Here is a 230686-nt window from a genome sequence, read left to right as displayed (position 1 = left end):
CTGACATCATAAGTTACTTTTCGTGCATCTCATGACTCGAAGAGCGTGAGCTAGCATCCCAATCATCATGATTATTCGTGATAGTTGGTAGAAGTCTCCAATGTTTAAAAATTAGAATGGAGGATGCAATATTAGCAAAGAAGAACTGCTTCAGGAACTTGCAGATGCAGTAATCACCTGTAAGAAGGATGCGGTACTCGCTGCCGTTGAAAAGGCAAAAGGAGAATTAGACCCTTCCGAAATAATTGAAAACGGACTTGCAGCAGGCATGAATGAAGTTGGGGTCCGCTTTGAAAGAGGCAAACTTTTCTTACCCCACGTAATGATGGCTGCCGACGCGATGACTGCAGGAGTAAACGCCCTTAAAGATCTTATGCCTGAAGGCTCTGCGAGCTCAAAAATGGGTGTTATTGTCAACGGAACCGTAGAAGGCGATGTCCATGACATCGGTAAATCTATTGTGTCCACAATGCTCCAGTCAGCCGGTTTTGAAGTGCATGACATCGGTCGTGATGTCCCGATCAGGAACTTTATCGAGAAAGCAAAAGAAGTCAATGCTGACATGATTGGACTTTCTGCTCTTATGACCACAACCCTCCCCGGACAGAGAGATGTTATAGAACTTCTCAAAGAAGAAGGGCTGAGAGACAAAGTAAAGGTCATGATCGGCGGTGCACCCGCAACCCAGGCATGGGCTGACAAGATCGGGGCAGACTGTTATGCAGAAAACGCAAGTGAAGCCGTCACAAAGGCAAAAGAGCTTCTGGCTTAAATCATTCTTATTCGGAGGTTATAAAAATGGCAAAATGTAATGCAGTTGCAGGATTCAATGCACTTAACGGTGTAGAATTAAACCTTTTTACCACTGATGAACTCAAAGCAATTCACTATGCCACCATGGAAGTTCTGATGGACCCGGGTATCCAGGTCTCTGATCCCGAGGCAAGACAGATCTTCAAGGAAAATGGCTGTGAAGTTAACGAACAGACCAATGTCGTAAAAATTCCTGAATATCTTGTAAGAAGAGCTCTCCAGCTCGCTCCCTCCAGGTTTGTCCTCTGGGGACGCGACAAAAAATACAACACCGTCCAGGAATCCGGGGGCAAAGTTCACTGGACCTGCTTCGGTACCGGTGTTAAGATGTGCAAGTACCAGGACGGAAAATACGTAACTGTAGATTCCGTAGAACAGGACATTGCAGACATTGCAAAGCTCTGTGACTGGGCAGAAAATATCGACTACTTCTCCCTTCCGGTTTCCGCCAGGGATATTGCAGGTCAGGGTGCACAGGACGTCCACGAGACCTTCACCCCGCTTACAAACACTGCAAAGCACTTCCACCACATTGACCCTGTGGGTGAGAATGTCGAATACTACCGTGACATCGTGAATGCCTACTACGGCGGAGACGAAGAAGAAGCAAGGAAAAAACCAATCTTCTCCATGCTCCTCTGCCCGACCAGCCCGCTTGAACTCAGTGTCAATGCCTGCCAGGTCATTATCAAAGGTGCACGTTTCGGAATGCCTGTAAACGTCCTCAGTATGGCAATGTCAGGCGGTTCTTCTCCTGTATACCTCGCAGGGACCCTTGTAACTCACAACGCAGAAGTTCTCGCAGGTATCACCCTTGCCCAGCTTACTGTTCCAGGAGCCAAAGTCTGGTATGGAAGCTCAACAACAACCTTTGACCTGAAGAAGGGCACTGCTCCCGTTGGATCTCCCGAACTCGGCCTGATCAGCGCATCCGTCGCAAAACTCGCCCAGTTCTATGGCCTCCCCGCTTTCGTGGCAGGCACCTAGTCTGATGCAAAGATCCCGGACAACCAGGCAGGACACGAAAAGACAATGACCTGTCTCCTTCCAGCTCTTGCAGGTGCAAACACCCTGTACGGTGCCGGAATGCTTGAGCTCGGTATGACTTTCTCAATGGAACAGCTCGTTATTGACAACGATATCATCAAGATGACCAAAAAAGCCCTGCAGGGAGTCCCTGTTAATGAGGAAACCCTCGCAGTTGAGTCCATCCAGAAAGTAGGAATCGGAAACAACTTCCTTGCACTCAAACAGACCAGGCAGCTTGTGAACTACCCCTCTGACCCTATGCTCATTGACAGGCGCATGTTCGGAGACTGGGCAGCAGCCGGCTCAAAGGACCTTGCAGCCGCTGCACACGAAAAAGTTGTGGATGTCCTTAAAAACCACGTAGTTAAACCGATCGATGCAGACATCCTCAAGGACATGAAAGCTGTTGTGGACAAAGCTGACAAAGCTTTCAGAGGCATGTAATTATACCAGGTTATTCAGGAGATCTAAAAATGGCAAACAAAGAAGAAATAATTGCAAAAGCAAAAGACGCAATCACTGATTTTGATGATGAACTTGCAGCAGAAGTCGCAGCAGAAGCTCTCGCTGCAGGGATCGACCCGGTAGAACTCATTGAGAAAGGCTTTACTGCTGGTATGCAGGAAGTCGGCGAACAGTTCGAACAGGGTACCCTTTTCCTCCCTCACGTGCTTGCAGCCGCAGAAGCAATGAATGCAGGCATAGAGGTAATTAAGCCGGAAATGGAAAAGCGCAAGTCTCAGACCAAGAGCCTCGGAACCATTGTCATCGGGACCATCGAAGGCGATATCCACTCCATTGGAAAAGACATTGTTGCCTCCATGCTGAATATTGCAGGCTTTAAAGTTGTGGACCTCGGAAGAGATGTCCCGATAAAAACCTTCGTTGAAAAGGCAAAGGAAATCAAACCACAGATAATCGCATCCTCCGCCCTTATGACCACAACCATGGTCAACCAGATCCAGATCGAGGAACAGCTTAAAGAAGCAGGTATCCGCGGCCAGGTCAAGACCATGGTCGGTGGCGCCCCCGTTACTCAGGACTGGGCTGACAAGATCGGCGCAGACATCTATGGGGAAAGTGCCACAGATGTCGTCAGCAAGGTAAAAGCAGCCTTACTCTAAAGGCTCAATAAGCAGAAAATGCAGGAGATTTTGTCTAATGCATTTTCTGTTCAGCTTTATTTTGTACAGTTGCTGCGAAACCTGTAGTTGACGGCATAGGCAGGATCTGCACCCATTCATAATTCGCGGATCTGGTTATAGCTCACGGGAACCCAATAAGCATAGAAAAAGCTGTGCAGTACACCTGCTCAGCATCACTCTCTGGCGAATCTTAAGGCTTCTGAAAATTGTCTAAAAATGGGAAATTGATGCAATTTTCAGAGAGCCTGCTTACTCCAGTTAACCAGGATAAAATGAGGGAATAAATACAGTAATTATAAACTGTCTTTTAATATATGTACAGTTTTCATGAAACAATATCATCTGAATTTAATCGGAAAGTAACCATAATCCCCTGAGATATGAATGCCCGATAGAAGGTTCGCAAACTGTGCTTTCAGGCTGTAGAATAGGGTTGAGACGGACTCTTCCCTGAGGGAATTCTACAGTGACTCTGAAAAATGGAGGGATTTTCCGTGGATTTAAAAGCCTTAAAAAAACAGGAAAGTAAACGAAAAATCAGTAAAGGGTATATGTGGGCCCTTTTCTGTGCTGTATTCTGGGGAATCTGGTATCTCCCGGGAACTGTTGTCTGGGTGCTTAATCCGTTTGATGAAATGTACGGCGCTATTGCCGCAACAAACGGAGATGGCGTATCCCTGGTTGTAACTGCTGTGTTGATTACTGCTTTCAACGCGCTCACTGTCATGCTCGCACTTATGCTCTGGAACGGAGTGCTTGGCAAATATGGAGAACTCGGCAGAACTCTTAAAGAATTCCAACCCTGCTCCAAATGGTTCTTCCTTGCCTCAATATTCGGAGGTCCAATGGCAATTCTAGGTTCTTTCATTGCTATGGGCTTTATAGGTGGAGCATTTGCAGCTGTTGCCGGTCTTCTTTATCCTGTAGTGGGCTCTATTCTTGCTTATTACTGGTATGGAGAAAAGATTTCAAAGAGAGCAGCAATCGGTATCGCTGTCATTGTTCTCGGAGGAATCTCTATTTATGGTGGTGGACTCCTGACAGAGCTTTCTTCAGGTAACATCCAGTGGATAGGATACCTTGGAGGTTTAATGGCTGCAGCCGGCTGGGGAATTGAAGGCGCTATCGCAGGCAAAGGTCTGGATATAGCAGAACCGGACGCCGGCCTGACACTGCGTTTCCTTGGAGAGAACATCATCTGGTGGATCATTATTGTGCCGATTCTGGCAATCGTTGGCTTCCCAATGTACTCCTTTGCATTCCAGGCTTTTGAGCCTCTGACTCTGCTGGTCCTGGTCTTTGCGGGAATCACATTTGGTTTCTGTTACGTTACCTGGTACAAATCTTTCCCTCTAATAGGGGTTGGAAGAGGACAGGGTATAGGAAACTTATACGGGTTCTGTGCGATCATATTCATTTTCCTCTTCTTCGGGGAAGTTCCTCAGTGGACGATTCTTGTCGGAGGTGCCCTCTGTATTGCTGGCAGTTTCATTATGTTCACTGAAGATGCAAGCGCACTTGAAACTCTGAGAGGTGAATGAGATGGGAAACAGGCCTATTAAGTTCAGAATTCTGGAGCTTTTCCTGGATGGAAAAGAGTACTGGAACTACGAGATTGTCTCAAAGATCCAGGATGAGTACAATATGAACAGTGCATACGGAAGGGACAGCATCAACTTTGATATCATTGAACTTGCATCTGGAGGGATGCTGAAAGATATCGAGCAGAAAGTCGATGAGGCAGGAACTTACAAAAAAGGCTTCCTCCTGCACAAATATGTGATCACAGATTTCGGAAAAGTCCGAGGTTCCGACGCCTGCATGAGGTATGCATAATCTCAAGGAGGTTAGAAAATGGTACAAACAGCAGCAGCTCTTGAAGCTTACAACGCTTACTGGGCAAATTCTTTCATACCGGCTGGGGATATTATGTGGATGGTCTTTATCCTCATCCTGGCAGTGATTGCCCTGTGGCAGGCAAGGACTTTCGTGTCCAAATTCTGAACCAGGAATACAGCTTTCAGATCTAATACTAAAGCAATATAAGTGGAGAATAAAAATGGCAACCGAATATGCTTTAAGGATGGGAGACGGGAAACGGATCTTCCTTACTAAGGACAAGATCATAGAGGAGCTTGAGGCAGGAATGGCGAATGCCTCTGACCTCGGTGAAATTCCCGACCTCAGCGGCGATGAAATCGACAAGCTTGCAGAAATTTTGATGATGCCCGGCAAAGCCGTCAGTGTCGAGCAGGGCATGGAAGTCCCTGTCACACACGACATAGGCACATTAAGGCTTGACGGTGACCAGGGCAACAGCGGTGTTGGTATACCTTCCAGCCGTCTTGTCGGGTGCATGATGCACGAAAGGGCATTTGGCGCCGACACAATGGAACTGGGTCACATCGACTACAGCTACAAGCCTGTAAAGCCTGTCGTAGCAAACGAGTGCCAGGCAATGGAAGTCTGCCAGCAGAACATGATCATCCCTCTCTTTTACGGTGCAATGCCGAACATGGGGCTGTACTACACTCCTGACGGACCCTTCGAAAACCCCGGAGACCTCATGAAGGCTTTCAAGATCCAGGAAGCCTGGGACTCCATGGAACATGCAGCCGCGCACCTTACAAGGGACACGGTCTGGGTTATGCAGAAACTCTTTGCCTCGGGAGCAGACGGCGTTAACTTTGACACCACCGCTGCCGCAGGCGATGCTGACATGTACGGCACCCTCCATGCAATCGAAGCTCTTAGAAAGGAGTTCCCTGACATGTATATTGAAGCAGGCATGGCTGGCGAATGCGTACTTGGTATGCACGGTAACCTCCAGTATGACGGGGTTACACTTGCAGGGCTCTGGCCACACCAGCAGGCTCCTCTTATTGCAAAAGCAGGTGCAAACGTTTTCGGGCCTGTGTGCAACACCAACACAAGCAAGACCTCTCCATGGAACCTTGCACGCGCTGTCAACTTTATGAAAGCAGCAGTTCAGGCTTCTTCAATTCCCTGCCATGTTGACATGGGCATGGGCGTCGGCGGAATTCCCATGCTTGAGACTCCTCCGATTGATGCCGTTACAAGGGCAAGCAAGGCAATGGTCGAGATTGCAGGCGTAGACGGCATATAGATCGGGGTCGGCGACCCTCTGGGTATGCCGATCTCCCACATAATGGCCTCAGGCATGACAGGAATGAGAGCAGCAGGAGACCTTGTTGCAAGGATGCAGTTCTCAAAGAACATGAAGATTAAAGAGGCAAAGGAATACGTTGCAAAGAAGCTAAATGTAGAAACCATGGACCTGGCGGATGAATACGTTATGCGCGAACTCCGTGAGGAACTCGACATAGGCGTGATCACTTCAGTGCCTGGTGCTGCAAAGGGAATTGCCGCTAAAATGAATATCGAGAAACTACTCGATGTAAAGATAAATTCCTGCAATCTCTTCAGGAAACAGACCCGGTAAAGAATAGATCAATTAAAAACGCTCAGTAAAACGGTCAATTTAAAAACAGTTGATTAAAAAACGGTTGATTAAAAAACGGTTGATTAAAAAACGGTTGATTAAAAAACGGTTGATTAAAAAAATTCAAGAACAGACCTTTGAAGGAGTCCCAGGTATAACTTTTAGTTAAGGGTATATGCCTGCCTCCTTCATTAAAAAGCAGCAGGGAGAATGTGTGTAAGAATAGAGATAAACACAAAGGTCTTGAATAAAGATGATTTAATCGGCTGCATGTTTGAAAAATAATTTTCTGATTAATCATAGTGTATTTCTGCTGCTTTTTATTTTTTAGGCCTTATTGCGTTCAGGATCGAATCTCTTTTCTCCCTGTTTTTCAGGCTGGAATAAGCTATTCTTCTTGCTTTCAAACTGAATCGAACAGAAGCTCCCTGATACTTTTTTCTATATTGAGGAAGACCTCTTTTTATCTTTTATGTTTTACATATTTCATCTGGTAGCTTTTGACCTTGATGTTCAAGTCAGATCTAAATAGTAACACCTTTATATTTCTAAGACTAAAATTACCCTTAACACTAAATAAAATCACATAAGAGGCATTTACTGTGAGAAAATTACTATTTACAATAATAATTATCAGTATATTAGCAATCAGTGTTACTGGCTGTACGGACACGGAAGATGCATCATCCATTCCTGCTGATGAAGCAGAGCCCTCCGAGGAGGTATCTTCTGCAGATTCTGCAATCTCCCCTGAAAATGAAACTGCTGCCAGCGAGGATGTTATTACTCTGGATAGGGCAAAGGAAATCGCACTTGCTCATGCCGGACTTGAAGAAACTGATGTTACCTTTGTTAAATCATGGCTTGAAACCGATGACGGTAGACAGGAATATGAAATCGAGTTTTACCGTGGTAACACAGAATATGATTATGATATCGACGCGCTTACTGGAGACATTGTAAGCTATGACTCTGATGCGGAAAACTATTCGAGATCCGATAGCGCACAGTCAGCCGGCAATAATACTTATATCGGGGAAGAAAAAGCAAAGTCCATAGCACTTGCAAAAGTTTCAGGAGCAACGGAGTCTGATATCCGGCTTTATCTGGATTCTGAAGATGGAAAGCCAGTATATGAAGGTTCTATCCTTTTTAACAACACAGAATACGAATTTGAAATTGACGCCGTCACCGGAACAGTTCTTCAGTGGAACTATGAACCTGCAGATGACGATGATCGCTGAAAACGAAAAATTTCCAGGTGGAGTTAACTATTTTTTTCGGGCTGAGAACTTTTTATAAAGTTCTCTTTATTCCCTGTTTTATACACATGCTCTTTTTATCCCCTGTTTTTTAAATATGCTCTTTTTTGATTGATCTTCATATTTCAAACATTTTATTTTTTTGCAGTCATTTTCCTTTTTCTTCCATTAATCCACACTTTTTCCTTCATATCAGGATTTATTATATTATCGACTCTACGAAGGTTGTTTTCAGCAAAGTTGTTCTCCTTATTCTACTTTCTTACGGAGGTAATCGACTCAATACGATAAATTTATATATTTATACGTGCTTTTATTTATTGGTAAATCAAATTTACTTGATTTGCTTCAAAAGCGCCATTTTAAATCTCTGTAATTCTGCAGACTCCTGTGAAATTTGCCTTTGAACCTCCATTACTTTTTTTTCTTTTTTTCTTTTTTCCTGAACCATTTCTCTCTTGTTTTCCTTTCTCGTTCTTTCTTTTTTCACTTACTGTTTTTCCTGTTTCAGTATTACGGTGAGGTAAGGATCAGGCTGTGAAGGGTTTTTCATTTTTCCAGCCCAAAGTTTATTAGTCGACACGATAATTATGCAGGAAACCTCCTGTAGATATATGCATGAACAGATCCTGATTTTTGTTTTCATACCTGACTCTACAGCTATCAAATTCTGGTGATAAATATGGCTGACACAATTCACTGGGCAGACGTCATAGCCGAAGACGTGCTAAATAAGAGTGGCAAACACCTTGTAGCCACTGGAATTACTCCCTCAGGGCATATCCATATAGGCAATATGAGAGAGGTAGTGACTGCCGATGCTGCTTATCGGGCTCTTCTTGACAGAGGCGCAGATGCCCGCTTTATCTATATTGCTGACAATTTCGATCCCCTGCGTAAGGTTTATCCTTTCCTTCCGGAGAGTTATGCCGAACATGTTGGAAAACCCATTTCTGAGGTTCCATGCCCCTGCGGGGAGTGTGCAAACTATTCCGAGCACTTCCTGAAACCCTTCCTTGAAGCTCTAAGGCGCCTGGGCATCAACCCTGAGGTTTACAGGGCGGACGAAATGTACAGGGCAGGAATGTATACAGAAGCGATAAAGACAGCCCTTGTAAAAAGAAATGAAATTGCAAAGATCCTTGAAGAGGTCTCAGGCAAAACCGTAGCAGAAGAATGGAGCCCCTTCAACCCGCGCTGTAACGAATGCGGAAAAATAACCACCACGAAGGTTACAGGCTTTGACCCGGATGCCGAAACCGTGGACTATGTCTGTGCCTGCGGGCACTCGGGTACAGTCCCTATGGCAGGAGGGGGAAAGCTCACCTGGAGAGTGGACTGGCCTGCCCGCTGGGCTGTACTTGGAGTAACTGTCGAGCCTTTTGGAAAAGACCATGCTTCAAGAGGTGGCTCTTATGACACAGGAAAGAGGATCGTCCGGGAAATCTACGGGCACGAACCTCCTTTCCCCATAGTCTACGAATGGATTATGCTGGGGAAGCAGGGGGCAATGTCTTCTTCTACAGGTGTGGTTGTCTCGATTTCTGATATGCTCGAAGTAGTGCCTCCTGAAGTCCTGCGCTACCTTATCATCCGTACCAAGCCTGAAAAGCATATCCAGTTCGACCCCGCACAGCCTCTTCTTACCATAGTTGATGAATATGAACGCTTAAGGGAAAAGTTCAGGGATAATGATCCTTCCATGGGGGAGTTTGAAAAGAGGATTTACGAGCTTTCCAGGGCTACCGGCATCTGCCACCCGGAAATTCCTTTCAAGCAGATGGTGACTATTTTCCAGGTTGCCAGAGGAAATTTCGAGCAGATTCTCCAGATTGTGAAGCGTTCAGGCTTTTCAACTGAAGATGAAAAATGTATCCGGGAACTTGTGGACAACGTCTCAAAATGGCTCGAGCTTTATGCCCCTCCGTTCGCGAAATTTAGCGTAAAGGAAAATGTGCCCGTGCAGGTAGCAACCCTTTCCGAACTCCAGAAAGCCTTCCTCGGGGCATTTGCAGACCTTATTGAGTCAAAAGGCAAAATCAGTGGAGAAGAATATCATATGCTGGTTTATTCTGCAAAAGAAAAAGGTTCCGAGCTTAACAGGCTGATTGCAGAAAAATTGAATGTGCCTGCTCCTCAGGTAGATCCCAAAGATCTTTTCAAAGCGATTTACACCTCAATTCTCGGGCAGAGCTCGGGACCTAAAGCTGGCTGGTTCCTTTCTTCCTTTGAAGAGGACTTCCTGATAAACAGATTCAGGGAAGCTTCTACTTACAGCCCTGAGAAGCGCGAATGAAAACAGGGCAGGCGAATATGGAAACCGTGGATATGGGAGTAGAAAACTCAGGCATACAGGACATAAAGATTACAGATAAATCAACAGGGGAACTTGCAGGCTCTTCTAAAGAACACTTCCTTGCCTGGGATAAAGAGTACCTTCACCTTAAATGGGGAGGTCCTGCATCTATCCGAAATTTACATGCCTTCCTTTTTCCGGGGGCAAGAGTGCTTGATGCGGGTTCAGGGAACGGAAGGTACCTTGGAGAGCTTTCGAGGAATTTTATTGCGGTAGGGGTTGATGTATCTTTAACCGCTCTCTACAGCTCCCGCTTACAGCTCGAAAGAAACGAAAGATTTGCAGAGCACATTGGAGCAAGTGTGCATGACCTCCCTTTCAATTCCGGGTCATTTGAGGGGATAATCTGTTATGGGGTACTCCAGCACCTGTTTAATGAAGAAAGGAGGGCTGCTGTCAGGGAATTCTTCCGCATCCTCTGCCCCGGAGGCTTCGTTTTTTTTGAAGGTTTTGGCTGTGAGGATATGCGATGTGGAGGGGAGCCCTCAATCCCTTTTGAAGAAAAAACTTTTTCTCGGCAAAACGGTATAATTTATCATTATTTTACTGAAAAAGAGGTAAGGGAACTTTTCTACGGGTTTGAAACTATTGAGCTGGAAAATTTAATAAAAGATAAAACTTTCAGGGGGAAATCATATCAGCGTCATATGATCAGAGGAGTTTTTCGGAAACATTGATCTGCCCCCGATTTTTTCTGAATTTTTTCATATAAAGGCTATTTTTAGATAATTGAGCACGATTATTACAAGTGCTCCGAAAATTCCTCCAATTGCACAGACAAGGACTGCCACCCATGTAATTGCGATCTCAAGTCCCAGCAAAAACTTTACTACTATCAGGGATAAGATTCCGAGTACTGCATTTATCGCAAGGCTGGTGGCAGTTTTGAGAACTTTATATAGCAAAAATGCCGCTACAGCTGCCAGAATTAATACTGAGATTTCGGTAATACCAACTACCATAGATTATACATAGTGTTCAAATTATTTATATTTATCATTGAGTTTTATGACACAGTCAGGGCTTTTAAAAAAATTGTGCCAGAAGTACTTGAAAATGCCATCCGATCTCTTTTATTTGATGAACATAATGTATTTTATGGCGCATTTTTCTTCAGAGAGCCCGGATAAAATCAATAATAATCTCTTTAAGTGCCTCCTTATCTGGATAGGACCGGACTTCCATCAGAGTATCAGGGTTCCCCAGCACCATTGATGAAACTGCCACATCTGGCATGTGAAGGCAGAGTACGGGAATTTTTCGGACAAGCGCCCTGCATATTTCATACCCAACGCCAGTGGACGGCACAGTTACCTCTGCAATCAGTGCATCACTTTTTTCAAGCAAACCGAGGTCTCTGGCATAAATCTCCTGCTCAGTCATTTTTGATTCTGTTTTTTCCAGTTCCGGGTCTGCAACATGCCAGCTGAGCACTTCCGCACCTGCTTCTTCAAGAGCATCATATATGAACCTGTATGTTTCAAGCAGCTGTCTTCCTCCCCTTATGGATCCCGAAAGGAAGATACTTTTTTTACCCTGTCCCGAAGGTATTATTTTTTCCATTTCTTCACACCTCTCACAGGATTCCTTACTGTACACCTCTGAAATAGTGTCCTGTGGTAAAACCCTTTCCGAGGCCTTCACATTTTTCCTTTGTCTTTTCTCCTGACTTATAATATGCGTCAACGGCTTTTCTGTATTTTTCCGTAATTTTTCTGACCTCTTCTGCGCTCCCATCCATCCCCAGGGTTTCTATCCTCAGGCTTGAAATCCCGCTTTCTATAAGCGCAGGAACATATTCGAGCATGCAGAGAGACCTTGAGTTTAGGAGATGAGTCCTGCACTGGTAGTCCATGAGAAGGGGAAACTCGTAGTTCTTCTCATCCACAAGCTTAAAATTTCCTGAGCGGCAGGGAGCGCTGCACTGCCCTTTATTTCCCCCGAGCAGCCCGCCGGCGATGCAGTGTTCAGATTCCATCAGTTCGAGGCGGCCGTGCACAATGCATTCCGCAGGCCCTTTAGAAGCCACCTCTTTTATCTCTTCAAGTGTCAGTTCGGGAGAAAGGACTGCCATTTTTGCCCTATTTTCCAGAAGTAGAGCAAAAGTGTAACCATTATAAATATTCAGAGAACTGTCTGCGACGCATGGGACCCCTTTTTCTTTTGCGAGGCTGAATGTCCCAAGGTTTGAAACAATAACCCCGTCGGCTCCGAACTTTTCTGCACGGGAGAGAAGCTCTTCTACTGTTTTTATTTCAGAGTCCTTCACTATTTTTGGAGTAGTGAAGTATATTTTTCTGCCTGCATCTCTGGTTTTCAGGACAGAGCTTTCAAAAATTAAATCAAGGTCAGTTCCGGAAATCCCTTCTTTACTGAAGCTTTTCTCTTTTTCGGCTGTTTCTGGTTTCCTGAAAAGCCCTTCTCCGAAGTAAACGCAGTCTGCTCCGCCTTCAAGAGCCCCTTCAAGCTCTTCCAGGGAATATACGGAAACCGAAATTAAGGGTCTTTCTGAAGGTTTCTGCGATTTCGTTCTATCCTTCTCTCCTCTCTCCTCCAATCCTCCTGTCGTCTCCGGTTTCTTTATTTCTGCTGCCTTTTTTTCTCCGGGTGCAGAGAGAGGAAATATTTCAAGTGTCTCCCGTTTCCATTTTGATATTCTCAGTTTTTCAAGCTGAGAAACTGCCTGTGTCCTGAGGTCATTCAACTGCCCTACGGGAATGAAAATATCCTCTTCCGTATTTACTTCCAGTTCGGCTGCCTCAAAAAGAGTGTTCCCAAGCTTTGTGAGTTGTTTTTCAATCTGTGCTTTTGAGGTTGGAGATTTCTCTGCCTTCTCGACAAGATACCCGGACTCAACTACCACGAAATTTGAATCTCTGTCCATCACTTCGAGTCTGGCAGGTTTACCCTGAACGATGGTTGCTTTGAGGGAGATATGGATCTTTGGCCTCAGGGACCCTGATTCGCTTTCTTTTTTGAGGGAGTCCATAAGCTTCTTGTCGTGTGTCCTGTAAACTGTGCTCCCTGACGGCGCCCTTGAGTCAAAAGGAATTTCTACGACTTCGCCTCTTTCTGCGCTGTATACAGGGCCTTTTTCAGTATACATCGAGGATATGATTTTTCCTTTATCTTCAGGTCGGGTCTCTGCGTTTTCGACCATTATTCCGTCCCCCAGGCGGAGGGAGTTTGAGAGTTTTACGCGGAGATGTTTTGTGCGCCTGTCATAACTGATAACTCTGCCGGCAGGAATTCCGCGGTTATGCGGGTTTTCCCGGCTCATGAGTTTTCCTCGCGGGTTCTCAAAAAAGTAGCCTGAGGTAAATCCGCGGTTAAATAATTGAGTAAGAGTCTCCTGTTCCTCTTCGGAAACTGAATATCCGGCAGGGTCTTTCAGGTATCTGTCAATCAGGCGGCGGTAGATCCTGACAACTCCTGCAACGTATTCCGGCCTTTTCATCCTGCCTTCTATTTTGAAAGACTCTATCCCTGATTCTATAAGAGGCCCAAGGGCTGTAGCCGTGTTAAGGTCTTTAGGGCTCAAAAGATAGCTGCCTGTAGTTTTTACCTGCTTCCCGTTACAGTAAAGCCTGTACTTTTTGCGGCACGGCTGGGCACAGTATCCTCTGTTTCCGCTTCTTCCTCCTATCAGGCTGCTAAGGAGGCACTGCCCTGAATATGAAATACAGAGAGCTCCGTGTATGAATACCTCGATCTCGACGTCATTTCTTTCTTTTACCGTTTTTATGTCTTCAAGCGAAACTTCCCGTGAAAGCACAATTCTTTCGATTCCCAGACCCTTTATAAACCCCGCACCTACACTGTTGTGCAGGGTCATCTGAGTACTCGCATGGAGTGGAAGGTCAGGGAGGTATTTTCTGGAAAGGGAAATGAGCCCGAGGTCCTGAATGATTATCGCGTCTACCCCCATTTCTCTCAGGCGGGAGAGCAGCATAAGGGCGCTTTCTATTTCCCCTTCCTTGAGCAGGGTATTTACTGTTACGTATACCTTCACGCCTCTGAGGTGGGCGTAATCAATAGCATTTTCAATCTCCTCTTCTGAGAAATTGGATGCATATCCTCGGGCGCTAAAAGCCCTGGCTCCAAGGTATACAGCATCGGCTCCGTTTTCTACGGCTGCCATCAGAGCTTCCATGCCGCCGGCTGGAGCCAGCAGTTCAGGTTTTGCAGGCTTCATCAGATGGGATAACTGAGTATGCTCTTTATTAAACTTTGGCATCCTTTCTTTTTCAGGAATACCTGAGCGGTAACTGTTTAATCTGAGAAATTGTTTAATTTGAGGAGTTATTTAGTGTGAGGAATTGTTTAACTGGCAGGCAATCCAACTAGATTTAAAAACTAAATTTAATTACAAATTATCCTCATGTCTGGAAGGTATAATATGAATATAATACTGGGAGCAACAGGACAGGTCGGCTCAATGCTCGTTGATAACCTTTTAGATAAAGGTCAGCCAGTAAGAGCTGTTGTTCGAGATGGTCTTAAAGCACAGGGCCTGAAAAATAAGGGTGTTGAGGTTAAGATTGCGGATTATTTAGATGTAGAAGCCTTAAAAAAGGCTTTTCAGGGTGGAAGTTCAGTTTTTCTATTAACGCCTGAAAATCCTGAATCTGAGAATTTTATAAACGAGATTCAAAGGATTATAAGCAATTACAGAGAAGCTGTTTTATCATCCGGGATTTCTAAAATTGTTGGCTTATCTTCCATGGGCGCACAGCACAAATCCGGGACAGGCAATCTGATGGCATCTTATATGCTTGAACATGCATTTTCCGATCTTGAAATTGAACAGGTCTTTGTCCGGCCTGCTTATTATTTCAGCAACTGGCTCGGATACCTGGAACTGGTCAGAGAATATGGAATACTGCCGACTTTTTTTCCACCTGAACTGGAGCTGCCTATGATTGCCCCTCCAGATGTTGCTGGTTTTTTATCTGACGTAATGACCTGCAAAACTCAGCAGGAAAGAATATATGAAATCTCCGGGCCCCATGATTATAGTTCTTCAGATATCGCCAAAATATTTGGAGATGTATTAAATAAAAATTTAACTTTACAGCAGGTGTTGCCTGAAGAATGGGAAAATACACTGATACAGGCAGGATTCTCAAAAGATGGGGCAAGGAATCTTATGCTTATGACAAAAGCAGTTATTGACGGAAAAACTAAAAACGAAACAACCAATCGGCTCCGTTTTTCCACAAATTTTAAAAACTATCTGCAAAGCGTCATATTAAATATGTCGTGAACTACCACTCAGCTAAAGACTGGGGTGGCTTCCTGAGTCATCCCTTCTCCCATTGGAGGCAAGTCGTGCAGGCTCTAGCCCCTCGTTCCGAAGGTGAAACAGATATGAGCGTGAGGTTGTACTTGAGATGCTTACAGCTACCGTCTTTCCACGGCTTAATCCCAATCCCTTCAGGATGATTCTTGCCCTGTTATCCAACTCCCCGATGTTCAAACGTTACCTCGCTTGGTTTTCGCTTTGAAATTCAGCAACGTTCTTAGGAACTGTGAGGTTGTGGTGACAGCAAAATCTAATATTAAAAAAGTTTTGAAGATACTTAATAACTTACAGAATATATAACGGTTAACAGTTTGGAAGTTGACGCTTATATCCCACGAAGCTAAAGACTTCGGGGTTTTACGCTTTTTCCTATAAAAATCGTCATATAAAAATCCATTTCTGGTTATTAATTTCCATTTCTGGTTATTAATTCCATTTCTGGTTATTGTAAATAATGAGAATTCAGGCAGGTTAGAAGAGTTTTTTATTTGCTCTGCCAGAAACATTAAATTTATAACTGATGGTTGTGGCAGAGCAAATATAACAAAAGGGGTTATTGAGTGAAGTGTTGCTGGACAAAGTCCGGACGAATTTCCTTCGGTTTATGCTTTTGGTCCTATTATCCAGGTCACAATTCTGTTGCTTTTCTTATCCTTCGATGTCTCACATAGTATTTTTCCATCATGCATATGGGATTCACAGGAATAGCTGACTTTGTCCTGCTTTCCTATGTATTTGAAATGTATCTTGAAATATCCCTCCGAGCACCCTATGCCGTATTTAATCCATCCTTCGATATCTGCTCCGCCTTCACAGCTTCCTTCACATGCGATGAGCTCGAAACTTTTTTCCTCATAAGACCCGACATTTTCCGGAGCCGCGTAGCCTTTCTTATATTTCCCTTTTTCAATCTTCTGAGCCTGAAGCACAAAGTTCTCCTCGGTATTATTCAGGATCTTCAGCTGCAAACCTTCAAGAGCTTCCATATTTTGTGTTTCTGACATCTTCTATTACCCCGATAAATAAAGAATTCCGTTAAATTCCAGATAAGAGATTGCCTCTAATAAATAAAAAAGTATCTCAAAAAATATGAGAGTTAATATAATAATGGAAGAAAAATAGTGTCCAGGCAAAAGTTTGAAAGATTGGAAACCCTGAAAAAATTAAAGCATAAAAAGAATTACTGAAAATACAGGCAAAGCCTGAAAATTAAGGGTTTTGAATATGAGCTTCCATTAAATTTAATAAATATCCCTGAATATTCCTGTACTCTGTAATCAGTCAGTACAGATGCAGGGCTTTTTCCCACAGGTGGGGCAGACTCCAGGATACTTTTTAAGGAATGCCCTTTCAAGGTCTACTCCGTAAAGGTTGGCAAGAGCACCTATCCAGGCAAAGCAGTCTGCAAGTTCTTCTTCTATGTTTTCGGGCTCTTCCCTGCGAATAGCTTCGGCAAGTTCTCCCACTTCTTCAACCAGCCAGAGCATTGTAGCCTTTCCGCCCCTCCTTATGTCATTGTGGGCATAGAGTTCATACATAAGCTTTTGAAACTCGGAAATTTCCATAACTTTATCACCTTTTCCGGTATTTTCTGCCAATCTTTTGTTCGGCTGACCCTTTTAAGGCATTAAATGATAGGATCGGACAAAATTCCTGTCTGGAAATCTCCATTCTGGATAAGTCTGCCAGGCCGAAATCTGTTCGGATAGATCCTAAAAATTCTGTTTTTCGGATTTCAGAGCCTGACAGGGATTTTTCTCTCCTTGAGGAACTCTTTTACTTCCTGTATCGAATATTCCCCGAAGTGGAAGATACTTGCTGCAAGGGCGGCATCGGCTTTTCCATCCGAAAAGCCTTCATAGATGTGCTGGGGGTTTCCCACTCCTCCGGAGGCGATAATCGGGATATCAAGTTCTTCTGAGAGTTTTCTTGTGATAGGGATGTCATACCCTGCACAGGTTCCGTCCCTGTCCATACTTGTGAGCAGGATTTCCCCTGAACCCAGCTCCTCTGCTCTTTTTGCCCACTGGACTGCATCAATACCCGTGTTTTTCCTGCCTCCGTAAATTACCACTTCATACCAGGCAGGTGTCCCGTCTTCCAGCTCCAGAATGGTCTTATCTGGATTGTCCTTTACATTGGTATTTCGCTTGCAGTCAATGGCAGTAACAATGCACTGGGCTCCGAATATGTCGGAAGATTCTTTGATAAATTCAGGATTTTTAACTGCTGATGTATTAACAGAAACCTTATCAGCACCTGCTCTGAGGATCTGGCGGATAGCTTCAATCGAGCTGATGCCGCCCCCCACTGTAAGGGGGATGAATACCTCGTCTGCAGTCCTTTCTATTACATCGATCATGGTTTCCCTGCCGTGAGCTGAAGCTGTGATGTCCAGAAAAACAAGCTCGTCTGCACCGTCTTCATTATAACGCTTGGCGAGCTCCACAGGGTCTCCGGCTTCTTTCAGGTCCACAAACTCCACGCCCTTGACGACACAGCCGCCTGCTCTGTCAAGGGTTACATCAAGGCATGGTATGATTCTTTTGGTGAGCATCTAAGGGATAATGAAATTAACTGTTATTAAAAGCTTATTGAAATTAAACAGGCAGAAATCCGGAAAGGGTCAGGCTGCTTACGGGGCAGAAATTGCTGAAAAACAGGTTTCTTCGAAAAGGCGGGATTGTTTGAAAAAACAGGATCGAATAAAGGTTTTTGGCAAAGATGAACCCGCCGTGATTTCTGCAAAAAAACCGGATTTAACCAGGTGTCCTTGTCAAGATATTCTCTTAGCCGAAAATGTTTATCACGCGTGCGCCTTCAAGTCTGGACATCTCTATCTCTGAACATTCCAGCACTCTCTTCCGTATTCTTATCGGGGCTCCCACCCTGAGCGCAAGTGCAATGCAGTCGCTTGGTCGTGCATCAAACTGCATTATGCTGTTATCTTTTTTTACCAGAAGGCGGGCATAATATACTTTATCCACCTTATCGTCAATTAACACGCCTTCAATTTTTATGTCCAGGCGATCGAAAATATTGACCATAAGGTCATGCGCCATGGGGCGAGGAGGAGAAATGTTTTTAAGTACGTTCCCTATTGAAAGGGCTTCCAGATGACCTATATATATAGGAAGCATTTCTCCTTTCAGGTTCTCAAGAAGCACAACAGGGGTAGGGTCACTGAACACATCGACTATATAGACATCTTTTACATGAATTTCTTCAAAATCCTCGTATATATCGATGTCCATATCAAGTAGTTAATTTCACACTTATTAATAATTTATTAATTCTTTTCAGATTATTAAAGAAGAATCTTTGAGTTTTATTTTATACTTTTTAATTCCGGTTCTCTCTCTCTCAAATCCTTCGAAAGCCATGTTTGCCAATCATAGGCACAAAGATAACGTCGCCTTTTTTCTTCCTGTATATCTTGCCTGTGCTGTCTTTTTTAACCCTGATTAGCTCCTGGGAATAGCTCCCCACAGGGATTACCATTATACCCCCGGGCTTCAATTGTTCCAGGAGAGTTTCAGGGATATTGGGAGCTGCGCATGTTACAGCTATCCTGTCATAGGGGGCATATCCGGGATAACCCATTGACCCATTCTCAAGTAAAACTGTAACATTTTTATACCCTGCTTCTTTCAGGTTCTTCTTTGCAAAATTTGCAAGAGGTTCTACCCGCTCCACAGTGTAAATATGCCCGGTTTTTCCTACAAGCTCTGACATCACTGCAGCATTATATCCTGAACCTGCTCCAATTTCCAGAACTTTATGCCCTTCAGCCAGCTCCAGGATTTCACACATCATAGCAACCATGTGGGGGGCAGATATTGTTTGCCCATGGCCTATTTCAAGAGGCATGTCTACATAAGCTGCCCTTTGCTCATATTCCGGAACAAACCTGTGCCTTGGGACACGGAGCATGGCCTGGAGCACTTTTTCGTCTATTACGAAACCTTCAAGACCTTCTACAAGGAGCTTGCGGAGCTTCTCACATTCTTTTTCTTTTTCTCTTTTTCTTTTATCCTCACCAAGGTCCTTTTCTGAAACTGCGTTGACCAGAACTATCCCCCTTCTTTCTGGCAAAAATCCTTTTCACATATTTTGCAAGTACAGCGTCACCTTTTCTGGATCTGAAATTCCCGTCTCTAATCTTTATCTTGGTAATGAAAAGACGGGTATTTCCAGCTCTTTCCTCTGCTCCCACGACAAATTCATAGTCTCCGGGAACACGTTTCTCAATTACTTCTGTTTTTTCAGTTCCTTCCTGTGCAGAAAACTTTACAGTCACCTCATCGATGGCTCTTCCCCATATTGTTTCGGTGTTTTCTGCCCTGGCTACTTTGACCCTTTTTCCTCCTGCATCCAGGGCTGTAATCAGGATAGGGCATACCATTCCTGTTTCTTCGTCATCCACAACCAGTTCTTCATCTACCTGGAGAACGGTTTCAGAATCCAGTTCGGTTCTGTAGGTGTTTGAAGTATCCTTCTTGCTAACTATAACCTTCAAACTGACTGATTTTGGGGTTTTTATCTTCGCTGCATGTACCTGTCCGCATTCCAGACATCGGACAAGCGGGCTCTGCCCTTCTTTAAGAACTTCATGCCCGACTTCTTCTTCCGGGGAACATGTGGGGCATTCGACTTCAATTTCTCTCATCATAGTCTAATCAATAGATGGATTCAAAATACTAAATACTTAACTTCTCCGGTGATGTTTTAAAGAATGTGTTCTGAAGGGCGATGGGAAGAAAAAAAGTTTCAGGGAGGTAAAGGTAAGAGTAAAAGCAGAGTTTTGCAAAAATAGATCTCTATAAATTGTAGTCCATAAATTGTAGTTCATAAATTGCAGTCTATAAACTGTGGTTGCCTGTTTAAAAATCAGCTTTCATCAACTACTTCCAAATATTCGGAAGCAGTGGAAGTTCCAGCTGTGGATGTAATATTTTCAAAGGACATCGGGTGTTTTTGCCTTATTTTTCTTCTCTTTGCGAATGTAATTTCATTCAGAGGTCTTGCCCAGATTGTATCGAGTTCCTCGGCAAGGGCAGAAGGCACCCTTCTGACTCCAATCTGAAGCGAAGTTATAACAAATGGGCTTCCGTAACCGGTTTTCACTTTATCCAGAATTATTTCTTCATCTTCTCGCAGAAGTTCTCCGGCGTTCAACTTTACCCAGTGCGTGAAAGGATGTTCTATCCTGTTTACGAAGACCCTTACGCTTATTTTTTCAGGGACTTTTAACCCTGAGACAATGTAAACAAGCCCGCACTCAAGGCAGTGCACCAGTGGGCTTATCCCAAATTTTATCAGTTCATGCGGGACTTTTTCCTCAGGTGAGCATGAGGGGCATTCTATTTTGATATGCTATGTCATGGCAGGTCTCATTTTTAATTATTCTTATTATACTTAATAGTTTCGTAAAGCTTTTTATATATGCTTTAGGAATACTGCTTCCTCTTTCCTAGTGCCTCGCTCGATATCAAAAGTTTTATTATATTGAAATGCGTAGTTTTCTATCTCATAATTGAGACGCATCTCAAAATTAAGGTAACATGGGTGCCGACAGTGCCGGACATTGAATACCTGAAGAAACTTGCCCTTATAGGGGCAGTAAATAAAACTGTTAAAGTCTCTTCGAGTGAGTTTCACAAGCATACGGGAGACAGTTCCAAAACCGCAGCTCGAAAGTTAAAACAGCTTGAGAAAGAGCGGTTGATCGAAAGAGAACTGGTGCCCGGTGGCCAGTTGATAAAAATGACAGAAAAAGGGATTGAAATCCTGAAGAACGAATACGTCGAATACAGCAGGATCTTTTCTTCAGAGCCCGATACTCTGGAGCTTGAAGGAAACGTCCTCAAAGGTCTTGGTGAAGGTCAGTATTATATAAATATCCCGGGGTACAGGACTCAATTTGAAGAAAAACTGCACTTCATCCCCTTCCCCGGAACCCTTAACGTGCAGCTCTCGGAAAACAGTTCAGCTCTCAGGAACAGGCTTCGAGAAATGCCTTCTGTCCGGATAGACGGTTTTAATGATGGAGAACGCACTTTCGGGGGTGGAAATTGTTATCCTGTCAGAGTAGAGGGCATAGATGCTGCTGTTGTAGTCCCTGACAGGACTCATTACCCTTCGGATTTAATTGAGATTATTGCACCGGTAAAACTCAGGGATGCCCTGAAATTGAAAGATGGAGACAGAGTTGTGACACAGCTGAAAAAGCAGGGTATGGAGGGACAGAAATGAGCGAGAACATGGCCTATGAATGTCTGAAATATAGCAATGAAAATATTAACAGGGCTCTGGAAGCCCTGCGTGCCGGAAAAATGATCCAGATCTATGACTCGGATTCAAGAGAAGGAGAAACAGATCTTGTAATTCCTGCGAAAGCTGTCACTTATACTGATGTGAAATGGATGCGGAAAGATGCCGGTGGTCTTATCTGCGTGGCAGTGGACCCGGTGGCGTCAAAACAGCTTAAATTGCCGTTCATGGCAGACCTTGTAAGGGAAGCCAGCAAGACCAGCGACTCCCTTGGGGAAGTTGTTGAAAAAGACGGAGACCTCAAATACGATGCCCATTCCTCTTTCTCTCTCTGGGTCAACCACAGGGACACAAGGACAGGCATTCCTGACATTGAAAGAGCCCTTACAATCAGGAAAATAGGTGAGATCACAGAAGAATCCCTTTCAGGAAACGGGGTCCGTTTTGGAAACGAGTTCAGGACTCCAGGGCACGTTGCTCTCCTCAGGGCTGCCGAAGGGCTCCTTGATGAGCGCATGGGCCAGACAGAACTTTCGGTTGCACTTGCCCGTATGGCAGGAATAACCCCTGCGATGGTTGTCTGTGAAATGCTGGACGATGACAGCGGGAAAGCCCTTTCAAAAGAAAAATCAAAAGAATACGGAAAAGAACACGGGCTTGTCTTCCTCGAAGGGCGGGAAATAGTTGAAGCTTATTTGCTCTGGGCAGGTACAGATTGCTGAAAATCTTCCCTGTTTCTCATTTTTTTCTTTTTGATTCGTTATCTTTTCCAATTCTTTTTTTAAACTTCTCTATCCTTCTCAATTCTTTTTTCAAATTCTTAATCCTTTTCAATCCTTTCTTAAAACTCTGAATCCTTTTCAATCCTTTCTTAAACTCTCATTTCTCTTCTTTACAGGTATCTTCTTTAAAAGCGCCTTCCGTTTATGAAAAAACTAAAAAATAAAAGGCAGTCAACCTGTTTTTCTGCCTCTTAGTAATTCTCAATTTTAATGTAGCAGAATATTATAATATAAATCAACACAAGTAGTATAGAATATATAGCATCATTCTGACTTACATTATTTGATTTATCGCTTTCTGTCCTGTTATTTTGAGGTCTGGATTCAGGAGGTGCTGTCCGGCGATACAGAGGTTTAAAAAAGTCCAGAGAATTCTTTTGATTGTACTCTTCCTGAACCTTGCAGTAGCTTTTGCTAAGATTATTTACGGGACTTTAACCAGCACCCTCAGCATGACCGCCGACGGCTACCATTCACTTTTCGACGGGGTATCCAATATTGTGGGACTTGTGGGAAGCTTTATTGCAGCACGCCCCCCCGATAAAGAGCACCCTTACGGGCACCAGAAATATGAAACCATAGCCTCTATTTTTATCGCCCTTCTCCTTCTTTACGTGGGAGTTGAGATTTTCAGGCATGCGCTTGACAGGTTCCTCATCCGGAGTGTACCTGAGGTAACAGCTATAAGTTTTCTTGTGATAATCGGCACAATGTGCATTAATTACCTGGTCACCCGCTACGAATACAGGCAGGGTTTAGCCCTGAGGAGCCAGGTTCTTATTGCGGACTCCCTGCATACAAAAAGCGACATTTATGTCTCCCTGTCAGTGATATTAAGCCTGGCTGCCGTAAAGCTTGGTTTTCCCCTTCTTGACCCTCTAATCGCTGTTCTTATATCTTTTCTTATTTTCAGGGCAGGGTTCAGGATCATGAAGGAAAGTTCAAAGGTACTTCTTGACATGTCCAGGCTTGAAGAAGACGAGATCTGTAACCTTGTTCTGGGAGTAGAAGGAGTTCTGGGCTGCCATAAGATCAGGACTCGCGGAGGCATGGGCGATATACGGATAGATATGCATGTGCTTGTGCAGGCTGACCTTACTCTTGAAGAAGCGCACCTTATTTCCCACAGGGTAAGCAAAATGCTGAAAGCCGAATATAATGATGTTACTGATGTGGTTGTGCACCTTGAACCTGCCTTACCCCAAGGATCATATAGCAAAAAAACCACTTAAGATGCATGGCTGGAAACGTTTTCGGGCAGATGTTTCGAATCACGACCTGGGGGGAGTCCCACGGCAGGGCTGTCGGAGTTGTTGTTGACGGGCTGCCCGCAGGGCTTCCTTTTTCCGAAGCCGACATCCAGAAAGAGCTGGACAGGCGGCGTCCGGGACAGAGCGAGGTCTCCACACCTCGAAGCGAGGCTGACAGTGTGGAAATACTCTCCGGAATTTTCGAGGGCAAGAGCACGGGGACTCCCATCTCCATGCTTGTCTGGAACTCGGATGCCAGGTCTTCTTCTTATGATGCCATTAAAAATACTCCCCGCCCGGGACATGCTGATTTTACCTACATTGCCCGCTACGGAATTCGGGACCACCGCGGAGGAGGCAGGTCTTCAGCTCGCGAAACTATAGGAAGGGTTGCAGGCGGTGCCCTTGCAAAGCTTTTACTTTCCCATTACGGAATCCGGATTGTTGGACACGTTCTCGAACTCGGCGGGATCCGGGCAAAATCACTCTCTTTTGAAGAAATCCTTGAAAATGTTGAAAGAACTCCTGTTCGCTGCGCAGACCCCGAAGCTGCAAAGAAAATGCTTGAAAAGGTTTCAGCCCTCCGGCAGGAAGGAGACAGCGCGGGCGGAATTGTCGAGGTAATGGTGAAAGGAGTCCCCGCAGGTCTCGGAGAACCCGTTTTTGACAGGCTTGATGCAGACCTTGCAAAAGCTCTTATGAGCATTCCCGCAGTCAAAGGCTTTGAAATCGGAGCCGGGTTTGAGGCTGCCCGTATGCGCGGAAGTGAAATGAACGATTCCTTCCTCATGGAAGACGGAAAAGTTACCTGTTCGAGCAATAACGCAGGCGGCATCCTCGGAGGGATTTCCTCGGGCCTGGACATCGTCTGCCGTGTAGCAGTAAAGCCCACCCCTTCCATAAGTAAACTTCAGCAAACGGTTGATCTCACAACCCGGGAAAATGCCGAAATAGCGATTAAAGGACGGCATGACCCCACGATTCCTCCGCGCATGGTGCCGGTTGCAGAAGCCATGGTTGCCCTCGTGCTTGCCGACCATATGCTCAGAAGCGGCTTTATCAATCCCAGGACCCTGTTAGGGTGAAGAAATAAGCATAATTTAGCTTGTATCCTCCGGTTTGCTTCGATAATAAACACTCCAAACCACAAATCATCTTTCTTAGCATGAAAGTACTTCCGGATACTTTCATTTTTTCGGCTTGTTATTCCAGGAATGTCATGAGCGTTTTTTAGCCTGTTATCCAAAAGACCTTATTTACTTTTTTTATCCGTGGAAATCAACTGCAGCAACTGCTACTCTATAAACTCTCTGTCAATGATATTAAATAATCAGGGATATAAAGGATACTATCTTCCCAAAAAGCATAAAAGAGCATGAAAAAATGTTAGTTTTATAGTATGGATAGAAAATTTATATAGAGTTTGCTAGAAGTGAATTATGGAGTTCTAATATACTTTCCATGATCGTCTGAACTCCATACCTCTTCTTTTAGGGCATGATTATTCTGGTTTTAAGAGCTATTAAGGATTGCATAATCGTGTCTCCGGGGGATCTTAGATTTTTAATTTTTTGAATCCGTTTGTTTAATTCAAAATACGAGGGATCTTTCTTGAAATTAAAAGTGGTAATAGCAGCCTTTCTGCTGACAATGTTACTTACACTTGAATCAGGCTGCATCGACAGTAGCAACGGGCCGATAAATGAGACAAGACCGGAAGAATCAATAGATGATCAGGAAAGTTCATTTAATGATATCGTAGAAACCGCTCCTGAAAAAACCTTTTCTGTAAAGAATAATACTCTTGAAAAGCAAAGCTTTTTTTCCGGATATTACAGTAAAGAAAATCTGCAGTTTGAGCCTGCAGTTCCAGCTTATTCTCTGCCCCTTAAGGCTTCCGAAATTGCAAATTATGATGAGTTTACTCAGAAAATTTTCTTTACAAAAGAAAGCAAGGATTTGCTGTACAAAAATGGATTTGTTGTACTCGATAATGAAGACGATAGTGAAGGTCCCAAAAATCAATTGATATCAGGGCAGACACTGGTGAATGAAACTTACAGGAGCCTGAAAGTGGCTGATGTTCCTATTTTCATCACGTCGGATTCCCTTCTTCACCTTTATCACATCCAGTTTGATGAGACGCTAAAAAGGGTAGAAGCTGAGGAATTTTACGATGAACTCTGGAAACTTGACAAAGCCCTCTTTGAAGCTTCCATAGAGGATTATAACAGTGCGTCGGGAGTAGAAAAGGAAGCTGCAAGAAGAAATGTTGCATATTTTGCCGTGGCTTTGAGTCTTCTCCAGCCGAAAACCGAACAGACAGAGCAGTCACGGGAAGATCCAGAGAAAGTTACACTCTTCGCTCCTCAGGACATAAAAGAATACAGTGTCGAAATCCCTTCATTTGTAAAAGATGATGTAGAGGCTGAACTCGTTTTGATAGGAGCTCAAAAAGAGGAAATATCTCCAATTTTCAAGTACGTTGAAGATTACTCTCAGTACTCCCCGCGGGGACACTATACGTCTTCTGAGAAACTGAAAAACTACTTCAAAGCCATGATGTGGCATGGCAGAATAAGTATGCTCCTTCAGTCGAAAATGATTATTGCAGAAGAATCAATGGTAGGAGGGTCAGCGGCAGAATCTCCGGAAAAGGAAGCGAGAATTCAAACTATGCAGGCTCTTTTAATTTCTGATCACTTTGACAGGGATAATAACATCCGGGATAGATGGGATCGAATTTACAATGTGACGGCTTTCTATGTTGGTTTTTCCGATGATCTCGGGCCCTATGAATATGCGAAAGCTCTGGATACTGTTTTTGGTAATTATAGATCCGGAGTGAGTTTAGATAATGAAAGCCTTGCAGAACTGATAACTGAGCTGGATAAATATGAAAGTCCGAAAATCTATGGGGGAACGGGGGAAATAATTCCAGCAGGTTCTGAAACTGAAAATGAGACTCTTGAAGCCACAAAAGGTTTCCGGTTCATGGGGCAGAGATACACACCTGACTCGTATATCCTTCAGAAACTCAATCCTCCTGCCCTGAACATCATGGATCTCCTTGGTTCTGAAAGAGCCCGCGAACACCTGAGAAATATGGGTATTTCTGAAAATGAAGACTACAAAAAAGCTCACATATCTCTGGAAAATGAATTTGGAGCTTTTGATGAAGAGGACTGGAATAAAAACCTTTACTGGGCTCAACTATACGCCTTAAAGCCTCTCTTTACACGCTATCCTGAGGGTTACCCTACTTTCATGCAAACCGAAGCATGGGAAGACAAGCAGCTTAACACTGCCCTTGCCTCCTGGACCGAACTCAGGCATGATACCATTCTCTATGCAAAACAGACCTACTTCCTGGGTGCTCCTCAAATTCAGGAAGAAAAACCTGTGGAGGGATATGTGGAACCAGTTCCTGAATTCTATGCCAGGATGCTCGCCCTTACAAAAATGGCACACAACGGTCTTGCTGAAATGGAAGTGCTTGACGAGCAGTCTGATAAAGATTTTACAACTCTTGAAAATACCCTTGAAAAACTGCTGGAAATCTCGATTAAAGAACTTGAAGATAAAGAGTTAACAGATGCAGAGTACAAATTCATCCGAAACTTCGGACAAAACATATCTCCAATGCTTGAAAATGTGGATATAAAGTCCCAGAGCTCCATTCTGGTTGCGGATGTTCATACAGGTCCCGGAGGGAGCGTTCTGGAAGAAGGGACAGGGAAACTGGACCTGATGATAGTAGCGTACAAACAGCCTGACGGCAGGATCGTACTCGGTACAGGTCCTGTGATGAGTTATTATGAGTTCTGGCAGCCTTCAGGAGAAAGGTTAACAGATGAAGAATGGAGAAAAATGTTGAATGATAACCCTCCTGAAAGGCCTGAATGGGTGAGTTCATTCAGGGTATAAAAGATGCTACTTTCAATAGTTTTTCTTCTCTCTCACTTTCCTTTTTATGGAATACTTACGTATTTCGGAAAAAGAAGTAACATATCAGGTTCCTATAAGTTCAAAAAATAGACACAGACATATAAATGCGCTGGTGGTCAGGGAGGAATAATCCTGGACGGAAGTAAATTGTCTTCACTCATGATTATCGGGCTTCTCTCTGCAATATTTCTTTTATCCCTCTATGAATCCAGTGATTTGCACTGGAGTACGAGTGATATTGACAATCATGGAGGGATTAACAGAAGGTCTGGATGGGAAGTATTAACTGAAATATACACTAATGATAGCGATTTTCAAAACCTGACAAAAGGGAACTATTCAGGTGCAGGTGCAATCTTCAATGAAGCAGGGGAGTCTATAGGGTATATTCGGATTAACGGCTCTTATATTCACAAAATAACTGTTGAAATGCAAAATGGTACATTAAAAACCCTCGGACCGGACAACTCTCTGGAAAACCTCTACAGAGAAGCTGACTCACTGAACGGGTCTGTAACATCAACTTATTCACAAATGACCGGTGGAGAATTTTACATGATAACTGTTGACACTCCAAACGGGACGGTGATATCTATTGAAAAGGTTGACGAGTTGCCTGAATGGACTACAGAAACTGTAATTAAAGAAGTTTTAGAAGATGACACTTAAGGTGTGATCCGAAGCGCGGTTTTCAGGAGAAAAACCATTTATAAATCTCAAGGTGCTTTTTCCTCTCCTTGAAAATACTGACCGCAGCCATAGATGCACTATGCTTCTATCCGAGTATTACACAATCTGTCATATGAAGTATTACTGTTGAAATATGCAGTCATAAATTAAGAATGAATTGTCTGGCAATTTGACTAAAAACTTTATAATTTATATACGGTATATTAGAAAAACAGTTTATATAGTCCGAACAACCTCCAGAGTATGTTTTGATCCATATCTTGTCCGAGGCATGGGTTTATGTTAACTTTGCGAATAATTAAAACTTGCCTGATCCTAGCTTTCCAGAAAATCGTCAGAAGGGAGATCGATAAATAGTAAAGGGTTTGGAGTAGGAGTACTCCTTTTGGCGATTTTGAAGGAGATACCAAATCTTCTTCTATAATAGAAGGGATTTCAAATGCAAAATATTAAAAAAATACTTCTCTTCTTGCTGATCATACCCATAGTTGCAATTATAGGTTATTATGCATTGATGTTCCTTCTGGGCGGTCCGGCTTTACCTGATTTTTTTGAAATCAGAAACAATGATGCAGGGACCCATGAAGTAACTGTAGAAATATTGGACTTGCACAACAATTCAATAATTAAAGAATCATACAATCTTTATCCGGATGAAAGTGTTTCAGAAGCAAAACCATTTAGTCTTCTATATTCTATCGGAATGAAGAATTATACATTCAAGATTACGCTGGATAACGGAGTTGAAGAGAAAACTATTCCGGTATCCTTACATCGTTGGAGCACACCTATTATAGTAATAGATTGGGATAACGAGGCTCCAATAATGATAATGATAGGAACTGTTTGAAGAGGCTTGTCCAGATTTTTCTCTAACAAGTTTCTACATCACTGAAATTTTATAAAATCTGCCTTCCCTTTACAATACCAGAAAAGCATCTCTCCCCATTCAATGGCCTTCGAGTCAAAGCTGAACAGGCCTGTGCTTATGTCGTACTCAATACCTTCTTTTTTGTACAGATTCAGAGAAAGGCGTTTATCCGTAACAATGAGCCCAACTTTAATATCTTCATCCATGACCATTAATTTGAAGTTTTCATAATCTTTCAGTGCTTCTATTTTTTTCAGATAAGGTGATCGCTTCAATTCTTCTGCAACGTGAAGAGGAACTATAAGCTCGACAGGGACTCCTTCTTTCACCCTTTCAGAAATAGAATCGGTATCTCCTTTGGTTACCACGGACGATATACCGTATATATGATCTGCTTCTTTAATCATTTTTAACTGGTTGTTATAGATATTAAGGATCTCCATGCCTCGATTCTTGAGGATTTCAGACTCATAAAGACATCCGATTTCTTTTAACAGAGGAATTGGAATTTCTTCGAGGTAATGTCTCAACCAGAAATGCTTAAACTTATTAATCGTCCAAAATGTTACAAAAGAGTCAGCTATTCCTGAAGCCACAATTTTTCCTGCTGACGTCAGGAAATACTCATGTTCTTTTGTTTCTATCAGATGATCTGCTTCGAGTTTCCTGAGCTTCGGAATCAGTGCCTGAGACGTGCTTCCGGTAATTTCACGCAGTTGGGGAAGCTTTTTACTGCCCTCGTTTAATGATAGAAGTATCTCTGTTAGAAGTCTTGACCTGTATATTGCCTGAACGTCATCATCCATCTTCTTATAAATTTCGAAATGATTCATTTCCTGTTGCCGCATCTACAGATTTTTTTCTTCACTTTCTTATTAAATTGTTTTGACGTAATATATTCTTTTCTTTTTTTGGGGCATGTATGTTGCTATCTTTTTGTTAATTTTATGATTTAGTGAAGAAAGTAATATCCAGATTATTTGCTGAAAGTAAGATCGAATTTCTGACGTCAATTAGAACGCTGAAACTTTACTATTTGGCATGAAAAAAAGAAGTGATTTAATGAATGTTAATCAGGCTGATGAAAAATTCATCACCGTAATAAATGTATAGGAGAAGATTAAGAGAGATTTTTGAATGTGAAGTTCAAACAACCCTCCAGAGCAGATTTGAACTTCACATGCCCTGAGGCAAGGGAATGATAGCTTTGCAAATATTTAAGGCTGCTTGATCCTGTCTCTGGAGTAAAGAAAAAAAGTGCATACAATATGTGTGAAAAGCAAAAAAGTGAACTTTTAGAACCAGACCTTGTTTTAGCAGATACACTTATAAATAGCTGCACTAGGGAATATCTGGATGGTACCGGAGACATATACATAAAGTTTACTTCCAAATTATATCAGCGTTCCAATGGAAGTCGATACATGAATGTATCATGGTTTGTAAGCGGATGTCAAACAACTTCTAAAGAATTTCCTTTTCCTGCTCCTTGTGAGATGAAAATAACAATTTGGATAAGTGAACCCATCAATTTGCCTGCAATTGTTCACCAGGTTCCAAGCTCATGCACAGCTTCTGGGGCAGAGACAATCGATGTACCAAGCAGTGGGAATTACAGGACAAACGTGAAATTGGAAGCAAAATGTTACGCATATCTGCCTGTAAAGACTTTAATCGCAATTCGAGAGGGCTCCTGCAATTGTGTTATTTAAACTCAATTTTCGGAAGTTGATGTGTTGAAAAGGCAGTGTTGAGAATCTTTGTGAATTTATGCCCATTCGGATTGTTATTTGGGACTATCCAAGCTATAATATCTCGATTTCGGGCTAAAAGGTTAGATTTAAAATCTGGATGAGTGTAAATCTAAATTTTTACCTATTATTCAAAAATAAGCTGTGTTGGCTTCCTTAGAAGATAGAATTAATACAAAATGTCTCTAAATTGGGGTAAATAAATGAAGATTAGTTCCAAAAGATATTTACTGCTCATCTTGTTCCTGATAACCCTCTCCATTTTTATTTCAGGTTGCGCAGAAGAGTCCGGTGCCGAAGAAGTTTCATCTAACACTCAACCCAGTGCTGAAGAAATTGTGTCTAGCATGCAGATGGGAATGGACAGTCTCGAAGACTATTCTTTTACTATGTATGTAAATTCAACTTCAAGGCAGCAGAATCCAGAAGTGCATGAAGTTATATGGAAAAAACCCGATTTAATGAAAATGACTATTTTAAGCCCGGATAAAGATACGGAAGTAATTATGGCATCTGACGGAGATTTCCAATGGATCTATAGTTCCGAATCCAGGACTGTTTTCAAAACGGAGATTTCTGATGATTTTAATGATTTGAAACTCTTCGAGCCTGATGTTTACGCTGAGTTTTTAAATGGTATTATCCTTAATGGGAAGCTACCTTCCCTCCTCGGGACCGAAAACATCGATGGGAAAAACGCATATGTACTTGAGCTTACCCCTTCCGAGAAAAACGAATCGCTCCAATGGAAATCAAAAATATGGGTTGACAGAGAAAACTGGATGCTCCTCAGGTCTGAAATATACGACAACAAAGAGAATATTTATCTTGAGATAGAAATTCGGGATATGAAGTTGAATACTGGAATTCCAGATTCTGAATTTGAATTTAAAGTTCCAGATGGCGCGCAGGTAAAAGTACTGGGATCGGAAGACTTCAAAAATGAAACCGAAAAAATGACGCTTGAAGAAGCAAAACAGTTTATTGATTTTGAAATACTCACTCCTGAATATCTCCCGGAGGGCTATGAATTTAATTATTCAATGGTCTCTTCCAGTAAGGATACACCTTATTCAACTTTTGTCCATAGTGGGTTTAGTATTTTTGCAGGGCAGCATTACGAAAAAATCACTCTCGTGTATACGAAAGGAAATAATGAAATACGTATCATCGAAGGTGTTTCTGAAAAAGGTTTACATGAAATTCAGAATTTTGAAAGTGAAGGAGAATATATTCAGGTAAATAACATGAACGGTACGATTTCTCCGATATTTGGTGGAAATATGAAAGCTCTAACCTGGGAAAATGAAGAGCTTGAAGTCACTATCGTCTCCTCTTTCGATAAGGCAGAACTGCTTAATATAGCAAAATCTTTTTCCTGAAGCTTAATGAGTTCTCAAAAAATGAATTGTCACATAAAATGCCTCCTGGAAAATAAACAGAAGTAAGTATGAAATGAAGAAGAAATTTGTATTTGGTGCACTGCTTGCTGCAATGCTGCTGACAAGCATGGCTATTGTACCAGCAGTAAGTGCACAGGCTGACATTTCTCAAAATAAAGAGCATGCTGATGCAATAGACATTTCGAACAAAAAATCAATTTCTAAGGAAGACCTCAAAAAAGTATCAGAAAATGTGAATGTATTGAAAGAAACCGATGACGAAAAAATAGTATCTTTCAAGAAACAAGATGGATCAATTGGATACACTATTTCATGGAAAGATGAAGAGAATCCTAACAGAGTAAATTTTGCTTTTGTAGATCAGAATGAATTGGTATCCAAAAAGCTCGTATCTGCTTCAAGTCTCAATGATAGTTCGGCAGCTGCAGCAGCAATTTCTGTAGCTAGGACAAGTTTTTGGCATGGAAGTTATATCGAGCAGTATGGTGACACTTTAACAGGGGGAGTGCACATTTACTTCAGCGAAAGAGATGCAAATTGGGTTGCAGATGTGGGAACAGGTGCAGCTGGAGCAATAGGTGCTATCATAGGTTCATTTTTTACACCTACTGCTTCAATAATACTTAGTGCTCTACTCGCTGTAGCAGTGCAAACTGTTTATTGGCAGGAACAGAAGTCCGATGGCAGCTTAGATGTAAGAATACCTTACGCAAATATACCCTCAATGCTATTAACAGGTACGATTTACGTGAAAATTGGTAGTCATTGGTATTGGATTTAATTGAGTGTGGGCTGATTTTTTAATCAGCCAGTTTTTTATTAGGTGGTAACATGCAAAGACAACGTATATTAGGGATTTTAATTTCAATTTTTATGGTTATTGGTATGATCATACTTAGTGAAGTTGTGGCTAAAAATGTAATAAATGATTATATGTCAATCAAAATCTCACTTATGGTATCTTTTCTTATCGGGATTCTTTTCTACTGGGCTGTTGTTAAATTGGGAATTAATTAGAGAGGACTTGCTAAATCTTTGTTTTTTACACCGGTTGCCATAATTTCTACAAAATCATATTTGCACTTTTGTGAAGTCTGCTTTCCCTTTACAATACCAGAAGAGCCTCTCTCCCATCCAGTGGCTTTCAAGTCAGAACTGATCAATAACTCACGGACAAGACCAATCAAAGATCTATTAAACAAATAATGCAGGTAAAAAATTGTCTCATTATCTTTTATATTTTATTGTTATGCTCCTATAAAATTAAAGAATAAAGTAGACAAAAAGGATATATGGAGGAAAAGAACTTGTTCACAGACTCTTTTTGTATTAAAAATAATAAATTTAAAGTTATTTTCCTGACTATTTTTTTGCTTATCTGTAGCTTCGCTGGATGTATAGGCCAAGAATCGATTGAGAATTCTTCTCAGACATCAGACAGTACTAATACATCTGTAAGCAAAGGAGTAGATAATTTAGATATTAATTACTCTGCGATTGAAGTACTTCCACCTTATGATGAATCGGAGTCAGAATGGCTCAAAACAGATGCTTCTAATATAGCTAAAATCGCACTCAAAGACAACCGTGTGAGACAGTTAATTCAGGAAGGAGGGACAATAATGGGTGTGACTTATTCCTGTCATCCAACACCTGAAAATTATGACGGCCCAGGATGTGCTCCCGCTTTGAGAATTCAGTCTGGAAACAAGATAGTAGATTTCCTGGTTGATGAAGAAAAAGAAGTAGTCGTTGAGACGGTTACAGAAATAAATCAAAATACTTCTACTGTTTAGAGTTCCATGTTCAAAGAATCATACAAGCTTTATCCTGGTGAAAGGGCTTCAGAAGCAAAACCGTCCGGTCTTCAATATTCTACTGGAATGAAAAAATATACATTCAAGATTACACTGGATAACGGAATTGAAGAGAAAAACATTCCAATATCCTTACATCGCTGGAGCACCGCTGTCATAGATATAGATTGGGAAAACGAGGATCCAATACTGATAATGGTATATACGGTTTGAGAAGGTGACTATCCAGTTATTTTCTAACAAGTTTCTACATCACTGAAATTTTGTGAAGTCTGCCTTCCCTTTACAATACCAGAAAAGCATCTCTCCCCATTCAATGGCCTTCGAGTCAAAGCTGAACAGGCCTGTGCTTATGTCGTACTCAATACCTTCTTTTTTGTACAGGTTCAGAGAAAGGCGTTTATCCGTAACAATGAGCCCAACTTTAATATCTTCATCCATGACCATTAATTTGAAGTTTTCATAATCTTTCAGTGCTTCTATTTTTTTCAGATAAGGTGATCGCTTCAATTCTTCCGCAACATGAAGAGGAACTATAAGCTCGACAGGGACCCCTTCTTTCACTCTTTCAGAGATAGCATCAGCATACACTTCGGTTACTACGGACGATATACCGTATATATGATCTGCTTCTTTAAGCATTTTTAACTGATTGTTGTAGACATTAAGGATCTTCATGCCTCGATCCTTGAGGACTTCAGATTCATAAAGACATCCGATTTCTTTTAACAAAGGACTGGGAATTCCTTCGAGGTAATGTCTCAACCAGAAATGCTTAAATTTATTAATTGTCCAAAATGTTACAAAAGAGTCGGCTATTCCTGAAGCCACAATTTTTCCTGCTGGCGTCAGGAAATATTCGCGTCCTTTTGTTTCTATCAGGTGATCCGCTTCGAGTTTCCTGAGCTTTGGAATTAGTGCCTGAGACGTGCTTCCGGTAATTTCACGCAGCTGGGAAAGCTTTTTACTGCCATCATTTAATGATAGAAGTATCTCTGTTAGAAGTCTTGATCTATATATTGCCTGAACGTCATCATCCATCTTCTTATAAATTTCGAAGCCATTCATTTCCTGTCGCCGCATCTACAAATTTTTTCCTCACTTTCTTATTAAATTGTTTTGACGTAATATATTCTTTTCTTTTGTAGGGGCATGTATGTTGCTACCTTTTTTGTTAATTTTATAGCTTAGTGAAGAAAAGAATCTCAAGATTATTTGCTAAAAGTAGGTCGAATTCGTGGCATCAATTAGAGCTCTGAAATTCCGTTATTTTTGATGAAAAAGAGGATTGGTTTAATGAATGTTAATCAAGCTGATGAAAAATTCATCACCGTAATAAATGTATAGGAGAAGTTTAAGAGAGATTTTTGAATGTGAAGTTCAAACAAACCTTCCAGAGCACATTTGAACTTCACATGCCCTGAGGCAAGGAAATGATAGCTTTTAGAGTACTTAAGGCTTGCTTGATCTTGCCTCCTGGGAATGAACAGGAGTGAGTATGAAATGAAGAAAAAATTTGTATTAAGTTTACTGCTTGCCACAATGCTGCTGATGAGCATGGCTGTTGTGCCAGCAGTAAGTGCACAAGAAGTGATTGAGCAGAAGCTTACCTTTGGCCCGGAAACTCTTGAAGAATTGAAAAATGATCCGAATTTTATTGCTGCTTATGGAAATATACCTACTTTTGAAAGTTTGGAAGAAAGGGAAAAGTGGCTTGATACGCTTGATAAAATATATACTGAAGTTAACGACAATTTTGAAAAAGAAATGTCAAAGTATTTCTATCCAAATGGTCCTGTTATAGCCTATGGTTACACCATTGATGGCGTTCTTAAGGTTGCAATCGAAAAAGGACAAAAAATCGATGCAGCTAAAGAAAATGAGCTCTATGATCTATTTTCTAACTATGGGCAAAATATTGCCGTAAAAGATGTTCCATTAATAATTGTATATGAAGACCTTCCTACGCCAACTAGTCGTACTAGCTCATGGCGTCCGATAATCGGAGGAATAAAAATATGCACAGAAAAACCAGATGGAATTAAGCAATCAACCCTTGGTTTTTCTGCACAAACTAGTAGTGGAACTAAAGGTTATGTTGTTGCAGGACATACTGCACCATCTATTGGGGATCAAATATGGCAACCTACTGCTGGGCCGAGTGCTAACAAAGTCGGAACAGTGAGTAAAGTTGGGGGACATTATGCAGATGCCTCATGGGTTCCATATTCTAACGTAGCTGCAAAGATATACGATACAGATACGGATGTGCTAAAAGATGTAAAATCACATGAGAATGCCGCTATAGGAGATACAGTTTATAAATCGGGTATCACGACAGGAAGGAGTTATGGAAGCGTTACTGAGATTAGAACATCGTACGATAACCCTCTTGGTACTTTGTATAGACAATATGTTGCAGGATATAACTGCGACGGTGGAGACAGTGGTGCCCCTGTATACGTTTATGTTAGTGGCGGTGTTAAAATTGTGGGAATCCATTGGGGAGGAGTAGGAACATATAATTCAGGCTACTCGACTTCAATATTTTCTCCAGTGTCTGGAGTGCAGTCTGATTTAGGTGTAACTCCTCTTACAGCATAAATATGCAGTTAGAAACATTGCTCAGATTTCCACCTTGAAATAATGCGATATAAATTATATGCAGCAATATCGCATTATTCAAATTGGAATGATACTGACTATTTTTTATTTTTTAATATATATTATATGCAAATTTATTATAACCAAAGAATATGAAATGAGAGGAGATACATGAACTTAAAGATGTTGAATATATTACTATGCGTCATACTAGCAAATATTTTAGGAAATTGTGCTTTAGGCTCTAGTTCTCAAAATGGAGAAGATATTTTGGAAAATGAAACACTTAATTTTGGCCCGGAAACCCTTAACGAATTGAAAAGTAATCCGAATTTTATTGCTGCTTATGGAAATATACCTGCTTTTGGAAGTTTGGAAGAAAGGAAAAAATGGCTTGATACTCTTGATTTAATCTATACTGAAGTAAATACCGAAGTCAATGCTAATGAGCGTGAAATGTCGAAATATTTCTATCCAGATGGCCCTATTATAAATTATGGATTCACTAACATGGGAGTTCTTAAGGTAGAGGTAAATAAGGAAATTGAAAAGTCTTTTATGGATGAAATTTATCAAATTTTTGATTCTCATGCAAGCCGGATTGGAGTTAATGAAGTTCCTTTAGTGTTTTTCCGTGGAAATGTATCTGAGCTTACCGAATTGTCGGACGCGGCAGATCTTAATGAAACTGAAAATAATACAAACCAACAAACTAAATCAGGCTCAGAGACGAGTAAAGAAAAACCAAATAACGTTCCAGGTTTCAGTTTTATGTATGGATTGTTCGGATTATATCTTGTGTGTAGGATCAGGTATTAATCTGGCAAAGTACCGCACGGAAATTATAGATCGTGGTATAATTGACATGGGCCGGAATATTATGTTAATGAAACTCCTTAACAGTGAGACAGAGTAAGGTATCTGTACATACTTTGCGCATAATAATTAATTTTTGGGAAGTTTTGGTGATAATAGGGGTAAAAAATCAATATCTTTTTTTGATTCTAGTCCTGTTTTCAGGGCCCGCATTTGCAGATACTTTCCATGCACCTGGTCAGAATGAAATTATAGAGGAAACGATTTACTGGGCAGAAATAGCCGTATATGATGTACCGTACTCTACTTGGCATAATAATTTGGAGGAAACAATCTCTCTGCTCTTAAAACTAAATGAAGAATCCCTTAAAAACTATACAAATCCTGAAAGTCCGATATATGATCCAAATGTACTAAAAGCGTATGGAAATGTTCCGGTAATTAAGAATACTTCCCAGCTGGACGAGTTCAGTTCAACCCTACAGGCTAAAGAGATAGTTCTATCTGCGAGGTAAAACCATATCTTTATCCTGATGGCCCGATAGTTAACTGCGGTGCCGGCCCTATGCTCGGGTATTTTTTGATCAAACTCTATGACTATGAAGGTTAAAAAACCGTCCTTCCAAATGAGGGGGATTACAAATGCGAAATTACGGAAAAATATTTTTATTTCTGTTATTCATACCCTTAGCTGCAATCATGTGTTATCATGTATTAATATTTCTTCTCGGTGGCCAGCTTTAGATAATTTTTTTTGAATTAACAAATCATGATGTAGGGACCCATGAAATATCTGTCGAGATATTGGATTCAGATAATGAATCTGTATTCAAGGAATCATACAAACTGCGCCCAAACGAATCAGTCTCAAAAGCAAAACCGGCTAACTTGAGAAGCTCTTTTGAATTGAAGGAATATACCTTTAGAATTATATTAGATAACGGCGTTGCAGAGGAAAATACTTCAGTATCTCTGGACCGCTGGAGTACGGCGACTATAGATATATACTGGGATTATCAAGATCCGATAATGATAGGGGTAGTTACGGTTTAAAAGACAGGGTTTTTATTGATCCAGAAGCTTACCATTAGTTAAATTTATATTTACGAATTATTGATTTTTTATTTGCCTGCAATCGAATTTATGTTTATTATTTCAGCTCTGAAAGGCTTGATTTGAAAATTAATTGTCAATATATCTGGCTGAGATAGAAATTCGTAACACTTTGATCTTCTTCTTTTTTTACAGTCTTTCGTCTGAAATGGCAGAATATTAATATTACTTTATTAATATGACCTCTCAGGTTTCGAATCCGGACCTTCCCCTTTCAAGATTCTACAGATTAACTCTAGGTAAAACGAATCTGACCCCTATTCAGCCTTCGGGCTGTGGTTCTAACTTCCTGAGAATCGTTAATTTGTAAATCTCATTAAACTTTAACAGCCATAAATAAAAACAGCTAATTTATGATTGCCATGACAAATGCACCAAGGCTTATTGCGTGGGAACTGACTGCAGGGTGCAACCTGAACTGCGTACACTGCAGGGGAGCTTCTACTTCCTCGGTTCCGGCAGATGAACTTACAACGGATGAGGCTAAACATTTCATTGACGAAGTCGCAGGGCTTGGAAAGCCAATTCTCATCCTGAGCGGAGGCGAGCCTCTAACCAGATCTGACGTCTTTGAAATTGCACGCTACGGCACGGATGCAGGGCTTCGAGTCGTGCTTGCAACAAACGGCACACTTCTTACGCCTGAGATTGTGGAGAAATTAAAAAAGGCGGGCGTCCAGCGGCTCAGTATCAGTATTGATGGAGCGACTGCAGAGACGCACGACAATTTCAGGGGCATGCCAGGCGCTTTTGAAAGGACACTTGCAGGCATTGAAGTCCTCAGGAAAGCGGATTTTCCCTTCCAGATCAATACTACGGTCTCAAAACGCAACCTTGAAGAAATCCATAAGACCTTTGATCTTGCAAAAGAGCTTGGAGCTGTTGCATACCATGTCTTTTTCCTTGTGCCTACAGGCAGGGGAGAAGAATCTGATGAGGTTTCTCCCGCGGACTATGAGCGCATCCTGCACTGGTTCTATGAGATGCAAAAAAAATCGGAAATCCAGTTAAAAGCAACCTGCGCCCCTCACTACTTCAGGATAATGCGCCAGCAGGCAAAAAAAGAAGGTATCGAAATCTCGGTTAAAACCCACGGCTACGAAGCAATGACAAAAGGCTGCCTCGGAGGCACAGGTTTTTGCTTTGTATCGAGCGTTGGTGAGGTCTACCCTTGCGGCTATCTGCCCGTACTTGCTGGCAAGCTCAGGGAACAGCCTTTCAGGGAGATCTGGGAGAATTCCGAAGTCTTTGCAAAACTCAGGAATCCTGAGGAACTTAAAGGAAAATGTGGGATCTGCGAATACAAAAAGGTCTGTGCCGGCTGCAGGGCAAGGGCTTATGCTGCTACGGGCGATTATCTTGAAGAAGAGCCTTACTGTATCTACAGGCCACGAAAAAATGGTAGTGATCAGGATGATTGACATTGAAAATTATAAAGATCGGCTCCAGAAAGAGGCTGCCGAATTTTCCTGTGATATGGATCCTTATGAGGGGGAAGTTCCGGTAATAGAACTTGACGAGACCGACAAAAGAATCCTAAACCATATCCAGCAGGAAGTCCCCCTCGATGTCGAACCTTTTGCAAGGTTAGGCGAGATTCTCGGGCTTCCGGAAATTGAGGTGATTGATAGGCTGCGTGAACTCAACAGGAAAGGGGCAGTAAGAAGGGTAGGTCCTGTCCTCAGCATGAGAAATATGGGGGGCGTAAGTACTCTTGTAGCTCTGAAAGTGCCCGAGTCCCGCATAGAGGAAATTGCTATTTTTATTAACGAGTATCCCGAAGTTTCCCATAATTATCTTAGAAGTGCTGCACAATATAATCTCTGGTTTACGCTTTCGGCTCCAAATAAAAACAGGCTTGAGAGGATTCTAAGCGAAATTCGGGAGAAAACAGGCTGTCCTCTTCTTGATCTTCCTACAAAGCACCTGTTTAAGATTCAGGTAAAATTTGATATCAGGTGAAATTATGGATAAAACGGATGTAAAACTGCTAAAACTAGTGCAGGACGGAATTCCTATCACTCATTCCCCTTTCAAAGGATTTGCTTCTGAACTTGGAATCAGTGAACAGGAGGTTGTTGACAGGCTTAAAAACCTCCAGAAAGCCGGGAAGATCCGTCGCTTTGCGGCTTCAATCGGGCACAGAGCCATAGGCATAAAAGCCAATGCAATGTGTGTCTGGAATGTTCCCGATGAGCAGATCGAAAAGGTAGGGAATATCATGGCTGAATTTCCCGAAGTCACGCACTGTTATGAACGCCCTCGCTATCCTGACTGGCAGTATAACCTGTTTACAATGGTCCATTCTTATAACCCTGAAGACTGCGAAAAAGTAGCTGAGAAAATTTCGGAAGCTACCGGAATTAAGGACTACACCCTTTTCTTCAGCGAAAAAGAGTTCAAGAAAACCGGGGTAAGGCTTTAAGGGCTGGCTGTAAAAGCTGGCTTTAAAGTATTTATTACCCGTTTATTATTCATTTATCCCCTTTCTACTTCTCTAAATAAGAGGGATTTCAAATGCAAAATATTAGAAAAATACTTTTACTTTTGTTAATCATACTTTTAGCTGCATTCGTGGGTTATTGTGCATTGATATTTCTTCTGGGCGGTCCGGCTTTACCTAATTTTTTTGAAATCAGAAATAATGATGCAGGGACCCATGAAGTAACTGTAGAAATATTGGACTCACACAACAGTTCCATATTCAAAGAATCATACAAGCTTTATCCTGGTGAAAGGGCTTCAGAAGCAAAACCGTCCGGTCTTCAATATTCTACTGGAATGAAAAAATATACATTCAAGATTACACTGGATAACGGAATTGAAGAGAAAAACATTCCAATATCCTTACATCGCTGGAGCACCGCTGTCATAGATATAGATTGGGAAAACGAGGATCCAATACTGATAATGGTATATACGGTTTGAGAAGGTGACTATCCAGTTATTTTCTAACAAGTTTCTACATCACTGAAATTTTGTGAAGTCTGCCTTCCCTTTACAATACCAGAAAAGCATCTCTCCCCATTCAATGGCCTTCGAGTCAAAGCTGAACAGGCCTGTGCTTATGTCGTACTCAATACCTTCTTTTTTGTACAGGTTCAGAGAAAGGCGTTTATCCGTAACAATGAGCCCAACTTTAATATCTTCATCCATGACCATTAATTTGAAGTTTTCATAATCTTTCAGTGCTTCTATTTTTTTCAGATAAGGTGATCGCTTCAATTCTTCCGCAACATGAAGAGGAACTATAAGCTCGACAGGGACCCCTTCTTTCACTCTTTCAGAGATAGCATCAGCATACACTTCGGTTACTACGGACGATATACCGTATATATGATCTGCTTCTTTAAGCATTTTTAACTGATTGTTGTAGACATTAAGGATCTTCATGCCTCGATCCTTGAGGACTTCTGACTCATAAAGACATCCTATTTCTTTTAACAAAGGACTGGGAATTCCTTCGAGGTAATGTCTTATCCAGAAATGCTTAAATTTATTAATTGTCCAAAATGTTACAAAAGAGTCAGCTATTCCTGAAGCTACAATTTTTCCTGCTGACGTCAGGAAATATTCGCGTCCTTTTGTTTCTATCAGGTGATCCACTTCGAGTTTCCTGAGCTTCGGAATTAGTGCCTGAGATGTGCTTCCGGTAATTTCACGCAGTTGGGAAAGCTTTCTGCTGCCCTCATTTAATGATAGAAGTATCTCTGTTAGAAGTCTTGACCTATATATTGTCTGAACGTCATCGCCCATCTTCTTATAAATTTCGAAATTATTCATTCCTGTTGCCGCATCTACAGACTTTTTTCCTTACTTTCTTATTAAATTGTTTTGACGTAATATATTCTTTTCTTTTGTTGGGGCATGCATGTTGCTATCTTTTTGTTAATTTTATGGTTTAGTGAAGGAAATAATCTCCAAATTATTTGCTGAAAGTAAGATCGAATTCCTGACGTCAATTAGAGCTATGAAACTTTACTATTTTTGATGAAAAAGAGAAGTGGTTTAATGGATGTTAATCAAGCTGATGAAAAATTCATCACCGTAATAAATGTATAGGAGAAGATTAAGAGAGATTTTTGAATGTGAAGTTCAAACAACCCTCCAGAGCAGATTTGAACTTCACATGCCCTGAGGCAAGGGAATGATAGCTTTAAGGGTACTTAAGGCTTGCTCGATCTTGCCTCCTAGGAGATTAGTAGGAGGAAATAAAAATATGAAGCATAGAAAAAAAATGTTGATAGGAGCTTTGTTGATTACGATATCATTGGTCAGCATTATTTCTCCGGCATCGGCGTATACCTACAATGGGCGTTATTGGCATTCCGGATTTGCCCAAGTCGACAAGGATTCCTCAATTCCAAGTTCTTGGTCAAATTCTCTGACTCAGGCTATGAGTGCGTGGAATAATGCTGGTGCAAATTTCTTCTTTTATCAGATAGGGTGTGAAAACAAACTTTACTATACGTCACTTGGATCAAGTGGACCGCTAGCGACAACTACTGAGACATATAGTGGTACCTCGATGACGAAATGTATTGTAAGATTTAATAGTGATAAGAGTTGGTCTACTACAGGAGCATCAGGATATTTCGACGTACAAAGTGCTGCTACTCATGAATTTGGGCACTGGTTAAGTTTGGGTCATTCTAGCAATACTGAAGCAACAATGTACAGTACTATGTCAACAGGGGAAACAAAGAAAAGAAGTTTACACTCCGATGATATAGCAGGTATCTGCTACATTTACCCCTAATAGGTGATGAATTATGACGAGTCGAAACAATGTAAAATATGGAATCGTTTTGGTTGGAGCACTCACTCTGATCGTGTTAGGTTTAGCATTCTCCAACTCTATGCAATCTTCACAAGAAAATAGTAAACCTTCAAATAATATCGATGAGCCCTTAAGCGGTAGCATGAGTTTTTTGCTTGAAGAATACACTCTTGAGGATTTAAGTAAAAATTCTGACGTGATCGTTATGGGTACAGTCAAGGAAATACTTCCAAGTAAATGGAATTCTGCCGACGGAAAAAGACCAGATAAAGTAGTTGAATTCGGCCCTTATGACCTCATCTATACTGATATCATCATAAGTGTAGACAAATATGTCAAAAACCCATTATCATCCGAAGAGGTTATTGTGAGAGTGGAGGGTGGAAAAGTCGGAAATGATACAATGGCGGTAGAAGATGAACCGAGCTTTAAAACAGGTGAAAAAGTTTTGCTATATCTAACTGAAGATACTAGCCCAGGTACTAAGGATACTGGTCCTGAACACTTCAAAGTTACAGGATACATGCAGGGTAAGTTCACATTAACCGATGATGGGAGAGCCATAGGATGGAATCAAAATATTAGTCAGGAGGAGTTATTGAACACAATTTAATAATAAATGCAACTATTCAGGTAGCCTTTTGAAGGCTACACAATTTTTCCCCAGAACAAGGATAAATTGAGTATTAAATGAGGTTTTGTCAAAATTTACGAAAATACGCTAAGAGAAAAAAATGATTTACAGTTTCTATTTAACAAAAGCATATCCGAGAAAGAGATAAAGATATTTTGTGAAGAAAATAAATGGCTATGAACTTTATTATTTAAATAAATATAGAACAGATTCGATTTTTTCCTAACATTATCGGATAAATAAAGAAAGAGAATAGATAGAGTCAAACTTCATCTAAAACTGTTTTGAAGTAACTCTATTCCTATTTCTTTGTCGTCTTTTTCTTTCCAAGCTTTCAATGACCCCAAAGCTGACTTTACTGCTTGCGCTCAGATTTTTGCCAGTAACCGTACTTTCTAGGAAGTGTTTTTCTGCAGGGGTGCGGATGATTGGGCTGATGCGAGTCTTTCGGGCTTCATACTGTCCGGCGAAATTACAAGTATATGACGGTAAATCTTCAGTTTTCCACTAGGACAAAGCTTTACTTCCCCGTCTCTTTTTACAGTTAACCGTTTGAAATGACACAATATTAATATTACTTTATTAATATGACCTCTCAAGTTTCATATACTAACTTTAAGTAAAATGGATTCTGACCTATATTCCATCCTTTGATTATATGCAAATCCCTAATTATGGTTAATTTGTAAATCTATTAACCTTGACTTCCATAATATAAACCATTAATTCATGATTGCCATGACAAACCCACCACGGCTTATTGCATGGGAACTGACTGCAGGCTGCAACCTGAACTGCGTGCACTGCAGGGGAGCTTCCACCTCTTCAGTTCCCGAAGGCGAGCTTACAACCGAAGAAGCGAAACACTTCATTGATGATGTTGTGGAGCTTGGAAAACCAATCCTCATCCTGAGCGGAGGCGAGCCTCTTACCAGAACGGACGTCTTTGAAATAGCCCGCTACGGCACTGATGCCGGGCTCCGTGTAGTGCTCGCAACAAACGGGACCCTTCTGACCCCTGAGATCGTGAAAAAATTAAGAGATGCCGGAGTGCAGAGGCTGAGCATCAGCCTTGACGGAGCGACTGCAAAGACTCATGACGAGTTCCGCGGCGTGCCCGGAGCCTTTGAAAGGACGCTTGCAGGCATTGAAATTCTCAGGAAAGCAGATTTCCCCTTCCAGATCAACACCACGATTTCAAGGCGCAACCTTGAAGAAATCCCGAAGACCTTTGAGCTTGCAAAAGAGCTCGGGGCAGTTGCTTACCATGTCTTTTTCCTTGTGCCCACGGGAAGGGGAGAAGAGTCCGATGAAGTTTCCCCTGCAGACTATGAGCGCGTCCTTCACTGGTTCTATGACATGCAGAAAGAATCGGAAATCCAGCTGAAAGCGACCTGTGCTCCTCATTATTTCAGGATAATGCGCCAGAGGGCAAAAAGAGAAGGCATTGAAATTTCCGTAAAGACCCACGGCTATGAAGCCATGACAAAGGGCTGCCTCGGAGGGACTGGTTTCTGTTTCGTGTCAAGTGTTGGTGAGGTCTATCCCTGCGGCTACCTTCCGGTGCTTGCCGGGAATATAAGAGCACAACCTTTCAAAGATGTCTGGGAGAACTCCGAGGTCTTCAGGAAATTGAGGGATCCCGAAGAGCTTAAAGGAAAGTGCGGGATATGTGAATATAAAAAAGTCTGTGCAGGCTGCCGGGCAAGAGCCTATGCTGCCACGGGTGACTATCTCGAAGAAGAGCCTTACTGCATATACAGGCCCGGAAAAAAGTGATAGTGATCGAGATGATTGACATTGATAGTTTAAAAGATCAGCTCCGAAAAGAGGCTGCCGAGTTTTCCTGTGATATGGATCCTAATGACAGGGAAGTTCCGGTAGTAGAACTTGATGAGACGGACAAAAGAATCCTAAACCTTATCCAGCAGGAAGTCCCCCTCGAAGTCGAACCTTTTGCAAGATTAGGCGAGATTCTCGGGCTTCCGGAAACCGAAGTCATTGAAAGGCTTCGAGAACTTAACAGGAAAGGGGCGGTAAGAAGGGTAGGTCCTGTCCTCAACACGAGAAATATGGGGGGCGTAAGTACTCTTGTAGCCCTGAAAGTCCCCGAGTCCCGCATAGAGGAAATTGCTATTTTTATTAACGAATATCCCGAAGTTTCCCATAATTATCTCAGAAGTGCTGCACAGTATAATCTCTGGTTTACGCTTTCGGCTCCAGATAAAAACAGGCTTGAGGAGATTCTCAGTGAAATTCGGGAGAAAACAGGCTGTCCTCTTCTTGATCTTCCTACCAAGCACCTGTTTAAGATTCAGGTAAAGTTTGATATCAGGTGAAATTATGGATAAAACGGATGTAAAACTGTTAAAACTGGTGCAGGACGGAATTCCTATCACTCATTCCCCTTTCAAAGGATTTGCTTCTGAACTTGGAATCAGTGAACAGGAGGTTGTTGACAGGCTTAAAAACCTCCAGAAAGCCGGGAAGATCCGTCGCTTTGCGGCTTCAATCGGGCACAGAGCCATAGGCATAAAAGCCAATGCAATGTGTGTCTGGAATGTTCCCGATGAGCAGATCGAAAAGGTAGGGAATATCATGGCTGAATTTCCCGAAGTCACGCACTGTTATGAACGCCCTCGCTATCCTGACTGGCAGTATAACCTGTTTACAATGGTCCATTCTTATAACCCTGAAGACTGCGAAAAAGTAGCTGAGAAAATTTCGGAAGCTACCGGAATTAAGGACTACACCCTTTTCTTCAGCGAAAAAGAGTTCAAGAAAACCGGGGTAAGGCTTTAAGGGCTGGCTGTAAAAGCTGGCTTTAAAGTATTTATTACCCGTTTATTATTCATTTATTACGTACTTATTACCCAATATCGCTCATTTATTTCATTTACCCAGAATTTATTAAACACTATTATTAAACACCAATCTATCATTAAACACCAATCTATCGTTTACCGTAGCTTTCATTTGTTTACCGTAGCTTTCATTTGCGAGGTCTCTGAAAATGGCTGAAACAAACAATTTTCTCCCCCTCATGCTTGACCTTTCAGGCAGGAAAATAGTGATTTTCGGAGGCGGGTCGGTCGGGGAGCGCAAAGCCGAACTTTTCTGCGGCTGCGCGGACACAGTTGTCGTCAGCCTCGACTTTTCCGAAAGGCTTCAGGAGCTTGAGGCATCGGGTCAGGTCCGTTTGTCAAAGCTTGACCTTACGGCAGCCACGGACTCCAAACTCAGGGAAATCGTTTCAGGGGCTTTTCTTGTCATCCCTGCGACCAGCAGCTCCGAGCTTAACCGGAAGATAAGTAATATTGCCGGGGAAAGCGATATTTTGATTAATCAGGTGGATGCTTTAGGTAGTGTTGTAATCCCCTCGGTCATCAAAAGAGGAGACCTTGTAATAGGGATTTCCACCCTCGGGCATAGCCCTGCGGTCTCTAAATATACCCGTAAACAGATAGAAAATGTGATAACTCCTGCATATTCCGATATGATCCGGCTTCAGGACGAGCTCAGGAGTTTCCTAAAACTGCATATAAAAGAACAGAAAAAAAGGAAAGTTCTTCTCTGGAAGGTCCTTGAAAATGAAAAAGTCTGGAACGGCTTTTCCGAATCCTACGAAAAAGCGGCAGAAGAAGCATATAAGATAATTTCGGACAATGTCGGTAATTTCGAATAATATTGAGTAATCAAATAACCTGGAACAATCTCGAATCACCCTGAGTAATCTCGGGCATTCGTTCTTTAATGGAAACCCTTTAGTGAAAAACGGCTGAGGATTTCCGGACAAAGTTTAATTTATAATTCCTTATATTATTCATTCTATTCCCTTATTCATTCTATCCGGAGGCTCTCTGTGACAGAAATCTCAAGTATGGTTATATCCCATAAAAAAGCAAAAGTTGAGGAAATGGAGTCCGCCTGGCACGGAGACCTGGACGGTCTGCTCCGTAACCTTTACAAGCATGAGTATGTGTATGAGTGCGTCGTTTTAAAAACCTGCAACCGTGTTGAAATCTACGTTGTTTCCCCCAAGAGCAGCAGTGTACTTTTCTCTTTTGCAAAAGAAATGGGAGCTTCCACCCATATTATTGACTTTTACGGGCATGACGAGTCCCTGGAACACCTGCTGAGGCTTGCAGGAGGCCTCGAATCCATGATTGTGGGGGAAGACCAGATCCTCGGGCAGATTAAGGACCTCTACGCTTATTCGAAGAAAGCCGGGACAACCGGTAAAATCCTTGAAACGGCATTTGAAAAAGCCATTCAGGTAGGAAAAAGGATAAGGAATGAGACCCGGATCAATAAAGGTTCGGTCTCCATAGGCTCTGCTGCCGTGGACCTTGCTGAAGATATCTTCGGGGGGCTTACAGGAAAAAACGTGCTTGTTATTGGGGCAGGAGAGATTGGAGTCCTTGTCGCAAAAGCCCTTGCCGAAAAGGATATTGAGGCTATCTATATTGCAAACCGCACTTATAAGAAAGCTGAAGAAATCGCCTACGAACTCGGTGGGCACGCGGTCAGGCTTGATGATATCAGGGATTACCTACCTGGTGCTGATGTAGTTATAAGCGGTACGGGAGCTCCTCATTATATCCTTACGCGGGAAATTGTTGAAGAAGCCATAAAGTGCAGGGAAAGGAAACTCCTTCTTATCGATATCGCAAATCCCAGGGACATTGAGGAATCCGTTGTGGAGCTTGAAAATGTCGAACTCTGCAATATCGACAACCTTAGAGTCATAAGTGAAAGGACTCTCAGGATGAGGAAAGAAGAAGCAAAAAAAGCCGAAGCCATCATTCAGGAAGAGATCCGGCTTTTAAACCTCCAGTACAAACGCCAGAAAGCCGACAGGTTGATTTCCGAGCTTTACAAGCAGGTATATGATGTCCGGCTAAGAGAGAGGCAAAAAGCTGTCAACCGTTTAAGTTCCTATCATACCATCGGGGATATAGAAACCGAGGTTCTTGACGACCTGACCCGTTCTATTGTTAACAAGATCCTGGGAGAACCTACCAAAGTCCTCCGCCAGGCTGCAGAACTCGGGAACGAAGAGTTTCTTGATGTGGTTTCAAGGGTCTTCTGCCTCGACAAGGAGAAGGTGAGATTTGAAAAAATAAAACAGGCAAAGTTTGACCAGATAAAACCCGGCTGTACAAAAGAACAGGCAGAGGTCAAAGAAGAATATGCTGTAAAAGATTAAACTCGGGGTACAGGAAAATAAAAAACGGAATAATTCAAGGGTTGAAACAAAAATACTAATCCAGTTCACAGTAATAAATAATCAAATAAATTTACAGATAAAACAAATCAATTCTCAATAAAAACAATCAAATCAATTCACAGGTAAGCATTTCATATTTCAGGAGTGATCACATGTTTCCAGAAATCAGGTTGAGAAGGTTGAGAAAAGGGAAGATCAGGGACCTTGTGCGTGAGACCACCTTATCCGTGGACGACCTGGTTATGCCCATTTTTGTGAATGAGAATATTGATTCCCCTGTTGAGATCTCTTCCATGCCGGGAATATACAATTTTCCCCTTTCTGAGGTTGCAAAAGAGGCAAAAGAGATTGCAGACCTCGGGATTCCGGCAGTGATCCTTTTCGGAGTCCCTGCATTCAAAGATGCCGAGGGCAGCACTTCCTGCGGGGAAAACGACGTGGTTCAGGAAGCTGTTAGGAGAATCAAAGCCGAACTTGGAAACAGGCTTGTTGTGATCACGGATATCTGCATGTGCGAATTCACAAGCCACGGCCACTGCGGAATAGTCGACTTTGAAACTCAGGAAGTCCTGAATGACCCCACCCTGGAAGTCCTGGGAAAAATTGCTGTCAGCCACGCAAGAGCCGGAGCAGATATGGTAGCTCCTTCAGGAATGATGGACGGGATGGTAGGTGCAATCCGTATGGCTCTTGACGCAAGCGGGTTTGAGAATATTCCTATTATGTCCTATGCCGCAAAATATCATTCCTGTTTCTACGGTCCTTTCAGAGAAGCTGCAGAATCCGGTTATTCCTTCGGGGACCGTTCAACCTATCAGATGGACCCTGCAAACAGTGACGAAGCTCTCAGGGAAGTAGCCCTTGATGTGGCAGAAGGTGCGGATATTCTTATGGTGAAGCCCGGGCTTCCGTATCTTGATATCGTGTACAGGGTCAAGAGCGAGTTCGGCATGCCAACAGCCGCATACAATGTGAGCGGGGAATATTCCATGATCAAAGCCGCAGCAGCCAGCGGCTGGATTGATGAGAAAAAGGCTATTTACGAGTCCCTTATCTCCATAAAAAGGGCAGGTGCGGATTTCATCATCACCTACTTTGCAAAGGATGCTGCTAGGATGCTGAAATAACAGCTTCTTCAGGCATTATTTTTTAAGGGGCTTCAGTCTGTTTTTTCCTTTCCTTTTACTTTTCATTTTTAAGCCTGCCTGTTAATTCTGCCTGTATAAGACCATCATAATTGCCTGTATGCTGTTATTATAATTGCCTCCATCAATAACTGCTTAATAGTGGAAGGCTCTGTTATATGGATAAATAAGAAGCATAGAAAAGAGAATCATCCAGATCCAGAGGCTCTCTATGATTCAAGAATTCCAGAGCCTCTTCGCTTTGATTTGATTTACTTACTCAATTTAAATTTGATTTACTTACTCAATTTAAATTTGATTTACTTACTAAATTAATCACTTACCCCTTTATCAAACGTTCAAATCTATCCGGTGAGAGTTCATGGTATCTGAGATTACACTTGAGAAGTCCAGACAGATGTATGAGAAAGCAAAAACCCTTATTCCGGGCGGGGTTAGCAGCCCGGTAAGAGCTATCAAGCCCTATCCTTTCTATACCGCTTCTGCTAATGGTTCGAAGATAAGGGACCTTGACGGAAACGAATATATTGACTACTGCCTTGCCTACGGACCTGCTATCCTCGGGCACAACCATCCTGTCATAAAAGAAGCAATCAGGCAGCAGCTTGACAGGGGATGGCTTTACGGGACCCCTACCGAGCTTGAAGTAACCCTTGCAGAAAAGGTTGCAAGCTACTATCCAAGCATTGACATGCTCCGTTTTGTGTCTACAGGTACGGAAGCGACTATGAGTGCCCTCCGCCTCGCACGCGGCTTTACGCGCAGGAACAAATTCATCAAGATTGAAGGCGGGTTTCACGGAGCTCATGACGCCGTGCTCGTAAAAGCAGGTTCAGGGGCAACAACCCTTGGAGAGCCTGATTCTCTGGGCATCCCTGCAGATTTCACGAAACACACCCTGCAGGCTCCTTATAATGATATTGAGACGATGACCTCGCTTGTGGAAAAGAACAGGGACGACCTTGCAGCAGTGATCATAGAACCTGTACTCGGAAATATAGGCCCTGTGCTGCCACTTCCGGGATACCTCGAAGAGCTCAGGAAACTCACGGAAGAAAACGATGTACTTCTCATTTTCGATGAAGTTATTACCGGTTTCAGGCTTGCTATGGGCGGGGCACAGGAATATTTCGGAGTCGTGCCTGACATGACCACTCTTGGAAAGATTGTGGGCGGAGGTCTTCCAATCGGTGTCTTCGGAGGAAAGCGTGAAATTATGGAAATGATTGCACCTTCCGGAGCTGTTTATCAGGCAGGTACATTCAGCGGTAGCCCATGTTCAGTGGCTGCTGGCATTGCCATGGTCGATTACCTGAATGAGGAAAATATTCATGCAAAGCTAAATTCAGCCGGCGATTATATGAGGGCTGCACTTTCGGAAATCGTTGAGGACGAAGGGCTTGACTACCACGTATGCGGAATAGCTTCCATGTTCAAGATCTTCTTCGGGGACGAGCCGCATAATTACCAGGAAGTCCTGAAGTGTGATAAAGAGGGTTACCTTGCTTTCTTCCACAGGATGCTTGCAAGCGGGGTTTTCCTGCCTCCTTCACAGTTTGAGACCAACTTCATATCAGCAGTCCACAGTGACGAGGATATTGAAAAGACCCTTGAAGCTTATTCGGAAAATCTCTGAGGGCTTACGTTCCTGAGGATTTGTCTTTCAGATTTATGTTTTAAAACGTTTGAGGATTCCACATGATAATAGGTACCCGGGGCAGCCAGCTTGCGCTTGCCCAGACCGAGAATGTTGCACGCCTCCTTAAAGAAAAAGGCGTTGAAACCAGTATTAAGATTATAAAAACCAGCGGTGACCGGTTTACTGACCGCCCTCTGCACGCCGTATCCGGAGGAGTCGGGGCTTTTGTCCGGGAACTGGATGATGTCATGCTTGCAGGGGAAATAGATATCGCAGTCCATTCCATGAAGGACATGCCCACAATCCGTCCTAAAGCGATTCCCACCGTTGCTGTCCTGAAGAGGGACACACCTTTTGATATTCTGCTCACATACGACGGGACTCCGCTTGACGAGCTTCCTGAACAGTCAATTATAGGCACAAGTTCCCTGAGAAGGACTGCCCAGATCAGGAGGTACAGGCCTGACATTATTACCCAGAACCTCAGAGGCAATATCGACACAAGGCTCAGAAAACTCAGGGAAGGTCAGTATGACGGGATTATGCTCGCGAAGGCAGGTCTTGAACGCATGGGCTGGGAGATTGAAGGGGAAATCCTTTCCCCTGACTTTTTCTGCCCTTCTCCTAACCAGGGCACGGTTGCAGTGGTAACAAGAGAAGGCACTGAAGCTGAAGCCGCAGTTTCCATGCTTGACCATACCGAGAGCAGGATTGTTACCGAAATCGAACGCATCCTTATCGCCGAGCTCGGAGGGGGATGTACAACTCCTGTGGGTTCGTATGCTGAAATTACACCTGACAGGCAGGAGATCCATGTCCGGGCTGAAGTCCTTTCTCTTGACGGCAGGGAAGCTATCAGGATCGACGAATTTATCCCCCTGCGCGGAGGAATTGAGAAAGCCAGGGAACTCGGGCACAGACTCGTGGAGATGGGCGGAAGGAGACTTGCTGAGGAAGCGCTCCTTCAGATTTCCAGAGGTGCCGATTCCGAAAATTCCTGTGATTATTGATGCAGAAACTGCCTGCGGGCAGGAAACGGAGTTATTTAATGTATACTCTTACCGGACTTAAATTAAAAAATCCCACTATTCTTGCAGCCGGGGTGCTCGGGACAACCGGGGCTTCCCTCTGCAGGGTCGCACGTGAAGGGGGAGCTGGTGCAGTTGTGACCAAATCCATAGGTCCTGCTCCCAAAACCGGTCATCCAAACCCGAGCATGATTGAGCTGGACTGCGGCTTTTTAAATGCCATGGGGCTTCCAAACCCTTCCTATCCCGGCTTCCTCCAGGAGCTGGAGTTTGCAAAAGAAAACTCTGATGCTCCGGTAATTGCAAGCATTTTCGGGGGCACCCCTTCCGAATTCGCTGAAGTTGCAGAGGGGCTGCTCCCGGCAAAGCCCGATGCTTTCGAACTTAACGTGAGCTGCCCCCATGCAGAGGGTTACGGGGCTGCAATAGGTTCCAACCCCTGCCTCGTTGAAGCAGTTACGGCGGCGGTAAAGGATGTTGTCAATGTACCTGTCTGGGTCAAGCTGACTCCCAATGTTGCGGACATTACATGCATTGGAAATGCAGCCGAGTCCGGGGGCGCGGACGCCGTTGTTGCGATCAACACGGTAAAGGGAATGGCTATTGACATTGAATCCGGGTACCCTGTGCTTGGAAACCGTTCAGGAGGGCTTTCGGGAAAAGCTGTTAAGCCCGTAGCAGTAAAATGTGTTTATGACCTTTTCACTGCCCTGGAAATCCCGGTAATCGGCGTGGGAGGAGTTTCTTCCTGGGAAGACGCTGTGGAAATGATAATGGCAGGTGCAGCCGCTGTTCAGGTTGGGTCTGCGGTATATGACAGGGTAGGTATATTCTCTGAAATAGGCAAAGGAATAGAAGCTTTCCTCAAAAGAAAAGGCTATTCTGATATAAAGAAAATTACAGGGCTTGCCCACGAGATGGTCTGATGCTTCCTCTTAATGCTACCATAACACAGATAATTGAAGAATCCCCTCTGATCAGGACTTTTTTCTTTGACCACAAATTTGAGGATATGGAGCCGGGCCAGTTTGTAATGGTCTGGGTCAGGGGTGTGGATGAGGTTCCCATGGGGCTCTCAAGAAATAATTCCATAACCGTCCAGAAAGTGGGAGAGGCGACTTCAAAGCTCTTTGAGTTAAAAGAAGGAGACTCTTTCGGGCTAAGGGGTCCTTTTGGAAAAGGTTTTACCCTTCCTGCAAAAGGAGAAAAGGTTCTTATTATAGCTGGCGGGGTCGGAGCTGCTCCTCTTTCACCGTATGCCGAAGCAGCTTTTGCGGCAGGTGCGGAAGTGAATACCGTTCTCGGGGCACGGAGTGAAGAGCACCTGCTTTTTGAAGGTCGTTTCGAAGCTCTCGGAACTGTTTATGTGTCTACTGATGACGGTTCAAAAGGATTTAAAGGGTTTGTGACTGATGTACTCAAAAACCTTGATGTTACATCCTATGACAGAATTGCGGTCTGCGGACCTGAAATAATGATGGCTTCGGTTTTCAGGTTCCTTGAAGAGAGAGAAGTGCTGGAAAAATCAGAGTTCAGCCTTCACCGTTATTTCAAATGCGGTATCGGGGTATGCGGGGCGTGCTGCATAGACAGGTCCGGCCTCAGGGTCTGCAAGGACGGGCCTGTGTTTTCCGGCACTCAGCTCATAGGTTCCGAGCTCGGGAAATACTCACGGGACGCCAGCGGGCGAAGAGTTAAAATTTAAGTTTGGATATATCCTCTTAAAAAATGAAAGAAAGCGGAGTGAAAGACCCGCAAAAATAGGATAAGGAAGGCGAAGATATGATTGGTAGGTTCAGGTCAGGAGATACCATTTTTTATGGAGAAATTGAAGGTGGGCGTGTTTATCCCAATGGAGGGACCTCTGCCGGGACGTTTGAACTTTCGGAACTTCGCGTTCTGCCCCCTTCCTTCCCTTCTAAAATTGTCTGTGTCGGCCTGAATTATAAGGATCATGCTGAAGAGTTTTCTATGGAAATCCCTGAATCCCCTGTCCTTTTTTTAAAGCCTCCTTCTGCGGTTATAGGGCATGGGGACAAGATCATTTACCCTGCATCCAGTACAAGGGTGGACTTTGAAGCCGAGCTTGCAGTCGTTATCGGAAAGCGCTGTAAAAACATTTCAGCCGAAAAAGCCGAGGATGTCATTGCAGGATATACCTGTTTTAATGACGTGACCGCACGTGACCTCCAGAGAAAAGACGGACAGTGGACAAGGGCAAAGAGCTTTGATACCTTTGCAGCCCTCGGGCCCTATATAGTATCTACGGAAGAATTTGATATCTCCGATGCAAAGATTTCCTGCAGGGTAAACGGGGAAACAAAACAGTCCTCAAGCACTTCAAACTTAATTTTTGACATTCCCTACCTTATTGAGTTCATCACCGAAATTATGACCCTGGAAGTGGGAGACGTTATAGCTACAGGAACACCCTCTGGAGTTGGAGAGCTCCACAGGGGGGACACAGTGGAAGTCGAGGTCCAGGGTATAGGAACACTTAGAAACGAGGTTGTCTGATGCTGCTCGAGAATATTGCAACCGAACTTGAACTTACGGAGCGCCACCTGATCGTGCTCAAAAAGGTAATTGAAGAAGGCCCCATAGGAATCCTTAAACTTGCAGAGGTTACCGGGATGCAGAACCATAAGGTGCGTTATTCCCTTCGAGTCCTTGAACAGGCAAATCTTATAAAACCTTCAGCTCAGGGAGCTGTTCCCGGGGATGCTGTCCATAAATTCCTGCAGAACTTCGAACAGGAAGTTAGTAAGATTGATGAAAAAGTGTCCCGGATAAGGGAGATTGAAGCTTCTATCCCGAAGTAAAGGCATTTACCTGAAAGTCCTTTCCGAACGATTTTTGCTCTCAGGCTCTTTCTCTGGAGTTCCTGGCTTCGGTGACTTTTTATAACCCAATTTACATGTTTTTCCGCAATTGTCCCTTTCAATATATCGGGGACTGTCCACCTCTGTGCGGATTATCCATTCAGTTAAAATTTATGATATTCTTATCGCCTCCGATTAAGATTTAATCAAGGTTTATTTCTGGAGAATTTTCTATGACCTTAAGTCCTGAAGATATTAAAATAATTGAAAAATACGCTCTTCAAAATGCTGTAAAATACGGAAAAGCCCCACAGCCCAAAGCTGTTATGGGTAAAGTTATGGGGGAATGTCCCCAGTTGAGGGCTGACCCCAGCGGGGTATCTGCTGCCCTTGAAAATATAGTTTCAGAAATTGCTAAAGGAAACCCTGAAGCCTGGGAAGCCCGCCTGTCGGAAATCGCTCCCGAGCTTATAGAGGCTCTGAGTGTAAAGAAAGAGCCTGACAAAGGCTTAAAACCTCTTGAGGGAGCCGAAACCGGTAAGGTTGTAATGCGCTTTGCCCCAAATCCCAACGGACCCGCAACCCTGGGAAGTTCAAGGGGAATGGTTGTCAATTCCGAGTATGTAAAAGTGTATAAAGGAAAGTTTATCCTGCGCTTTGATGACACTGACCCTGATATAAAGCGTCCCATGCTCGAAGCCTATGACTGGTACATGGACGACTTTAAATGGCTCGGGGTTGTGCCTGACCAGGTTGTACGTGCCTCTGACCGTTTCCCGATTTATTACGATTATGCAAGAAAACTGATTGAGATGGGAAAAGCCTATGTCTGTTTCTGTAAAGGAGAAGACTTCAAAAGGTTAAAAGACTCCAAAAAGGCCTGCCCTCACAGGGACACAGACCCTGAAGAAAACCTTATGCACTGGGAAAAGATGCTTGCCGGAGAATATGAAGACCAGCAGGCTGTTCTGCGCATAAAGACCGATATAGAGCACAAAGACCCTGCACTTCGGGACTGGGGAGCATTCAGGATTAGAAAAATGTCCCACCCACGCCCTGAGATTGGAAATAAATACATCGTCTGGCCCCTTCTGGACTTTGCAGGTGCTATCGAAGACCACGAGCTCGGTATGACCCACATCATCCGGGGTAAAGACCTTATCGACAGTGAAAAACGGCAGACATACATTTACAAATACTTCGGCTGGACATACCCGAAAACAACTCACTGGGGCAGGGTAAAGATCCATGAGTTCGGAAAGTTCAGCACAAGTACCCTGCGTAAAGCTATCGAATCCGGAGAATACAGCGGCTGGGACGACCCCCGCCTGCCGACAATAAGGGCAATCAGGCGCCGTGGAATTAGGGCTGAAGCTCTCAAAAAGTTCATGATAGAAATGGGAGTCGGGATGACCGATGTGAGCATCAGCATGGAATCTCTTTATGCCGAGAACCGCAAAATCGTGGACCCGGTTGCAAACCGCTATTTCTTTGTCTGGAACCCTGTGGAGCTTGAAATTGAAGGTATGAAACCTGTGGTCGCAAAGGTCCCCCGTCACCCAACAGACCATGCAAGAGGAATGAGGGAAATCTCTATCGAAAATAAGGTTCTTGTCTGTGCCGAGGACATTGAAAAGCTCAATGTAGGTTCTGTCCTCCGCTTAAAAGATCTCTGCAACGTTGAAATTACTTCCCTTTCCCCGCTGCGGGTTAAGCGCTCCGAAACCTCTCTCGAAGACCTCAAAAAAGCAAAAGGAAAAATCATCCACTGGGTGCCGGTTGATGGAATTCCTGTGAAAGTCTGCGGGCCAGAGGGCGATATCGAAGGGACAGGAGAACGCGGGATCGAGACCGAGCTTGATAATATTGTCCAGTTTGAACGCTTCGGTTTCTGCAGGATCGACGCCGTAGACGGAGAAAATGTCGTGGCGTACTTTGCTCACAAATGATCAGGGAAAGAAAACGGACAGAAAACTGCCCGTTCTTTTCTTTCTATCTCTTTTTTCCTGTCTTTTATTTCAGTTACTTTCTCCTCTTCAGGAAATAAGCCGCTCCGGCTGCCATTATTGCAAACCCGATTCCCGGTGCCGGGGTGCCGTTTTCAGAAGCTTCTGTTTCAGCAGTTTTATTTTCTTCCCCTTCTGGTCCGTTTTCTCCTGTCTGCTCGCCCGCGGGGTTTTCAGTCTCATTTACTTCCACGCCTCTGGTTTCCATGCCCAGTTCATAAGCTTCGGCATCCAGTTTGTTTTCAAGGGCAGTGACAGCGCTGGGAACTTTAGGGAAAAGCGGAGAGTTATCGGACCCGCCTCCATTTAACGTGTATGAGGCGTCACATATCCCATTGCTGTTTTTATCCTCGCAGGTCTCGCTGTAACCTGTGCCTTCAATGTCTGCCCAGAAGTTCCCGCCTATATAGGGCCCCCTTATAAGGTTTCTTTTGACTGTCAGGGTGCTCTGCCAGGTGTTGTCTGCATTTGCGGCGTTCTCTTCAATGTTTTCGGCGTTTTTAAAATAGTTATTAAAGAAAATGTTCCTGCTGCTTTCCTCAAGGGAGATTCCTGGCCCGTAGTTATAAGCAATAAGGTTGTCCTGAATAGTGTTTGATCTGGAGCTTTCGAGCCTTAATCCTGCTTCGTTCAGGGTTATTACGTTCCCGTTTATGTTATTACTCTCTGCATCCTGCAGGAGAATCCCGTATTTTGAATTTTGCGCTCTGTTATTATTGATAAAACAGCTGGTAGCTCCTGACAGTAAAATCCCTGCTTTTTCCGAGTCCTCTACCCCAAAACCGCTGAAAGTTACCCTTTCCCCGGTTATTTCTACGGGACTTTCTGCAGGGTCAGACGGCCTTACAATCGTATTTTCAGGGTTTCTCGAGTCAGACCAGATTCTTACCTGTTTGTCTATTTTGAGGTTTTCAACATAAGTTCCCGGGCTTACAAATATAGTGTCCCCTGCATTTGCAGCATCTACGGCAGCCTGAATTGTAGTATAGCCTTCTTCTGCTTCAGGGTCTACATGCAGGTTTGCTGCAGAAGCGGCAGAAGACATGCATATAACTGCCAGAATAAAGACAGTTGCTGTAATTTTTAATGCCTGTGAGCCCTTTTCTTTTATATTTTTCATATTTAGTTCCCCTTTTACTCTTCCATTTCTTTACAATCTCTTTGTTTTATCTTATCTTTTTAAAAGCCTTTAATCTTCTATTTTTCTCATTTCATCCTTTTTCCAGGAAAGGGTCTTATCTATTTTTCATAAATGAATCACGTTTATTTTTCAGAGATTATTCTTTCAATATTTTATTAGAAAAAAGATTCGTTTGAAATGATATATTTTTGGGACTCTAAATTCTGAACAATTATTCTTGAAAAGCTGGGGTTGAAAGACTAAAATAGCTTGCTGGTCTGGATCAGGCGGCTGCCGGGGGCAACTTACAAAACCGGAGCTTCAGATTAAAGGCTAAAACAGCTCCAGATTAAAGGTTAAAACTCTTGAAATCTAAAATCCTTAAAACCTAAAAACCTTATATCTGAATTGTTTTATTATTGTCTGAAATGGAGGCTTAAAATGGACGAGAAAATTGCGCCCCATCTTGAAGAGCTAACCAGGGCGCTTGGAGATCTTGAAAAAACCGGCATAAGGGCAGAATTTTATAAGCTTCTTGCTTTTCGCGTTTCGCCTGAGGTTGCAAAGGAGACTATACTCCGCAAGTTTGGTGGGAAAAGGAAAATCCTGAAAGTAAAGGACCTTTCAGCTTCCCTTAAGAATTTTGAAATAACGGGCAGGATCCTTGACATGGGAGAAAAAGCACTCCGCCCTCAGGAAGGAGTTCAGGACGGGCCTTCAAAACTGTATACAGGGATCCTTGCAGACGAAACGGGTTCTGTCATGTTTTCTTCCTGGAAAGAACTTCCGGGCTCTATCGGGGATGTAATTAATATCAAAAATGCCTATACCCGCCTCTGGCAGAACAGGATCAGGCTCTCTATCGGGGAACAGTCCCTGGTATCCGGGGTTTCCGACTCTTCCCTTCCAGGGCTATCCGAACTTTCTAAAACCCCTTTAAAGAAACTAATTGAAATAGGCTCTGCGGACTTTTCTGTAAGCACCACAGCCTGTGTACTCCAGCTTTCCCACAGGGAAGTCCCTGTCAGGGGCAAGCAATCAAAAGTAATTTCTGGTGTGCTCGCGGATGAGACTGCCAGGCTGCCTTTCACCGCCTGGGTTGAACTCCCCGGAATTGATATTGGGAGCATAATCAGGATAGAAGGAGCCCAGATCCGCATGTTCAGAGGCATGCCTTCTATTAATTTTATAAGCAGCACCAGAATCTCTCCAGTACCTGCTGAAGAAGCTGAAAAGCTTGCCTTTACTTTCGAATCCTCTTCAAAAGACCCTTCCCCTATAAAAATTGAAGAAATAGCCTCAAGGGACAGCATGTTCGATGTGGTTACTGCAGGTAATATCGTCTCCGTCAGGCCGGGCTCGGGGATAATTTCACGATGTCCCGAATGCAGCCGTGTCATTCAAAAATCAAACTGCAGGGTGCACGGCAGGGTGGAGGGCATAAGGGATATGCGGATTAAAGCCGTTCTGGACGACGGTACAGGGGCGATGTCGGTTATGTTTCCAAGGGAACTCGCAGAAATTATATACGGGAAGACACTTGAAGAAGCTGAACAGCTAATGTTTTCCGACATTTCTAAAGACGCTGTTTACGAAGACCTCAGGCGTTTCCTTACAGGCCGCTACCTGGCAGTTCGCGGGAATTCCTCAAATGGAGAATATGGAGCCTCTTTTGTTGCGGAAAATGCCTGGGTGCCTGAAGATGATCTTGCTGTCAGGGTTGTTGAACTGCTGCGCAGGCTCGGGCCGGATGAAGGAGAACAGAGCTCAGAAGTTTCCAGGGAAGGGATAAGCTTTGCTTAAACGTGAAATTGCAAAGAGGGTTTTTGCAAAGGAATTTGAAGCCTGCAGGGAACTTGATAAATCCGAAAGACCTGCGTCCGAAACAGCCGACTCAAAATCCCCAAACCTTCTTATCAGCCCTCTTGGTCTTATTCTCAACCGCGTTTTTGCAGTCGGAGTGCTTACGGAACTTGACAGCATAGGCTTGCAGAACGAAATGTGGAAAGCCAGGATAGTTGATCCTACAGGGGCTTTTACGGTATATGCAGGGCAGTTCCAGCCTGATGCTTCTATCTTCTTTTCAACGGTCCAGGTACCTGCTTTCATAGCACTCACGGGAAAAGCCCGGATTTACGAACCTGAACCAGGCTCGGTTTTTGTTTCTATCAGGGCAGAAGAAGCGAATGTAGTGGATGAAGAGATACGCAACAGGTGGGTTGTTGATACCGCGGAGCAGACCACTGACAGGCTTGAGGCTTTTTCTGATGCACTTGCAAGCGGATACCGCGGAGAAATACTCGGGGAATGCCTGCTAGAGAGGGGGATTTCCGAAGAGCTTGCCGAAGGGATTTCCATTGCCCTTGAAAGGGAACGAGCCCCGCAGGAATTTGCAAAGCAGCTAAAGGCTTCTATTCGGGAAGGGCTTAAATCTCTTAATCTTGAATCCGAAGATAATGAAGAAGCCAAGGCTGACCAGAAAGAGTTTGTACTTGAACTGCTCAGGGAAATGGGAGGAGGCAAAGGAATTGATTATTCCGCTTTTGTAGACGCTGCAGTTTCAAGAGGTATACCCGAGGAGCTGGTGGAAGAAGTCGTCCGCTCTCTTCTTGCAGGGGGGCAGTGCTACGAGCCGAAAATAGGTATCATAAGGCTTGTAGGTTAACCTGGAGAAAAGACTTTACAGGCTTTAGAAGTGAAGAATTCAGGTCTAAAAACATGTGATAACGCTTAAGTGTGATTAAGTTGATTGGTATTCTTTGTTAAAATTTAGCATCTCATGTTTATCGTATTTATCTGGAGAAATTGACATGAAAGTATTGGTCAGCGACTCACTCTCCAACGAAGGGTTGGAGATCCTAAAAGAACATTTTGATATTGATGTCTGCACCGGGCTCTGTGAAGATGAGCTGGTGGAAAAGATCAAAGGCTACGACGCCCTTGTAATACGCAGCGGTACCCAGGTTACTCAGAGAATAATCGAGGCTGCTGACAACCTGAAGATTATCGGAAGGGCAGGGGTCGGAGTCGACAATGTGGATGTGGATGCAGCCACAAAGAAAGGTATCATCGTGGCCAACGCTCCCGAAGGGAACATGATCTCGGCAGCAGAGCACACAATTGCCATGATGATGTCAATGTCGAGGAATATCCCTCAGGCCAACGCTTCCCTGAAAGCCAGGGAATGGAAGCGCAATAAGTTCATGGGCGTTGAGGTCAAGGGAAAGACCCTGGGAGTTATAGGTCTCGGAAGAATTGGGTCTGAAGTCGCAAAGAGAGCTGCAGGGCTTGAAATGAACCTCATGGGATATGACCCCTTCATCTCCGAGAAGCGGGCTATGGAACTTGGAGTCAAGCTGGCTACAGTTAACGAAATCGCAAAAGAGGCTGACTACATAACAGTACATACCCCACTTATCAAGGAAACCAGAAACATTCTTGACGACGAGCAGTTCGCCCTTATGAAGAAAGGAGTCCGGGTTCTTAACTGCGCCCGCGGAGGCATTATCAACGAAGAAGCCCTTGCAAGAGCCCTTGAAAGCGGCAAGGTAGGCGGCGCAGCCATTGACGTTTTTGTCGAAGAGCCTCCTTTCTCCAGCCCTCTTCTTAACTTTGACAATGTTATCGTAACTCCCCACCTCGGTGCCTCTACACAGGAAGCTCAGGTTAATGTTGCAATCGACATTGCAAAGGAAGTTGTTTCCGTCCTTACAGGCGGGTCTGCAAAGAACGCAATCAATATCCCCTCCGTAAAGCCTGAAGCTATGGCAGTCCTTGCCCCGTATATAAGGCTTTCAGAACTCATGGGCAAAATTGCAGGGCAGCTTGTGGACAGCAATTATGAAAAGGTAGAAATTGCATACAACGGGGAAATCTCCGGAAAAGATACCAGACCACTTACAGTTTCTGCTCTCAAAGGGCTGCTTGAAATGGCTGTTGGGTCCGGGGTAAATTATGTCAACGCTCCAATCCTTGCGAAGTCCAGAAAAATCGCAGTGGTAGAAAGCAAGTCTGAATCTGCGGAAGAGTATTCTTCCACTGTCAGTATCAGGCTCTCCAGCGGAGAATCTACAAAAATGGTCGCAGGAACCGTTGTTGGGGATGAGCCCAAGATAGTTTCCATCGATGATGACAAGGTAGATATCTTCCCGGCTGGTCGTATGATTTTTGCCAAACATATAAACAAACCGAACGTTATCGGTCCCTGTTGCATGGTCCTTGGGAAAAACAATATCAACATTTCAGGCATGCAGGTTGGCAGGTCGGAAGTCGGAGGCGTGACCATGATGGTTCTTAATGTCGACACCGATGTTTCCGATGCTATCCTTGATGAGGTCAGGCAGGTTCCGGGCATCCTTAATGCCAAGCTTGTAACCCTCTGAATCCATTGAGAAAATGCAGTAAGGATAATTCCAGAAAAATGCTTCATTCCGGTACGGGTTTAATGAGTCTGTGCCGGAGACTTTTACTTTTTCCCGGAATTTTTCCGAATCTTAAACTGCACTCAAAAAGGGGCTACATACTACTATTCCGGAAAGGCTGCGTACTGCTGCATACTACTACATTACTATAATATCACTATACTGAAGTTGCCAGTTGTTTTTCGAGGCTCATTAATGGAAGAACTTAAACACGTTGTTTCAGCTCCTTTTAAGAAAAATCTTGCAGCTTCCCTTACGGAAAAGGACTTCGAGTTTTCCCTCGCTTTCGACCTGAAATGGTTTTCTCCGAAAATAGCTTCCGAAGTGAAGGCACGTGCCCTTGAATCAGGGCTGCTTTCCATGAAGGAAGGTGTAATTGTGCCCTGTTTTGATGTTGAAAGTGTCCGGCTCCCTCATGCTTTCAAGCCTCCTGAGAATTTTCTTGAGCTCAAAGAAAAACCCGGAAAACCCGTAAGTGCAGGGACCCATGAAGTAACTGTAGAAATATTGGACTCACACAACAGTTCCATACGTCCGCAACAGGGAAGAAATTTCCTTTGAACAGATCCTCGATTTTATTTCCGCAGATGCCGGAATAAACAAACAGAGGCTTGTCTCCGAGATCAATTCCATGCAGGAACGCCTCTCTTATCTTGTGGATATCAGGGTAGTTGCACTTATTGTGGCAAAGAAGTTCGGATGCAATATAGAAAGGATACACGAAAAGGTTTCCAGAACTGTTCTTGGCTTTTCCGATTACGCATAATCTTTATGTACTAGAAATGTTATTCACATCATACCAATCCGACTACTCGCTTGATATTTAATTTACTGCCTCAGGCTTCTGAGCTGCGGCAGTCATGCGATGTTCGAACGCGATAGGGATTTTTTCCGCGTGAGTGAGATTCAATAAATCTTGCGGAGGAACATACATTGGGTAAAAAATCACTGGTAAAACTAACAAGAAAAACGAATCCAAGAATCGTTTCCCTGATTCTTACCCTGAAAGATAGGGCAAATGTAGATTCTGCCCCGATCTGGAAGGATATTGCGAAACGTCTTGAGGCGCCGTCCAGAAACTATGCGGCTGTGAATATAAGCAAGATCAACAGGCACACTGCTGAGAATGATGTCCTGCTTGTCCCTGGTAAGGTTCTGGGTGCAGGTCTTCTTGATCATCCTGTTACCGTTGCGGCTGTAACATTCAGCGAATCTGCTGTTGAAAAGATCACTGAAGCCGGCGGCAAGTGCCTGAGTGTTGAAGAGATCATGGAAGCAAATCCAAAAGGGTCCGGTATCCGGATATTCCGCTGAGGTGACGAAGATGACGGTTATCGATGCAAAAGGGCTTATTCTGGGGCGTCTTGCAAGTTCAGTTGCAAAACAGTTGCTTTCAGGAGACGAAAAGGTTTATATCATAAATGCCGAAAAAGCCATCATTTCTGGCTCAAGGGCAGCCACTCTCAGAGAATACCGGGAAACCCGGGATAGGGGTGCAACGGAATTCGGGCCTTACTTCCCGAAGCGTCCGGACCGCATTCTGAAGAGGACTATTCGTGGCATGCTGCCCTATAAGAGAGCAAGAGGCAGAGACGCAATGTCCAGGCTCAAAGTCTATGTAGGTGTCCCCTACGAACTTAAGGGCGCTGAGACAACCACCATCGCAGATGCCGACATGAGGCTTCTGAGTTCTAACAAGTACGTAGAGCTTGGTGAAGTGAGCCAGAAAATGGGTTCAAAGTTCTAATGGGTGAGTCCTCATGGTCAAAGTAATTAATTCATCTGGAAAGCACAAGACTGCAACTGCACGTGCAACAGTTATGAAAGGTACCGGTAAGGTCAGGATCAACAAAATTCCGCTCGAGCTCTATACTCCTGAGCTTGCAATGATGAAAATCTCAGAGCCTCTGCTTATTGCAGGAAAGGATGTTGTTTCCGGACTCGACATCAATGTTGATGTGCGCGGCGGCGGAATCGTTGGGCAGGCTAATGCAGTAAGGACTGCAGTTGCTCGTGGTATTGTGGAATGGACAAACGACACAACCATCAGAGACAACTTTGCAGCCTACGACCGCAATTTACTTGTAAGCGATTCCAGGCAGAAAGAAGCCAAAAACTTTGGTGGACCTGGAGCTAGGTCTAAATATCAGAAATCTTACAGGTAAGGAAAGTTATGATCCCAGTCCGATGTTTCTCATGTGGAAAAGTAATCTCTAACTATTGGGATGAGTACAAAAGACGCGTCACCGATGGCGAAGACGCTGCTGCAGTGCTGGATGATCTCGGGATCACCCGCTACTGCTGCCGCAGAATGTTCCTCAGCCATGTCGAACTTATTGACGTGCTTTCACCGTACCAGTAAGGGACCGTAGGGTAGCTTGGTCCATCCTTCGGCGTTCGGGACGCCGGAACCTGAGTTCGAATCTCAGCGGTCCCATTTTCCCTTTCAAGGGTACTGGTTTTAAGGTGTGTACTGAATATGTCAAATTTATCATGCTTCTCGATTATCGGAACTCATCGGAGCGTTTTTAAGTTTAAGGGTGATCTGTTGGTCAAGGAAAATTATACCCGGTTCGAGCGTGCACGAATTGTAGGTGCAAGAGCATTGCAGATTGCAATGGGGGCTCCTGTCCTGGTTGAAGATGACGGGCGGCTGGACCCCCTGGGTGTAGCCATTGAAGAGTTGAAGGCCGGAGTTATTCCTATAACGGTTAAACGTAAAAAAAGCTAAAAACGTAATTGGGATACTTTCAGACGCTGAATGAATTTTATTGTTGATTCTATATATTATGAGGTGACTTTATGGAGGAAATTGAGCAGACAGGGCAGGAGGAAACCGGAGCACAGCCTTTGCCTGAAGAGAATGTCGTGGCTGAAGCAAAACCTGCACCTGAAAAGGAAGCCGCAGTAAAGACCGAATCTGTACCTGTAGCTGACGACGAAGCAGCTTCCGCTAAAGAAGGGTCCACATCCCTTGTATCTATTGACGAATACCTTGCAGCAGGTGTTCACATCGGAACCCAGCAGAAGACTCAGGATATGATGCGCTTCGTATACAGGGTCAGAACTGATGGGTTATACGTTCTTGATATCCAGTCAACAGACGAAAGGATCAGAGTTGCATCAAAACTGCTTTCTCACTACGATCCTTCCAGAATCCTTGTGGTATCTTCAAGGCAGTATGGTCAGCACCCTGCAAGAATGTTCTCAAGGGCACTTGGCACAAGAGCAATGCTCGGAAGGTTTATCCCGGGTTCCCTTACAAACCCTCAGATCCACGGTTTCTTTGAGCCGGATGTTATTATCGTAACCGACCCGGCAGGAGATGCCCAGGTCCTGAAGGAAGCTTCAAGCATTGGAGTACCGGTTATAGCACTCTGTGACACCAACAACCTGACCTCAAATGTGGACCTTGTGATTCCGACCAATAACAAGGGTAGAAAAGCACTTTCTCTTGTTTACTGGCTGCTTGCAAGGGAAGTTTCCAGACTCAATAACACTCCCTTCAATTACGAGATGACAGATTTCGAAACTCCGCTCTAATTTCGGGGCATCCGTCCTGCATACTGCAAGGGTTTATAAAAATTGCCCATATCTTATATTATGGGTGATTGGAAATGAGACAGCCAGCAGTTGCAGGGCAGTTCTATCCCCTGCGTTGTGAAAATCTGGAAAACGAACTTAAACGGTGTTTCGAAGGACTTGAGATCCGGGAACAGGAAGTCCTGGGAGCTGTTTGCCCGCATGCCGGGTATATGTATTCCGGGAAAGTGGCTGCACATGTTTATGCGACTCTTCCTGAAGCCGATACCTATGTTATTTTTGGTCCCAACCATACCGGTTATGGTTCACCAGTATCAGTATCCAGGGAAACGTGGAAAACCCCACTTGGAAATATTGATGTTGACCTCGAACTCGCCGATGGATTTCTCGGAAGTATCGTTGATGCGGATGAACTCGGGCATAAATACGAACATTCTATTGAAGTCCAGCTTCCTTTCCTTCAGTACCGCTTCGAGCGGGATTTTAAAATCCTTCCTATCTGCATGGGCATGCAGGATGAAGAAACTGCAGTTGAGGTCGGAAACCTTCTTGCCGACCTTATTTCCGAAAGTGGTAAACGTGCAGTCATAATAGCGTCCAGTGATTTTACTCACTACGAGACTGCCGAACGTGCAAAGGAGATAGATTCCGAGGTCATAGACTCTATTCTGAATTTTGATATTTCAGGCATGTATGACAGGCTTTACAGAAGAAATGCTTCTGTCTGCGGATACGGGCCCATTACTGCAATGCTTACTGCTTCCAAAAAACTCGGTGGGTCACGGGCTACTCTGCTCAAATACGCAAATAGTGGCGATGTTTCCGGGGATAAGGACGCTGTTGTCGGGTACGCTGCAATTATTGTGGAATAACTGAAAAATGCCAGCAGGTTCAGGAAAAACAGGGGAAATTTTGATTGTCAGAATAATTCCGGGATAAAGGCGGGCAGGGATAGGTTTTTTTATACTATTTTTACTTTTACTCATAGATACCCGTTCAGGGGTAAGGTTAATTACTTAACGTGCTCAAATTCAGCAAAATTGAAAAACTGTTGAGGAATAATATGGTTTCATGTTCTGCGCCCGGGAAAATCTATCTTTTCGGAGAACATGCGGTTGTTTACGGAGAAACCGCAATAGCGTGTGCAGTAGAGTTAAGGACCCGGGTGCGGGCGGAGTTAAATGACTCCATAACTATCCAGTCTCAGATCGGCAGGACAGGTCTTGATTTTGAAAAACATCCCTATGTCTCTGCAGTGATTGAAAAAATGAGAAAATCTATCCCCATAAATGGTGTTTTTTTAACTGTTGATTCCGACATTCCTGTTGGGTCAGGGCTCGGCTCATCTGCTGCTGTTACGATTGCAAGCATAGGAGCTCTCAACGAACTTTTCGGATTCGGGCTTTCGCTTCAGGAAATTGCGAAACTGGGGCATGAAATTGAGATAAAAGTTCAGGGTGCAGCGAGCCCTACTGACACCTATGTTTCTACTTTCGGAGGAGTCGTTACCATCCCTGAAAGGAGAAAGCTTAAGACTCCTGACTGTGGAATTGTTATAGGGGACACCGGAGTTTTTTCTTCTACAAAAGAGCTTGTGGCAAACGTCAGGCAGCTCCGCGAAAGTTACCCTGATCTTATCGAACCTCTTATGACTTCTATTGGCAAAATCTCCAGAATCGGTGAGCAACTTGTACTTTCCGGGGACTATGCTTCTATTGGCAGGCTTATGAATGTAAATCAGGGACTGCTTGATGCACTTGGAGTTAATATCCTTGAGCTTTCACAGCTTATCTATTCTGCAAGGGCAGCAGGAGCTTTCGGGGCAAAAATTACTGGAGCGGGAGGCGGTGGTTGTATGGTTGCGCTAACTGCACCGGAGAAATGTAATCAGGTAGCGGAAGCCATTGCAGGTGCGGGGGGCAAAGTGACCATTACAAAACCTACGGAACAGGGGTTGAAGGTCGATTGAGCCGGATTAATCGGAAGGTTTTTCCTGTAAAATAAGATTGCTTTTATTCCCATCTTTTCATCATTATTGTTGCAGAAATCATGATATCTGACTATAATTGAGAGTTATTTATAAAAAGGTGTCAAGTGATAATATGAATGCTTCAAACGAACCTGTTATCCTTAAACTCGGAGGCAGCGCCATTACAGACAAAGGTGCGTATGAAGGGGTTGTAAAAGAGGCTGACCTTCTCAGGATTGCGCAGGAAGTTTCAGGCTTCAGGGGAAAAATGATTGTGGTCCACGGAGCCGGGTCTTTCGGGCACACCTATGCCAAAAAATACGGGCTTGACAGGACATTTGATCCCGAAGGGGCGATCGTAACCCATGAATCCGTGAAAAAACTCGCTTCAAAAGTAGTGGGTGCCCTGAACAGTTTCGGAGTCAGGGCTATTGCCGTGCACCCAATGGACTGTGCCGTGTGCAGAAACGGGAGGATAGAGACCATGTACCTTGACAGCATAAAACTCATGCTCGAAAAGGGCCTTGTCCCTGTACTTCATGGGGATGTTGCTATGGACATAGAACTGGGGACCTGCATCCTTTCCGGGGACCAGATTGTTCCCTATCTGGCAAAGGAACTCGGGATTTCCAGGCTCGGCCTGGGTTCGGCTGAGGACGGAGTGCTTGATATGGAAGGAAAACCGGTGCCTGAAATAACTCCCGAAACGTTTGAGGAATTTAGACACTGCATCGGAGGTTCGGGAAGTACTGATGTTACAGGCGGGATGCTTGGGAAGGTTCTGGAACTCCTTGAACTCAGCAAAAATTCTAGTATCACCTCCTATATATTCAATGCAGGAAAAGCGGATAATATTTACAGGTTCTTGAATGGGGAATCCATAGGGACCAGGATCAGTCCGGATAAAAGGGTATGAAGCATGATTAACACCACCTCCAGGCGAAAGATAGAACACCTTAAGCTCTGCGCTGAAAGCCCGGTTGAGGCCAGGCAGGTCAGTGCTGGCTTTGAAGATGTAACCCTCATTCACAGGGCGCTTCCGGAATTAAATATGGATGAGCTTGACCTCTCTGTGGATTTTCTTGGAAAACGCATTAAAGCTCCGTTTTTAATTGCATCAATTACAGGAGGGCACCCTGATACTATCCCTGTAAATGCTGCACTTGCGGCTGCAGCCGAAGAACTGGGAGTCGGAATAGGGGTAGGAAGCCAGAGGGCTGCAATTGACGACCCTTCTCAGGAAGACTCATTCAGGGTTGTCAGGGATGAAGCACCTGATGCTTTTGTCTACGGAAACGTCGGAGCTGCCCAGATCCGCCAGTACGGTGTTGAAGGGGTCGAAAAACTCATTGAAATGATCGACGCTGATGCCCTTGCAATTCACCTAAATTTCCTTCAGGAAGCAGTCCAGCCCGAGGGCGACAGGGATGCTACCGGCTGCCTGGATATGATCACTGAAATATGTTCCCAGATCAAAACCCCGGTGATCGTGAAAGAAACGGGAGCAGGCATTTCCAGGGAAGACGCTCTTCTCTTCCAGAAAGCAGGAGTCTCTGCAATTGATGTCGGAGGAGCTGGCGGCACAAGCTGGGCAGGGGTTGAGGTTTACAGGGCAAAAGAAAGCAGGGATTCGGTTTCCGAACGCCTCGGGGAACTTTTCTGGGACTTCGGAATTCCTACTGTTGCCAGCCTGATAGAGTCAAGGGTTTCTCTCCCCCTAATCGCAACCGGCGGCATAAGAAACGGGCTTGACATTGCAAAGTCCGTCGCTCTCGGAGCCAGTGCGGCAAGTGCTGCCCTGCCGTTTGTAGGGCCTTCCCTTGAAGGGAAAGAATCGGTTGTCAGAGTGCTTTCCTGCATGCTTGAAGAATTCAAAGCTGCGATGTTTCTCTGTGGCTGTGGAAATATAAAGGACCTGCATAACTCCCCGGTTGTCGTTACAGGGTGGACACGCGAATACCTTGAACAGCGCGGTTTTAATGTAAAAGACCTTTCTTTACCGGGGAACGCTCTTTAATTTAAGGAACAGGAAAAAACACTTATCCCTTCCTTTATCATATCCCGTATGACCCAAAACAGATTTATCCGATCACAAATTATTCAATTACAGTTTTACTAGATTACAGATTATTCTATGATAACGTTTATAGGTAAAATGGCAGTAATGTCTCAAAATAAAATAGATAAAATCAGCCAGGATTTGCCTGGACCGGTCAGGCTGATTCGGGACTAATTCAGTATTGATGCAAAAATGGCTGGTTTATAATTTAATAAGGGAAAAAGTAATTAGCTTTGTTTCCCCTTAGTATACCGGAAGAGTAAAAGAATGCCTTTTTTAAGGTTTATGTAATGAAATCCTCAGCTGGATATAAATTTCCCGGGATAAAAACCTTAGAAATGTTAACCGGGGCTATTTTCCCCTGAAAACTGCTCCTTAAAAATCATCGATTATGGGATTAATTCAAATAATTAGTCCTGTAAGGCCTCTATTAGAGATTAATTCCCTCAAATAATCCCTCAGCTATCATTTAAGGAATTAATATCAAGAGTCACTTCTCACATTTACTGAATCAGGAACCATTCGCAAATTAACCGAAATAAAAATCAATTGCAAAAATCATTCAGCAGATAGTTACTTTAATTTCGTGCTGAATCAGGAGAATACTTGCGTAAAAGGAAATGATCAGAAGTATAAAGAAAGTTATTGGAATAAAAATGAATGAATGAATTAATGAATGAATGAATGAATTAATGAATGAATGAATTAATCTAAAATTAAAATGTTTTGTAATAAGTATAACTCAATTTATAATAACTTTAAAATGTTTTATGCTGGATATAAATCAATTTATGATAAATTTAATATGCGTTGTAATAAATATAAAACATTTTATAAAAAAATAAAATGTTGAAGTGGAATAAGCTCCTGGAATGTGGAATAATAAACCGCTGGAATATACAAAATAGTTTAGCAAAGTCATTTAAATATAGAAGTTTACCCTTAATCTGAAGCTGTCTGGAAACAGGCTTTTTGAGAATAGTTGTTACCAGGGAAAGATTCTGAAAGAGTACAGGGCAGAATCAGGACATATTTTCCTGAAGGTTCTGGAGATTCCCCTGAGAATCCTGGCTACATGAGAACAGGACAGTAAGGACAGGATAGTAAATAGTTTCCAAAGTTTCAGGCAGGTTAAAATATTTGTATACTGAAACAAATATATATTTAAAGTGTATTCTTCTGCTAGGAAATGCAGCCTGATGCACCTGATCAAGGAGGGGACTTCTTTAAGGGTATATGAAGTAAATTTTAGAAGTGACTTTTCTAAAAAGATGATTCCATATCATAATTTCCATTATTATTCCATGCTTTTGCATCACGCGTTTACATTCATGCTCATTGGTATAAGACCGTCACCGAATCTGTTTTTGAGGTTTCGGTTTTTACAAGGATAAGATATTCAAATTAAATAAGAGGTTAAAAAATATGACTGAAATAGGTATTGTTGCAGTCGGCGGCTATAATGAAATGGGCCGCAATATGACTGCCATAATTATAGGTGAAGATATTGTCATTCTTGATATGGGGCTCAGGCTCGACAGGGTCCAGATCCATGAGGACGTTGAGATTGACAAAATGCATTCTCTTGAACTGATCGAGATGGGTGCAATTCCTGATGATACTATCATGAAAGAAATCAACGGGACTGTGAGGGCGATCGTCTGTACTCACGGGCACCTTGACCATATAGGTGCGATTCCGAAGCTTGCCCACAGGTATAACGCCCCTATACTTGCTACCCCCTATACTGCAGCTATTATCAGGCAGCAGATAGAGTCCGAGCGTAAGTTTGAGGTTTGCAACAGGGTTATCCCTCTGCAGGCAGGCGGGACCTACCAGGTTACGGAAGATATTTCCATAGAGTTCATCAGGGTCCAGCACAGCATTATCGACTGTGTACTTGCAGCCGTACACACTCCGGCAGGTGCTGTCCTGTATGCCTGTGACTTCAAGCTGGACAGGACTCCGACAATGGGAGAAGCTCCTGACTTTGACCGCTTCAAATCCCTCGGGAAGGAAGGGGTTATTGCAATGATCACGGAGAGCACTAATGCCGGGCGCTCAGGCAAGACTCCCTCGGAACAGATAGCAAAAGACATGGTAAGGGATGTCCTGCTCGGAACTGAGGAATCAGGTGTCGGGATGATTGTTACAACCTTTGCTTCCCATATTGCCAGGCTTAAAGCGATTATCGAGGCTGCCGAAGAGATGGGCAGAATTCCTGTGCTTATGGGCCGCTCCATGGAACGCTATGTGGGTGCTGCCAGGGACATCGGTTATCTTGATCTTCCCTCGAATGTTGAGATTTACGGTACAAGAAAAGATGTCGACAGGGCATTTAAGCGCATCATGCAGGAAGGCAAAAACAAATACCTGCCTATCGTCACAGGACACCAGGGAGAGCCGGGTTCCATTCTTGTGAGGGTCGCAAACGGGGAAACTCCGTATACTATTGACCCCGGGGACAGGATTATTTTCTCTGCAAATGTAATCCCGAGCCCGATGACTCAGGCTAACCGCTACGCCCTTGAGACCAAACTCAGGATGAAGGGCGGGAGGATCTATGATGATGTCCATGTATCAGGCCACGCTTATAGGGAAGACCACTGGGAGCTTCTTCGCATGGTGAATCCCGAACATGTGATTCCTGCTCATGGAGACATGGAGATGCATGGGCATTACATCGAAATGGCAGAAGATGCGGGGTATGTACTCGGAGATACCGTACACCTTCTCAGAAATGGCGAAGTGTTACATATAGAGGAGTAACTCTATAATGAAAATCCCGTGTTCTTGTGATGCTTATGACGCTTGTTGATGAAATTAAAAATCGAAGTTCCCATGTTGATGCTGCAATCGACGAATTGCTTCCGGTAACCCGGCCTGAAGAGCTGTATAAAGCTTCCCGTTACCTCGTGGACGCCGGTGGGAAGCGCCTTCGTCCGGCAGTCCTCATCCTGGCTGCTGAAGCTGTCGGTTCCAATCTCAGGTCTGTTTTGCCCGCAGCAGTCGCGGTGGAACTTGTGCACAATTTCACTCTGATCCATGACGACATTATGGATAGGGATGATATCCGCAGGGGAATGCCTGCAGTTCACGTAAAATGGGGAGAAGCCGGAGCAATTCTTGCCGGCGACACCCTTTATTCCAAAGCCTTCGAAATCCTCTCAAAAGTCGAAAACGAGCCTGTGAGGGTTTTAAAGTGCATGGATGTCCTTTCAAAGACCTGCACCGAAATCTGCGAAGGCCAGTGGCTCGATATGGATTTCGAAACCCGGAAAAAGGTTACTGAATCCGAGTACCTTGAGATGGTGGAAAAGAAGACCTCTGTCCTCTATGCAGCCGCAGCCAAAATCGGCGCCCTTTTAGGAGGGGCTTCTGACGAAGTTGCCGAGGCTTTATCCGAGTACGGACGCCTCATAGGAATAGGCTTCCAGATGTATGATGACGTCCTTGATATGACCGCACCTGAAGAAGTTCTTGGAAAGGTAAGGGGCAGCGACCTTATGGAAGGAAAATACACCCTTATTGTCATAAATGCTTTCGAGAAAGGCGTGAAGCTGGATATTTTCGGAAAAGGTGAAGCAACTCTCGAAGAGACCGAAGCGGCAGTCAGGACTCTTACAGAATGCGGGTCTCTCGATTATGTGAAAAACCTTGCAATTTCATATATAGAAGAAGGCAAAGAAAAACTGGATGTCCTCAGGGACTGTCCTGAAAAAACCCTTCTCCTGCAGATTGCTGACTATATGATCTCACGAGAATACTAAAGATGGGCTAATTTTGCTCATCTACATTTCGATTTCTTTTTGATCCCCTTTTTTTTGTATTTTCTTTTGATTTAACGATTAAAGTAGCTTTGTTACAGTGAAAGTGTGGCACTGATCGCCATTAATAGAAGAAGTATAACTATAAATCTGAGAAAACTGAGCGATAAAAAATTCAATTTACTTTCAATGGGATCTGCGATTGCAGGAGTTAGTATAATGCCGATCAAAATCGAGAGTATACCAGGGAGAATTTTTTCTTGAGAGATAAATACTATTCCTCCAGAAAAAAAGGGAACAGCAATAGCATATCGAATAATTTTTATTAATATTTCATTTCTGCGTTCATTCATTTTATCAACCATGTCTACAAGAACAGCGATTTATGGTGCTTACAATTTTGTTTTCGAGTTCATCCAAAACTAATTTATTTTCACATCACCGGGGCTTAAGAACTATTTTTCCTACTCAGAAAATCAATTGATTGTTAAAAATCAAGATTTGAAACTTAATCGCAGGTTTTAGGAGCAGCTTTCTTATGGATATGTTTTGATATTGGTATTATATTTTAAACATTTGTAAAATCAAAAAATTATATCTTGTAATACGAAATCTGAAATTTGCAATTCCGTACTACTGAGAAAGCTTATAGTTCAGAGACTGCTCTATTTTTAGAGTGCTGAGCTATTAAAAATCAATTACTATCGAAGAATAACTGACTTTTTGCCCTCCATCGTCGCCGTCCCCTGGGCCGAAATCAGATCCTGCTTCACCTGCATAATAAACTGCAGTACTCCCATCTACTGAGACGTATATATTATAATAGTGACCCGCTTGTAGAGTTACCGAAATTCCATCATTAAAACTTTCATCGACAATATAATCCCCCACTCCTCCAGCTGATTGGCTGTATATCGAAGTAGTGTATGAAGTTCCTGTTGTTGTGTCTTTTACTATTAAATTTATATCTGTATTACTTTGTCCACCAGCGAAAGCGCTGGTTTCACCTTTTATGTTCCCAGCCATTCTAATATTTGCTGATCGGGAGCCAGAACCTGACACATAAATAGATTTTCCAACCCATGCCCAAGCACCACCAGTTCCGTATCCTCCCGGGCCGATTAATACCGATGCTCTAGCTCGTCTATAACTTGTAGAATAGTCAGCATCTTTAAAATTAGGTACTGCTCCCGAAGTTGAGGTTCCAGAGTTTCCTATGTCTGCAGTAGTAAGTGTTTTATCCGTTCCTAGGGTAACAGTGGTTGCTGATTTTATTTGTGTTCCACTTGTAGATTTATTTACTGAATCAGAAATTTCCTGTATATTTTGTGCTTTAACTTTTTCTAAAAGTTCTTTAGCTTTTGTAATATTTTCTACAGAGTTTTGATTCGAAGGAATACTACTAATTATCTTTTCTTCTGTAGTGAGGGCATCATCCATATTCACTTCTGCATTGATTTCATTGTTTTCACTCGCGCTCACAGATGGTATCAATGTTATACCAGCCAGCATGGCCAAAAGAAGGGCTATCATAACTTTGTTCTTAATCATTTGTCTAACTCCTAAGTTGTTTTACCCTAGGAGAGCAAAATCAGGCAAGCTTAAATATACGCAGAGCTAACCTAACCATGCCTAACAGGGCATATTTAGGGAGTTCGGCTGAATCTGGAAAGAACATTTGAACTCCATAAATTCCTCTTACTTAATTCTTTATAAATCTTCTCTCAATTCCATTAAACTATCTGTTTGTCATAATTCTATCAAGTCTGTAACTATTTCTTAATCTGTAATTGTTTGATGGTCTGGATAGAAGGTATAAATACAGTATGTTGCCTTGACGTGTGTTCGAGCATTGATATATAAAATATAAAATCATTATATCGAGTCATTTATGTTAACACTTCAATTAATCCTTATCAAGTCATAACATACTGCCGAACGAGTATGTTATCAGTCATATTTACAAGAGTGTTCTTCATTAATTGTGTTCTTCATTAATTACTACGGGAGCGCAGAGGGTCACGAATACCCCGTCCTTTAGGTCGGGGATGAAGTGAACCCTCGCCTCTTCGTTTTCCACCTTAAATATCTAAATCCTTACTTTTTTTGTAAAATAAGCTTGTTTTTGGCACCATAGCCACAGATGGTGCCAGCCATCTATGGCTAGGATGTGATATTAGTTGGAATTACACAGTTTTAGCCATGGCTATGGTCAGATTACCTACCACATCGTGTTGGTGCCTAAGTATCGATACAGTATATTCTACAATAAGCGAATTAAAAAAGATTCCGAGTTAATTTTCAGTAACATTTGCACTAAAAATGGCTACAAAATACATGCAATGGAAGTAGTAGACAATCATGTTCACTTGTTTCTGGAATTCCATCCAAGTAATTCTCTGTCAGAGGTAATTCAATATTTGAAAGGAGGCAGTTCTTACAGACTGTTCAAGCTCCATCCTGATCTTAAAAAACAGTATTGGGGTGGAAGTCTATGGTCAAATGGAAAGTTCTATCGATCCGTTGGAAACGTAACTGCTGATACAATTAAGCATTACATTAAAGAATCGCAAGGAAAACCGAGTGAAGAGTCTCAATTGTATAGATTCATGAGATCCGAGCAAAGAAAACTTGATGATTTCTAACTACCAGAACAACCGGGCGGGCGGCCCGAAGCATACCCCATCCTTTAGGGTGGGGTGGCCGCCCGCAATTTGATTTTTGCTTTTGTCTCAAGCTTTTTTATCAGTAACAATCACTTTTGCATTCAATTGATCCTGCTTTCGGCAGGTAACTTGTTTTTTTCGTAACATTTTTACTGATAACGTTTTTGCTGGGAAACACATTATCCCTGATACAAAACATTATTGCAAAAATGGTTCATTGTTTATATATGTCGTGAGATTTTGGTTATATGTTAACCAGTTTCAAACACAACACATATTTGTGTAATGTTCGAAAAACACTATCAGTAAAAATTCTCAGAATTTAATGCCGACATGCCGAATATAGGATTGATCAATGGCAGATGTCCTTTTGATGAGAGGTTTTTGGATCAGGACATTTCGAGCTTTTCAAATCCGGATCGACAGATAGATTTGCTCCGCTCAAGAAAGTAACTTTTTTAAAAAAGAGGTTGAAGGCAGGATTTAGTCCTGCCGGAATTCAAATTTCAGTTTCTTTATTTTTTTGCGTCTCTCATTTCCATTGTGCTCTGAGCAGCCACAAGCCTTGCAATGGGCACTCTGTAAGGGGAGCAGCTCACATAGTCAATACCTATTTCGTGAGCAAAAGCAATGGATTTCGGCTCTCCTCCGTGTTCTCCACAGATTCCCATCTTGAGTTTGGGTTTAACGGAGCGGCCTTTTGAGATACCTATCTTCATGATCTCGCCAACGCCTTCCTGGTCAAGGACTGCAAAGGGGTCGTGTTCAAGGATGCCTGCCTTCTGGTAAATAGGCACGAACTTGGACACATCGTCCCTGCTGAACCCGAAGGTTGTCTGTGTCAGGTCGTTTGTCCCGAAGGAGAAGAAGTCAGCTTCTTTTGCGATCTGGTCTGCGACGATTGCAGCCCTGGGCAGTTCGATCATGGTCCCTACCTTGTAGTCGATCTTCATGCCCTTCTCAGCCATTACGGCTTCTGCAGTCTTGCATACTTCCTCTCTGGAGAGGGAGAGCTCTTTTACAATGCCCACAAGCGGAATCATGATTTCAGGAACTACTTCCATTCCCTCGGCAGTAAGTTCACAGGCTGCCTCCATGATTGCACGCACCTGCATGTTGTATATTTCAGGATAGGTAATTCCGAGCCTGCATCCCCTGTGGCCGAGCATTGGGTTGAGTTCCTTAAGTGAAACTACACGCTGGATTACTTTCTTTACACCATCGATCTTTCCGCAGTCTCCCGATGTTTCAAGTTCTCTAAGTTTTGCGTCAAGTTCTTCTTTGTCCGGGAGGAATTCGTGGAGAGGCGGGTCAAGGAGTCTGATGGTTACGGGCAGGCCTTCCATACTGCGGAAGATTCCAAGGAAGTCTTCTTTCTGCATTGGGAGCAGTTTCTTGAGAGCTTTCTTCCTTGATTTTTCATCTTCGGCCATGATCATCTCCCTTACTGCAGGGATCCTGTCTTCGCCAAAGAACATGTGCTCTGTCCTGCAAAGCCCGATACCTTCTGCTCCGAGCTCGCGGGCGAGGGCTGCGTCAGCCGGGTTGTCAGCGTTTGTCCTTACTCCCAGAGTCCTTATCTTGTCAGCCCATATAAGGAGCTTTTTCAGGTCCTCATTTATTTCTGCGTCTATAAGGTCTACTTTTCCGATAATGACGCTTCCAACGCTTCCGTCAATTGTGATGTAGTCGTGCTCTTTAATTGTGAAACCGTTAACCATAAAGAGGGCGTTCTTCATGTCGATTGAGATTTCTCCGCAACCAACAACACACGGCTTACCCATGCCTCTACCTACGACTGCAGCATGAGAGGTCATCCCTCCGCGCACGGTGAGAACTCCCTGTGCAGCTGCCATTCCACCTATGTCTTCAGGTGAGGTCTCGGTACGGACAAGAATTGTTTTCTCGCCGTTTTCTGCCATCTCTTCTGCATCTTCAGCGGTAAAGACCACCTTTCCGACAGCGGCTCCTGGTGATGCAGGGAGACCTTTTGCTATTACTTCGAGTTTTGCTTTCGGGTCAATTCTCGGGTGCAGGAGAAGGTCAATATGTTCAGCATTAACTCTTTTGACAGCAGTTTCTTTGTCTATGAGTCCTTCTGCCACCATCTCGGTCGCAATCTTTACTGCGGCAGCAGCTGTGCGCTTTCCGGTCCTGGTCTGCAGCATATAGAGTTTTCCTTCCTGGATTGTGAACTCTATGTCCTGCATGTCCTTGAAATGGGCTTCAAGTTTCTGGCAGATGTCCACAAGCTGGGCATAGGCTTCAGGAATTTTGTTTCCGAGAGTATCAATAAAGTCGGGAGTCCTTATTCCTGCAACTACATCTTCGCCCTGTGCATTGATGAGGTATTCTCCGAAAAACTTCTTTTCACCTGTTGACGGGTTTCTGGTAAAAGCAACGCCTGTACCTGAGGTGTTCCCTCTGTTACCGTAGACCATTGTCTGTACATTGACGGCTGTGCCCCAGCTGTCATCAATAGCGTTAAGCTTCCTGTAGGTGATGGCTCTCTGGTTATTCCATGAATCAAAAACAGCGTTGATTGCCATCTGAAGCTGAACTTTAGGATCCTGTGGGAATTCAAATCCTTTTTCGAGTTTGATTACTTCCTTGAATCTCTCTGCCAATTCCTGTAAAGCTTTTGAATCGAGGTCTGTGTCGGACTTGACTCCAAGCTCCTTTTTCTTGTCGTCGATTAAGGAATCGAATTTTCTGAATTCAACCCCGAGCACCACGTCCCCAAACATGGCGATGAATCTTCGGTAGCAGTCGTAAGCGAATCTTTTGTCATTGACTTTATTTGCGAGCCCGATTACGGATTTGTCCGTAAGTCCAAGGTTCAGAACAGTGTCCATCATTCCTGGCATGGACACCCGTGCTCCGGATCTTACTGAAACAAGCAGCGGATCTTCGGGATCTCCCAGCTTTTTGCCGTTTAATTTTTCTAATTTATCGATCGCCTCTTCTACCTGTCTGAGAACCTCTTCTGGATATTTTCCTTCCTTTAAATAAAGAACACAGACTTCAGTTGAGATCGTAAAACCTGGTGGTACGGGAACTCCAAGATTTGCCATCTCGGCAAGGTTTGCACCCTTACCTCCAAGCAGGTCTTTCATACTACTTTTTCCATCAGTTACATCTTTTCCAAAAAAATATACGAACTTGGACAATGATTCTCCTCCCTGGATTCGAGATCATTAATCGGAGCTAAAGTCAATTATTTCCAGACCATAGGTCCGGTTGTTGCCAACAATGGCTATTTAATTATTATAAACTTGTGGTTTACTTCCCTGTACTTTATTCTTTGATTTCTTAATTTAATTAATCTCTGTGTATCTTATTTACTCATAATTTCACTATTTAAAATATTTCTGAATTTAAGCTAAACATGTGATTACTAAATAACAGTACCTTAAAGTGAACTGTAAAATTCAGAAGAACAATCATAGTAAATAACTATGTATAAAAATAAAATAGGAGAATTTTATTTTCCCTTTAAGTGCTGATATTTTAGTTCTTATTCCTGAGACTGTTCTAATATATTTAGAGCAGTGGTCTGTTGTCAAGGAGAGAAAAGCCAGCTCAAAATAAATAACTTCTCTTGTAGCAGACTTATCAATTACAGATATTTACGTATACAATTCTTACTTTAAGAAGCTGGACGGTGTTTCTCCTCTCCGAATTAAGGTCATTGTAGTCCAGTTACTGACTAATCATCAGAGCTTAATCTGATTGTTGCCAGCAATGTCCATTTAATATATAAGCTTAATTGTGGTCTCACTTTCTCTTTATTTTATACCTCACTGCCTTAATTTCGTTATAACCTATGTATAATATACGTCTTGCGATATCTTTATATATAATGAACATAGACTACATATGCTTTTCAGTCGATAATATATTTTCTTATTTAAGACTGATAGTTTTATTCCACTCGAAGCCAGGGTATTTCTGCCCTGAGTATAGAGGCATAACTATTCGTGGCTGACATGAAACGACTCGGTACCGTGCTGCACAGGTCAGGTGTTAGAAACCTGATAATTAGAGGGGATGAGGTAAAACCCGATAAGGTCTCAGGTAGTCTTCCTAAGTTGAATTCTGTTGTTGTTGATAAGGCTCTGAATCGGATTGGTACAATCTCCAGTATCTTTGGACCTGTAAACCATCCATATTTTTTAGTGAAGGGCTTTAAGCGAATTCCTGATTCTGAAACTCGGGCTCTAGTCAATGAGAGGGTCTATATTCGGTGAGATATCTGACGTTCGATAATGATTTTAATCCTTCGTTATGGTTAAACTTTAACCCGTTTATAAGTTTTTCGCTAGTCATAGCCGCGAGTTTTCTTCTCCCTTCTTTTATATATATTCTGTGATTTATATCGTACAGGCTTGAAATTCAGGGATAGACATATGGTCATGTTAATTTGTAAGGTGATATAATATGGTAGAAGTCGAAAGAGTTCGCTATTCGGACACCCTTGAAAGGGAAAAAATACGTGCCATGATTAAAGCTCGCAAAGAAAAACAAAAAGAGCAAACTGTTGAGAATGAAAAGGCCGTGTGTCCAGAATGCGGTAGCAGAAACCTAGTGCACGACTATGAGAGAGCGGAGCTCGTGTGTGGGGACTGCGGACTTGTCATTGATGCCGACTTTGTTGATGAAGGACCGGAATGGCGAGCTTTCGATCACGATCAGCGCATGAAGCGTTCCCGTGTGGGCGCGCCCATGACATATACAATCCACGACAAAGGGCTTTCCACAATGATTGACTGGAGAAACCGTGACTCCTACGGAAAGTCTATCTCCTCCAAAAACCGTGCCCAGCTTTACCGTTTAAGAAAATGGCAGCGTAGAATCCGTGTAAGTAACGCAACCGAAAGAAACCTGGCTTTTGCACTTTCAGAACTTGACAGGATGGCTTCGGCTCTCGGTCTTCCGAGGACTGTCAGGGAGACAGCAGCAGTTGTCTATAGAAAAGCTGTGGACAAGAACCTCATCCGTGGAAGAAGCATTGAAGGTGTAGCCGCAGCAGCACTATATGCAGCCTGCCGCCAGTGCAGTGTCCCGAGGACCCTTGACGAGATCGAAGAGGTTTCCAGGGTAAGCAGGAAAGAAATCGGAAGAACTTACCGTTTTATTTCCAGAGAACTTGCCTTGAAGCTCATGCCCACCTCTCCAATCGACTATGTCCCAAGGTTCTGCTCCGGGCTTAACCTGAAAGGAGAAGTCCAGTCCAAGAGCGTTGAGATCCTCAGGCAGGCTTCGGAAAAAGAACTCACAAGCGGAAGAGGCCCCACAGGAGTTGCCGCAGCAGCAATTTACATTGCATCCATTCTTTGCGGAGAGCGCAGGACTCAGCGTGAAGTTGCAGATGTTGCCGGGGTCACGGAAGTCACCATCAGGAACAGGTATAAAGAGCTTGCAGAAGAACTGGATATCGAGATTATCCTCTAAATCTTTCTTCTTTTTTTTCAGCCAGGCTGATTGATGTTCTTCAGGCAGACAGAGGGTTGAATGTGCCCTCTTTTTCTTCCCTTTTTCATGGAACTTTATTCGCGGCTGTGCTCATAAACTGTTCCAGAGAGTATCTTTTTTAATTTTAATAAATATAAATTGAATTTATTAAGCAAATTCTAAAGCAGATTCTAAAGCAAATATAAATCTAATTTCTAAAACCGATTCCAAAACGGATTCTAAAACCGATTCCAAAACGGATTCTAAAACCGATTCCAAAATGGATTCTAAAGCAGATTCCAAAACAGCTTTACAAAACAGAGTTATAAAAAACGCATGGTTCTGATAATCAAAATATTTTTATAAAAACTACGTAAATTTATATTAACCATGGGTTATAATGCTTACACTTGAGATCTTCAGAGCCCTTCTCCTGGGCTTCACCATCGGGCTTACTGGCGCCCTGGTCCCCGGGCCCATGCTTTTTGCAACCATAGAGCTTTCACTCAAAAAAGGGTGGCTTGCAGGGCCGGAGGTCGTTTTCGGGCACATTCTGGTTGAGCTTGTACTTTCTATTCTGATTCTCTTTGGGGTTGCTTCTTTTATCGGAAGTGGAGCGATTTCAGCTGTTTCCATCATTGGAGGTTTTTCCCTTACGGTTTTCGGACTGCTTACGGTAAAAGATGCAAAAACTACTGCTTCTGCAGGACTTTCTCCGGAGACGTCTGGCCTGAAATTGACTTCAAATCCCGTAGCTTTGGGCCTGATAACCTCAGTTTCCAATCCTTACTTCTGGATCTGGTGGCTAACTGCTGGAAGTGCGCTTGTACTTAAGGCATATGAACTGGGGATTATCATCTCAATAGCCTATATCCTGGGGCACTGGACCGCAGACCTCAGCTGGTTTACTGCAATATCCGGGTCTTTCAGCCGTGGAAAAACCCTGTTTTCTCAACAAACACACAGGTACATCCTCTACGCGTGCGGAACGTTTCTAATATTTTTTGGGCTTTATTTCATGTTTAACTATAAAGGCGCAGCTCAACTGTTCTAATAATATTTTTTCTAACAGGGATTCTTTATTGTTGTATATCTTTTAAAATTTTTTCCCTTTTACTCAGCACTGAAAACAGATAGACTCCCCCACTGAAAGTCGATAGGAATAAAACTACAAGAGCTCTCATATTTTTGACTGTCTTCCAGCTCCACCTGTTAGCCACGAACAAAGAGCTGAGAGCGAGAGTGACAAGCCCGAAAGGGCCGTGAATAAATACTGCCGCAGGTGCTTTTCCGGCAATTATAAGCCTGGTTGCGGAGTATGCCATATATATCAGAGACAGGGATCCCATCAAATATCCTGCGGTGTTTATCTTTGCATGCTTTAGAATTCCATCTTTTTTTAACAGAGTTTCTGAAATCTCTTCTCTACCTGAAATCTTTTCCTATATCAGGAAAACCTTGTCCATCAGTGAAACTGAAAATTGGGATAGTTTAATAATACAAGGATAACCTTAGGTTTCCGAAAGGTCGATTTTTCATGAGAAGGCAGTGTATAAAAGTCCCCCGAAAGAAAGGAGAACCTGCAAGAAGGATACTCCTTGGTCTTGAAATTCTTGATAATTCTTTGAAGATCGGTTCGGATGAAACCTTCCTTTATCTCCCACTTTCCAGAGAGCCTGATACCGGGAAACTGGAAGGGCTGCCTGAAGGTTCTGAACTTACATTCTTTGATTTCGAGCCCCTGGAAAAAAAGCCTGTCCCTGAAGACATCCTCGGTTTCACTCCCGCCTATGAAGTCATAGGAGACATTGCCCTCCTGGAAGACGAGAAACTGGATGCAAAAACCGCTCTAAAGATCGCAGATGCCCTCCTGAAAACTCAGCCGAATATAAAATCCGTTGTCAAGCCTCTTACTCCTGTTATCGGGGAATTCAGGGTAAGGGAATTTGAGGTAATTGCAGGCGAGCACAGGACCGAAACAATCCACAGGGAGTATGGCTGCCGTTATAAAGTAGACCTTTCAAGGGCTTATTTTACTCCTCGCCTTTCTACGGAACGTTCAAGAATTCTCTCCTGGATTAAGGAAGAGGATACTGTTGTCGATATGTTTGCCGGGGTTGGCCCCTACAGTATCCTGCTTGCAAAAAGCAAAAAGCCTTCCAGGGTTGTGGCAATAGACAAAAACCCTGAAGCAGTACGCTATCTGAATGAAAATATTTCGCTCAATTCGGCAAAAAATATTGAAGCAATCGAAGGTGATGCCAGAGAAGAGGCAAAAAGGTTTGCAGGAACTGCTGATCATGTAATCATGAACCTGCCCCATAATGCTTATGAATTCCTTGATTCTGCTGTCCTTCTTACAAAGCAGGGAGGAATAATCCACTACTACGGAATAACCCCTGAAGACGACCTCTTTGAAAGTTCTATTGAACTTATCCGGAAAGCTGCGGAAAAAGCAGGAAGAAAGGTCGAGGTTCTCGAGAAAAGGGTAGTCCGTTCATATGCTCCTCACCAGTATAACATCTGCATCGAGGCGAAGATTCTTTGAAATCTATGCCGCTGCCAGTTTCTTTGAAGTTTGGAGTTTCAGCCCCCTGCGCGCTGGCACCTGATTGCGTAAGGGATCAGATTTCAGTAAAAATTCCTTTGCGGGTGGGAAAAAAGAAGTTATAGAATCAGAACTCAGAAACGTGCATAAAAGAATAAACAATGGTTACTGCTAATCAAAAATAAAAAAAGAGTAAAAAAGTAGTCAGAAGCTATTGTTTTTCCGTTCTGTAATTCTTCTTTTTGAGGAAAGATAATAACTTTAACGAGCGAAATAGTTAAATTCTTGATCGCTATTTTAAGTCTGCTTATTCTTCAATCCATGTGCCGTCGTGGCTTAGCGGTATAGCGGCTGATTCGTAATCAGCAGGCCGAGGGTTCAAATCCCTCCGGCGGCTTTTTGTTTTCCTTGTTTAAAACCTCTTTTTCAGGGCTGTCATCGGGCAGGTTTTCAGAAATTTCCTTTTTAGACCTTATTTGTTTTTCAGAACTTCTATAATCTCCTTTATATCAGGAAGCTCATGCCCTAGATATTTCTTGAAATAAATCACTTGCCGATTTTCATCAATAATTATATTAGCTCTTTCTGAGACACCTTCTTTTCCCCTGAATATCCCGCAGGTTCTGGCAACTTCCCCATGAGGCCAGAAGTCCGAAAGTAATTTAATGTGGTTGATTCCAAGCTCTCTTGCCCAGGCTTTCTTTGAAGGTATGGGATCCACACTTATACCAAGGGGTACAGTGTTGAGTTCTGTAAAAAGCTCATAATTTTCTTCAAGTGACTTCATTTGCTGTGCGCAGACCTGTGTCCAGGCAAGAGGGTGGAAGGACAGGAGGACTTTCTTGCCTTTCAGGTCATAAAGATGTATTTCTTCTCTCTTCTGGTCTCTTAGACGGAAGTCCTGGATAGTTTCCCCTACTCGTATTTCGTCTGTCATAAATTTCCCCAGTTTATTTTTTCCTCAATTTAATATTTGTTTTTCTATTTTAATTATTAATAGCTTTATAAGTTACTGATGAATTTGTAAGTTAGTAGTGGCTTTACGGTTATTTTTCTGCTCTTTGTATCTCATAAATAATACTTTCTGACCGTTTTTTCTTTACCTTATCTCCTTAATTTTTATCTCCTTAATTTTTATCTCCTTAATTTTTATCTCCTTAATTTTTAAATCTCAGGAATTATTTCAGTACAAACTATTTTCTAACATCCATTATAAAAATGCCATAATATATATAATATAAACTCAGTAGCTCCTCTGCGTACAGAAACACTATTGATACGGGATAAATGTGTCTGGAAGAGAGCTAAAAAACAACCGGAATATAATCTTCAGGATAATCTACTGGGCAGTTATAATAGGTTTACTGCATGTGGTTAGTCTTAGCAATAATCTTCTTTTCCATACACTTATAGAGTTATTCAGCGTCATAATCGCATATATTATATTTCTGGTTGTCTGGGAATCAAAAACATTTCTTGAAAACAGGTATCTACTGTTAATAGGAATCTCCTATTTCTTTATCGGGACTCTTGACCTTTTGCATGCTTTATCCTATGAAAGGATGGGGTTCTTTTCATGGTCCGGCATGAATCTTCCTGCCCAGCTATGGATCGCTTCAAGGTATCTGGAGAGCGTATCGTTTCTGATTGCTCCTCTATTATTGTCGAATTCCAGGCTATTGAACTTAAAAACAGATATCAGTCCTGTAGAAAAAGCAAGGTTTGCCTGGGAATTATTTATCGTATATTCCGGAATTACTTTTGTTTTGTTTCTTTCAATCTTTGTTTTAAGGAACTTTCCGGACTCCTATATCGAAGGCAGAGGGCTGACTGATTTTTTAATTATAAGTGAATATGTAATCTCTCTAATTCTGGTCTGCTCATTAGTTCTTCTTTATTTAAAGAGGGACAGATTTGAAAACCATGTTTTCAGACTGCTCACAGCGTCCATAGTCCTGACAATTATTTCAGAAATAATCTTTGCCAGGTTTACATATGTGGATGATTTTTCGTTTGTTACCGGGCACTATTTTAAACTACTGTCTTTCTACTTTGTTTACAGGGCAGTAGTGTCAACAGGATTCAGCGAACCCTGCAGTATTCTTTTCAGGGAACTTAAACAGAATGAAGAGGCTTTGAGGAGGAAGACATTTTTTCTTCAGGACGATCAGGGGCGAATTTACAGGATGCTAGGCGTTCAAACGGAAGAGTCGGAAGATGCCTTTTCTACCTGTAACGCCAGAATTAATGAAAAAACTTATTCTTCCCTGGTGAAGGATATCGAAGGACTGATCGGTTTCCGTTTTGATGATAGTAAGGGTACGGTTTTCATAGATGGGGACGTTGAAGAGATTACGGGGTACAGTACAGAAGATTTTCTTTCTCACAGGGTCAAATGGGCAGATCTGGTCTTACCTGAAGACCAGTATCTTATTTTTGAGAGAATAAACAGGTCTGTTTCCAATCCCGATCATTCTATTGAAACCGAGTACAGGATAAAGAGAAAAAATGGAGAAATAAGGTGGATAAGGGAGTTTCTTCAGAAATTTCCGGAAGAATCCAAAAATTCCAGGCAATTCCAGGGATTTATTCACGATATTACCGGACGTAAAAAGGCAGAGGCAGCTCTTCAAAAAATCGAGGAAGTCCGCATAAAGGAAATCCACCACAGAATCAAGAATAATTTGCAGGTAATCTCGTCCCTTCTCAGCCTCGAAGCTGAAAAGTTCAGTGACAGAAAAATGCTTGAATCCTTCCGTGAGAGCCAGAACCGTGTAGCTTCAATGGCTTTGATTCATGAAGAATTATACAAAGGCAGCGATATGGACACTCTCGATTTTTCCGCCTATCTCAGGAAACTGACTGCAGATCTTCTAGCTTCATATCGTGTGGGCAATGATAAAATAACTCTCAGGCTTGACCTTGAACAGGCCCATTTTGATATGGATACCTCAATCCCTCTGGGAATTATCGTCAATGAACTGGTCTCAAACTCCCTGAAGCATGCTTTTCCAGAAGGAAAGGGAGGCGAAATTTACATAGGTCTTCACAGGACGGAAAAAATAGCCTTAAAAGCAGGAATCTCCGGTGAGAGTGTCGATTGTGAAAGTGGATTTGATTACACCTTAACTGTGGCAGACAACGGAAAGGGTGTTCCGGAAGAAACTGATTTTGAAAATGCAGATTCCCTCGGTCTTCAACTCGTAAATCTCCTCGTTGAACAGATAGATGGCTGTGTTAAACTTGAAAGGCGTCAGGGAACCAGGTTCATTCTGGGCATAAATGTAAAAAACGGGGTCAAAACCTGATGCTGTTTTGTATTCAAAAAAATGACTTATAATCTCAAAAGGAAATCTCATTTCAGGAAAATTCCTGTGTTTAATTTTTTCTTCCATATCCCGGTTCGTGCTCTGGGCAGGGTTCTACGTGAATTGAGAAGTAACCGTTTTTGCCGCAGACTTCCTTTAACCTGTCTTCAACCTTAACCGAAATCTCGTGTGCGTCCACAATATTCAGGTTTCTGTCCACTTCTATGTGTACATCTGCAGCCATCGCATTTCCTATCTTTCGGGTCTTTAACTCATGGAAACCCAGTACTCCTTCTGTGGATATGAGGATTTCCTCAATACTTTTGTAAGTTGTAGAATCCAGAGAGGCTTCCAGCAGTTCGTTGAGATTCTTATACGAGATCTCGACTGCCACTCTGAATACAAAAAAACTCAATATGACAGCAGCTATGGGGTCGAGTACCGCCCACCTGCCTCCGAGAAGGACTGCACCTCCAATCCCTATCATTGTCCCTATTGAAGACAACGCATCAGAACGGTGGTGCCAGGCGTTTGCAGTAAGAGCATCACTCCTGAGCCCCCGGGCGTATACTATTGTGTAGCGGAATAGCCATTCTTTGGTTACAATTGAAAGGACTGCTGCACTGAGGGCTATTCCACTGGGAGCAGGCAGCATTTCCCCATGGTAAAAAGCAATAACCTTCTCGAGCCCTCCCCAGAAAATCCCGAAAGCTACTGCAATGAGTACGAGCCCTATAAATGCAGCAGACAGGGTTTCGATCTTCCCATGCCCGTAATTATGTGTACTGTCTCCGGGCTTTCGGGCAACCTTCAGGCCTGCTATTACTGCGATGTCGGTCATGAAATCTGACGTGGAATGGACGGCATCTGCTATCATTGCTGAACTATTACCCACAATTCCTGCAAAAAACTTAAAAAACGTCAGCAAGATGTTTGAAACCACAGAAACTTTTGTTACGTGAACTGCCTGAGAATACCTGGAGTCTTCACTTTCCCCTGAGAGAAATATTACTTCATTTGCCGTACCATCAGTTTCTGTCATAATTTCTCAGAATAGCTGTGATATTTGAATTCATTAAAATATATATTCTTTTTAATGTGTTTATCTGAAAAATATAAGTAGGCTACCAATAGATATAAATATTTTCTTCCTCATGTTTTGAGACTATAGTCCTGCATGATGCTGTTTTTCTTTTATTTCTTTTTCCATAGTCCTGGATAATCTTTTTAATCCTTTCAACATTTTCTCAAAGTTTCTCTATAAAGGCTTTTCATTTTCTTTCTGCAAGATATTTCTTAAACCCCGTCTGCAAGATATTTTTTAAACCCCATCTGCAAGATATCTTGTAAACCATTTCCCGGCTAACCGGGCAACTTCTTCCAGAGCTCCAGGCTCTTCAAAAAGGTGTGTGGCGCCCGGAACTATCTTTAACTCCTTGTCCAGTGCGACTATTCTTTCCAGTGCCCATTTATTCAGGTCTATCACCTGAATATCCTTCCCGCCTACGATAAGCAGTGTGGGCGCTTTTACATGAATCAGGGCACTTTCGGCAAGGTCAGGCCTTCCTCCCCTTGAAACCACTGCTTTTACTGCGGTAGCATATTCTTTTGCAGCTATGAGTGCGGCTGCAGCCCCTGTACTGGCACCGAAATAACCTATATTAAGGCCTCTGGTTTCCGGTCTGTTCAAGACCCATCCGGTTACATCAATCAGGCGCTTTGAAAGGAGCTCAATATCGAAGCGGAGGTGGCGAGTCATCATATCAATTCTCTCTTCTTCGATTGTCAGAAGGTCAAACAAAAGTGTTCCAAGGCCTGCCCTCCGGAGTTCGTCTGCAACGTACTGGTTTCGCGGGCTGTGGCGGCTGCTCCCGCTTCCGTGAACGAAAATAACAATTCCTCTGGCTCCTTCCGGGATATTCAGGTTGCCTTCAAGATTTATGGAGTCTACAGGGATCCGGACTTCAATATCCCTTTTATAATTATCCGATGACGAGTTCATGCTTCTCCCTTTGAATTCTTTACCTGTAAACTCATTCTGCCGGAAAGCTGTGTGCTTTCTTCAGCAGCTCACAGACTTCTTCATCTGTTGTCTGGCTGAAATCCTCATACCATGCACCCACAGCATAAAATGGCTCGGGAGTGGTAGCACAGATCATTTCATCCACTATTTTTTTAAAGAATTTGCACATATCAGGGGAAGCGGTCGGGACCGCAACTACCAGCTTAGCCGGGCGTTTGGTCTTGAGGGCTTCAACTGCTGCATGCATCGTTGCTCCGGTTGCAAGTCCGTCATCTATCAGGATTACAGTCATACCTTCCATATCCGGCTTTGGGCGGCTTCCACGATATTTGCGCTCTCTGCGTTCCAGTTCCCTGAGTTCGTTTGCAGCCACCGTAGCAATTACTCTGTCAGGTATTTTATAGGATTTTATAATATTTTCATTCAAAACACGGACATCTTCAGATGCAATTGCTCCCATTGCCAGTTCTTCATTTCCAGGAACTCCCAGCTTTCGCACTATGAAAACATCCATTTTTACTTTCAGTTCTTTTGCGACTTCAAAAGCTACGGGAACTCCTCCCCGAGGAAGTGCCAGTATCAGCACGTCCGGGCTGTTTGAATATTTTGAAAGTTCTTTAGCCAGCCGTTTTCCTGCGTCTGCTCTATCTTTAAAGTGTGCCGTCATTCCCTTCAACCCCTGTTGGCTTGATTAATTCATAAGACGATCTATGTTGATTTATAGTATCTATGTCTGAACCCTTAAATGTATAGTAGGACTTACGCACTTGAAATACAAAATCAAGCACAACCGGTATTATTATGGAGTCAGTGTTTATACAGTTGAAGATTAAATGCTGTCTATTTTTCAGTCCAGCCGCGTAATTTCTGTATAGATCATAGCCGCGTAACTCCTGTATAGGTTATTATAAATTCAAACCATTATGTTATTCTGAGTCCGGATTACAGGAAAAGCAGCGAATTTTAAAGAGATACTCTGATTTTATGATTACTTTGAAATTTTCTACATAAAACTATTTTTTTATTGGAAGAAATTTTTCTGCTAATTAATTTAAAATAGTAATGATATAATGTTATATTTGTGGAGTTAGGAAGTTAGCGGGTATGAAAAATGAGTAAAGAACTGCCTGGAGGGCATTGGTCCTGCTCCGGATAGGTATGCTTGAGAGTATATTGCCGGAGCTGCTGTATTGGGGAGTCCAGTAAAAGGACATGACTTCTCCGGGCTTCTTCTTATTTTTGATTTTACTGTTTTTCTCTTTCCATAGTTTTGTATTGCAATGTACGAAATCGGGGGCTTCTGCCCCTTTATCATTTCACGGATGCATTCCAATGCGGTTTTATTCTATGAAATCGATTAATTATCTGGTTAGTAGCATACGGGGGGCAACTGCATATATCATACATCAGCAGGAATACGTTTAAACCAGGTTTTTATGAAGCAGTGTTATGGGTTGCGATAATTGGCTTGCTTTACCTTATCAGCCTTGGAAATTACCTTCTCTTTCATACCGTGGTAGAACTCTTCAGCGTTTATGTAGCATATGTGATATTTCTTATAGTATGGAAATCGAGATCCCGACTGGAAAACGGATACCTTATATTCATAGGGGTTGCCTTTTTTTTCATCGGAAGCATTGATTTCCTGCATACCTTCACATTCAGGGGAATGGAACTGTTTCCTGGCTCGGGTATTAACCTGACCGTCCAGCTCTGGATAGCTGCAAGATACCTGGAAAGCATTACCTTTCTGCTTGCTCCGCTGTTCCTTATTAAAAGAAAAGAGGACGTAAACCCGGATGTTGAAAAAAGATACATAATATCTCCTGATAGCTCAGCTTTTGCCTGGAATGTTTTTCTTGTTTATGCAGCAATTACGATTTTATGCCTGCTTTCTATCTTCTTTTTCAGGAACTTTCCGGCTGCCTATATTGAAGGTTCGGGAATTACCACTTTCAAAATTCTGAGCGAATACATTATCTCTTTTATTCTCTTTTGCTCACTGATAGCGCTTTATGTGAAAAGGGATCACTTTGAAAGCAAGGTTTTCAATCTGCTTGCAGCTTCCATAGCACTTGCAGCTCTGGGAGATTTATCCTTCGCTCTGTATTCTCACATCGGTGAATTCCCCAATATCACAGGTCATTTCCTTAAACTGCTATCTTTTTATTTTATATACCAGGCAGTTGTGGGTATCGGATTTGAAGAGCCGTGCAGCCTCCTTTTCAGGGAACTTAAACACAGGGAAGAAGAGTTCAGGCAAAAAGCCATTTTCCTCGGGGACGAGTATCACCTCATATGCAGGATGATAGGGGCAAACAGGACTTCTGAACCTCAAAACAAAAGTTCTGATAAAGAAAGAGTTCAGGAAAACTATCATCCATTTTCAGATCATTTCCCAGGGGTCTGGTTCCAGCTGGACGAGAACTTTATGCCCGTATCAATAGAAGGCCCGGTTGAGGAAGTATCAGGATACGGGAAGGACGAAATCCTTTCTGGAAAAATAACTTTGACGGAACTGGTCGTTCCTGAAGATCAGCCCTCTGTTTTTGAAAACAGGAAAAAATTGAAATCTAACCCCAGACTTGTAATCGAGAATGAACTTCGAATCCGCAAAAAAAACGGAGAGACAAAATGGGTCAGGAAAATTATCCGGGGAATCGAGAGTGCTCCTGAAGGCTCAGGAAACTTCCAGGGCCTGGCTTATGATATCACTGAACGTAAAATGGCTGAAGAAGCGCTTGAAAAAATAGAGCGCATCCGCATAAAAGAAGTCCACCACAGGATAAAAAATAACCTGCAGGTGATCTCATCCCTGCTCAGTTTGCAGGCAGAAAAATTTGATGATAGGGAAGTTATTGAAGCTTTCAGGGAAAGCCAGAACCGCGTTGCATCCATAGCCATGATACACGAAGAGCTTCATGGTGGAGAAAGTCCGGACTCTCTGGATTTTGCGGGATATCTGCAGAAACTAACTTCGGACCTTTTCAATTCGTACCGTGTAGGTAAGGACGGAATAAATCTCACACTTGAACTTGAAAGTGTCCGTCTTGGCATGGATACTGCAATCCCTCTTGGAATTATTGTCAATGAACTGGTATCCAATTCCCTGAAACACGCTTTTCCAGGTATAAATGAAGGAGAAATCTGTATAAGCCTCAGAAATGAAGAAAAGCCTGAATTTGAAAATGAAATTTTCGATTCGGTTCCGGATTCTCCGGAGAACAGTAATTTCCATTACATATTGACTGTTTCAGATAATGGGAAAGGGATTCCTGATGATATCGATTTCCGGACCACTGACTCTCTTGGACTTCAGCTCATAACGATTCTTATTGACCAGATAGACGGCAGCATTGAGCTTAAGAGGGATCAGGGGACTGAGTTCACTCTCCGGTTTAATGATTAAGGAAATAATTCTGAAAAGGCCTGAATATAAGTTTGATATCTTCAGACAAACAGGTGAAAGTTTCGAAATTTGAATTTTTTTAATTTTTTTAATTTTTTTCATAACCGGATTAAATTCTTATTTCTTCATTATTTGCAGTTGAATAAATATTATATAATTTAAAAAGGAACTGAATACGGTCAACTAAGTAACATCCTCCCTATTAATCGAGTATCATTTTATAATATATTCTAATAACGAATACGGAGTAATCACGATGTCACCCTCCATGGTAGGAATGAGTTTTCTGGTTCTGGGAATAATTCTGCTACTTGGAAAGTGGATACGGGTAATAACTCCCAATCTTCAGAAACTCTTTATCCCCAGCTCTTTAATCGGCGGATTTCTGGCCCTCATTCTCGGACCACAGGTCCTGGGCAACCTGGTTGAGGGGCTGGAATATGAAAACGCTGCATTTTCCATGCTTGCCGGCGGAATATTTCCTGAAGATATGCTCGCTATATGGGCTTCCCTTCCGGGACTCTTCATAAATATCATTTTTGCCACCCTTTTTCTGGGAAAAAAACTTCCCGGAATTAGGGAGATCTGGAACATAGCAGGTCCTCAGGTCTCATTTGGCCAGACGGTAGCCTGGGGGCAGTATGTTTTCGGAATACTGGTAACTGTCCTTATACTCACTCCCTACTTCGGGATTAATCCTATAGCAGGTGCACTTATAGAGATAGGATTTGAAGGAGGCCACGGGACTGCAGCAGGTATGGCTTCTACTTTTGCAGAGGCCGGATTCCCTGAAGGTGCAGACCTGTCAATCGGCCTGGCTACTGTAGGCTTACTCTTCAGTGTGATCCTTGGAATTTTGCTCTTAAACTACGGTGTAAGGACTGGAAAATCTTCCATTCTAAAAGTGCCGGATGAAATCTCCCTTAAAAAAAGTGAACAGGCGGGGGTTGTTGATTTCGATGCACGGGAATGTGCAGGCAAAATAACAACAAGGCCCGAATCCATAGAACCCCTATCAATGCATTTTGCTTATGTAGGAGTTGCTATAGGAATAGGTTACATTATCCTTCAAATCCTCCAGTTGATAGAGGAGCTGGCCTGGGGCAGGACAACAGGCATCCACCTTCTGGAACACATGCCCCTTTTTCCACTTGCAATGATTGGCGGGATTATTCTTGAGATGTTTCTTGACAGGTTTGATACATACAAAACGCTTGATAGAAACCTGATGATGAGGATACAGGGGCTTTCTCTGGATATTTTGATAGTTAGTGCCATCGCCACTCTTTCTCTTGAAGCAATAGGCGGAAATCTGGCACCTTTTCTTATCCTGAGCATCGTGGGGATTTTCTGGAATGTAGCAGCCTTTCTTTTGCTCGCACCCAGAATGATCCCTTCATACTGGTTTGAAAGGGGCATGGGAGATTTCGGGCAGTCTATGGGTATGACTGCAAGCGGGCTTCTGCTAATGAAAATAGCAGACCCTGAAAACAGGTCTCCTGCGCTTGAAAGCTTTGGATACAAACAGCTCATGTTTGAACCAGTTGTTGGAGGGGGACTTTTCACAGCCACTTCCGTCCCTTTAATCTTTAATTTCGGACCTGTTCCCGTTCTTATATTCACAGCTGTCGTGATGCTTTTCTGGAGCGGATTAGGGCTTTTATATTTTGGCCGGAAATGACGGGGTTATTTCACGACCCCCTCTATTTCCGGTTTTTATTTGTTTTCTTTTTCCGCTGCATTAAGTATCTCGCCTTTCTTTTTTAAATATTTCCTGTATTTTTATACTATTTAAACATAATTATTAATTGATCGTTATTTTTTGTAGCTTTTTTCTCATTTTGTAGTTTCTTTCTGTTTTTTTGTAGTTTTTTCTGTTTTTTGTAGTATTTTTCCTGCATTTTTGCAGTTTCTCTCTCCGGGTAACTGTCTTTACAGAACTGTACAAAAATTTTATAATATACTTATTAATATATTTACTTATAATAAGATCTGAGCCCAGAAAGGATTTACTGGATTCATAAATGAGTATGTGAGACCATTTCGTAAAAAATGAAAGGTGGCGAGTCTATTATCGAGAAAAACTTCTATGACAACATCAATGTCCTTGAATGCATTGAAAAAGACGGAATAAAAATCGAGATCCTTGAGTACAAAACCCTTCGAGGCCTCAGGGACGTATGCCTTGCAGAAAACCTGTATTATCTTGAAAAAGCCGGCATGAGCCTCAAACAGATAAAAATCACTCTCAATAACAGTGCAGTAACAACCGAAAGGGGAGCCCTGTATTTCCATAAAGGGAACATCGCTGCTGAATGCGAAACAGGAGGAGTTGGGGGGCTTGCGAAAAAACTGATTAAAAACAGGCTGACCAGTGAATCCACTTTTACTCCTACGTACTCAGGCACAGGCGAGATTTTTCTTGAGCCGGGTTTCAACCATTATATACTGCTGGAACTGAAGAACGAGGCCATTATTGTAGACAGGGGAATGTTCTACTGCTGTGAAAACGGGATCAGTGTAGAAGTTTCAGCCCAGAAAAACCTTTCTTCAGGGCTTTTTGGAGGAGAAGGCTGGTTCCAGACAAAAATCAGCGGAACTGGGCTTTGTGTGCTTGCAATTCCCGTGCCTCCGGCTGAGGTCCTGAAGTATGAACTCAAGAATGAGAGATTGCAGGTTGATGGAAACTTTGTGTTCCTGAGGACTGCTTCCCTTAACTTTACGGTCGGGAGGTCTGCAAAGAATTTTGTCGGCAATTTCACCAGCGGCGAGGGAGCACTTCAGACCTTTGAAGGTACGGGAATTGTCTGGATGGCTCCTACTCAGTATGTCTATAAAACCCTTGCTCAATGTTTTTCCGCGCCTCTCCTGAATACTTCAAGAAGCGCTGACACCAGTAATGATGACTGATTTTCCAGGAAAGCGATTTTTCAGGAAAGTAATTTTTCCAGGATCTTAATACTTTTATTTGACTGAATTGGAATAATAAACGTAAGGCACCTTAAAAAAAATAAACGTAAAGCACCTTAATAAAAAAAGGTGCTTTTTTATCCTTTTTTTAATTTTTGCCTCTTCTATTCTGATATTTTTTCAGGGCTTATTCTTCTTCCAAATCTGTCCATCCAAGGTCTCTCATCTGTTCAGAGTCGCTTTCTTTTACTTTACCTGTGTGAAAGGGCTCATCACTTCTTATATCGAAGACCTCTATTCCGTACACAGTCCCGTAATATGCTGTTATCAATTCCGGCTCATTGGGGGCTTTAATAAACTGGATGTTCCCTTCTTCATACCATTGATCCCATGGAGTCTTTTCTTCGGATACAGGATATTTCATCTCCAGAAGATCCTCTTCAGCTCCTGAAACTACTTCAGTGCTGTCATCATTGTGCGGCTCTTTTTCAAGGGGCTTCTGGGCAATTTCATCCCATTCTCCATCTATTACGGCAGACCTTACTTCTCTTTCAGAAACAGCAATTTCTATACTGTGAGGGGTGAGAGCTTCGGTTACTATCTGGTCTGTCCTGTTTCCATACCCTCCGTGCCTGCTGGTAAATATATAGTTCAGAAAGTGCTGTTCAGGGTACGTCTCAAGAACTTCATGGTCTTCCAGTTTCAAGTCAAAACCGTCATAACCGTATGTGGGTGCGTTCTCTATCCAGGCTTCGGCTATCTGTTCAGCTTCTTCCCGAGAGGTGGAAAGGGTGTAAGCTCTCAGTTCAACAAGTGCGGAATCTATTTCCTGAAGGCCTTCTGGCATGTATTCGGAATAATAAGGGTCTACAGTTACGGTTTTTGTATGTACTTCATCTTCCAGGCTAATTTCCAGAGTCCCGACATCCGTAACTAAAGGCTGGCCTTCCTGAGGGACATAGCGTTCTTCCATCTGGAGGAAACGCTTTTCTTCGAAAAGATTGATAAGGTCTCTGAAAGCAGTTTCATTGAATGGCTTTTCATATGTTTTCCTGAAATTGCCTTCGTTATCCGAAGTAGTAAACACAACTGCTGTGCTGTTCACTGTTAACTCCTGCAGCTGCATTTCCGGGAGCGTGAAGGCTCCGTATGTTTTGTGGGTTATGGTAGCATTCTCTGATACGTCCGTTTGATTCTCCGGGTTATCTGCCTGTTTCTCAGTACATCCGGATATAAAAATTAACAGTAATATCAGCAGTACAGGAAATGTTCTGTTAATCAATATCTCCTCCTCTTACCAGGCTTTCGATTCAGGGATAATTTCAAATTAAAAGTTCCCTGTTAATATAGTATTTTTTAAATATGTTTTTTACCCTGGTTTCAACCAGATGACAATTTGAAATTGGTGTTCTCTGTTTTTTCACCTGACTTTCTGGTTTTTTTGTATTATATTTTAAATAACATTTATATCCATATACTAATGATTATATATCCATATACTAATGATTATATCACTGTCATATTTATTTGAAATTTTCATACAATTGCATCTGCTTATTGTATGCTGATTTACGTTAGAAGGCGCAGACCAGATGAAGTTACAGCTTGTAAATCTTCTTTTATTTTCTGAGAAAAGAAAAAATTTATTGTTATTGCTGGCAGAAGAGCCCAGGAATATTGATGAAATTCCGGATCTGCTTCAGATTTCCAGAATTTCTCTTCTTCCCCATATCAAAAAATTAAAGGAAAAGGGTTTAATTCTCCAGAACGGAGACGTATATTCCCTTTCCACCACAGGTGAGATACTGGTCAGAAAAGCCAGGCCTTTGCTGAATTCAGCCGGCATATTTGAAGACAATGATTCTTACTGGGGCTACAGGAAGCTTGATTCCATTCCTCCTCATCTGTTAAAGCGCATAGGGGACCTTAAAGGAAGCCAGCTACTCGAACCAGGGCTAACTCACGGCTTTGACCTTTTTCCTGAGCTGATAGACAATTTTACCGATTCTTCAAAGGTTATGCTCCTTTTTTCTTTTTTTCATCCCCTGATTCCATCTTTTTCTCTGGAGCTTGCAAAAAAGAATGTTCAGGCACAACTCATCTTTAGCAGGGACTCATTTGACAGGCTTTCAGGGGATTTTCATGATACTGGAGAGAAGATCATGGCAAAGGGTAATGCTTCGATTTTTATTTACGAAGGAGGACCACTCGAAATACCTGCACTGATTGCGGTTTCGGATAATGCGTTACTTCTCGGTTTATTCAATAAAAAGGGGAGATTTGAAGGGCAGTACCTTCTTAATTTTGAGCCCCTTTCCCTTGCCTGGGGTAAAGAACTTTTTGAATATTACCGGGATCGGTCAGAGAATGTCCTTTCAATGGATTCTCCACGCCCTTTCCCTGATGCTAACGGTGGTTTATCTAACCTGAAGTAGAGCAAAAAGATATTACTGGTCCAGGAGCACGGGGCACCCAGCTTTAAATATCTTTTACGGCAAAAGGTCTTGCAGGTATCCGCATGAAACGAACCTCCACGGAATGGAAGCAGAAAAGGGCTGAATTTGTTAAAGGCAAGGTTTGCGCCTGGTGCAGTTCTCCGGGCCGTCTGTGTGTTTGCACTCCCGGAGTCTCCTCTCCGGCAGAAATCCGCTCAGGTATTTACAATCTTGCTTATACCAGGTTTAAAGAAGTTTACAGGGAGAAGTACCAGCAATTTGAGTATATTCTGACAGGCAAACACCGCCATAAAAGCCATCCTGCATGGCACAGGGCTTCAACAATACATAAGATCGAACCTGATCATAGTGACCTTGAAGAACAGATAATTGAGAGGCTTATCGAAGACAGGGGAGAAGGAAACTTTAAGCAGCTCTATCATGAATGGCTTGCAGAAAACGGAATTGAAGAACTTATTGAAGAGGAGATTAAAAAAGCAGAGGAAGAATCCGCATCTTTTGAGCATGCGATTATGCTTTGCAAGAGCTGCCATTTTGCAAGCATGAAAGGTATGGAAATCTGTCCCAGATGCAGGAAAAGGTATAAGTCTTCAAGATATGAAACCTGCTTTGACTGCCTTCCTGAAGAAAAAAAGAAAGATATTCTGGCAAGGCAAAATGAAAAAAAGAGTTGATTTTAGGGCATGGAGGACCTTTTTGACAGATCCTTTGCCCGGAAATGAGGTTTTATTCAGGATTATTAATGAGAACAAAAAAGGAACAAAAAAGGCTATTCGAAATCATTACCTGTTTTCTTTCAGAAAAGAGCCCATCCGCTTCCTCCGCAGGCTTTGCAGGTCCCTGTTTCAAGGTTCCCTGACCCGTTACAAAGCGGGCATGTAATAGCAGGCTGGGCAACGAGAACGTTCCCCTGTCCTCCGCAAGCCTCACAGATTCCGCCTTCAGAATGCCCGGTTCCATCGCATAGCGAGCATCTTTCCGGAGCATACTCCGTATCCACGTAGGTATAGACCATCTAACCAACACCTTCTTTATTCATGAGCACAGGGTAATCTGGTTTTACAGAAGATTCTTTTACTACGTATTTTCGGCGTCCTAGGTTAAAAAATCTTGCAAAAAGATAAAATGGAAAGTGTTATAATGTACGACAGATTTCCGTCTTCCTTCTGCCTTTTTTTTCGCTTTAAACCTTTAAATCTTCTTTATGCCTGAAATATACCTTAAGGAATGACGAAAGTACGTAAAAATTTAACTTTTAACCTGATGAATAATTTTTTTAATGCTTATTAGTTTTTATTGTTCTGTTCTATCGATTTTCAATTAGCAATACCTGTTTTCCTCTTTATCCAGGACTTTTTTTCCAATCTACAATTCCAGGATTTAAAGGAGGACTTTTGATAATAAATATCTTCCTTTCTTCAATTTCTTACTAAATTTTATTTATATATTTTTCTTTCAGTAACATAAAATATTATTTTAAATGATTCCGGTAGTTTTAAGTAACATTAAAAAAATAATAATCATTAGGGGAGAGGTTTTAGTTTTGCGTCTTGGGGGACGCTGACTTTAAAATAAATCTCCTTAATTTTGGGAGCTGGAACTATGGCGCATAAAGATAATCCTGAGTTTTTGTCAGCAAGCACTATAAAAGGGGATAAGGTCATCAATACCGCTGGAGAGGACCTGGGGAAAATTGAAGAGCTGATGCTTGACCTCCGTGATGGAAGAATAGCGTATGCTGTACTCTCATTTGGTGGGTTCCTTGGTCTGGGCAATAAGTTATTTGCAATTCCCTGGAGTGCCCTTTCGTTAAGAGTGCACGAGCATGCCTTTGTCCTCGATATTCCTAAAGAAGTCCTTGAAAAAGCGGAAGGCTTTGATAAAGATAACTGGCCTGTAACTAACCGTGAATGGCTTTCCTCTATGTACAGCTATTATGGATATCAGCCATACTGGCAGACAGAAATGCTGGAAAATAGGCCGGGAAATATTTAAAAACCTGTATGGGCGGACAGGAAAGGCGCAGGTCTCATCTTACTGGCATATGAAAAGTCTGAAAAGTCAGGATGAAGTAGATCCGATATACGTTTTATGTTTTTTTCAGAATACGTGTACTTTAGAACATCTTTTTAATTTAGGGAGTTGGAACTATGGCACATAGAGATAATCCAGAATTTTTATCGGCAAGCACTATAAAAGGGGACAAGGTCGTCAATACTGCTGGAGAAGACCTTGGAAAGATTGAAGAATTGATGATCGACGTCGATGACGGAAGAATAGCGTATGCGGCATTGTCTTTTGGCGGGTTCCTGGGTATGGGAAACAAACTATTTGCCATTCCCTGGCAGGCTTTAAAACTCAGGCTTCACGAACATACCTTCTTACTTGATATTCCTAAAGAAACACTTGAGAGAGCGGAAGGCTTTGATAAGGACAACTGGCCTGCAGCTGACCGTGAATGGCTCTCCGATACTTACACTTACTACGGATACCAGCCATACTGGCAAAGAAGGGCAGAGGAGCAGACCGAAATACGGGGCGAGGTAGGTGCAGAAAGGTTATCAAGAGAATCAGCCAGCGAGAACCCCATATTCCTGTCAGCAGATTCCATAAAAGGAAATAAAGTTGTCAATAGGGATGGGAATGATATTGGAAAGATCGACGAAATAATGATCGATCTGCAGGATGGAAATGTGGCATATGCCGCAGTATCACATGGCGGGATCCTTGGTATAGGCAGCAAATTGTTTGCTATTCCCTGGAAGGCTTTTTCCCTTAGAATCCGTGATAATGCCTTCATACTTGACATTCCTGAAGAGACCTTTGATAAGGCAGAAGGTTTCGACAAGAGTCACTGGCCTCTAACCCGTCAGGAACTTTCCGGGACTTTCACGCACTATGGGTTTGAACCTTACTGGCAGGCAGCGGCAGTGGGGGCAGGCGTTTCGGCAGGAGTCATGGGTGAGACTGAAGCAGAAAAGATGTCCCGGATGGAAAGAGAGAGGAAAGGGTTGGTAAAAACAGATGAAGAGTTAAAGGCAAGACAGGAAAGGGAAAGACTTGAAGGGTTAAAAGAGACGCAGGAAGAAAAAATCTCCCGTCTGGAACAGGAACGTATGGAACGGGAGAGGCAGACAGAAACTGAACGAGAAAGACTCTCGCGCCTGGAAAAAGAACAGATGGAACTTGAAAATCAGTCACGGGTTGAGAAAGAGAAGCTTGCAGGGCTGGAAAAAGAACTTCAGGAATCTATCAGGCTCGAAGAGACTGAAAAAGTATCCAGGCTTGAGAAAGAGGTGAATCTTTTACAGGGGCAGGAACAGTCCCGCAGAGAGAGACTGGCACAGCTGGAGAGTGAGCGTGCAAGAGTGGGGAAGCTGGAAGAGACCGAAAAAGAGAGGCTCGCCAGGCTTGAAAAAGAGAGGATGGAAGCCGAGAGGCGTGAAGAAAGTGAGAAAGAACGGCTTGCCCGCCTGGAAAAGGAGAGGATGGAAGCTGAAAGAAAAGTAGAGACCGAGCAGGAGAGGCTTGCCAGGCTTGAAAAAGAGAGAACGGAAGCAGAAAAGCGCCATGAGACCGAGAAGGAAAGGCTTGCCGGGTTAGGAACAGGGGGTGTAATGGCAGCAAAAGGAGCGGAAACAGGATATGCAAAAATGGCAAGGACTGAAGGAATAGCAGGAAGGGAAGGCCCTGAATTCTTATCGGCAAGCACTATAAAAGGGAACAAGGTTGTCAATACAGCCGGCGAGGACCTTGGAAAGATAGAAGAATTAATGATCGACCTTGATGAAGGAAGAATAGGATATGCTGTACTGTCTTTTGGCGGATTCCTCGGTCTGGGCGACAAGTTATTTTCTATTCCCTGGAACTCTCTATCATTGAGAGTACACGAGCATTCCTTCGTACTTGACGTTCCTAAAGAAACACTTGAAAAAGCAGAAGGTTTTGATAAGGACAACTGGCCTGTAACTACCCGTGAGAGTCTCTCGCAGACCTACAATTACTACGGACACGAACCTTACTGGCAGAGAGAGGCGACTGAAAGGACAGGGCTTCCCGGAGAGATAGGCTCAGAAAGGGTTTCCGGAAAAGATGTTACAGCGGGCAGAGAAAGTCCGGAATTCCTTTCAGCAGGCACTATCAAAGGGGATAAAGTCATCAATACGGAAGGGGAGGACCTTGGAAAGATTGAAGAATTGATGATCGACCTTGATGATGGAAGAGTGGGATATGCTGTACTGTCCTTTGGCGGATTCCTTGGCATGGGAGACAAACTGTTTGCCATCCCCTGGAAGGCACTTTCTTTGAAGGTTCACGAACACGCCTTTGTCCTTAATATTCCTAAAGATGTCCTGAAGGATGCAGAAGGCTTTGATAAGGACAGATGGCCCTTAACCCGTGACAGCCTATTCAGGACCTATACCTACTATGGATACCAGCCGTACTGGCAGAAAAGAGAAACGGCTGAAGTAACCGGAGTGACAGGGGAGACTGCCGAAAGTCCCAGGGAAAGAGAGCCGGCAAGAATGGAGAGACGGGCTCAAAGCGAAAGCCACGGGCAGCTAAAAACCGCAGAGGAAAAAATGGCACAGCAGGATAAAGAAAGAATTAAAAGAATGGAGGAGACCGAGACAGATAAAGAGAAACTTGAACGCCTGGAAAGGGAACGCACGGTAGCAGAAAGAAGGGAGAAGAAATATCAGTAATAAAGGATCCGGGGAGGCATTATCTATCTCCCTGAATTCAATTTTTTCTATCTTTTTTTCTTTTTTACATTTTACCGGTCATGTTTTCTGGAATATACTTTCTCTTGCTGTCAAAAGAGTTGCCAGCAGCGATTTTTTAATCTCAACCGCATTATTGGGGCAGAGTTCACGGCAGCAATAACATAAAATACATTTATCCTTATTTATCCTGAAACTCCCGTCCGCAAGGCGCTCTACAGCATGAGGAGAACAGTTATTGTAGCACGCAGAGCAGCGGGTGCATTTCCTCTGGTTAATTCTCGGGTAAGCGGTATAATATTTTCCGAGGCGGCGCGTCAGAAAAGGAGGAACTTTACTGACTCCACCGCTTGATGGCTTGAATTTCTTTTTGACTTCTTTTAATGGTGTTCCGACCACAACAGGGCACTGGTTTCCAAAGCCTTTCTTCAGGACACCCGCGGTCGTGGGGATTTTCAGAGGGTCAAATCCTATCATCTCTGCCGCGACAATATCCAGGGAAACACAGTCCCTGCTTGCCAGAATTACTCCTGAGTTTATGGGTTTCCCATGGGATGGCCCGTTTCCCTCCATACCCACAATTCCATCCATTACTGCAAAATCGGGCCGGATGACAGAATATAAATCTGCAACTGCCTCTCCAAAAAGATCCCTCTCCCCGAGGAGGTGAGTCTCTTTCCGGCACCTGAGGGGAAGAGCGCCAAAGAAGTTCTTAACCGCGCCTGTATAATAGGTGAGCTCATGCGTTTTCAGTTTTGGGAGGGATATTATAACATCGGCTTCAAGGACAGGTTTTGCAATATACAGTTTCCTGAATTGAAGAGGTTCCGGGACTTCTACAAGGCTAAAACCTGCAGTCTCAAAGTTCACAACCCTGGCTCCTGCTCTTAAGGCAGCTTCTTCTATCCCTGAGGTTTTCAGGGCTTTTGCAGTAGCCCCAGGTCTTGAGATCCCGGCTCCGTCCCCTACCACTGGCTTCCCTCCTGCATTGATAACGAACTCGCACATCGCCGCGACCACAGCCGGGTGGGTAGTTGCGGCGGCTTCGGGGGGGCTTGCTGCAAGGATATTTGGCTTCAGGAGTACGCTGTCTCCCTTGCCGATTACATTTTCAAGACCGCCCAGAAGGTCCAGAGCTCTGGCTATTGCTTCTTTTGCGCTGGAATAATCAGAACAGGGAACTATGGAGACTTTATTCATTGCTTTAAATAAATGAGGGTAATTATTAATTCTTTTCCGGTTTCATTCGCGGTGTCGTTTTTATCCATATGTTATTTTTAACCGCTTTCCCTTTTTTAAAACTCATCAATCTATTTTTATCTGTTTTTAAGGCCCATCATCAGGTCGATCTCTTCAGCTACGCTTTCCAGCTCATCCAGTATCCTTTCCGAGTCCTTTCTCATCTCCCTTACTGCAGCTTTAAGGCTGCCCCCCCTCAGATAAATCAGGCGTTTTTTCCTGTACAGGAGCCCGGACTCATTGAGGTTTCGGAGATGGTGGTTGATTCTTGAAATTTTCATATCCAGATCTTCAGCCAGGTCTTCGGATGAGCTTTCCCTGTCATTTGAAAGCTTTTCAAGCAAACTGAAAATTATCCTGTTAGCTGTATTTTCCGTGTCCCTCCCAGAAGAAAAGCCAAAGCTGTCACAGAACCATATAAGGTCTTCCTCAAGGCTTTTAATCCTGGGTTTTTCAAGGTTTCTGAGGATAATTTGCTGAACCATCTGTGTATCATTTTAGAGATTCAAATATATAAATTTTATTTAGATTTGTGGATATCATATCTATTTTACTTAGATTATGACCATTTTATTGATATGTTTTTTCAGAAAGGCGGGTAATTTTTAAATATAAGTTTTGCATTATATGCAGATAGTTGGGCTTTAAACAGCTCAATTATTCACCAATTTTATGCTGACTTACAGCAGCAAGTTAACCTTCAGCTAATATTAAGGTCGCTTACACATAGGAGGAACAAAAATGATTGTCAAACCTATTGGCGAACGTGTATTACTCAAGCACCAGAAGAAAGAAGAAGTCACTAAAGGCGGGATCTATATCCCTGAATCAGCAAGGCAGGAAAAGAAAGAAGGAATTGTTGTCGCTGTGGGGACATTTGAAGATGGGAAAGAACTTCCCCTTAAGAAGGATGACCATGTAATTTACGGGGGATATCAGGCTGATGAGATTGAAATCGATGATGAAAAATATATTTTTGTCGATTTCAAGGATATCCTGGCAACAGTTGTTGAAGAATAATGTTGAATGAGGCCTTTTCTGAAAGTATTGCATCAGTCATATGACGAATTTAAGTAAATCATGAATCCGATGAATGTCAGACAATGATTTCGATAAATCATGAATTAATTCAATAAAAATATTTGATCTTAATTCAGGTGAATATAGATGGCTTCAAAGCAGATAATGTTTGATGAAGGTGCGAGAAAAGCACTCTTAAGCGGTGTGGATAAGGTCGCAAATACCGTTAAGATCACCCTGGGGCCCAAAGGGCGTTATGTTGTTCTGGATAAAAGCACAAAACCCGTGGTCACAAATGACGGTGTCACCATTGCAAAAGAAATAGAGCTCCATGACAAATTCGAAAATATGGGAGCTAAACTTGTTAAGGAAGTAGCCTCCAAAACCCAGGACAACACCGGGGACGGGACTACAACGGCAACCCTTCTTGCCCAGAGCATGATCCGGGAAGGCCTGAAGAACATCAGTGCCGGGGCAAACCCGATTGAAGTCAAGAAAGGGATTGAGATTGCCACGGAAAAGGTTGTAGGATACCTCAAAGGCAAGAGTGTTGAGGTAAAAGGAAAGGATAAAATCATACAGGTAGCCACAATTTCCGCAAACAACGACGAAGAAATAGGCAATCTGATTGCCGATGCTATGGAAAGGGTCGGCTACAACGGGGTAATCACTGTTGAAGACTCAAAGACCATGGAGACCAGCCTTGATGTGGTCGAAGGTATGCAGTTCGACCGCGGGTTTGTTTCCCCGTACATGGCTCTTGACACCGAAAAGATGGTCTGCGAGTTTGAAGACCCATATATCCTGATTACGGACAAAAAAATCAACAGCATGAAGCAGATCGTGCCTGTGCTTGAGAAAGTTGCTTCTGAAGGGAGATCTCTCCTGATTATTGCTGAAGATGTCGACGGAGACGCCCAGGCTGCTTTGATTCTGAACATCATCCGCGGAGCCCTCAGAGTTTGCGCTGTAAAAGCTCCGGGGTTCGGAAACGAGAGAAAAGAGATGCTTGAGGACATTGCTATCCTTACCGGTGGGCAGGTAATAAGCGAAGAAAAGGGCATGAAGCTTGAAGAATTCAGCGATTACATGCTTGGAAATGCCAGGAAAGTCACGGTTGACAACCACAAAACCATTATCGTTGAAGGCAGGGGTGATAAGGCAGACATCGATGAAAGAGTCAGGGTCATTGAAGCCCAGATCAATATTGCTGAAGCCGACTACAGAAAGACCGAACTTAAAAAGCGCATGGCAAAACTGGGCGGCGGCGTTGCAGTAATTAAAGTTGGAGCCGCAACCGAAACCGAACTCAAGGAAAAGAAGATGAGAATCGATGACGCCCTGAATGCAACGAAAGCAGCAGTAGAGGAAGGTGTGGTCACAGGAGGAGGAATAAGTCTCTTCCGTGCGGCGGCGACCCTTGATTCCCTTGACCTTGACGGCGACAGGCAGATTGGAGTAAAAATTGTCCAGAGAGCTATAGAAGACCCTGTACGCCAGATCGCTGCAAATGCAGGAAGAGAAGGCGCTGAAGTGGTAGCAGCCATAAAAGCTGAATCCAGTGAGCATTTCGGGTACAACGCAAAAACGGATGTTTTTGAAGACCTCTTCGAAGCAGGAGTAATCGACCCGACAAAAGTCGTAAGAAGCGGGCTCCAGAATGCTGCCTCAATCGCAGGCATGGTGCTCACAACAGAAGCTCTTGTAACAGACTTCGATGAAGAAAAGGATGAAAGGACAGCGGCAATCATTATCTGATTGTATTTTTTCCTTTTTTTCCTCTCAATTTCTTCCTTCTTTATTCTTTCTCCTTTTTTCTCTATTTTTTTCTTTTATCTTTACTCTTTCTCTATTTTTCTTCTTTTTTCTTTTTTAATCTGGCGTAGGTTGAAAATCTTTTTCTCTCATTAGCGTAATACTTTTGTGATAGCTTAATTCCCACGTTCATAACTGTTGATCTATACTCAATCTGTTTTATCCCTGAAATTTATCTTGCTTTATCTTCAGAAAGGTGCAATTAAAAATGCTTGAAGTCTACTGCGACTCATCTTATAATGAAAATGGAGATTCCTATATAGGCTGCGTGGTGCTGCGGGAAGGCAGGCAGATCCATCAGTCAACGACCGAAGTCCGGGATAATCCTCGTAATAATCTTGATTGCGAACTTGATGCTCTCGATTTTGCCATTTCCCTTGTCAGGATTTTTTCCAAAGGCGATAAAGAAATAGTTGTTTATAATGATTCTACAGAAGCCGTAAAAAATTTTCAGGGAAAGGCTGAGGGTGCAGAACAGGAGTTTTCAGGGTCCGGGATTAGCTTTGAGTATATCCCACGTGAAAAGATGTATCAGGCAGCCGCAGACAGCCTGTCCAAAAAGTTTCCTGTTTTTTTCTCAAGTACAGCTATGTGTAGTGTGGAATCCTTTTCAAGACGTGAAGACATTCTCTCTGACATTACCCGCAATAAAAGCAGTGTTTTTTATCTTGAAAAAGTGCCGGAAATGTCTTCAAATAAAAAAACCTGCTACAGGCTGGTAGTCCGAACCATGGAAAAAATCCTTTCTGATGACAGGTTTTATACTATAAAAAAAGGAGGTCCGGGAACTCAGGTAAAAGCTGCTGAAGAGATCAGGAAAGACCTCTCAAACCCTGAGGTCCTCTCTTCCCTGAAATCGAAAGGTATCAGGCTTGAAAATTCCTACTTCCTGCTCACGGATGAGACATGGGGGCTGCGGGGCACGGACAGCCAGGCCTGCTCTATACTTCCCCCTTCCATCCCACATAAAATCATATGCGATGAGGTGGACCGGTCGCCTCAAAATCTTTTCAAAAGAGCAGAGCGTTTCAGGTGATTTTCTTCACTCTCGATCTCTACTCTCGATTCTTTCTGGAACAGGATAAACAGGTATTTATGAAAATTACAGAATTTCACTTACAATAATTTCACTTATATAATTAATTTCTCTTACATATTTAATTTCTCTTACATTATTAATCTCACTCGCATAATTAATTTCACTTACACTATTCCACTTAAATTATTAGTTTTGCTTACAGTATTATTCATTCCCCAACAACCCCAAACAACCCCAAACAACCCCAAACCCCACCCAAAAACCCTGAGAATCCATGAAACCCATAGATTATAAAATCCAGATTTTGCTGACAATTTTCATCAGTTCTCTGCTCCTCGGAAACCTCCTGGGGGGCAAGCTGGTCGAGATCTTTGGAATCGTAACCTCTGTCGGCCTTTTCGGATACCCGCCTACCTTTCTTATTACGGATATCGTAGAAGAGGTAAAAGGAAGAGAAGTGACAAAAATTTTCGTGCATGCAGGTTTTCTTTCACTTTGCATAGCCCTATTTTTCATATTTGTTAGCACAGGCCTTCCCCCTTCCCCTCTATATCCTCATAATGAAGCTTATAATCACGTTTTTTCAGGTTCCCTGAGAATTATCCTGGCAAGCATGATAGCTTTTCTCATAAGCCAGTACCACGACATCTGGGCTTTTAATTTCTGGAAGAAAAAAACAAATGGGAGATGCCTGTGGCTCAGGAATAATCTTTCAACAATTGTTTCCCAGCTTCTCGACTCTACCGTTTTTATGTTTATCGCTTTCTATCATGCAGGTCCTGAGATGGGCGCAGCTGCTATATTCTCCATGATTTTGCCGCTCTGGATTCTTAAGGTGATCTTTGCCCTTCTTGATACTCCATTTGTATACCTTGGAGTAAAATGGCTCGCTTCCGGAGAGGAAAAAGAGAACCTGCATCCTGATGAGGGCAGAGAGACAGGAATAGTTAAAGGTCAGGAGACCCCCGGCTCCTTAAACCGATCAGGATTGTAGACTTAAATTGAATTCCGAAATGCCCGATTTCAATGATTATTACTCTGATCTATCCCAACGCTTATGGGCATCCCCCTCCTATATACATTAACGGGGGTTCCAATCATGGTAGAATATCCTGAGATCGAAATACCGCCTGTCAGTAAAGAAAATCAGAATAGTGAAGATAAGCCCGGGAAAAACTATGAAAAAAAAGATGAGGAGCAGGAGAAGCAGGGAAAAGAGCCTGATATTCGGTCAGGACCTCCCTCAGAAGAGTTCTGTATCTCCTGCCTGAATATGCCTGAAGAGCAGCGTAAAACCATGCTTCTGGAGATCCAGCAGGCAGCTGAAAAGATTCTGAAAGCCTATAAAGTCATTAAAGAGCCCGAAGACCTTTTAAAGGGGGAATGGTTTCTCAAGCTTCAGAAGCCGGAATTTGAAAAGAAACTGGTTATTGCAAAGTCCGGAGAAGAAGTGTTTATAGGTTTTTATACCTATTCCGGAGAAACTCCTGTGCCTGATCCTAATTTCGTTTTACTTTCTCAATACGGGTTCTGGTATCCGCAGAGGATAGAGGAAAAATTTGAAGAAACGGTTGCCTCTTTCTTTACGGGAGCTTACGGAGACTACGATTTCCTTAATATTGTCCCTGAAGCCGTTGAAAAATTCCAGGCTTTTCAGCGTGATTTTGTAAAGATGCTCGAAGATCAGGAATGGGACGGGCAGGATGTAGAAGTTATTGAAAAAATTATGCCGAAGGATTAAGTTCCCATAAACCAGCCCTCCCAGAGAAATTATTTCCTTCCGTTTTTTCCAGGCTTTAATTTTTTTCTTTTATAACATCCTTACTGACTTTTTATTTTCCCCACAGGATTTTTAAATCTTGAAAGCATACGCAGTCTCAGGTACATACTCTGTGGTATTATTTGCTTCCAGCTTATGGCTTTTATAGTGATCATTTTTCAGAAGGTCTTTCATGTTTTCGATAAACTCCGAATGCGTCATATCAAAAAAATCAGAGGATATCCCCCCTTTCTATGTGATGGAAGTCCTGGAAAGTGCCCAGGCTCTGGAAGCTCAGGGCAGGCACATAATCCACCTCGAGGTAGGAGAGCCCGATTTTCCTACCGCTCCACATATCTGTGAAGCCGCCTGCGCTGCTATTGGCAGGGGACTGACAAAGTACACTCATAGCCAGGGGTTGCTTGCTCTCAGAGAGGCGATAGTTGAGTCTTATTATCAGAAGTTTGGAGTGGACCTGGACCCGGGTCAGGTTATCGTTACCTCGGGGACAAGCCCGGCTCTCCTGATGGTTTTCATGGCTCTGCTTGAAAAGAGGGATGAAGTAATTATGTCTAACCCTCACTACTCCTGTTATCCGAATTTTGTAAAACACCTCGGCGGGACGCCTGTTTTTGTTTATACGAACGAAACAAACGGATTTGCCCTTGAGCCGGAAACAGTAAGGCAGCGCCTGAGCCCCAATACGAAAGCTATCCTTATCAACAGCCCTTCAAATCCGGGAGGGCATGTTATGTCCCCTGAAAACCTGCAGGGACTTGCAGCGATAGCTGATGAACGGGGAATTCCTATCGTTTCTGACGAGATCTACCAGGGCCTGATTTACAGCGGTGAAGAACACAGCATCCTTGAATACACAAAAAACGCCTTTGTCCTTAACGGGTTTTCCAAGCTGTATGCGATGACAGGCTGGAGGTTGGGCTATATTATCTGTCCCCCCGGATGCGTGCGTGCACTTCAGAAGATTCACCAGAACTTCTTTATCTGCGCCAACTCTTTTGTGCAGGAGGCAGGAATCGCGGCCCTGAAAGGTCCTCAGGAACATGTCACTGAGATGGTCCAGACCTATAATGTGCGCCGGCAGTATATGCTGAAAAGGCTTATCGGTATGGGGCTTGATGTACGCAAAGAGCCAATGGGAGCTTTTTATGTCCTTGCTGATGCCCGAAAATACTGCAGTGACTCCCTTGAACTGAGCCGCAGGATACTCAATGAGGCAGGTGTGGCTGTAACCCCGGGAATAGACTTCGGGAACGGGGCAGAGGGCTACCTGCGTTTTTCCTATGCCAACAGCCTGGAAAATATTACAGAAGGAATGGACCGCCTGGAAGCTTTTCTGGAAAAAGAGCTTGAAGGGTAAGTTTTTCGGATCTGGCAGCGGACACTTTCTGTTTATTAATTTTTCTAATTTTTTCTAATTTTTTTCTAATTGTTTTTTTAGTGCTCTTCTCGAATTGTTTTTTCTAACTGTTTTTTAATGTTTTTCTGGTCAGTTCAGCGATAATTCGAGTGGCTTTATCTGTTTAATGCTGGCTGTTCCTGCTGCCCTTTATTCATTTCAGTGACAGTTCTTTTCTGCCTGAAATCAAAGATGCTTCTCTGATTTACGCTTTCTTTTTCAGGGCAGAATACCCCTGTAATCAACCACGTCCCGTATATGAAATGGGTTCCCATGATGAAGTAAAGCTCTTTTCCTTTTAAATGGTCAAAGAGCTGTTCTCTTATTTTTCTTTTCACAGCCAGGGATTCTTTTTCTCCCCTTACAATATTCCTCACGGCTTCATTGAGTTCCCAGTCAAGCAGAACAATTTTATGCCCTCTGCAGGCTTCCTCTCCCTCGCACCTGAAAATATACTTTATTTCGACAGGCATCCCGGCTTTTTCCCCTTTTTCCAGAAAATCTCCCATCATGTCAAAATACTGCTGCCGATCAAAGATTTCAAGGCTGTTTATCTTAACCTCGATGTCCAGAAGCTCAGGTTTTACCACTCCAAGACTTGCCCTTTCTACATTCAGCTTTTCCAGTGAAGTCACAAGCGGCAGAATGAGCTCTTTTATCTCCCTGTCCTTTGCAGGCTTCCCAAGGTTAACGTAATCAAGGACTTTCCTGCTCTCCCACCTCGTGCCGTTCTCAGGCCTGGTGACCGTAACCTCAAGCAGGTCATTCTTTTTGAAATCCACCAGCCCTTCGCCGTACCTGAACCTGAAGGGGTAAAGCCTGAGGAGCTCTCCGTCTTCATTGATTCCGGTGACTCCAACAGCGTGCCCTTCCCCGTTCCTTTTTCCTTTTTCCGGGACAGCTCTGACAAGGACTGCTATTTTTTCTTTTTCCCGCCTCAAAGGAGAACCTCGGTCGTTTAAATGAATATAGAAAATAAGTATCTCAGGAGAAAATTGTACTTAGAAGGTAATAACTGTTGGGGGAGCTGTCTGAAAGTAATTATCTTAAAAACTGCCGTTTTCTGTTTTTTCTGTTTTTCTATATTCCTTTCTCTAAACTTGACAGATTAAGTCCAGAATATGCAGAAAAAGTGTTAACAAAAGAATATAACAAAATTAAAGAAAAGAATAAAAACGTGGGGCTGGTGAGATTCGAACTCACGATCGACGGGTATCTCCGAACAACTGCTTTTACAGTTTTCTGGTGAGCATCTATCAGTGCTCCAACGGTTCCTCATTGTCCTGCCCCGTCGGGAAAGACTCGGTAGACCCGTTGTTCATCATTTATCCGCTGGAGCCCATCGCCATGCCGGGCTAGGCCACAGCCCCTTAATGTTGATTAACAAGGATACTGACATATCCTTTCTATTTTAAATAGTTAACGGCAGGAAATAATGATTTTGAAAAATGTTTCCAAAATTTATCCATTTTTTCCCGGCAGATTAGCTCAAAGTAAATTTCAAGCAGGAAAAACGCTGATCTATAAACAAAAAAGTAGACCGGGAGCTTTTTCTATTAGCTCTCCTGGTCCGCTAGCCGCCTAAAAGTAACGACTTAATTGTGTTTTTTTCAGTCGATTTTGTTGAACTTTGACGCGGCTGCCCCGCAGATAGGACAGTTGCCTTCAGGCTCCCCTTCTATGGTATGCCCGCAGACAGCGCAGACGTAATAATCAATTTCTTTATTATTTCCAATTTCTTGCAGTGCTTTTTCGTACAGCATGGCATGGACTTTTTCTACCTTATTTGCCACTTCGAAGCTCCAGAGAGCCCTTTTGTCCCCTTCTGCCCTTGCTTCCTCTATAAACTCGGGGTACATTTTGGTAAATTCGTATGTTTCCCCTTCAATGGCTTCCTTCAGGTTGTCCATTGTGGTTCCGATTCCACCCATACGCTGAAGGTGGTTATGGGCGTGGATCGTTTCCGCAGCAGCAGCAGCTCTAAAGAGCTTTGCTATCTGGTGATAACCTTCTTCATCAGCTTTTTTCGCAAATGCCAGGTATGTCCTGTTTGCCATCGATTCGCCGGTAAATGCAGCTTTAAGGTTGTCTTTGGAACTCATATTTCTCTCCCCTGTTTTGAAATTCTTTTTCACCTTATTATCAGGTCATATTTATTATTTTAACGCTCAGAAAGTCTAATCTCAATATATTATGGGTGATATCAATATATTATGGGTGATATCAATATATTATGGGGGCTGGAAAATCTGCAAACTTTTTTAAGGAATGTTTGAAGAAAAGAAGGTTTTTAAAACGTAATAGATTTTTAAAACGTAATAGATTTTTAAAACGTGATGGGTTTTTAAGGTGTGATTAAAAGGAATGTGGTCGAGATATTGACCTGAAATCTTTGAGAAAAGTGTAGAGAAGGTTTTTTATCCTGAAAATTACGCCCAGGGCAGGATTCGAACCTGCGATCCCAAGGGGAACGGTTTTCGAGACCGTCGCCATACCGCTAGACGACCTGGGCATTTTGATTAAAAAGTTTTTTCGCGATGAGGAAGTTTCCGGGCATCGCCCGGCGTTTCTGGTGCAGAGTTAAGTGAATACACTTTCTATCTTATATATTTTATTCTCAGCGGGTCAGGATTTTAGAAGTCAAAAAGAGACTTCTGGGCTGCAGTTTTTTCTTCACTTTCTTCTTCTGAGTTCCCTGATTCTGCTTCCTTTGCCTCTCCTGAATCAATCTTTAATGTGTCCTCTTCTTTTTTTCCTTCGAAATCAGAGAACGAGAACTGGTTCTCTGTTTTTTCCCTTTCTTTTTTTGTCTCCTTCCTGGCTCTTTTCTTTGCTTCGCCGGCTTTTCCTGCAGGTTCAGCTTTGTCCGCTTTCAGGTGTTCAGGGAGCTCAAGCCAGCCGTACTTGCCGCCTCCTCCAGGGTGGATTATAACATCGCCGTTCCTGAAGGCGAGGATTGAGTTTACTATTTTCTCGTCAACTATTTTCAGGGCTTCGGGTTCTGCATAGATCAGGGCTTCAACCTCGTTTCCGAAATACTCTACGAGGGTTTCCCATGCCGTTTTTACACCTTTGGTCTGGACGCTTGCATGGCCAAGTGCCATCTGTATGACTTCTGCAAGAGGCATAAGATGAAGGTAAGGGGGACGGTAGGCAGGGTGCCTTGGTACTTCAAAGTCCGCAAGTTCGTTGATCCGGTCTTCCACACCTTTTTTTATAATGCCTCCGCATACTGAACAGCGCCATTTGATAGCTTCGGCTTCGGTAAGGGTATATTGAGTAAAACATTTGATGCAGGCGGAGCGGTTGTACTTTCCTTCTTCAGGGAAGAAGCCGACATTCAGGGTCGCCCCGTAGCCCTGCTCTCTCAAAATGGCTTTTTTGAGCCCGTCAAAAGTCATGTCAGGCAGGTTGAACTGAGTAAATTCTCTTGCCAGTTTATTGGTAGAAGGGGAATGGGCATCAGAATTTGTAAGGAAAGTCAGCCTGTGCAGTTCTTCAATCCTGTCAGCATAATCACTGTCCGCGCTCAGACCAAGTTCAACAAAAGAAATGTAACCTGTCATGCTCCCATAGCAGCTTTCAAGGCTGTCATGGTAGCCGTAAAGAGCAGTCCAGGGAGTAAAAGCGTGGCAGGGGCCGATTAGAGCTCCTATGTCTTTTGCAATCTCAGCAATCTCACAACCGTCCAGCTTAACTGTGGGCCTTCCGTCTGCTTCAAGGTTTCCGAAAGAGGAAATCCTCTCTGCCAGCTCTTCGGCTTTTGAAATGGAAGGCAAAATCAGGAGGTGGTGTACACGGTCGATATCTTCGATTTCGGTAGTCGGGATAAAAAATATATCTCCTATCCGGATTTCCTCGTCTGAAATGGCTGCTTTTTTAATATCTTCAAGCCATTTCGGATGGGTGCAGTCCCCTGTGCCTATAAGTTCCATCCCTTTTCTTGCAGCTTCGCTTGCGATTGTGGGCAGTTCCATTTTTGAGGAACATGCCATGGAGTACTTCGAGTGGAGATGGAGGTCTGCATTGGCTTTCATTTCCGAACCTTTCGTCAGGCGTTTTTAATTATCAGGTTCTCTATATGCTGCCTATCCGGGCCTTTTATCCTTACTTTCTTCCTGAACTTACAAAACCGTATATTTACCCTATATACCGAAGGTCTTCTTCCGTGGGTTTAACTTCGGGAAGATTCTGTTGTTCTTCTTTTTCTTTCAGCTTTTCGAGGATGTTTTCCATCTCTTCAGCTTTTTTCTTAAGAGAATCAGTATTTACCTCGATTCCGAAGATATTGCACAGCACTTTCAAAAGAGACTGGGCGCTTTTAGGGTCCATCAGGTATCCGGGAGTCATCCCCATAAGACAGGCGGCATCTATGCCCCTCATCCCGCTGAAAGCCACAAGCAGGCCGGAAGCTCCTACGATTCCTCCGCTTGGCTCGGATTCCCTGAACTCTACACCGTACTGTTTAATTTCCTCTATCAATTCTGTGCTGTTGGCAACTCCAAGAACCGTATCTTCATAAGTAAGTTTACCTGTCGGGTAGCCTCCAAGAGTGTATATCCTGGGGACTTTCAGTTCCTCTGCAATGTCCAGGTAAAGAGAACAGAGTTCGTAATGCCCCTGAGCAGTAGTGCTCTGGTGATCTCCTACTAGAAAAAGAACATCAGTTTCGTTTGCTTTCCCAAGGTATATGGTGTTGCTTACAGGGCGGACAGTACAATCTTTGTTGACGAGAACCTGGGGCGGAAAGTGCGGGGAATAAACCTCCATAATCCTTTCAGCTGCGAGTTCGTCTACCAGATGTTCTGCTACCAGCTTGCCAACAAGTCCTACACCGGGAAGTCCTACTACCATTATGGGGTTTTTCAGTGTAAGTTTTTCTTTCAGGCGGACAAGTGTACTTTGTTGCATAAAAATCCTTATCCTTTCTTTGCCAGTCTGCGGTACTTACCGTAAGGGTCCTGAGGAGAAAAGCGAGCCGGAATAGCGGGTAAAGTTACTTCCCCGCAAACCGGACATTTTTCCCTTAAAGTGTACCTGCCGCAATTTTTGCATTTGCGGATCTTTTGTCCCAAAGGGTATCACGCCTTTGCCGATTCGATATGCCGTTTGAAGATCCCATGTCCGCCAAGTTTGGAAATAGTGTCTACTGCCGTCTGGGCGGATTTCTTAAGGACTGATTCGGCTTTCTTATAATCAGGAGCTATTACCTTGATTCTGTATCTTGGGGCTCCTGTGTAAGTTATTTCGAGCCTGATATCTTTTCCATCCACATCGCTGATGGAATTGGCAGCATTGAGGGATTGTTTTATGACCTCTATGCCGTTTGGAAGATTACAGGTCAGATCAACATACCCTGCGATATCCACGAAGGGCAGTTTGATGTTTTCTCCTGCGATTTTGACTATGCTCTTCAGGTATTTCTTGTTGACTTTGAGCCCTTTAAAAGCCCTCTCCCCTTCGATAGCTGCTTCTTCAAAGGCTGAATATGCGCTTCCGAAATCTTCAACAAGTCTCTCGTGAAGAGCCTGCAGGCCGTTTTCATCTGTCTTGGTTTCTTCGGCCACGAACTGGAGCCACTTGGCGGCTTTCTGCTCATTCTTCCATTCCTGGATTTTAGCCCGCCGCTGGTGCTCGTTCACGTCTTTCAATGAAAGGTCTATGTGGCCGCGGGAAGGGTCCACGTTCAGAACCTTGCAGACAATCTTCTGCCCTTCCCTTACGTAGTCCCTGACGTACTTGACCCAGCCTGCTTTAATTTCGGAGATATGGATGAAACCTTCCCTTCCTCCGAATTCTTCAAGCTCGACGTAGGCTCCGAAATCAGTTACATTCTTCACCGTACAGACAACAAACTCTCCGACTTCAGGCCAGTTATCGTTTCCCATTCGTACCACTTCTCAATTTTTGTCTTTTATTACTCTCAACTGTACTCCTGTGCAGTGCTTTTACCTGTCCGGTTATTCAAGCACTTCCAGGATGTGAGTGGTAATTGTAGATTTTCCACCGGTTGGTTCGGCAAGGGTTCTTCCACAGACAACGCAGGTAATCTTGCGGCTTGCGCTTCCGAATATGATCTGTTCGTTTTCGCAGTCATTGCACTTTACGCGCAGGAACCTGCTCTTTGGTCTCTGGGTATAGTCTACCATATTATCTTACTCCTTGAACTCGAACTTCTTTGCCCTGAAGCAGGGTCTCTGGTGGGCTTTCTTGCATACAGTGCAGCGGTACCTGAGCCAGATGCGCTTTGTTGGCTTGTCGCCACCAGGCACTTTTGAGAACTTTCCGCTGTTCCCTATGCCCTGCTGTCTCTGCTTCTGCCTTGCAATGTGAGTCATTGATGAAGCCTGTCCCTTTTTTACCCTCTCTGCTACGTGTTCCTGGTGGGTTTTACAGAACGGGCAGTAAGTTCTGAATCTCTTTGGAATCTTCATTCTTTACACCTTTTTTTATTGATTATTGGTATTTGTGTGCATTCCCGGCTTTTGCGGAAAAGCATCGTTTAATATACTTGTTAATATACGTATGGCGTTACGTATGGCGTTTTATTTTTCCTGGAAAGTATTTTATTTGGGAAGCCTTTGATTGATGAGTTTGAGATAATCTGACCTCTTTTTACCCCTGAATCTGAGTTGCGGTCTCTATCAGAGACGAGGTCAAAGCACGCTAACAAGGTTAAGCTACACAGATATAGCTACACATATAAATACTAATACTATTACCTGAAGTGCTTCCTTCCTCATGGTGCATGAAACTGCTGTTTGCAGGCTTTCTACTGCGTATGTTCCCGGCTGTTTTCTTGCTAAAATAAGCTGCATGTTTCAATTCTTTTCGGAAATTTTTTCTTCTGAGCTTTTATCCCCGGCAGCAATCAGTTTTGCTGCATTTCGTTTTATCAGCCCGGTTGCATTCAGTTGCGGCAAAACAACAACATCTTCAGCGTTGACCGTATAATTCCGGCCGTCTGCACCTGTGAAGGTAGGTAGATCCTTCAGTACCCGGACAACAACATATTCTTCGTTTATATTATTTTTGCCCGTATCTATCCCGTTTTCCTTTCCCTCTGCAGATGCGGTTATTTCTTCTCCTTTCTTTGCTTCCGGATGGTCCGGGGCAGGGGCCTGTTTTGATGACCATACACAGGGCCATCTAGCAGTCTTTCCTGAATCCGGATAAAGAATAGGTCCTAAAAGCTCGACTTTTGCAGCTTCGATACCCTGAAGCACGAGGTCATACAGCAATTTTTCCGCAGGAAGCAGCTTTTCAATATCCTTTGAGATAGGTTTATCAGCGTGAGACTGGATCGTTGCCCTGGTAATAACCTTCCCTATTCTCTTCATAAAAATGGTCTCAAGGTCGGAAAGTGCCCTTTCATGCTCGTCATTGAGCATCTTTGATTCCGGAGAACGGGGATTGTTTATTTTGCTTATTTCTTTCTCGAGTTCCCGGATATATTTTTCGGCTTCCCGATAAAAATCAGCCGGAATTGTTTTTAAGGTCTGGTTTTTTTCTTTATACAGCGTCTGGCTGATTCCTTCTATATCCATACTCAGCAACACCTCTACAAATCAGATATACGGCTGCATATTCCGGAACTTCCTGTATGCCTTCCTCTATTCTTAAATCCTTGCCTTTTAACTGTACTGAGAAAGGCTTTGAAACGGTTATTTTTACCGGTCTTTCACCAAAAACAACTGCGTCATTCAGCGGGTTAAACTTTTCCAGTTCGCATAAAGCAAGTTTTTTGACCAGCATCCCTGAGCCTCCGTGAAGGGACCCGGGGACACGGATAAGTCTTTTGATGTCGGCAGTCACGGGTTCATCAACACTGGCTCCAAAACGGTTAAGGAAATTTTCCATAGATTCCTGCATGAAATATGCGGCAATCTCCTTAAAATTTCTTACGCCGAAATCCAGCCTTCCTCTCTCCAGAATATCTTTTAAGCCGTTTTCACTGTTAGTAATATTAATCAGTTTTTTGATTGTGGTATCCCCTACTTTCTCATGCCTTCGGAGCTCGGGAAACATATCTTTTTTGTATTTTTTTCCGCACTCTGCTTTCATGTAGTCAGTAAGGTAAAGTGCAACTCTCTTTCCCCACCCGCTGTCGTATCCCACAAGCGTGCACTTTACTGGAAGGTTTTTGATCCCTTTGAACGACTTCGAACCGGTACCGAAATCCCCGTCCATTGAGACTTCCCTGAAAAAATACTTAAAATCAATATCCCTCCCGCTGAGATAGTTCACGATTTCCCTCCTCTCGGAACTCCCGAGTGTCAGGACTTTAGGGCTGGTAATATGGAAATGGTATCCTCTTCCTCCGGAAAATACGAGTTCGATATCCTGTTCTGAGAATCCAAAATCATCCAGAAGAAAATCCATGAGCTTGAGGGTCTCTTTCTTTACAAGCTCAAGCATGTCTGCATAATTTCTCGGGGCATTAGGCAGGTGGTCCGCGTCAAGGTCAAAAATTAGCTCTGCCCCAAGCCAGTTTTTCTCATTCATTTTTCGTGCGTCAGGGTATTCGTAATAAGCAGTAGAGTTGTAAACATGTGCAGGAGCCATGCCGTAAAGGTAATCCAGAGCTTCTCCCGGCGAGCCGAAAGACTTGTGCCTGTGCATCATTTTTTCCGGCATATCGTCATAAAAGATGAAAGCCCACTCTCTGTTAGGCAGGTGGTCAGGGAGGCCTATCTCAGCGGTTTTATAGTATTTTTGAAAACAGGATTTTAAATAACGGGTTGTTCTGCTGTCCATGGTTTCGGGGTTCAGGGTTTTTGGATCTTGGTTAGGGGTCTCTTATGATAGAATAACTCATATTTTACTTTTGTTTATATGAGGCTTTTTTAAAATAGTTTGCCTGCTTTTCCGGCCTCTTTAAAAACAGTTTAAAGAAAGGCTGTAATGGAAAAATTCCTGTTATGGATGAGAAGGAATTCATAGAAAAGAGACCATCTGCAATAAGTATAAAATCAATAAGAGACTTAGGAATGATTCCTACTAATATATATTATTTCCATATAATTATCCTTTTCAATGATTATGGGATCTGAGAACCTGTAGAACATAATGGAGAGTAAGAACTTCTAGGGGTAAATTCTGTGGGAAGTAAAATCAGTATTATGAATCATATTAATACAATCCGGTACTATCTGAAAAAGAACGAAGTTGAAGACCGGGTTGAAGACCCTGCCGGTGCGACAGAACCTGAAAGCACGGAGGCTTTTGAAATATTTATCAGTCCGTCTACAGGTATGGAATTCATAATGGCACCTGCCGGTGAATTTTTAATGGGGTCCTCTCCCGAAGAGATAGGCAGGTCATACTCCGAATCTCCGGTCCACAGGGTTACGATTAAAAATCCGTTTTACATCGGCAAATATCAGGTTACTCAAAAACAATGGAAAACTATAATGGGGACCAGTCCGTCGAATTTTAATGAAGATTTCCGCCCTGTTGAGCTGGTTTCCTGGGAAGATGTTCAGGAATTTATTGGAAAACTGAACGCAATGGAAAACACCACAAAATACCGCCTTCCTTCCGAAGCCGAGTGGGAGTATGCATGCAGAGCAGGTAAGCAGAGCAGGTACTTTTTTGGTGAAGATGAATCCAAACTTGGCGACTATGCATGGTACGCCAGGAATGCAGGCCGTAAAACCCATCCTGCTGGCAGAAAAAAACCTAACCGCTGGGGCCTTTATGATATGTGCGGTAATGTCTGGGAATGGGTTCAGGACAGCTGGCACGAAGACTATAATGGGGCTCCTTCTGACGGAAGCGCATGGGAAGACGGAAACAGCTCCAATCGTGTCTCTCGTGGGGGAAGCTGGTACTGCTCTACCAATTCCTGCCGCTCAGCTTCCCGTTTCAGCCGTGAACCTGAGAAACATTTAGCCAACCTTGGATTTCGGCTTGTGAAAGAGTTGTAATTTTCTCTTCTTCTTTTTATATTCCTCAAAGACTTCTCTACAGGTTGTCTCAAAACTATACCTGATCGCACATTTGGGTCAGAAACCCGTAATCTTTATCTTTTTTACAAAACTAAATTCCAGTGTTTCCCATGTTTAGAAAATACGATCAAAAGCAGCAGTTTTTACTTCCATTAAACCTGGAAGATTTTGTTCCTGAAAATCATCTCGCCCGAGTACTAAACGACATCGTAGATGTCGTTGATATCACTGCTATTGAATCCACTTATTCTAAGGAAGGCTGCCCAGCCTATCATCCAATAATTCTTTTAAAAATATTACTTTATGGTTATCTTATAGGCATTAGAAGTTCACGTAAACTGCAACAAATGACTCAAACTGATACTGCATTTATGTATCTGGCAGCCATGCAAAAACCTGATTTTCATACTATTTGTCGATTCCGTTCAACTCACCTTGGCCCTATTAAAGAGATATTTTCCCAGGTTGTCACTTTTTGTAAAGAAATGGATATGATTGGTTCCAGTATCTCGATTGACGGAACAAAGATCAAGGCAAATGCTTCATCAAGACAAAGCAAGAATTCGGATTCTCTCGAAAAAGAAATAGATCGGATACTAAAAGAGAGTATTGAGACAGATAAGTATGAAGATGAAATTTATGGTGACTCAACACCATATCAGATTCAGAAGAGCTAGTTGACAAGAAGAAAAGATTAGAGAAGATTAAAAACGCTAAAAAGAAGCTTGATGAAGAAAAGCTGAAAAAAGTAAACATCACAGACAACGATGCTCGAATTATGAAATATAAAGATGGGAGCAAGAAACCTTCATACAACTGTCAGGTTGCTGTTGACGAAAAGGAACAAATTATCGTTGCAGCAGACGTTGTCAACGAAGAAAACGACCTGCATCAAGTAGAACCAATGATACAGAATGTAAAAAATACACTGGGATATAAACCAACAATCGTGCTTGCAGATGCAGGTTATTTTTCATATGAGAATCTGGAATTTTTACAGAAAGAAGGAATTGATGCTTATATTCCTGACAACTTCTATAAAGCTGAAAAAGAAGGAAAAACCAGGAAGTTCAGAAAGTCTCTTTTTAAATACGACGAAGAAAAAGACTGCTATTATTGTCCTGCTGCTTTTGAAATTCCCTTTTCAAGAATACAAAAGAGGAAAGGTGAACCTGATTTAAGGTATTATGTCTGTAGTTATTGTTCTCAGTGTGTGTTGAAAAATGCATGTACTGAGAGTGGAAAAAGGACGATTACAAGAGATCCTCGAGAACATTTAATGGAGGATATGAGGGCTAAACTGAACACCAGAAAAAGGTACGGAAAAGTATCAGAAAAGAATGTCTACCGTAGAACCTGTGTTTGGTCAAATGAAACAGGATAGAGGGTTTAGGGAATTTCTGTTGAGAGGAATAAGGAAAACAGGAATTGAATTTGTTATGATATGTACCGTACACAATATAAAGAAAATAGCAGATTTCATAAAAAGACAAGGGAAAAACCTGAAAGAAATGCTGAAAATGATAGTTGGAGGAGAAAGTAAAGGATGGAATAAGAGGAGAATTCAAGCAAGAATGACAAATACGCTATGTTGAGCTATGAAAATTTACTTTTTCTTGTTGAAATGAAATAAAAATTGAAAGGGCATTACCCAATTGTAGAATTAAAAATGGTTTTGAGACAACCTGTCTAACTGGTTTTTATCACTCAGCTTTCCCGGGTTCTTATCACTATCCTGACGCAACCCTCTGAATTTAGATCACTATTAAATAAACAAAGCTTAGTCCTCTTGAGGAAGCGAAGCGACCGAAAAGGACCGCGTACTCCCGAGGCGCAATTCGGGAAGGACCGCGTACTCCCGAGGCGCAATTCGGGAAGGACCGCGTACTCCCGAGACGGAACTCGGGTGGCGCAACTCGGGCGATTAAAATCTGACTACTGTAAAAAGAATTCTACAGTAATGCTTATACATGAGTCCTCTATTATATCCACTTCATGAAACAGGATATGTCAAGTGCAGACGTTGCTGCGGTTGTTGCCGAACTGTCAGCAGGTCCCAGGTCTATTATTGATGCGAAGATCGGAAAGATCTACCAGCCAGCCAGCGAGGAGATACGCATCAACCTTTACGTTTTTCACCAGGGAAGGGACAACCTGGTTATTGAGGCGGGAAAGCGCCTCCATATGACAAAACACATCCGGCCAAGCCCCACTCTTCCTCAGGCTTTCCCCATGCTTCTGAGAAAATACCTGATGGGAGGCAGGATCGTATCCGTCGAGCAGCATGACTTCGACAGGATCATAAAAATAGGGATTGAGAGAGCTGGAGTTAGAAGCACACTCATTGTTGAACTGTTTGCGCGCGGCAATGTCCTGATAGTGGATTCGGAAAACAAAATCATCCTGCCCATGAACCCCGTAACCCTCAAGGACCGCAGGCTCAGGAGCGGAGAAATTTACGAGCTTCCGGAGGCGCAGTTGAGCCCCATCGAGGCTAAGGTTTCCGACCTTATGGACGCATTTTCTAAATCAACGGCTGATATAGTCCGGACTATTGCTACAAGGTTCAACCTCGGAGGAGTCCTGGCAGAAGAAGCCTGTGCACGCGCAGGAATAAACAAGTCCAGGCCTGCAAAAGAAGCTACAGTAGAGGATGCTGAAAAGCTGCGTGAGGCGCTTCAGGACCTTTTTTCCCCTCTATTCAGAGCGAGGGACGCTGCCAGAACTGAAGGCGAGCCTGAAGGCGGTGCTGAAATTGAAGACAGGCCCGGAGCAGAAACCGGACCTCTTATTCCGGGGCTCAGGCCTCAGCATATAAAGCAGGAAATTAATGGGAAAATGGAAACCTTCGATGTAGTTCCTTTTGACCTTAACCGTTATTCAGAATACGAAAAAGAATATTTCGATTCCTTTAATACTGCACTTGACGAGTTTTTCGGGAAAAAGGCTCTTGAGCAGGTCGCAGAGGTAAAGGAAGCCGAAAAGAAGGAAAAAACCCTTGGGGTCTTTGAAAGGCGGCTCATGCAGCAGGAAGATAGCCTTGCAAAGTTCGAAAAGGAAATTGAGAAAAACAATGCCCTTGCAGAAACCGTATATGCCAATTACCAGATTATCGAAGAGCTTTTTTCAGTACTTAACGGAGCAAGGGCAAAAGGTTATTCCTGGGATGAAATTCGCTCCATCCTGAAACAGGCAAAAAAGACCGTTCCTGCAGCCCAGACAATTACTAATATTGACCAGAAAACCGGAACTGTAACTGTCAATCTCGACGGAAAGAGCATAAATCTTGATATCCGGAAGACTGTGCCTCAGAATGCCCAGGAATATTATGAAAAGGTTAAAAAGTTCACTAAAAAGAAGGACGGAGCTATCCGGGCTATTGAGGACACTAAAAAAGCTATGGAGAAAAAGGCTGCTACAAAATCTGCAAAAGCTGGCAGGAAGCTGCAGGCTTCCCGGAAAAAGCACTGGTATGACCGGTTCAGGTGGTTTGTGTCTTCAGACGGCTTCCTGGTCGTGGGCGGCAGGGATGCCGATACAAACGAAGAAATTTTCAAAAAATACATGGAAAAAAGAGATATCGTTTTTCATACACAGACACCGGGCGCTCCTCTCACGGTTGTAAAGACTGGGGGGAAGGAGGTTCCGGATTCCACGCTTCAGGAAGTTGCACAGTTTGCGGTTTCTTATTCGAGTCTCTGGAAAGCCGGACAGTTCAGCGGTGACTGTTACTGGATTAAATCTGAACAGGTGACAAAGACCCCGGAATCCGGAGAGTACCTGAAAAAAGGGGCATTTGTTATCCGCGGTGAGCGCAATTACTTCAAAGACGTCCCTCTTGGCATTGCAGTTGGTCTTGAGCTTAAAGGCGAGACAAGGATTATTGGAGGGCCTGCTTCTTCGGTCAGGAAGCACGGAGACTATATTCTTGAAATTATTCCCGGCAAATTCAATCAGAATGATATTTCAAAAAAGATCTACAGGATTTATGCAGATGAACTCAATGACCCTCGTTTTGTGAAGCAAATTGCATCTCCTGACCAGATTGCCATGATGATCCCCGCCGGAGAATCAGATCTGAGGAACCAGAAGCCGGAAAAGAAAGGTCAGGGTTTCGGGCCTGAGGGTGAAGGATACGAAACCCCTGAAATGGAAGCCGGATTTGAAGACCTTAAAGGTGAAATTGATGAAGAATCTGGAGAAAATGCAGGAGAAGAGTTCGCAGATGAAGAATTTGCAGAAGAAATAGGGGAAGGCAGTGAAGTAAAAGTTAAAGCTGAAGCCAGAGAGGGAAATGAAGAAATAATTGAAATGCGCGGAGTGAAAAAGGAATGAGGGTTACAAACCGTTCTCTAAAAGGCCGGGAAGGGGAAATTGCCGTAACAGCCGAGACTCTTGACGATCTCTGGCACCTGAAGTATATTATTGAAAAAGGTGACATGGTCTTTGCTCTGACCAGAAGGAAAGCCGATTCTGCAAGCGACAAACTCCGCCCGGAAAAGGTTGAGAAGGTAAAGGTAAGGCTGGGGATAAGGGTTGAAGAACTGGAGTTCCATAAATTTGCAAACAGGCTGAGAATACACGGGCCGATTGAGCACGGAATGGACACAGGCTCCTATCACACACTCAATGTGGAAATAGGGACCAATATTTCCATCATTAAGGAGCACTGGAAGAACGACCAGCTCCAGCGCATTCAGGACGCCGAAGAAGCAGGAAAGCGCCCAAAAGTTGTTATTGTAGCGGTTGAGGAGGGTGACGCAGATATCGGGTTTGTGCGCCACTATGGAATCGAAGTCTATTCTCATATCAGGCAGTCCTCCGGGAAGCGGGAGACCGGGCTCAGGAATGAGTTTTTCAGGGAAATTGTTGAACAGCTCAGGCACGCAGTTCCTGAAGACGCTTCCATAGTGATTGCAGGGCCCGGTTTCACCAAAGAAGATTTCCTGAAATATTTTAATGAAACTGAGTCTGAAATGGCTTCTAAGGCATTGACTGAAGATACGTCCATGATAGGTATGTCCGGGTTTCAGGAGGTGCTCCGCAGAGGAGCGGTGGACCGGATCATGCAGGAGTCCCGAATAGCCCGGGAATCCTCTCTCATGGAAGACCTTATCAGGGAAATCTCTATGGACGGAAAAGCAGCTTACGGTTTTGCAGATGTGAAAAATGCTCTTGGTTACGGGGCTGTTGAAACCCTGCTCATAGCTGACGAAACGCTGCGTGAAGGGCGGGAAAAAGGTGAGGATATAGATAAACTACTTATGGAGGTCGAACAGGCTCAGGGAAAAGTTGTTGTGTTCAGCACGGCCTTTGAGCCCGGAGAAAAACTTCACAAACTTGGAGGAATTGCAGCTTTGCTCCGTTTCAAAGTAACAGGCTGACCCTGTGCAGACCTGTTAAGACCCTGTGCAGACCTGTTAAGATCCTGTGCAGGCCTGTTAATATTCAGCCGTTAACTGTCTATTATTTACTTAAATTTTCATTCATTTTTTGTATTTTTGTTTTTTATTTTTTCGTTATTTTATTTTCTTATTTTTGTTTTCTTTCTAATGTTAATTCCTTTCCCCCTGACATTGAGGAGAGGGAAGCAGCTCTTTTATTTTTTATGTCCTGTTTCAGTGTTATCTTTCTTATTTTTGATTCAAATTCGTAAAATTTATTAACTACTCTTCTTTATTTGTTGTTACTTTTAGATTTGTTTATAATAATATTTGCTTATAATTAATTCCTCCGTTGAATTAATTATTAAATTTATATTAAAATGAGTGATGGTGTTTATGAATTTCGGTATTAAGAGATTTTTGCATGCGCTTTTGATAGCGTTAACAATCTGTTTGATGCTCCCTGTACCGGGTCTGGCGGGTCCGTCTATTTGCGGGGCTCCTTTTGATACAAATGCTACTTCATCCGATGGTTTTTGCTGGAATGCAACCACTTTTGGAGGCTTTAACTACCCTGTAAACAAACACAAGGACTTTGTAGCTTCTGAAAACTGGTGGGGAGAACGCCTTCAGTACGTTGATAAAGACGGGCAGGACGAACTAGGTGTAAACAACCCCGGAAACCATGTTATAGGCGAAGGAGAGCTTCTGTATTCTACAAGGCAGTTCTCAAACAAATACGACCTTGTTTCCGATCTTGGGCTTACTGCCAGTACAATTCCTCCCGAACTTGGCGGGATGTTCTACTACAAACTTCCCTGGTTCGGAAAACCATATGTTACGGTTGAAAATGATGCAAGTCAGCTTGCAAATATCGTCATTACCCAGGGCAGCAGTGATAAAAAAGTTCTTAAATCGGGTGATGTCTGGGACCTTGGCAAAGGCTACTCTTTGACCGTAAACCAGGTAGATGTTGAGGGTGACAAGGTATGGTTCTCCTTATCCAAAAACGGTGAAGAACTCGAGTCCGGAATTGTGAACGCAAACGGGACTGTAGAAAACCAGATCTTTACCGCAACTGCTGACTTCGGAGACGGGACTGACCAGCTTTACTTCATCACCTATGTTGACTCGGTTTTCATGAGCGCTACCGATTCCTTTGCAGTTTTCAAGTATACCTGGCTTATTGACAAAGATGACATCCTTATTATCAAAAACGGGGATGAATACCAGGGATTTGAGGTAATAGAAACTTCCAAAGACGGAATTGTCCTTGAAAATTCAAAGTGTATTACCCTGAACCTTGATAAGGATAAAAAGAACTACTTCACCGACTCCTGGTACTTCCAGACCTCGGATAAAGGAAAAGGCAGCATTTCCCCTGAAGGGTACATCATCTATCCTGCGACAGATGTGGTTGTTGAAGACAAAAATGCCACCGTGCCGATAGCTAATTCCACAGAGGAGACTAATATAACCTCAGAATCAAACGAGTCTGAAAATGTCTCAGCAGATCACAGGACAGCTCCATCTTCTGGAACAGCAGGCATGGAAGATAAGGAAAGTCACCCTGAAGAAGCTGCGGAGGGTTCCTCTACAAAGCTTCCGGGATTTGGAATCATCTCCGGAATTATCGGGGTTATGATGTGTCTGGCTCTCAGAAGAAAGAGCTAATCTGTTATTCCATATGAGGAATATCAGGTGAGGAATATCAGGTAAGAAATATCAGGTAAGAAATATAATGGAGTATTATTCTCTTAGAAGCCTGTTCTCTTTGAGAATTATCTCTCCTATCTTTTTTGAATTTTTAGGGTTTCTTTCTCGAGTTGCGCCTCGGGACAGGAAACCTTATTACTTTTTGTAGTTGCAATTGTGTCGCAACACTATCCGTTTTTGCAAGACCACAATTCCGATGAAGGTCACTACAGATTTTTTTATTTAAACACGGTCATGATTATGAAAGATCTTAGCCTGACTGACACTAAAGGATACAGTGCGGTTCAGGGGGACAGATAAGGTATTTCTCCATGTTCTGAAATGGATATGCCAGTTACTTAGAGACTGCTTTTTTCAGATCAGGAGGATTTTCTCAGGTCAGGAGGATTTTCTCAGGTCAGGAGGATTTTCTCAGGTCAGGAGGATTTTCTCAGGTCAGGAGGATTTTCTCAGGTCAGGAGGATTTTCTCAGGTCAGGAGGATTTTCTCAGGTCAGGAGGATTTTCTCAGGTCAGGAGGATTTTCTCAGGTCAGGAGGATTTTCTCAGGTCAGGAGGATTTTCTCAGGTCAGGAGGATTTTTTCAGATCAGGAGAAGGGCGATAAACCCGCTTAAAAATATCCCATCAAAGGTGCCTGCTCCTCCTATGCTTGCAACCGGAGCTCCAAGGTTCTTAATTTTTCCCAGGTTAAGCAGGTCAGCTCCTATGAGGGTCCCGAGTACTCCTCCGGTGTAGGCAATAATAACACGGCACGGTTCTGCAGGGCAGCCTGGAATATGGACTATCGAGGTGAGCAGGACTGCGGAAAGGACAGATGTAAGGGGTGGGATCAGAGCAGGGGTTGCAATACCCACTCCTTTGATCGGTCTTGCTACGGAATGAGTCACAATTGCAACAATCGCCACACCGGCTCCTGCAAGAAGGAGAGAAGAAGGGAATTGCGTAAGAAGGTAAGCGGAAATCAGGACAGGGATAACCGCTCCTCCCACATTGATAGCAAGTAAGGTTTCATTCCTGACAATCTGGCGGGTAGGAATCCTGTAGGAAATCCCGAAGAACTTTATATAATTATCCTTGACGACCGGAATATCGGATTTCAGAGTTGTCAGCGGGATATTGATTCCGCTTCCAAGGAGAGACAGGAAGAGAATTAAGAGGGCGTCCTCTGCGGAAAATCCTATTTTCATGAAAGCAGAAACTATGACTCCCAGAAACAGAGAACCCAGTCCGAAGATTGTTATGATTATTAATAAGAAAAGGAATCTCAGGCTGAAAGGCATGTAAAAAATCTGTCTGCTCATGGGACTACTCTCTGTTTTCCGGTTTTTTGCATATTAAAAGGTATGTGCTTTCTCTTTATTAATGAATATCCCGGGCTTTTCATAACTGTGAGAAAAACCATAGAACCGGAAATAATAGTCAGGGAATTAAAAATCAGTTAATTTTTTCTGCACTCCAGGTTCATACGTATCTGGATGCAGGTTGTAAGGACTCCATGCAAATGGTTTCTTTTGCGTCTTTATATACTCTGAGGACTCCACCTGACTCTGAAACTGTAACTGAAATTGCTACCGTATCCCTGCTGATGGCAGCTGCTGAGACATGACGTCCACCAAGCCCTTTTTCAATATCTATATTTTTTCCGTCCACGTCAAGGTATCTCCCTGCTGCACGGACAATGCCAGTCTCGTCTATTACAAAAACCCCGTCAAGCAGGGCAAACTCCTTTATAGACTCCCAGTTTCTTCTGTCGAGTATGTTTCTGTGGGCTTCCTCATGGCCTTCATAAGGGTTAAGGATTATCTGGTGAGAGCGTTTAAGGACTTCTTCGGAGTCACCCACAATAAAGGCAGCCCCTATTTTTTTTCCTTCCCTGCCCGTAAGGGCGATATCAAAAGCGATTTTCAGGACTGCATTCATTACTTCAGGGTTGACTCTCTCTTCACATTCTTTCATAGCTTTTATGAGAGGGTTGTCATCCAGGTTATGGACTATAATGGAGCTGGACCCGCGGGTTTCAATAACCCCTACCACAATCCCGTTTTTGGGGCCTTCAAGTGCGTATTCTATAGCTGCGGCATGCTGCACGTATTCAACATTTCCCGAAGCTTCCCTGGTGAGCTGATCACCCAGTTCTTTTACAGGACTTTTTCCATCTTTGCTGGTTGCTACGAGGTGGTCTATTATGCTTTTAGGGCGCATGGAAATATAATATACAGGAATTTCTCCGGTTTCAATCCCTTCAAAATTCAAATCTCCGGAGACCATAATTGCGGCAGCACCGAGTTCCCGGGAAATATGGGCTGCCGCTTCTGCAATTACACGTGCTCTTTCCATGTCACTCACCCCTTTTTACGCAATCATTTTATAAGTCCTGCTTTTTTTACTCTAAGTTTATTTTTATAATCTGGTGTTGGATTTTTAAGTTAATTATTGTTTCTGTGGATAAGTGTTATTTCCACCGGTTAACATTATTTCTTGCAGTTAACATTAACGGTAACTGCATACTTAATAAGCCTGTTTATTTCCTAGTGTAATATCTGATATATTATAATTGTTCTGTGTTTGACCCCATTTTTCTCTTTTTCTTTACTATCTTTTTCTCAACTTCAGATACTTATTTTCTTTTCTTTTCTTTTTCTATTTGTTATTATGTTCACACGAGTTTACAATTCTTCAGGGTATCTATATTCGGTCGTGTCCTCATATTATTGAACAGGAACTCTAAATGTTAATAGTTCCTTTAAACTCCATATGTGATCAGTTATTCCTTCTGCCATAGCTGGAGTCCTTTGAAACCATTTTCTGTTTCCAGAATCTATTTTTAGCCTTAGAGACTTATGAGGTTTTATAAAGTTATACCATGCCTGGAATAAATCAATAGCTTTCTGATGCATCCTTTTGGTTTTACTGAAATTCATTCCTTTTCTTATAAATCTTGCAAGAGATGTCCTTATCGTAAGGTTAATCCTTTCTGCATAAGAAGTTCCAATATAACTATCCGCATCAGCTCCAAGCATTTCGAATATCTCATCAGGATCTCCAAAGATGATACGTTGAACTGTTTCAACTACATAATTTTTTACCTTTTTCTTCAATACTTTGACATATTTTAAATCATCAGGTGGAACCAGTTTAGGTAGCGGTTTTCTTCCGATACCTTTGTATTGTGGCAACTCGATTTTACCATAAACGTTTATAAGTGCTTCTTCAAAGGCATCCCAATCATCTGAGGTAAATACAGGAATAGGAGAAGATGTGGAACGCATCTTCTCAACTTCTTTAAATAACTCTATAGCATCCTCAGCACTACGTTTTCCTTCATGATGAGAAAGGAGCAATCTTGTGTCACTTTTGATTGCTGTAAGTGAATACACATCCCCACACTCTTCAGAATCCTCGTCAGTCACATTTTTTTGCTTTTTTTTATATATGACCAGATCTCATCAACCTCTACTCTCGTAAGATTAAGATTTTTGAGGAAATAAGTTGTAACTTCTTCTGCATGGGTTCCTGCAATCTCAAGCCATCTACAAATAGTGTCTTTACTATGTCCAGTAGCTCTTGCAACTCCACGAATACTGCCTTTTTCAGGAAGCATAGCTATTGTCCTTAGAACTTCTTCATCTGGAGTGTTTAATTCGAAAAATATTGTACCTTTGGTTTCACTAAAACATTTTTTACAAGTTTTACATTTAAAAAGAGCATGGTTATTTTTACCATATCTTTCTTTAAGGACTATATTCCCTTGATTTTTAATTCCATAATCAGTGCAGTCTTTGTTCCAGCAAAAAAATTGTGAAAAATCGATTTCAGAAGTGATTAAGATGCCCCCAAATAATAATAGATTCAAGATTATATAAAACTAAGTCAATGATTTGAGGACACGACCCTATATTCCGGATCTGTTTTTTCGGAAATATAAACCCATAGAAACGTTTTTCTGTTTCTTCTTTCTAATTTATAATGGTGAAAGCGTTGATAAGGACATTTATCGCAGTGGAGCTTGACCCTGGTTTCGGGGGGAAAATCCGCCAGGTTCAGGAAAGGTTTTCAGAGTTTGACCTGAAGTTTGTTAACCCCGAAATTGTTCATATAACCCTGAAGTTTCTGGGCGATATTAAAGAATCAAAGGTTCCATCCATTGCTGCAGCTCTTGATTCCATTATGTGCGAGCCTTTCGAAGCAAAAATCGTGGGTCTCGGGGTTTTTCCTAAGCCTTCAAACCCTAAAGTCCTGTGGCTGGGAGCAGAAGGAAACTTTGAAACTCTTCACAATGATGTGGAAACAGTACTGAAACTCTTCGGGTTCAAAGAGGACGAAAGAGGTTTTACTGCCCATGCAACTCTTGCAAGGGTAAAATCTCTAAATAAAGATCAAAAAAATTCTTTTATAAATATCCTTAAAGAATTAAAGAATATCGAGATTGGAAGTATGCAGGTGAACAAAGTTCTTCTTAAAAAAAGTACTCTTACTCCTGAAGGTCCTATCTATGAGACTCTGCATACGGTATACCTTGACTGATTAACTTTTTTAGGAAATTTAACCGCCCTTTCAGCTCTGACCGGTTCTTTTCTACCTGTCAGTCTTTTTCTGTGTTCTGATAATTATTGTCTCATAAAACCTGAGAGTGCTAAAATAATGGAATATCTCAAACCCTCAACTGTCTAAATTTAATGATGTAATCTTCTATCTGTTATTCCTGATTCTGTACCCTGGCAGGCAATCCCAAAATTATATATCCGGGATGGCGTTCTCTTTAGTATTCTTCTTTCGAAATGCGGTCGATATGCCAGAAATATCGAAAACATTCGAAAGTTTAAATATTATCTTCTCTAATTAAGGTGCAAGCACAAATGGAGGACTTTAAGATTAAAGAAGAGATCTGGATTGAAAAATACAGGCCTGTCAGGCTTAATCAGGTAGCAGGACAGGAAGAAACAATCGAGCGCCTGATGTCTTATGTGGCAACTAAAAACCTTCCTCACCTCCTCTTTTCCGGCCCTCCCGGTGTAGGAAAAACAGCTTCTGCAGTTTCAATAGCAAGGGAGATCTTCGGAGAAGATTTATGGCGGGAAAATTTTACGGAACTCAATGCCTCCGATGAAAGGGGTATTGATATTGTCCGAAATAAAATCAAAAACTTTGCAAAAACCGCTCCTATGGGCGGAGCCCCTTTCAAAATCATTTTCCTTGATGAAGCTGATGCCCTCACCTCGGATGCCCAGTCCGCACTCCGCAGGACGATGGAAAAATTCAGCAGCAATTGCCGTTTTATTCTTTCCTGTAACTATTCCTCCAAGATCATTGAGCCTATCCAGTCCAGATGTGCGGTTTACAGGTTCAGGAGGCTTTCCGATAAGGCCATCAGAGAACGTCTTGAGTATATTGCTAAAGAACAGGACCTGTCCATCACAGATGGTGGGTATGAAGCCCTGATTTATGTAGCTCAGGGGGATATGCGTAAAGCTGTCAACTCTCTCCAGGCTGCCGCTTTCATTGATGTCGAAAAACCTATCTCCAGGGAAACCATTTACAGGACCACGGCAACTGCGAACCCTGAGGAGATTAAAAACCTGATTGAAACCGCTTTGCGCGGAAACTTCAGGGTTGCCAGAAAAGAGCTTAACAGGCTTCTTTATGAAGAAGGGCTTTCCGGAGAAGATATCGTGGGGCAGATATACAGGGTGGTTTCCGAAATGGATAACCTCATGATTCTGGACCTCGGGCTTTCGGAAAGGGATATTGTCGGACTTGTGGATATTATCGGGGAAACAGACTTCAGACTGACTGAAGGAGCAAGCGAAAAAATCCAGCTGGAAGCCCTGCTTGCACATTTTGCTCTATCGAGAGAAGAATGAAAGTAAGTTATGAAAAAATAAGTTATGAAAAAATAAGTTATGAAAAAATAAGTTGTGAAAAAATAAGTTGTGAAAAAATAAGTTGTGAAAAAATAAGTTGTGAAATAATCCGTAATTCTAAAAAATATATTTCACATGCGGTATTTATATCAATACTTCAATTCTATTTCCAGATCTCTGAAAAGTAAATGGAAAAGGCCGTTCAAAAGAGCCTTTTCTTTTAAAAGATTATAATTACCACTCCTGATCATCATGTCCGTTGAAAATTTACTGGTAGAAATGCTGGCTTCTGTGCCTCACTGGCTTGCAGTTCTGCTTATTGGAGCTATTCCTGTTTCGGAATTAAGAGGTGCAATCCCTGTTGCAATGGGTATCTACCACATGGAACCTCTTGAGGCTTATTTCCTTTCGGTTCTCGGAAATCTTCTCCCTGTAATCCCACTCCTTCTCTTCCTTGAGCCGGTTTCGAATTACCTGCGTCGCTACCGTATCTTTGATATATTCTTTACGTGGCTCTTTTCAAGAACCCGCAGGAACCATACTGAGAATTTTGAGAAATACGGGCTACTCGCCCTGACGCTCTTCGTTGCCATTCCTCTGCCTGTTACCGGGGCGTGGACGGGATGCGCAGCAGCTTTTGTGTTTGGAATAAAGTTCAGGAATTCATTTCCTGCAATTGCTGCAGGCATATTGATCGCAGGAATTATTGTAACCGCTGTTACCATGACAGGAATGAGCCTGTTTGAACTTATTTTAGGGGCATGACCTTCAGGTCAGGCTTTCGAAACCTTTTCGCTGGCATGACCTTCAGGTCAGGCTTTCGAAATATTCATATATCTTAAAAATATCAAATATAGCATAGACAGAACAAATATAAATTTCTCTTTATATTTGCAGCCAGCCCTGTTTTTACAGCTTCTCATACGGCTTATTCCCCGTTGTCTGGCAATTCTATCGTATTTTTGAGGTGACTCTAATGGCAAAGGCAGATAAAAAAAACAAAAAGATAGTTCAGTCTGAAAAGTGTATTGGGTGCGGGATATGCTATTCCGTCTGCCCTGTGAACGCAAAAGCAATGAAAAGCGATGACTTTGATCCCGAAACTGCCGAACTTGCACTCCGGATCATTGATGGAATGGCAATAATTGATGACGAAATCTGCATCCGCTGCGGGGCTTGCTCAAAGAATTGTCCTGTGGAATCCCTCGCAGTAGTTGAGGTTGAAGCCGCAACTGCATAACCAGTCTCAGGTAAAAATAGGTAAAATGCTGTTTTTCAGCATTTTTCAGTTCTTTTTATTATCCAGCAGAATTATTTACAGCATTTCTTTAGCTAGTTTTATGTCTTCAGCCTTTACGGTCTTCCTGCCCGCATGCTCTGCAAGCTTTATAGCCTCTTTTGATATTTGAAGCCCGTATTCTTCCAGAATCTCCGTAAGAGCCATTCCTGCACTCTCGCTCACTCTGTGAGCACCCGCTGTCCTTATTAAACGCTCGATTGGTGCGAACGGTATAACTTTTGCTGCCATATTATCCTCCAAGCTTCTTTTATTTAATATAAATTCCTTCTAATCTCTGTTTTTGTATTTAGATTCTATAAATACTTTTGCTTATATCGGAGTTTCCTTTCCATCTTATTCAGCCTTTAATGCTCTTTTTCCCCTCTATTTACTTTGTAAAGCCTATTTTTATCTTTTTTTATTCCTAATTATTTTTATGGAGATTTCTAACTAACTGTCAACTCTGGGAAGTTTTTTATACAAGATTCTCCCAATTTCTTACTCTCTTAATTTTTCTTAGTCTGTTCTCTTCCGAATACCTGCCTCTCTGTTTTGAGTCTCTTTTTCGAAATCTTGATATCGGATTATTCGAATCTAATCAAACATGCTCTTACAGGAACTCCTTGGAATAGACGAAGATATCTATCTTATAGAAGAAAGTTACACCTCCCAGAGAAACCCTGAACTTACCCTTCAATATCTTAACAGATTTTTAAATTTTCCAGATATTGAGAATATCAGGATTATAAGAGTAAGGCAGGCAGGTCACACAACCGGACTGCTGTTTTTCAATCCTGCAGACGAGGACGTTCCTGTAGATTTCTGGTCGGTATTTACCGGAGCTTTTGCCCAGCCTGCCCTGAAAGAGAAATTTGAAACTCTTGCAGATTCCCTTCTCAACCTCACCTCTCCTGAAAAGGACATTGAACTCCTCCACGAAACATGGTTTAACGCAGTAAACGAATATTACTCACTTATGCTTGTTAACCGGAACCTCTGCACCAGCTGCTCAGTAAAACCTGAGTCCTATGGCAATGTTTTTTCGGAAAACCGCATAAAAAGGGTTGCCGAAATCCTTGAACTTCTCCGAAAAAAAGGTTATTACCCCGAAGGCAGGCTGCTTGAGGTCTGCTGTGGGAATGGAATGTCAACACTCGCACTTTACAGATCCGGGCTTGACCCCCTTGCAATAGAAATAAACAAATGTACTATCTGCCAGGGGCTCGAACAGGGGGTCCTTAACCCTCAGAGAGTTATGGTTATGGATGCAGCAGCCGTGTCAAGATACTTTGAGCCGGGAAGTTTTGATGCTGTAATGGGTTTTATGCTGGGGCTCGTCTACGAATTTAACAAAGGGCTCTGGGTCCGTATTGTAAGAGAAGCTGTTTCCGTTGCAGCTGATGGCGCAGTCCTGCTCTTTACCGTAAGCAGCAAACCCGAGATTGAAATACTTGCAGATGCCCTTTTCAGGGCAGGTGTAGACGGAGAAATTGTGGATAATACGGATTCAGAAGGTGCTTATGATCAGTGGCTCTTTGTAGGGCGAAGACAAAAAAATACATCCACATAAAGTAACTCTTAATGGAGATTTAATTTTAATAGGAATTTCTTTTGTTTTATTTTCTTTTTTTCCTTTTTTAAATCGGAATCCGGAACTTTCTTATTGTTGTATTACAACTATTTTTTCAGTCCTTGATTCTCCTTTTCAAAAGAGTATACCTAATGTTAACGGCAGCGAAAAGTATTTACTTGTTAACAATGGTATTAATAAAAATATTCGTATCAACGCAGGACAGGTAAGTTTTGCGGTATATACCATTAATATCAGTTTTCTCCTGTTAATTTAAGCGGTAACTCAGATTCGGTCCTACAATGCCGGATAAATTCCCCTCCAGGTAAACTGCAGGTTTCTGCAATAAACCGCTGTCAGGAGATTTTATGCTTTGACAGAACCGGATCAAAAAACAGGCTCAAACAGGCTCTGTATGCCCTGAAAACTGGACAGTTTTCTGGAGAATATATAGACGCATGTTTCAATAAATTCTGTTTTTTGATCCGATTTAAGAGGCTCATCCATGCGTGTAAAAATTACTGAAACCGTCCTCCGGGACGCACACCAGTCCCTCCTGGCAACCAGAATGCGGACAAGGGATATGCTCGAAGTGGTTGAACAACTGGACCAGATTGGGTATTTTTCCCTCGAGATGTGGGGAGGTGCCACTTTCGACTCCTGTATTCGCTATCTTAACGAAGACCCCTGGCAGCGCCTCAGGGACCTTAAGAAAAATATGGACAACACATATGCTCAGATGCTTCTCCGCGGCCAGAACCTCGTAGGATACAGGCATTATTCGGACGATGTGGTTGAAAAGTTCGTAACCAAGTCCTATGAAAACGGCATTGATATATTCCGGGTTTTTGACGCTGTAAATGATGTCAGGAACATGGAGCTTTCCATAAAAGTGGCAAAAAGGCTGGGAGCTCATGTCCAGGGCACGGTCTGCTACACTATAAGTCCTGTACATACAGTAGAAAAGTATGTAGGACTCGCAAAACAGCTTGAAGAGCTGGAATGTGATTCGCTCTGTATCAAAGATATGGCAGGCCTTCTTTCTCCAAATGAAGCGGCAAAAATAATCAGTGCCATGAAAAAAGAGGTTTCTATCCCTATTTCTCTCCACTGTCACTGTACTTCGGGAATGGCTCCTATGAGCTATATGGCAGCCTGCCCTGCCGGAGTGGATGTTCTGGATACGGCACTCTCCCCTCTGGCATGGGGGACCTCCCAGCCTCCTACCGAGACCGTTGTTGCAGCTCTTCAGGGAACCCCCTATGATACAGGACTTGACCTTGGGGCTTTTGAAGAGGCTGTCAGGTACTTCAAAGACCTGAAAGAAAAGTACAGAGGAATCCTCGATCCTATTTCCGAGCAGATTGACACCAATGTTCTTATCTACCAGATCCCGGGAGGAATGCTCTCCAATCTTGTTTCTCAGTTGAAAGAGCAGAATGCCCTCGATAAATACGGGGCAGTGCTTCAAGAGATGCCAAAGGTCAGAGAAGAGCTCGGTTATCCTCCTCTTGTTACTCCCACAAGCCAGATCGTAGGCACACAGGCTGTGCTCAATGTTCTCATGGGAGAACGCTACAAGGTCATCCCGAAAGAGGTAAAGGACTACGTACGCGGACTCTACGGACGTTCTCCAGCCCCGATCAGCCCTGAGATCATAGGAAAGATCATAGGCGATGAAGAACCGATTCACTGCCGCCCTGCAGACCTTCTCAAGCCTGAGTATGAGAAGAGAAAAAAAGAAGCAGAAGAAATGGGCATTGCAAATTCTGAAGAAGATATCCTTACATACATACTCTATCCGGCAATTGCTCCCAAGTTCCTGAAAGGGGAAATGGAAGAAGAAGCCCTGGCTGTTATCACCCCTGCCCCGGCGACTCCTCAGGAATACACAATTCCTACACACTTCAAGGTTGAGGTGGACGATGAGGTCTACGAAGTCAGGGTCGAGCCTCTAGGCGGCGGAGTTTCCATCTCTGAAGCGTCGCCTAAAAAGCCAAGCGCAGAATCCGTTAAAGGAGGGGTTACCAGCTCAATGCAGGGCATGGTACTTTCCCTTAAGGTTAAAGTAGAAGATACCGTCCGGGAAGGAGACACCGTAGCTGTTATCGAAGCCATGAAGATGGAGAATGCGGTTCATGCCCCACGCTCGGGAATAGTTAAGGAAATCTTTGTAGCCGAAGGGGACACCGTCGCGCCCGGAGATATCATCCTTTCAATCGAGTAAATCGGGAAAGGTGGAAGGTATCATGTTCAAAAAAGTACTCGTTGCAAACCGCGGTGAAATAGCAATCAGGGTTATGCGTGCCTGCAGGGAGCTCGGGATTTCAACAGTTGCTGTCTGTTCCGAGGCTGACAAAAGCGCCCTTTTTGCCAAGTATGCTGATGAAGCCTATCTGATAGGGCCTGCCCCTTCAAGCCAGAGCTACCTGAATATGGAAGCTATCATTGAGGTTGCAAAAAACACCGGAGCTGAGGCAATCCACCCCGGCTACGGTTTTCTTTCCGAAAACCCTGCTTTTGCAAAGCGCTGTGAGGAAGAAGGCATTATTTTCATAGGCCCTCCAAGCAATGTAATTGCCGAAATGGGAAGCAAAATCAGAGCAAGGCACCTCATGATGAAAGCCGGAGTCCCTGTAGTTCCCGGAACAAAGGACGCAGTTGAGGACCCTGAAGAAGCCATGGAAATTGCAGAAAAGATCGGCTATCCTGTCCTTATCAAAGCGTCTGCCGGAGGCGGTGGAATAGGGATGAAGGTTGTCCACTCCAGGGAAGAGCTTGCCACATCCTTAAGCTCTACAAGGCAGATGGCAGGTTCCGCTTTCGGGGATTCTTCCGTATTTATCGAAAAGTACGTGGAAGAGCCAAGGCATATAGAGATCCAGATCCTTGCTGACTCTCATGGTAATATGGTCTACCTCTCAGACAGGGAATGCTCAATCCAGAGAAGGCACCAGAAGCTGATTGAAGAAGCTCCTTCCCCTATAATGACTCCGGAACTCAGGAAGCAGATGGGGGAGGCTGCCGTAAAGGTTGCAAAAGCAATTGGTTATGTAAACGCAGGGACCGTCGAGTTCCTTTACTCTAAAGGGAATTTCTATTTCCTTGAAGTCAATACTCGCCTTCAGGTGGAACATGGAATTACCGAAATGGTAACCGGAATTGATATTGTCAGGGAACAGATCAGGATCGCCTGGGGAGACAAACTCGATTTTGAACAGGAAGATATAGTTATTGACGGGCATGCAATCGAATGCAGAATAAATGCCGAAGATCCCCTGAATGATTTTGCTCCTTCCCCTGGAAAGATCCGGAGGTACCGTTCTGCAGGAGGGCCCGGAGTAAGGGTGGACAGCGGAGTTCATACAGGCTATACAATCTCTCCTTATTATGACTCCATGATTTCCAAGCTCTGTGTCTGGTCCAGAAAAAGAGAAGAGGCTATCGCCAGGATGGACAGGGCACTCTACGAGTATGTGGTCGTTGGAGTAAAAACCAATATCCCTTTCCATAAAGCTGTTATGAGGAACCCTGCATTCCGCAGAGGCGACATGACAACCAGCTTTATCGAAGAGGAGAATATCCTTGAGGCTGTGGAACACGTCGTTAAGGCTGACAGTGAGAAAGGTGCTACTCTGGCTTCGGCCCTTGAGGCTAAGGACAAGAAAGTTGCAGCAATCACGGCCGCTGTACATGCCTATGTTAACATGGCCCAGAAAACACAGCGGTGATGCTTTTCACTCTTCGGAAAAGAGGAAAAAGATTTTCCGGCTTATCAGGGTATGACCATATGTCTGGACTAAGAGAATATATACGGTGGAACATATACATTTGTATGGGGTGCACGGATGGGAGATAAAAGGTCTCGAATTATTAAGGCACTTAAAGATGCGCAAAAGACTCCGGTTTCTGGAGAAGAGCTGGGGCTCAAGCTTGGAATTTCCAGGACAATGGTATGGAAATACATTAAATCCCTCCAGGCTGATGGATACGAAATAGAGTCATCTCCGAAAAGAGGATATGTCCTGAAATCCGTTCCTCAACTCCTGTACCCTGATGAGATTCAGATGGGGCTCAAAACAACTCTCCTGGGTAAAAAAATTCATTACTTCGAGGAGGTAAGCTCCACCAACAGTGTTGCGAAAGAGATCGCAGCTTCCGAAGAAGAAGGAGCTCTTGTCATTGCCGAGATACAGAAAGGAGGCAGGGGCCGCATGGGCAGGGAATGGGTCTCCCCTCACGGCGGAATATGGATGTCAGTAATACTTAAGCCTGGGATCCCTCTCAGGCATGCCTCAAGGCTGACCCTTGTTGCCGGGCTTGCAGTTGCAAATGTTATCCGTGATATGGGGCTCGATGCCCGTATCAAGTGGCCAAACGATGTCCGTATAAACGGGAAAAAAGTATGCGGAATCCTTACCGAAGCAAAGGCTGAAGTAGACAGGGTGGATTATGTTGTCCTCGGTATAGGAATCAATGTAAATATGGATTTAAAAGACATCCCCGAATCTTTCCGTGCAGGCTCGACCACCCTTAAAGTGGAACTCGGAAAACACATCAGGAGGGTTTCTTTCCTTCAGGATTTCCTTTTCGAGCTTGAGCAGCAGTACATAAGCTTCAAAACCCAGCCGTTCTCTCATATTCTCAATGACTGGCTCGCCCTCTCGGATACAATTGGTAGGGAGGTAAAAGTCACCACGCCTTCCAGGATTATAGAGGGAAGGGCGGTTGGAGTAACTCCTGACGGAGCCCTTATCATAAGGAAGGCAGATAATACTAAGGAAGAAATTATTGCAGGTAGATGCATTTATGCGCGTCCCAAATAAATGCGAAAAAAAGAGCAGTAAAGGAATGAAATTCATTTCAGCTCTTTTTTTTTCAATCCCGGTCATTTTTATATTTTCAATTCTCATTGCCTGTGCAGTCTCTCCCACCGCAGGAGCATCTAATGGGAGGCTTTCGATTATTCTAATTGATGGGGACGAGATTTATGTACGCTCAGGTGACTATTACTCTTTGTTGCAGGATTATCAGCTCCACGTAAAAGGCGCTAATTCTGAAGGCAACAGGGTATGGATCGAACTGTGCAGAGACGACACTTCTATTGAAGACGCTATTGTCGGCGAGGGTGACACTTTTATATATTCTAATAATTCTACGGAGATTTTGAACCTCACAGTGGAGAAAATATACGGCGGAGCGGATGGAGTGCTGGTAAAGTTCTCTCCTGTATATCAGTACCTTAACCCCCGACTTCCCATGCCTCAGACACCGGTAACTACACCTGATAACCACTCCAACAATAATTCTTCTCCTCCTCCGGTATTTGAAAATCAGGCAAAAGGTTTTGACATGCCCATTTTACTTCTGAGCATGGGGGCTGTTCTTCTGGTAAGCGGGATTTTTGCAGGAATTTATAAGAAAAAGTAATAGTAGATTATATGAAAAAAACTGATCAGTAATAGTAGAATATGTGGATGAAAAATCGATTAGTATAGAAGAATATGTAAGAAAAGCCGATTCTGTAATAAGTAATCGAAATCTATGTTGATGAAATCTATGTTGATGAAATCTATGTTGATGAAATCTATGTTGATGAAATCTATGTTGATGAAATCTATGTTGATGAAATCTATGTTGATGAAATCTATGTTGATGAAATCTATGTTGATGAAATCTATGTTGATGAAATCTATGTTGATGAAATCTATGTTGATGAAATCTATGTAGTAAGTTATATGATTCGTAATTCTGTAAATCGGATAGAATATCTAATTATGTTAACAGTTATGTTAAAAGTTATGTTAAAAGTTATGTTAAAAGAAACCAGCAGCTATATCGAGTCAAAACATATAAAATAAATCTATTTTTCTGGGAACTCGAGTCCCGGACTAAAGTTCCCTGTAAGAAGAAAAGCCCTTTTAAGACTTTAAAATCTGCTTTTTCAATGCTTTTTCGTGCTTTCTTTTCAATTCTTGTAACTATTCAGGTAGCCTTAACGAGGCTACACATTTTTCCTCGTTCCGAGGAAAAATTGGATATAAAATGATTCCTTTTTAGCTTTATGAAACGTGATGAGATTCTTTCTTACTGTGCTTCAAATCCTGAAATTATTGTAGCTTACATTGAGAGTTTAGAATCTCAAGTTAAAGAACTCACTGAAAGACTTGTAGCCTTAGAATCTCGTTTAAATCAAAACAGTCGTAACAGCAGTCGACCTCCTTCTACTGATTATTTTGTCAAAGAGAAACCTAATCCCAAGAGTCTGCGTAAACCAAGCGGGAAGAAACCTGGAGGTCAGGAAGGTCATCCAGGCACGACTCTTGATATGGTTGATCATCCTGAGTAGGTAATAGAACATTCTTTGACCTGCTGCAAAGAATGCGGATCTACCCTTGAGAATGTTGAAGTTGAAGCTTATGAGAGAAGACAGGTCTTTGACATTCCTCCCGTAAATCTAATTGTTACAGAACATAAAAGTCAGATTAAAACCTGTCCTTGTTGTGGAAAGTTGAATAAAGCCGTTTTTCCCGAATCAGTGAAATATCCGGTTCAGTATGGCCCTAATATTTTAGCTTCAGCTATTTACTGTAAAAATTACCAGTTTGTTCCTTATGATAGAATTTCTGAGTTATTTGAAGACATTATGGGAATAAAAATCTGTCCTGCTACGATAATTAGAGCAGAAAGAGAATGTTTCCAGAATTTAGAGGAATTTGAAAACGTTATTAGAGAGAAGTTATTAGCCTCGCCTGTAATCAATTTTGATGAAACTGGTATGAAGATTGAAGGAAAAAGACACTGGCTTCATGTAGCTTCTAATGAAAAATACACATGTTATTTTGCTCATACAAAAAGAGGAGCAGAAGCAATAGATGCTATGGGAATTCTTCCGAAGTTTAAGGGAGTAGCAGTTCATGATGGATGGAAACCTTACAACGTTTATGATTGTGATCATGCTCTGTGTAACGCTCATTTACAGAGAGAACTTACAGGAATTGAAGAGAACTATAAACAGACATGGGCTAAAGAGATGAATGAACTGCTCACTGAGATGAAGAAATACACTGATGAGTGTAAAGAGCAATTAAGAGAACCTGATTTTGAGCAAATTAAAGCATTGGAAGAAAGGTTTGATGCAATTATCATTAGAGCGCTTGAAGAAAATCCGCATTCTCTAAATCCTGAAAAACAGGGAAAACGCGGTAAAAATCCAAAAACAAAATCAAGGAATCTGCTGGATAGGTTTATAGAACACAAAGAAAAGATTCTGAGATTCCTGACAGATTTGAAAGTTCCATTTGATAATAATCAGGCAGAAAGAGATATCAGGATGATGAAACTACAGCAGAAAATATCGGGAACTTTCAGAAAAGCAATGGGAGCGCAAGCTTTCTGCAGAATTAGGGCGTACATTTCTACAGGAAAAAAGAACGGTTTACCTGTTTTAGAGGGTATTCGTGCGGCGCTCATAGGAGCGCCGTTAACTATACTCTGAGCAGTTACCAATTCTTATTCATTTGTGGAGAATTTTACGTCTCCTTTTTCTATAAGGAGTTTGAGGTCTTCCAGGCTGAGGCGAGCATTTTTCTGAAGCTTTTCACGTGCATCGCTGTGTTTCTGGCTTACTTTGTGCTCATCTTTTGTTAACTGGAGATCTTTTAATTTATCGAGATATAATGAAAGTTCTTTCCGACTGTTAGCAATATTGTTCTTGAGGGGGTCGATTTTTTCTTTAATGGAATTTATATTTGCAATTTTGTCGGTAAGCTGGGCATGGTACATATTTGCTTCTTTTCGGATCTCATCTGCTGCCTTAAAATTTTCAAGCATTTCCAGGTGGCACGCCTGAGACTCATCCGAAAGTGCCTGGATTTTTTCGTGGAACTCGTCCCCTTCTTTATGAATACCTTTGGATTCCTTATAACTCTCCTGGATCTGCGAATGAAGCTCGTTAGCCTTCGTTGCGGCATCAAGGCGTTTACTCAGGTCATCCAGCTTCTGCATTATTTTTATCTCAACTGCAAGGGGGAGTTCTTTATTAAACAGGGCGTCAAGTTCAGCTTCATAAGCTTTTGAAAGGGATTCAACACTTCCATGGGATAGTTTATTACATTCATCACGCTTCTCTTTGAGCTCCGCAATCCCTGAAAAAAGTTCCTGGGTTTTGGAATTGATCCCGCTTCTCTTCTCTTTGTATTCCCCAATTTGTTTATTTATTTCATCCCGGCGGTCTCTAAGTGCCTGCGCTTTTGCAACCCTTTCCTTTACCTGCTGGTTCAGAGTGTCTCTCTTTGCTTTAAGTTCGTCAATATCGGTTCTGTTTATTTTCAGATCCTTGAAAATCGAAGCCAATTGCCTTTCGCTTTTCTCTATCCTGCTCCTGAGCTCGTTAACCTTGCCCTTGAGCTCCCGTTCATTAAGGTTTGAAAGGTCGGCCGTTGCAGTTTCTGCTGTTGAAACGTCGTTGTTCATGTCTTACCACCCACGTGTTTCCGAAACAATTCATGCTTTTTGTTTTTCCCAGTAACTCAGGGCTTCTTCATGACTTTTTATTTTAGTGCTGAGCCATTTGTGCTGGGGTTTGCTTTTGGAAATTTCGCTGCTTTTGCTTCCATCATCCTCTTCAAGCTGTTTTTCAGACTCTTTTATTTCCTTCAGCTCAATATTTGAGCTGCCGGCTTCGTCCAATCTGGCGTTGACCTGCTGGAGAAGGCTTTCTCCTGTCTCTTTCTCTTTGATAAGTTCGCCCAGGTTTTTCATAAAAGAGTTCTTAAGATCCTGTTCTTCTTCGGGTTCGATCTGTCCTTTGAGTTTTTTAATGTCTTCCTTTATTTTATCAGCAGTTACAGGGTCCAGCTTCGGGAAGAGATCCTTTTCGAGCAGTCCTTCTACCTGATGATAAAACTGCTGTCTCTTTTCCTTCAGGACTTCTTTTCGCTCTGCTATCCGGGTTCTGGAAATCTTTGCATTTTTTGCATCTTCTTCAAACTGGCTCAGCTTGCTGTCCAGTTCTTCAAATTCTTTCCGATATTCTTCCAGAAACTTTTTATGTTTTTCTACAACCCTGGAGATCAGTTCCCCTTCTGGCAGTATTCTGATCCCGGCTTCTTCAATGTTTCCGCTCACAGTATCACGATTCTGTAGTTTCTTTTTATAGGCTTTTTTTATTTGGACTGGTAGAGCTGTCCGGAGACTTCAACCGGGACTGCCCACCCTCTTAACAGTTAAAGTACCTGTTTAAATGTCACAAGGCTTTTTAAACTCTAAACACCTGGGCATGAGGTACGCAGTCTATAACGATCACAGAGTCCGGATCGATAAGCCCGCATTTAATAGCGCATTTAATCGTTTTTTCCCCGAAAAGGTTTGCAGTGGTAGCTTCTTCCAGAGCTTTTTCCAGTTCTTCCTCAGATACAGGCTCTCCTTCATAGAAAGCTCTGTTTATTTCTACCATAGTATTGCCATGTTTCAGGGTTTTTCCGAGCACCTCCTCATCACAGGCTGCAACAAGCACGTGCTCTCCATTTTTATAGATCTTTAGATACATATTTCCCCTTTTTGAATACTATTTCGCCCTTTTAGTATTTACAGCTTAACCATCATTATTTTGTTTGCGGGTACACTGTTTTTTCCTTCGGGAGCTTCCTGGTGTACAGTAACAGTTTCAGTTGCGAGAATCCGCTGTTTTTTGACTTAATTAATGAGCCTGATATGGGTCTGGTCCGGAGAAAGAATGTCGCCTCTCTGTTTCATCTTCTTTATGTATTCCTCTGCATGTCCTCTATCTATGCCGTGCTCGCTTTCAGCCTCTGCATAGACCTCTTCAAGAGGAGCTTTGGAACCCGGGTGTCTATCACTGACTTTTTTTATTATGTCTTTGAGGAGTTTTATTTTATTCCTCTGGCTCATGCTTGTACCCGAAGCAAGTATGTCTGCGTCAAGAGCTCCTGTTTCTGGATCGACTCCTACGTTTTTAAGGCAGTTCATTACTATTCTGATGGTCCGTTTTGCGTCCTCAAGGGTGACTATATTACTGAGGCGGACACGTGCACTGGCTTCGGAGAGGCGAACCAGCGCTTCGAGCTGCCTGGCTGTTACGGGCACGGGCGTATTCTTGCCTTCTCCGCTTCTCCTGAGGTCCGTATAAAAGTTAATAAGGTGATGTCTTGTATCTTCTTCCATTACCGGATAAACATTTTTTCGTGCAAATGCGATATACTTCCGCATAAATTCCGGTGCAATAACAGGCTCAATTATTTCCATTTCAGCATCAACAAATTCTTCAGAAATTGTAGACCCTGGAAGTTTTTGCCTTTGCTCGGAGAGTTCTCCCGCATAATGCGACTGCAGAATGTGGTTTGCTATCCTGCTGTCCAGGGAATGGTTTGGGGTATCGAGCAAAACGAAGATCAGGTCGAAACGAGAAAGCAGAGCCGGAGGCATATTTATTTGATCTGCAAGCCCTTCATACCGGTCAAAGCGGCCGTATTTCGGATTTGCAGCTCCAAGAAGGGCACACCTGGACTTTAAAGTTGCAATAATCCCTGCTTTGGCTATGCTTATGGTCTGCTGTTCCATTGCCTCGTGGAGGGCACTCTTGTCCTCTGTCCTCATCTTGTCCATTTCGTCAACTGCAGCAACTCCCATATCAGCCATGACAAGTGCTCCGCCTTCTATCGTCCACCTGCCGTCGTTCATGTCGTCTTTTACGGCAGCCGCAGTCAAACCGCTCGCAGACGCGCTCCTCCCTGAAGCAAAGACGCCTCTTGGAGATAGTTTGACAACATAACGGAGAAGCTGGCTTTTTGCAATTCCGGGGTCACCTACAAGCATCATGTGGATATCGCCCCTCGTCCTCGAGCCGTCAGGAAGGTTCTTCACAACCCCTGAAAATAACTGGAGTGCAAGGGCTTCTTTGATATCCTCGTATCCGTAAATAGAGGGCGCAATGGAGCTTATGATTTTTTCATAAATTGCCGGGTCACGGGAAAGCTCAAGGATCTGTTCCTCTTCTTCGGCAGATATTTCAAGCTCATCATAATCTTTGTCCAGGCGCTCGATGGAATTCGCTTCCAGTATAAGGTCGTAGAAAGTGGATTTCCCGTCCTTGAGGGTGCGCTGCCTTGACTTCAGGACTCCGTTGATTATAACACGGTCCCCCGGAGTAACATTCCCCGTAAGGTCATCTTCAGAGTCCACTTCCAGGCTCTGGGGTTGCGACCCTCCTTTCAGGTTTTCCGGGGACTCCTGGATCTGTAGTTTCTGGGCATCGATAAAAGTTGAATCTTCAATTGAAACCTTGAATGGCCCTTTCTTCCCGCAGGTCTCCTCTTCACATCCTGCAAAAGGCTCTTCGAACTTGAAACTGTTCTGCTCCACTATGGTCAGGTGCCCACATCTTAAACACTGGAAGGCAGCTTTTGTGATCCTTGGCCTGACCTCTGTTGCCTTTCTTATCATGCCCTCGATAGCAACAAAACGTGTGAGGTGTTTGCTTCTCAGTTCCCTGATAGGAATCCTGTTAGGAATTTTTATGACCCTTACATGGGCCTGCTCAAGGTTCTTTTCTACAGGCAGGTCAATTTCTTTCAGAGCGGCTTCAGCTGCGGATATAAGTTCTCCGGGATGCTCAAGAAATTCCCTTGAAAGATCCCTGTCAAATTTTTCTATATCCGTGAAATCAACTGCAAGGCTACGCTGGTCCGGGTATTCGTTTGCCAGCTGAAGGATTTCATTCCAGTAATAATCTTTAAAGAATCTCTTTAATTTCTCGTCCCATTTGCTTTCTGTTTCAGTCATAACATTCTCAAAAGTTGGCTTTTATGAAAATTTCTATCTTCGATCAGGTTGTTTTTACATGAAAACGATTTTAAAAAAGTAAAAAAACGTATAAGATATAATAGGTTCTGATAAGACAGCTTATTATCATATGAACTTTTCTATGCTTCCCGGATCTTCTATTTTTTGCAGGGTTTCAACTCCTGACGCAAGCCTCATTTTTCTCTCGCTTTTCCTTATTATGCCCCTGAGAGTCTGTACTTCTCTCGGAGTCAGCCCTGCCCTTCCTAATATCCTCCTCAGCATCAGGGAAGTTTTGTCTTTTTTGTGAGCCGGATAATCTATTTCTTCAAGCAGCTCGTCCAGATGCCCGTAAAGGAGCTGGAGGTCAAAGCCGTCTGCAAGAGGATTGCTTCCTCCTTCGAGTCCGGATAGCTCGTAAAGCACGATTGCAACTGCGTGGGAAAGGTTCATAATCGGATATATTTCCGAAGTTGGGACCGTGACAAGCATATCAAATCCTTTCAGTTCGTCATTGCTGAAGCCGTTGTCCTCACGCCCGAAAAGGAGTGCAATAGTGCCGCTGCATCCTTTAAGTTTTTCTCTGACCTCTTTTACAGTATAAAGAGGGAGGCGTATATGTTCTCCGGTTTTCAGGCTTGAGACTCCTGTAGTCCCTATAAGCAGGTCTGCACCTTTTACGGCTTCTTCAAGGGTTGAAACGATCCTTGCCCCTTCAAGCACGTCCCTGGCATGAGAAGACATTGCCCTTGCCTGCCCTTCAAGTTCGCAGGGGTTCATCAGGACAAGGTCGGAGTATCCGAAGTTTTTCATGGCTCTTGCAACAGATCCGACATTTCCCTGGTACATGGGTTCTACAAGCACTACTCGAATATTTAATGACAAATTTCTCAATCCTGAACGCATTTTTTAGAATTAGTTTTCAAGGGTAATTGCATCTGCCATGCAGACAGTCGTGCACATCCTGCACCCCAGACAGTAAGAAGGGTCCTTTACAACACAGACCTTTTTACCTTTTTTTTCTTCAATGGAGTAAACCCTCGGGCCTTTAGGGCATGCAGCCTTACATGCTCCGCAACCTGTACATTTTTCTTCATCAATATAAATTTTCATGCCGGTTATTTTCCATCCGGTTGTATTATTTCAAATATTTTATAATATTCTTGTTTTAATATATTTTGCTATCCTTTTCAGTATGATTTTCTATTTATTTCTTTATGATTCTTCATTAAAATATGAAGAGGTCTTATTCATTTCCCTTATATATTAGACTACGCTGTGAAATTTATCTGGAAGGGTTAAACTTAATGGCTAATTGAGGGATAAACATTTTAATTATTTTTCCAGATCTTTGTGTACACATACAATCTACATTTGGATTTGGCTAAGGATCAAAACGTCAAAAATGCTATTTTCGTGCAATATTTAAGTGAATTTTGTTGGAAAACACTATATGTAGTATTTAATATTGTGCATAAAGTATGTTAAAAAACGATAAAAGTAACAATCTATTATCTGATCTTTATATAGTTTTTGTGCAAACTCTCGACTAATTTTCATGCATTCATTCCAGATCTATATACAAATCTGTAAATATTTCTGCCAGCTGATTGTTTGAGAGCATGGACAGAAACTATATAATGAATAACTAAAAAATCACAAAGTGTGAATGTTATGCGGGGTTCAATACAGGTCTCAAACTCTACCGAACCCCACATACCCGAAGGCAAGAAATATGCTACTTCATGACTATTAAAGTTTGCTGATTCTTGCCTTTCCGTGAATATAAATAAGGTGGAAAGAAATGAAAGCAAGAAGCAGAATATTATCTAATACGAGTAAATTAACACGAACTATAATACTTATGGGAATTTTATTAATAAGTTCATGTTCTATTGCCTATGCAGAGACAAATGAACTCCCAGTAAGTATCAACGAACAAACATCTACAACCCTGAGTATAGATATGGCAAAAGAAATTGCAGCTTTTTATCTGGTAGAACTTTCTGGAACAATACCTGAGTTATCGGGATGGGAGAATGCAGTTGTTGAGCCTGACATTACATTTTATGACTTGGAAGGAAATATCACAGCATATTCCTTTGACGTGATGAAAAATAGCGAATATGATGGCTACATAATTACATCTGCCACGAAAGATAAATATCCAATCCTTGAATTCTCAAAGGGGCAACTCCCAACTAAAATCTCTACAATGGTCGAGAAATCAGAAAACGAAGTAGAAAACTATGCAAACAAAAATAAACTGAATGTTGAGGAAAGTGTGCCTGTCTATGAAGGTGCAACATTCTACTATACTCAATACAGTCTTCTAGATAGTAAAAACGGAAATAAAAAGAAAGTTGTTGTAGATCTCGTTACATCAAATATCGAGTGTGCTGAAAATGTTTCTAACACCAGCAAAGATAAAGTAAAAACTGTTAAAGTAGAAACTGTTAACAGTGATGAAATCGAAGAAGCATGGAATTATTTAGAAGACCAAGTGGTAGAGGAAAGTGATGAGATAGGAACAGTATCAAGTACAGAAAGTACTTACTCAACTCAAGCGGTTGGTTATTATAAAAAAATATCTGGTGTTCCTTATTATCTCGCGCTTACTTATGGCTGCGCTCCAACTGCGGGTGGTATGGTTCTGGGGTATTGGGACGGGAATGGATATCCAAACTTTCCAACTGGTAACACACTAATGTCGGAGTTAGCAACAGCGATGGGAACTTATAACTATAGTACATCCGTGTCCAAAATTGATGATGGTATAAATACAGTTTGTGATAATCATGGATATTCGAACTTTAATTCTGTAAATGACTATACCTTGACTAAATCTGAACTCATGTCAGAAATTAATACCACTAGACCATTTGTCTTGAGTATGCAAGGTGGCGGGGTTGGAAGCGGACATACTGGTGCATATAAAAACCATTCTGTTACATGTGTAGGTTATGGTATCTCGGGTACAACTGTTTATGCTTACCTTCATGATGGATGGGATTCAAGTGAACATTACATTACTTTTGGAAATTGGAACAGTTCAACAGCAACATGGGTGAGACCTTAATCACCCATTTATTTTTGAAAGAAGAGATAATTATGCCACTTAAAAAAATCAATATAAAACTAACATTCGTCTTATTGTTAATTTTTTTTGCTTCAATGCTATATATTTTCAATACAAATGGTAATTGCATATATCCCCAAAAATCTTTTGAAAATATTAACAATAGCTCGATAAATATTGATGTACATTCGGGAGATTCAATACAACAGGCAATAGACAATGTTTGTTCCGGTGGTACTGTTACTGTTTACTCGGGATTATATAAAGAAAATTTGGCTATCGATAAACCTCTGAGTATAATCTCGAAGGAAAGGAAGCATGAAAACGCGATAATTCAGGCTGCAGACCCAGAGAGAGATGTATTTAAGATTACTGCAAACAACGTAACGGTTAGTGGCTTTAATATAACTGGATCACAGAATAAATCTGGCATCTATTGTAGTGGGTCTGGTTGTAACATAACTGGAAATAAATTAAGTTATAATATGTATGGCATTTACATTAATAATTCAAACAGAAATACTCAAGATAATAATGAAATAAATGACAACTTTTTTGGAATTTATTTAAACAATTCTACTAATAACCAAGTAAGTAACAATAATTTCTCCTGTTTTGGACTAATTGCCAAATTAGATAATGGAGGAGGAGGAATAGGAGGAATTTGTTTAGAAGATTCAAATAATAACAGGTTAATAAATAATACTATATTAAAATACTGGGAGGGTATAAACCTTACTAATTCTTCTAACAATGAGCTAAATAATAACTCGATTCTGGATAACTATTTCAGCCTCAGTCTTATTAATTCAAATAATAATAAAGTTCTTAATAACATTATTGTAAAAGGTGGATATTCGTTTTCAGTTATAATTTATCATTCTCAAAATAACACATTGCAAGGTAACACTGGAGGTTTAAATACTGAAATTAAAGTAACCTATGGTTTTAACAGCACAAACAATACATTAGAAGGCGAAATAGATAATGCAGACGAACCAATAACTCCTAAAATTGGATCCGAAGATTTTTGGGTTTAAACAATAATTACTTAGTCTACCAGTCGCAACGAGTGACGTGGTACACTTCCACCGGAAAAAACATATTTTCGCTGTGCTCCCAGCTGGCAGGCTGAAAAATGGGCTAGTCTGCCATAACCTGCCAGAAATCTCGAACTTCTTCACAGCTCATCCAAGCAGTCCTCACTCCGTCCTGTCAAATCCTCCCAATTTGTCTAGATCATCAAGCCAGCAAGTTGAAACCCATTTTCAAGTCTATATTCGGGACTCGGTACGACAGCCAGATCATAATTCTATGATGGCAATCGATTAAGATAGTCAGATGGTATTTATATAACTCAGGATAGAGCCAAATTCATGCGAGAATATACATTGGGCAAAAATTAGGATTTGCTGAGCGAGTGAGAAAACAGGTAGACATCCACGTCCTGCGTAGCGCCGGAGAGATCACATTTTACAGGGATGACTTGATCATTGAAGCTTTAAGCCCCACAAATATGCGCGAAATCGTGTACTTGCGGGTTTGTGGGTGGATGCCGGTGCACAGATGGGCGAATCTAAATTATGCTGATCAAGTCGAAACCTGCGCAATTACTGAAGGGACTGATATGCAGAGATCACAGAATCAAACTTACTGTCCCTATTGATGCTCAATCCTGGGCAGATTTTAAACTGTTACGCCGTAAAAATTGTATTAAGTTAAGAAAGAGAACAATTTATATTGTTTTGAGCATATATTTCTCTGATCTGGTGTCCTCTTTATGGGTCCAGAAGTTTTATTCCTCTAATCCGGAAGGGTGCCGGATTATTGAGGTTCTTCGGTTATGTAAGGGGTCTAATTTACTGGGGCTAAAACAGGTTTCCATATCCGTTTATTCGCGGGTTAAAGTTTGTTCGGGAACTCAGCCTGTTCATCAACTCAGTTTTTGCTCCGATGTCCGGATATAGGGCTCAGGCTAGCCGATAATTAGATCCTTAAACAAACTTGAACTATTAACATGGAGAGTGTAAAAGCATGACAAAAGAATATGTTAAGGGGGACCTTCCTGAGAAGGCTGCAATTTTACAGAGAGATGGGGAAACTTATGCTATTGCTCCGCACATTCCCGGAGGGATCGTTTATCCCGAAACCCTGAGAAAGCTGGCAGACATTGCAGAGAAATATGGGGCTGCAGCTCTCAAAGTTACTTCAGCACAGAGAATTGCAGTTGTGGGACTTAAGGAGGAAGACCTGGATTCAGCCTGGGGTGAACTCGGCATGAAACCCGGTGCAGCTATCGGGCTCTGCGTCAGGAGCGTCAAGATTTGTCCCGGAACTACCTTTTGCAAGAGGGGAAAGCAGGACTCTGTAGGGCTTGGTTTGAAACTTGATGAAAAGTACCATGGTATGCAGCTTCCTTCCAAATTCAAGATGGGTGTTTCAGGATGTCAAAATTCCTGTTCCGAAACGATCATAAAAGACGTAGGAATTGTGGGTACTGCAAAGGGTTTTAATGTAAGCGTGGGGGGAAATGCAGGGCCACGCCCGAGACTAGGGGAAGTTGTGGCAAAGGACCTTTCCGAAGAACAGGTTCTGGATCTTGTTGAGAGGATAATCAACTTCTATAAAGGATATGGAAAATCTAAACGGATTGGCGCAATGATAGATGAAATAGGAATTGAGAAATTCAAAGAAGGAGTTGGGCTGTAAGCAGCCCTATATATTACTGGACAGTGGTTAAATCGGTTCATATGAGTCGATCTCAAATAGCTGTTCTAATCAGTCCTATCTAGCAAGTAATTTTAAATGAAAGCTGGATAGTTGCGTACAAAAGCTGGGGTAGTTCTATTTTAGAAAAGAACTCTGTTCTCAAGCGGAATTCAAAAGTGTTATCTGAAAAAATTTTATCTGAATTCCTTTTCTCCAGCTTTTTTTCGCTCTATTATTCAAATTTCGGAATGTACATTCTTTTTTCTGAATTCTCTGAGCTTTCTAATGCTGATATTTTCTATTTTTCGTCGGGAAGAGTTTCAATAAATAGATTTATAATTCTTGTATTATAATTTTATCATTATTTTTCCAGTTTTCTTTTTATTTTCCTTTCAAATGGCTTTAATGCTACCCTGTTTTCGTGGCTCTTGCGAGCTTTTCGATGTATTGTGTTATAAAGATAACGTTTAAATATAATAGATACAAAGACTAACAGACTATTCAAACCTTATACAGACAGTCGCTACGGTTCTCGACATGTCTTTGCTATTGTTGATATTCTGTAATCAATAATAATTCTAAAGCAGTATCAGTTCTCAGTTTTTACCCATATATAGGAGGAATAAACTATTAGCAGTGAGATGGCATACTTCTCTGGACTCTCGGACGCACTTCGTCTTACGTTTGTCCAGATAATGATACTCAGCGCTATAGCTGTTGTAATTTTTTTATACGGTATGATCGGTAATTTCCAGAAATGGGGGGCAGGAGTGACAGGTTACGCTCTCGAACCTCCAACAGGAAAGAAAGGAAGCGCGATCAGGTTCTTAAAAACCTGGTGGGCACAGGTCAGAGCAGAATCTCATCACCATGGAAAGCCCATTTTAGAGGTTCTCATCCTTGACATCTTTTTCCAGAGAAGAATCCTTAAAAGAAGCCCTATTCGCTGGTTCATGCACTTTACTATCTTTGCAGGCTGGATGTCCCTTTTCGCTCTGTCAGGACTGATGTTTGCAGTCGAAATGACCGAAAAGATCGGAATTGAACTTCCGTTTACTCCTGCCGAATTTAGAGAGATGCTATCTCTTCCGAACTACATATTCGGCTATATCCTGCTTATAGGAGTCATGATTGCAGTAGTAAGAAGGCTCTTTGTTTCTGAAGTCAGGGAAGCTTCCATTATGTATGACTGGGTTCTGCTTGGAGGAGTTTTCATAGTCACCATCTCCGGCTTTATTGCCGACGGTATCAGAACCGGAATCATCTGGGGCTTCGGACTCGATCCCGTAACAGCACCTCCGGCAGCTCTCTTCCACTCTGTGATCTCCCTGCTCTTCTGTATCGCATATATCCCATACAGCAAGTATATACATGTAATCGCCACCCCGCTTGCAATCCTTGCAAATAAGGGAGGAGAATAAAATGGCAAAAAAAACTCCATCAATAGACACCAAAAACCTTACAGCAGTCCAGCTCATGGAGCTCGACTCCTGCACCCGCTGTGGTGAATGTGTAAAATGGTGTCCAACTTATGCAGCTTCCGGCCAGAAGCCCGGGTTAGCACCCAGGGATAAGATCCTGCGCTGGAGGCAGTTCATGAACAAATCCTACGGGATTAAAGCAAAACTCTTCGGTCCTACTGAAATCCCCCAGTCTGAACTTGAAGAATTTAAAGATGACGTGCACGGCTGTACCACCTGTGGTATCTGTGCAACCGTATGTGAATCAGGCATTAACACTGTTGAACTCTGGGAAGCCCTCAGGACAAACCTTGTAAAGAAAGGGATAGGTCCTTTTGGGAAGCAGAACATGTTCCCGAAACTTATCGGGCAGTACCATAACCCTTACATGAAGGACCAGAAAGACAGGCTTAACTGGGTCCCACCAGACGTGAAAATCGAAGACAAAGCAGATGTTGTCTATTTCACTGGCTGTACTGCAGGGTACAATCAGCTCGCTTTAGCCTTTGCGACTGCACGTGTGCTTAACAAGCTTGGCGTTAAGTTTTCCATGCTTGGTGAAGAGGAATGGTGCTGCGGCTCAGCCCTTATCAGGACAGGTCAGGTTCATGTCGATGATGTGCCCCGTGAACTGGCAAGGCATAATGTCGAAGCACTCAAGAAAAAGGGTGCCAAAAAAGTTCTTTATGCCTGTGCAGGCTGTTTCCGTGCCTCCAAGGTTGACTGGCCTAGGCTTCTCGGAGAAGAACTGCCGTTTGAGGTTGTCCACGTTGCAGAGTTCCTCGCGGACCTGATCAAGCAGGACAAAATCAAATGGGAAAAGTCCATCAACAAGACAGTCACTTACCATGACCCCTGCCACCTTGGCCGCCATGTAGGTGTTTTTGATGCACCCAGATATGTGCTTTCACACATTCCTGGCGTCAAGTTTGTCGAAATGGACAGGGTAAAAGAATTCCAGCGCTGCTGTGGAGCTGGCGGTGGTGTGAAGGCAGGTATCCCTGATCTCGCTCTGGGAGTCGCAGAATCCAGGGTTAAGGATGCCGTTGCAACCGATGCAGATATCCTTTCCAGCTGCTGCCCATTCTGTAAGAGAAATCTGATGGACGGCCGTGACTCACTCAAAGTTGACATGGTTGTCGAGGATGTCATAGAGCTTGTTGCAGAAGCTCTCGGACTTGAGACTAAATAAGAAGTGAAAGAGATAAAGGGCTGATTTCAGTCCTTTATCTTCATTCCTCATATTTTTGCTATTTTTATTTTTCAGAAAAACTTAAATACAGATATCACCCTCCCCTGAACATGCATATTCCCTACGAATTTCTCGGAAAAGTATTCATATTCCTGTTACTTTTCGCTCTTGCAGGTACCGTACTTGCCCTTCTTATCGGAGCTTATTCTTTTAAAAAACAAAGAATCATTTTCCCGGGATTCGTATTATTCACACTTTATCTCTTTTATTCCCCTTCAAAATGGATCTGCAGAGTTTTCCGGATAAGAGATACCCTTGTGGATGATATCCTTATCGATGTAAGAAACGCTGTTATGTGCGATGATTTTATTCGTGTCAAAGGCAGGAAAATCCTGCTCCTTCCTCAGTGCCTGCGCCACCCCAATTGTAAGGCAAGATGTGATCCTATCCACGGTTACGAGTGCAAAAAGTGCGGTCTCTGTGATATCGCAAAACTCTGCGATGCGGCTGACAGATGTAATTTTAAGGTTTTTGTGGTTCCGGGCGGTAGCTTTGTTAAAAAGATTTTTAAAGAATATAATCCAAAAGCCTGTCTCGGAGTTGCCTGTTACAACGAGCTTTCCGAGAATATGCAGGCAGCCTCTTTTGTCCCTGTTCAGGGTGTACTTCTTCTCAAAGACGGATGCTTCAATACCGAGGCAAATGTTGAAGAGATAATTCAAAAAATGGAGATGTGCAATGTATAATCTTATAGGTAAGGTTCTCCTTATTATTGTTGTTATCTCATTCGTTCTTTCAGGCGTGGCCCTGCTGGTCAGTCGAAGGAGCCTTACTCGTAGTGTTTTTCTGGCAGGCTTTTATGCAGATGTACTTGACTTTTTTTATTTGCCTCTAAGGCAGATTTTTCTCAAATTTTCAGATACCCGTGTCCTGGACAAATGGATGTCTTCCTTGAAAAACAGGGCCCATAAATCTGCTTTTGCTAAAACGAAAAAAAGGGTCATTCTCGCTCCTCACTGCATGCGCAGCCTTGACTGCCCTGCTTACTCCACACAGACAGGGATCCAGTGCAAGTTATGTGGAAAGTGTGTTTTTACCCGTTTAAAGAAAGACGCTGAAAAATACGGATATAAGGTTTTCATCGTGACAGGCTCTTCATTTGTTAAAAATATCCTGAAAATGGAATCTGCAGATGGTGTCCTGCTCATCGCCTGCGATTACGAAATTAATAAAGTCATGCGCGCTCTTAAAGACAAGAAAGTGGTTACCTATGGAATTCCTATGGAGAGAGACGGCTGTTTCGGAACAGAGGTGAATTACCATAATGTTCTTAAGGTGTTTGAGGAATTTAATACGAACTGATTTTTTTAACTTTTTGTTTTAACCCTGTTTTAATTATTCTTCTTTTTTAGTATTTAGACTCCTGACCTGAACCAGATTGTCATCAATAAATTAATTTCTATATAAGGTATAGCTAAAACGAAATAAATATAAATATTTGAGAACCCCAGTCTCTGCAGGTGTTTGGATGGACAAAGAAATTAATATTTTAGGAGGAGGAATAAGCGGCCTCGCCTGTGCAATAATCCTCCGTAATAATGGCTATAAAGTTAATATTTATGAAAAGGGCAGTTATGTTGGTAAAAGATTCAACGACGATTGGCAGGGGTTAGAAAACTGGTCTGAAAAAATCGATGTCCTGAAACAGATAGAATCATATGGCATCGATTTGTCTTTTGATTATGAGCCTATTTCGGAATTATCTGTGCATTATTCGGATAAAATGAAAACTGCCAGTGTAAAAAACGGCTGTTATCTGGTAAGGAGGGGAAGCAAAGAAGGCTGCCTGGATAAAGCTTTACTTGAACAGGCTGAAAAATTGGGAGCGAAAATTCACTTTAATTACAGGCAGGACAGGAAAATGACTGCTAAAGTGAATGCAACCGGTCCCAAAAAGGCAACTGCCTATGTAAGGGGAATCAAATTCAATACCAGATCCGAGATCGGCTATCATATGGCTTTTGGACAGGATATAGCCAGAGGGTTTTACTCTTATCTCCTGACCAAAAATGGGCACGGAACGATTGCAACCGTTTATGAGCGCAGGAGTACCCATCGTTCGGAAGAGTTCCTTCAAAACACAGTCAACTATTTTTCGGATTTTCTTGATAAAAAAGAAGTTGCTGCCGGAAAAAAATTTGGTGGTTATGGACAGTTTGAAATAAAAAACAATTATTATGATGAGAACGGGGCAATGCTCATCGGAGAAGCAGGAGGATTTCAGGACTATCTCTGGGGATTCGGAATGAGATACGCTTTTCAGAGCGCGAATCTTGCTGCAAGAAGCATAATGCATAACGAATCATATAACGACCTGGTAGAGGAACATTTAATTAATAAAATGAAGCATTCAAACAGAAATAGACGAATTTCCGAAATTGCGGGCCCTCTGGCGTATCCTCTGCAGTATTATATGTTTACATTAAGTAAGAATCCTCTTAAAATTTTGAATATTCTTTGCAGATGATTATAGATTATGATACTGGAGATCAAATTCATGTAGTGGGTGACAGCATATCTCCAGAATTTGCCCTGTTTCAGGGGGGTCAGCATGACTATCTGGTTCAGTATTCTCCATATCCTCTGACTTTGCTAATTTCAGGACCTTCTCTTCACACACCATCATGTAACCGAGGGAAAACCGGTACTCTCTTTTATAAAAAAGTAAGCTTTCAGGGATGGAAGTTTCTTCTGAAGAAAAGTTTTATCAGGTTTTTTCCTGATTTTTTCTTTTCCCTTATCTTTTTATTTTTCCACGCCAATCTACTTTGTGAGGTATATCGTCCGTTTGATGCTGTCTATGAATGGCATGCTTCTCATCTTTAAGCACAGGTGTTCTGGATATGTATGATCTCATTATAGTAGGTGGAGGGCCTTCGGGAGCTTCTGCTGGAAGAGTAGCCGGAAAAGCAGGAATTTCAACCCTCCTGATTGAAAAAGAAAATTTCCCGAGGTATAAGCCCTGCGGAGGAGCTCTATCTCCTTACGCGCTTTCGTGCCTGGATTTCAAACTTCCTGAGTATTTGATCGAAAAGGATATTTCAAGGATAAGGGTTCATTTCAGGGAGCTCTGCACTGAAATGCAAAAAGATTATTCAATAGCTTTGCTGGTCTCAAGAAAAGCTTTTGACAATTTCCTGCTTGATAAAGCAAGAGAAACCGGCATTGACATTCATTCTGGGGAAAAAGTGCTTGATTGTGAGGAAGGAGAAGAGTGCGTTGAGGTTAGAACTTCTCAGAACACTTACCTTGCAAAGTTTGTCCTTATTGCGGAAGGATCTGAAGGCGTGCTTAAATACAGTGTCAGGAAGCGTAAAGACCGGAGAACGGAATATGACCTTGCCCTTGTTTCCGAAATTCCTGAAAGGGATAAAGTAATAAGAAAGCGTTTTCCAAATGCGATAGATATGCATTTCGGAATCGCATCCGGAGGGTATGGCTGGATTTTTCCCCATTCCGAACACTATTCTGTGGGAATCGTGGGAACAGCCGAGCATCTTAAGCACCCGAAGGCTGTTATGCAGGACTTTTTACAGGCAAATGGCTTTTCAGGAGATTTTCAGGTCCATTCTCACATTATCCCGGTTGGAGGAATTAAAAGAAAAACCATAAGTTCAAGGATTCTTCTGAGCGGGGATGCAGCAGGTTTTGTGGACGCCTTCATAGGGGAAGGCATCTCATATGCTATTCGCTCAGGGCAGCTTGCAGCGGAAAATGTAGCCGAAATCGTACTTTATAACCGGAAACTGAGCGACCTTAAAGAGTATGAAACCAGCTGCAGGAAAGAGTTCGGTAATTTCCTCTCCAGTTCCCTTAAACTTGAAAAAGCCATGCACCGTTTCCCTGAGACTTCTTTCAGGCTTGCTCTTAGCAGGAAGGAAATTATTGATAAATATCTGGAGGAGGTTGTAATAAATAGAAGCCACAAAGATTATGTCAGGTGGTTGCTGCTCAATTTCAGCCTTTCTGAACCTGCATCTAAAATAAAGTCCATTAAGGATAAAAATCAGTAATTTAGAGGCATTAAATCAAAAATTAATTAAAAAACAGGTTGAATGATAACTTTTGAAAAAAGAATGATAACTTTTGAAAAAAACATGAGCATAAAAAGGATATTGAGTGCGAGTGAGGCGTGTAAGCTCCCTTCTGTTACTGCAAAGCTTTCTTGCACCCAGCAGTGTAAGAAACGGTCCCTGAGGACTCTTGCAGCGACGGCATTCGGCTAAGCGTTACCAAAACCAACCGGGACGATTCCGGACTGCTCGTACTTCCCGATTTCCAACTTGCACCCACGAGGATTCGCCGTTTCATCCACTCTCCCTGCGACCTCAGCTTATGGCATCATCGCATTTGCAGGGGATGGTTATCGTTTCTGTGCCAGGGCCCGTGCTCTCGCCCGACATCCTTTACAGATGTTCGTGTGTCCGGAGCGGTGGGGAGACTTTCCTCAGACCTGAAGGTCCGGAAGCCGTCCAGCCTCTCTCGCATGTTGTTGATTTCTGGCTCTATCTATTTTTTAAACCTATATATATTTATGGGATGATATTTCTACAGGTAAAAATGAACTTAAATGAACTCCCGATAAGAGTTTTTTGTCAACTGCCAATTAATTTTTCTGCCAGTTTCGGTCTTTTGAGCTCTTGATCGGACGGGGTCACTTCTTTCATCTGTTCTATATCATTCCTGTGTGCCGGATATGTTCCCAAATATTAATATATAAGTATTATAATCGTGAAATAATATGTATTTCACATCCTCGAGAATTCTTTGAAATAAGTTCTCGTAAGCCTAAAAAGATTCGTTAGTTTAATATCTGACTATAACTATCATTTTTGTGTTCATTTCCACGCTTATTTTTAAGAGGTAAAACATGAGTGATTATCTATTTGATTTGTATACTGGTTATGTCCGTTTTAGAAATCCTATTGCACTTGCTCCAATGGCAGGAATTGCAGACAGTGCTTTTGCCAACCAGTATGCAGGCGATGCCGGGCTGGTAGTGCTTGGAGCCTTCAACCTTGATAAAGGGTCGATGGAAGTTGCATCAAAACTCGTAGCCCGGGGAAGGAAAGAGTTCATTTCCGATGAACCTCTGGAGCTTATAAAACAGGAAATTCGGGCGGTAAACTCAGGAAGTGCTGTTGCGGTAAATGTGAGGAGCACTACCCTTGAGCCCCTGATTGAAGCTGCAAAACTTGTAAAGGAAGAAGGCGCAATTCTTGAATTAAATGCCCACTGCAAACAGCCTGAAATGCTTGAATCCGGCATAGGAGAAGCTCTTTTGCATGACCTCCCGAGGCTCTCTGCCTGGATAAAGGCAATAAAAGAGACCGGAGTTGTTCTCTCCGTAAAGGTAAGGGCAAACGTGGTAAATGACGTCGAACTTGCCAGGCTTATTGATAAGGCAGGAGCTGATATTATCCATGTTGACGCCATGCTTGAAGGCTTTGGAGCCGACCTTGATGCAATTTCAAATTACAGGGACGCTACAAGGCTCTTTCTTATAGGCAACAACTCGATCACTGATTTTGCCGCTGCAAAGGAGATGTTCTCCCGGGGAGCCGACATGGTATCCGTTGCAAGGGGAGCCATGGAGAATTCAGACCTGATAAAGGAACTTGTAGAAAGTGTCACTTCTTATCAGCAGTCAATAGGCTGGTATAATGCTCCCAAACACGTTTGCAGTGAAGGGGACTTCAGAGGACTGGCTTTCTGCTGCCTTCCGGTAAAACCCTGTCCTGTGCACGCGAAATTCAAAAAGCTGGGATATACCGCAGAAGAATTCGCCCGCACAAAACTGGAATTTGCCAGGGGCACAATGCTTGAATTCGGAGAGGACACCTGTTTCGGGAGCCTGGTCTGGTGCTGCAAGATTACAAAGCCCTGCTGGATCAGGGACGGTGTGCTGAACACTATAGACCTCTCTGACGCAGAATACATGAAGCTTAAAGAGAAGCTGGCAAAACATATCCTTGACAATGCCAGGATTCCGGTAAATGAATCCAGATAAAACTGTTTTATCCTGCCATAACCCTGAATGGAGGGGAGAACGCCCTGCCCCAAGCCTGATCGCACGCTGTGCACAGCTTGCCATGCTGCTTGAGGTATCAGCTTCCCCTAAACCGGGAAACGTTGACAGGGAACATAATTATCCAGACACCTGTTTTGAACATTTTGTTGCCTCTTCAGTTGCCGTATATCCTGTCTTTGAGCTTGCCGCAAAAAGCACGGGACGGATAGGACAGCTTCTCAGAAGTGCAGTTTATGAAAGTTCTGCCTGGCAGCAGGGAGGAAACACTCATTTCGGGGCTTTTTTACTCCTGATCCCCCTGGCAATGGCTGCAGGTGAAATTTCTAGAGAACAGGGAGAGCAACCCGGTTGTGGAAAAACATTTTTCCGGATCGAGGCAGAGGAATTTGAGAACCTTGCTTCCCATGCCCATGCTTTTGTCCGGGAAACGGACTGTGAAGATGCTGTTGAGTTCTACAGGGCTTTCGGGCATGCAGGGGTAAGGGTAAACAGCGTTGAAGAATTTGACCTTGAAGACCCTGAAGCAACTTCCGACCTCAGGAATCAGAATATTACCCTTTACTCCCTTATGGAAATTGCAAAGGGCTATGACCTGATCGCAAATGAATGGACATCAGGTTTCGGGCGCTGCCTTGAAGGAGCAAAAATCATTCTTGATTTCATGGATGCACGGAACTGCCGGGAAGAAGCTCTGGCAGGAGGCTCGGTTTCCATATGTTCGGGCACAGGGATCAATGAGGCTGTGGTATACACTTTCCTTAAACTGCTTTCAAAACACAGGGACACCTTTATCCAGACCAAATTTGACGCCGAAACTGCAGATTACGTTTCTTCCAGAGCAGGTGAGGTTCTTTCAGGCTGGGAAATTTCAGGGAAAAAAGCAGGAGATTTTGCTTCTATTCTTCCCAGAATACAGGAATTTGATTCCGAGCTTCTGGATAAAAGGATCAACCCGGGTTCTACGGCAGATATCATTATTGCAGCACTTTTTATTGCCCTTCTTGGAGGCCTGAGATTTTGATCGGGTTCCTGTCTGATCGCCAGGGGTTTGAAAAACAGTATCATGATATTGACCTCTCGTCTTTCGGGATCAGGGAGGGAATTTCCGAGATCATCGCAAGCACCGGATTTGAGCACCCCAATGCTGCTCCCATAGGCATAGTTATGAAGGGCGAAAGACCTTTTGTACGCCTTTTCAAAGGCAGCCACACCTGGGAAAACGTCCTTAAAGAGAAGTGCCTCGCATCAAACGTTGTCTACGACCCCATTCTCTTTGTACGCTCGACCTTCTCCGACCTTGTGCCTTCCGAATTTGAATATGTTGATGCAGGCGAGTTTAAATTTCCTGTCCTCAAAGAAGCCATTGCCTGGGTCGTTTTTGAGTGCATTAATCTTAGAAACACTGACCAGTCCCTTGTTGCTGATCTTGTTCCCCTTAACGCTGGCTTTAATGAGCGCAACATAAAGGAGCTCCCGGTACCCAACAGGGGGTTCAATGCCGTGCTTGAGGCTACAGTCCATGCAACCCGTTACCAGTTGACCGGTGAAGAAAAATATCTTGAATTGATCCGGCACTATGAGTCCCTGGCTTCCAAATGTGGAGGAGATGCTGAAAAAAAAGCTATGAAACTGATTTATGAAGCTCTCGGACTTTAATTTTTCTTTTACTTTCAGGATGTCTTCTTTTAGAAAATTATATCATCTCCCTCAGGCATGATTCATTTTCATGAGCTTTCAGAGAATTGCATGGGGTATCACAGGTGCAGGTCATTTCCTTGACCGCAGTTATCAGGTTTTTAAAGAACTTAAACTCAGGAACCCCGAACTTTCCGTAAACACATACGTTTCCAGGGCAGCCGAAGAAGTGCTCAGGATGTACGGGCTTGAGCAAAAGCTTGTAAAAATCTCGGGAGGAGACTACCTTGAAGAGATTTTCCGGGAAAGCGAGCAGGGTTCAAGTTCCCCCAAAGTAGGGCGTTTTGCTCTTGACAGGTATGACGCCCTTTTCGTTACGCCTGCAACTTCAAACACAGTCTCGAAAATCGCTTATGGGATTGCCGATTCCCTTGTAACCAATGCTGTCTCCCAGGCTGTCAAAGGGAGAGTCCCGGTATTTGTCGTACCTGTGGACATCGAAGGCTCGATTATATCCGAAATGCCTTACAACATTGACAGAAAGCAGTGCAAACACTGCGAAACATGCCCCCCTCGGGAAAACTGCCCACATGAAGCAATCAGCGAGAAAAACGGCGTCACGGACCAGATAGACCTGCTTAAATGCAAAGGCTGCGGGATCTGCAAAGAACTCTGCCCCTATAATGCTATAAAAGGTGGACCTGTTGAAGTCCTTGTCAGGGACGTGGACATGCGAAATGTTGAGATTGTAAAAAGCCTGCAGGGGATCACCGTACTTGAAAGTCCCGAAGCCATTCTGGAGCTTTTTTAAATCCGGAATTTTGGCTTACTTTTTTCTCCTTTTTTTCCCTTTTTCCCCTTTTCCCTTTTTCCTTTCTGGAAATATTATTTTTCTGCATCAAGCGTCCAAGAATGGTTCAGGATAATGAATTAGTTGCACGGTCAGAATTTACCTGAACTTATGCAGGGTCATGAAATCTATTTAGCTATTCTTTATCGGTTATCTATTGATCATTTATCGATTATTTATTCGATTAAAATCTATTATTCGATTATTTTATTCGATTATTTTCAGCTGCCCATTTTCAAGCACTCCATAGCTGTCAGACATAAAGCGGATAACTGCCTCATCATGGGAAATCAGGAGATAGCCTGTGTTTCTTTCAGCCTGAACCCTTTTAAGCATATGGAGGATCTGTGCCTGCACCGAGACATCAAGGGCAGAAGTAGGTTCGTCAAGGATGATATATTCCGGGTTGAGAAGAAGAATCCTGCCCAGGGCAAGGCGCTGGAGCTGTCCACCCGAAAGCTGGATGGGGTAACGGGAAAGCACTTCATCAGGGAGACCTGTGGTTACAAGCATCTCTTCTATCTTTGAGGCATATCCGGCTTCTGGGACTCTGAGGAGTTTAAGCACTTCAGAAATTGCCTGCTCTATCTTTTTCCTCGGGTTGAAAGCATCTGCAGGGTCCTGAAACATTATCTGGACTTTACGGCGGAAGGCTGCATTTTCGATTTTTTTCATTTCGGTAAGCCCGTAGCCATTATAATATACGGAGCCTGATGTGGGTCTCTCAATGCCGGCAATGACCCGTCCCAGAGTGCTTTTTCCTTCTCCGGACGCTCCCATAAGCCCGAAAGTTTCACCCTGCCTTATTTCAAGCGAGATCTCATGGAAAATACATTTTCCCGTGCTCAGAAAGCTGGCTCCGTATGTTTTTGAAAGCCGGTCCGCTCTCAGGGGTATAGGAAACACCTCACAGCTCTTCCGTTTGTTTCTATAATCTCCGGTTGGTTTTCAATACAGCATCTTTTCCTCAGAGGACAGCGCGGGTGGAACCTGCAGCCTGAAGGGAGCCTGCTGAGGGGAGGGGAAAATCCGGGTATGGGGATAAAGCCCTTCTCTGGCAGGCTATTCAGGAGACCTTTTGTGTAGGGGTGCAGAGGTTCTTCGAAAATCCCTGAAGAGTCTGCAATTTCAACAATCTCTCCTGCATACATCACTGCAACCCTGTCTGCAAGGTTTCGCACGAAACCAAGGTCATGGCTTATAAGGAGCAGGGCAGTTTTCTTTTCTTCTTTCAATCTCTTAAGCCCGGCTTCAAGTTCGGATAAGCAACTTCTGTCAAGCCCTTTTCCAGGCTCATCTGCTATAAGGAGCGCAGGGTCAAGGATAGTTGAAGCTGCAATCAAAAATCGCTGGTTCATTCCCCCTGAGCACCATGAAGGGTAATAATTGATTATCTCGCCGGTATTTGCAAAACCCATATTTTTAAGGGCTTCTGCTGCCCTGGAGAGGGCTTTCTTTTTCTTTTCCTTCCTGTGCAGGCGCAGGGGTTCTGCAAGCTGATGCCCTATGGAATACACGGGATTGAGGGCAAGGGAGGGGTTCTGGAAAATTATCCCGATTTCTTTTCCCCTTATCTCTGTCATCTCTTTTTCACTCAACCCGAGCAGGTTTCTTCCCCTTAATTCCACAGTCCCTTTCACTCCGGACTCGGGGGGCAAAAGGCGCATAATTGCATGTGCAGCTACGGATTTACCGCACCCGGTTTCTCCAACCAGAGCCAGTGTTTCTCTTTCCCCAATCGAAAAAGAGATCCCTGAAAGGGCAGTTACGGTTTTTATCCCCAAAAATGAGACCTGGAGGTTCTTTACTTCAAGCAGCTTATCTCTGGTGGGAGACTTCATACAGCATCCTCTCCGCCTGCTGCATATTCCTCTTTTTTAGTTTCGATCCCGAACCCTATGAGTGCAATAGATATTACGCAGAGGGTTATGCAGATTCCCGGAGGCAAATACCACCACCACATGTCCCTGATAAAACCTCCTCTGGAAAAAGCAAAAGAAAGCATTGTCCCCCAGCTTTTCATGCTTACATCGCTGAGCCCGAGAAAAGAAAGAGAGGCTTCCGAAATCATTGCCGAGGCTGTTGCCAGCATGAATTTGGGCAGCAGGACATGGTAGAGGTTGGGCAAAATATCCGAGAACATAATGTGCTGTGAAGAAAAACCCATGCATCTGGCACTTTTAACATAGCCTGTTTCCCTTAACTGGAGGGTTTTTGATCTGGTAACTCTGGCAGTGGATTCCCAGGATAGGAGGCCGAGCACGGGGACAAGGATCCAGATGCTGGGCTGCAGGTACGCTCCCAGGACTATGATAAGGGGAATTTTCGGGATAATAAGGACAATATCTGTAAAACCCATTAGCAGCTCATCAACAGCCCCCCTGAAATAGCCTGAACAGAGCCCGAGGATGGTCCCTATCAGGGTTGAGACAAGGGCGGCTGCAAATCCCACTGTCAGTGAGACCTTTGCCCCGTACACAAGTTCTGAGAGGATATCGTTTCCTATGTCGTTCGTCCCGAGAAGGTGCTGTCCTGAAGGTTCTTCGTAAGGCGTGAAGCGGTCATAAGGGGCGTAAGGGGCAAGCAGGGAAGGAAACAATGCCATAAACAGGAATAAGGCAAAGAGAAAAATTCCTCCATAATTCAGTTGTCCCAAAAAACTTCCCTGCTTTCTGTAATAATTAAATGGGGGTTTTAAAGGGAGTTTTAAAATAAAATCCGAATTTTCAAGCTGTTTTTCAGGATGCTCTTCAGTACAGGCTTCTGTTATACAGGAGCTTTCGCTATGGGCAGCTTCCAGGCTCATGCAGGTCTCCTGACTCTGGGGTCGATTAAAGCATAGAGCAGGTCAGCAAGCATGTTTGCAAGCAGGGCTGTGAGGGAGATTACCAGAAAAGCCCCCTGGAGAAGGGGATAATCTTTTCCCATTATTGCGCCGTAAATAAGGGTTCCCATGCCGTTTAACGAAAAAATTATTTCTATAAACAGCGCTCCGCTGAATAGAAACCCAAAGTCGAGCGCGAGAAGGGTAATGATAGGGAGTGAGGAATTTTTCAATACGTGCCTGAAGAGTACGCCGGTATCATTCAGGCCTTTTGCCCTGGCATAGAGAGCGTAAAGCTCTTTCTTTTCCTGGATCACACTTCCGCGCATGACCAGAAAATTTCTGGATGCCGAAAAAACAGACATCACACAGATTGGCAGGAAAAGGTGATGAAGTATGCTCCCTATTTCCGGGGCGTCATAAAACCCTTTTGAAGGAAAAAGTCCCAGCCTGAAAGAAAAAATATAGAGGGAAAGAAGGGCAAGAAAATACGGAGGGGTGCAGGAAAAAACAATAAATGCAAGACCTGTAACACGGCTTGTTCTCTTTTCCGGCTTCCACCCTGCAAGAGCTCCGAGCAGGCTTCCTGCAAAGGCTCCGATAATTACAGACGACCCTACAAACAGCAGGGTCCATCCAATCCTGTCAAGGAGGATCTCTGCAACAGGAGCATGGAGGTGGTAAGAATACCCCAGGTCAAGGTGCAGGATGTCTGAAACGAAGGATGCAAACTGCTCGTAAAGAGGCCTGTCAAGCCCGAGTTCTGCCCTCAGCTCTTCCATCACCTGTTCGGACACATATACATCTTCTCCTATGAGGTTTTTCACCGGATCCCCGGGCATGAGCCTGGGAAGGGTAAAGTTGATGATGATTATGAGCGCGAGTGAAGCAAGATACCGGGTCCCTTTTCCTGTTATCCCTGACATTGGTCTTATTTCTTATTTTATTTCCTGCACTATTTTGCCGTACTTTCTACTTCTTTTTCTACCTTTTTAACTTCCAGGATTTCTTTTTCAGAATTTTTTTGATACCTCCAGTTATGTTTTATGCATCTATTTTTGTCACATTTACAAAGTTATCAAGGTTATAAATGCCGTAAAGGGGATCGGTATACCAGCCCTCAATGTGCCTGTTATACGGGGTAACAACACTGTTCCAGTAGAGAGGAACTGCCGGCAGGTTTTCTGCATAGTAGTCCTGAATTTCATATGCATAGGCCTGAAGCTCTTCGGGATCCGTGATTGCGAGGACATCATCGCAGAGCTTCAGGAATTCGGTGTCATCCAGGTTATGCATAACTCCCTGCCCTGTCCTTCTGGAATCAAAGTAGCCGCTTCCCCAGCTCGCGTGCATTAACATGCCCCAGGGGGTGGAGCGGGTTACTGTCATGTCATACTCGTAATTATCCTTGAGTGTCATCCAGGTATCGGAATCCGCAGTCCTCAGGTCTGAAGCAAGGCCCACATGTTCGAAGTATTCTTCAAGAAGTTCGCCTGTACGGGCATACTCCGGCCGGATAAGGATTTCAAGCTTGATGTCTTTCCCGTCTTTTCCTTCAAGTATCCCGTTTCCATTACTATCCTTATATCCTGCTTTTTCCAGAGTTTTTCTGGCTTTTTCAGGGCTGTACTCAAGTTTTTCGGTTTCCTTGAAGTTTTCCATGGCAGGTGGCACAAAACCGCGGTTAGGTACTTCCCCGTGACCCAGAATCTCAAGGTTTACGATCTCTTCATAATTTATTGCATAAGCCAGAGCTTCTCTGAATTCCGGGTCCGAAAAAGGTGCTTTTTCCAGATTGAATGCAAGGAAAACAAGGCCTATATCCGTCTTTTCGATAAAGTCGAAATTTCCAGTTCCTTCAAGCTGCTCGATTCCGGAATAGGGGTATGAACCTGCATATTTGTAATAGGTGTCAACCTCGCCGTTTTTAAGGGAAAGGGTAGCAACGTCAGCGCTTGAGTAAAAATGGACCTCCACAGTTTCGAATTCCGGAGCTTTTCCTTTCCAGTAAGGGTTTTTCTCAAAAACAAGCTTCCCGGCATTGAGGTCTATCTGTTTGAGGTAATAAGGCCCGCAGCCTGTGTAAGGGCCGTTATTCGTGTATTCCATCGGGTTTTCAATTGTTTCCCAGACATGGGCAGGGAGAATATTGTAGGTGGCAAATTCCAGGTCGATGCGGGTGTAAGGCTTGTTAAATTTGAAGGTTACTGAGTTGTTTGCGTCCGAAACAGCCGAGCTTTCAAGAGTATCGTTTATCCAGCTTGCCCAGGGAGTCTTTTTTCCGTAGTACCTGATTGAAAAGTCAACGTCTTCCGGAGTCACAGGTTCTCCGTCGCTCCAGTAGAGGTTATTTTTAAGGTAAAATGTCCAGCAGGTGTTATTTTCCGAGACTTCATAATTTTCGACAAGCTGGCCTGTAAGTTTCCCACCTGAGTCCATTTTCATGAGAGGAGGGTTTGAGAGATGGGCAAAAACTCCGAGATTTGAGTCCCCTATAAAGGACGTGGATTTTACCATTCCCGGAGTTGCAATTTTCAGGACTGCTTTTTCGGAATCTGCCGACTGCTGAATATCTGAGATTGCTGCTTCGGAAACTGCTCCGGAGCCCTGAATATTTTCTTCTCCCAGCAGCCCTTTTATATATGTCATAATTCTGTCCATAATTCCGTCGTTTGAGGGAGTAATGCTTTCTCCTGAATTTTCAGGCTCTGCTGCTCCTGCCAGGTGTATGACCGAACAAAAAACAAGCATGAGTGCGGTAAATATCAACCAGCTTTTTAACCCTCTCTTTAATTGCAATCCTCTGAAACCTTTACTCTTTTTCATCATGCTGCCTCTTCCTGTTTCGACTTTTCTCCTTGATTTCACAGATGGCGCCAGAGGTTCGGTTACTTTGAAAAGATTTCTACTCCACTTATTTTTTCCCGGTTTTTCTGCTGATTAACAGGACATTGAAAATATGATGGGTGAAATTTGAGCAGAATATTAATGGTTACCTCTACGCTCTTTTTTCGAACTTATTCGCATCAATTGTTAATATCTAATATTTGGATAATTAAAAATATTACTAAAAATTAAATTTTTATGCTATAAAATCTAATGATTTCGCAATATAAACCTTTTCATTTTTTCCATCTTTTTGTAAAGCAGTCCCTTGAACAGGTTTTTAATCTCAGGACTTTTATCAAAGCAGAATAAATCAAAATAGAAAAATAGATTCAAGAAACTGGATTCTAGAGAAACTGGATTCTAGAGAAACTGGATAAAGAAATGTGAATATGTGACAGCTGGATTATAGAAACGTGGACAGAGAAATCTGAATATATGGTAACTGGATTTTGAGGGGACTGATTAAATAAATTTAAATATGTAACTTCTGGATTGTATCACGGCAAAATTACAACTAATTGGGAAAGTGATGCTGAATTATTAAAAATACTGGTTAAAATCGCTGGGATAAGAAAAACGGAAAATAAGACATGTAACTTTACTTCCTGTTATTGATCTCAATGTCTTTTTCGATCTCTCTGGCAAAGCTTTTTTCCGAATGGATGTAGAATGAAGCCGGAAGCCCTGTGTTTGAGATCATATAAAAAAGGTTCATGGCTGTCCTGTTAAGCCTCGGAGAGTAGTTTAAAAGAGTGCTCCTCGAGATTTTTACCAGTGCATCCAGGGACTTTATTCCTGTCAGGTAGTTTTTTATGTCCCGGTTCTTCTGGCTTTTTTCAAAGATCAGGTCTATCCAGGTGTTCATTTCTTCTATCAGCAGTTCTCTTGTAAGGTCTCCGGTAACTATGTAATTTCTCCCTTTCTCTATGTTCCTGAAATATTCCCTGAAACTATCCCCTTTTGCCAGGGTATATACCTGGCCCATTTTTCCGGTATGGGTATCCGTTGTCGCAACAATGCTTTTGCCAAACCTTTCTGCAAGAGCTATTGTAAGTTCATTTTTCTGCTTGAGCTCGTGCATATTGTATTCAAGCACAGGAAAGAGCTTTGCCAGCTTCGGCACTGCGGAAGGGTTCGGTTGCCTGTGGAACTCAAACCAGAAAGGGTGGTTGTAAACAAAAGGAAGCCTGTGCCGTTTGAGGTATCCTGTAAAACTTTTGAGGTCATGCTCTATTTCTGCTATTTCCCTGAGTTCTGAAAAATACTCTCTGTCAAGCTCGAAAACGTTGATGTGCAAAGTATGCCCTGCAAATTCCGGGTCATATAAGGTCATCTCAGCCCCCGGAGTGAGCTTTTCGCGGTCCCAGCCCAGGATTTCGTATGCCTCTACAGTATCATGGTCTGTAAATGTTACAAAATCCATCCCAATCTCAAGAGACTTTTCGTAAAGACTCAGGGGATTCAAATCTTTTGCCGGAAGCACGTCGAAAGAACAGGTAGTATGCACATGCAGGTCTGCCCGTTTCCAGCCTTTTTCCATAAGCTCAGCTGCCCTTTCCGGTGTTATCAGCTTTTCTTCGCAATTCCTCTGCCTTCCCCCTATCGGCGTAGAATTATGAGGTTTTTAATTTTTTTTGATTATTTTTATCCAGTTTTATGTTTCTGCAATATATCTCTACTATTATAGTATATCCTTTTTTTAAATTAAGGTTTCCCGGAAACCCATAAAAGCATTTTCTAGACTCTTATTTATACCTTTAAAAATTACGAAAAATAATTGGTGGGACCCCCGAATTCTGTAGACGTGCAAAACATTCCGATAATATTCTAAATTCGTTTTCCGCATGATATTTTCTGATAAATACATTCTTCGTTTTTTTAGCTGCATACCATCACATTTATAAATCTGTTAAAATATTTCAGTATTTTCTCAAAAACAATAGTGGTGTAACTATGGGTCTGTTTAGAAAGTTAAGGACAATTCTGGGTATCATTTTTGAAAATGAATCCGAGCAAAAAGGAGATGATTTTGAAAAGTATGTGGTAGACCTCTTCGATGAAAAAAATTTTTCTATTGTGCAGTGGACCACGGATATGGCGAGAAAACATACCCGGTTTGTAGAGTCAGACTGCGGCCCGGACCTGGTCCTCCGCCACAGGCGCACCAATGAGATTTTCTGTGTAGAATGCAAGTTCAGATCAAAACTCTATAAAGGTAAACTCCAGTGGTCAAGCCCTGAACAGCTTGGGCGTTACAGGACCTTTGCACAGGATAATCTGGTCCCTTTTTTTGTGGTTATAGGGCTCGGAGGAAAGGCGAGAAAGCCAAAAAGGATGTTCTGTATCCCTCTGGAAGAGGCAAAATACTCTGCGATCTATCCTGAAATGTATAAGAAATTTGAACGGGATCCAAAGAAAAAATTCTCCTGGAAAAAAAAGATGCCAGAATAAATTTTTAATTCTAAACTTTTCATTTTTTGCTTTAGCTTTTCAGCATGTTCTTTCATTATTTTAAGGAATATTCTTTTTTCTGCACCCATCTTCCTCTGCGCTTTCTCCTCTCTGTCTGTTTTTTTCTTTATCTAATTTTGTACAGACTTCCCGCTTCAACTTCATTTTAAAAGCGACGAGACTTTATTCTGAATACTTATAGAAAAGCTTTAAAGTATCTAACACATTATTTATTTATATGTTCTTTTAAGGGGTCACATAATGGGAATTTTGAATAAAATAGTAAAAGCTGTTGAAGTATTGACAGAAGACGAGTCTGTAGAAAAAGGAAATGACTTTGAAAAGTACGTTGTTGGTCTTTTTGATAAAAAATATTTTTCTATTGTTCAATGGAGCACGGACATTGCCAGAAAGCACGACAGATATGTAGAAGCAGATGCCGGTCCTGACCTCACTATCCGTTATGTCCCAACCGGCGAAATCTTTTATGTGGAATGCAAGTTCAGGTCAGATCTTTATGAAGGAAAACTTCACTGGTCCAATCCGGAGCAGTTAAAACGCTACCAGGACTTCGCCAGAGAAAATAAACATCCTTTTTTCGTTGCTGCTGGACTTGGTGGAGTTCCTTCTTATCCTGAAAGGATGTTCTGTATCCCTCTTGAAGAAGCACGGTATCCGGCGCTTTATCCCAGCGTATTTGAAAAATTCGAAAGAAATCCTGATAAAAACTTTTTCTGGAAAAACGGTTTCCTGAAATAACGGTTTCCTGAAATAACGGTTTCCTGAAATAACGGTTCCCTTAAATTATCTTTACCCTTTGTCTTTATTTTTTTCCGCTTTATTTATGATAATGGAAAAACTTTATTTTTTCCTGTTTCAATTCATTTAGATATTAATTCATTTCGAGACGTACATGTAATTCATGGGGGGAATACATTGTCTGAATCTACTGAACAGAATATACTTTCCAGATTAACCTCACTGGAACAGAAGATGAGCAATCTGGATAATACTTCAAATGCTCTCATAGACGAATTAGAGAGCCTTCAAGCTGTGTCCCGGGAATTAAAGATAGAAAGCATTGTCGATAAATTAAACGAATATCTCGAAGATGTGGTGAATTTCAAGGAAGATTTGAGCTGTAAAATATCTGACGAGATTGAAAACGAACAGATGAAAAGGATGATAGAAACAAGGATAAAAACTATCCCGGATGACATTGAAAACTTGAAAAATGAATACAGCGATCTTCGCGGCAAATTAGCAGAGTTAAGGGATGAAATTAGTAAAAATAAAAAGTAATGTGAATTAAATATTAAATTTAGTAACTTATATCTTAAATTTAGTAATTTAAATATTAACTGAGTGACTTACATATTAAACTAGGTAGCCTGTTTCTGTCTGAATGCCGGAGCAGTTCGATATAAAACCCCTTCACAAAAATCAGCTCACAGATTTCGACTTAAAGAATGAAGCCTTCTATTAAACAGAGCTGAACAGTTCTTTAAAAAATGAAAAAATAGTTGAGCAGAACAGGGCAGGTAATCCAGAAAAAGATGCTCAAGCTGATTGACTGAGAACATAAATTTCTCATTATCATTGCCTGGCTCTTTAATTCGTGTACTGCCGGGTCTGCGCTTAATAGGCTTATAAGCTTTACACTGCTTTGACAGCTATTTTTTCAATTGCTGGCTTATTGGCTGCCAGGAATGTTGCCTTTAACTGTCCTGTCGGGTCTCTCAGTTCTATTTTTGCGTCTGAGTAGTAGCCGATCTCAATATCTTCTGTAAATTCCCTGGTAGTTGAGAGGCTTGCAGCACCCATAACACCGGTAATGGGAAGGGCCCAGAAATGGTGGTCTTTGTAAGTCGGGTTATAATTGACAGCAGTACTGCCTGTCAGATGTGCCAGGTAAACAATCCTTACCTTCATTACGCCTCTGCTTGCGGTCAATACAGCTTCAACCGACTCTCCCGGGTTTAACTGAACAGTAACTCCCGAACTTGAACCAACTGTAATGCTTTTGCTCTCAGAGCCTCCCTGACCCCAGGAATGGCTGTAAGACATGGACGTTTCTCCCCCTCCTCCGGCTCCCAGGAAGCTGACTTCATAAGTAATCTTCTGCCCTACATCGATTGTGTCTGTCTGAGACCAGTTGCTTTCCGTGGTATCGTTGACCTGGTCCGAAATGCTGGCATCGAAAGTGGCTACCTTTGTGCTGCTGTTGACGAATTTCTTGGTTGCCACTATAACTGGTTCTGAAGTAATCCCGGTCACTGTTGAACTCTTGACGTCCAGTATTGTTTGAACTTCAGCCCACCCGTATGTTTTGTAAAGGTCGTCCCATGGAGTGGGACTGTGAAGATATGCATCATTCGGTTTCTTCCCAAAATATTTTTCTACTGCACTCTTGAGGCCGGCGTCTTCAATGCCGAATGTCTTTCTCTCATTGTCTGTGATGATGTGCTGTACACTTCCCGATGCGCTGACGCTGGAAGTTGATGCGTCAGCTCCTGCCTTTATGCTTATTTGAATTTCCATGCTCTCATGTATGGCATCAATTTGATATAAATTTTTTGAGGAAGTTATAAAATATACATGTGCATGTTTTGTATATATGAGCCGGAAGGATGATCAGATAAGCCGGTTAAACTGAGTTACACAAAAACAAGCTGTACATATTCAGAGCTTAATTCAGGAAAACAGTAAATTAAATATGAAGCTTCTGTCAGAGAATACGAAAATAATAAACCATGGTGGAAATTTTGGGTTATGTCCGTGAGTTATTGATCATTTCTGAAAAAGCAAGTACAACTCCCGAATTTGAGAAAAATACAGAGAAATTTTTCTGCTTGCGGTTTTCAATAACTCCTCAAGCCCATTACCCAATTTTTAAACTTTAATCAATAAGCATCTTTGTGATAGGCTAATTTCACCAATGTCACAGTTTGCTCTTTTTCGTCAACAGAAAAACATAGTACAAAGTTAGAATCAATATGTACTCGTTTATATTTATTTAAGGGATAATTGAGATTTTTGTAATGTTGAGGATTGATACAGATTTCATCAGCTTTTTTGAAGACTGCCTCGAAAAGTACATGATTCTTCTTGTTTAATTTTCGCAGTTCTTTTAAAAGCTTCCCCTTGACCAATAATTTGTACAAGCTTACTCATCCTCATCAGGCAAGCTTTTTATGTATGCTTTTAATTCACCAGCGTTTTCAAATGGTCCAATTACTTCATCATTCTCCGAATCAAGCATTTCCTTTATGAACTCAGGACTGTATTGAGGCTCAAGTATTTTCTCTTCGTATTGAGCTACAACTAAGTCGAGAGCAGCACTCTTATCCTTCAGGTTGTATTTGGCTTTAACAATATTCAGAACCTGGTTCGTTCTGTCCGAAATTTTAACTCTAGCCTGTATCATATACATCCCACATGCACATTATATGCACATGCCGAATATAAAATTATCTTATCAATGATATTATGTCAACTGTGATATATTCATGCAGTAAGTTATCCCTTTATATACCTGGTTTCTTATCAGTAAAACTATACCGGCTTTCACTCAACAAATATATATTACTGTTTAAAGTATCTTTTATTCATGACCCTTGAGCCCGTGCATATGCATAAGATCTCGGAGCTTGCAGAGAGAATTGACCGATCATTTGAGTTTGATGACCCGAAAACGGCAGCGGATATTTACAGGCTGCTTGAAGAATTGAAAGTTGATGGGAAGGTAATTCTTAAAGCTGTGGACCGACTCTTCCGTGGGATGGTCAGAACCGAGTTGATGGCTCAGGGCGAAGATCCTTATCCTGTTACCTATGCCTGCGACAGCGGGAGCACGAATCCCAAAACTTATGACAGCGGGCTTTTTGTGGATTTCTGCCACTGCGGGCTGGCTGCAACGCCTACTGACCTTGATGTTCAGAGGTGCAGGACAATTGTCTGTGCAGCTTATTCCTCTTCCCGGAGAATTGCAATGCGGGCGACACCAGGATGGGAAACCTTTGATGAAGGGCTTGGAAGGGCGAAGCTTGTAACAATTGCTCCTGATGAGCTTAAAAGAAAAGCTCCTGATATGGTACACAGCTTTGCCATGTACCTGGCAGAATCCGAACATTTGCTTTTTATGAAGGACAGGCTGGAGCCTGAAAGCTTTTTCATAATGGACGGGCCCATTTATCCAAAGCAGCTCATGTACTGGATGGTTCTGGACGACGCTGAAGTAAGGATCAGGCAGAACCCTGATGCCCGAAAAATTCTCCAGAATTACATTGATGTCATGGACCATTTTCTGGAAATGAAGATCCCTGTAATTGGGTTTGTAAAAAATCCTACTGATATGCAGATCATGGACAGCGTGAGAAAGAAAAGAGAAGCTTTTGACCTTCCATGGATGCTGGATGCCCAGTTTTTCAAAAATGTACTCTCACTGGAAAAAGCAGGGGGAACTTCCGGGAATGGGCATGAAGGGCGGTACTCAAACAATAATGGAAATAACGGGAATAATTGCAGGCACTATGGTTCCAGAAGTGCTTATCTCACTTACACCAACTGGTTTTTACAGCCCAACAGGTATTACGAAAAGATGCTTAAAGGGACTTCCCCGCTTGCAGCCGGGGATATGATTCAGCAAAAGCTCAGGCACAGGTTTTCTCCTGAAGATTATGCACTATGCTTCTTCATGCTTTACGTGCCTTCAAAGGATGTGGTTTTTAAGGTTGAAGCCCCTTACGGGCTTATTAAGGATGATTTCCTGCGTATGCAAATTACTAAAAAAGTGCTCTTTGACGTTTCTCTGCACGGTTTTCCCCTTACCCTCACAAAGGCAGACCACCTCGCAAAAATCCGGAAAGTGGAGAGGCAGGAAATCGATAAATTCTTTGAAAGCATGAGTCCTGATACAACTTATAATGACACCCGGTGGGGTAAGTTCAATGACATATGAAGATGCCGATATTTTCGCTTTTATTTCCAAAAAATCCAGGCCGGTTTCTGCTCCTGAAAAGGTTACTGTTTCGGAAAATGAGACACTTTCAGGCGGGAACTCAGCGTCAAAAATAAGTCCCGAAAATGAGATCGGGGGTCGGGAAAAAGAGCTCTTTAAAGAAATCTCTGGTTCTGAAGAAAGCTCTGATCCTGCCACAAAGCCAGCTTTTGAAGAGCTCCCCGTTCCTTTACCTGAGACTGTTACGGAAACTGACATACAGAACCCTTCAGGTAGTGATTCAAAAGCATTTTCAAGCACTTTTTCAGGCGCTTCTGAACTTTCCGGGCTTTCCAGAGCTGTCCCGGCACCTGCTTCCTCTTTTTATCCTGAAGACTCTTATCCTGCCGATTTTTCCGAAAAGGAAGAACTTCCGTTTGAAAAGTTTGAAGACTATGATTTCGGAATTTCCGGAGCCCCTCCGTCCCTGGTTGAAGCCTTCGGAATTGTAACAACCGGTATAGAACCTCTGGAAATAACGCCTTCGGCAGCCACAATTACTGGGTATATTGCTTCTGCCCGCAGGAGTGAGATCAGGCTCGGAACATATGTTGTTGTGCCTTATGAAGATGGAGAAAAGCTCTTTGCAAGGGTAGGGAAGCTCCAGTACAGGCAGGAGTTTGCAGTGGATGATGCGACCGAAATCCATTCAAGGCGCATGTTGAATGCCCGTGCAAGCCCCATAAACGAAGCCGACTACAAGTTTCTTGCCTGCCTTGATCCTCTCTGTATCCTGTATCGAAAAAAAACAGAGGGAGCACTTACACGCAGGATGGCAGACAGAATTCCCCGTCCGAACACGCCCATACTGCCTGTAACGGACAGGCTTGAAGTCCAGACAGGGCTGAACATCCCGGAAGAAGGTGTTTTCCTCGGGCATTTAAGTGTCGGGGGAGAGCTTGTAAAAACACATTCCGAGCCCGAAACCGTTGCTTATTATCTCAGAAACGATTATTCGATGGGCGACCCCCTTATTTTCAGGCATATGCTTATCTGCGGGAGCACAGGGACAGGAAAGACCTTCCTATCAAAAAATATTCTGCGCCAGTTCATGACCGAAAGTAACCGTTACAGGCTGCGGAATGCTTCTGATAAAGCGAGGAAAAATCCCTGTCTCGTGATTATGGACCCTCAGGATGAGTATTCCCAGATTTTCGAGGACAACGAAACCCTGACTGATGACGACAGATTCAGGTTTGAATCCGAAAATGTCGCCTGCGGCAGGGTCCAGTCAACAAAGGCTTTTGTAGCAAAGGTTGACGGACAGAAGTATCCCGGAGATAAGTCAAGGGCAGAGCAGATTGAATTTACAATTCCTTTTTCCTTTGTGGAACATAACTCCTGGCTGATCGCAGCAACAGGAATGTCCGAACTTCAGTACATCGGGCTTGAAGTGCTCCTTGGGGACTTTTTCAAGTCAAGTGTGCCGCATACCTACCAGAACTTTATAAGCCACATTGAAAACGAAGGCACACGTTCTTATTACGTTGACAGCAACAGGATCCATGAGTCTTCTTATGATGGGATCGTGAGGAGAGTAAGCAGCAGATTCTTCTCAAAAGTCTTTGACCGCGATGCAACCCCGATTTCCGACATTGTTGACAAAATCTTCAAGCCGGGACAGATTTCGGTTTTCCCGACAGAATACATAAGCTCCCCGAGGATAAGGGATCTCATAGTTCTCACAATCATGAGCATGATTGTTGACAACAAGCTCAACACCACAGGGATCGATGCCATCAAGGAAACTCCGATTATCCTGGCGCTGGACGAGGCTCACCGCTACCTTTCAAAGGCAAACGGGGAACATGCTCGCCTTATAATTTCCCGTTTTGCAGACGCAGCCCGCCAGGGAAGAAAAGAAGCTCTCGGGCTCTTTTTGATCACGCAAGACCCGCAGGACATCGATGACACTGTTATCAAGCAGATCAACACAAAGCTGATCCTTAACCTCAATAACGATGCTGCAATCTCTTCCCTGAAAGTCCCCAAGGAATACGAACGCAGGATTCCCTACCTTAAGAAAGGGCAGATGATAATCCACAGCCCGGACAACAGTGATATTGTGGAAATCCTGGGGCTTTCAAGCTGTGTTGTAAGGCACCGCTAAGAAAAACAGAAAATTGAAAATTAACGAACCTAATTTTGAAGAACAAGTTTCAGCGCATGCCTGCCTTATGAAGTAAGGCGTGTGTCTCTTCTTTTTTGTGGTTACTTTTCTTTTTTACCTGTCTTCCAGCATGTACTTTTTACATAGAGTGTACCTGAAATATCCTGATTTTGCTTATCCAGATCCTTTTGTATCCTGCTTGTATCCTTTGTGTACCCTTATTGGATCCTTTTGTATCCGATCCTTTTAAGGGATAATATGGTGTTTGTCGATATTGTCAAATCCTGACCGTTTTATATTTCTATTTATATAATGCCTATATGATTCTATATTTTCTGTGTAATATTGGGTTGATCTGCCAAAACCTGCATATTCCTATAGTGGTTAGAATGAATAAGTTTAGAAAAGTGATCTCAGGGCATGTACTAAAATGTTGCAGAGTTTTTTAGATCTGACTTTCTATACTTTATTATTATGTGTTAAGTAACTATGCATGTTACTTAACGAACCGAGGGATATTAAGCCTTTAAAAGCGAAAATAAGCAATAAAATGTACATTGTACAACCAAGATTTAAATACTGGAAAATACATTCTTACTTTTGAAATTCATCTCGAAAGCTTTATTATAGGTAAATACATGTCGGGAAAAATCCCTCTCAAAAACTATATCTTAGGTAAAACAAAAGAGCTATTCATATTCTTGCAAGTGTTCTCAAAGTAGTATTCCCGTACCCTGCGAGAACGCTTACAAGAAAAATAGGAGTTATATATGAAACTGACATGGAAGTATAAAAACTCTGTCGTAATATTAGAAGCTTCTGAAAGACTGGTGCTTATCTGCGTCGGGCTACTATTTGGATTACAAAACGTTTTTCTCTATGTTTGAATGAAAAGCTTTTCCTGATTTACTTTTATCAGGGCTTTTTTATTTTTTTAAATAATTACCCGTCATTATCAAGGAATATTTGACTTCAGGTGTTTTATTTTTTTCTTCTAGAATCAGCAGATCTGCACCTATCACTACACGTTTCTTTTTTGGGGTTATAAGTATCAAATTTTTCTCCGCAAAACTTGCATATCTTGTTAATTCTCTCCTTCTCAGATCTCCCTGTATCCCGCTCTCTGGGTTTCGTGGCTTCCGTCCCTGGGATCTCCTGGGATCTCCTGGGATCTCCTGGGATCTCCTGGGATCTCCTGGGATCTCCTGGGATCTGTCTTAGGAATAAAGAAGATGTAATTTCATGTTTTTGTTCTCGGTATTGTCTTCTGCAATGCCTATGAAGTCATTCCTAAAATGAATATTTGAAATTATATTTTTACCATTCCTTAGTTCTCAATTTTGAAGTAATCAATCGAGCTACTAACCAGGAAAATAGTAATGAAACCTTGATAAATGCATAAAAATAGCTTTTGGGATAGGCTCATACACTGGGGTTAAGAACACTGGGGTTAAGAACACTAAAACTTAAAAAATAAACCGCAAATATTCATTTTTACAGAAGCATCTGTAAAAAAGGTGGAAAATATAAAAAAGATAAAAAATGATGGGATAGCGCGGATTTGAACCGCGGTCCAAGCGTCCCAAACGCTCGAGGATGGACCAAGCTACCCTACTATCCCAAGGGTACCTCCTCACAAAGGAGATTATCCTTTATATAGCTTTCGTTAGAACATACGGCTGTATTTCAACTTCTCAACCAGGATCAGAATTTTATATTCCCCGCTTAATTGTCCGGATTATCTTTTTTACTTGATGAATTCTCTGATTTCCGGCATTTATCCGTTGTTCTCCAAATCCTCGGTTTTTTCCTGTCTCCAGCGCTGGTAAATGTCATTTTCTATTCCCAGGAGGTCAAGAGCCCTGCCAGCCATGGTGTCTATAATGTCATCAAGAGTCTTTGGTCTGGAATAAAATCCCGGGCATGCAGGAAGGATGCTTGCTCCTGCCTTTCTGGCTTTCAGCATGTTCTCAAGGTGTATAAGGTTCAGGGGAGTTTCTCTTGTCATGAGGATCAGTTTTCTCTCCTCTTTGAGGCAAACATCTGCAGCCCTTGTTATCAGGGAATCAGATATCCCGTTTGCAACCGCCCCAAGGGTTTTCATGCTGCACGGGGCAATGATCATTCCCGAAGTTTTGTAAGAGCCGCTGGCTATAGGAGCTGAAAAGTTCTTCTGGGAATAATTCCAGGTTGCCAGCTTTTCCACTTCAACAGGCAGGTAATCAGTCTCGATCTCGATTATCTGTTTTGCAGCTTCGGTCAGTACAAGATGGGTTTTAATCCCTTTATTTGCCAGCACTTCAAGAAGGCGGATCCCGTACTGGACCCCTGAAGCTCCGCTGATGCCTACAATTATTTCCATTATTTGTTTCTCCTTGCTGTAACGTCACTTTTTTCACAGGAGGCAATGAAGTTTCCGACCATTTCCTCTGCGGTTGAAACTATCTCTTTTATCTCTTCCAGGCTGATGCTGTCCACATGAATTCCGGCAACAACTATTGATGTTTTCCCTGTTGCTTTGCTTACCCGTCTTGCGCTGTCAAGGGCAAGCTGTTCCTCCCTGTGCCCGGGAAGTGTGATAACAGAAGAGCTGGCTCTTCCGCTTTTTTCATCGAATAGCCCTACTGCAACTGCGCCAGCATGCTCTTTTCCGCCGGTCAGGGTTAGCAGGTAGTCTTCCCCCAGTTTTTTCACTTCGAGAGTGATTTCTATCCTGCTGGCTTTCCTTGTAACGGTAAACAAAAATTTTACTCCTGCACTTTAGTATTTTCCAGATCGCTCAGCTTGAATTGTTTTGTGACTTTTTTTATGTTAAAGTATTCCTTTGCAGCCTTCCCCACAGCTTCACAGTGTTCCCTCGGGCAGTAAACTCCCATTCTCCAGTTGTCCATGTGAGCCTCCTGCAATATGGATACGAAGTGCGAAGCTTCGTTAAGGGAGACTAGTTTATGGTCTGTTTTTATCATTGCTTTCATTTCAAGCATTTCAGGGGTTTTCGGGATGTCCACAAGCACACATTCCTGGTCCACTCCGGCAAGTTCTGCGATTTCCTTCTCTGCTCTCTCTATTTTATCCCGGTGTTTGAGTACTCCTTTCCCTGCATCCTCAAGCCCTGTATAGAGCGCCCGTTTATAGAGGTTGCGTGAATCGAGCCGCCTTGCAAGTTCTCCTCCATACCCCTTTGAGCTTCGCATTGCGGCTATTAAGTCTATATCGTCCATCTGCCTTAGCCGGAACGGGTCCATTTCCCCGTCCTCGATCATATGCTCAACTGCTTTTGAGCACATGGCTTCAGATATTCTGGTAACATGGTGATAATAAACCGAGGTATTCATCCAGAAGCGTGAGACCAGGAGAGATTCGGCTGCTTTGAGTCCTCCCTGGTCAACAACAAGCCTGTCTTCGTGAAAACTCATCTGGTTAATCAGGCGGTTGTAGTCCACAACTCCGAAAGCAACGCCGGTATAATGTGCATCCCGGACAAGGTAGTCCATCCTGTCCACATCGATCTCACTGCTTAAAATCTGCCCCAAAGATGTCTCGCCTTCGACGTGCTTTGCAAGTTCACCGGGGTAAATCCCGTATTTTTTCAGGATTTCTTTTATTTCCCCTTTCCCCAGGATTTCCTTTATCTCGTCATGCCGGCGCCGGGTATATTTATAAATAACATTCTCTGTTACATGGGAAAATGGGCCGTGCCCCACATCATGCAAAAGGGAGGCAACCCTTATCTCCAGTTTTTTATCCTCGTCAATTGAGTCGAGGTTTTTCATCAGCATGGAGGCAAGGTGCATGGTTCCGAGTGAGTGTTCAAAACGTGTATGGTTTGCTCCCGGATATACAAGGTTTGAAAATCCAAGCTGCCTGACTCTCCTGAGGCGCTGTATCTGTGGGGTGTCCAGAAGCTCCTGAACAACTTCATCCAGTTCGATGTAACCATGCACGGGATCAAGGACTACTTTCATTAATCTTTAGACAGATGTCATTATATATTGCTGTATCTATTACTTTGATGCTATTACTTAAGATGTAAATTACAGGGCACCTGCTGCCCGAATACTATATAATAATTCGGAAACAGGGATTAGAAACAGGTAATATCATGATTATATTTTCAGGCGGCACCGGAACTCCCAAACTCCTTGACGGGCTCAAGGAAATCCTCCCTGAGGAGGAACTGACCGTTGTTGTAAACACTGCCGAAGACCTCTGGGTTTCTGGGAACCTGATCTCTCCAGACCTTGATACAGTGCTCTATCTTTTCTCAGACCAGATTGACCGGAAGAGGTGGTGGGGCATAGAAAATGATACCTTCGGGACTTATGAGCGCATGAAGGAGCTCGGCATTGAAGAAGGACTGAAGCTAGGAGACAGGGACAGGGCAACCCATATTATCCGCTCGAACATTATCCGTGACGGGGCGTCCCTTACGGATTCAACAGTGAAGCTTTCATCCCTTTTTGGGATCAAAGCAAATATCCTGCCAATGTCCGATGATCCTGTTTCCACTTATATAGAAACTGCTGAAGGAATTATGCATTTCCAGGACTTCTGGATTGGAAAACGTGGAGAGCCAGATGTGCGTGGAGTTGATATCAGGGGAGTTTCCGAAGCTTCCATTTCTCCTAAAGTGCTCGAAGCCTTTGAGAAGGAAGAAAATATCCTTATAGGGCCGAGCAACCCTATCACGAGTATAGGTCCGATTATTTCCCTCCCCGGGATGAAGGATCTGTTGAAAAAGAAAAAGGTCGTTGCAGTTAGCCCGATTATTGGGAATGCCCCTGTCAGTGGCCCTGCTGGAAAACTGATGCCTGCCTGCGGGATTGAAGTCTCTTCCATGGGAGTTGCTGAATACTACCAGGATTTTCTTGATGTTTTCGTTTTTGATGAAAGGGATCGTGCAGATGAGTTCGCATTTGAAAGGCTTGGCTGCCATGCTTCACGGGCAGACACCCTGATGACCTCTACTGAGAAGAGCAAAGAACTGGCAGAGATTGTGGTCAGGCTTTTTGACAATATTGTATGCCCTTCTTAACTTTTCCTTTTTAACTCCCTTTTCTCTTTTGTTTTTCACCTCTTTCTCTTTTGTTTTTCACCTCTTTCTCTTTTGTTTTTCACCTCTTTCTCTTTTGTTTTTCACCTCTTTCTCTTTTGTTTTTCACTCTCTTTTTCTCTTCTCTTTTCCACTTTCTTTCTACATTATTTTAAACCCCATTTCTCTTTCTTTTTCACTACCTTTTTTGCTTTCGATTCTCTTTTCTTTTTTCTATGTTTTTTTATATTGTTGTTTTTTTCTCTTGTTCTATAAATTTTCTTTTGCTTCCCTCTCTGCATGTATGAATTTTCAACGCCAATAAAATTCGAAAGTTTTAAGTAATATTTTTTTTATCACTTGTAATACTAAAAAACATAAAATCCATATTTTGTTCTATTTATTAAGCTATATATTCTAAAAAATGCTACCCAATGCAGTATTAAATAAATGACTTATGGGCAGAAGAGGTAAAAATATGATTGGAAGACGTGGATGTACTAATAAAAAAATCAAAACAAAAATTACCAGTTTTGTTTTTCTGACAGTACTGGTCTTTTCCCTGTGTTTCATCCCGGGGATGGCAGCTGAAACTGACAGTTCGGAGTTGATGGCTCAGGTCTTTGCCGCAGCCGAAAGTAATCTCGGGAATATCGGACCTGAAAACACACTTATAATAACAGATCTTGGCTCTCCTGCAGAGTCTTATGTTTTTCTGGATAATTTTTACTCGGAATTTAACGGAAGGAACCTGAAATATACCGATAATCTGCTTGTTGTCCAGAACGCAAGGAATGCCCCTCTCTGGTTTGCTTTCTTTGACAAAGCAAGCGGAAAATGTGCTTATATTGAGGTTACATACGGAGACGAGGAGAAGATCAGCTATCAGGTAACGGAAAATATAAACTTTAATGGACTTTCGAAAAATAAGAAGTCCATAGAAGCCTGGAATCAAAAAGTGAATTCTGCTGTTTTTAAAGGGCATGAATTTGCCATTCTTACGATCTCCAATGCCTGGGCTACGGGAAATCTCGATTATGAACTTATGCAGTGCCTGGAAATACACAACCACTTCTGTCCCGGAGTCTCAAGCGGTTTTGTGCTTGCAAACTGGATGGAAGAAAATTATCCGCTTAAAGAAGGGGTAAGTTATACGGTCTTTTCCTGCCCCAACTGGTGCAAAGAAGATGTTTTTGTCAAGCGCTGGGATGCCACCCCTGGAAAAGGAGGAATTTTTGTCTCTGCGCTGACGGATGAAGAGATCGAAGCAATCGGGAATTCTCCTGCCGGAATCTTTGTGGTTACGGATAAGAACGCCGGAACAATGAAAGCAGTAGCTCTCGGGTTTGACTTTGATGTCGTGAACGCGAAGTGCGGTGCAAAAAAGGATGATCCTGCATGGATTTCAAAATACCTGGCGGACCTCTGGCTTATGGACAGAGGCAACTGGGATGAAGAAGGCCTTGTTACGGAAATCGCGGTTATCGACATTGATAAGGATACCCTTGGTGAAATGAAGCGGGCAGGTTCCAATCCCTATGAAGTCCTCGGGCTTCTCAACTCAAATGGAAATGTTAATCCCCCAGTTGAAGATAAGGAACTGATGGATCAGGTCTTTTCCGCAGCCGAAGCAGAGCTGGGGACTCTCGGACCTGAAAACACTTTTATAATGACTGATATCGGCTCTCCTGCAGAGTCCGATTTTTTTTTAAATAACTTTTATTCTGAGTTTTATGGAAAAGAGCTGAAATATACAAAGAATCTGCTTGTAGTCCAGAACGCAAGAAACGCCCCTCTCTGGTTTGCTTTCTTTGACAAAGCAAGCGGAAAATGTGCCTACATTGAGGTTACATATGAAAACGAAGATAAAATCAGCTATCAGGCAACGGAAAATATAAACTTTAATGAGCTTTCCGCAAGCCAGGAGTCCATAGCAGCCTGGAGTGAAAAAGTAAACTCAAAGATTTTTAACGGGCGCGAATTTGCCATTCTTACAATTTCCAATGCCTGGGCTACGGGAAATCTCGATTATGAACTTATGCAGTGCCTGGAGATACACAACCACTTCTGTCCCGGAGTTTCGAGCGGCTTTGTGCTTGCAAACTGGATGGAAGAAAATTATCCGCTTGAAGAGGGGGTAAGTTATACGGTTTTCTCCACTCCTCACTGGTGTAAGGATGATGTTTTTGTCAAGCGCTGGGATGCTACTCCTGGAAAAGGAGGGGTTTTTGTCTCTGAATTGACAGACGAGGAACTTGAGGCAATTGGAAGCGACCTTGCTGGAGTTTTCGTTGTCAGGGATAAGAATGCAGGAACTCTGAAGGCAGTTGTGCTCGGGTACAACTCTGATCTTGCGAGTGCAAATTGCGGGGCAAAAGAAAGTGATCCTGACTGGGTTTCAAAATATATGAAGGATCTCTGGCTTATGAACCCTGAAAATTGGGACGGTCTTGTTACAGAGATCGCTGTCATTGATATCGATGATGCTGCCCTGAACGAAATGAAACAGGCAGATACCAATCCTTATGTAGTTATAGGGCTTCTCAACCTCGTAGAGGATGTCAGCCCTCAGAATCTGGAATCCACTGAAGCAGTAACTGCATAAGCAAAATACAAGCCTGGGATAGCGTGAAAAAGTTTGTGGAATCTTTAGTAGATTCCTCTTTACCTTATTTTTTATCTTTCCTGTGTTTTTCTTTCTCAATTTTATTTCAGACTTTATTTTTTACTTTCTGCCATTTTTATATCTTTTATCTGAGTGTCTTTATATTTTTTATCTGAGCGTCCTTAAATTTATTAACACTGACTTAACTATTTACTAATATTTCCTGCACCCTGATTCTAAACAGGCGGAATCGGAAGACCAAAATTATATCAAGTACTTCGATGTTTCTTGGAATCAATTTAGAATCAATTTATCTCTCCCGGCAGCATGTTCGTGCGCTTATGTATATTTATATTCCTAGCTTCGGGAAACGGTATTAAAAGGAGCAGGCTTAATTTCAGGATTTTTTACTTCCCGGAATATTGAGACAGCCAGAAAGGTTAAAACCATGCTTGAAAGACTGAAAGATTCACTGATCAGGTCCCCTATAATCAAGCGAGGGGAGTATAACTATTTTATCCATCCTATTTCTGATGGGGTACCTTCCATCGACCCTCACCTGGTAGAAGAGATTTCCGATTACATCTCAGAGATCGCAGATATGAACGTTGACACTATCCTGACCGTGGAAGCTATGGGCATTCCGGTTGCAAATGCGCTCTCCCTGAAAACCGGGATTCCTCTTACCATTGTCCGGAAGCGGCCTTATTTCCTTGAAGGGGAAGTTGAACTCTCCCAGAGCACAGGGTATTCGAAGGGCGTCCTCTACATAAACGGGCTAAAAAAAGGGGACAGAATAATTATTGTCGATGACGTTATCAGTACAGGAGGTACGCTCCTTGCCCTTGTAAAAGCGCTGCAGACAATAGGTGTAGAGGTAATGGATGTGATTTCCGTCATTGGACGCGGCGATGGTTACCTGAAACTGAGGGAGCTCGGAGTTGAACCCAAGATTCTCGTCACAATTGATGTGGGCGAGAAAGGTGTGGAGATTAAGGATGTCTTTGGGAATCAGTGAAGCATTCGACCTCAGGCCTGATTACATAATCAGCGTAATAAAGGATACCAGAGCAAAGCTTGTGGGCTTTCAGTTTCCTGAAGGGTTAAAACGTAAGGGTCCGGAGCTGGCAAAGAAGGTCGAAAAAGCTACCGGAGCTGAAATTATTATCTCGGGGGACCCGTGTTTCGGAGCATGTGACCTGGACAGGACTCTCCTCGACCACGTTGACATACTTTTCCATTTCGGGCATGCTGAACTGGAAGACATCAGGCTCTCGAATAAAGTCTATTTTATCGAAACCCGGTCTTCGGTGGACGTCCTGCATGTTATTGAAAAGGCTGTCCCTGAGCTTAAAGGGCAAAAAATAGGGCTGATCACTACTGTTCAGCACGTCCATAAACTTCCTGATGTATGTGGCGTGCTGGAGAGAATGGGAAAGACCTGCGTAATCGGGCGTGGTGACTCCAGAATTGCTTATGCTGGACAGGTTCTCGGCTGCAATTTCTCTGCAGCCCGGGATGAAGACTGTGACGAGTACCTCTATATCGGAAGCGGAGATTTCCACCCCCTGGGGGTAGCTCTTTCCACAAAGAAACGTGTCCTTGCAGCCGATCCTTTTTCCGGAGAGGTCCGCGAGGTTGACCCTTCAAGGATTCTGCGCCAGAGGAGTGCGGTAATCGCAAAGTCCCTGGATGCACAGGTCTTCGGGATTATTGTCTCAAGCAAAAACGGGCAGAAGAGGATGGAGCTTGCTTCTTCCTTAAAGGAACTTGCAAAGAAGCATGGAAAAGAGTCACACCTTATACTGATCGACCTCGTAACTCCGGACCAGCTGCTCCAGTTCAAAGTAGACGCTTTCGTAAATACAGCCTGCCCGAGGCTTGCTATTGATGAAGTGGGACGTTTTCCTGCCCCTATGCTGACACCCCAGGAGTTTGAAATAGTGCTTGGGGAACGCGAATGGGAAAAGCTTGTGCTGGACGAAATCACTGAAGAACCTGTATGATTGGGAGTAAATGGCTGCATAATCATACATTCGTGGTCGAGCAATTCTAAAATTAAATCTAATAATACTAAAAGACAAAGGATATGAAACAGAGAAAACTTGAAATGCTGCTTGAGGAAATTGAAGGCTTTTCCGATCCTGAACTTGAACTGGAACAGTATCAGACACCTTCTCTCCTTGCTGCTGAAGTTCTTCATTTCGCTTACATGCAGGGAGACCTTGATGATTCAGTCCATGACCTGGGCTGCGGTACGGGAATCCTCGCAATAGGGGCAAAGGTTCTGGGAGCAAGGAAAGTTGTGGGGTATGATACTGACCCAAAAGCTCTTGAGCTTGCAAGAAAAAATGCTGAAAAAATCGGAGTGGACGTTGAATTTATCTGTTCCGATATCTCTGAAGTCTCGGAACGGGTAAAAACCACAATTATGAACCCTCCTTTTGGGGCAAGAGTTAAGGGAAGGGACAGACCCTTTCTTTCGTCAGCATTAAGAACAAGTGAAGTAATATACTCCATCCACAACCGCGGAAGCCTTGCTTTTATCCAAAAGTTCATTAAGCCTGCGGTCATTACACATTCGTACGTTGCGAAGTTCCCTATAAAGAGGACTTTTGACTTTCATCAAAAAGAAAGAGAGGTTATTGAGGTAGAGATTTACAGAATTGCTGTTCATGCCTGACCTGTATTCAGGGAACCTTTTAAGGCGTCATGTTTTACAGCTTATCTCTTTGTGCTTCATTCTGAAAGGCGGAATTAATAAGCTTATTGAACAAAGAAAAGATCATAAGATAGAGAATAAATCCATAATACCATAAATAAATCCACATTAACATTGTATAATCGGGACTGATGACTTCAGATATGCTTTTTGTGAGCAATCGTGACCGACATCCGGCTTTCCGCCAGCAGTCCCACAAAGGCTATAAAAATTGTTACAACGATTATCTATATTATTAATAGCGATAATTCGAATGAGGGATCATGATTAGAATTCGAAAAAATAAGACTACCAGGAAAAAATTAACAGGTCCTGGTGAAGGAAAGAACGGAGCTGAGAAATCGGCTCCTTCAAATGAAGAAAGCAGGGATCAATTTAAGGGTCAGCAAAAGGATCAGCCCAGGACTCAATTTAAAAGCCAGCCCAGGGAGCAGTCAAGAGACCAGTTTAAAGGTCAGCCCCGAGCTCAGTATAAGTCTCAGCCCAGAGACCAGTCCAGAGGGCAATTCAGAGACCAGTCAAGGGACCAGTTCAAAGGCAGCCCTGATAAAAAGAGAAAATTCCCATATTCCAAGAAAGGTCCCAGAGATAGAAAGGAAACTCCGGGTTTCAGGCCCCCTACCGCAGAAGCCGTTGTATCTGAAGAAGATCTCGAAAAAGGAGGCTTTGTACTTCCTGGAGAACTTGTCGGAACTACAGAAGAGTTCAAATCGGGCAATGGAACTGCAGTAATTGCAGGAGACATCTATTCCACTGCTACGGGTAATGTGCTCATTGACAGAAAAGCCAGAGTGGTCTCGGTAAAGCCAAACACAATTACTCCAAATATCCTCAAAGTAGGAGATGTCGTGTACGGGCGGATATCTGACGTCCGTGAGTCCGGGGCAATGGTGGAAGTCGCAGGAATTGAAGGGAAAGAAAACAGGGAAATCGTTAGTGTAAGGACCGGAGATATTCATGTCTCCAGTGTGAGAGATTCCTATGTGAAGAGGCTGGCAGATGAGTTCAGGCCTTCTGACATAGTAAGAGCAAAGGTAGTTGACGTTGAAAGAATGCGCCTTACTACAGCTGAAGATTCTCTTGGAGTTGTAAAAGCTTACTGTTCAAACTGCAAAGGAGAACTTGTGCTGGAAGGGAAAAAGCTTAAATGCCCGGTCTGCAATATGACTGAAACCCGCAAGATCTCAACTGAGTATGGGAAAGGGATCAGGTAATTTCCTCTTCCTCTTACTTCAGGGATTTACGGCAGGTTAAAGATTTTACGGCAGGTTAAAGATTTTACGGCAGGTTAAAGATTTTACGGCAGGTTAAAGATTTTACGGCATATTTATTATGACCGGTTAAATTCACCATTTACAGGTGGTCACCAGTGGAACTGAACATTCTTAACAAAACAAATAATGAGCTTGAAGTCGAGCTTAGAGGCGAAACTCATACCCTTCTTAATCTTCTTAAGGACCTCCTGATTAAAGATGAAAGGGTTGTAACGGCTTTTTACGATATGAAATATGTGAGCATCAGTGACCCTGTCCTTTATATTAAAACCGATGGTGCGGATCCTATTCTGGTTTTAAAGGACGTGGTAGCAATCATTGTTTCTGAATGCGACGAATTTATCGATGTCTTCAGCAAAGCAGCAAATGCTTGAAACTGAAGATCGCAGGACGTCTTTTTAAGGCGTTTTGCCCATTTCTTTCTTTCAGCAGGAAACATTAGAGAAATAAAGATCACTCAAAGATCATTCGTCCACTTTATACGGTGGGATGTCTTTTTAGAATTGTTTATACTATTTCTGGAATACTTTTTTATGAGTTCTCTGCATATCATTGAACCGCAGAGCCTTAAGCAATTTGATTTATAATTAACATCGGGCTATTCAGTGAGTAATCCTAAATTTCAGGTTAAAATCATGCTTTAAATAGGAATTACAGTTCTTACATGAGGTATAATAAATGACACTTGATGACTCATCCTTACAGAAGTTTGGTTTCATAAAGAGAGAGACCCTCGGCAGCATAAACATCGACCCTCTTCAGACAGGAGGGCTTTTGACCGGGGCTGCTAAACAGGCACTTGTTGAATGGGGAGACGGTTATTCTGTCTGTGACTTCTGTGGTGGAGTTCTCGACCTCGTCAAAAAGCCTCCTATCCATGATTTCGTACACAAAGCCCTTCCGGAGTTTCTGGGCTGCGATGAAGCACGGGTTACAAACGGGGCAAGGGAATCCAAATTTGCTGTCATGCATTCCATGGGAAAACCCGGAGACTGGGTTGTACTTGACGGGCTTGCCCATTATTCTTCTTATGTTGCAGCCGAAAGAGCCGGACTGAATATCGAGGTAGTGCCCCATGCAGGCAGCCCGGAGTATCATCTTGACCCGGAAGGATACGGAAAGGCGATTGAAGAAGTTACGAAAGAAAACGGGAAGCCTCCGGTTCTGGCACTTGTTACTTACCCTGACGGAAGTTACGGTAACATCCCGGATGCTGCAAAGATTGCGTCGGTCTGCCATGAATATGATGTGCCTCTTCTTCTTAACGGGGCATATTCCGTAGGAAGAATGCCTGTATCTGCAAAGGAAATCGGAGCTGACTTTATTGTAGGCAGCGGGCATAAGTCCATGGCAGCTTCAGGTCCCGTTGGAGTGCTGGGCGTAAGTGAAGAATATGCTCCTGTCGTATTCAGGAAATCCGTACACAACAAGGTAAAGGAAATTGAACTTCTTGGCTGCACTGCCCGCGGAGCAACAGTTATGACTCTGATGGCTTCCTTCCCTGAGGTTGTAAAACGAACCCGTAACTGGGACCAGGAAGTTGAAAATGCCCGCTGGTTCTCTTCAAGGCTTGAAGGCATGGGCTTTATCCAGCGCGGGCAGAAACCGCATTCTCACGACCTTATGTTCTTTGAAGCTCCGGGTTTCTACGAGATTTCCCAGAAAGTCAAAAACGGCAGGTATTTCCTTTACAGGGAGCTAAAAGAACGCAATATTCACGGCATCAAGTCCGGGCTTACAAAATATTTCAAACTCAGCACCTTCGGGCTCGGAAAGGAAAAACTCGGTACTGTTGCAGATGCCTTTGAGGATATCCTGAAGAAATACGAAAATATTTAATGTCTTTTATGGAGGTTTTCCTTCCTCTTTCAGTAATTATGAAGGATTGCCTCCTTCTTTCAGTAAATTATTTTTTGATTCCCGGTTATTTCTCAGTTGAATTTTAAATTCCGGGGCTTCTATATTTTTTGGCTCAGGCTGCTTTTTACTGCATCACCGGTCATCTTACTTCTTCATTTCCACATTCTCAACATAACCTTCTCCGCGAGGGGTTGGGATATAGAATGTCTTGCCTTCTTCTTCCACTTTTTCGATATAAAGTGCATCTTCCAGCATATTAAGGTGGAAATTTGCCATGGAGTCGTTCAGGTTAAATTTTTCTTTTATTTCCTCAAAGGATTTTCTCTCACTTCCAAGCGAAATAAGGATCTCTCTTCTTGTGGTGTTCTGAAGAACCTTGAGTCCGAACTTATGGTCTTCCGTGGGGTTTCGCGTCAGCTTTCCTTCACGTTTCATCCTCTCGAGCCATTCTTTTTTTATTCTTTCACTTTCATCTGAATCCATTTTCGGTCACCTTTTCAAGAGCATTTTCTGGAACAAGTTTGTATTACGATATCTATCTCTCTATTTTTTAGACTACTACTATAAATAAATATCGTTATCTTTATATATCATTTACTCTTTCAGATGACCTCTTATTCAGCTCTTATGTAAAGGTTCTATTGCTTCGCAGAACTTTTTTAGTAACTATTCAGGTTATAGTTAACGGCGCTCCCTTGAGCGCCGCTATAATACCCTCCAAAACAAGTAATCCGTTCTTTCTAATTGTAGAGATGTAAGCTCTCATTCTGCAGAAAGCTTGCGCTCCTTGTGTTGTTCTGAAAGTTCCTGATATCTTTTGCTGTAGTTTCATCATCCTGATATCTCTTTCTGCCTGATTATTCTCAAACGGAACTTTCAAATCTTTCAGGAATCTCAGGATCTTTTCTTTGTGTTCTATAAACCTATCCAACAGATTCCTTGCTTTTGTCTTTGGATTCTTTCCACGTTTTCCTTGTTTTTCAGGATTTAGAGATTGTGGATTTTCCTCAATCCCTTTCATGATTATAGCATCAAACCTTTCTTCCAATGCTTTAATTTGCTCAAAGTCCAGTTCTTTGACTTGCTCCTTACATTCATCAGTATACTTTTTCATCTCAGTGAGTAATTTATTCATTTCTTTAGCCCACTGCTGTTTATAGTTCTCTTCAATTCCAGTAAGTTCTCTCTGTAAATGAGCATTACAGAGAGCATGATCACAGTCATAAACGTTGTAAGGTTTCCATCCGTCGTGAACTGCTACTCCCTTAAACTCCGGAAGAATTCCCATAGCGTCTATTGCTTCTGCTCCTCTTTTTGAGTGAGGTAAATAACAGGTGTATTTGTCATTAGAAGCTACATGAAGCCAGTGTCTTTTTCCTTCGATTTTCATACCAGTTTCATCAAAATGGACAACATAAGAAGTCATTAATTTCTCTCGAATAATGTTTTCAAAACACTCTAAATTCTGGAAACATTCTTTTTCTGCTCTAATTATCGTAGCAGGACAGATTTTTATTCCCATAATATCCTCAAAAAACTCAGAAATTCTTTCATAGGGGATAAAATGGTGATTTTTACAGTAAATAGCTGAAGCTAAAATATTTGGACCATACTGAACTGGATATTTTACTGATTCAGGAAAAACAGCTTTATTTATTCTTCCACAGTGAGGACAGGTCTTAATCTGGCTTTTGTGTTCTGTAACAATCAGGTTTACAGGAGGAATATCAAAGACCTGTCTTTTCTCATAGGCTTCAACTTCAACATTCTCAAGAGTATGGCCACATTCTTTGCAGCAACTCAAAGAATGTTCTATTACCTACTCAGGATCATCAACCATTTCAAGAGTTGTTCCAGGATGACCATCTTGACCTCCAGGTTTCTTTCCGCTCTTTTTACGGAGACTCTTGGGATTAGGTTTCTCCTTGACAAAAAAATCAGTAGAAAGGAGGGCGACTGCTGTTACGACTGTTTTGGTTTAAACGAGATTCTAAGGCTATCAACCTTTCAGTAAGTTCTTTAATTTGAGTTTCAAGACTCACAATGTAAGCAATGACTTCAGGGTTTGAAGCACACAAAGCAAGAATCTCTTCACGTGTAAGCATGATAACGAAACAAAATAGGATTCAATTTATATCCAATTTTTCCTCGAAAAGAGGAAAAATTGTAGCCTTTAAAAGGCTGCCTGAATAGTTACCTTTTTTATTTTATTGTCCAGAGTTTCAGCACTTAATTTATAAACAGGCAGGGGTTTTTTTCTTACATGAAACTTAACCCTGAACTCGAATCTATCGAAATGCTTGCGAAAATTATACTGACTGCAGCCCGTACAGCCCCGAAAGGCAAAGGAATTGATGACATCGTAACCTGCCTCTTTTCTCAGGAGGAAAAATCCGAACTTGCTGACCGGATGGAAGAGCTGAGCGGGATTAAAGACTTTAAGTTCCTCATCAGGGATGCAAAGAACGTAAGGGATGCCGATGCAATCGTCCTTATTGGCCTGAAAGCCTCGGGAGCAGCCGGTCTTGACTGCGGAGCCTGCGGGTTTGATACCTGTAAAGAGATGCTTGAACAGGAAAAGGTGCAGAAAGAGTTCTTCGGACCCCAGTGCATGATCAAGCACGTTGACCTCGGAATTGCTGTGGGCTCTGCTGCTGCAAAGGCAAAAGATCTCTGCATCGACAACCGCGTCCTTTATTCTGCAGGGGCTGCTGCCTGTTACTTTAAAATGATTGATGCGGATGTTGCAATGGGACTTCCTCTCAGTGTTAAAGGGAAAAACATCTTCTTTGACAGGGAATCAACGAGAAAATCCTGAATTAAAGTTAAAAACATAAATTGGGTTCTCACTATGTGCTAAAAAACCGTTTGAATAATAAATCCAACAATGAGTAAAAATAAGAAGAGAGTAAAAATAAGAAGAGAGCAAAAATAAGAAGAGAGCAAAAATAAAAAGAGAGCAAAAATCAAATTGCGGGCGGCCACCCCACCCTAAAGGATGGGGTATGCTTCGGGCCGCCCGCCCGGTTGTTTTGGTAGTTAGAAATCATCAAGTTTTCTTTGCTCGGATCTCATGAATCTATACAATTGAGACTCTTCACTCGGTTTTCCTTGCGATTCTTTAATGTAATGCTTAATTGTATCAGCAGTTACGTTTCCAACGGATCGATAGAACTTTCCATTTGACCATAGACTTCCACCCCAATACTGTTTTTTAAGATCAGGATGGAGCTTGAACAGTCTGTAAGAACTGCCTCCTTTCAAATATTGAATTACCTCTGACAGAGAATTACTTGGATGGAATTCCAGAAACAAGTGAACATGATTGTCTACTACTTCCATTGCATGTATTTTGTAGCCATTTTTAGTGCAAATGTTACTGAAAATTAACTCGCAATCTTTTTTAATTCGCTTATTGTAGAATATACTGTATCGATACTTAGGCACCAACACGATGTGGTAGGTAATCTGACCATAGCCATGGCTAAAACTGTGTAATTCCAACTGATATCACATCCTAGCCATAGATGGATGGCACCATCGGTGGCTATGGTGCCAAAAACAAGCTTATTTTACAAAAAAAGCAAGGATTAAGATATTTAAAGTGAAAAACGAAGAGGCGAGGGTTCACTTCATCCCCACCCTAAAGGATGGGGTATTCGTGACCCTCTGCGCTCCCTTAGTAATAAAAAGAGAGCAAAAATAAGAAGAGAGCAAAAATAAGAAGAGAGCAAAAATAAGGAATAAATAAAGCTAAAAAAGAAAAAGACGGATTTCAAGAAATTGGATTTTATCCGCCAGTTACTTTTTTACTATAATTTTTTTGAAAGCTGCTTACCTGAAATTCTTCAACTGCTCAAAATTGAGGGTTGCAAAGTAATCTTCGATGGTCTCTGCCCTGCGGATCTGCACAACGCTTCCGTCTTCTCTAAGCAGAAGTTCGGCAGAGCGGAGTTTTCCATTATAATTAAAGCCCATCGCATGTCCGTGTGCGCCTGCATCGTGGATTGCCAGGATGTCTCCTATTTCCACCTCGGGAAGCATCCTGTCGATTGCAAACTTGTCATTGTTTTCGCAGAGAGAGCCGGTCACATCATATTTATGGGCAGGTGCTTTCTTTTCTTTTCCAAATACCGTAATATGGTGGTAGGCACCGTACATCCCTGGACGCATCAGGTTTGCCATACAGGAGTCCAGGCCCACGTAGTCTTTGTATGTGCTTTTTAAGTGCCTGACCTGAGAGATAAGATATCCGTAGGGGCCCGTAATGACCCTGCCGCATTCGAGGTATATTTTTAGAGGAGCGAGCCCGTTAGCTGTGATTGTGGCATCATAAGCCTCTTTTACACCTTTTGCCACGGCTTCAAGGGAGACGGGCTCCTGCTCTGGCCTGTACGGGATGCCTATTCCTCCTCCGAGGTTTACGAACTCGAACTGAATTCCCAGTTCCTTTGAAATCTCAACTATAAGTTCGAAAAGGATCCTTGCGGTTTCCACAAAGTAATCAGAGTTAAGCTCGTTCGAGGCGACCATTGTGTGCATCCCAAAGCGCTTTACTCCTTTGTCCCTTAGGATCCTGTACCCTTCAAACATCTGTTCCCTTGTAAATCCGTATTTTGCCTCCTCGGGCTTTCCAATGATTGCATTTCCTTCTTTCAGGGGTCCGGGATTGTACCTGAAGCAAACGATCTCAGGAAGCCCCGCGGATTTTTCCAGATAAGGGATGTGGCTGATATCATCAAGGTTGATAAAGCCGCCAAGCTCCTTTGCCTTTATAAACTCTTCAGCCGGCGTGTCATTGGAACTGAACATGATGTCATCGCCTGTCATCCCCGCTTTTTCCGCAAGTATGAGTTCCGGCAGAGAACTGCAGTCTGCCCCGAAACCTTCCTCTTTGAGGATCTTAAGAATGAAGGGATTGGGAAGGGCTTTTACTGCAAAAAACTCCTTGAAACCCGGAATATCTTTAAAGGCGGATTTCATTCTTCTGGCGTTTTCCCTTATGGCTTTCTCATCGTAAATATGAAACGGGGTGGGATATTTTTCCATTATTTTAAGGATATCTTCTTTTGTGAAAGGGAGGTTCTTTGAAACCATTATCGTAACCTTTTGCCTGATTTTTGCTTAATCAATCTATGTCAATTCTGTATCAATTTGAACTTTTATTCCTTTATTAGTTTTTCCTCTATCCCGCAGATACGATTTATTATGGTTCCAAATGGGTACTCACAATCATATCTGATTTTTACTGATTTAATCTGTATCCAATTTCAATAACTGACCTGGTTCATGAATTATAAGTTTCATGAAGTTATGAGCAGAAGTAAAGTTCTACACACATCCTAATTGTGTTTTCTATCATGCAGGACTTATGCGGCTAGAGTATTTTTCTATAAGTCCTATTAATATAATTTATTAAATAATTATAATAAATATAATCAAAAAAAAATGTTTGAGTTTAATTGCATAAATCCTGCTAAATGAACTGAACTTTATTACATCAACTTTCTTATTGCTTCTTCTCGGGTTTTTAGCTGTACAGAAGCTTCCAGGTGCAGTTTTTAAACTCTGCCTCTAATAGTCCTGCTCATGACTCAAGTGATTAAGGCAATATTTCTTTAGAGCAATATTTCTTTAGAATAAGTTTTAATTCAGGTTTCAATAAATTAATTAATCAAATTTTGATTTTAATAAAAATGATATTTGAAAATATAATAAAAATTGGAGGGGCTGTTTCATTTTGAATGGGGATAAACTTAAAAGTTGGAATGATGGGCCAGTAAAACAAAGCATTATTAATTTTTTGGACTCCACTGTTGAAGAGGGTTTGGACTACGTTAAACCTGAGGATCGTATCGCAACTTTCGATAATGATGGGACTCTGTGGGCCGAGAAACCTGCACCCGTCCAACTTAATTTCCTGTTCTTAGCTTTTACTAAAAGAGTTCAAAATGAACCCTTTTTGGCTGATAAGCAGCCTTACAAAGCCATTCTAGAGAGAGACAAGATTTTTTTCCAAAATGTTATTGAACAAAAACCTGAAGCTATTATAGCCCTTGAAGATGTTTTAGCAAGGGAATGGGCAGGAAAAACTCCAGATGAATTTGAATCGGAAGTGAAGGAATTTTTTGCTACAGTAAAACCTGAGAAATTCGAATCTAATTTCACCGAACTAATTTACAAACCTATGCTAGAACTTTTTGACTTGTTAAAGGATTACAAATACCGTGTTTTCATATGCTCTGGAGGGGGTCGTGATTTCATGCGTGTAATCTGTGAGGAAGCATGGGGAATATTCAAAGAGAATGTAATAGGCTCAGCTGCTGAGTATGAATACAATAATGGTACTTTAAAGAGGGGTACTGTTCTTAGAGGAATTGCCCTAGGTCCTGGAAAAGTTGAGCATATCTTTGCTCGAACTGGACGATTACCAGTTTTTGCTGTTGGTAATGGTGACGTAGATATTGAAATGCTAGAATCTGCTAAATTCAGATTATTTATAAACCACGATGATGATAAACGGGAATACGCCTATGAAAATGGATCAGAGAAGATATTAGCAATTGCTAAAGAAAAAAATTTTACAATTGTAAGCATGAAAAATGACTGGAAGGAGATTTTTAAATGACTGACAAGCCAGAGTTAACTGCCATAGATGTGCTTCTCAATCCAGACGAAATCCTGATTAAAAAAGCTTTTGAAGTTAATGAGAGACTAAGATATGAATTTTCAAAAGGATTTAAACTGGATGAATCTCATGTCCCTCATATCACTATTTTACAACGCTACGTACGAACAACAGACTTGGAGAAAGTATTTGATGCAGTCAAAAATGTGATTTCCTCTGAAAATGTTGCATCATTACAATTAACTGCCGTAAAAATAGAATGCATAGCCTCAGAAGGTTCATTAGGTCTAGCTGCAATTGTTATTTCTCCGACAAAAGATCTCTTAAACTTCCAATCTAAATTAATAGATGCCCTTAACCCCTATATAGAAAAGAATGGCACATCCACGGCTTATTACGTGGCTCCTGAAGAAGATCCAAACATTAATGAAGCAACATTGGAGTACGTAGAGAATTATATCCCAGATCATAGTGGTAAAAACTTCGTTCCCCATGTAACTGTTGGTGTTAATACCATTGAATCACTTGAAAAAATTTCTAATGAGCCATTTACTCCCCTAAAATCTTCACCAGTAGGTATTGCAGTATACCATCTTGGTAATTATGGTACGGCACGTAAAGTTTTGAAAGAATGGAACTTATCTCAAATGAACCGAAAACATGGGTAAAAATAAGAAGCATTACTAGAATATAATCACCAATTAGGACTTACGCACTTGAGGTTAAAAATCACGATCAATATACATCACTATCAGGCATATTTTTTAGACAATTGAGGGCTTAACACCGTTAATCATTCGGTTCAACCATGTAAGTCCTAATTAATAAAGAGCTGGTTTTCATAAATCCGCGATCTGGCATTAGTAACCTACATTCGGCAGGTTAACGTAATTAGAGATATATATTTTCATATTTCTCTCCCATTAGACTCAATATCTTCCAGTGAATCTCCTCCATATTCAATATTTCTGACTTCATTTTTCCTTTTTTCTGAGAAATAAGTTCTGTAATTCCTTGGAACTTGAAAAATATCCATCTCATTGTAGGTCTTTTTGTTGGTTTCCCTTTTTGATCTGGCACCGTTTCATTTTCTGTTTCTAATTTAATTCTCAGTTTCCATTCTGCAATAGAATAAATCATTAAGCATAGAACCATTATCATGGTTAATGCTTCAATTCTTCCTTTCTTCTTGAGGTAGACTTTCGATATGCTAAATGTATCACTTTTCAAGAATCTGAATCCTTTTTCTACATTGTCCTGTCCTTTGTAATACTTCAGCATCTCTTCAGGAGAAAGACTGATATCATTACTTGCAAGAATGAAAAGTCCCATTTTCTCCATTTCTTTCAAAACAAAAGCATCATTAACCTTTATGATGCCATCAATCCTGAAATAAGTCTTTAATTCTTCATCTTTTGAAGGTCTGCCTTTTTTACCCGATTCACGTTTTTTAATGGATTTCACATCTACCTTTTCAAATGAAACAGAAGGAAAATCTTGAATCCATTTCTCTGCGGCTTTTAATGCATCCTCTTCGCAGAAGAAGTCCTCTACTTTCAGCTTTTTAAAAGACTTCTCTGCTTTTTCTACCTCTTTGTCAAGCTTCGTCCTGAAAGTTCCCTCTTTCTTCTCTTTCATCTTGTGAGAAAGCAACAAAACCCACTTTTGTTTGATTCCGCCATATTCCACAAAGGTTTGATAGAATGAGTACCTCTCATCACTTTTTAGCTTTTGCAGGTTCAGATTTGCAGCTAGCAGTTCCTTTGCCTCGGTAATTGTTGCAGGAACACGACTTATCCAGAAAGACGTCCCTATGTTCTGGATATTATTGTCTGTATAAAAGGAACTATCAGCGACATAGTAAACTTTGCTTTCAGGTCTTAAAACTGATTTGAGAGACGTTATTGCTTCCAGAATTGTGTTTTTGTCTGAAGCATTTCCTGAATGTGTATTCATGAAAAGAGGTATCCCATGTTGATTAACAATCAAGCTCAACACAAATTGTTTGAGATCCCATCGTCCGTTTTTAGGAATTCCAAAAGTAATATCAATAGACTCAGTTTCTTCGTCGTCATAATCACCAAAAACGCTGACACTTGTAGTGTCAGCGTGTAAACAGTGGACAGGAATAGGTAGACGAGCCATAATGTGAAGAGCAATTTCCGTAAACAGTTTTGTAGGGCCATATTTTACGATTCTGTCAAGAGTCTCTCCGATAGCATATTGATTCAGGTCTTCTTTTATTATACCGTCTCCAAAGAGCCTTTCAGTAGAAACGTTTTTGAAAAAATCAGGAAACAGGTACAGACGTTGCCCTATAAAACCAAGGCCATTGAGTACCATGGCAAGGATGCAGACTGAGTGAGGAACATTATGATTCCGTTCTTTAGGAAGTTTCTCATCGATCAGTTTGTCAACTTCAAGTTCTCGGAAAACTCCAGCCATAAGACCGAGGTGACCTAAGAACCTTGTACGTTTTAAGGAGGATTCGACTCTTCTACTGCTGTTTTTCTCTGCCATGGGATTACCAAGAGAGAGATATAAAATTAATGATATTAATTTATAGGTTTACCTGCCGAAAGCAGGTTAGTAACATTGCGTCGAAAAGCCTAAATCTTAAGATGCAGACAAAATATGGGGGTCTGGTTTTAACTTTGTGATATCTCCAGCATAGACATATCTTTAGTTTTTTGGTTCCTGCTTCCATGTAGACTATGGCATGAAGGATATTAGATACATGAAGAAACGGGATGGGGTATAATGCCTGAAATACCACTAAAGAAGAAAATCCAGCTTCTCTACTGGATCACACTTATAAGAGCAGGTCTCGCACTTACTCTGGGTTTTGCAGTTATATTTATTTTCCTGCCTGGAGAACAGGTACCAATACTGGTAAATTTTATGGGAATATTCTGGCTAGTTAACGGCATTATCATCCTGCGCTGGGGAATCCGCCGTGAAGAAAAAAGAATAATTCCTATCTTAGCTGGCATCGTCGGTATCCTTACAGGTTCTCTCGTATTGATCGGTTGGCCATTTCCCAGAGCATTGGGCATGTTTATACTGGGTTCTGTGATCCTGATGACCGGTCTTTTACGTGTGATGGGCGGCTTTACAATGGAAGAGAAAGAATCTCTTCAAAAGCCAAAGAGCAACATATCCTTAGGCTTCTTCGAGATAGTTCTTGGCTTGTTGCTGATGTATATACGTGCGAAGTATGATTTTAGATTGTATCTGGTGGCAGGACTGTGGGCCCTTTTTGGTGGTATTGCCCTTTTCAATGATGCCATGAAGCTTCGAAAGCAGCTTCGGGAGCAGGATATTCGACAACAGGAAATTGATAACATCGATGCCGGGTCTGACCTGATACCCGGAAACGAGTGATATACTCACTCCTTCGTGTAAACCATCCTGTTATCTTCAGGATTGGCGAAGTAGAAGACCAGATACGAGGATGGCATGGCAATCTTTTTGTCAATAAGGGCTTTATAGACGGCAGTATTGAGCCTGTCCTCAGAGATTCGCTTTTCCACATAGTCCTCTATCCAGCACCTGACCCTGAACTTTATCCCGGACTCTGTAAATTCGAAAAGTAGAGCCTGCACAGGTCTTTCCTGCATGACCCATTTCTCACTTTTCAGGGCATCCACGATAAGGCCTCTTACATACTCTGCGTCCGGTCCATAGGATACTATTACATCAGTCTCAATGCGAAACATCTTTTCTGGCGTTGAATAATTTATGACGAGTTCTGTACCGATAATGGAATTCGGGATTGCCACGAGCCGGTTGTCCATAGTCATGATGCGAGTTGATCGCCATCCTATCTCGATCACATCTCCCCATGTGTCAAGTTTCTCAATATGGATTCGGTCTCCTATCCTGAAAGGGCGGTCGATAAGAAGTACTATCCCAGTGATGATATTGCTAAGAGTGTTCTGGGCAGCCAGACCTACAATAATCCCTCCTATTCCCAGCGCAGCAAGCATTGCGGTCAACGCGGCTCCGGTAATCTCGAAATAATCGAGAAGTACAAGGAAAGCAAGAAAAGATACTGTAAACATAAGGATATTTCGTATGGAGTAGATTAAACGTTTGTCAATAGTTTCGCGATCTCTGAGGGGCACCCTGGAAAGGTACCAGTTTGAAACTATCGATATTATGCGGAAGCTGATATAAACCCCAGTGATCCAGTATACCAGAAAGAAAATGTCATCCGTGAATTCTGCATAAATTCCAAGATATTCCTCTAAAAGTCGGATCATCGCCTGTATGCCAAAAAGGATGATAATTATTAACAGGAAACTCTCAAACAGATGAAAGATTCTGTCATCTAGCTCTGTTCTGGTCTTTTTGATCCTGGGCCAGAACAGGCGCTTCATTATCAGCCTGCTTACAATTATTGCACTTATTATGAGTACAATAATTGCGACAATCCTTATGAGGATGTTGCCAATTGTTATCAGGGTATCTGTGGTTATCACCAGATGTTTCCTCTCTTCTTTTTAAATATCCTTCTGACTTCTTCAATAAGGCTCTTTATGGATATTCTCAGTAGTTTCAATTCCCTGAAGTGCCGTTAGTTCCTCCACACTTTCCTTTTCCGGAGCATCAGGAGGGAGCGTTGCTATTATCCGGGCGTACCAGTTGCTTACCGGGCCAGCAGTGATCCCGTGGGCAAAGACACTGATAATCACTGTTGTTATCACAGCCAAACCTATAGTTCCTGATACTCTTATTCCTTCAATCCTTTCGACTGTTATAAGCATAAGGACAATGGAGGCAAGACCCCTGGGACCAAACCAGCCCATGAAAAGGCCGGTCTTAATGTTTAAATGACTTCCAATAAGCGAGATAGTCACAGGGACCATTCGGACTACTGTAAGGCTGAGAACTGCATATGCAAATATCTTCAGGTCAACGAGGGGAAGATACTCTGCCGACATGACACCCAGGATAAATAAGACTGCAAGGTTCAGTACGTTCCCTTCGGCTCTAGGAAGAAGGATCACTTCCTCCTCAGTTACTTGCCTGTCCTCTATCCTGGTGGCAAGTCCTGCAATGAAGGCTGCAATGAATCCATTTCCTCCTACCCCATCTGCTACAAGCCAGGAGATCAGGGCCAATGCTACAAACTCAGTTCTATAGTAGACCTCTGACATCGACCCAGCCTTAAAGGCTCTGCTGAATAACCATCCTCCCACAAGGCCGATGATTATGCCGACAAATATCCCAAATCCTATCTGTTCAAGGGCAATAGCAAGAAATGTTCCCAGGGGTCTGTTCAGTTTTTCAACTGCTTCAAGAGCAACGACAAAAATGAATAATGGCATGACAGCCCCATCATTAAGTCCGCTCTCTATGATCAGGCCATTTCGGATAAGGGTCGGAACCTGGCGTTCTTCAACTACCTTCTGGGCAAGTGAGGCATCCGTAGGTGCAAGTATTATCCCGAGCAGTATTGCGTCTATAAAGGTAATATCTGCAAAAAGAAGAGCTGCAAACACTGTTCCAAGGCAGATCGTAAGTGAAAGCCCAAGAAAGAGCAACCTTACAGAAAGTCGCTCTTTCAGAAACAGCGAGTGTAGCCCTATAAGCGATGCATCGGAAAAAAAGGTGAGTACCAGTGCAACTTTGATTACTCCCAGAACGAGTCCACTTCTCGGGGAGAGAGATATCAAATTAAGTCCTATTGGACTGAGAAGTATTCCAGCTGCCAGAAATATCATCTGGATAGTAACAACTGTCCCTTCAATCTTCCTGGAAAACAGACCGAAAACAAACAATAGTGTTCCGAATATCAGGACAAACGTTGTAAGTTCGCTTGCCATTGGTCTCACCTGTTTCCTGTGGAAATCTACCAGATGTTACGTAGAATTACCGGAAGGCTGGTACACAACCCCCTTATATTTGCCCTTTATATCATGCAATTCCATGCATGTAAGTTCCGGCTAGCTTTTTCAGGTATGTAATATGTATTAAAGTTGCCAGCTGGCTCAAAGAGCCAGCGCACAAAGACCTTAATGTATCTCTAACCCCTCAGTTACTGCCGATCCCCTCCTGGAGCTTTTCCATCACCCTGTTTATGGTAAAGCTGGCTGCCTTCTGGCGCGGCGGGAATTCTACGAAAGTCGACAAAAAGTCGCCAACTATTTTTTGGGCCGGTATCAGAAGGAAAGCATGGTCAAGCATCCAGTCATAGTAGGTATTGGAGGTCATATCTGCGCGCTCATACGGGTCTGTTCGAAGATTGAATATCTTTGGAACACGCAGAGGTACAAAGGGCTCAATCCATACCTGCAGGGTCCCGACAGCACGCTGTTCCATGAACACCAGTTTCCAGTTGTCATACCGGGCTGCAACCAGATCCCCATCATCGGAGAAGTAAAAGAACTCAATGCGTGGGGATTTTTTCTCTTTGCCTGTCAGACAGGGTAAAAAGTTATAACCATCGAGATGCACCTTGAAGTTCTTTTCACCGACCTTGTATCCTTTCTTAAGTTTCTCCTTAATATCCGGCACCCCTGCCGCTGAGAGGAAAGTGGGCAGCCAGTCCATGTGGCTTATGATCTCGTTGGATACAACGCCTGCAGGTATCTTACCCGGCCAGCGCATGACTTCAGGAACGCGGAAAGCACCTTCCCAATTTGAATTCTTCTCGCAACGGAAGGGGGTCATGGCTGCATCGGGCCAGGAATTCATATGAGGTCCGTTGTCCGTGCTGTACAAAACGATGGTATCTTCGGCAATACCCAGCTCGTCAAGCAGATCAAGCATCATGCCAACCTGCCTGTCGTGCTCGATCATTGCATCGTGATACTCCGACTGCCAGCGCCCTGCCTGACCTCTGATCTCTTCAGGGACATGCACTCTAAAATGCATCCAGGTGGTGTTGAGCCATACAAAAAAAGGCTTACCAGCCTCTTTTTGGCGTTTAATGAAGTCAATGGCTGCCTCTATGAACTCAAGATCAACCTTCTCCATGCGTTTCCTGCTCAGCGGACCTGTGTCTTCTATCTTTTGTCTGCCCACGCGACCCCAGCGCGGGTCCTCGGTAGGATCATCTTCATCAGTAGCCCAGGAATGCATCACTCCCCTCGGACCAAATCGTTCCCTGAAAAGTGGGAAGTCCTCTCCGGGAGGATAGTCAGGTAGTTCAGGCTCCTCTTCTGCGTTCAGGTGGTAGAGGTTTCCAAAGAATTCATCAAAACCATGAACTGTAGGCAGGTACTCGTTCCGGTCTCCAAAGTGGTTCTTGCCGAACTGGCCTGTGGCATAACCCTGGGCTTTCAGAAGTTCAGCAATGGTAGGGTCTTCGTGCTGTAATCCTGTCTTTGCCCCGGGCAGACCTACTTTGCTCAGTCCTGTCCTGAAAGGGCTCTGGCCTGTAATAAACGCTGCACGTCCGGCTGTGCAGCTCTGTTCTCCATAGGAGTCTGTGAACCTCATGCCTTCGTTGGCTATGCGGTCTATGTTAGGTGTTCTGTACCCCATCAATCCATCACTGTAGCAGCTGAGATTGCTGATACCTATGTCATCTCCCCAGATGACCAGAATATTTGGTTTCTTTTCTCCCATTGTTTCTTCTCCTTTATTAATTGATTATCGACAACCAGAATTATCGCGTGCTAATGTATTTCCGGCCCCTCTTCCTTCAAGACTCTCCTTTACCGGATATCGGATTTTTCTTTAATGGTGCCATTTTTTTCCGCAGCATTTTTCGCATGTACAGTATCCACGTAAATTACATGCCCATTTCCTCTTTCTTTACCCTGGTATCCTTGCGTCCGTGGCAGCGTTTGAACTTGAGCCCGCTGCCACAGGGACAGGGTTCGTTGCGTCCTGTCCTTTGAAAAGCTTCATCAAGAGCCAGAATCCTCATCACCTCTGATGCCGGGTAACCCCTGCGCATCAATCCTGCCATTATCTGCATCGGATAATCGACATGCTGGAAGAAAGCTTTCCAGCCCTTACAGAGGTAATTCAGGCCGGATTCTCCTGAAGGAGTGGCCAGGAAGCGGTTTTTAGGACATTCTCCCCTGCAGGCAAAGAACACCTCGCATTCCCGGCATACCTGCGGTAGAGTATCACGTTTGTCCTGCCCGAACCTGTATTGCTTTTCCGATGCTGCAAGCTCTCCTATCTCTGTTTCCAGAATATTGCCCAGCAGATAGTCCGGCTCCACAAAATGGTCACATGAGTAAAGATCTCCATTATGCTCAAGAGCAAAAGCCCAATCCCGCATGTTTCTTCAAAAACGCACATCCCTGAGGGCAATCCCATCCATCTGCGTGCAGAAGCCTCAAAAGTCTGCACGAATATCCTACCTACATCATTTCTCACCCATTCGTCGAAAATGCAGCTCAGAAAACTCCCAAACTGCTCGGGCTTCACAGAACGGTCCGAGACCCTATCCCCTTTCTGGTAAAGGGTACGTCCTCCCCCATTGATCCTTTCAACAACCGGAATAAACTGAATCCAGTCTGTCCCTGCTTCGTCCCGCAGGAAGCGGTAGACTTCCAGCGGGTAATCGGCGTTGGTGCGGTTAACTGTTGTCAGGACGTTATATTCTACCCCGTGTTTTTGCAGCAGGCGAAGCCCCTTCATAACCCTATCGAAGCTTCCCTCCCCTTTTTTGTCCACACGGTAGGCGTCGTGCAGTTCGCGAGGGCCGTCGATACTGATCCCGATTAGAAAATTGTTTTCCTTAAAGAACCGGCACCATTCGTCGTCCAGCAGCGTGCCATTTGTCTGCATTGTGTTTTCGAACTTCATGCCTGGTTTTCTGTGTTTTTCTTGCAGCTCAATTGCACGCCGGTAAAAGTCGACGCCCATAAGCGTGGGTTCACCTCCCTGCCAGGCAACGGTCACCTGCGGACTGCTGTGGGCTGCGATGAGCTGCCGGATATAGTTCTCCAGTATTTCATCTGACATGCGGAACCTGCTGCCAGGATAGAGCAGTTCCTTGTCAAGAAAAAAACAGTATTTGCAGGCCAGGTTGCAGATAGCTCCTGTTGGCTTGGCCAGCACGTGAATACGGCTAGGAAGATGATTTTGCGGTGTCATTCAGTACTTTCTCCCTGAGTAAGGATAGCCTGTCCGATGGGTGGGAAAAAAGTCTCATGCATCGCTTTCACTCTCTATTCAGTATCCACTTTCTATTCTTCTTCAATTACAGAGGGTCTGCCCTGTCTGTCACATCAGAGTTCTTTAAATGTCTCAGCTCGGAGAAAGCAGAATAAGAATAGAAGGTTTTCAGGTTGCCATCAGTTACTTACTGATGAAACCTGTTGCTGTTTCTATAGCCATGCCTGAGAATGGAACACAGAACAATAACTGAGCGTATTCCAGAAAGCTCCGTTTCATGCCCATGTAACTGTCAGGCTTTTTAAAGGCATTAAAGCTACTAACAAATTACATCAGGTAGTGCCGACCCCCCGTAGCCTTGCCCTTCCGATGCAAGATTTGAGCTTCTACAAGCTTTTTACCTTTCACAGTATTATCCATAAAAGAAATATAAATCTTATGAAACTAAAGGTAGAAACAAAGTTTTATTCGTGCATTAAATATTATTTAAATCTTTAAAAGTGCTTTTTTCTGGGGGTATTCAAGCCCATACAGCCTATTTTTATGATAAATATCCTTAAAACAGGTTTTTTCTTTATTTTAATATAAAATAACCCTCTTGATGAAAAAAGACACCATAATTTTGATTCTTCCTCTCAATCCCTGAGTTTTTTGAAAACTCCTTTAAGCCTTGAGTACGGGTAGGTATTCACAATATCTTCTTTTTCAAGCCAGCCCCTTCTCGCCTGCCCGAGACCGTAGCGCATGGAAGTGAGGTCAGATACAGAATGGCTGTCCGTTGAAATGCAGAATTTCAGCTCATAGTCCTTTGCCCTGAAGATAAGCTCGTCATTAAGGTCAAGCCTTGAAGGCTGGCAGTTAATTTCCATTACTTTTCCATTTTCTGCTGCAGCTTCAAAGACTTTCCCGAAATTGACCGCATAAGCCTCTCTTTTTCCGAGAAGCCTGCCCGAAGGATGGGCAAGTATGTCGAGGTGTTTGTTTTCGAGAGCAGTGATAATTCTTCCTGTCATTTCTCTTTCCGATGCTGCAAAACCTGAATGTACAGCTCCTACCACAACGTCAAGCTCTTTAAGGATCTCATCAGGGTAGTCAAGGCTTCCGTCTTTAAGGATCTCAACTTCCGAGCCCCTTAGAACCTTTATCCTGAAGCGCTTTGACAGACTTTTGATCTCTTTCCACTGCTCTTTCAAAGTTTCAATATCCATTCCGTTTGCAATCCTCTGAGAGCGCGAATGGTCTGTGACTGCAATATATTCGTATCCCATAGCTTCGGCGTTTTCTATCATAGTTTCAAGGCTCTCTGTCCCTTCGCTGTAATCCGTATGCATGTGCAGGTCTCCCCGTATGTCTCCTGCATCCACAAGCTCTGGTAGTTCATTCTTTGCTGCAGCCTTAAGTTCTCCCCTGTTTTCCCGGAGTTCAGGTGCGATATACTCAAGCCCGAGTTTCCTGTAAATTTCCTCTTCACTTTTGCCTGCAATCCGTTCTCCCGAATTTTTGGAATACAGACCGTATTCTGAAAGCTTATAACCTTCTCTGAGAGCAATATTTCTGAGTCCGATATTGTGTTCCTTTGAGCCCGTGAAATATTGTAAAGCTGCCCCGTAGCTTTCAGGCGGAACTACCCTGAGGTCTATCGCAAATCCCTCTTTAAGGATCACACTGCTTCTGGTTCTGCCTTTTGAAACAACCTGTCCTGCTTCGGGGAGAGAAACAAATGCATCCATAATTTTCCCTGCATCTGCTTCTTCTGCTTCTGCAAGGATGTCAATGTCCCCAATAGTTTCTTTCAGCCTTCGCAGGGAACCTGTATAGATGATCCTGGAGAGGTCTAACCCGGGAGTTCCGTTCTTCAGTTCTTCTTTCAAGCCGGATATGATTTCTTCGGCAAGCGGGAGTGCCTTTCCAAGCGGGATTCTTGAATGGCTTTTTTCGTAGTTTTCAATTGCCCTGGCGATATTTTCTTCACTTTTTACCCCGAAGCCTGAAAGCCTCCTGATCCTGTGAGATTTAACCGCATTTTTCAGGTCTAACATGGTTTTTATCTCAAGCTTATCTGCAAGCTTTTTCATCTTTTTTGCTCCAAGCCCCCTGATTTCCATCAGTTCGGCAGTGCCTGAAGGAGCTTTACCTTTCAAACCCTCAAATTTTTCTACCTTCCCTGTTTTCAGGTATTCGGCTATATGGTCGGCAATGGATTCACCTACGCCGGGAATCTCTGTAAGCCCCTTTTTTCCTTTTTTCTCGTAGACTTTTTCAATATCTTCGCCAAAATTCTCTATGTTCTGAGCTGCCCGCCTGTAAGCTCGCGGTTTCCACTCTATCTGCTGGAACTCCATTATATCAGCAGTTTCATACAGCAGTTCTGCAACCTCACGGTTTCTCAAAGGCTCCCCCTCACTCTGTTATTTTTCCTGATATTTTCAAAATATTTTACTTACACTCTTCCACTTTTCTTTTACTTTTTAAGTTCCGTCCTTCAGATCCCTTACTTCCTTAACTGTCATGGCATCATATGGAGTTTTGTCGTGCCTTATTCGTAAGAACCGGGGGAAACGCAGTTCAAGTCCTGTTTCCTCTTCTCCTTCTCCTGCCGTATGTCCGGGGCTGTTTGTGATCTCCGAGCCAAGGACTTCGATAACTACTGCAGGTTCTATAAAGATATCAGGAAGCATACCTTTTTTAATAGAAACGTCCTTTGGAATTTCGCTTACTATATGGTCTGAAAGCAACCTGTTGATCTCTTCTGCATCCGCTTCTGTAAAACCAGTTCCCACTTTTGTCAACGTTTCAAACCGCTGTCCCTCTTTATTCAGGACTGCACAGAGAAGAGCTCCAAATGACCCTTTTCTCCTCCCTCTTCCGTAATAACTCCCCACAACCACAAGGTCAAAGGTCTCTCTCATCCCCTCTGAATACTCCTGTTTCCATTTGAACCAGAACCAGCTCCTTTTCCCGGCTTCGTAATAAGAGTTGCTGCTCATGGACTTGACCACTATTCCTTCAAGCCCCTTTTCTATGGTTTCGTTAAAAAAATCCTCAATTTCCTCAACGCTTTCCGTAACGATTCTTTTTGACAGACGAATTATTCCTGACTCAACAACGTTCATCTCAAGCAAAGCCCTTCTTTCAGGATAGGGCCTCTTTAGAAGGGGCTCTCCGTTAAGGTAAAGGATATCAAAAAAGAATACTGCTACCGGGCATTTCTTCCTGTAATTTTCAATCTCGTACTTTCTTCGCCTCTGCATGAGGTTCTGAAACGGGTAAAATTCTTCTATCCGGTTACCGTTTCTTTCCAGTTCTGCGTATGCAACTATTTCTCCATCAAGCACTATTTCATTTGCAGGGACGGTTTTTCTGACATCTTCGATAATTTCAGGGTACTGGGAAGTTATGTCCTCAAGCCTGCGGGAAAAAGCTTTAATCCCCTCACCGGTTTTATGTACCTGCACCCTCTCTCCATCATATTTCTCTTCAGCAGCTTTTTTTCCCTTAACCCTTTTTTCAAGCTCTTCAAAACTTTCGACTCGCTGGGAGAGCATGGATTTTACCGGCCTACCCGGTTTTATGGAGATAAACCCTGTAGCCCTTGCTCCGTTTTCTGCAAGGATTTTTGCTAGCTCCCCGATATCCGTACAGACGCTGTAGCTTTCTTTTATTTTTGCGGCATGTTTTTTGTCCCCTGTAAATGCGATTGAGAAAGCTTCGAGCAAGAACTGGTCTCCGAACCCCAATCTTAGCCTTCCGAGCACAAGTCGCACTATATATTTACCTTCTTCAGGTGTGGCTTTTTGTAAGATGTCCGAAAAAAGGGCTGTTTTTTCTTCCTGACTGCCTTTTCCTGAGGTTTCTCTTATCTGCAGAAGCCTTTGAAAAACATCCTCAATGGTCAGGGAAGATTCTCTTTTTTTGCTGAGTTCAAAAGCCACATCTCCAAGGTCTCCTGTTCTTGCATACCTTTTACTGACATCTTCTCTGGTAACTCCGTAAGCTCCTGCAATGGCCCTTATGGCAAGCATGTCCTTGATCCCCAGGGTTGTGTTTTCAAAGGCAGGCCCGGTGCTTCCAAGAAAAAGATACGCACTGTCCTTCACCTCATCTCCTTTGAGATTCTTAAAAAATTCAGAAATCCTTCTTACGATTTCCCTGTGGGACGTGGTCTTCTCAAGCTCCTCAAAAAGCTCTGCAAGCTCTTTAAACCTCACCATTGCCCCTCTCCGAAAAAGCTGGTTGAAATTTCTACAATAACTATTCCCTGCCCCGGTCTTTATCGCTTTGCACCCTCAAATTTCCAAAAAAGAGATTTCATTCCTGCAGAGGGCAAGCCGGCTCTCCCGGGTGTTTTTATCACTGTCACCGAAAACTTTAATATCTAAAAGATGCATGAGAAGAGTACATAGCAGTTCCTTAGACTGTATGCGACTGTGGTTTAGTGGCTATGACCTGAGCTTCCCAAGCTTAGAACCCGGGTTCGAATCCCGGCAGTCGCATGAGCTTTTTTAAATTACAAAAAACGGATATTTTTAGGGTGTTTTTATTTTGTTTTTACTTTAAGCAGCATCTTACTTATTTTGCCGCTGTTTTTCTTTTGAGCTTAGCTTAAGTCACAATTTCAGGCGCAATTTTTATTTCTGAAGCTTAAGCTTCAGAAAAATCAAGCGTAAATTTTTTCCTGTAAACCATACCCATAAATATTGCTACAAGATCTCCTTCTTCATCAGTAATGTTTACGGTATATGTGGCAATTTTAGGATTTATTGAAGTTTCTTTTGCTTCGGCTATGAGAGTCCCTTTTGTTGCGGCTTTTACAAAAGATATATTTGAGTTTATCCCGACTGCAGCAATTCCGTATGCATTCGAGGCTGCTGCAAAAGCAAGGTCTGCAAGAGTAAACAATGCGCCTCCCTGCACTGCCCTTAATGCATTAAGATGTTTTTCTTCTATCTCCATTCTGGCTTTTGCATAGCCTGGGGAGGCTTCCAGCAGTTGTATGCCTGAATGCATGGCGAATTTATCCTTCTTAAAAAAATTTATGAGATTCTCCATAATAATAGCTCCGGTAAGTGCCAGTAAAGTATTGTCAGCAAAATCACTTTTCATTTGCCATATTTTTAATTAAAGTTATGCCTTTGAATGTGCCTGGAAGTTATTATAACATTTCTCTCTGGAAAAACTATCTTTTTATGTTATTTTTCTTCAAGTACTTATGATATTCATTTTAAAACTGATTTTAGTCCTGAAGGAGCACTTTATTGTCCTGTTCCAGAAGACCGATCTTTTATCCTGATGAGTGGTTTTATTTCTCCTTATACGCGGAGATGAATGTGAAAAACTTCCTTCATGAAGATCAATGTATTCATATTTTCCTGAAATAGGAACCAGAAAACTCAATATTCGAAGTTACAGGGCACGATCTGTCAGAAGTACCGGATGGAATGTTTAATATGGTAAGAGAATGGGCTGAAAACTGCTTAAAATAAGTTATTTAGATTTCCTGTATCTCTATTTTTAAAAATTATGGCCTGGAATATTTCTTTTTTGAAGTTTTTGCGCAGAAGCTGTATAAATATCATAAAAAATATACTTTTGTGGTCAATACCATTTTCTGAGCATTTATTGACTCTGAAACTCTAAATTACCCCTTCTATAGTTAAATAAAGATTAATTATTTATAAATTCCCCTTTTATTATTAAAGTGGTTATTATTAAAACCATTTTTATTTAATCAAACTCTATGATTGCAATCGGTCCATAAGACCGGACTCGTATACGGGGGGTATAGAATGAAGATGAAATTGATGGTTTTCCTGTTAGTATTATGTCTGGCTCTGCCTATTGTGGCCGTACAGGCACAGACAGACGTATTCGGAAACATGGAGAACATAAACATGATCACAACCGGCGATATTACTGAAACCATTACATGTGATATCATCGGAAATGCGGTCGTTGTCGAAGAAATGGAATTTGAGGATAACATGAGTGATGATAACATGAGTAATGTTACTGACGGTATGAATAACGCCACCGGTAATACGACTGATGTTAGCAGTGATATGAATATTCCCGAAACGCTTGAGGTAAGCGGGAAGATTATTCTGATCAAAGATATGGGTAACATGACAGAAAAAGCCGTCATGGCCGGAAAAGTTGATGGTATACCTGGAAGCGTGGTCATCTTCGGAAAAACGGATGGCATGGCAGAAGGTATGGATGATGCCACTGAAAATATGACTGAGGCTGGAAATAACGTTACTGAGGCTGGAAATAACGTTACTGAGACTGCCAATAACATTACTGAGACTGTAAATAATGTTACTGAGACTGCCGATAACGCAAATAATGCTACAAATAACGCTACCAACGATACCAGTAATATGGATGTCTCCAGAAACATAACCATAATTACAACCGGGAATATGACCGGAACAATCATGTTGAACACGTCACAGGGCATGGATAATGCCAGCGGTATGAATAACATGACAGAAGGCATGGACAACATGACTGTACTTACGGCTGGAAATATGACCGGAACCGTGACCGGCGATATGACCCGAAAAATGGTTGTAATCAAAAACATAGCTGATGCCGCCGAAATATCCGATGCAATAGCCAATCTCACTGAAACGGACACAGGCACGGCTAATATGACTGAACCCGCTGCATACAATTTCACCGGGAACATGGTCATAGTCAGAAGTACGGATGATGTACCCGAAATAGATGAAGAGGATATAGATGATCTGATTGCGATGGACGGAAATACGGCTATTATCGGGGCTATGGATAACACAACCGAAATGGAAGAAAACACCAATCAGGGCGTGGAAAACGTAACCAAGAAAATGGTCGCAGTCAGAAATATCGATGATATGGTCAGAATCGTGACATGGACGGTTATCTGCAACATAACTCAGAACACGGCTACCATTGAAGATATTGGTGATCTGGTCGAAAAGATGACTAACGTGACCACTGGAAATGTGACCAACGTAACTGACAATGTTACAGGCAACATGACCAATGTGACCACGGACAACATGACCGGTGTAGCTGATAATGTTACAGACAACATGACCGGTAATATGACTGGCGTGACCACCGGAAATATGACTAACGTGACCGGGGACCAGACCGGCAATGTTTCAAACGTGCCACTCAAGCTTGAGAGCATCCAGGAAATCGAAAACGACCGGGAATTCAATAAAATGTGGTTCGTCTACATAAACGGGGAACCAGCTCAACAGGATTTCGGGATGAACAAAGTAAATGAAGGAGACGTAATAAGCTTCTGGTACACAACTGAAGATGATGGAAATGCGGTACTTGGAGATGCTCTTTACGTAGCTAATATCACAGTTGTCGATGAAGCAGAAGAGCAGGAGAACGAAAATGAGGATCTTACTGTATTATTCGACAATACGGTAAACCTCACTGAAGGGACCTTTACCTTCACGCCTGAAGGCTCTAACCAGGAGTCTGAAATCGATAACTTTACTGACATTGGAGCTCTTAATGCGAGCGGGCTTGAATTTGTCGCGTCAGTTATGGACAATGCGACTGACGACACCAGTGACGACATGGATGATATGAATAACGACGACATGGGTGAAGACGATACCAATAACATGGACACGGGTACAGAAGGCATGAATGAAAACGACACGGACGACATGAATGGAGATGACAGTACAAATAACGACATGTAATTGATCAACAGTGTCTTCCGATTGGAAACTCTGTTCTGGAGGTTTGGGCTGTAAGTCTATATGATTTGCAGCTCTCTTCTTTTTTACTAATATGATATCCTTAAAAAATGTAGATCTTCAGGGTTACTTCTGCATTTTGCTATACTAACAATTTCTCTTTTTTGACATGTTCAACAATTTCTCTTTTCTGTCGTATTCAACAATTTCTGCTGAGAATCAATTCTTTCGAGTTTTCATCTCCAGGAATAATAACCGCATAAAACAGTTCTCTAACTAAAAAAGGTCTGTCTGAGAACCTTAAATTATCTCATGAGACTAATAATATTTACAGATTTTTTCTTTTACTATAATGCACACTTCTTTATTTTTTATATAATTTGAGATGAGAGAGCATATGGACAAAGAACAGATACAGCGGGAACGTTTGGACCTGCTTTCCCAGATTAACGAGATTCTGGATTTTCCTTTGATTTTGCTGTCAATAGTATGGTTAATCCTTATTATTGTTGATTTTGTCTACGGGCTTTCCTCACGCCTGCAAACGGCAAGTACTGTTATCTGGGGTATTTTTATAGCTGATTTTTTTGTTGAACTGTATATTGCTCCGAAAAAAAAGGTTTATTTAAAGGAAAACTGGCTTGTTGCTCTTTCTCTCTTCCTTCCTGCTCTGAGGATATTAAAATTATTCCGCGGTTTCAGGCTATTTAAACTTTCAAGTTTCATCCGGTCATTTAACCTTGCCAGAATTCTTTCTTCATTTAACAGGAGCATAAGGACTGTCAGAAAGGCTGTGAGACAGAGAGGGCTGGAATATGTCCTTCTGCTTACGGCTCTGGTAACTTCTATAGGTGCAGCAGGGATGTACAGCTTTGAAAGACCTGGTCTCAGTTCCTACTGGGATGCTTTCTGGTGGACAGCAATGATTATGACGACAATTGGAAGCGATTACTGGCCTGAAACCTTTGAAGGACGGATTTTAACTTTTTTCTTATCCGTTTACGCTTTTGCAATTTTTGGATATATCACAGCAGCCCTTGCCAGTCTTCTTATCGGAAAAGAGAAGGAAGAATCTTCTAAAGAAATTGTGGAACTGCGGAAGGAAGTGCAGAGGCTTTCCAGTGAAATAAGCAAGTTTTCAGAAAAGGAAAAAAAGTAAATTTAAGTCTTCCTAAAATAAAGCTGAGTAAAATTTTAATGAATTTGTGGTCTGTACCTGACTCTCTTTTATTTTCAAGCCTCTCCAGGGGTTTTAATGAGTCTGACAAGTCCTATAAAGGCTACGAGCGCCCATGTACCTTCAAGGATTACGAAAGGCATGTAATCAATAATTATCGAAGCATAACATGAAAGCCCTGCACCGACCACGTTTAGCATAGCATATGTTTTTGTATCCTGCATCAAAATCTTAAAGAGATTAAGGAGAAAGGCCAGCAGTAACATGAGTACGCCTGTTGAGCCCACTATCACTGAAAATTCAACCATGAACAGAAATATATTTTTACTTATATATCTTTTTTCCGACACCGATTCTCTTATGTATGAATATACCTGTTACAGTAACTGCCATTATAATTGCAATGATTCTCATTATGTCCTGTTTAAAATCGCTCCCTATCATTAAAGCGTGAGCTGAAACAAGCAAAAAAGCCAGGTAATTCAGGTAATGCACCTTCTTCCAGTTTCTGTATTTTCTCCTGTAAAGGGCAATGCCCGCAGCCAGGAGGAATAGATAGAGTGCAGTCCTGCCGCCCAGTGCGAGAAAAGTCTCTACAGGATATAATACTGGCAGGAAAATCGTGAAGTCCTGAGCTTGAAGGGCAAGGCTTAAAGGATGAATCAGGATTAACAGGACTCCAATTCTTGCCAGATTATGGTGGGCTCTTAAAAAAGGCATTCCTGATATTTTTCTCATTTTAGCCATGTATTCGGAGCTGAGTATTGAAAGGAAAATTGCCAGGTATCCGAATGTTGCTGCAAATCGGGCTATCATCCTAAGGGGTTCCCCGGGTTTCTGCAGAATAAGGTATGTTATGAAAAGGATCATTATCACAATAATGCCATAAATTAAGTAAAATTGCTGATCTTTTTTTCTGTTGCCTGGAGTTTCTTTGCCTTGTTTATTGCCGGTTTCTTTTCCAGTATCTCCCCTGCTCAAAATATTACCCCCTCATTTGTCTGCTGCTTTTAACAGCACTGATTTTCTGGAACATTTCTGTTATCAGAATCCAGTATAAGTTTTTCTTATGGTGGTTCATCTCCTGTGAAATTAGCTTTATATAATTGTATTCTGTAAATAACTCCAATCACATAAATCTGATTCAGTTAAAAAAAATCTCTTCCCACTGCTGCTTTTTTAGGCAACATCCCTTTTATCTTCCTCAATCTGTTACTGTAGTTTCACTAGACTTTGTATAAATAATAACATACTAACGATCAGAAATGGTAAAAATCGCGTTTTAATAAAGAAATTGTATAAACCTATAATATAGGTTATATATTTTTCAATAACATTCGTTTCTAATTTATATTTCTGTATATATTATATCATTCCGGTACTAATTTTGTGTTGGTATTATGCGTTGGTATAATTTTAAGTCACTTTCATCGGTAACAGGGCGAGGACAGAATCTACTTATTAATTACCGGGGAATGGATTCTGTGTTTAAATGGTAAAATTGTGTGATACAATACATCTCCGATTGAAAGCAAATAAAAACCAACGGCTTTAAAATAATATCAAAAAGATGAAAATCTGGGGAGTATATAAAATGTTAAAATCAAGATTTAGAAAGGCGCTGGTTCTTTTGCTAGCAGTCTTTTTTGTAATGGCATCGACAGTTGCATCAGTAAGCGCATGCTCTTGCAATAAGAAATGTGACTGTGACGACAGATATGACTTTAAAGACAAGTGCGCTCCTAAAGACAAATGTGACTTTAAAGACAAATGTGACTTTAAAGACAAGTGCGCTCCTAAAGAGAAGTGCAAGATTAAAGACAGGTGCGACTTTAAAGATAAGTGCGCTCCTAAAGAGAAGTGTGCCCCTAAAAACAAGTGCGCTGTCAAGTGTTACAACTACACTGGCTATAAGTTCAACAGCTGTTTCTCTATCCTGTGGATGTTTTTCGGAGACGTCTTTGACTGCGGGAAATGCTTTTCTAAATGCTGCTAATTGAACATAAAAAACTAATTAAAAGACTGAACCAGACATAAATTAAAGCTAACTGCGGCCTGTTAAAACAAAGTGAATTGTTACGAAATTTCATTATATCGTATAAATCATGATGATCTGTAACATTCAAAGCAGGCCGGGATTAGCTTTTTACTTTTTTATCACTTTATCTGGTAATTAAAGTAATTTTTGCATCCATACCGTATCAAAGAACTTCCCGTTCTTTTTTCCCGCTTCCCTGAATCTTCCACATTCCGAGAACCCGTGGTGGCTGTGGAAACGGATGCTTCCTTCATTGAGAGAAGAAATGCTTGCCAGGATAGAGTGCAGCCCTTTTTCCCTGGCGCCTGAAAGGAGGTGTTCGAGCATTAAGGAACCAGTTCCTTTTCCCGTGAACTCGGGCCTGATGAAATAAGATATCTCGGCTGTTCCGGAAAATGCAGACATTGGAGAATAGGGGCGGAGCATACAAAAGCCCACGAAGTTTTTATTTTCATCCCTTACGACAGCATTCGGGTATCCTGAAGTGACCTGAAGAAAGAACTCGAAGAATTCGTAAGGAACCCTGGTCTCAGGATAAGCAGCAAAACTGTTCTCAATATAGTAATTGAAAGTATCAATCACAGCCTCCCTATCTTCGGAAGAGATTGGAGAAAATTTGTATCCCACTTTACTCACCTGTTTTCCATGTTTCAAAAATTTTATTTTGCCTGTCCGTAATCTTTTTTCTGGTTTGCTAATCTATTACCGGTTCTAAATTATATAGTACCTATACTATCTATCGCAGATTTGCTATTTTAATTTAGCTGTTAAACAAAAAATTATTTTTCAGGCTGGGTTTTAGTTTGTCCGGGATTAACGCGGGATTTAACCTGTTTTTTATCTGTACCTCTCCATACACCGGTCAAGCATCCTTTCAAGATGCCCGTAGACTCTGAGAAAGGTCTCCATTTCAGAACTGCTCATGCCCTCAAGCTCCTTTCTTATTCCGGCTTCCATTGATTCATGGAGAGATTTATGCCACTCAAAGGCTTCCCTGCCGAAATCTGTCAGTTCGAGCATGACGTCCTTTTTATTCCCTGGAACGCGGACCTTTTTTACAAGCCCTTTTTTCTCAAGCTTTTTGACCATCTGGGAGATTGCCCCTTTAGTCACTCCTAAACGGGAAGATATTGAAGTCAGGTTTTCTGCCGGGTTTTTGCCGGCAGTTTCAATCAGATGGAACTCCGAAGGATAGAGAAGAACACCATGCCCCATGTCCACAGGTTTTTTTTCAAGAGCATACGCTTTATTCAGGATTCGGATTCCGTTTTCTATAAGGAGATCTACTTTTTCTTCAAGGCTCAGTTTATCCACATCTGCGTCCCCGGGAATGTTTTAGTCTGCATATTTTTCAGTCTGCGACTTTATTTCTCTGAAATTGGATGTGAGTTACTTATATTCTTTTTTATACGACAGGTCCTATTTGCGTTCGCTTCTCCGGGGAATTTCATGCCAGCATTATATTTTTTTGGCTTCTATAAACATTCTGATTTCAGATAGTTCCACTAAAACATACCTGAATATCCAGAATAAAGCCTCCTGTCACGTTCGAAAACGAAAGAGGAACAGAATGAAATTTCAGAACTCTCCGCAATTGTTTTATCTCTCCGCAATTGTTTTATATTTATGTAAGCCTGTTATTATCCGATGACTGCTTAAGAGGTCCTTGACTGTTCTGGGCTCTCTTATTTTTGTCTTTATCAATTCAATAGGGAGGAGCCTTTGATTGAACAAACAGAATTTAGTGTATTTAGCCTCTTTTTTAGTAATTTTGATTGCAATACTGATTTTTGCCCCGCGGGGTGGAGACCGTCCTTCGGGGTTTACAAACGTAAGCGTTGAAGAAGCAAAGGAACTGCTCGACGAAGAAGATGTATTTTTACTTGATGTCCGAACGCCTCCTGAGTTTAATTCTTTTCATATTGAAGGTGCAACCCTGATCCCTGTAACTAACTCGTCCGGGTCCAGTCTAAGTTCTGATAAACTGCTTGAAGCACGGGTGGACGAAGTTCCTGAAAACAAAAAAATACTGGTTTACTGCAGATCAGGGCACAGAAGCATTTCAGCGAGTAAGATCCTTGTGAATGCCGGATATTCACAGGTATACAATATGGAAGGAGGCATTAACGCCTGGACAGGTGCAGGGTATCCGGTTGTAAGTTCGGAATAACCAGGAAACTGCAATCTTTTGATATCTCCATTATTTACGAAGAAAGATGATTTATTCATCTCTGTTTCATAGCTCAGAAAATCAGTGCGTTTTCACAATTCCAGGCGCCTTTTCCCTTTTTGGAGCTCAGGATGGTCATCTTTCATGGCTTCTATTTCGTCCTTTGAGAACAGCAGTTCGATCATATTTGCTCTCGGGTACTTTGCATACAGGTAGCCTCCTGTGGAAACTATCAGCCCTCCTATAAATACGAATATCAAATCTATCATCGTATCCGGGGGGGTTTTTGAAGTTCAAACCCGAAGAATGTGTCAAGGACATATTCTACAATTTCCCAGATCCCTCCTGCAGCCATCGAAATTGCAAATGAGAAAAACGCTACCATGAACGGACTCAACTGGACATGAGATTTTACTTCTTTCAGGCGGTATATGACTGAAAAACTGATCAGGGCTATGTTGACCCCCATCAATAAGTGCAGTAAAATATCCCACCACCAGATCCTCTCAAAGAATGACTTGAAGCTCCCGAGGTATGTTCCAAGGAAAAGATACACAAGGATAAGAGTATCAATGAGACTTGGAAAATTTGCACTGAAATCTTTTCGTATAAGGACTGGAGAAAATATCAGAATCAGAGCAATTACAGATAATGCAAGGTCCAGAAGGTTGTTCACAAAATACGACGCTACTCCTATAATGGTTATGAAAACCATATACGATAAGTACATCCCCACCCGGATCTTATCCTTTCTTTTCATAATTATATACTTAATTTTTATAGATATATATCTTATATCCTGCATTTTTTTCTTCTGGAATTTTCAGGGTTCTTTCAGTAAAAATGCTTGATTTCATTGTTATATTTTTAAATGGTTGATGAATAATCCACTGAATATTTGTTCTGCAACTGAAAAGACTTTTATGCCTTAAACCAAAACCAGAAATGGAATACTAATTGGAATACAGACCAGGGGGATAACATGAACAGAGGAAGAGATACATCAGAAGGAAAGGGTTCTTTAGAGCCCAGGGAGAGAGGTACGGACTTCGAAGTCCCTTATGCACGGGAAAACATTCAAAAATGCATGTGCTCACAATGTCCGGTTCAGGCTAACAGCAAGTGTGCACAGGACAAACTTGAAAGCTCAAAAAAAGCAATGGAAAACATGTCTGGAGAAAAAGTTCCTGACCCCAAAGATGTTCCGGGACTATACTGCTCGACAGGCAAAGCTACATGCCAGGACCTTAACCCTGACAGAAAATGCATCTGCAATACCTGTGAAGTCTGGAAAGAGTATGACCTGGGAGAGGGGAAGCCGTCGCAGTACTTCTGTATGAACGGCAAAGCAACCTGATTTCTGTTTGAAAGGTAGTAGTTTTTCATTTACCTGCAATTTTTCATTTATTCACTGTTACTATTTTTTTATTATTAAAAAAAAACAAAAAACACACATGATATTCTTCGAATAACATGCCCAAAAAATGAAAGTACTTGAGAGAACTTTCATGCCAAATTAAAAGAAGGATGGAAAATTGATTTTCATACAAGATATTCTTCTGTGGTCATTACTTTTGCAAACATTCCATCCAGTGCAGCCATGAAAGATGCATGAACAGTACTGGCAGGCAGGAGTTCATCTTTGAATTTAAGATCACGAGTGGCACAGGCATCGGCAATCAGGGTAGATGTAAAACCGAGTTCTTTTGCAGCCCTCACAGTTGTGTCTATACACATATGGCTCATTGCCCCGCAGATTACCAGATCTGTCACATTTTCTTCATTCAGCCGTGAGAGAAGCTCAGTCTGGAAAAAGCTGTTCGGGAAATGTTTCTCAATAACTGTTTCCTCTGATAGGGGCTGGACGCTGTCATGGATTTCCGCTCCGGGAGTTCCGGGTATGAAAAAGGAAGCTCCGGGCCTGGTAGAAAGGTGTTTGATAAAAAATACCGGTTTGCCTGAAGCACGGAATGCTTTAAGGAGACCAGCCGCCTTTTTTGACGCGTCTTCCATGCCTGCAAGTTCCATCCTACCGCCTGGAAAATAGTCGTTTTGAATATCAATAAGAAGAAGGGTTTCTTTCATACTGCCAGTGAAGCTGTCAATAATGATATTTTTGACGGTTTTCTCACAGGCTTTTTAATTAATTCTCATTTTTATGCATGACCTGTTTTTTATTTGCTGTTTGTTTTTGCTTCACTTTATGAATTTACTGAGAGGCTGGAAAAATAGAAGAATAATTAATTTCATTAAAATATTCAATGCGTGGACCCAAAATAAAAAAAGAAGATCAGATAAGCTGGACCATAAGCATACCCATGATTTTACTGGCAGCCGTAATCTGGACAGTTCTGGACAGGAATTGGAACTCTTTAAATCATCTACCGGTTTATGTTTATGCAGGAACCCTTATATTTTCTCTGAAGGCAGAAAAATTCGCATACAGGGGTTCTGACCTTCCAGGAATACAGTCAGATAAATGGACTCGTTACCTGCTTTTATTCTTCTGGTGGTTGCTTTTAATCCTCCCGGCTCTTGAATACAGCCTATTTCCCGGGTATTCACCTGCCGTTACAGCCACAGGCACATTTCTGGCAGTATCCGGTACAATCCTCAGGGCATGGGGCATATGGACCCTGGGCAAATACTTTTCCGTGCATATTGAGATTAAGGACAGGCACGAGCTTATAGAAAGCGGACCTTACAGGTTCATAAGACATCCTGCTTACGCAGGGAATCTCCTGCAGGCCGTCGGTATTCCTCTTATCCTCAATGCGTATTATTCACTCAGCATTTCGGCAGTACTTGTTTTTCTCTTCCTGTACAGGCTGAAGCTGGAAGAAGAGACCTTGCTCCGGGAAGTGAACGGGTATAAAGATTATGTAAAGAGAACTTACAGGCTGGTCCCAAAAATATGGTAATTCTAGATCAGGTTACTGAGGATGAAGTTCCTGAATCTTTTACCTTATTTCCAGAAAGATAAGCTCTGGAAAAAAATGAAAATTAATTAAGATACTGTATATGCTTCCTATTTTTTCTTTTCTATTTTCTACCGAAAATACTATATCTGTTAATAAATATTTGTTCACTTACAGCAGATAATATTCGCGGGGCGGGTGAGTAAAATAATATTTCATGAACTTCACTCTGTAATGTTCTTTGAAAATTTGAGAAACTTCAATTTAGAAATCTGTAAGTATTTTTGTTTTGATTTCCAGAGGAGTAAAACGAAATGGATCTCTCTGTGCTGGCGCATGTCGATGTAATTCTGGGTTTTGCCATTCTTATCCTTACCATATTCTCCAAATTTGAAGTCCCTCCTGTGCTGGGATTTCTTGTAACCGGGGTGCTGATAGGCCCTCACGGGCTTGGGATTATGGACAGCGGGCAAAACATGGAAATAAATGCCGAACTGGGCGTCATTTTTCTGCTATTTACGATCGGAGTCGACCTCTCTTTAAAAGACCTCTGGAATATGAAAAAGGCTGTACTGGTGGGAGGTGCTCTTCAGATCCTCTTTACAACAGGAATTGTGCTGGCTGTCTGCACAAATCTTGGTTTCAGTCATTCTGCATCCTTATTTACAGGCCTCCTGATCTCACTTAGCAGCACTGCAATAGTTCTCAAGGTCCTTCAGGACAGAAATGAGGTTTATACTCCGCACGGAAAAACCTCGCTTGCAATTCTTATATTTCAGGACCTTGCTATCGTGCCCCTTATCCTGATCACTCCGATACTTGCAGGAAGTTCTGTGAGTTTTGAGGGGTCTCTTCCGAACATTTTCTTCAAGGGCTCCCTGATTATTCTGACTTTTATCCTGAGCGCCAAGTTTGTTGTCCCCGCGATATTTTACCATGTAGGTAAGACGGGCAGCAAACAGCTTTTCTTCGTCAGCGTCGTTTTCATCTGCCTTTCAGCAGCCGTCTTCACTTACAGTATAGGGCTTTCCCTGGCACTGGGAGCTTTTTTAGCCGGGATAGTCATCTCAGGGTCCCAGTACAGCCAGCAGGCAATAGGTAATATCATGCCTTTAAAAGACATGTTCATGAGCTTCTTTTTCGTGTCCGTAGGAATGCTTCTGGATCTCCACTACCTGCTTGACAACCTTTCTGTTATTATTCTTGCCACGGTCAGCCTCATCATCATAAAACTGATCGCCGGAAGTCTTGTGACCTTCCTTCTTGGCTGCCCCCTCCGCACCACTATACTTACAGGACTTGCCCTTTCTCAGGTAGGGGAATTCTCCTTTGTCCTTTCCAGGCTGGGGCTGGAGTACTCCCTTCTTGCAGAAGAAACCTATCAGACATTTCTGGCAGTTTCAATCCTCACCATGGGAGTTACACCTTTCCTGATCAATGCCTCTTACAGGCCTGCAGATTTCATTGTCAAAAAGGTCTCAGATACGACTCATGGCATGAAGCTGATAAACGGCATTTATTCCGAGCCCCTTTATAATGAAGAGATGACCGAGCCCCAGATTAAAGACCATCTTATTATAGTGGGGTTTGGCTTTTCCGGAAAGACGATCTCAAAGGCAGCAAAAGCCGCTGGTATCCCCTATCTTATAATTGAAATGAATCCCGAAATTGTGCAGCATGAGAAAGCAAAAGGGGAGAAAATCCAGTATGGGGATGCAACCTTCGGAGCTGTCCTGGAACATGCAGGAATTAAAAATGCAAGGGTCCTTGTAACAGGAATAGCTGATTCTTCCTCCACAGGGAAAATTGTAGAGAAAGCAAAAGAGCTGAATCCCAATATCTGTGTAATTGTAAAAGTGCATGACCTGCAGGAAATGAAAAGACTCAACTCCATGGGCGCAGATGAAATCATTCCTGAAGAATACGAAACCTCAGTGGAAATTTTTGTCCGCCTGCTTGAAAAATACCTTGTCCCCAGGGAAAATATTGAAAAAATGGTAAACGATTTGAGGGCTAACGGTTACAGAAGACTGAGAAAACTGGTTGTCGAGCCGGGAATTGACAGTGGGTTCAGTATAAAGGACGGGCTTCCTGGAATTGATATTCAGGTCCTCAAGGTAGGAGAGGGTTCGAGTTTCCAGGAAAAAACCCTTTCAGAACTGGATTTCAGAAGAAGGCATGGAGTGACGATAATATCTGTGCGCAGAGGCACGGATATGTTCCATACCCCGGCAGGAGACTTCCTTCTTCACGCAAAAGATGCCTGCGTCCTCCTCGGAAAAACCGAAGACCTCTACAATGTCCGGAAGTTCTTTGAAAGCGTTCAGTAGTGAATGAAAACTTGCCTTTTCATGGAACTTACCTTTTCATGGAACTTACCTTTTCATGGATAGTGATATATCCTATCCATCCAGATTTTTCTCCATGCGCAGGATAATTCTCGCGTCTGCATCCCCAAGGCGGAAAGAACTGCTTAGACAGTTAATCGGAGATAATTTCCTTGTCTCCCCCAGTTCTTACGAAGAACCTCCCCAGCCGGATCTCGCCCCTGAAGAACTCCTGATCAGGCACTCCATAGGGAAAGCCAGAGATGTTGCAAAACACTTCAGTTCAGGAATTATTATCTCTGCTGATACATCGGTTCTCTATAACGGTGAGGTTCTGGGAAAGCCGAATTTTCCTGAAAAAGCCGAAGAAATGCTCAAAAAGCTGAATGGGAGAAAGTTCAGGGTAGTAACCGGGCTTACTGTTCTGGACCTTGACAGTGCTCAGGAAATTAGCGAATCCGAGTCAACTGATGTCTGGATGTCTGAAATGGATGACGAACAGATCCTGGTATATGTCAGGACAGGGGAGCCTCTTGACAAAGCAGGGGCTTTTGCAGCTCAGGGAAAAGGAGCGGTCCTTATAGAGAGGATAGAAGGGGATTTTTTTAATGCAGTTGGGCTCCCTCTTTTTCGGCTTGGAAAA

General features: G+C 42.6%; 215 protein-coding genes, 6 tRNA genes, 1 other RNA gene and 5 pseudogenes (1 of these 227 running past the window's edge). 139 read left to right on the top strand and 88 right to left on the bottom strand.

Going from position 1 to position 230686, the window contains the following annotated elements; translation table 11 throughout:
* Positions 1 to 130: 130 nt before the first annotated feature.
* The 8 genes and pseudogenes from mtbC (at position 131) to MSMAS_RS15830 (ending at position 7694) form a co-directional block, all read left to right on the top strand.
* Positions 131 to 772, top strand: coding sequence for a dimethylamine corrinoid protein MtbC (gene mtbC, locus MSMAS_RS15870; protein ID WP_048036790.1), 642 nt, complete (start codon positions 131 to 133; stop codon positions 770 to 772).
* A gap of 26 nt (positions 773 to 798) precedes the next feature.
* A pseudogene (gene mttB / locus MSMAS_RS15865) lies at positions 799 to 2286 on the top strand ([trimethylamine--corrinoid protein] Co-methyltransferase).
* A 29-nt stretch (positions 2287 to 2315) separates the two neighbouring features.
* A complete protein-coding gene (locus MSMAS_RS15855) occupies positions 2316 to 2966 on the top strand; it encodes a cobalamin B12-binding domain-containing protein (protein ID WP_048036796.1) in 651 nt (216 codons plus the stop codon).
* A gap of 500 nt (positions 2967 to 3466) precedes the next feature.
* Entirely contained in the window at positions 3467 to 4528 is a 1062-nt protein-coding gene (locus MSMAS_RS15850) for a DMT family transporter (protein WP_011033633.1), read from the top strand.
* A 1-nt stretch (position 4529) separates the two neighbouring features.
* Positions 4530 to 4823: a hypothetical protein gene (locus MSMAS_RS15845; RefSeq protein ID WP_011033634.1), complete on the top strand. Its 294-nt coding sequence runs from the start codon at positions 4530 to 4532 to the stop codon at positions 4821 to 4823.
* Positions 4824 to 4841: 18 nt separating this feature from the next.
* Positions 4842 to 4991: a hypothetical protein gene (locus MSMAS_RS19315; protein WP_015412019.1), complete on the top strand. Its 150-nt coding sequence runs from the start codon at positions 4842 to 4844 to the stop codon at positions 4989 to 4991.
* A gap of 55 nt (positions 4992 to 5046) precedes the next feature.
* A pseudogene (mtbB, locus tag MSMAS_RS15840) lies at positions 5047 to 6450 on the top strand ([dimethylamine--corrinoid protein] Co-methyltransferase).
* Positions 6451 to 7052: 602 nt separating this feature from the next.
* Positions 7053 to 7694, top strand: coding sequence for a PepSY domain-containing protein (locus MSMAS_RS15830; RefSeq protein WP_011033637.1), 642 nt, complete (start codon positions 7053 to 7055; stop codon positions 7692 to 7694).
* A 352-nt stretch (positions 7695 to 8046) separates the two neighbouring features.
* Here MSMAS_RS15830 and MSMAS_RS19075 read toward each other — a convergent pair whose 3' ends face one another.
* Entirely contained in the window at positions 8047 to 8202 is a 156-nt protein-coding gene (locus MSMAS_RS19075; RefSeq protein ID WP_015412022.1) for a hypothetical protein, read from the bottom strand.
* Positions 8203 to 8394: 192 nt separating this feature from the next.
* On the opposite strand from MSMAS_RS19075, the gene lysS reads away from it, so the two are divergent.
* Entirely contained in the window at positions 8395 to 10008 is a 1614-nt protein-coding gene (lysS, locus tag MSMAS_RS15825; RefSeq protein WP_015412023.1) for a lysine--tRNA ligase, read from the top strand.
* On the top strand, positions 10005 to 10745 hold the full coding sequence (locus MSMAS_RS15820; RefSeq protein WP_015412024.1) for a class I SAM-dependent methyltransferase: 741 nt from the start codon (positions 10005 to 10007) through the stop codon (positions 10743 to 10745). The genes lysS and MSMAS_RS15820 overlap by 4 nt, the downstream gene beginning before the upstream one ends.
* A gap of 27 nt (positions 10746 to 10772) precedes the next feature.
* Here MSMAS_RS15820 and MSMAS_RS15815 read toward each other — a convergent pair whose 3' ends face one another.
* The 3 genes from MSMAS_RS15815 to MSMAS_RS15805 form a co-directional block, all read right to left on the bottom strand.
* Complete coding sequence (locus MSMAS_RS15815) at positions 10773 to 11030, bottom strand: pro-sigmaK processing inhibitor BofA family protein (RefSeq protein WP_015412025.1); 258 nt, start codon at positions 11028 to 11030, stop codon at positions 10773 to 10775.
* Positions 11031 to 11181: 151 nt separating this feature from the next.
* Positions 11182 to 11631, bottom strand: coding sequence for a nucleoside 2-deoxyribosyltransferase (locus MSMAS_RS15810; RefSeq protein ID WP_015412026.1), 450 nt, complete (start codon positions 11629 to 11631; stop codon positions 11182 to 11184).
* Positions 11632 to 11656: 25 nt separating this feature from the next.
* Positions 11657 to 14263: a DUF3656 domain-containing U32 family peptidase gene (locus MSMAS_RS15805; protein WP_048047027.1), complete on the bottom strand. Its 2607-nt coding sequence runs from the start codon at positions 14261 to 14263 to the stop codon at positions 11657 to 11659.
* 204 nt (positions 14264 to 14467) lie between these two features.
* Here MSMAS_RS15805 and MSMAS_RS15800 point away from each other — a divergent pair, with 204 nt between their 5' ends.
* A complete protein-coding gene (locus tag MSMAS_RS15800; protein ID WP_048046795.1) occupies positions 14468 to 15334 on the top strand; it encodes an NmrA family NAD(P)-binding protein in 867 nt (288 codons plus the stop codon).
* Between the two features lie 641 nt (positions 15335 to 15975).
* Here MSMAS_RS15800 and MSMAS_RS15790 read toward each other — a convergent pair.
* The 7 genes from MSMAS_RS15790 to nrpA form a co-directional block, all read right to left on the bottom strand.
* Complete coding sequence (locus MSMAS_RS15790; RefSeq protein ID WP_011033644.1) at positions 15976 to 16377, bottom strand: hypothetical protein; 402 nt, start codon at positions 16375 to 16377, stop codon at positions 15976 to 15978.
* Between the two features lie 273 nt (positions 16378 to 16650).
* Entirely contained in the window at positions 16651 to 16938 is a 288-nt protein-coding gene (locus MSMAS_RS15785) for a MazG nucleotide pyrophosphohydrolase domain-containing protein (protein ID WP_011033645.1), read from the bottom strand.
* A gap of 170 nt (positions 16939 to 17108) precedes the next feature.
* Complete coding sequence (hisF, locus tag MSMAS_RS15780) at positions 17109 to 17930, bottom strand: imidazole glycerol phosphate synthase subunit HisF (protein ID WP_011033646.1); 822 nt, start codon at positions 17928 to 17930, stop codon at positions 17109 to 17111.
* Between the two features lie 232 nt (positions 17931 to 18162).
* On the bottom strand, positions 18163 to 18627 hold the full coding sequence (locus MSMAS_RS15775; RefSeq protein WP_011033647.1) for a bifunctional nuclease family protein: 465 nt from the start codon (positions 18625 to 18627) through the stop codon (positions 18163 to 18165).
* A 109-nt stretch (positions 18628 to 18736) separates the two neighbouring features.
* Positions 18737 to 19468 (bottom strand): protein-L-isoaspartate O-methyltransferase, encoded by a 732-nt coding sequence (locus MSMAS_RS15770; protein WP_011033648.1) that lies wholly within the window; start codon positions 19466 to 19468, stop codon positions 18737 to 18739.
* Positions 19410 to 20045 (bottom strand): HVO_0476 family zinc finger protein, encoded by a 636-nt coding sequence (locus tag MSMAS_RS15765; protein ID WP_011033649.1) that lies wholly within the window; start codon positions 20043 to 20045, stop codon positions 19410 to 19412. Before MSMAS_RS15765 ends, MSMAS_RS15770 begins: the two co-directional genes overlap by 59 nt.
* 218 nt (positions 20046 to 20263) lie before the next feature.
* Positions 20264 to 20746, bottom strand: coding sequence for a transcriptional regulator NrpA (gene nrpA, locus MSMAS_RS15760; RefSeq protein ID WP_319424394.1), 483 nt, complete (start codon positions 20744 to 20746; stop codon positions 20264 to 20266).
* 204 nt (positions 20747 to 20950) lie between these two features.
* On the opposite strand from nrpA, the gene MSMAS_RS15755 reads away from it, so the two are divergent.
* From MSMAS_RS15755 to MSMAS_RS15725, 7 genes are all read left to right on the top strand, one after another.
* Entirely contained in the window at positions 20951 to 21628 is a 678-nt protein-coding gene (locus MSMAS_RS15755; RefSeq protein WP_011033651.1) for a winged helix-turn-helix domain-containing protein/riboflavin kinase, read from the top strand.
* The gene (gene ribB / locus MSMAS_RS15750) at positions 21625 to 22368 is read left to right on the top strand and encodes a 3,4-dihydroxy-2-butanone-4-phosphate synthase (RefSeq protein ID WP_011033652.1); all 744 of its coding nucleotides are present in this window, start codon (positions 21625 to 21627) and stop codon (positions 22366 to 22368) included. Before MSMAS_RS15755 ends, ribB begins: the two co-directional genes overlap by 4 nt.
* 371 nt (positions 22369 to 22739) lie before the next feature.
* Complete coding sequence (locus MSMAS_RS15745) at positions 22740 to 23660, top strand: cation diffusion facilitator family transporter (protein ID WP_011033653.1); 921 nt, start codon at positions 22740 to 22742, stop codon at positions 23658 to 23660.
* A 5-nt stretch (positions 23661 to 23665) separates the two neighbouring features.
* Positions 23666 to 24763: a chorismate synthase gene (aroC, locus tag MSMAS_RS15740; protein ID WP_048038102.1), complete on the top strand. Its 1098-nt coding sequence runs from the start codon at positions 23666 to 23668 to the stop codon at positions 24761 to 24763.
* Between the two features lie 565 nt (positions 24764 to 25328).
* The gene (locus tag MSMAS_RS15735; RefSeq protein ID WP_048037863.1) at positions 25329 to 27605 is read left to right on the top strand and encodes a DUF3160 domain-containing protein; all 2277 of its coding nucleotides are present in this window, start codon (positions 25329 to 25331) and stop codon (positions 27603 to 27605) included.
* Positions 27606 to 27785: 180 nt separating this feature from the next.
* A complete protein-coding gene (locus MSMAS_RS15730; RefSeq protein WP_015412039.1) occupies positions 27786 to 28295 on the top strand; it encodes a hypothetical protein in 510 nt (169 codons plus the stop codon).
* A gap of 460 nt (positions 28296 to 28755) precedes the next feature.
* Positions 28756 to 29166, top strand: a complete 411-nt coding sequence (locus tag MSMAS_RS15725) for a hypothetical protein (protein WP_011033657.1) — start codon at positions 28756 to 28758, stop codon at positions 29164 to 29166.
* A gap of 38 nt (positions 29167 to 29204) precedes the next feature.
* Here the strand turns inward: MSMAS_RS15725 and MSMAS_RS15720 are convergent, their stop codons facing one another.
* On the bottom strand, positions 29205 to 30020 hold the full coding sequence (locus tag MSMAS_RS15720; RefSeq protein ID WP_011033658.1) for a helix-turn-helix transcriptional regulator: 816 nt from the start codon (positions 30018 to 30020) through the stop codon (positions 29205 to 29207).
* Positions 30021 to 30683: 663 nt separating this feature from the next.
* On the opposite strand from MSMAS_RS15720, the gene MSMAS_RS19070 reads away from it, so the two are divergent.
* The 3 genes from MSMAS_RS19070 (at position 30684) to MSMAS_RS15705 (ending at position 33122) form a co-directional block, all read left to right on the top strand.
* Positions 30684 to 30899 carry a hypothetical protein gene (locus MSMAS_RS19070; RefSeq protein ID WP_152557997.1) on the top strand — a complete coding sequence of 72 codons (216 nt, stop codon included), beginning with the start codon at positions 30684 to 30686 and terminating at the stop codon, positions 30897 to 30899.
* Positions 30900 to 31141: 242 nt separating this feature from the next.
* Positions 31142 to 32320 carry an outer membrane lipoprotein-sorting protein gene (locus tag MSMAS_RS15710; RefSeq protein ID WP_011033659.1) on the top strand — a complete coding sequence of 393 codons (1179 nt, stop codon included), beginning with the start codon at positions 31142 to 31144 and terminating at the stop codon, positions 32318 to 32320.
* A gap of 73 nt (positions 32321 to 32393) precedes the next feature.
* Positions 32394 to 33122: a hypothetical protein gene (locus MSMAS_RS15705; protein ID WP_015412043.1), complete on the top strand. Its 729-nt coding sequence runs from the start codon at positions 32394 to 32396 to the stop codon at positions 33120 to 33122.
* A 232-nt stretch (positions 33123 to 33354) separates the two neighbouring features.
* Here the strand turns inward: MSMAS_RS15705 and MSMAS_RS19065 are convergent, their stop codons facing one another.
* Entirely contained in the window at positions 33355 to 33528 is a 174-nt protein-coding gene (locus MSMAS_RS19065) for a hypothetical protein (RefSeq protein ID WP_155395388.1), read from the bottom strand.
* 105 nt (positions 33529 to 33633) lie between these two features.
* On the opposite strand from MSMAS_RS19065, the gene MSMAS_RS15695 reads away from it, so the two are divergent.
* Both MSMAS_RS15695 and MSMAS_RS15690 read left to right on the top strand, forming a co-directional pair.
* Positions 33634 to 34137 carry a hypothetical protein gene (locus tag MSMAS_RS15695; RefSeq protein ID WP_080503046.1) on the top strand — a complete coding sequence of 168 codons (504 nt, stop codon included), beginning with the start codon at positions 33634 to 33636 and terminating at the stop codon, positions 34135 to 34137.
* Positions 34138 to 34143: 6 nt separating this feature from the next.
* Positions 34144 to 34371 (top strand): hypothetical protein, encoded by a 228-nt coding sequence (locus MSMAS_RS15690; protein ID WP_011033662.1) that lies wholly within the window; start codon positions 34144 to 34146, stop codon positions 34369 to 34371.
* A gap of 39 nt (positions 34372 to 34410) precedes the next feature.
* On the opposite strand, the gene MSMAS_RS15685 is transcribed toward MSMAS_RS15690, so the two are convergent.
* A complete protein-coding gene (locus MSMAS_RS15685; protein ID WP_011033663.1) occupies positions 34411 to 35226 on the bottom strand; it encodes a helix-turn-helix transcriptional regulator in 816 nt (271 codons plus the stop codon).
* Between the two features lie 435 nt (positions 35227 to 35661).
* Between MSMAS_RS15685 and MSMAS_RS15680 the strand changes: the two genes are divergently transcribed.
* The 8 genes from MSMAS_RS15680 (at position 35662) to MSMAS_RS19300 (ending at position 41619) form a co-directional block, all read left to right on the top strand.
* Positions 35662 to 36762, top strand: a complete 1101-nt coding sequence (locus MSMAS_RS15680) for a S1 family peptidase (protein WP_226987561.1) — start codon at positions 35662 to 35664, stop codon at positions 36760 to 36762.
* A gap of 171 nt (positions 36763 to 36933) precedes the next feature.
* Positions 36934 to 37581, top strand: a complete 648-nt coding sequence (locus tag MSMAS_RS19310; protein ID WP_011033665.1) for a hypothetical protein — start codon at positions 36934 to 36936, stop codon at positions 37579 to 37581.
* Positions 37582 to 37727: 146 nt separating this feature from the next.
* Positions 37728 to 38093 carry a hypothetical protein gene (locus MSMAS_RS15670; RefSeq protein ID WP_137726698.1) on the top strand — a complete coding sequence of 122 codons (366 nt, stop codon included), beginning with the start codon at positions 37728 to 37730 and terminating at the stop codon, positions 38091 to 38093.
* A 289-nt stretch (positions 38094 to 38382) separates the two neighbouring features.
* A complete protein-coding gene (locus tag MSMAS_RS19620) occupies positions 38383 to 38631 on the top strand; it encodes a hypothetical protein (protein WP_011033667.1) in 249 nt (82 codons plus the stop codon).
* A gap of 413 nt (positions 38632 to 39044) precedes the next feature.
* A complete protein-coding gene (ahbD, locus tag MSMAS_RS15665) occupies positions 39045 to 40112 on the top strand; it encodes a heme b synthase (RefSeq protein ID WP_011033668.1) in 1068 nt (355 codons plus the stop codon).
* Positions 40105 to 40653 (top strand): siroheme decarboxylase subunit alpha, encoded by a 549-nt coding sequence (ahbA, locus tag MSMAS_RS15660; RefSeq protein WP_230626443.1) that lies wholly within the window; start codon positions 40105 to 40107, stop codon positions 40651 to 40653. Before ahbD (MSMAS_RS15665) ends, ahbA (MSMAS_RS15660) begins: the two co-directional genes overlap by 8 nt.
* A 4-nt stretch (positions 40654 to 40657) precedes the next feature.
* Positions 40658 to 41116 (top strand): siroheme decarboxylase subunit beta, encoded by a 459-nt coding sequence (gene ahbB, locus MSMAS_RS15655; RefSeq protein ID WP_015412057.1) that lies wholly within the window; start codon positions 40658 to 40660, stop codon positions 41114 to 41116.
* Positions 41117 to 41208: 92 nt separating this feature from the next.
* A complete protein-coding gene (locus MSMAS_RS19300) occupies positions 41209 to 41619 on the top strand; it encodes a hypothetical protein (protein ID WP_011033673.1) in 411 nt (136 codons plus the stop codon).
* 39 nt (positions 41620 to 41658) lie between these two features.
* Here the strand turns inward: MSMAS_RS19300 and MSMAS_RS15645 are convergent, their stop codons facing one another.
* Complete coding sequence (locus MSMAS_RS15645) at positions 41659 to 42474, bottom strand: helix-turn-helix transcriptional regulator (RefSeq protein ID WP_011033674.1); 816 nt, start codon at positions 42472 to 42474, stop codon at positions 41659 to 41661.
* 436 nt (positions 42475 to 42910) lie between these two features.
* Here MSMAS_RS15645 and MSMAS_RS15640 point away from each other — a divergent pair, with 436 nt between their 5' ends.
* The 15 genes from MSMAS_RS15640 to MSMAS_RS15570 all read left to right on the top strand — a co-directional run bounded on the left by MSMAS_RS15640 (position 42911) and on the right by MSMAS_RS15570 (position 57918).
* Positions 42911 to 43450, top strand: coding sequence for a matrixin family metalloprotease (locus tag MSMAS_RS15640; RefSeq protein WP_157858614.1), 540 nt, complete (start codon positions 42911 to 42913; stop codon positions 43448 to 43450).
* Between the two features lie 13 nt (positions 43451 to 43463).
* Complete coding sequence (locus MSMAS_RS15635; protein ID WP_011033676.1) at positions 43464 to 44084, top strand: hypothetical protein; 621 nt, start codon at positions 43464 to 43466, stop codon at positions 44082 to 44084.
* A 750-nt stretch (positions 44085 to 44834) separates the two neighbouring features.
* On the top strand, positions 44835 to 45884 hold the full coding sequence (gene ahbD, locus MSMAS_RS15630; protein ID WP_048046791.1) for a heme b synthase: 1050 nt from the start codon (positions 44835 to 44837) through the stop codon (positions 45882 to 45884).
* Between the two features lie 11 nt (positions 45885 to 45895).
* A complete protein-coding gene (ahbA, locus tag MSMAS_RS15625; protein ID WP_048036267.1) occupies positions 45896 to 46444 on the top strand; it encodes a siroheme decarboxylase subunit alpha in 549 nt (182 codons plus the stop codon).
* Between the two features lie 4 nt (positions 46445 to 46448).
* Positions 46449 to 46907 carry a siroheme decarboxylase subunit beta gene (gene ahbB, locus MSMAS_RS15620; RefSeq protein WP_015412057.1) on the top strand — a complete coding sequence of 153 codons (459 nt, stop codon included), beginning with the start codon at positions 46449 to 46451 and terminating at the stop codon, positions 46905 to 46907.
* 211 nt (positions 46908 to 47118) lie between these two features.
* On the top strand, positions 47119 to 47790 hold the full coding sequence (locus MSMAS_RS15615; protein WP_011033680.1) for a precorrin-2 dehydrogenase/sirohydrochlorin ferrochelatase family protein: 672 nt from the start codon (positions 47119 to 47121) through the stop codon (positions 47788 to 47790).
* Positions 47791 to 47967: 177 nt separating this feature from the next.
* Positions 47968 to 49314, top strand: a complete 1347-nt coding sequence (gene hemA, locus MSMAS_RS15610) for a glutamyl-tRNA reductase (protein WP_011033681.1) — start codon at positions 47968 to 47970, stop codon at positions 49312 to 49314.
* Positions 49315 to 49487: 173 nt separating this feature from the next.
* Positions 49488 to 50462 carry a porphobilinogen synthase gene (gene hemB / locus MSMAS_RS15605; RefSeq protein WP_011033682.1) on the top strand — a complete coding sequence of 325 codons (975 nt, stop codon included), beginning with the start codon at positions 49488 to 49490 and terminating at the stop codon, positions 50460 to 50462.
* Between the two features lie 379 nt (positions 50463 to 50841).
* Positions 50842 to 52116 (top strand): glutamate-1-semialdehyde 2,1-aminomutase, encoded by a 1275-nt coding sequence (gene hemL, locus MSMAS_RS15600; RefSeq protein WP_011033683.1) that lies wholly within the window; start codon positions 50842 to 50844, stop codon positions 52114 to 52116.
* Positions 52117 to 52178: 62 nt separating this feature from the next.
* Complete coding sequence (gene hemC / locus MSMAS_RS15595) at positions 52179 to 53129, top strand: hydroxymethylbilane synthase (protein WP_048036256.1); 951 nt, start codon at positions 52179 to 52181, stop codon at positions 53127 to 53129.
* Between the two features lie 38 nt (positions 53130 to 53167).
* Complete coding sequence (locus tag MSMAS_RS15590; RefSeq protein ID WP_011033685.1) at positions 53168 to 54073, top strand: dihydroorotate dehydrogenase; 906 nt, start codon at positions 53168 to 53170, stop codon at positions 54071 to 54073.
* Positions 54073 to 54852: a dihydroorotate dehydrogenase electron transfer subunit gene (locus MSMAS_RS15585; RefSeq protein WP_011033686.1), complete on the top strand. Its 780-nt coding sequence runs from the start codon at positions 54073 to 54075 to the stop codon at positions 54850 to 54852. Before MSMAS_RS15590 ends, MSMAS_RS15585 begins: the two co-directional genes overlap by 1 nt.
* A 77-nt stretch (positions 54853 to 54929) precedes the next feature.
* Positions 54930 to 55664 carry a fumarylacetoacetate hydrolase family protein gene (locus MSMAS_RS15580; RefSeq protein WP_011033687.1) on the top strand — a complete coding sequence of 245 codons (735 nt, stop codon included), beginning with the start codon at positions 54930 to 54932 and terminating at the stop codon, positions 55662 to 55664.
* A complete protein-coding gene (locus MSMAS_RS15575) occupies positions 55664 to 55969 on the top strand; it encodes a hypothetical protein (RefSeq protein ID WP_011033688.1) in 306 nt (101 codons plus the stop codon). Before MSMAS_RS15580 ends, MSMAS_RS15575 begins: the two co-directional genes overlap by 1 nt.
* 233 nt (positions 55970 to 56202) lie before the next feature.
* Positions 56203 to 57918 (top strand): glutamate--tRNA ligase, encoded by a 1716-nt coding sequence (locus tag MSMAS_RS15570; RefSeq protein WP_011033689.1) that lies wholly within the window; start codon positions 56203 to 56205, stop codon positions 57916 to 57918.
* A 73-nt stretch (positions 57919 to 57991) separates the two neighbouring features.
* Here MSMAS_RS15570 and MSMAS_RS15565 read toward each other — a convergent pair whose 3' ends face one another.
* Positions 57992 to 59095, bottom strand: a complete 1104-nt coding sequence (locus MSMAS_RS15565; protein WP_011033690.1) for a right-handed parallel beta-helix repeat-containing protein — start codon at positions 59093 to 59095, stop codon at positions 57992 to 57994.
* A 441-nt stretch (positions 59096 to 59536) separates the two neighbouring features.
* Here MSMAS_RS15565 and MSMAS_RS15560 point away from each other — a divergent pair, with 441 nt between their 5' ends.
* From MSMAS_RS15560 to MSMAS_RS15480, 18 genes are all read left to right on the top strand, one after another.
* Positions 59537 to 60898, top strand: a complete 1362-nt coding sequence (locus MSMAS_RS15560; protein WP_011033691.1) for a Single-stranded DNA binding protein — start codon at positions 59537 to 59539, stop codon at positions 60896 to 60898.
* Positions 60891 to 61760: an RPA family protein gene (locus tag MSMAS_RS15555; RefSeq protein ID WP_011033692.1), complete on the top strand. Its 870-nt coding sequence runs from the start codon at positions 60891 to 60893 to the stop codon at positions 61758 to 61760. The genes MSMAS_RS15560 and MSMAS_RS15555 overlap by 8 nt, the downstream gene beginning before the upstream one ends.
* Positions 61761 to 61905: 145 nt before the next feature.
* Complete coding sequence (gene serA / locus MSMAS_RS15550; protein WP_015412066.1) at positions 61906 to 63477, top strand: phosphoglycerate dehydrogenase; 1572 nt, start codon at positions 61906 to 61908, stop codon at positions 63475 to 63477.
* Positions 63478 to 63711: 234 nt separating this feature from the next.
* The gene (locus tag MSMAS_RS19055; protein ID WP_155395387.1) at positions 63712 to 64077 is read left to right on the top strand and encodes a DUF2240 family protein; all 366 of its coding nucleotides are present in this window, start codon (positions 63712 to 63714) and stop codon (positions 64075 to 64077) included.
* A complete protein-coding gene (locus MSMAS_RS19050; protein ID WP_155395386.1) occupies positions 64067 to 64282 on the top strand; it encodes a DUF2240 family protein in 216 nt (71 codons plus the stop codon). The genes MSMAS_RS19055 and MSMAS_RS19050 overlap by 11 nt, the downstream gene beginning before the upstream one ends.
* Before the next feature lie 167 nt (positions 64283 to 64449).
* Entirely contained in the window at positions 64450 to 64830 is a 381-nt protein-coding gene (locus MSMAS_RS15540; protein ID WP_011033695.1) for a 50S ribosomal protein L18e, read from the top strand.
* Positions 64831 to 64840: 10 nt separating this feature from the next.
* Positions 64841 to 65263, top strand: a complete 423-nt coding sequence (locus MSMAS_RS15535; protein ID WP_011033696.1) for a 50S ribosomal protein L13 — start codon at positions 64841 to 64843, stop codon at positions 65261 to 65263.
* A 13-nt stretch (positions 65264 to 65276) separates the two neighbouring features.
* Complete coding sequence (locus tag MSMAS_RS15530) at positions 65277 to 65681, top strand: 30S ribosomal protein S9 (RefSeq protein ID WP_011033697.1); 405 nt, start codon at positions 65277 to 65279, stop codon at positions 65679 to 65681.
* An 8-nt stretch (positions 65682 to 65689) separates the two neighbouring features.
* Positions 65690 to 65878, top strand: coding sequence for a DNA-directed RNA polymerase subunit N (locus tag MSMAS_RS15525; RefSeq protein WP_011033698.1), 189 nt, complete (start codon positions 65690 to 65692; stop codon positions 65876 to 65878).
* Positions 65879 to 65953: transfer RNA gene (locus MSMAS_RS15520), tRNA-Pro, on the top strand.
* Positions 65954 to 66064: 111 nt separating this feature from the next.
* Entirely contained in the window at positions 66065 to 66247 is a 183-nt protein-coding gene (locus MSMAS_RS15515; protein ID WP_048036261.1) for a DNA-directed RNA polymerase subunit K, read from the top strand.
* Positions 66248 to 66318: 71 nt separating this feature from the next.
* Positions 66319 to 67059 (top strand): 30S ribosomal protein S2, encoded by a 741-nt coding sequence (rpsB, locus tag MSMAS_RS15510; RefSeq protein ID WP_015412069.1) that lies wholly within the window; start codon positions 66319 to 66321, stop codon positions 67057 to 67059.
* Positions 67060 to 67127: 68 nt separating this feature from the next.
* Positions 67128 to 67931 (top strand): MEMO1 family protein, encoded by an 804-nt coding sequence (locus tag MSMAS_RS15505; protein WP_011033701.1) that lies wholly within the window; start codon positions 67128 to 67130, stop codon positions 67929 to 67931.
* Between the two features lie 191 nt (positions 67932 to 68122).
* Entirely contained in the window at positions 68123 to 69028 is a 906-nt protein-coding gene (locus MSMAS_RS15500) for a mevalonate kinase (protein ID WP_048036269.1), read from the top strand.
* 133 nt (positions 69029 to 69161) lie between these two features.
* On the top strand, positions 69162 to 69944 hold the full coding sequence (locus MSMAS_RS15495; RefSeq protein WP_011033703.1) for an isopentenyl phosphate kinase: 783 nt from the start codon (positions 69162 to 69164) through the stop codon (positions 69942 to 69944).
* 3 nt (positions 69945 to 69947) lie between these two features.
* A complete protein-coding gene (gene fni, locus MSMAS_RS15490) occupies positions 69948 to 71045 on the top strand; it encodes a type 2 isopentenyl-diphosphate Delta-isomerase (protein WP_015412072.1) in 1098 nt (365 codons plus the stop codon).
* A gap of 1467 nt (positions 71046 to 72512) precedes the next feature.
* Entirely contained in the window at positions 72513 to 73856 is a 1344-nt protein-coding gene (locus MSMAS_RS15485; RefSeq protein WP_048046789.1) for an RNase J family beta-CASP ribonuclease, read from the top strand.
* Between the two features lie 35 nt (positions 73857 to 73891).
* Positions 73892 to 74857: a polyprenyl synthetase family protein gene (locus MSMAS_RS15480; protein ID WP_015412074.1), complete on the top strand. Its 966-nt coding sequence runs from the start codon at positions 73892 to 73894 to the stop codon at positions 74855 to 74857.
* A 92-nt stretch (positions 74858 to 74949) separates the two neighbouring features.
* On the opposite strand, the gene MSMAS_RS15475 is transcribed toward MSMAS_RS15480, so the two are convergent.
* Complete coding sequence (locus MSMAS_RS15475) at positions 74950 to 75219, bottom strand: hypothetical protein (protein WP_137726699.1); 270 nt, start codon at positions 75217 to 75219, stop codon at positions 74950 to 74952.
* Between the two features lie 322 nt (positions 75220 to 75541).
* Positions 75542 to 76405 carry a hypothetical protein gene (locus MSMAS_RS15470; RefSeq protein WP_015412075.1) on the bottom strand — a complete coding sequence of 288 codons (864 nt, stop codon included), beginning with the start codon at positions 76403 to 76405 and terminating at the stop codon, positions 75542 to 75544.
* Between the two features lie 629 nt (positions 76406 to 77034).
* Between MSMAS_RS15470 and tnpA (MSMAS_RS15465) the strand changes: the two genes are divergently transcribed.
* Positions 77035 to 77499, top strand: a complete 465-nt coding sequence (gene tnpA, locus MSMAS_RS15465; RefSeq protein ID WP_011033709.1) for an IS200/IS605-like element ISMma21 family transposase — start codon at positions 77035 to 77037, stop codon at positions 77497 to 77499.
* A gap of 536 nt (positions 77500 to 78035) precedes the next feature.
* On the opposite strand, the gene ppdK is transcribed toward tnpA (MSMAS_RS15465), so the two are convergent.
* On the bottom strand, positions 78036 to 80690 hold the full coding sequence (gene ppdK, locus MSMAS_RS15460; protein ID WP_048046787.1) for a pyruvate, phosphate dikinase: 2655 nt from the start codon (positions 80688 to 80690) through the stop codon (positions 78036 to 78038).
* A gap of 819 nt (positions 80691 to 81509) precedes the next feature.
* Between ppdK and MSMAS_RS15455 the strand changes: the two genes are divergently transcribed.
* The 3 genes from MSMAS_RS15455 (at position 81510) to MSMAS_RS15445 (ending at position 84028) form a co-directional block, all read left to right on the top strand.
* Positions 81510 to 81770, top strand: a complete 261-nt coding sequence (locus MSMAS_RS15455; RefSeq protein ID WP_048047026.1) for a Gar1/Naf1 family protein — start codon at positions 81510 to 81512, stop codon at positions 81768 to 81770.
* A 190-nt stretch (positions 81771 to 81960) separates the two neighbouring features.
* Positions 81961 to 82974 (top strand): transcription initiation factor IIB, encoded by a 1014-nt coding sequence (locus tag MSMAS_RS15450; RefSeq protein ID WP_011033712.1) that lies wholly within the window; start codon positions 81961 to 81963, stop codon positions 82972 to 82974.
* A gap of 400 nt (positions 82975 to 83374) precedes the next feature.
* Entirely contained in the window at positions 83375 to 84028 is a 654-nt protein-coding gene (locus MSMAS_RS15445; protein WP_011033713.1) for a LysE family transporter, read from the top strand.
* A gap of 25 nt (positions 84029 to 84053) precedes the next feature.
* Here the strand turns inward: MSMAS_RS15445 and MSMAS_RS15440 are convergent, their stop codons facing one another.
* Entirely contained in the window at positions 84054 to 84323 is a 270-nt protein-coding gene (locus tag MSMAS_RS15440) for a hypothetical protein (RefSeq protein ID WP_015412077.1), read from the bottom strand.
* A gap of 188 nt (positions 84324 to 84511) precedes the next feature.
* Between MSMAS_RS15440 and MSMAS_RS15435 the strand changes: the two genes are divergently transcribed.
* Together MSMAS_RS15435 and MSMAS_RS15430 are read left to right on the top strand one after the other, a co-directional pair.
* A complete protein-coding gene (locus MSMAS_RS15435) occupies positions 84512 to 85522 on the top strand; it encodes a class I SAM-dependent methyltransferase (protein WP_048046785.1) in 1011 nt (336 codons plus the stop codon).
* Between the two features lie 325 nt (positions 85523 to 85847).
* Positions 85848 to 85919: transfer RNA gene (locus tag MSMAS_RS15430), tRNA-Thr, on the top strand.
* 75 nt (positions 85920 to 85994) lie between these two features.
* Here MSMAS_RS15430 and MSMAS_RS15425 read toward each other — a convergent pair.
* The gene (locus MSMAS_RS15425) at positions 85995 to 86459 is read right to left on the bottom strand and encodes a peroxiredoxin (RefSeq protein ID WP_011033716.1); all 465 of its coding nucleotides are present in this window, start codon (positions 86457 to 86459) and stop codon (positions 85995 to 85997) included.
* Positions 86460 to 86811: 352 nt separating this feature from the next.
* On the opposite strand from MSMAS_RS15425, the gene MSMAS_RS15420 reads away from it, so the two are divergent.
* The gene (locus MSMAS_RS15420; RefSeq protein ID WP_226987562.1) at positions 86812 to 88830 is read left to right on the top strand and encodes an MASE3 domain-containing protein; all 2019 of its coding nucleotides are present in this window, start codon (positions 86812 to 86814) and stop codon (positions 88828 to 88830) included.
* 70 nt (positions 88831 to 88900) lie between these two features.
* On the opposite strand, the gene MSMAS_RS15415 is transcribed toward MSMAS_RS15420, so the two are convergent.
* From MSMAS_RS15415 to MSMAS_RS15400, 4 genes are all read right to left on the bottom strand, one after another.
* Entirely contained in the window at positions 88901 to 89872 is a 972-nt protein-coding gene (locus MSMAS_RS15415) for a cation diffusion facilitator family transporter (RefSeq protein WP_011033718.1), read from the bottom strand.
* A 279-nt stretch (positions 89873 to 90151) separates the two neighbouring features.
* Positions 90152 to 90832, bottom strand: coding sequence for a dienelactone hydrolase family protein (locus MSMAS_RS15410; RefSeq protein WP_011033719.1), 681 nt, complete (start codon positions 90830 to 90832; stop codon positions 90152 to 90154).
* A gap of 31 nt (positions 90833 to 90863) precedes the next feature.
* Positions 90864 to 91520, bottom strand: coding sequence for a phosphoribosyltransferase (locus MSMAS_RS15405; RefSeq protein ID WP_015412080.1), 657 nt, complete (start codon positions 91518 to 91520; stop codon positions 90864 to 90866).
* A 420-nt stretch (positions 91521 to 91940) separates the two neighbouring features.
* Positions 91941 to 92168, bottom strand: a complete 228-nt coding sequence (locus MSMAS_RS15400) for a hypothetical protein (protein WP_048039400.1) — start codon at positions 92166 to 92168, stop codon at positions 91941 to 91943.
* A gap of 129 nt (positions 92169 to 92297) precedes the next feature.
* Between MSMAS_RS15400 and MSMAS_RS15395 the strand changes: the two genes are divergently transcribed.
* The 3 genes from MSMAS_RS15395 (at position 92298) to MSMAS_RS15385 (ending at position 97172) form a co-directional block, all read left to right on the top strand.
* Positions 92298 to 94262, top strand: coding sequence for an MASE3 domain-containing protein (locus MSMAS_RS15395; protein WP_048036359.1), 1965 nt, complete (start codon positions 92298 to 92300; stop codon positions 94260 to 94262).
* 256 nt (positions 94263 to 94518) lie between these two features.
* Positions 94519 to 95943, top strand: coding sequence for a sodium/glutamate symporter (locus tag MSMAS_RS15390; RefSeq protein ID WP_048046782.1), 1425 nt, complete (start codon positions 94519 to 94521; stop codon positions 95941 to 95943).
* Between the two features lie 371 nt (positions 95944 to 96314).
* The gene (locus tag MSMAS_RS15385; RefSeq protein WP_015412083.1) at positions 96315 to 97172 is read left to right on the top strand and encodes an AIM24 family protein; all 858 of its coding nucleotides are present in this window, start codon (positions 96315 to 96317) and stop codon (positions 97170 to 97172) included.
* A 187-nt stretch (positions 97173 to 97359) separates the two neighbouring features.
* Here the strand turns inward: MSMAS_RS15385 and MSMAS_RS15380 are convergent, their stop codons facing one another.
* Positions 97360 to 98454 (bottom strand): hypothetical protein, encoded by a 1095-nt coding sequence (locus MSMAS_RS15380; RefSeq protein ID WP_048040300.1) that lies wholly within the window; start codon positions 98452 to 98454, stop codon positions 97360 to 97362.
* Between the two features lie 364 nt (positions 98455 to 98818).
* Here MSMAS_RS15380 and MSMAS_RS15375 point away from each other — a divergent pair, with 364 nt between their 5' ends.
* Both MSMAS_RS15375 and MSMAS_RS15370 read left to right on the top strand, forming a co-directional pair.
* A complete protein-coding gene (locus tag MSMAS_RS15375; protein ID WP_230633294.1) occupies positions 98819 to 99607 on the top strand; it encodes a helix-turn-helix transcriptional regulator in 789 nt (262 codons plus the stop codon).
* An 83-nt stretch (positions 99608 to 99690) separates the two neighbouring features.
* A complete protein-coding gene (locus tag MSMAS_RS15370) occupies positions 99691 to 100302 on the top strand; it encodes a hypothetical protein (protein WP_011033729.1) in 612 nt (203 codons plus the stop codon).
* Positions 100303 to 100424: 122 nt separating this feature from the next.
* Here MSMAS_RS15370 and MSMAS_RS15365 read toward each other — a convergent pair whose 3' ends face one another.
* Complete coding sequence (locus MSMAS_RS15365) at positions 100425 to 100643, bottom strand: hypothetical protein (RefSeq protein WP_015412086.1); 219 nt, start codon at positions 100641 to 100643, stop codon at positions 100425 to 100427.
* A gap of 587 nt (positions 100644 to 101230) precedes the next feature.
* Here MSMAS_RS15365 and MSMAS_RS15360 point away from each other — a divergent pair.
* Together MSMAS_RS15360 and MSMAS_RS15355 are read left to right on the top strand one after the other, a co-directional pair.
* A complete protein-coding gene (locus tag MSMAS_RS15360) occupies positions 101231 to 101623 on the top strand; it encodes a PRC-barrel domain-containing protein (RefSeq protein WP_048037438.1) in 393 nt (130 codons plus the stop codon).
* A 155-nt stretch (positions 101624 to 101778) separates the two neighbouring features.
* Positions 101779 to 104334, top strand: coding sequence for a PRC-barrel domain-containing protein (locus MSMAS_RS15355; RefSeq protein WP_011033732.1), 2556 nt, complete (start codon positions 101779 to 101781; stop codon positions 104332 to 104334).
* Between the two features lie 78 nt (positions 104335 to 104412).
* On the opposite strand, the gene MSMAS_RS15350 is transcribed toward MSMAS_RS15355, so the two are convergent.
* Both MSMAS_RS15350 and MSMAS_RS15345 read right to left on the bottom strand, forming a co-directional pair.
* Positions 104413 to 105552, bottom strand: a complete 1140-nt coding sequence (locus MSMAS_RS15350; protein WP_048046778.1) for a DUF362 domain-containing protein — start codon at positions 105550 to 105552, stop codon at positions 104413 to 104415.
* 116 nt (positions 105553 to 105668) lie between these two features.
* Positions 105669 to 106076, bottom strand: a complete 408-nt coding sequence (locus MSMAS_RS15345) for an ArsR family transcriptional regulator (RefSeq protein WP_015412089.1) — start codon at positions 106074 to 106076, stop codon at positions 105669 to 105671.
* A 256-nt stretch (positions 106077 to 106332) separates the two neighbouring features.
* On the opposite strand from MSMAS_RS15345, the gene groES reads away from it, so the two are divergent.
* The 6 genes from groES to MSMAS_RS15315 all read left to right on the top strand — a co-directional run bounded on the left by groES (position 106333) and on the right by MSMAS_RS15315 (position 112602).
* Positions 106333 to 106611, top strand: coding sequence for a co-chaperone GroES (gene groES, locus MSMAS_RS15340; RefSeq protein ID WP_011033735.1), 279 nt, complete (start codon positions 106333 to 106335; stop codon positions 106609 to 106611).
* 147 nt (positions 106612 to 106758) lie between these two features.
* Complete coding sequence (gene groL, locus MSMAS_RS15335) at positions 106759 to 108369, top strand: chaperonin GroEL (RefSeq protein WP_048046775.1); 1611 nt, start codon at positions 106759 to 106761, stop codon at positions 108367 to 108369.
* A gap of 265 nt (positions 108370 to 108634) precedes the next feature.
* Complete coding sequence (locus tag MSMAS_RS15330) at positions 108635 to 109462, top strand: ribonuclease H family protein (RefSeq protein ID WP_011033737.1); 828 nt, start codon at positions 108635 to 108637, stop codon at positions 109460 to 109462.
* Between the two features lie 277 nt (positions 109463 to 109739).
* On the top strand, positions 109740 to 110459 hold the full coding sequence (locus tag MSMAS_RS15325) for a queuosine precursor transporter (protein ID WP_048038288.1): 720 nt from the start codon (positions 109740 to 109742) through the stop codon (positions 110457 to 110459).
* A 105-nt stretch (positions 110460 to 110564) separates the two neighbouring features.
* Positions 110565 to 111206, top strand: coding sequence for a hypothetical protein (locus MSMAS_RS15320; RefSeq protein WP_011033739.1), 642 nt, complete (start codon positions 110565 to 110567; stop codon positions 111204 to 111206).
* 211 nt (positions 111207 to 111417) lie between these two features.
* Positions 111418 to 112602, top strand: coding sequence for a pyridoxal phosphate-dependent aminotransferase (locus MSMAS_RS15315; protein ID WP_011033740.1), 1185 nt, complete (start codon positions 111418 to 111420; stop codon positions 112600 to 112602).
* Between the two features lie 155 nt (positions 112603 to 112757).
* Here the strand turns inward: MSMAS_RS15315 and MSMAS_RS15310 are convergent, their stop codons facing one another.
* The 12 genes from MSMAS_RS15310 to priS form a co-directional block, all read right to left on the bottom strand.
* Positions 112758 to 113582 carry a hypothetical protein gene (locus MSMAS_RS15310; protein ID WP_011033741.1) on the bottom strand — a complete coding sequence of 275 codons (825 nt, stop codon included), beginning with the start codon at positions 113580 to 113582 and terminating at the stop codon, positions 112758 to 112760.
* A 237-nt stretch (positions 113583 to 113819) separates the two neighbouring features.
* Positions 113820 to 114011: transfer RNA gene (locus tag MSMAS_RS15305), tRNA-Trp, on the bottom strand.
* A 240-nt stretch (positions 114012 to 114251) separates the two neighbouring features.
* The gene (locus MSMAS_RS15300) at positions 114252 to 114743 is read right to left on the bottom strand and encodes a rubrerythrin family protein (protein ID WP_048036869.1); all 492 of its coding nucleotides are present in this window, start codon (positions 114741 to 114743) and stop codon (positions 114252 to 114254) included.
* A gap of 330 nt (positions 114744 to 115073) precedes the next feature.
* A tRNA-Ser gene (locus MSMAS_RS15295) sits at positions 115074 to 115153 on the bottom strand.
* Positions 115154 to 115274: 121 nt separating this feature from the next.
* Positions 115275 to 116678 carry an endonuclease Q family protein gene (locus MSMAS_RS15290; RefSeq protein ID WP_011033743.1) on the bottom strand — a complete coding sequence of 468 codons (1404 nt, stop codon included), beginning with the start codon at positions 116676 to 116678 and terminating at the stop codon, positions 115275 to 115277.
* A 103-nt stretch (positions 116679 to 116781) separates the two neighbouring features.
* The gene (locus MSMAS_RS15285) at positions 116782 to 117552 is read right to left on the bottom strand and encodes a proteasome assembly chaperone family protein (protein WP_011033744.1); all 771 of its coding nucleotides are present in this window, start codon (positions 117550 to 117552) and stop codon (positions 116782 to 116784) included.
* A gap of 8 nt (positions 117553 to 117560) precedes the next feature.
* Entirely contained in the window at positions 117561 to 117716 is a 156-nt protein-coding gene (locus MSMAS_RS18420; protein WP_011035258.1) for an RNA-protein complex protein Nop10, read from the bottom strand.
* Positions 117717 to 117722: 6 nt separating this feature from the next.
* Positions 117723 to 118529, bottom strand: a complete 807-nt coding sequence (locus tag MSMAS_RS15280; protein WP_015412100.1) for a translation initiation factor IF-2 subunit alpha — start codon at positions 118527 to 118529, stop codon at positions 117723 to 117725.
* A 72-nt stretch (positions 118530 to 118601) separates the two neighbouring features.
* On the bottom strand, positions 118602 to 118790 hold the full coding sequence (locus tag MSMAS_RS15275; RefSeq protein ID WP_011020692.1) for a 30S ribosomal protein S27e: 189 nt from the start codon (positions 118788 to 118790) through the stop codon (positions 118602 to 118604).
* 6 nt (positions 118791 to 118796) lie between these two features.
* Complete coding sequence (locus MSMAS_RS15270) at positions 118797 to 119075, bottom strand: 50S ribosomal protein L44e (protein ID WP_011033746.1); 279 nt, start codon at positions 119073 to 119075, stop codon at positions 118797 to 118799.
* Between the two features lie 387 nt (positions 119076 to 119462).
* The gene (locus MSMAS_RS15265; protein ID WP_011033747.1) at positions 119463 to 120188 is read right to left on the bottom strand and encodes a hypothetical protein; all 726 of its coding nucleotides are present in this window, start codon (positions 120186 to 120188) and stop codon (positions 119463 to 119465) included.
* Positions 120154 to 121398 carry a DNA primase catalytic subunit PriS gene (gene priS / locus MSMAS_RS15260; RefSeq protein ID WP_048046772.1) on the bottom strand — a complete coding sequence of 415 codons (1245 nt, stop codon included), beginning with the start codon at positions 121396 to 121398 and terminating at the stop codon, positions 120154 to 120156. The genes MSMAS_RS15265 and priS overlap by 35 nt, the downstream gene beginning before the upstream one ends.
* A 344-nt stretch (positions 121399 to 121742) precedes the next feature.
* On the opposite strand from priS, the gene MSMAS_RS15255 reads away from it, so the two are divergent.
* From MSMAS_RS15255 to MSMAS_RS15235, 5 genes and pseudogenes are all read left to right on the top strand, one after another.
* Positions 121743 to 122570, top strand: coding sequence for a formylglycine-generating enzyme family protein (locus tag MSMAS_RS15255; RefSeq protein WP_048046770.1), 828 nt, complete (start codon positions 121743 to 121745; stop codon positions 122568 to 122570).
* Between the two features lie 131 nt (positions 122571 to 122701).
* A pseudogene (locus MSMAS_RS15250) lies at positions 122702 to 124186 on the top strand (IS1182-like element ISMma2 family transposase).
* 400 nt (positions 124187 to 124586) lie between these two features.
* Entirely contained in the window at positions 124587 to 126926 is a 2340-nt protein-coding gene (rqcH, locus tag MSMAS_RS15245; RefSeq protein ID WP_048046768.1) for a ribosome rescue protein RqcH, read from the top strand.
* Positions 126923 to 127975, top strand: a complete 1053-nt coding sequence (locus tag MSMAS_RS15240; protein ID WP_011033752.1) for an mRNA surveillance protein pelota — start codon at positions 126923 to 126925, stop codon at positions 127973 to 127975. Before rqcH ends, MSMAS_RS15240 begins: the two co-directional genes overlap by 4 nt.
* A 456-nt stretch (positions 127976 to 128431) precedes the next feature.
* On the top strand, positions 128432 to 129649 hold the full coding sequence (locus MSMAS_RS15235; RefSeq protein ID WP_155395308.1) for an S-layer protein domain-containing protein: 1218 nt from the start codon (positions 128432 to 128434) through the stop codon (positions 129647 to 129649).
* Positions 129650 to 130273: 624 nt separating this feature from the next.
* On the opposite strand, the gene MSMAS_RS15230 is transcribed toward MSMAS_RS15235, so the two are convergent.
* The 4 genes from MSMAS_RS15230 to MSMAS_RS19615 form a co-directional block, all read right to left on the bottom strand.
* Positions 130274 to 130993: a DUF1614 domain-containing protein gene (locus MSMAS_RS15230; protein ID WP_011033754.1), complete on the bottom strand. Its 720-nt coding sequence runs from the start codon at positions 130991 to 130993 to the stop codon at positions 130274 to 130276.
* 160 nt (positions 130994 to 131153) lie between these two features.
* Positions 131154 to 132029, bottom strand: coding sequence for a DNA integrity scanning protein DisA nucleotide-binding domain protein (locus MSMAS_RS15225; RefSeq protein WP_011033755.1), 876 nt, complete (start codon positions 132027 to 132029; stop codon positions 131154 to 131156).
* Between the two features lie 371 nt (positions 132030 to 132400).
* The gene (locus MSMAS_RS19045) at positions 132401 to 133102 is read right to left on the bottom strand and encodes an IS1 family transposase (protein ID WP_155395171.1); all 702 of its coding nucleotides are present in this window, start codon (positions 133100 to 133102) and stop codon (positions 132401 to 132403) included.
* Positions 133099 to 133545, bottom strand: coding sequence for a hypothetical protein (locus tag MSMAS_RS19615; RefSeq protein WP_011033920.1), 447 nt, complete (start codon positions 133543 to 133545; stop codon positions 133099 to 133101). The genes MSMAS_RS19045 and MSMAS_RS19615 overlap by 4 nt, the downstream gene beginning before the upstream one ends.
* Positions 133546 to 133658: 113 nt before the next feature.
* Here MSMAS_RS19615 and thpR point away from each other — a divergent pair, with 113 nt between their 5' ends.
* The 4 genes from thpR (at position 133659) to MSMAS_RS15195 (ending at position 136793) form a co-directional block, all read left to right on the top strand.
* Complete coding sequence (gene thpR / locus MSMAS_RS15210; RefSeq protein WP_080942093.1) at positions 133659 to 134216, top strand: RNA 2',3'-cyclic phosphodiesterase; 558 nt, start codon at positions 133659 to 133661, stop codon at positions 134214 to 134216.
* Positions 134217 to 134536: 320 nt separating this feature from the next.
* Positions 134537 to 135553 carry a replication factor C small subunit gene (locus MSMAS_RS15205; protein ID WP_011033758.1) on the top strand — a complete coding sequence of 339 codons (1017 nt, stop codon included), beginning with the start codon at positions 134537 to 134539 and terminating at the stop codon, positions 135551 to 135553.
* A 252-nt stretch (positions 135554 to 135805) separates the two neighbouring features.
* Positions 135806 to 136318, top strand: coding sequence for a COG2426 family protein (locus MSMAS_RS15200; protein ID WP_011033760.1), 513 nt, complete (start codon positions 135806 to 135808; stop codon positions 136316 to 136318).
* Positions 136319 to 136529: 211 nt separating this feature from the next.
* Positions 136530 to 136793, top strand: a complete 264-nt coding sequence (locus MSMAS_RS15195) for a 4Fe-4S binding protein (protein ID WP_048045885.1) — start codon at positions 136530 to 136532, stop codon at positions 136791 to 136793.
* A gap of 75 nt (positions 136794 to 136868) precedes the next feature.
* On the opposite strand, the gene MSMAS_RS15190 is transcribed toward MSMAS_RS15195, so the two are convergent.
* Entirely contained in the window at positions 136869 to 137081 is a 213-nt protein-coding gene (locus MSMAS_RS15190) for a histone family protein (protein WP_011033762.1), read from the bottom strand.
* 355 nt (positions 137082 to 137436) lie between these two features.
* On the opposite strand from MSMAS_RS15190, the gene MSMAS_RS15185 reads away from it, so the two are divergent.
* From MSMAS_RS15185 to MSMAS_RS15165, 5 genes are all read left to right on the top strand, one after another.
* Positions 137437 to 138402 carry a class I SAM-dependent methyltransferase gene (locus MSMAS_RS15185; protein WP_011033763.1) on the top strand — a complete coding sequence of 322 codons (966 nt, stop codon included), beginning with the start codon at positions 137437 to 137439 and terminating at the stop codon, positions 138400 to 138402.
* A gap of 505 nt (positions 138403 to 138907) precedes the next feature.
* Positions 138908 to 140629: a sodium-extruding oxaloacetate decarboxylase subunit alpha gene (oadA, locus tag MSMAS_RS15180; protein ID WP_011033764.1), complete on the top strand. Its 1722-nt coding sequence runs from the start codon at positions 138908 to 138910 to the stop codon at positions 140627 to 140629.
* A 22-nt stretch (positions 140630 to 140651) separates the two neighbouring features.
* Positions 140652 to 142133: an acetyl-CoA carboxylase biotin carboxylase subunit gene (locus MSMAS_RS15175; protein ID WP_011033765.1), complete on the top strand. Its 1482-nt coding sequence runs from the start codon at positions 140652 to 140654 to the stop codon at positions 142131 to 142133.
* A gap of 117 nt (positions 142134 to 142250) precedes the next feature.
* The gene (locus tag MSMAS_RS15170) at positions 142251 to 143228 is read left to right on the top strand and encodes a biotin--[acetyl-CoA-carboxylase] ligase (protein WP_011033766.1); all 978 of its coding nucleotides are present in this window, start codon (positions 142251 to 142253) and stop codon (positions 143226 to 143228) included.
* A 25-nt stretch (positions 143229 to 143253) separates the two neighbouring features.
* Positions 143254 to 143832, top strand: a complete 579-nt coding sequence (locus tag MSMAS_RS15165) for an S-layer protein domain-containing protein (protein WP_011033767.1) — start codon at positions 143254 to 143256, stop codon at positions 143830 to 143832.
* Positions 143833 to 143891: 59 nt separating this feature from the next.
* On the opposite strand, the gene MSMAS_RS19970 is transcribed toward MSMAS_RS15165, so the two are convergent.
* Positions 143892 to 144113: a pentapeptide repeat-containing protein gene (locus tag MSMAS_RS19970; RefSeq protein WP_394296885.1), complete on the bottom strand. Its 222-nt coding sequence runs from the start codon at positions 144111 to 144113 to the stop codon at positions 143892 to 143894.
* 353 nt (positions 144114 to 144466) lie between these two features.
* Between MSMAS_RS19970 and MSMAS_RS15150 the strand changes: the two are divergent.
* Positions 144467 to 145900: pseudogene (locus MSMAS_RS15150) on the top strand (IS66-like element ISMma14 family transposase).
* A gap of 14 nt (positions 145901 to 145914) precedes the next feature.
* On the opposite strand, the gene MSMAS_RS15145 reads toward MSMAS_RS15150, so the two are convergent.
* The 6 genes from MSMAS_RS15145 to MSMAS_RS15120 all read right to left on the bottom strand — a co-directional run bounded on the left by MSMAS_RS15145 (position 145915) and on the right by MSMAS_RS15120 (position 151317).
* On the bottom strand, positions 145915 to 146877 hold the full coding sequence (locus MSMAS_RS15145) for a coiled-coil protein (RefSeq protein WP_011033768.1): 963 nt from the start codon (positions 146875 to 146877) through the stop codon (positions 145915 to 145917).
* Between the two features lie 30 nt (positions 146878 to 146907).
* Positions 146908 to 147531 (bottom strand): hypothetical protein, encoded by a 624-nt coding sequence (locus tag MSMAS_RS15140; RefSeq protein ID WP_011033769.1) that lies wholly within the window; start codon positions 147529 to 147531, stop codon positions 146908 to 146910.
* 130 nt (positions 147532 to 147661) lie between these two features.
* Positions 147662 to 147952: a DUF424 domain-containing protein gene (locus MSMAS_RS15135; RefSeq protein WP_011033770.1), complete on the bottom strand. Its 291-nt coding sequence runs from the start codon at positions 147950 to 147952 to the stop codon at positions 147662 to 147664.
* Between the two features lie 146 nt (positions 147953 to 148098).
* On the bottom strand, positions 148099 to 150204 hold the full coding sequence (locus MSMAS_RS15130; RefSeq protein ID WP_011033771.1) for a minichromosome maintenance protein MCM: 2106 nt from the start codon (positions 150202 to 150204) through the stop codon (positions 148099 to 148101).
* 126 nt (positions 150205 to 150330) lie between these two features.
* Positions 150331 to 151089, bottom strand: a complete 759-nt coding sequence (locus MSMAS_RS15125; protein WP_015412120.1) for an RNA methyltransferase — start codon at positions 151087 to 151089, stop codon at positions 150331 to 150333.
* 30 nt (positions 151090 to 151119) lie between these two features.
* Positions 151120 to 151317 carry a 4Fe-4S dicluster domain-containing protein gene (locus MSMAS_RS15120; RefSeq protein ID WP_011033773.1) on the bottom strand — a complete coding sequence of 66 codons (198 nt, stop codon included), beginning with the start codon at positions 151315 to 151317 and terminating at the stop codon, positions 151120 to 151122.
* 691 nt (positions 151318 to 152008) lie between these two features.
* Here MSMAS_RS15120 and MSMAS_RS15115 point away from each other — a divergent pair.
* From MSMAS_RS15115 to MSMAS_RS15070, 9 genes are all read left to right on the top strand, one after another.
* On the top strand, positions 152009 to 153283 hold the full coding sequence (locus MSMAS_RS15115) for a C39 family peptidase (protein ID WP_015412121.1): 1275 nt from the start codon (positions 152009 to 152011) through the stop codon (positions 153281 to 153283).
* Positions 153247 to 154323, top strand: a complete 1077-nt coding sequence (locus MSMAS_RS15110) for a right-handed parallel beta-helix repeat-containing protein (RefSeq protein WP_011033775.1) — start codon at positions 153247 to 153249, stop codon at positions 154321 to 154323. Before MSMAS_RS15115 ends, MSMAS_RS15110 begins: the two co-directional genes overlap by 37 nt.
* A gap of 994 nt (positions 154324 to 155317) precedes the next feature.
* Complete coding sequence (locus MSMAS_RS15105; protein WP_011033777.1) at positions 155318 to 155992, top strand: nitrite/sulfite reductase domain-containing protein; 675 nt, start codon at positions 155318 to 155320, stop codon at positions 155990 to 155992.
* 641 nt (positions 155993 to 156633) lie between these two features.
* On the top strand, positions 156634 to 157413 hold the full coding sequence (gene hdrE, locus MSMAS_RS15100) for a dihydromethanophenazine:CoB--CoM heterodisulfide reductase subunit HdrE (RefSeq protein ID WP_011033778.1): 780 nt from the start codon (positions 156634 to 156636) through the stop codon (positions 157411 to 157413).
* Between the two features lies 1 nt (position 157414).
* The gene (gene hdrD, locus MSMAS_RS15095; RefSeq protein ID WP_048045886.1) at positions 157415 to 158644 is read left to right on the top strand and encodes a dihydromethanophenazine:CoB--CoM heterodisulfide reductase subunit HdrD; all 1230 of its coding nucleotides are present in this window, start codon (positions 157415 to 157417) and stop codon (positions 158642 to 158644) included.
* 110 nt (positions 158645 to 158754) lie between these two features.
* Positions 158755 to 159390 (top strand): DUF116 domain-containing protein, encoded by a 636-nt coding sequence (locus MSMAS_RS15090; RefSeq protein ID WP_011033780.1) that lies wholly within the window; start codon positions 158755 to 158757, stop codon positions 159388 to 159390.
* On the top strand, positions 159383 to 160006 hold the full coding sequence (locus MSMAS_RS15085) for a DUF116 domain-containing protein (RefSeq protein ID WP_011033781.1): 624 nt from the start codon (positions 159383 to 159385) through the stop codon (positions 160004 to 160006). Before MSMAS_RS15090 ends, MSMAS_RS15085 begins: the two co-directional genes overlap by 8 nt.
* 166 nt (positions 160007 to 160172) lie before the next feature.
* Positions 160173 to 161171 carry an NAD(P)/FAD-dependent oxidoreductase gene (locus tag MSMAS_RS15080; RefSeq protein ID WP_011033782.1) on the top strand — a complete coding sequence of 333 codons (999 nt, stop codon included), beginning with the start codon at positions 160173 to 160175 and terminating at the stop codon, positions 161169 to 161171.
* 376 nt (positions 161172 to 161547) lie between these two features.
* Positions 161548 to 162717, top strand: a complete 1170-nt coding sequence (locus tag MSMAS_RS15070; protein ID WP_015412129.1) for a geranylgeranyl reductase family protein — start codon at positions 161548 to 161550, stop codon at positions 162715 to 162717.
* A 110-nt stretch (positions 162718 to 162827) separates the two neighbouring features.
* Here MSMAS_RS15070 and rnpB read toward each other — a convergent pair.
* Positions 162828 to 163188, bottom strand: an RNA gene (gene rnpB / locus MSMAS_RS17960) — RNase P RNA component.
* A 386-nt stretch (positions 163189 to 163574) separates the two neighbouring features.
* Between rnpB and MSMAS_RS15060 the strand changes: the two genes are divergently transcribed.
* The 4 genes from MSMAS_RS15060 (at position 163575) to MSMAS_RS15045 (ending at position 167181) form a co-directional block, all read left to right on the top strand.
* Complete coding sequence (locus tag MSMAS_RS15060; protein WP_048046757.1) at positions 163575 to 164714, top strand: methanogenesis marker 9 domain-containing protein; 1140 nt, start codon at positions 163575 to 163577, stop codon at positions 164712 to 164714.
* Positions 164701 to 165756, top strand: a complete 1056-nt coding sequence (locus tag MSMAS_RS15055) for a triphosphoribosyl-dephospho-CoA synthase (protein ID WP_011033787.1) — start codon at positions 164701 to 164703, stop codon at positions 165754 to 165756. Before MSMAS_RS15060 ends, MSMAS_RS15055 begins: the two co-directional genes overlap by 14 nt.
* The gene (locus MSMAS_RS15050) at positions 165753 to 166391 is read left to right on the top strand and encodes a DUF447 domain-containing protein (protein WP_011033788.1); all 639 of its coding nucleotides are present in this window, start codon (positions 165753 to 165755) and stop codon (positions 166389 to 166391) included. The genes MSMAS_RS15055 and MSMAS_RS15050 overlap by 4 nt, the downstream gene beginning before the upstream one ends.
* A gap of 70 nt (positions 166392 to 166461) precedes the next feature.
* Positions 166462 to 167181 (top strand): dihydromethanopterin reductase (acceptor), encoded by a 720-nt coding sequence (locus tag MSMAS_RS15045; RefSeq protein WP_011033789.1) that lies wholly within the window; start codon positions 166462 to 166464, stop codon positions 167179 to 167181.
* Between the two features lie 246 nt (positions 167182 to 167427).
* Here MSMAS_RS15045 and MSMAS_RS15040 read toward each other — a convergent pair whose 3' ends face one another.
* From MSMAS_RS15040 to MSMAS_RS15015, 6 genes are all read right to left on the bottom strand, one after another.
* Entirely contained in the window at positions 167428 to 168126 is a 699-nt protein-coding gene (locus MSMAS_RS15040; RefSeq protein ID WP_011033790.1) for an ABC transporter ATP-binding protein, read from the bottom strand.
* Positions 168108 to 169061: an ABC transporter ATP-binding protein gene (locus MSMAS_RS15035; RefSeq protein WP_011033791.1), complete on the bottom strand. Its 954-nt coding sequence runs from the start codon at positions 169059 to 169061 to the stop codon at positions 168108 to 168110. The genes MSMAS_RS15040 and MSMAS_RS15035 overlap by 19 nt, the downstream gene beginning before the upstream one ends.
* A complete protein-coding gene (locus tag MSMAS_RS15030) occupies positions 169058 to 170026 on the bottom strand; it encodes an ABC transporter permease (protein WP_011033792.1) in 969 nt (322 codons plus the stop codon). The genes MSMAS_RS15035 and MSMAS_RS15030 overlap by 4 nt, the downstream gene beginning before the upstream one ends.
* On the bottom strand, positions 170023 to 170970 hold the full coding sequence (locus MSMAS_RS15025) for an ABC transporter permease (RefSeq protein WP_048037867.1): 948 nt from the start codon (positions 170968 to 170970) through the stop codon (positions 170023 to 170025). Before MSMAS_RS15025 ends, MSMAS_RS15030 begins: the two co-directional genes overlap by 4 nt.
* Before the next feature lie 118 nt (positions 170971 to 171088).
* Entirely contained in the window at positions 171089 to 172912 is a 1824-nt protein-coding gene (locus MSMAS_RS15020) for an ABC transporter substrate-binding protein (RefSeq protein WP_226987567.1), read from the bottom strand.
* Between the two features lie 619 nt (positions 172913 to 173531).
* A complete protein-coding gene (locus tag MSMAS_RS15015; RefSeq protein WP_011033795.1) occupies positions 173532 to 174473 on the bottom strand; it encodes a PHP domain-containing protein in 942 nt (313 codons plus the stop codon).
* Positions 174474 to 174886: 413 nt separating this feature from the next.
* Here MSMAS_RS15015 and MSMAS_RS15010 point away from each other — a divergent pair, with 413 nt between their 5' ends.
* From MSMAS_RS15010 to MSMAS_RS15000, 3 genes are all read left to right on the top strand, one after another.
* Positions 174887 to 175384, top strand: a complete 498-nt coding sequence (locus MSMAS_RS15010; protein ID WP_048040766.1) for a hypothetical protein — start codon at positions 174887 to 174889, stop codon at positions 175382 to 175384.
* A 261-nt stretch (positions 175385 to 175645) separates the two neighbouring features.
* Entirely contained in the window at positions 175646 to 176143 is a 498-nt protein-coding gene (locus MSMAS_RS15005) for a hypothetical protein (protein ID WP_048040768.1), read from the top strand.
* A 177-nt stretch (positions 176144 to 176320) separates the two neighbouring features.
* Complete coding sequence (locus MSMAS_RS15000; protein WP_048040770.1) at positions 176321 to 176686, top strand: hypothetical protein; 366 nt, start codon at positions 176321 to 176323, stop codon at positions 176684 to 176686.
* Positions 176687 to 177040: 354 nt separating this feature from the next.
* On the opposite strand, the gene MSMAS_RS14995 is transcribed toward MSMAS_RS15000, so the two are convergent.
* From MSMAS_RS14995 to MSMAS_RS14985, 3 genes are all read right to left on the bottom strand, one after another.
* On the bottom strand, positions 177041 to 177925 hold the full coding sequence (locus MSMAS_RS14995) for a follicular epithelium yolk protein subunit (protein ID WP_048046755.1): 885 nt from the start codon (positions 177923 to 177925) through the stop codon (positions 177041 to 177043).
* 362 nt (positions 177926 to 178287) lie between these two features.
* Positions 178288 to 178536: a type II toxin-antitoxin system RelE family toxin gene (locus MSMAS_RS19875; RefSeq protein WP_080942106.1), complete on the bottom strand. Its 249-nt coding sequence runs from the start codon at positions 178534 to 178536 to the stop codon at positions 178288 to 178290.
* 14 nt (positions 178537 to 178550) lie between these two features.
* Positions 178551 to 178811, bottom strand: a complete 261-nt coding sequence (locus tag MSMAS_RS14985) for a DUF2683 family protein (RefSeq protein ID WP_048040776.1) — start codon at positions 178809 to 178811, stop codon at positions 178551 to 178553.
* Between the two features lie 183 nt (positions 178812 to 178994).
* Between MSMAS_RS14985 and MSMAS_RS14980 the strand changes: the two genes are divergently transcribed.
* Together MSMAS_RS14980 and MSMAS_RS14975 are read left to right on the top strand one after the other, a co-directional pair.
* On the top strand, positions 178995 to 180344 hold the full coding sequence (locus MSMAS_RS14980) for a DNA double-strand break repair nuclease NurA (protein WP_048040778.1): 1350 nt from the start codon (positions 178995 to 178997) through the stop codon (positions 180342 to 180344).
* The gene (locus tag MSMAS_RS14975) at positions 180334 to 182493 is read left to right on the top strand and encodes an ATP-binding protein (RefSeq protein WP_155395250.1); all 2160 of its coding nucleotides are present in this window, start codon (positions 180334 to 180336) and stop codon (positions 182491 to 182493) included. Before MSMAS_RS14980 ends, MSMAS_RS14975 begins: the two co-directional genes overlap by 11 nt.
* 1546 nt (positions 182494 to 184039) lie before the next feature.
* Here MSMAS_RS14975 and MSMAS_RS14965 read toward each other — a convergent pair.
* The 4 genes from MSMAS_RS14965 to MSMAS_RS14950 all read right to left on the bottom strand — a co-directional run bounded on the left by MSMAS_RS14965 (position 184040) and on the right by MSMAS_RS14950 (position 186458).
* Positions 184040 to 184114 (bottom strand) — tRNA-Pro (locus tag MSMAS_RS14965).
* A gap of 156 nt (positions 184115 to 184270) precedes the next feature.
* Positions 184271 to 184855, bottom strand: a complete 585-nt coding sequence (locus MSMAS_RS14960; protein ID WP_011033806.1) for a UbiX family flavin prenyltransferase — start codon at positions 184853 to 184855, stop codon at positions 184271 to 184273.
* Entirely contained in the window at positions 184855 to 185235 is a 381-nt protein-coding gene (gene lpdD / locus MSMAS_RS14955) for a prenylated flavin chaperone LpdD (protein WP_048040780.1), read from the bottom strand. The genes MSMAS_RS14960 and lpdD overlap by 1 nt, the downstream gene beginning before the upstream one ends.
* A 5-nt stretch (positions 185236 to 185240) precedes the next feature.
* Positions 185241 to 186458 (bottom strand): HD domain-containing protein, encoded by a 1218-nt coding sequence (locus MSMAS_RS14950; protein WP_011033808.1) that lies wholly within the window; start codon positions 186456 to 186458, stop codon positions 185241 to 185243.
* Positions 186459 to 186595: 137 nt separating this feature from the next.
* Here MSMAS_RS14950 and cofD point away from each other — a divergent pair, with 137 nt between their 5' ends.
* Positions 186596 to 187528, top strand: coding sequence for a 2-phospho-L-lactate transferase (gene cofD / locus MSMAS_RS14945; RefSeq protein ID WP_015412148.1), 933 nt, complete (start codon positions 186596 to 186598; stop codon positions 187526 to 187528).
* Between the two features lie 164 nt (positions 187529 to 187692).
* Here the strand turns inward: cofD and MSMAS_RS19835 are convergent, their stop codons facing one another.
* The gene (locus MSMAS_RS19835) at positions 187693 to 187827 is read right to left on the bottom strand and encodes a hypothetical protein (protein ID WP_268765625.1); all 135 of its coding nucleotides are present in this window, start codon (positions 187825 to 187827) and stop codon (positions 187693 to 187695) included.
* A 176-nt stretch (positions 187828 to 188003) separates the two neighbouring features.
* On the opposite strand from MSMAS_RS19835, the gene MSMAS_RS14940 reads away from it, so the two are divergent.
* The 7 genes from MSMAS_RS14940 to pscS all read left to right on the top strand — a co-directional run bounded on the left by MSMAS_RS14940 (position 188004) and on the right by pscS (position 195965).
* Positions 188004 to 190130, top strand: a complete 2127-nt coding sequence (locus MSMAS_RS14940) for an FmdE family protein (RefSeq protein ID WP_048039121.1) — start codon at positions 188004 to 188006, stop codon at positions 190128 to 190130.
* Positions 190131 to 190578: 448 nt separating this feature from the next.
* Entirely contained in the window at positions 190579 to 191148 is a 570-nt protein-coding gene (hpt, locus tag MSMAS_RS14935) for a hypoxanthine/guanine phosphoribosyltransferase (RefSeq protein WP_048039122.1), read from the top strand.
* The gene (dph2, locus tag MSMAS_RS14930; protein WP_048039123.1) at positions 191129 to 192136 is read left to right on the top strand and encodes a diphthamide biosynthesis enzyme Dph2; all 1008 of its coding nucleotides are present in this window, start codon (positions 191129 to 191131) and stop codon (positions 192134 to 192136) included. The genes hpt and dph2 overlap by 20 nt, the downstream gene beginning before the upstream one ends.
* An 83-nt stretch (positions 192137 to 192219) precedes the next feature.
* Complete coding sequence (locus MSMAS_RS14925) at positions 192220 to 192813, top strand: METTL5 family protein (protein WP_011033813.1); 594 nt, start codon at positions 192220 to 192222, stop codon at positions 192811 to 192813.
* 302 nt (positions 192814 to 193115) lie between these two features.
* A complete protein-coding gene (locus tag MSMAS_RS14920; RefSeq protein WP_011033814.1) occupies positions 193116 to 194066 on the top strand; it encodes an exosome complex RNA-binding protein Csl4 in 951 nt (316 codons plus the stop codon).
* Between the two features lie 155 nt (positions 194067 to 194221).
* On the top strand, positions 194222 to 194500 hold the full coding sequence (locus MSMAS_RS14915; protein ID WP_011033815.1) for a DNA-directed RNA polymerase subunit L: 279 nt from the start codon (positions 194222 to 194224) through the stop codon (positions 194498 to 194500).
* 304 nt (positions 194501 to 194804) lie between these two features.
* Positions 194805 to 195965: an O-phospho-L-seryl-tRNA:Cys-tRNA synthase gene (gene pscS / locus MSMAS_RS14910; RefSeq protein ID WP_048037348.1), complete on the top strand. Its 1161-nt coding sequence runs from the start codon at positions 194805 to 194807 to the stop codon at positions 195963 to 195965.
* A gap of 165 nt (positions 195966 to 196130) precedes the next feature.
* Here the strand turns inward: pscS and MSMAS_RS14905 are convergent, their stop codons facing one another.
* Positions 196131 to 196469, bottom strand: a complete 339-nt coding sequence (locus MSMAS_RS14905) for a winged helix-turn-helix domain-containing protein (RefSeq protein ID WP_011033817.1) — start codon at positions 196467 to 196469, stop codon at positions 196131 to 196133.
* Between the two features lie 187 nt (positions 196470 to 196656).
* A pseudogene (locus MSMAS_RS14900) lies at positions 196657 to 198091 on the bottom strand (IS66-like element ISMma13 family transposase).
* A gap of 158 nt (positions 198092 to 198249) precedes the next feature.
* Here MSMAS_RS14900 and MSMAS_RS14895 point away from each other — a divergent pair.
* Positions 198250 to 198804 carry a ferredoxin domain-containing protein gene (locus tag MSMAS_RS14895; protein WP_011033818.1) on the top strand — a complete coding sequence of 185 codons (555 nt, stop codon included), beginning with the start codon at positions 198250 to 198252 and terminating at the stop codon, positions 198802 to 198804.
* Between the two features lie 221 nt (positions 198805 to 199025).
* On the opposite strand, the gene tnpA (MSMAS_RS14890) is transcribed toward MSMAS_RS14895, so the two are convergent.
* Together tnpA (MSMAS_RS14890) and lysA are read right to left on the bottom strand one after the other, a co-directional pair.
* Positions 199026 to 199490: an IS200/IS605-like element ISMma21 family transposase gene (gene tnpA / locus MSMAS_RS14890; RefSeq protein WP_011032309.1), complete on the bottom strand. Its 465-nt coding sequence runs from the start codon at positions 199488 to 199490 to the stop codon at positions 199026 to 199028.
* A gap of 330 nt (positions 199491 to 199820) precedes the next feature.
* The gene (gene lysA / locus MSMAS_RS14885; RefSeq protein WP_011033819.1) at positions 199821 to 201083 is read right to left on the bottom strand and encodes a diaminopimelate decarboxylase; all 1263 of its coding nucleotides are present in this window, start codon (positions 201081 to 201083) and stop codon (positions 199821 to 199823) included.
* Positions 201084 to 201726: 643 nt separating this feature from the next.
* On the opposite strand from lysA, the gene MSMAS_RS14880 reads away from it, so the two are divergent.
* Together MSMAS_RS14880 and MSMAS_RS14875 are read left to right on the top strand one after the other, a co-directional pair.
* Positions 201727 to 202614, top strand: a complete 888-nt coding sequence (locus tag MSMAS_RS14880) for an HAD family hydrolase (RefSeq protein ID WP_011033820.1) — start codon at positions 201727 to 201729, stop codon at positions 202612 to 202614.
* Positions 202611 to 203282 (top strand): hypothetical protein, encoded by a 672-nt coding sequence (locus tag MSMAS_RS14875; RefSeq protein WP_011033821.1) that lies wholly within the window; start codon positions 202611 to 202613, stop codon positions 203280 to 203282. The genes MSMAS_RS14880 and MSMAS_RS14875 overlap by 4 nt, the downstream gene beginning before the upstream one ends.
* Positions 203283 to 203505: 223 nt before the next feature.
* On the opposite strand, the gene MSMAS_RS14870 is transcribed toward MSMAS_RS14875, so the two are convergent.
* Positions 203506 to 205134: an IS1634-like element ISMma4 family transposase gene (locus tag MSMAS_RS14870; RefSeq protein ID WP_011032876.1), complete on the bottom strand. Its 1629-nt coding sequence runs from the start codon at positions 205132 to 205134 to the stop codon at positions 203506 to 203508.
* A 240-nt stretch (positions 205135 to 205374) separates the two neighbouring features.
* Between MSMAS_RS14870 and MSMAS_RS14865 the strand changes: the two genes are divergently transcribed.
* Positions 205375 to 205998 carry an HdeD family acid-resistance protein gene (locus MSMAS_RS14865; RefSeq protein WP_011033822.1) on the top strand — a complete coding sequence of 208 codons (624 nt, stop codon included), beginning with the start codon at positions 205375 to 205377 and terminating at the stop codon, positions 205996 to 205998.
* A 5-nt stretch (positions 205999 to 206003) separates the two neighbouring features.
* On the opposite strand, the gene MSMAS_RS14860 is transcribed toward MSMAS_RS14865, so the two are convergent.
* The 5 genes from MSMAS_RS14860 to MSMAS_RS14845 all read right to left on the bottom strand — a co-directional run bounded on the left by MSMAS_RS14860 (position 206004) and on the right by MSMAS_RS14845 (position 211680).
* Positions 206004 to 207098 (bottom strand): mechanosensitive ion channel family protein, encoded by a 1095-nt coding sequence (locus MSMAS_RS14860; RefSeq protein WP_048045889.1) that lies wholly within the window; start codon positions 207096 to 207098, stop codon positions 206004 to 206006.
* Between the two features lie 42 nt (positions 207099 to 207140).
* Entirely contained in the window at positions 207141 to 208445 is a 1305-nt protein-coding gene (locus MSMAS_RS14855; RefSeq protein ID WP_048040799.1) for a cation:proton antiporter, read from the bottom strand.
* 208 nt (positions 208446 to 208653) lie between these two features.
* Positions 208654 to 210192 (bottom strand): arylsulfatase, encoded by a 1539-nt coding sequence (locus MSMAS_RS14850; protein ID WP_011033825.1) that lies wholly within the window; start codon positions 210190 to 210192, stop codon positions 208654 to 208656.
* Between the two features lie 166 nt (positions 210193 to 210358).
* Positions 210359 to 210799 carry an SEC-C metal-binding domain-containing protein gene (locus tag MSMAS_RS19610; protein ID WP_230633290.1) on the bottom strand — a complete coding sequence of 147 codons (441 nt, stop codon included), beginning with the start codon at positions 210797 to 210799 and terminating at the stop codon, positions 210359 to 210361.
* On the bottom strand, positions 210754 to 211680 hold the full coding sequence (locus MSMAS_RS14845) for an anaerobic sulfatase maturase (protein ID WP_230633288.1): 927 nt from the start codon (positions 211678 to 211680) through the stop codon (positions 210754 to 210756). Before MSMAS_RS14845 ends, MSMAS_RS19610 begins: the two co-directional genes overlap by 46 nt.
* Positions 211681 to 211828: 148 nt before the next feature.
* Here MSMAS_RS14845 and MSMAS_RS19830 point away from each other — a divergent pair, with 148 nt between their 5' ends.
* The gene (locus MSMAS_RS19830) at positions 211829 to 211954 is read left to right on the top strand and encodes a hypothetical protein (protein ID WP_268988861.1); all 126 of its coding nucleotides are present in this window, start codon (positions 211829 to 211831) and stop codon (positions 211952 to 211954) included.
* A gap of 382 nt (positions 211955 to 212336) precedes the next feature.
* Here the strand turns inward: MSMAS_RS19830 and polX are convergent, their stop codons facing one another.
* Complete coding sequence (polX, locus tag MSMAS_RS14840) at positions 212337 to 214091, bottom strand: DNA polymerase/3'-5' exonuclease PolX (RefSeq protein ID WP_048046750.1); 1755 nt, start codon at positions 214089 to 214091, stop codon at positions 212337 to 212339.
* 78 nt (positions 214092 to 214169) lie between these two features.
* A complete protein-coding gene (locus MSMAS_RS14835) occupies positions 214170 to 215912 on the bottom strand; it encodes an ATP-dependent DNA ligase (RefSeq protein WP_196296930.1) in 1743 nt (580 codons plus the stop codon).
* A 210-nt stretch (positions 215913 to 216122) separates the two neighbouring features.
* Here MSMAS_RS14835 and MSMAS_RS14830 point away from each other — a divergent pair.
* Positions 216123 to 216194: transfer RNA gene (locus MSMAS_RS14830), tRNA-Gly, on the top strand.
* A gap of 148 nt (positions 216195 to 216342) precedes the next feature.
* Here MSMAS_RS14830 and MSMAS_RS14825 read toward each other — a convergent pair.
* Positions 216343 to 216804, bottom strand: a complete 462-nt coding sequence (locus tag MSMAS_RS14825; RefSeq protein WP_011033829.1) for a PaaI family thioesterase — start codon at positions 216802 to 216804, stop codon at positions 216343 to 216345.
* A 683-nt stretch (positions 216805 to 217487) separates the two neighbouring features.
* On the opposite strand from MSMAS_RS14825, the gene MSMAS_RS14815 reads away from it, so the two are divergent.
* Both MSMAS_RS14815 and MSMAS_RS14810 read left to right on the top strand, forming a co-directional pair.
* Positions 217488 to 219416, top strand: a complete 1929-nt coding sequence (locus MSMAS_RS14815) for a DUF4430 domain-containing protein (RefSeq protein WP_230633287.1) — start codon at positions 217488 to 217490, stop codon at positions 219414 to 219416.
* A gap of 394 nt (positions 219417 to 219810) precedes the next feature.
* Positions 219811 to 220572, top strand: a complete 762-nt coding sequence (locus tag MSMAS_RS14810) for a potassium channel family protein (protein WP_052728076.1) — start codon at positions 219811 to 219813, stop codon at positions 220570 to 220572.
* 74 nt (positions 220573 to 220646) lie between these two features.
* Here the strand turns inward: MSMAS_RS14810 and MSMAS_RS14805 are convergent, their stop codons facing one another.
* Positions 220647 to 220898, bottom strand: a complete 252-nt coding sequence (locus tag MSMAS_RS14805; protein WP_230633285.1) for a CBU_0592 family membrane protein — start codon at positions 220896 to 220898, stop codon at positions 220647 to 220649.
* A gap of 16 nt (positions 220899 to 220914) precedes the next feature.
* The gene (locus MSMAS_RS14800; RefSeq protein WP_048046746.1) at positions 220915 to 221571 is read right to left on the bottom strand and encodes a ferric reductase-like transmembrane domain-containing protein; all 657 of its coding nucleotides are present in this window, start codon (positions 221569 to 221571) and stop codon (positions 220915 to 220917) included.
* A gap of 613 nt (positions 221572 to 222184) precedes the next feature.
* Here MSMAS_RS14800 and MSMAS_RS14795 point away from each other — a divergent pair.
* Positions 222185 to 222586: a hypothetical protein gene (locus MSMAS_RS14795; RefSeq protein WP_048046745.1), complete on the top strand. Its 402-nt coding sequence runs from the start codon at positions 222185 to 222187 to the stop codon at positions 222584 to 222586.
* Between the two features lie 177 nt (positions 222587 to 222763).
* Here the strand turns inward: MSMAS_RS14795 and MSMAS_RS14790 are convergent, their stop codons facing one another.
* Positions 222764 to 223255 carry a GNAT family N-acetyltransferase gene (locus tag MSMAS_RS14790; RefSeq protein WP_011033835.1) on the bottom strand — a complete coding sequence of 164 codons (492 nt, stop codon included), beginning with the start codon at positions 223253 to 223255 and terminating at the stop codon, positions 222764 to 222766.
* A gap of 210 nt (positions 223256 to 223465) precedes the next feature.
* Positions 223466 to 223942 (bottom strand): MarR family winged helix-turn-helix transcriptional regulator, encoded by a 477-nt coding sequence (locus tag MSMAS_RS14785; protein ID WP_011033836.1) that lies wholly within the window; start codon positions 223940 to 223942, stop codon positions 223466 to 223468.
* Between the two features lie 457 nt (positions 223943 to 224399).
* Between MSMAS_RS14785 and MSMAS_RS14780 the strand changes: the two genes are divergently transcribed.
* Entirely contained in the window at positions 224400 to 224798 is a 399-nt protein-coding gene (locus MSMAS_RS14780; protein ID WP_230626439.1) for a rhodanese-like domain-containing protein, read from the top strand.
* A gap of 92 nt (positions 224799 to 224890) precedes the next feature.
* On the opposite strand, the gene MSMAS_RS19035 is transcribed toward MSMAS_RS14780, so the two are convergent.
* Together MSMAS_RS19035 and MSMAS_RS14775 are read right to left on the bottom strand one after the other, a co-directional pair.
* The gene (locus MSMAS_RS19035) at positions 224891 to 225067 is read right to left on the bottom strand and encodes a hypothetical protein (RefSeq protein ID WP_015412172.1); all 177 of its coding nucleotides are present in this window, start codon (positions 225065 to 225067) and stop codon (positions 224891 to 224893) included.
* Positions 225064 to 225558, bottom strand: coding sequence for a hypothetical protein (locus MSMAS_RS14775; RefSeq protein WP_137726714.1), 495 nt, complete (start codon positions 225556 to 225558; stop codon positions 225064 to 225066). The genes MSMAS_RS19035 and MSMAS_RS14775 overlap by 4 nt, the downstream gene beginning before the upstream one ends.
* Before the next feature lie 222 nt (positions 225559 to 225780).
* Between MSMAS_RS14775 and MSMAS_RS14770 the strand changes: the two genes are divergently transcribed.
* Complete coding sequence (locus tag MSMAS_RS14770) at positions 225781 to 226155, top strand: DUF2769 domain-containing protein (RefSeq protein WP_011033839.1); 375 nt, start codon at positions 225781 to 225783, stop codon at positions 226153 to 226155.
* 185 nt (positions 226156 to 226340) lie between these two features.
* Here the strand turns inward: MSMAS_RS14770 and MSMAS_RS14765 are convergent, their stop codons facing one another.
* Positions 226341 to 226883, bottom strand: coding sequence for a cysteine hydrolase family protein (locus tag MSMAS_RS14765; RefSeq protein WP_011033840.1), 543 nt, complete (start codon positions 226881 to 226883; stop codon positions 226341 to 226343).
* Between the two features lie 176 nt (positions 226884 to 227059).
* On the opposite strand from MSMAS_RS14765, the gene MSMAS_RS17935 reads away from it, so the two are divergent.
* The 3 genes from MSMAS_RS17935 to MSMAS_RS14750 form a co-directional block, all read left to right on the top strand.
* Positions 227060 to 227719, top strand: a complete 660-nt coding sequence (locus MSMAS_RS17935; RefSeq protein WP_050035258.1) for a methyltransferase family protein — start codon at positions 227060 to 227062, stop codon at positions 227717 to 227719.
* 311 nt (positions 227720 to 228030) lie between these two features.
* Positions 228031 to 230046 carry a cation:proton antiporter domain-containing protein gene (locus MSMAS_RS14755; RefSeq protein ID WP_048037585.1) on the top strand — a complete coding sequence of 672 codons (2016 nt, stop codon included), beginning with the start codon at positions 228031 to 228033 and terminating at the stop codon, positions 230044 to 230046.
* Between the two features lie 94 nt (positions 230047 to 230140).
* Positions 230141 to 230686, top strand: the 5' portion of a protein-coding gene (locus MSMAS_RS14750; RefSeq protein ID WP_048040196.1) for a Maf family nucleotide pyrophosphatase. It continues 48 nt past the right edge of the window; 546 of the gene's 594 nt are visible here — the first part of the coding sequence; it begins with the start codon at positions 230141 to 230143; its stop codon lies beyond the right edge, outside the window.

This window comes from Methanosarcina mazei S-6 (assembly GCF_000970205.1).
Classification (GTDB): Archaea; Halobacteriota; Methanosarcinia; order Methanosarcinales; family Methanosarcinaceae; genus Methanosarcina; species Methanosarcina mazei.
The sequence above is the reverse complement of the archived record's forward strand: the minus strand, read 5'-3'. Positions and strand labels throughout refer to the sequence as shown.

Excerpts from the sequence above, each read along its gene's own strand:
- MSMAS_RS15855 (WP_048036796.1), top strand. The coding sequence starts at position 2,316 with ATGGCAAACAAAGAAGAAATAATTGCAAAAGCAAAAGACGCAATCACT.
- MSMAS_RS15850 (WP_011033633.1), top strand. The coding sequence starts at position 3,467 with ATGGAGGGATTTTCCGTGGATTTAAAAGCCTTAAAAAAACAGGAAAGT.
- MSMAS_RS15845 (WP_011033634.1), top strand. The coding sequence starts at position 4,530 with ATGGGAAACAGGCCTATTAAGTTCAGAATTCTGGAGCTTTTCCTGGAT.
- MSMAS_RS19315 (WP_015412019.1), top strand. The coding sequence starts at position 4,842 with ATGGTACAAACAGCAGCAGCTCTTGAAGCTTACAACGCTTACTGGGCA.
- lysS (WP_015412023.1), top strand. The coding sequence starts at position 8,395 with ATGGCTGACACAATTCACTGGGCAGACGTCATAGCCGAAGACGTGCTA.
- MSMAS_RS15820 (WP_015412024.1), top strand. The coding sequence starts at position 10,005 with ATGAAAACAGGGCAGGCGAATATGGAAACCGTGGATATGGGAGTAGAA.
- MSMAS_RS15815 (WP_015412025.1), bottom strand. The coding sequence starts at position 11,030 with ATGGTAGTTGGTATTACCGAAATCTCAGTATTAATTCTGGCAGCTGTA.
- MSMAS_RS15810 (WP_015412026.1), bottom strand. The coding sequence starts at position 11,631 with ATGGAAAAAATAATACCTTCGGGACAGGGTAAAAAAAGTATCTTCCTT.
- MSMAS_RS15805 (WP_048047027.1), bottom strand. The coding sequence starts at position 14,263 with ATGAAGCCTGCAAAACCTGAACTGCTGGCTCCAGCCGGCGGCATGGAA.
- MSMAS_RS15800 (WP_048046795.1), top strand. The coding sequence starts at position 14,468 with ATGAATATAATACTGGGAGCAACAGGACAGGTCGGCTCAATGCTCGTT.
- MSMAS_RS15790 (WP_011033644.1), bottom strand. The coding sequence starts at position 16,377 with ATGTCAGAAACACAAAATATGGAAGCTCTTGAAGGTTTGCAGCTGAAG.
- MSMAS_RS15785 (WP_011033645.1), bottom strand. The coding sequence starts at position 16,938 with ATGGAAATTTCCGAGTTTCAAAAGCTTATGTATGAACTCTATGCCCAC.
- hisF (WP_011033646.1), bottom strand. The coding sequence starts at position 17,930 with ATGCTCACCAAAAGAATCATACCATGCCTTGATGTAACCCTTGACAGA.
- MSMAS_RS15775 (WP_011033647.1), bottom strand. The coding sequence starts at position 18,627 with ATGGACATCGATATATACGAGGATTTTGAAGAAATTCATGTAAAAGAT.
- MSMAS_RS15765 (WP_011033649.1), bottom strand. The coding sequence starts at position 20,045 with ATGATGAGAGAAATTGAAGTCGAATGCCCCACATGTTCCCCGGAAGAA.
- ribB (WP_011033652.1), top strand. The coding sequence starts at position 21,625 with ATGAGCGAGAACATGGCCTATGAATGTCTGAAATATAGCAATGAAAAT.
- aroC (WP_048038102.1), top strand. The coding sequence starts at position 23,666 with ATGGCTGGAAACGTTTTCGGGCAGATGTTTCGAATCACGACCTGGGGG.
- MSMAS_RS15735 (WP_048037863.1), top strand. The coding sequence starts at position 25,329 with ATGTTACTTACACTTGAATCAGGCTGCATCGACAGTAGCAACGGGCCG.
- MSMAS_RS15730 (WP_015412039.1), top strand. The coding sequence starts at position 27,786 with ATGATTATCGGGCTTCTCTCTGCAATATTTCTTTTATCCCTCTATGAA.
- MSMAS_RS15725 (WP_011033657.1), top strand. The coding sequence starts at position 28,756 with ATGCAAAATATTAAAAAAATACTTCTCTTCTTGCTGATCATACCCATA.
- MSMAS_RS15720 (WP_011033658.1), bottom strand. The coding sequence starts at position 30,020 with ATGAATCATTTCGAAATTTATAAGAAGATGGATGATGACGTTCAGGCA.
- MSMAS_RS19070 (WP_152557997.1), top strand. The coding sequence starts at position 30,684 with ATGAAAATAACAATTTGGATAAGTGAACCCATCAATTTGCCTGCAATT.
- MSMAS_RS15710 (WP_011033659.1), top strand. The coding sequence starts at position 31,142 with ATGAAGATTAGTTCCAAAAGATATTTACTGCTCATCTTGTTCCTGATA.
- MSMAS_RS15705 (WP_015412043.1), top strand. The coding sequence starts at position 32,394 with ATGAAGAAGAAATTTGTATTTGGTGCACTGCTTGCTGCAATGCTGCTG.
- MSMAS_RS15695 (WP_080503046.1), top strand. The coding sequence starts at position 33,634 with ATGGAGGAAAAGAACTTGTTCACAGACTCTTTTTGTATTAAAAATAAT.
- MSMAS_RS15690 (WP_011033662.1), top strand. The coding sequence starts at position 34,144 with ATGTTCAAAGAATCATACAAGCTTTATCCTGGTGAAAGGGCTTCAGAA.
- MSMAS_RS15685 (WP_011033663.1), bottom strand. The coding sequence starts at position 35,226 with ATGAATGGCTTCGAAATTTATAAGAAGATGGATGATGACGTTCAGGCA.
- MSMAS_RS15680 (WP_226987561.1), top strand. The coding sequence starts at position 35,662 with ATGAAGAAAAAATTTGTATTAAGTTTACTGCTTGCCACAATGCTGCTG.
- MSMAS_RS19310 (WP_011033665.1), top strand. The coding sequence starts at position 36,934 with ATGAACTTAAAGATGTTGAATATATTACTATGCGTCATACTAGCAAAT.
- ahbD (WP_011033668.1), top strand. The coding sequence starts at position 39,045 with ATGATTGCCATGACAAATGCACCAAGGCTTATTGCGTGGGAACTGACT.
- ahbA (WP_230626443.1), top strand. The coding sequence starts at position 40,105 with ATGATTGACATTGAAAATTATAAAGATCGGCTCCAGAAAGAGGCTGCC.
- ahbB (WP_015412057.1), top strand. The coding sequence starts at position 40,658 with ATGGATAAAACGGATGTAAAACTGCTAAAACTAGTGCAGGACGGAATT.
- MSMAS_RS19300 (WP_011033673.1), top strand. The coding sequence starts at position 41,209 with ATGCAAAATATTAGAAAAATACTTTTACTTTTGTTAATCATACTTTTA.
- MSMAS_RS15645 (WP_011033674.1), bottom strand. The coding sequence starts at position 42,474 with ATGAATAATTTCGAAATTTATAAGAAGATGGGCGATGACGTTCAGACA.
- MSMAS_RS15640 (WP_157858614.1), top strand. The coding sequence starts at position 42,911 with ATGAAGCATAGAAAAAAAATGTTGATAGGAGCTTTGTTGATTACGATA.
- MSMAS_RS15635 (WP_011033676.1), top strand. The coding sequence starts at position 43,464 with ATGACGAGTCGAAACAATGTAAAATATGGAATCGTTTTGGTTGGAGCA.
- ahbD (WP_048046791.1), top strand. The coding sequence starts at position 44,835 with ATGATTGCCATGACAAACCCACCACGGCTTATTGCATGGGAACTGACT.
- ahbA (WP_048036267.1), top strand. The coding sequence starts at position 45,896 with ATGATTGACATTGATAGTTTAAAAGATCAGCTCCGAAAAGAGGCTGCC.
- ahbB (WP_015412057.1), top strand. The coding sequence starts at position 46,449 with ATGGATAAAACGGATGTAAAACTGTTAAAACTGGTGCAGGACGGAATT.
- MSMAS_RS15615 (WP_011033680.1), top strand. The coding sequence starts at position 47,119 with ATGGCTGAAACAAACAATTTTCTCCCCCTCATGCTTGACCTTTCAGGC.
- hemB (WP_011033682.1), top strand. The coding sequence starts at position 49,488 with ATGTTTCCAGAAATCAGGTTGAGAAGGTTGAGAAAAGGGAAGATCAGG.
- hemL (WP_011033683.1), top strand. The coding sequence starts at position 50,842 with ATGGTATCTGAGATTACACTTGAGAAGTCCAGACAGATGTATGAGAAA.
- hemC (WP_048036256.1), top strand. The coding sequence starts at position 52,179 with ATGATAATAGGTACCCGGGGCAGCCAGCTTGCGCTTGCCCAGACCGAG.
- MSMAS_RS15590 (WP_011033685.1), top strand. The coding sequence starts at position 53,168 with ATGTATACTCTTACCGGACTTAAATTAAAAAATCCCACTATTCTTGCA.
- MSMAS_RS15585 (WP_011033686.1), top strand. The coding sequence starts at position 54,073 with ATGCTTCCTCTTAATGCTACCATAACACAGATAATTGAAGAATCCCCT.
- MSMAS_RS15580 (WP_011033687.1), top strand. The coding sequence starts at position 54,930 with ATGATTGGTAGGTTCAGGTCAGGAGATACCATTTTTTATGGAGAAATT.
- MSMAS_RS15575 (WP_011033688.1), top strand. The coding sequence starts at position 55,664 with ATGCTGCTCGAGAATATTGCAACCGAACTTGAACTTACGGAGCGCCAC.
- MSMAS_RS15570 (WP_011033689.1), top strand. The coding sequence starts at position 56,203 with ATGACCTTAAGTCCTGAAGATATTAAAATAATTGAAAAATACGCTCTT.
- MSMAS_RS15565 (WP_011033690.1), bottom strand. The coding sequence starts at position 59,095 with ATGAAAAATATAAAAGAAAAGGGCTCACAGGCATTAAAAATTACAGCA.
- MSMAS_RS15560 (WP_011033691.1), top strand. The coding sequence starts at position 59,537 with ATGGACGAGAAAATTGCGCCCCATCTTGAAGAGCTAACCAGGGCGCTT.
- serA (WP_015412066.1), top strand. The coding sequence starts at position 61,906 with ATGAAAGTATTGGTCAGCGACTCACTCTCCAACGAAGGGTTGGAGATC.
- MSMAS_RS19055 (WP_155395387.1), top strand. The coding sequence starts at position 63,712 with ATGGAAGAACTTAAACACGTTGTTTCAGCTCCTTTTAAGAAAAATCTT.
- MSMAS_RS15535 (WP_011033696.1), top strand. The coding sequence starts at position 64,841 with ATGACGGTTATCGATGCAAAAGGGCTTATTCTGGGGCGTCTTGCAAGT.
- MSMAS_RS15530 (WP_011033697.1), top strand. The coding sequence starts at position 65,277 with ATGGTCAAAGTAATTAATTCATCTGGAAAGCACAAGACTGCAACTGCA.
- MSMAS_RS15525 (WP_011033698.1), top strand. The coding sequence starts at position 65,690 with ATGATCCCAGTCCGATGTTTCTCATGTGGAAAAGTAATCTCTAACTAT.
- rpsB (WP_015412069.1), top strand. The coding sequence starts at position 66,319 with ATGGAGGAAATTGAGCAGACAGGGCAGGAGGAAACCGGAGCACAGCCT.
- MSMAS_RS15500 (WP_048036269.1), top strand. The coding sequence starts at position 68,123 with ATGGTTTCATGTTCTGCGCCCGGGAAAATCTATCTTTTCGGAGAACAT.
- MSMAS_RS15495 (WP_011033703.1), top strand. The coding sequence starts at position 69,162 with ATGAATGCTTCAAACGAACCTGTTATCCTTAAACTCGGAGGCAGCGCC.
- fni (WP_015412072.1), top strand. The coding sequence starts at position 69,948 with ATGATTAACACCACCTCCAGGCGAAAGATAGAACACCTTAAGCTCTGC.
- MSMAS_RS15485 (WP_048046789.1), top strand. The coding sequence starts at position 72,513 with ATGACTGAAATAGGTATTGTTGCAGTCGGCGGCTATAATGAAATGGGC.
- MSMAS_RS15480 (WP_015412074.1), top strand. The coding sequence starts at position 73,892 with ATGACGCTTGTTGATGAAATTAAAAATCGAAGTTCCCATGTTGATGCT.
- MSMAS_RS15475 (WP_137726699.1), bottom strand. The coding sequence starts at position 75,219 with ATGGTTGATAAAATGAATGAACGCAGAAATGAAATATTAATAAAAATT.
- MSMAS_RS15470 (WP_015412075.1), bottom strand. The coding sequence starts at position 76,405 with ATGATTAAGAACAAAGTTATGATAGCCCTTCTTTTGGCCATGCTGGCT.
- MSMAS_RS15455 (WP_048047026.1), top strand. The coding sequence starts at position 81,510 with ATGAAACGACTCGGTACCGTGCTGCACAGGTCAGGTGTTAGAAACCTG.
- MSMAS_RS15450 (WP_011033712.1), top strand. The coding sequence starts at position 81,961 with ATGGTAGAAGTCGAAAGAGTTCGCTATTCGGACACCCTTGAAAGGGAA.
- MSMAS_RS15445 (WP_011033713.1), top strand. The coding sequence starts at position 83,375 with ATGCTTACACTTGAGATCTTCAGAGCCCTTCTCCTGGGCTTCACCATC.
- MSMAS_RS15440 (WP_015412077.1), bottom strand. The coding sequence starts at position 84,323 with ATGGGATCCCTGTCTCTGATATATATGGCATACTCCGCAACCAGGCTT.
- MSMAS_RS15435 (WP_048046785.1), top strand. The coding sequence starts at position 84,512 with ATGAGAAGGCAGTGTATAAAAGTCCCCCGAAAGAAAGGAGAACCTGCA.
- MSMAS_RS15425 (WP_011033716.1), bottom strand. The coding sequence starts at position 86,459 with ATGACAGACGAAATACGAGTAGGGGAAACTATCCAGGACTTCCGTCTA.
- MSMAS_RS15415 (WP_011033718.1), bottom strand. The coding sequence starts at position 89,872 with ATGACAGAAACTGATGGTACGGCAAATGAAGTAATATTTCTCTCAGGG.
- MSMAS_RS15410 (WP_011033719.1), bottom strand. The coding sequence starts at position 90,832 with ATGAACTCGTCATCGGATAATTATAAAAGGGATATTGAAGTCCGGATC.
- MSMAS_RS15405 (WP_015412080.1), bottom strand. The coding sequence starts at position 91,520 with ATGACGGCACACTTTAAAGATAGAGCAGACGCAGGAAAACGGCTGGCT.
- MSMAS_RS15400 (WP_048039400.1), bottom strand. The coding sequence starts at position 92,168 with ATGATAAAGGGGCAGAAGCCCCCGATTTCGTACATTGCAATACAAAAC.
- MSMAS_RS15390 (WP_048046782.1), top strand. The coding sequence starts at position 94,519 with ATGTCACCCTCCATGGTAGGAATGAGTTTTCTGGTTCTGGGAATAATT.
- MSMAS_RS15385 (WP_015412083.1), top strand. The coding sequence starts at position 96,315 with ATGAAAGGTGGCGAGTCTATTATCGAGAAAAACTTCTATGACAACATC.
- MSMAS_RS15370 (WP_011033729.1), top strand. The coding sequence starts at position 99,691 with ATGAAACGAACCTCCACGGAATGGAAGCAGAAAAGGGCTGAATTTGTT.
- MSMAS_RS15365 (WP_015412086.1), bottom strand. The coding sequence starts at position 100,643 with ATGGTCTATACCTACGTGGATACGGAGTATGCTCCGGAAAGATGCTCG.
- MSMAS_RS15360 (WP_048037438.1), top strand. The coding sequence starts at position 101,231 with ATGGCGCATAAAGATAATCCTGAGTTTTTGTCAGCAAGCACTATAAAA.
- MSMAS_RS15355 (WP_011033732.1), top strand. The coding sequence starts at position 101,779 with ATGGCACATAGAGATAATCCAGAATTTTTATCGGCAAGCACTATAAAA.
- MSMAS_RS15350 (WP_048046778.1), bottom strand. The coding sequence starts at position 105,552 with ATGAATAAAGTCTCCATAGTTCCCTGTTCTGATTATTCCAGCGCAAAA.
- MSMAS_RS15345 (WP_015412089.1), bottom strand. The coding sequence starts at position 106,076 with ATGGTTCAGCAAATTATCCTCAGAAACCTTGAAAAACCCAGGATTAAA.
- groES (WP_011033735.1), top strand. The coding sequence starts at position 106,333 with ATGATTGTCAAACCTATTGGCGAACGTGTATTACTCAAGCACCAGAAG.
- groL (WP_048046775.1), top strand. The coding sequence starts at position 106,759 with ATGGCTTCAAAGCAGATAATGTTTGATGAAGGTGCGAGAAAAGCACTC.
- MSMAS_RS15330 (WP_011033737.1), top strand. The coding sequence starts at position 108,635 with ATGCTTGAAGTCTACTGCGACTCATCTTATAATGAAAATGGAGATTCC.
- MSMAS_RS15325 (WP_048038288.1), top strand. The coding sequence starts at position 109,740 with ATGAAACCCATAGATTATAAAATCCAGATTTTGCTGACAATTTTCATC.
- MSMAS_RS15320 (WP_011033739.1), top strand. The coding sequence starts at position 110,565 with ATGGTAGAATATCCTGAGATCGAAATACCGCCTGTCAGTAAAGAAAAT.
- MSMAS_RS15315 (WP_011033740.1), top strand. The coding sequence starts at position 111,418 with ATGTTTTCGATAAACTCCGAATGCGTCATATCAAAAAAATCAGAGGAT.
- MSMAS_RS15300 (WP_048036869.1), bottom strand. The coding sequence starts at position 114,743 with ATGAGTTCCAAAGACAACCTTAAAGCTGCATTTACCGGCGAATCGATG.
- MSMAS_RS15290 (WP_011033743.1), bottom strand. The coding sequence starts at position 116,678 with ATGAAAGCCAATGCAGACCTCCATCTCCACTCGAAGTACTCCATGGCA.
- MSMAS_RS15285 (WP_011033744.1), bottom strand. The coding sequence starts at position 117,552 with ATGCAACAAAGTACACTTGTCCGCCTGAAAGAAAAACTTACACTGAAA.
- MSMAS_RS15280 (WP_015412100.1), bottom strand. The coding sequence starts at position 118,529 with ATGGGAAACGATAACTGGCCTGAAGTCGGAGAGTTTGTTGTCTGTACG.
- MSMAS_RS15275 (WP_011020692.1), bottom strand. The coding sequence starts at position 118,790 with ATGGTAGACTATACCCAGAGACCAAAGAGCAGGTTCCTGCGCGTAAAG.
- MSMAS_RS15270 (WP_011033746.1), bottom strand. The coding sequence starts at position 119,075 with ATGAAGATTCCAAAGAGATTCAGAACTTACTGCCCGTTCTGTAAAACC.
- MSMAS_RS15265 (WP_011033747.1), bottom strand. The coding sequence starts at position 120,188 with ATGGATATAGAAGGAATCAGCCAGACGCTGTATAAAGAAAAAAACCAG.
- priS (WP_048046772.1), bottom strand. The coding sequence starts at position 121,398 with ATGGACAGCAGAACAACCCGTTATTTAAAATCCTGTTTTCAAAAATAC.
- rqcH (WP_048046768.1), top strand. The coding sequence starts at position 124,587 with ATGAAACAGGATATGTCAAGTGCAGACGTTGCTGCGGTTGTTGCCGAA.
- MSMAS_RS15240 (WP_011033752.1), top strand. The coding sequence starts at position 126,923 with ATGAGGGTTACAAACCGTTCTCTAAAAGGCCGGGAAGGGGAAATTGCC.
- MSMAS_RS15235 (WP_155395308.1), top strand. The coding sequence starts at position 128,432 with ATGCTCCCTGTACCGGGTCTGGCGGGTCCGTCTATTTGCGGGGCTCCT.
- MSMAS_RS15230 (WP_011033754.1), bottom strand. The coding sequence starts at position 130,993 with ATGAGCAGACAGATTTTTTACATGCCTTTCAGCCTGAGATTCCTTTTC.
- MSMAS_RS15225 (WP_011033755.1), bottom strand. The coding sequence starts at position 132,029 with ATGGAAAGAGCACGTGTAATTGCAGAAGCGGCAGCCCATATTTCCCGG.
- thpR (WP_080942093.1), top strand. The coding sequence starts at position 133,659 with ATGGTGAAAGCGTTGATAAGGACATTTATCGCAGTGGAGCTTGACCCT.
- MSMAS_RS15200 (WP_011033760.1), top strand. The coding sequence starts at position 135,806 with ATGTCCGTTGAAAATTTACTGGTAGAAATGCTGGCTTCTGTGCCTCAC.
- MSMAS_RS15195 (WP_048045885.1), top strand. The coding sequence starts at position 136,530 with ATGGCAAAGGCAGATAAAAAAAACAAAAAGATAGTTCAGTCTGAAAAG.
- MSMAS_RS15190 (WP_011033762.1), bottom strand. The coding sequence starts at position 137,081 with ATGGCAGCAAAAGTTATACCGTTCGCACCAATCGAGCGTTTAATAAGG.
- MSMAS_RS15185 (WP_011033763.1), top strand. The coding sequence starts at position 137,437 with ATGCTCTTACAGGAACTCCTTGGAATAGACGAAGATATCTATCTTATA.
- oadA (WP_011033764.1), top strand. The coding sequence starts at position 138,908 with ATGCGTGTAAAAATTACTGAAACCGTCCTCCGGGACGCACACCAGTCC.
- MSMAS_RS15175 (WP_011033765.1), top strand. The coding sequence starts at position 140,652 with ATGTTCAAAAAAGTACTCGTTGCAAACCGCGGTGAAATAGCAATCAGG.
- MSMAS_RS15170 (WP_011033766.1), top strand. The coding sequence starts at position 142,251 with ATGGGAGATAAAAGGTCTCGAATTATTAAGGCACTTAAAGATGCGCAA.
- MSMAS_RS15165 (WP_011033767.1), top strand. The coding sequence starts at position 143,254 with ATGAAATTCATTTCAGCTCTTTTTTTTTCAATCCCGGTCATTTTTATA.
- MSMAS_RS15145 (WP_011033768.1), bottom strand. The coding sequence starts at position 146,877 with ATGAACAACGACGTTTCAACAGCAGAAACTGCAACGGCCGACCTTTCA.
- MSMAS_RS15135 (WP_011033770.1), bottom strand. The coding sequence starts at position 147,952 with ATGTATCTAAAGATCTATAAAAATGGAGAGCACGTGCTTGTTGCAGCC.
- MSMAS_RS15130 (WP_011033771.1), bottom strand. The coding sequence starts at position 150,204 with ATGACTGAAACAGAAAGCAAATGGGACGAGAAATTAAAGAGATTCTTT.
- MSMAS_RS15120 (WP_011033773.1), bottom strand. The coding sequence starts at position 151,317 with ATGAAAATTTATATTGATGAAGAAAAATGTACAGGTTGCGGAGCATGT.
- MSMAS_RS15115 (WP_015412121.1), top strand. The coding sequence starts at position 152,009 with ATGAAAGCAAGAAGCAGAATATTATCTAATACGAGTAAATTAACACGA.
- MSMAS_RS15105 (WP_011033777.1), top strand. The coding sequence starts at position 155,318 with ATGACAAAAGAATATGTTAAGGGGGACCTTCCTGAGAAGGCTGCAATT.
- hdrE (WP_011033778.1), top strand. The coding sequence starts at position 156,634 with ATGGCATACTTCTCTGGACTCTCGGACGCACTTCGTCTTACGTTTGTC.
- hdrD (WP_048045886.1), top strand. The coding sequence starts at position 157,415 with ATGGCAAAAAAAACTCCATCAATAGACACCAAAAACCTTACAGCAGTC.
- MSMAS_RS15090 (WP_011033780.1), top strand. The coding sequence starts at position 158,755 with ATGCATATTCCCTACGAATTTCTCGGAAAAGTATTCATATTCCTGTTA.
- MSMAS_RS15085 (WP_011033781.1), top strand. The coding sequence starts at position 159,383 with ATGTATAATCTTATAGGTAAGGTTCTCCTTATTATTGTTGTTATCTCA.
- MSMAS_RS15080 (WP_011033782.1), top strand. The coding sequence starts at position 160,173 with ATGGACAAAGAAATTAATATTTTAGGAGGAGGAATAAGCGGCCTCGCC.
- MSMAS_RS15070 (WP_015412129.1), top strand. The coding sequence starts at position 161,548 with ATGTATGATCTCATTATAGTAGGTGGAGGGCCTTCGGGAGCTTCTGCT.
- MSMAS_RS15060 (WP_048046757.1), top strand. The coding sequence starts at position 163,575 with ATGAGTGATTATCTATTTGATTTGTATACTGGTTATGTCCGTTTTAGA.
- MSMAS_RS15055 (WP_011033787.1), top strand. The coding sequence starts at position 164,701 with ATGAATCCAGATAAAACTGTTTTATCCTGCCATAACCCTGAATGGAGG.
- MSMAS_RS15045 (WP_011033789.1), top strand. The coding sequence starts at position 166,462 with ATGAGCTTTCAGAGAATTGCATGGGGTATCACAGGTGCAGGTCATTTC.
- MSMAS_RS15035 (WP_011033791.1), bottom strand. The coding sequence starts at position 169,061 with ATGAAGTCTCCCACCAGAGATAAGCTGCTTGAAGTAAAGAACCTCCAG.
- MSMAS_RS15030 (WP_011033792.1), bottom strand. The coding sequence starts at position 170,026 with ATGAGCCTGGAAGCTGCCCATAGCGAAAGCTCCTGTATAACAGAAGCC.
- MSMAS_RS15025 (WP_048037867.1), bottom strand. The coding sequence starts at position 170,970 with ATGTCAGGGATAACAGGAAAAGGGACCCGGTATCTTGCTTCACTCGCG.
- MSMAS_RS15015 (WP_011033795.1), bottom strand. The coding sequence starts at position 174,473 with ATGGAAAAAGGCTGGAAACGGGCAGACCTGCATGTGCATACTACCTGT.
- MSMAS_RS15010 (WP_048040766.1), top strand. The coding sequence starts at position 174,887 with ATGGGTCTGTTTAGAAAGTTAAGGACAATTCTGGGTATCATTTTTGAA.
- MSMAS_RS15005 (WP_048040768.1), top strand. The coding sequence starts at position 175,646 with ATGGGAATTTTGAATAAAATAGTAAAAGCTGTTGAAGTATTGACAGAA.
- MSMAS_RS14995 (WP_048046755.1), bottom strand. The coding sequence starts at position 177,925 with ATGGAAATTCAAATAAGCATAAAGGCAGGAGCTGACGCATCAACTTCC.
- MSMAS_RS14985 (WP_048040776.1), bottom strand. The coding sequence starts at position 178,811 with ATGATACAGGCTAGAGTTAAAATTTCGGACAGAACGAACCAGGTTCTG.
- MSMAS_RS14980 (WP_048040778.1), top strand. The coding sequence starts at position 178,995 with ATGACCCTTGAGCCCGTGCATATGCATAAGATCTCGGAGCTTGCAGAG.
- MSMAS_RS14975 (WP_155395250.1), top strand. The coding sequence starts at position 180,334 with ATGACATATGAAGATGCCGATATTTTCGCTTTTATTTCCAAAAAATCC.
- MSMAS_RS14960 (WP_011033806.1), bottom strand. The coding sequence starts at position 184,855 with ATGGAAATAATTGTAGGCATCAGCGGAGCTTCAGGGGTCCAGTACGGG.
- MSMAS_RS14950 (WP_011033808.1), bottom strand. The coding sequence starts at position 186,458 with ATGAAAGTAGTCCTTGATCCCGTGCATGGTTACATCGAACTGGATGAA.
- cofD (WP_015412148.1), top strand. The coding sequence starts at position 186,596 with ATGATTATATTTTCAGGCGGCACCGGAACTCCCAAACTCCTTGACGGG.
- MSMAS_RS19835 (WP_268765625.1), bottom strand. The coding sequence starts at position 187,827 with ATGCAGAGAGGGAAGCAAAAGAAAATTTATAGAACAAGAGAAAAAAAC.
- MSMAS_RS14940 (WP_048039121.1), top strand. The coding sequence starts at position 188,004 with ATGATTGGAAGACGTGGATGTACTAATAAAAAAATCAAAACAAAAATT.
- hpt (WP_048039122.1), top strand. The coding sequence starts at position 190,579 with ATGCTTGAAAGACTGAAAGATTCACTGATCAGGTCCCCTATAATCAAG.
- dph2 (WP_048039123.1), top strand. The coding sequence starts at position 191,129 with ATGTCTTTGGGAATCAGTGAAGCATTCGACCTCAGGCCTGATTACATA.
- MSMAS_RS14925 (WP_011033813.1), top strand. The coding sequence starts at position 192,220 with ATGAAACAGAGAAAACTTGAAATGCTGCTTGAGGAAATTGAAGGCTTT.
- MSMAS_RS14920 (WP_011033814.1), top strand. The coding sequence starts at position 193,116 with ATGATTAGAATTCGAAAAAATAAGACTACCAGGAAAAAATTAACAGGT.
- pscS (WP_048037348.1), top strand. The coding sequence starts at position 194,805 with ATGACACTTGATGACTCATCCTTACAGAAGTTTGGTTTCATAAAGAGA.
- MSMAS_RS14905 (WP_011033817.1), bottom strand. The coding sequence starts at position 196,469 with ATGGATTCAGATGAAAGTGAAAGAATAAAAAAAGAATGGCTCGAGAGG.
- MSMAS_RS14895 (WP_011033818.1), top strand. The coding sequence starts at position 198,250 with ATGAAACTTAACCCTGAACTCGAATCTATCGAAATGCTTGCGAAAATT.
- lysA (WP_011033819.1), bottom strand. The coding sequence starts at position 201,083 with ATGGTTTCAAAGAACCTCCCTTTCACAAAAGAAGATATCCTTAAAATA.
- MSMAS_RS14875 (WP_011033821.1), top strand. The coding sequence starts at position 202,611 with ATGACTGACAAGCCAGAGTTAACTGCCATAGATGTGCTTCTCAATCCA.
- MSMAS_RS14870 (WP_011032876.1), bottom strand. The coding sequence starts at position 205,134 with ATGGCAGAGAAAAACAGCAGTAGAAGAGTCGAATCCTCCTTAAAACGT.
- MSMAS_RS14865 (WP_011033822.1), top strand. The coding sequence starts at position 205,375 with ATGCCTGAAATACCACTAAAGAAGAAAATCCAGCTTCTCTACTGGATC.
- MSMAS_RS14855 (WP_048040799.1), bottom strand. The coding sequence starts at position 208,445 with ATGGCAAGCGAACTTACAACGTTTGTCCTGATATTCGGAACACTATTG.
- MSMAS_RS14850 (WP_011033825.1), bottom strand. The coding sequence starts at position 210,192 with ATGGGAGAAAAGAAACCAAATATTCTGGTCATCTGGGGAGATGACATA.
- MSMAS_RS14845 (WP_230633288.1), bottom strand. The coding sequence starts at position 211,680 with ATGACACCGCAAAATCATCTTCCTAGCCGTATTCACGTGCTGGCCAAG.
- MSMAS_RS19830 (WP_268988861.1), top strand. The coding sequence starts at position 211,829 with ATGTCTCAGCTCGGAGAAAGCAGAATAAGAATAGAAGGTTTTCAGGTT.
- MSMAS_RS14835 (WP_196296930.1), bottom strand. The coding sequence starts at position 215,912 with ATGGTGAGGTTTAAAGAGCTTGCAGAGCTTTTTGAGGAGCTTGAGAAG.
- MSMAS_RS14825 (WP_011033829.1), bottom strand. The coding sequence starts at position 216,804 with ATGAAAAGTGATTTTGCTGACAATACTTTACTGGCACTTACCGGAGCT.
- MSMAS_RS14815 (WP_230633287.1), top strand. The coding sequence starts at position 217,488 with ATGAAGATGAAATTGATGGTTTTCCTGTTAGTATTATGTCTGGCTCTG.
- MSMAS_RS14810 (WP_052728076.1), top strand. The coding sequence starts at position 219,811 with ATGGACAAAGAACAGATACAGCGGGAACGTTTGGACCTGCTTTCCCAG.
- MSMAS_RS14805 (WP_230633285.1), bottom strand. The coding sequence starts at position 220,898 with ATGGTTGAATTTTCAGTGATAGTGGGCTCAACAGGCGTACTCATGTTA.
- MSMAS_RS14795 (WP_048046745.1), top strand. The coding sequence starts at position 222,185 with ATGTTAAAATCAAGATTTAGAAAGGCGCTGGTTCTTTTGCTAGCAGTC.
- MSMAS_RS19035 (WP_015412172.1), bottom strand. The coding sequence starts at position 225,067 with ATGATAGATTTGATATTCGTATTTATAGGAGGGCTGATAGTTTCCACA.
- MSMAS_RS14775 (WP_137726714.1), bottom strand. The coding sequence starts at position 225,558 with ATGAAAAGAAAGGATAAGATCCGGGTGGGGATGTACTTATCGTATATG.
- MSMAS_RS14770 (WP_011033839.1), top strand. The coding sequence starts at position 225,781 with ATGAACAGAGGAAGAGATACATCAGAAGGAAAGGGTTCTTTAGAGCCC.
- MSMAS_RS14765 (WP_011033840.1), bottom strand. The coding sequence starts at position 226,883 with ATGAAAGAAACCCTTCTTCTTATTGATATTCAAAACGACTATTTTCCA.
- MSMAS_RS17935 (WP_050035258.1), top strand. The coding sequence starts at position 227,060 with ATGCGTGGACCCAAAATAAAAAAAGAAGATCAGATAAGCTGGACCATA.
- MSMAS_RS14755 (WP_048037585.1), top strand. The coding sequence starts at position 228,031 with ATGGATCTCTCTGTGCTGGCGCATGTCGATGTAATTCTGGGTTTTGCC.